The sequence below is a fragment of the Celeribacter sp. HF31 genome (genome assembly GCF_011806455.1).
Lineage (GTDB): Bacteria > Pseudomonadota > Alphaproteobacteria > Rhodobacterales > Rhodobacteraceae > Celeribacter.
In genome coordinates this window covers 1-227041 of record NZ_JAATOT010000008.1, presented here as the reverse complement: position 1 = coordinate 227041, position 227041 = coordinate 1, and the positions used below count along the sequence as shown (strand labels likewise).

Sequence of the window (227041 nt, the reverse complement as noted above, 5' to 3'; positions counted from 1 at the left end):
GGCGGCGCAGGCGATCCGGGGTTGGTGCTCTGCGACGAGATCGTCTGGGACACCTGGGGGCTTGGCATCACCATGGCGGGCTGGAATGCCATTTTTTCGCTGATTTTTGCGGCACTTTGGGTCATTGCCTGGAGAAAAGCGGCGAAAACGGCTTGAGATCGGGAAAAATCCACCCCATCTTTGCCTTATGAAACACCGCAAGAGCTCCTCCGTCATCCCCTTTCCCACCGCGCGTCGCGCGCGCAAGCGGGTTGGCGGCACCTTGGCAGACGCCCGCGCCGAAGCACTCCGCCAGAGGTTCAGCAAAGTGTCGAAGGACAGCCAGACCGGCGATGCGACCACGCCTCTCAAAAAGCTGTTGAAGCGGTTTTGAAGCTCCCATTTGGCCATGACCGCCGGAGCACCTGACTGGGTTGAAACCGCCACGGCGTTTCTAACCGAAACTCTGCCCAGAGACCCGGACAGACCGGGCTGGAGTGACAAGGCGATGAGCAGCTATGAGGCTGGCTGCGAGACTTTGGTCGCGCTTGGTGTGGCGGAGAAAACCCCTTGGGGCGCCGCTCCCCAAGCGCAGATCACCCCTGAAAACTTGCCGCGATGGGACGATCTCTGTGCCGTTGTTTTGGGGCTGGCAGTGCAGAACGATCTCCTGTCCTTTCAGACGGCGCCATCTCCTCATCAAGGTTCGGGGAGGACCATGTTCAACGTGACACGTCTCGACGCCCCACCAGTGCCGCCTCCGAACCTTGTCGATGCGCATGGCGACTTCCGGGCCTTCGCAACACCGCATCTGCTCGATCTTTTGGAGCGGCTCGGACTTGTGTCCGGTGGCACATGGAATGCCGCGGCAGAAGATGTGCTTTGGCGGCTGACGGTGGCAAGAAAGCTGGTCGATTTCTCGTCAAACGCGCGATTTCTCGAAGCGGCCCGGCTCTGTGCGGAGACCCTGCCGATTGAGACGCGTCAGGAGATCGAGGGGCTGATGGCGGTCTCTGACACAGATCTTGCCGATCACATCGCGCGGGCCAAAGCAGCCCAAGAAAAGACAGCACGCGAGTTTGGGCCATATGCCCGTCTCGGTCCGATCCTTTCAGAAGATCAGGCCAAACGCGCCGTTGAATGGCTTCGCAAAGAAGAGATCAACAGGCTGTTTTGCCAGAAATGGCGGATCAATGACGGCTGGCTGACGGGTACAGATGCCAAAGCCGCTTTGGGCCTCTTCGATGACCCGCTGGCTCAAGCCATACGCCAATCGGTCCTGAAAACCCTCTGGCCGGACCGAAAGGCGTTTCACAACTGACCCTCAATGCACCGTGAACTCCCCCACGCAATTGCGCCATTCGCCCGGCGCGATCAGTTTGCGATGGGTAAAGCGGACGTGGTGCAAGGGACCTTCGATATTCTCCTGCCAGAATTCGATGAATTTAAAGAGTTTCGGGTAATCCGGTGCCAGATCGAAGAGCTGCCATGAAAACGTGTTCAGCACGCTTTGGTGATCCGGCATCCGATAGGTGAATTCCGCAAGCGTGAGCCCGTAGCCCGAGAGCATCATCTCCATTTCGCTCATGTCTTGCGACGTAGTTTGTGTCATGTGCGTGTCTCCTGTTGGTGGGGCCGTTTTTCGGCCTTTTTTGAGCCTCCCATAAAAATCCTGCCACAGATTGGTTAACTGTCAATGAAAACAATATGTTGTCAGTCTTGTCCGCTGGCTGCCACCGCATGAGAGCATCCGCCATTGCACCCCATATCCGGTATGGGGTAGAGTGTGACACAACGAGATACGGGGGGCTTCCCCGTCACACAAAAGACAACAGGCGGACAACGTGAGCGATACACCCGAAACCCCTGAAAACGAACAAGAAAACCCGCGCCCAGTGATGGCCTGGGATGGTCCCAAAATCTCCATCACGCAGGAGATGAAAACCTCCTACCTCGATTACGCCATGTCCGTGATCGTGTCCCGCGCGATCCCCGATCTGCGCGACGGGCTCAAGCCGGTGCACCGCCGCATTCTCTTTGCGATGCAAGAAGGCGGCTACACCCACGACAAGGCCTACCGCAAATCCGCGAAATCCGTGGGCGATGTGATGGGCAGCTATCACCCGCATGGCGATAGCGCGATCTATGACGCCCTCGTGCGGATGGCACAGCCGTTTTCCATGTCCTTGATGCTGATCGACGGTCAGGGCAACTTTGGCTCGATGGATGGCGATCCGCCCGCGGCCATGCGCTATACGGAATCGCGTCTGGCCAAGGCGGCGCGCGCGCTTCTGGACGATCTCGACAAAGACACCGTCGATTTTCAGGACAACTACGACGGCAAGGAACGCGAACCCACTGTTCTGCCTGCGAAATTCCCGAACATGCTGGTCAACGGCGCGGGCGGGATCGCGGTCGGCATGGCGACGAACATTCCGCCGCACAACCTTGGCGAAGTCGTGGACGCGACTCTGGCGCTCATCGAGAACCCGGACGTGTCGACCGAACGGTTGATGGAGATCATCCCGGGGCCGGACTTCCCGACGGGGGCGACCATCCTCGGGCGCTCTGGCATTCGCAAAGCCTATCTAGAAAGCCGCGGCTCCGTTGTGATGCGCGCCAAGACCAAGATCGAGGAAATCCGCAAAGACCGCTACGCCATCATCGTCGAGGAAATCCCCTATCAGGTGAACAAATCCACGATGATCGAGAAGATCGCGGAGCTGGTGCGCGAGAAACGCGTCGAGGGCATCGCGCATATCCAAGACGAATCCGACCGCAATGGGGTGCGTGTCGTGGTCGAGTTGAAACGCGATGCGACCGCCGAGGTGGTGTTGAACCAGTTGTTCCGCTTCACGCCGCTTCAGACCTCTTTCGGTTGCAACATGCTGGCTCTGAATGGTGGTCGTCCGGAACAACTGACGCTGCGCGATTTCCTTGAGCATTTCATCACCTTCCGCGAAGAAGTGGTGGCACGGCGCACGGCGTTTGAACTGCGCAAAGCGCGCGACCGGGCGCATATCCTCTGTGGTCTGGCCGTGGCTGTGTCGAACGTGGATGAAGTGGTCGCGACCATTCGGTCTTCGGCCGATGCCTCCGAGGCGCGGATCAAATTGATGGAGCGGCGCTGGCCGGCGCAGGAAATCCTGCCTTACATCTTGCTCATCGACGATCCGAACCACAAAGCGAATGAGGACGGCACCTATAACCTGTCCGAGGTTCAGGCCCGCGCGATCCTCGATCTGCGCCTGCAACGCCTCACCCAAATCGGTGTCAAAGAAGTCACCGACGAGCTGCAAGAACTTGCCGCCAAGATCAAGGAATTCCTCGAAATTCTCGCCTCGCGCGAGCGGATCATGGAGATCATCTCGAACGAGCTGATCGACGTGAAAGCGCAATTCGCCGTGCCGCGTCGCACCGAGATTGTCGACTGGTCCGGCGATATGGACGACGAGGATCTGATTGAGAAAGAGGACATGGTGGTGACCGTGACTCAATCCGGTTGGGCCAAGCGCACGCCTCTGGCCGATTACCGCGCGCAAAAACGTGGTGGCAAGGGCCTGTCGGGGATGTCGACCAAGGATGAGGACGTGATCACGACCTTGTTTGTCGCGAACACCCACACCCAGCTTCTGGTCTTCACCGACGACGGCATGGCCTATAAAATGAAGACTTGGCGCCTGCCCCAGGGCGGTCGGACGTCCAAGGGCAAGCCTCTGCTGCAAATCCTGCCGATCCCGCAGGGCGTGTCCATCGCGGCGATCCTGCCGGTGGACCGCGACGAGAAGGATTGGGACGATCTCCAGATCGTGTTTGCCACCTCGAAAGGCTCGGTGCGCCGCAACCGCCTGTCGGATTTCACCAATGTGAAGTCGAACGGCAAGATCGCGATGAAATTCGAGGGCGAGGATGAAGGCACGCGCCTGATCAACGCCCGGATTTGCGATGAAAACGATGACGTGATGCTCGTCACGTCAAGCGGTCGCGCGATCCGTTTCCCCGTGCCTGATGTGCGTGTGTTCAACTCGCGCTCCTCCACCGGTGTGCGTGGCATCAAGTTGATCAAAGAAGGCGATGAAGTCGTCTCCATGTCCGTGATCCGTCACTTCGAGGCGGAAAGCTATGAGCGCCAAGCCTACCTCAAAATGCGTCGCCAACAGGTCGGCGCCGATGAGGCCGAGCTGACGGATGAGGACGAGGAGGTCGCGGAAGGCTCGATTTCGCATGAGCGGTTTGAAGAGATGAAAGCCGCCGAGGAGCTTTTGGTCACCATCACCAAAGGCGGCATCGGCAAGCTGTCGTCCTCGCATGATTACCCGGTCCGTGGCCGTGGCGGTCAGGGCGTGACCGCGATGGAGAAAACCATGCGCGGCGGTCCGATCGTGGCCTGTTTCCCGGTCGGCATGGAGGATCAAATCATGCTCGCCACCTCGAAAGGCCAGTCGATCCGTTGCCCCGTGGATGGCATCTCTTTCCGCTCCCGTGGCGCGGGTGGTGTGAAGGTTTTCAACACTGGCAAGGGCGAAGAGGTCGTTTCCGTCGCCTGGATCGCGGAAAGTGAAGATGTGGACACGGAAACCTCTGAAACCTGACCTCTGAAACTTGATTGAGAAAGGCCCGCATCACGCGGGCCTTTTTGTTTTGAGATGCCATGGTTTGACGTTGATTTTGTCGCTCTTCCGCGTTTGTTTGCCCCCTAAAGTATCTCGATTTTGCGGTTGAACGGTGCCATGGTGTCGCGTTCATACGGGCCGCCCTGTCTTGTTGGCCTCACTGCGGCCGATGCCACAAATGACGAAAAAGAACACAAAATAATCCGAATTTGTCACAATTTCGTGCGTATTACCAATATGTCACAGGGGGAAAATCTTTGATGCATCCCCCTCCCGGTCCGCCAGGGGTGGGCGTATATTTCCGCTCGACGAATTTACGACAGACAAGGGAAATCGTTATGATCAAAACTTCTTTTATCGTGATCGCTGGCGCCACCGTTGCGCTCACCGGCGCGGCCCAAGCCCAAGAAATCACCTACGGCTCTGCTGAGCTGAGCTACTACTCTGCCGACGATGTAGACGTGCTCCGCCTGCAAGGTGATGTTGACTATGCGATCAACCGTTTCACCTTCACCGGCACCGCGAAAGCCGTGGATTTCGATGGCGAAAACCTCTACACGCTGAACGGCACCGTGGGCTATGAAATCACCCCCGGCTTCACCGGCTATGTGAAACTCGGCGCATTCGACTTCGACTCCGATGACACCGAATATGGTTATGGTCTGGGTGTGGATTACATCGGCAACGCCTTCGGTGTGGCTCTCGAATACACCACCCTCGATGACGAAGATTTCGAAACCTACAACCTGAACGGTTACTACAGCTTCGGCGCTTCGACCGTGTTTGGCTCTTACACCTCCCTCGATGGTGATTTTGATCTTTACGCGCTCGGCTATGACTTTGACGCTGATGTGTTTGGCCTGTCCGCTTCCACGTTCTTCACCGAAGATGGCTTCGAAGATGGCTTCTCCAACTTCGCTGGCGTTTACAACTTTGGCCAGTTCGGTGTGAAAGCCAGCGTGCTGACCGTAAACGATGACATGTTCGAAGACGGCTACTATGGCATCTCCGGCACCTATGCCGTGAATGATGCGGTGATCATCGAAGCAGGTTACGACACCAACTTTGGCGATGCTGGCGATGTGGACCTTTTCTCCCTTTCCGTGACCTACGAAATGGGTGGCGAGCGCGCGCGCGTGACCGACCGCGTCAGCGATCTTTTCGACAAATCCCGCAACAATATGTTTGAGGCTCAACCTGTCGATATCTTTGATCCTCTCTACGGCCCGGGCATGGTCGGCCTGTTCTAAGCCGACCCTCGTTGAATATCAGGCATAAAAAGAAAAGGTCCCGCAATCGCGGGGCCTTTTTGCATTTGAGGGCAATCACTCAAAGGACATGCCGGGCGTATAGAGGTCAATGCCCGAGGCCTTGTTTGCGTAGCTCGTCGTGTCACGCACGAAATCGGTGTAGCGATCCACCACGCGGGCGCGATGCGGGCCGGTCTTAAAGGTCAGCGCCAGAGTCAAAAGGTCCATATCCGGGCTATCCTCGCCAAATGTCGTCGTGTAGGCGGCCTCCAACGTCAGAGCCTCGGTGAGCGCATAGCCAAAACCGAGGTCGAGATAGCCTTCTTCCAGCAGCACATCGTTGTCCGAGGTCAGCCCCGCCATGATCTCGTAGCGATCAAGAAAGCGGTAATGCCCCATGACGGAGGTGTTGCCCTCGTCCAGGCCCTCTTCCGACCATTCCGTGCCGATGGCGACATCAAGCGTGTCGACGGCATATTCGTAGCCTGCGAAAAAGAAATTCTCGTCACTGGCGCGCGAGATCGAGCCATAGGCGGTCGAGGGCCCGAATTCGACATAGCCCAAGAGGTGATAGATCTCGTTATCTGCCTCATCCTGTTGGCCGTAGTGCAGCGCGACCCCGAGGTTTTCACCAATGTAATCAACGCCCAACCCATAGATCGTCTCCTCGAACATTTCCGTGTCGAGGGTCGTGACGTGGACGTAACCGGTCAGCCCGGGCAGGATTTCATAGCCGACTGAGCCAGAGAAATTGCGCCCGTCGAAATCACCGTCATCGTAATAGGTCGTCGCCGCGCTCAGCATGAAACGGCCAAGCTGATAATCCATCGCGCCCTCGAACAGGAAAGCCTCGAGGTCGGCGCTATCTTCGGTGAAATAGATCAAACTTACGGAGCGGTAGGCAACCCCATCGGCGAAGGCTCCGCTGGCAGCCATGAGGGCGGTGACTGCCGTGGCAGTGGTGAAGATGCGGTTCATAAACTGTCTCCTTTGATATGGCGCGCAGGTGCGGTGCCCAGACATGGCGTTCAGGGCGGCCTCTATGAAAGGAATACGCAGGGCGGCGCTGGTTCCTACGCGGAGGTGGGATAAAATCTGCGCGCGAGTTTTCCCTTTCCTCCCTGACCCACAAAAGCTACATCCCGGCACATGACACAGAACACACTTCACATCGTCGGCGGCGGCATGGCGGGCTCCGAAGCCGCCTGGCAGGCCGCCAATCTGGGCCTCAACGTCGTGCTGCATGAGATGCGGCCCGAGGTCGAAACATTCGCGCATCAAAGCGGTAAATTCGGCGAGATGGTGTGCTCCAACTCTTTCCGCTCGGACGATGACGAACAGAATGCCGTGGGCTTGCTGCATTGGGAAATGCGGGCCGCCAACGGTTTGATCATGGCGACGGCGGACAAGCACAAACTGCCTGCGGGCGGCGCCTTGGCGGTGGATCGCGAGGCCTTCGCCGATCACGTCACGGCCACGCTTGAGGCCCATCCGAACATCTCCGTCGAGTTTGGCGAGATCACCGACCTGCCCTCAGACGGCATGTGGATTTTCGCAACCGGCCCCCTGACCTCACCCGCGCTTGGCGAAGCCATCGCGAAGGAAACCGGCGCCGACCGGCTGGCGTTTTTCGACGCCATTGCGCCGATTGTCTATGCCGAGAGCGTCAATATGGACGTCGCTTGGTTGCAAAGCCGCTATGACAAGGGCGAGACTGAGGAAGAGCAGAAAGCCTATCTCAACTGCCCGATGACCAAGGACCAATACGAGGCCTTCATCGACGCGCTTTTGGCCGCCGACAAGACAGAGTTCCACGAGGGCGAAACCGCGAAATATTTCGACGGCTGCCTGCCGATCGAGGTCATGGCCGAACGCGGGCGGGAAACTCTGCGCCACGGACCGATGAAACCCATCGGCCTGACCAACGCGCATAAGCCCGAGGAAAAGGCCTATGCCGTCGTGCAACTGCGTCGCGACAATGCGTTAGGAACGCTTTATAACATCGTCGGGTTTCAGACAAAAATGAAATACGGCGCGCAGACGGAGGTGTTCAAAATGATCCCCGGTCTGGAGAATGCCTCCTTCGCCCGTCTCGGCGGCATTCACCGCAACACCTTCCTCAATTCGCCGACGCTTCTCGACGATCAGATGCGGTTAAAATCGCGGCCTAGCATTCGCTTTGCCGGTCAGGTGACGGGGGTCGAGGGCTATGTGGAAAGCGCCGCGATGGGCTTGCTCGCCGGTCGCATGGCGGCTGCTGAGTTGTTGGGTCGCGACCTGCCGCCGCCGCCCTTTACCACCGCCATGGGCGCCTTGATCAATCACATCACTGGTGGCGCGGAGGCCAAGACCTTTCAGCCGATGAATGTGAACTTCGGTCTCTTCCCGCCGCTGGACGGTCTGCGTGGCGGTCGCAAAGGCCGAAAAGAGCGTTACAAAGGCTATACGGATCGCGCCAAAGAAGATTTCAATCAATGGCTTGAGGGGCAATCCTGATGCCCTACGTGACCCGGTTTGCGCCCAGCCCCACAGGGCCTCTGCATCTGGGTCACGCCTTTTCCGCGCTCACGGCTTACGCCCGCGCGCAAGACCAGAGTGGCAGGTTCCTCCTGCGCATCGAAGACGGTGACATCAGCCGCTGCCGCCCGGAATGGGAGGCGCTGATCTATGCCGATCTCAGGTGGCTCGGGATCACCTGGCCCGACCCGGTTTTGCATGTCACGGTGCGTGAAGATATTTACGCAAGTGCATTGGAATTGCTTGAGGAACTGGGTCTCATCTACCCCTGTTCCTGCACCCGTCGCGACGTGATGAATGCGCTCTCCGCGCCACAGGAAGGCGCCCCGATGGGCCCCGATGGTGTGATCTACCCCGGCACCTGTCGTCACCGCCAGATGAAGAGCTTTCAACCCGGCGAGGCCATCCGTCTCAATATGGCAAATGCCGTTGAGTTCCTGGGCGATGTCAGCCGTTTCTCATGGCAGGAAACCGGCCCCTATGAGACCGGAACACACCGCCTCGACGCCGATCAGCTGATCCATGGCGTCGGCGACATCGTGCTCGCGCGCAAAGACATCGGCACCGCCGCCTATCACCTCTCCGTCGTGATCGACGACGCGGCCCAAGGCGTCACCGAAGCCGTGCGCGGCGCGGATCTCATGGAAGCCACGCAAATCCACCGGCTGTTGCAGGCGCTTCTCGACCTGCCGGAGATCGCCTATCACCACCACCGGCTGATCCGCGACGAGGACGGCAGGCGTCTTGCCAAGCGCTCGGACGCAAAGGCGATTTCGAAATTTCGCGAAGAAGGCCTGAGTCCCGAAGAGGTCAAAGCCCTGATTGGCTTATGAGTATTTGAGGCAGCAAAGGACACGAAACACGTCTCCTTTGCTGGAAAAATACTCAATCCTGTCAGCCCATTGGCGTCATAAGCTCAACCGCCTCGCCATCCCGCACCGCACGGTAAAAGCACGACCGACGGTTGGTGTGACACGCGGGGCCGGTTTGATCGACCAGAACGAGAATGCAATCGCTGTCGCAATCATAGCGGAAATCGACCAGTTTTTGCAGATGGCCGGAGGTCTCTCCCTTGACCCAGAACGCCTGACGCGAGCGAGACCAATAGGTCACCTTGCCGCTCTCCAACGTCTTTTTCACCGCCTCTTCGTTCATCCAGGCCATCATGAGCACCTCATGGGTGTCATGATCCTGCGCGATCACCGGGATCAGCCCCTTGTCATCGTATTTCAAACGGGCGGCATCGAAGGTGCCAAAACTCTCCTCGGAACACATGGTCCGTCCTTTCCAAGTGCGGGTGTTTGCCCTATCTATGGGCTCCGATCCTGAAAGGCAAACCATGTCCACACAATCCCCCACGGAGCTCGCGCAGCTCTATTCCGGCACGCTTCTGGCGCTGGCCGCGGACATTCCGCTGACCGGGCGGTTGGAGGCGCCGATGGTGTCGATCAAGGAACGTGCGCCGCTCTGTGGTTCCACCGTCACCATCGACATGGATGTCGAGGACGGGCGCATCACGCGGTTCGCGCAGGACGTGAAAGCCTGTGCCTTGGGTCAGGCGTCTGCCTCCGTGCTCGGGCGTCATGTCCTTGGCCGCACAGAGTCGGAGATCCTCCGCGCGCGCGATGAAATGACCGCCTTTCTCAAGGACAACGGCCCCGTGCCGTCCGAGCCCTTTGAGGGGTTCGAAGCCCTCCTACCCGCCCGCGATTTCAAGAATCGGCACGATTCCATTCTCCTGGCGCTGCGCGCCACGTGTCGCGGGTTTGAAGAGCTGAAGAGCCAGCGAACATAAGGCTTTCAAGCGCTCCTTAACTCTCCTGTAAGACATGATGCGTAAAGATTCCGATCAAATCGGAGGAGCGCATGATTCCAAATCCTGAATTTACAGACGCGCAGTCGACAGATCCGCGTATGACAAAGCTGGCTGAATATGCCGGCCGTCTTGGGTTCGAAGTGGTCGATATCGCGGGCTTTCTCGACAGTGTCGATCAACAATCCCAGAGACAGCTTTCCGTCCTTGGGCGCGTGCAAACCTCTGCCTCCGAGGTGATGACTGCCAATGGCGCCGTGCGAGATGCCTTGGGCCGGGTCACGGATATCACGAGCCGGACCCTTGAGCGGGTCGAGGGATCGGTGGCTTTCGTGCGTGAAACCGGACAAAAATCGCAAACCGTCGCCTCCTGGGTCAAAGAACTTGCGGCGCGGATGGAGCGTGTCGCGACCTCTCTTGAAGCGGTTGAGGACAACAATGCCAATATCGCTGACATTGCCCGTCAAGTGAATATCCTCGCCATCAATGCCAAGATCGAGGCCGCGCGCGCGGGCGACAGTGGCCGCGGCTTTGGTGTGGTGGCCGAGGCCATCAATGAGCTGTCGCAAAAAACAGCCCGTGCCGCCGAGGGCATCGAGGAAAATATCGAAACCCTGTCGTCTTGGGTCGGGCGCCTGCGAGAGGAGGCCTCTGGTGTCTCCAATGACGCAAGCCATGTGATCGAATCCTCCGTTGAGGCCGACCGGGCGCTGACGGAAATCGCGCAGGGCGTTCAGGAAACCCATGGCGCAACCCGTGTGATGGAGGCGGAGGCCGACAAGGTGCAACAGGCTGTCGAGGCCTTTCAACCGGCATTCGACGAGATCGGCAAATCCGCGCGCGGCACGGCGGACGGCATCCATGTCGCCAATACGCGCGTGGAGAAACTTATCGACACTTCGGAGACGATTTTTCAGACCACCGTGGCTTTGGGCGGGGCCAGTGAAGATCAGGGGTTTATTTCACGTGTCCAGGAGGCCGCGGCTCAGGTTTCCGATCTCTTCACGACAGGTATCAAAAACGGGCGGATCAGCCGCGCCGATCTGTTTGACCGCACCTATACACCACTGGCGGGCACCGATCCGGCGCAGCATATGGCGCGGTTCACAGGCTTTACGGATGAGGTCCTGCCCGCTGTGCAGGAGGCGATGCTGGCCTTCGATCCGAAAGTCGTGTTCTGTGTCGCGATTGACCCGAATGGCTATCTGCCGACCCACAACAAGAAATTCTCGCAGCCCCAGGGCAAAGATCCGGCCTGGAACGCCGCCAATTCCCGCAACCGGCGCATGTTCAATGACCGTGTGGGGCTGAAGGCCGGGCGCAACACAGAGCCTTTCCTGTTGCAGGTCTATCGCCGCGACATGGGCGCCGGAAAATTCGTGATGATGAAAGACCTTTCGGCGCCGATCTTTGTCGATGGCCAACATTGGGGCGGCTTGCGCCTCGGCTATACCTTTTGAAAAAAACCGCCGCACTTCGAAAGAAGGCGGCGGCAGGCATGATCTGATATCACACGAGGGGATGAGGGCGTGATGGCGGTTGAGGGCGCCACATCTGACAGGAACAGGTAAAGCGTCAGACAATGCTCTTAGAAAACCAAGTGTGTCGGGGTCAGATCGCAGGCAGAAACAGAAAAAACGGAGACCAGGGAGGCCTTATACCAGAGCGGGAAGCGTCAGCCCGCCGACAAGGATCACCAGGAGAGCAACGGCACCCAACATATCTTCGAACAGCGTCGCTTGGGAGCGGGCAACAACAGATTTCAGGTCTTTGATCATAGCATCCTCACCAGTATGGTTAATGACTTGTTGCTAATTTGTTCTCATATCTTGCGCCACCTGTAAAGAACTTTTTAAGAACATTTGCGAACGAAAGTGAGAACGTCACACGAGGACGTATCTTAACCCACTGAAATCAAACGGATTGCTTCGTCTTTGCCCATCAGCCAAAGAAGAACACGCACGTGCTCCCCCCGATCCGTTTTCAACGTCGGATCGTCATGCAGCAGTTTCCGCGCATCCGATTGCGCCAGCGCCATCAACGCCGATTGACGCTCCAGATCGGCGACCCGAAACCGCGGTAGTCCCGATTGCGCCGTGCCCAAGACATCGCCCGCCCCGCGCATCGCCAGATCTTCCTCGGCAATGCGAAACCCGTCTTCGGTCTCACGCAAAATCTCCAACCGCCGCCGGCCGGTCTCCGTCAAAGGCGGTTTGTACAACAACAAACAGGTCGAGGCGACATCCCCGCGCCCCACCCGTCCGCGAAGCTGGTGCAGCTGAGCCAGGCCGAAATGTTCCGCCCGCTCGATCACCATGATCGATGCATTGGGAACATTGACCCCCACCTCGATCACCGTTGTGGCGACCAGAACCGACAGCCGCCCGGCGGCGAAATCCGCCATGGTCCGGTCCTTGTCTTCGGCCGCCATCTGACCATGCACCAAGCCGACATGACCCTCGCCAAAAGCGGCGCGCAGCGTTTTGAACCGCTCTTCTGCGGCCATCATGTCCACGACTTCGCTCTCTTCGACCAGCGGACAGACCCAATAGGCCTGCCGCCCCTGCGCAATCGCGCCTTTCAGATGCCCCACGACTTCGTCGATCCGTTCAATGGAACTCAGCGCCGTCTTGACCGGCGTACGCCCGGGCGGTTTTTCGTCCAGAACGGAGACATCCATATCCCCGTAATGCGCCAACGACAGCGAGCGCGGGATCGGCGTTGCCGTCATCACCAGCACGTCCACCGCCTCGCCCTTTCGCGCCAAGGCCAGACGCTGCGTGACTCCGAAGCGGTGTTGTTCGTCAATGATCGACAGGCGCAGATCGTGAAATTCCACATCGTCCTGAAACACCGCATGGGTACCGACAAGGATGTGGATGTCCCCACGTTTCAACGCCGCCAGCTTCTCCGCCCGCGAACGACCTTTGTCACGCCCGGTCAACAATTCCAACACCACACCCGCAGCCTCGGCCAGAGGCTTGAGCCCCTCAAGATGTTGACGCGCGAGGATTTCCGTCGGCGCCATCATGACACCCTGCCCGCCCGTTTCAACCGCGACCAAAAGCGCAAACAAAGCGACCAAGGTCTTGCCGGACCCGACATCGCCCATCAACAGCCGGTTCATCCGCTGTGGGGCGGCCATATCCGTTGCGATTTCATCCATCGCGCGGACCTGCGCGCCGGTCGGGCGATATGGCAGGCTTTTCAAGACCTTGCTTCGCAACGCACCGTCGCCTTCATTCACCCGCCCCTTGCCCCGCCGGACACGGGCGCGGGCCAAAGCCAGCGTCACCTGATGCGCGAACAGCTCGTCATAGGCCAACCTTTGCCGCGCGGCACTTGTGGGGGTGATCTCGTTTTGCGACAGCGGGCGATGCGCCTGCGCCAAAGCTGCGTTGAAGTCGGGCCAAGTTTCGCGGGCCTTCAACGCCGGATCGATCCATTCCTGCAAATCGGGCACCAATTCCAGCGCCGCGGAACTCGCCTTGGCCATGGTTTTCTGGGTCACCCCCGCCGTCAGCGGATAGACCGGCTCAAAACCGGGGAGATCATCGGCCTCCTCCGACGGCAGGATATAATCCGGGTGCGGCATCTGATATTGGCCGTCATACATCTCGACCTTGCCCGACAGCAAACGCCGCTCGCCCACGGGCAATTGCGCTTCGATCCATTTCGGGGCGCCGCGGAAAAAAACGACCTGAAAAGCGATCTCGCGATCTTCAACGATCACGCGATACGGCAGACCTTTGCGCGCGGGCGGTTGGTGACGCAGCACGGTGACTTCGACCGTGGCGATCATCCCGGGTGAGACCTCGCGAAGGCTGTCGCGCCTCCGACGATCCACAACCGCATTGGGCAGGGTGAACAAAAGATCGCGCGGACGTTCGACCGCCAGCGCCGGCAGGAGTTTGGCCGTTTTCGGACCAATCCCAGCCAGGGTTTCAAGCCCGGCAAAGAGCGGAAAGAGGATATCCGGACGCCCCGAGCTCATCGGATCAGGCGTCCCCGATCAGGGCAAGCCAGCCGTCTTCGTCCAAGAGATCGATGCCCAACTCGCGGGCTTTCTTCTCTTTCGAGCCCGCGCCGGGACCCGCCACGACAAGATCGGTTTTGGTCGACACCGAGCCCGAGACTTTGGCGCCAAGCGCCTCGGCGCGGGCTTTGGCCTCGGATCGCGTCATTTTTTCGAGCGTGCCAGTGAAGACCACGGTTTTGCCGCTCACCGGACTGTCGTTTTTGGGCTTTTCGGCCTCGACCGGGCGCAGTCTCTCGACGAGTTCCGCGATGCTTTTCCGTTCGGCCTCTTGATGAAAGGCGGTGACCAAAGAGGTCGCCATGACCTCGCCCACGCCGTCGATGGACAAAAGATCGTCCCAGGCCTCGCCCGCGCCGATGGTCATCGAGGACATGGCGGTCTCGAAAGCCTCCCACGTGCCGTAATGCGTCGCCAGAAGGTTGGCGGAGCTGTCGCCGACGTGGCGGATTCCGAGGCCAAAGATCAATTTGGCCAGCGGAATCTCGCGCCGGGCATCGATGGCGTCGAAAAGATTGAGCGCGGATTTTTCACCCCAGCCTTCGCGGTTTTTGAGTTGTTGAAGTTTTCCGGGGCCGAAGTTTTCTTTGAGATCAAAGATGTCAGCGGGTTCTTTAATCCATCCGTCTTTGTAGAATTGCTCCACCTGTTTGGCGCCAAGGCCTTCGATGTCGAAGGCGCCGCGTGAGACGAGGTGTTTGAGTTTTTCCACCGCCTGCGCCGGGCAAATCAGGCCGCCGGAACAGCGACGCACGGCATCGCCCTCTTCGCGGATCGCCTCGGAGCCGCATTCGGGACAGGTCGTTGGAAAGACAAAGGGAGTGCTGTCGGCCGCGCGTTTGCTGAGATCGACATCGGCGACTTTCGGGATCACATCGCCCGCGCGGTAGACCTGCACCCAATCGCCGACCCGGATGTCTTTGCCGCCGCGGATCTCTTCGCCTTTGCTATCGAGACCCTTGATGTAGTCTTCGTTGTGCAGCGTGGCGTTGGAGACGACGACGCCGCCAACGGTTACGGGGGTCAGTCGTGCGACCGGCGACAAGGCCCCGGTGCGTCCGACCTGAATGTCGATGGATTCGAGACGGGTCCAGGCCAGTTCAGCGGGGAATTTATGGGCGATGGCCCAACGCGGCGTGGTCGAGCGAAAGCCCAGACGGCGTTGCAACTCAAGATTATCGACCTTGTAAACTACGCCGTCGATGTCATAGCCAAGCGTGGCGCGTTGGGCCTCGACCTTGCGGTAATGCGCGATGAGTTCGTCGATGTCGGTGAAGCGCGCGGTCAGCGGATTGGTTTGGAAACCGAGCGCCGCGAGACGTTGGATCGCGCCCATTTGTGTGTCCGACAGTGGTTCGGAAATCTCACCCCAGGCATAGGCAAAGAATTTAAGCGGGCGCGCACGGGTGATCTCTGCATCGAGTTGGCGCAGAGACCCGGCGGCGGCGTTGCGTGGGTTGGCAAAGGTTTTGCCACCACGCTCGGCATGGCGGGCATTCAAAGCCTCGAAATCGGCGTGGGACATATAGACCTCGCCGCGCACTTCGAGCACATCCGGGGCGCCAGTGAGGTCATGTGGAATATCGTCGATGGTGCGGGCATTGGCGGTGACGTTTTCGCCGACCTGGCCATCGCCGCGCGTGGCGGCGGAGACCAGTTTGCCCTGCTCATAGCGCAAAGACAGGGACAAACCGTCGATTTTCGGCTCGGCCGTATAGGCAATCTCCCCCGGTGCGCCCAGATATTTGCGCACGGATCGGTCGAATTCGCGGACATCTTCGTCATCGAAGGCGTTCGCAAGTGACATCATCCGCACGGCATGGGTGATTTTGCCAAAGCCTTCGGCGGGCGTCGCGCCGACCTGATCCGTCGGGCTGTCGCTACGTTTCAGCTCGGGAAACCGCGCCTCGATGGCCATATTGCGGCGTTTCAAGCCGTCATAGTCCGCATCAGACATCACCGGGGCGTCTTCGGTGTGATAGGCGGTGTTGGCCCCGTCCAAAAGCTCCGCCAGACGGGCAAGCTCCGCACGCGCCTGCATCTCTGTCAGCGCGTCGACGTCAATTGTGGCGTGGTTTGCGTTGCCCAGAGTGTCAGCCATAAAAATACCTCCCCGCGGATGCCTCTCCTTGGTTTAGGAGAGGCGTACGGGGAGGTCCAGTCAGATATCCACGGGTTGGAAAAGTGAGAGGAAAAAACACCTCGACGCGTACAGACCGGCGGCGTAGAGGTCGCCGGCTACAAAAATTTTAGGCCAGTGTCAGGCCAGTGTCAGGCACCAATCGCGATCTGTTCATCACCATGGCCGCTGCCCGGTTCCGGATCGCGCAGCACATAGCCACGGCCCCAGACGGTTTCGATGTAGTTCTCACCGTCGGTCGCATTGGCGAGTTTCTTGCGAAGCTTGCAGATGAAGACGTCGATGATCTTGAGTTCCGGCTCGTCCATGCCGCCATAGAGGTGGTTGAGGAACATTTCTTTGGTGAGCGTCGTGCCCTTGCGCAGGGAGAGAAGCTCCAGCATCTGGTATTCCTTGCCGGTCAGATGCACAGGCTTGCCGCCAACGGAGACAGTTTTGGCATCGAGATTGACCTCGATCTTGCCGGTGCGGATGATGGATTGGGAATGCCCTTTGGAGCGGCGAATGATGGCGTGAATACGTGCCACAAGCTCTTCGCGATGGAAGGGTTTCGTCAGATAGTCATCGGCGCCGAAGCCGAATCCCTTGATCTTGTTCTCGGTGTCATCGGCGCCCGAGAGGATCAGGATCGGGGTGTCGACACGGGCCAGCCGCAACTGGCGCAGCACATCGTGACCGTTCATATCCGGCAGGCCGAGGTCCAAAAGGATCAAATCGTAATCATAAAGTTTCGCGAGATCGATCCCCTCTTCGCCAAGGTCCGTCGTATAGACGTTCAGGTTGGCGTGAGACAGCATCAGCTCGATGCTTTTCGAGGTGGTGGGATCGTCTTCGACCAGCAAAATTCGCATAACCGTGGGTCTCCGTTGCTATCTTCCAAATGTGTTCTTGTTGCGTTCGCTCATTAGGAAGATGGTCAAAAATGGTTAACTACACGTTACCAGTTTTAACCTTATCGCATTTTCAACTCAAGGTTGTCTATATTTTTGCACCGCAGTGGCCTTTAAAGCCGCTTCACCATGCTCGGAAATCGCATTTTTCCACGAATTGAACTCTTCTTCGGACAATCCGTACATTTTCAGAGCTTCCGTCAGGGGAATCAGTCCAAAGACCACGCCTTTGACCACAAGCGCTTTGCGAGAGGCCACCCAGCGGCGGGTTTCCTTCGGCGGAAGGTCGGCACGGGTCATGATAGATCCATCCGGAAGCGTAACGGCACGCGGGCCATCGACTTTTTTGAGATACATGGGGCTCACCCTCGTCTTGAATTGCACAGCCTTTGTGACTCAATCCTCTTAATGGGGGGTGAAGCCGGGCCTTGAGAATAGGTCGAATTTTCTTATATAGCGGGTCTGTTCCCGAAAGGATTTGTTCATGTTTGACGACGGCGCACACCCGCTGAACTCCCTGGGCTTTGCAAAAGCCCCGAAAGACACCCGCGTGGTCGTGGCCATGTCGGGGGGCGTCGACTCGTCTGTCGTCGCAGCCATGCTGGCCGAAGAGGGCTATGACGTGGTCGGCGTGACGCTTCAGCTTTACGACCACGGCGCAGCTCTGGCCAAGAAAGGCGCCTGTTGCGCAGGGCGTGACATTCACGATGCGCGGCGTGTGGCCGAGGAAATGGGATTTCCGCATTATGTGCTCGACTATGAGAACATCTTTCAGGACGCCGTGATCGATGAATTCGCCGACAGCTATCTCGCGGGTGCGACGCCCGTGCCCTGCATCCGCTGCAACGAGCGGGTGAAGTTCAAGGATTTGCTCAACACTGCGAAAGACCTCGACGCCGACTGCATGGCGACCGGGCATTATATTCAGCGCGTGATGGGCGACACTGGTCCGGAGCTCCACTCTGCAGCGGATGCGAACCGCGACCAGAGCTATTTCCTGTTCTCCACCACGCCCGAACAATTGTCCTACCTGCGTTTCCCACTCGGGCACCTGCCGTCGAAAGACGCCACCCGCGCGCTCGCTGCGAAATACGGGCTTTCCGTGGCGGACAAACCCGACAGCCAGGACATCTGTTTCGTGCCCAATGGCAATTACGCGCAGGTGATCGAGAAACTGCGCCCGGGTGCTGCCGAACCCGGCGAGATCGTTGATCACAACGGCAATGTTCTGGGCACCCACAAAGGTGTCATCCATTACACCATCGGTCAGCGCCGCGGACTTGGCATCGGTGGGCTGGCCGATCCGCTCTATGTGGTGAAACTCGATGTCGACAACCGCCAGGTCGTCGTCGGCCCGAAAGACATGCTCGCCACCCGCAAAATCCCGGTGCGTGAGATCAACTGGCTGGGGGACGAACCGTTCACCTCCCGCGATGAATGGGTGCTGGACGTCAAAGTCCGCTCCACCCGCCCGCCGCGCGAAGCCATCGTGCGCCCGATCTCGGACACCGAAGCCGAGGTCGAATTGGTCGTCGCCGAAGAAGGGGTCTCGCCAGGGCAGGCCTGTGTGTTCTACGATCCGGAGAGCCCGCGCATCTATGGCGGCGGGTGGATCTGGAAAGGCAACTGAGATGAACCGCCTCGCCCTCGTCGCGCTTTTGACGCTGTCTCCGCTGTCGGCTCTCGCCGATGCCTCCTCGGAATGCGCGTTGGATCTCGGCTCTCAGGTCGAGATCGCCGATTGCGTGGCCGCCACCGAAATCAAAGCCACCCGCGCGATGGAGATGATGCTCGAGTTCGCCAAAAGCTCGGCGCAGGAGCTTGATGAAATGACCGGGCGCGTCGTCGCCCTGCCCGCCTTGGAGGCCTCGCAAACCGCTTGGGAAGCCTACCGCGATGCGCAATGCGATTATGTCGGCGCGGGCTTTGGCGGTGGCTCGGGCACAGGGATCGCGATCCGGTCGTGCAGGGTCGAATTGACCCGCGCCCGCACGAAAGAGCTGCGCGCAGAGCTGCGTTAGCGTAACTGCAGGCTCACCAAATAGGCCGCAAGATCGGCGTTGTCCTGATCACTGCGGCTTGGATCAAACCGAATTTTGTGACTGGCCAGAAACGTGGCCAAACGCGGCGCGTCCTCCGGCGACACCACCATGTCGATCGACACCCCATGACAGCGTGCGCAGCCTTCCGCATAGAGCACGGCCCCGTGTTCGGCGTCTCCTGTTATATCCTCTGCAAAAAGCGGCGTTCCCACCACGGCACAGAGCGCGGCCGTCTTCATTGCAGCGAAAATACTCATTTCTCCGCCATCCCATCCAACATCGCCCGCGCCGCTCGCAGACCCGGCGCTTCTGCGCCCCGGCCCAGACGCTCCATGGTCAAAGCGAGGGCTGCATGTTGATCCGCGCCCGCGTTCAACACATGCGACAGGCTTGCCGCGATCTTTTGTGGGATGCAGTCGGCGCCCAGAAATTCCGGCACCACACGGGTCTCAGAAACCAAGTTCACCAAGGTCACCGTGTCGATCAACAGTTTACGTTTGACGATCTGTTCGGTGAGCCAGGCCATGCGATAGGCCACAACCATCGGTGTGTCATTGGCCGCGAGCTCAAGGGACACCGTACCAGAGGCCGCAAGCGCCACATCGGCGGCGCGAAAGGCGGCGGCTTTGCCCGCTTTGTCTGTGGCCTCGATCAGAATCGGCGTGACTTTCCAGCCCTGCGTCACCTCGCGCACCAGCGGTTCGACATTTTGCGCCATGGGCAAGACGTAACGGGCCTCCGGGTGATGCTCTGCGAAATGCGCGAGCGTCTCGCCAAAGATCGGCGCAAGACGCGTGACCTCGCCCCGACGCGAGCCGGGCAAAACGAGCATCAAAGGCGCATCGCCGATGTCATGCGCGGCACGGAATGCCGCGACCTCTGTGTCCGTCGCGACATCTTCGGTCACCACCGGATGACCAACGAAATCGCATCTGAGCCCCTCTTTTTCAAAGTAAGGCGGCTCGAAAGGAAACAGCGCCAGAACCTGATCCACGCGTTTCGCGAGCTTGGCCGCACGTTCGGGGCGCCAGGCCCAAACCGTCGGCGCGACGTAGTGGCAAATGCGAATGTCAGATTTCGATTTCACAATATCCGCAACGCGCAGACAGAAATCGGGGCTGTCGATGGTCAAAACCACGTCCGGGTTCCAGTCGAGAATGGCCTCAGCCACTTCGCGAATCCGGCGTTTGAGGTGGAAATATTTCGGCAGAATCTCCGCGATCCCCATGAGCGACAGTTCGGACATCGGGAATTGCGAGCTGAGCCCCTGCTCCGCCATCGCCGCGCCACCGACGCCGCGAAACTCGACATCCGTCAGGGCTTTGAGACCCGCCATCGCCGCGCCGCCCAAACGGTCGCCGGAGGGTTCGCCCGCGATGACAAAAAACTTGAGGCTCATTGCGCTTTCAGGAAGAGACCTGCCTCCTTGATGCGCGCTTCCACGGCGGCACGATCCAGCACGATCACCTCGCCCGCCGGGATCACCAGCCCGCCAAGACCCGCGGTGATCACCGCCTCGATTGTGGCCATACCGATGGTCGGCACGTCGATGCGCATGTCTTGTCCGGGCTTGGGCGCTTTGACAAAGACGCCCTTGGCGCGGCGCAGACGCTCGGGCGTGGCTTTGACAAAACCCAGCATGGCATCCGTGCCCTGAAGCGTCTCGATGCCCAACACCTGCCCGCCCGCACAGACCGCGCCTTGGCCCACGTCCAGCGGTCCCAAAGCGTCCAGCACGGCTTGCGCGCGCGCCGCATCGTCCAGGTCTTCACGCGTCGGTTTGCGGCCCCAAAGCGTGCCGGGCTCAAGCACCAGATCGGGGCGAATTTCGGTGGCACCGCGAATGAGAAAACTCTGATCCTCGAAGAGCGCCAAAACCTCACGCAGCAACCCATCATCGCCTTTCTTGAGCGCCATCGCGAGGCGCAGGGCGTGGCGGTCCATCAAAACGGGGTTCACTTTCGGGCGGCTCATCGCGCCCGCAAAACTGACCGCACCGACGTCGTGGGATTTCAACTCCTTGAACAGCCGCCCAAGTTTCTCGATCCGCGCAGGAACATGCGTCAGCCCGCCCGGCACCGGCGTGTCGTCAAAGGTGACATAGACTGGATCGTTGAGCGCCTCCGCCAAAAGCCGGGGCAGCGCGCCCGATCCGGCGATGATCGCGGTCCGGGTCATGGCGCTATTTCGGGGTCAGAAAGCCGCGGTCGCTGTCGCCCATGACGAATTCGACCATGCGGGCGACGTAATCGCTGTTGAAATCGTCCTTGAGGCGCTCGGCACGATCCTTGAAGGCGCCCTCGCCCTGTTTGAGCATCTGGAACGCAGCGCGGAGCTGGTTGATGTCGTCGCGGGCGACGCCTTTGCGTTTGAGGCCCACGAGGTTGAGACCGTCCAATTCCGCGCGCGGCCCCTGCACCAAAGCATGCGGCAAGACATCTGCGGTGACCATGGACAAAGCGCCCACGATGGCGCCCTGCCCGATCCGCACCCATTGGTGAATGCCCGAAAGCCCGCCGATGATCACGTCGTCCTCGATGTGGCAATGGCCGGCGACAGCCACCGAATTGACCAAAATCACCCGATCCCCAATCTGCGCGTCATGCGCCACGTGACAAGACGACATGAACAGCCCGTCATCGCCCACGCGCGTCACCCCGCCGCCCCCTTCGGTGCCGGTGTTCATCGTAACGTACTCGCGGATGCGGTTGCGCTTGCCGATGATCAGCTTGGTCTCTTCGCCCTTGAACTTGAGATCCTGCGGAATCTCCCCGATGGAAGCGAATTGGAACACAACCGTGTCTTCGCCGATCTCGGTCACGCCGGTGACAACAACATGGGATTTGAGCGTCACACGATCCGCAAGACGCACCTTCGGGCCGACAAGGCAGAACGGGCCAATCTCACAACCCGCGCCAATGACGGCACCCTCTTCTATCACTGCGGAGGGATGAATTTTGGCGCTCGAGTCAATCGTGCTCATGTCTTTTCCCTCAGGAGTTCGGTGTTAGGACCGGGGTGTCAGGTCCATCATCGCGGTGAATTCGGCCTGACAGGCCAATTCGCCATCGACCTCAGCACGACCGTCGAATTTCCAGACCTTGCCACCGCCACGCTTCACCGTGACATGCATTTTCAATTGATCGCCGGGCACCACTTTGCGGCGGAATTTCACGCCGTCGATGTTCATGAAATAGACGTTGAATTCCTTATCCGCCAGGTCCATGTGGACGCCGACCATGACCGCCGCCGTCTGCGCCATGGCTTCGACGATGGTCACGCCGGGCATCACCGGCTCACCCGGGAAATGGCCCTGAAAATGCGGCTCGTTATAGGTCACATTCTTGATCCCGGTGCAGCTTTCGGGGCAGACGATGTCCACCACGCGGTCCACCAAGAGGAACGGATAACGATGCGGCAGGATGCGCTGGATCAGGTCGATGTCGGCGACAGTCGGTTTGGTGGTCTCGGTCATATCTTGTCCCTGGGCCTTTTGGTCTTCTTTATATTGTGGTCGATGGGGCCCTTCGGCGCCCATACGATCCAATGCCCCACATGAGGCGCAAAATCTCTGGCCACCTTCCTATCAATCACCGCTCGAGGTGACAAGGCAATGGCGCATCACCTTAGTCTTGCGCTGGCGGTGTCTCTTGTTGTTCTGCGTCCGTTGGCGAGGCTGTCTCGCTGCCTTGTTCGCGCGCCTGCGCCCCCTCTCGGTCATCGAGTTTCTCGATGGCGATCCGCGAAATATCGATCGCGCCATTCATCAGATAGACCTGATTGCGTTCGAACACCACGACGGCGCCGAGATCGCGGGCGATCTGGGTCAAAACGGTATTCATCTGCTGATCAATCTCAGCCAACCCCTCGTCATAAAGCGTCTGAATGTCGCGCGCTTTCTCGTCCTGACGCTGGCGGACCTGGGTCACTTTTTCATCAAAGGCCTGGGCGCGGGCGCGAAACTCAGCCTCGGCCATGGTCGATTTCGCGTCGGAGATTTCTTGCTCCTCGGCTTCGAGATCAGCGTAGATCTGGTCGTTTTCAGCCAGAAGTGCCTCGCGGGCCTCCGCCATCCGGGCCTCAAGGGCTGCGCCGGCCTGGCTTTGCTTCACCACACGGGCGCGGTCGAACACCAGCACCGGAAACACCAGCTTGGCCTCGGAAGGACGTTGCCCCATCTGCGCGGCGGACCCCGTGTCTTGCGGCGCCGTCTGGGCCATAGGCGCCTCTTGCGCCAACAGGCCTGTCGCAGAAAGGCTGAACAGGCCTGCCAGCCAAAGGGGACGCAAAAGCAACATCTTAGAAGCTCGACGAAATGGTCAGATCGAAGGTCTGTTCCTTGTCGTAGTCTTCTTTGTCGAGCGCTTTGGTGAAGTTGAAGCGCAGCGGCCCCAGGGGCGTGGTCCAGAACACCGAGGCCCCGATCACGGAGCGCCAATTCGGATCGTCCGAGCCCGCGATGATATCCGTCGTGTCATCGAGCCCCCAGACCGAGCCATAGTCAAAGAACAGACCGCCGGAGAGACCGTATTCTTCGGGCAGGCCCAGCGGGAAATTCGCCTCAAGACGGGCCACGGCATACATATTGCCGCCAAGCGCGAGATCGTTGGTCTCGGACCGCGGCCCGATGCCGCCGGGTTCAAAGCCGCGCATGATCGAGGTGCTGTTGAAATAGCGCTCGGACACGCGGCTGTCGCCATCGGCGTCGATCACACCGCCTTCGACGGTGGCGCGCAAGGTCACCTCTTCGTTCCAAACCTTCATCTCGCCGGTCAGCTCGGCAGAGGTCTTGATGTAATCGGAATCGCCGCCGATGAGACCCGCGAAATCCTGCCCGAAGCGGAACAGCATGCCCGCGTTCGGGTTCAAACCGCTGCGTCGGGTGTCATAGCTGTAGGAATAGCCAAGGCTCTGGGTGTTGAGACGGCCTGCATCAATGTCATCCTGAATTTGTTGCGGATAACTGTTTCCAGCATCGGTATAATCGCTGTCCTCGACCACTTCCGCCAGATCGGCACGATAGTTGACGGTCAGAGAGCCGTTTTCCGACACCGGGAAGGTCAGGCGTGGCGAAATAAAGGCGCGGCGCAACTGGTGTTCGGCATAAGACGGCTGCGACGTCCCGATCCCGGCCCCAAGCCCGAAGGCGACATCACGCCCCAGGAAAGCCGGTTCGACGAAGTTGAAGGACAGGCTGCCCTCTTCGACATCCGTCGTCAGGCTGAAGGACAGTTTCTGGCCACGGCCGAGGAAGTTCGACTCGCTGAAGGAGGCGATCAGGTTGATGCCTTCGGACACGGAATAGTTGCCGCCAAAGGTGAAAGAGCCGGTCGGCTTTTCGGTGACATTCACATCGACGATCATCTGATCGGCGGCAGAGCCCTGACGCGTGTTCACATCGGCGTTCGAGAAGAACCCGAGCGCCCGGATGCGGTCGGCGGCGGCGCGAATCTCGCGCGGGTTGAACGGGTCGCCTTCGACGGTTTTGAATTTCTGACGCACCACGCGGTCAAGCGTCGTGGCGTTGCCTTCAATGTCGATGCGTTCGACAAAGATGCGCGGCCCGCGGACCAGTACGAAATCGACATCGAGTGTCTGCGTGCGGGGGTCACGTGTCACGCGGGGTTCCGCGCGCAGGAAATCAATGCCCTTTTTCAGCGCCAGCGTCTCGATCCGGTCGATCATATTGTCCACCGCCAGCGGCGAATAGGTCTGGCCAGCGCGGATATTTGTGACTTTGGTGAACTCGGCGGCATCAACGCCCGCCATCTCGGAGGAGATGGAGATCTTGCCGAAATCGTATTTCTGGCCTTCACGCACGTTGAAGGTCAGGAAGTAGGCGTTGCGCTCACGCGAAAACTCGGCGGCGACGTTGAGCACCTGAAAATCGATATAGCCGCGCGAGGTGTAGAAATCCGTCAACACGCGTTTGTCGAACTGGAGGCGATCCTCGGTGTAGGTGTCGCGCCCGATGATAAAGCGCAACGCGCCCGCCTGTTTGGTCTCAAGCACCCGGCGCAGGCGCGAATCCGAGAACTCGCGGTTGCCGACAAAGCTGAGACGCTCGATCTCGACGCCTTTGCCCTCGGTCACCTCGAACACCACATCGACGCGGTTGTCGGAGCGGCGGATGATCTTCGGCGTCACAGTGGCGACCAACTGCCCCTTGCTCTCGTAAATCTGCGTGAGCGTGGCGGCGTCGGCCTCGGCGTCAGAGGGGGAATAGACCTGGCGCACCTTGGTGGTGAGCGCCGGCATCAGGGCGTCGTCACTGACCTTGCGGTTGCCTTCGATGGCGATGCGCGACACGACCGGGAATTCGGCGACTTTGATCACAAGCGTGTTGCCGCGCGGGATGAATTCGACGGTTTCGAACAGGCCGGAGCCCAGAACCTTTTGATAGGCGTCGTTCAACTCGCCGCCAGACACCGTCTGGCCGCGCGTGATTCCCGCGTAAGACAGGATCGTGCCTGCGGACACCCGCTGCGCGCCTTCGACCACCACATTGGTGAAATTGAAGGACTGTGCCTCAGCCGGCGCCGGAAACGCGGTATAAGAGACGGATGTGACTGCGAAAGCCGCAAAAGACAGCGCAAAGGCACGTGCTACGAAACGTGGTTTCACGCGGATCGAACGGTGATTCAATGGCAACATGGCAGCTTTCTCGAAATTCCCCACAACTTTCTAGCTGAGTAACGGCAATACCGCCCCTTGTCAAAAGCGATCCACCATAAAACGGCTTTGAGACACAGCATAAGGGCCTTCGCCGAAAGCGAAAGCCCTACTTGTAGCGTTTCGATTCTGTTTAGCGGATTTCCGCCCTCACCTTTTTTGCGCCTTTTTTCCTCGCCTTCTTTCGGCGTTCACGCCGTGATGCGAGAGGGGTCAGGCGCATGTGCCCTTAGAGGATCAGGTGCCCGAAAAACGACCCGGCGACCAGCGCGACCACGATGGTTGCGGCATAGAGCAGACGATCCCAGTTGAGATCGGCCAATTGCGACAGGCTTTGGTATCCAGCACGGATTGCGGTCATCTCGAGGCCCTCCTCAGTCATCGGCAGGTTTGCCCTGCCACACATACCCTCTGCGGTCCGCAAAAGCCGACCGCTCTGGGGTCAGGAGATACGCTCTGATTGTGGCGAGATTTGGACGACAGCGGCGCATTTCCGGAAAAATACGCAGCCGTTTGGGCAACAGTCCCGAAGATCCTGTGACGATTATTTACAGAACAGATCCGAGCCCAGTCCCAGCACCATAAAGCCCAGGATCACGGCCAAACCGACGGTCATCATCACATTCACCGCACGATCCGGCAGAGGTTTGCCGCGCACCGCCTCATAGGCGTAGAACACCAGATGCCCACCATCCAGCACCGGGATCGGGAAGAGGTTCATAAGGCCAATCGCGGTGGAGAGAAGCGCCACGGTAGACAGGAAACTCGCCACCCCGTCCGAGGCCGAGGTCGACACCACCTCGGCTATGCCCACGGGGCCAGAGAGATTACAGGCGGAAATGGCGCCGGTGATCATATGCGCCATGCCCGAGAGCGACATGGTGATGATCTGCCACACGCCTTGGATGCCCGCCAAAAGCGCAGCGCCGATGCCAACCGGTTCGGTGCCGACAGAGAACAACAGCCCGCCAGTGATGCCGATCAGCCAACGGGTCTCAAACCCGCCGTCATCCGCCGGTAGATCGCGGCGACGCGGCTCCAAGGTGGTCTCAAAGGTCTCGCCCCCTTCCGCAGAGGTCTCGCCATTGGGCCGCCAGACGGTCAGCGTCATCGGCGCGCCGTCGTGGCTGGTGACATAGTCCTGAAGGTCCCAGAACGTATTGATCGGCGCGCCGTCGATCTGGGTGATCACGTCGCCGGTTTTGATGCCCGCGTCGCGCGCGGCGGATTTCGGCGACACGCCCGCGACGATCACCGGATAGGGATAGGGGCCCGTCACGGTCAGCTCCTGACCATCGCGGTTGACGGTGTAGGGCACGGCACCTTCACGCGGCAGCTCTTGCAAAAAGCCCAAAAGCGCGCCCGGTTCCGGCACCTCCTGCCCCGCGATGGCGGTGATTTCGTCGCCCGGCATCAGACCGATTTCATAGGGCACGGGCGCGACCTCATCGACCACCAGGGTCTCCGCGGCCTTGCCCGCGATCAGCACAAAGATCGTGAAGACGATGAACGAAAAGATGAAATTGAAGATCGGACCGGCGGCCACCGTCGCGGTCCGCGCCCACAAGGGCGCGCCCGGCATGGTGTGGCGGGCCTCCTCAGGGCTCATGCCCTCGACGGCGTGCGCATCTGGCGCGGACGCCGCGTTCGCATCGCCTGCGAATTTCACGTAGCCGCCGAAAGGCAGCGCCGCAATCTGCCAGACCGTGCCGCGTTTGTCGGTGCGCTGCCAGAGCGGTTTGCCGAAACCCAGAGAAAAGACATCCGCCCGGATACCCGACCAGCGCCCGACGATGTAATGACCATATTCATGCACCGTGACGATGATCGACAGGGCGACAATGAAAAACACCAGCGTAAAGGCCGTACCGCCAAGGCTGCTGAGAAGGCTGGTTACATCCATTCGAGATCGTCCTTATTGGGTTGCAGCGCCATCACACGCGCCCGCGCTTCTTTATCGGCTGCGAGCACCGTGTCAAAGCTCATGTTGGTCTTGGGCTGGCTCACATCCGTTGACATCTGATTGAGCACCTCTTCGGTGAGGCGCGCCATGTCGAGAAACCCGATCTTTTGGGCGATGAAAAGGTCCAAAGCGGCCTCTTTCGCGGCATTGAACACGCTACCTGCCAGTCCGCCCATCTCCATCACCTCACGCGCGAGGCGCAGCGGCGGGAAACGGACCTCATCGGGCGCCTCGAACCGAAGCTGGCCGACTTTTGCGAGGTCCAACCTTTCGACCGGCAAATCGCGCCGCTCGGGCCAGTGCAGCGCATAGCCGATGGCGTGACGCATATCCGGCGCGCCGAGATGGGCCATGAGCGCCCCGTCGCGAAAGCCCACAAGCGCGTGGACGTAGGAACCGGGGTGGACCAGAACTTCGATCTGATGGGGAGAAAATCCGAAATATTCTTTGGTCTCAATGATTTCGAGCGCCTTGTTGAACATCGAGGCGGAATCAATCGTGATCCGCTGACCCATGTCCCAAGACGGATGCTTACAGGCCTGCGCCAATGTCGCGCCTTCCAACTGGTCCAGTGACCAGTCGCGGAACGGCCCGCCGGAGGCGGTGATGATGACGCGTTCGACCTCCGTTTGATCCTCGCCCACGAGGCCTTGGAAAACGGCGGAATGTTCGCTGTCGACGGGCAGAACCCGCGCGCCATGGCTTTGGGCGGATTGCATCAAAAGCGGCCCGGCGGTGACGAGGCTCTCCTTATTCGCGAGCGCCAGCGTGGTGCCGTGACGCAACGCATGAAGCCCCGGCGCAAGACCTGCCGAGCCGACGATGGCCGACATGATCCAATCCGCCTCGCGATCCGCCGCCTCAATGAGAGCGTGTTCGCCTGCGGCGGCCTGAATGCCGGTGCCGGACAGCGCGGATTTGAGATCCGCGAGGCGATCCTCATAGGCGGTGACGGCCACTTTTGCGCCGAGGTCGATGGCATCTTTCGCCAGCAAATCGATATTGCCGCCGCCTGTAAGGGCGATCACGTCGTAAGCGTCGCGATCCCGGCGAATGAGGTCGATGGTCGATTGCCCGATAGAGCCCGTCGCGCCGAAAATGGAAATGCGTCGCATATCTGCCTCAGCCGAAAATCACATTGAGCACATAGGCCAGCGCGCCCAAGGCCAAGAGCGCGTCAAACCGGTCAAGCACACCGCCGTGGCCGGGGATGATGTTGGAGCTGTCCTTGACCCCCATCCGGCGCTTGAGGCCGCTTTCCGCCATATCGCCCAGTTGCGAGGCGAAAGACAGCACCATCGAGGAGGTCACAAAGAACCACAGGCGCACGAAGCCCTCGGGCATGAAGGGGTGGCAGAAATAGGCCAAGACCCCTGCCCCGATCCAGCCGCCCAAGACGCCGGACCATGTCTTGTTCGGGCTGATCCGCGCCCAGAATTTCGGTCCGCCCAAGGTTTTGCCGACCAGATAGCCCATACTGTCGGTGACCACCACAAGGCCGATGACGTAAAGCAAAAGCGCGCGGCCGCCTTCGGCCGAGAGCGTGATGAGGCCGAGACAGCCCAGCACCAGAACAGCGAGATAGGCAGCGAGGTTGAGGCTGTCTGCGGTGTTCAGGCCCGAAGCGGCCAGTTTCACCTGACGCATGCGCCACAGCTCCCAAAGCCCGACACAGCCGACCACGACGACCAAAGCCGTGAACGCAAGATGCGAGGACAGCACGGCGCCAAGCCCCACCGCCACCATGACGACAGCCGACAGAAGTCGCGGCATCAGATCGCGCCATTTGCCGTTTCTAGACGTCTTGGAAGTCACTTTTTCACCCCGCCAAACCGACGGTCGCGCCCGGCGTAGCGGGACACGCATTGGGCAAAGACCTCTGCGGTGAAATCCGGCCAGAGCGTGTCGATGAATTCATATTCGGCATAGGCGGATTGCCACAAAAGAAAGTTCGAAATCCGCGCCTCGCCCGAGGTGCGGATCACCAGATCGGGGTCCGGCAACACTTTGGTGTCGAGGTAGCGCGTGAGCGTGGTCTCATCGACCGTCTCCGGGTCCAATTCACCGCGCGCCACGTCACAGGCCAGATCTTTCACAGCCCGCGACACCTCATCGCGCCCACCATAGTTGATCGCGATGGTCAGATGCACCTTGGTGTTCTCTTGCGTGACCTCTTCGAGATCGTCCATCAAAGCGATCAGTTTCTTGTCGAGCCGCACCCGGTCGCCGATGAAGCGCACACGGACGCCCTCGGCCACGAGGCCCTTCATCTCGTTCTGGATGTAGCGGCGAAACAGGCTCATGAGGCCGGAGACCTCGGTCTGGGTGCGTTTCCAGTTCTCGGTCGAAAAGGCAAAGATCGTCAGGTATTTGACGCCCAGATCGGGACAGGCCCGGACGATCTCCTTGACCCTCTTGGCGCCTGCGTGATGGCCGAACAGCCGCGGTTTGCCCCGCGACTGCGCCCAGCGACCGTTGCCATCCATGATCATCGCGACATGGGTTGGTCCGCCGGAAATGACCTCATCGGGTGTGGCTGGACTCATGTCGCTCATTTGGCCTCTCGTAACGGGTTGCTTCATGAAACACGCTCTTGTTTCGGTCTGCAACCCTTTCAAAATCACTCACACAGGGTCGGTTCAAGAGCCGCAAAAGGCTCCGGCCTCCGCTCAGACCTGCATGATCTCTTCTTGCTTATGAGCCAGAAGGTCGTCGATCAGCTTGATATGTTTGTCGGTCAGATCCTGAACCTCGGATTCCCAGAATTTCTGATCGTCGTCGGACATGCCGTCCTTGTTCTTCTTGATCTGCTGCATGCCGTCCTGACGCACGTTGCGCACGGCGACGCGGGCGTGTTCGGCATATTGGCCGGCCACTTTGGTCAATTCGCGGCGACGCTCTTCGTTCAGCTCCGGGATCGGCAACATAATAATAGTCCCGTTCAGCTGCGGGTTGATGCCCAGACCGGATTCGCGGATCGCTTTTTCGACCTTGTTCACCAGACCCTTGTCCCAGACGTTGATCGTCACCATGCGCGGCTCCGGCACGTTGACGGTGCCAACCTGGTTGATCGGAGTCATCGAGCCGTAGGCGTCCACCATGATCGGTTCCAGCATCGAGCCCGAGGCCCGGCCCGTGCGCAGCGAGGCAAATTCCGTGCGCAGATTGCTCAGCGACCCGTCCATGCGTTTGGACAGATCGGCGGTGTCGAGTTCGAAATCTTCGGACATGGGTCTTCCCCTTTGTATCGTCTTTGCCCCCGCTATAACGGGTTTGGTTTCGGGCTGCCAGTGTTTAGGCACGTGTTGAGGCGCGTGTTGAGGCGGCGTTCAGGGCGCCATGTGACAGAGCGGCGGGCGGGGCATGCCCTTGTCCTGCGCCGTCATGCCCTCGTGCCATCCGGCAGCCATGGTGAGGATCTTCGCGTCGAGAAACAGCCAGGCATTGTCGGTCCTGTCTTTCACCGTCTCGGCAAAAGCCATATCGCCACTTCGGTCCTCGTCACAGGTGTTTGCCGCATAGGACATGCGGACATAGGTGTCGAACAGCTGGGCCAGATCGCCGGACGACGCCTTGATGGCCTCGGCCCGCGCACCTTGGTCACATGCTTCCGGCACAATGGTCTGGAACCCGAAGGGCGTTCTGAGCGGGTCATCGCTATAAAACGACATCCGGCCAGCGGTGATCTCGGCGGCGAGAAATCCAATCCCTTCGGCAAAGGCCGCATCCGCGTCGAGGCCGGTCGCCTCGAAGGCCTGCTGCCAATCCGTCAGATAACACCCCGCCTCATAGGCAGGATCGCTCACCCTTTTGATGTAAGGCGAAAGGACATCGTCGGTGATCTCATAGGGGCTGATGATCTCCGGCAGTTTGATCGTGCAAACAGAGGCGTCGAACACCACCCAATCGCCATTCAGCTCCGCCGTGCCCACCTGCACCGCCGTTCGGGCATGGCTGGCCAAGCCTTCGGGCGTCAACCCGGCGGCACGGACTTTCGCGTCAAGCTTCGGCCCGTAGGTGCAGCCATGGGTCTCAAGAAACCCGGTATAGACGGAGGTATCGGACAGCGCGGGTGACGCCGCCCCGATCAGGACCGCGCCGAAGCACACCGACACCCCCATCGACACCCGCGTCGCAAAGCGCATCATTTCACCAATGTATAGGTGCCTTCGCCCGCGAGGATCGACTGGAACCCGCCCGGTGCGTCGAGCGGGAAGACGATCAACGGCAAGGAATTGTCGCGCGCCAGAGCAATGGCGGAGGCATCCATGACTTTGAGGTTCTTGCGCAGCACCTCGTCATAGCTGACCTCATCGTAGCGTTTCGCATCCGGGTTGGTTTTCGGGTCTTTGTCATAGACCCCGTCCACACCGTTCTTGCCCATGAAAATCGCCTCACAGGCCATCTCATTGGCGCGCAGCGTGGCCGCCGTGTCGGTGGTGAAATAGGGGTTGCCCGTGCCCGCCGCAAAGATGCAAATCCGGCCTTTTTCAAGGTGACGCACGGCGCGGCGGCGGATGTAGGGCTCGGCCACCTCGTTCATGGTGATCGCCGAAATGACCCGGGTGTGGATGCCAAGCGCCTCCAAAGCGGCCTGCATGCCGAGCGCGTTCATCACGGTGGCGAGCATACCCATGTAGTCGGCGGTGGTGCGCTCCATGCCTTGCGCCGAGCCCTGAAGCCCGCGAAAGATGTTGCCGCCGCCGATCACCATGCAAATCTCGACGCCCAGGTCATGCACGGATTTCACCTCTTTGGCGATCCGTTCCACCGTCGGCGGATGCAACCCAAAGCCCTGGTCGCCCATCAGCGCCTCGCCCGAGATTTTCAACAGCACACGTTTATATTTCGTGGCAGGATGCGCCCCATGCTGCACCTGCCCCGTCTCACGCTCTGCGTCGCTCATCACATGTCCCCGAAATGAAATTTGATTGTCGGCAAAATGGGCCAAAACCGGGCTGGGATCAATGGACGCAGAAAGATATTTTTCCCCTTTGCCCTCTGGACAAATGCCCCAGTCTTTGCCACCGCAAGATTATGGCTCTGCCCTTTGACATATGCCCCCAGGCGCCCGTCTTGATCGCGGGTCCCACGGCCTCTGGAAAATCCGCTCTCGCGCTTGAGATTGCGGAGCTTCAGGGCGGTGTGATCATCAATGCGGATGCCTTGCAAGTCTTTGACAATTGGAGGATTTTGACCGCACGCCCCTCCTGCGGCGATGAATCCCGCGCGCCGCATGCGCTTTACGGTCATGTGCCGGGAACCGAGGCCTATTCCGTCGGCCATTGGTTGCGCGATGTGACGCCCTACCTCACCGGCCCGGATCGGCCGATTATTGTCGGCGGCACGGGGCTTTATTTTGCGGCACTGACCGAAGGATTGGTCGAGATTCCCGAAACACCGGCGGAGCTTCGCGCAGAGGCGGATCAAAGGCGTTCCGATGAGGGCGGGCACGCCGGGTTGTTGGCCGATCTCGATGCCGAGGACCCCGAGACCGCGCAAAAGATCGACCGGCTGAACACGATGCGGGTGCAACGTGCCTGGGAGGTGCTGCGCGCCACGGGTCGGGGTCTGGCCGCCTGGCAGGCCGACACGCCGCCGCCGCTTTTGCCGCTGGCGAAGACGTTTCCCGTGGTGTTCGATGCGCATAAGGACTGGCTCAACGACCGGATCGCACGGCGATTCGAGATCATGGTGGCGAAAGGCGCTTTGGAGGAGGCTGAGGCCAATCTGGCCACCTGGGACCCCGCGGCGCCCTCGTCCAAGGCCATCGGCGCGCCGGAATTGATTGCTCATCTGCAAGGCAAATTGTCGCTTGAAGAGGCAAAAGAGGCCGCCACCATCGCCACACGGCAATATGCCAAGCGGCAACGCACTTGGTTTAGAGCGCGCATGAAAGCCTACCACAAGATATCGCTGCCCTGAGCATGGATTGCGGAACCCTTACGTTCTCGGCATATCATATTGAAAACAAAATGTTTTCTTTGACTCACCCCAATCCATGGCTAGTCTCGTTTGAAATTGTACAAACCGAACAGAATGTGCCGCCATGCCCGACTCCAAACCCATTAGAATTTTTCAAACCCTACCGCTGGGGGAAATGGGACAGCCCGCGCACGGTCTCTCAAAGCCTGCAAATGGCCCTGTCAAAACCGCGAAAGTCAAAACCGCTAAACCCGCCAAGCCGCGCAAGCGCCGCGAGGCCATCATATCGGACATCCCGGCGCAAAGCGCGTATCGCGTGACCACGCTGGGCCGGGGCACGGGGACATTGTCCTCTGAGAACAAATGGCGCACCGAAGCGATGCGCAGCCACCGCACGCCGACGCTTTTGTGGTTCACCCGCGGGCAAGGTCGGATCACGGTGGCGGGCGTCACGCGGGGCTTTGGGCCGCACAATCTGGTCTACCTTCCGACCCGCACCATGTACGGTTTTGAACCCGTCGGTCAGGTCATGGGCTTTGCCGTCCACCTGCCCGACGATCCGACGCTTGCCCTGCCCGAGGAGCCGCTGCACATGCGGTTTCGCGAGGTGATCCAACAAAACGAGATCACCGGCCTGATCGAAGGGTTGCAACGCGAGATCGAGGGAGATCGCCCGGGCCGTGACCGCGCCATGGCATTTCAGGCCGGGATGATCGCGGTGTGGCTGGAGCGGCAAATGTCGGTCATGCCGGACTATGACCTGACGCCGGACGCCTCGCGCCGGCTTGCCGCCGCCTATACGGCACTGGTGGAAAACGAATTGCGTGACGGGCGCACGGTGGCGCATTTCGCCGCCGAGCTGGGCGTCAGCCCGACCCATCTGACACGCGCTTGCAATGTGGCCTGCGGGCGCTCGGCCTCGGCCATTTTAAGCGACCGGGTGCATTACGAGGCACGGCGGATGTTGCGGGAGACCGATCTGCCGATCAATCAGATCGCCGAAAAACTCGGCTTTCACTCGGCGGCCTATTTCAGCCGGGCGTTTCACAGACACACCGGCGTCTCGCCGCGCGACTTCCGGCGTTCGGTGTAAGGCATAGAAAAGGTGTATAGAAAAAGGCGGGGAATGTCCCCGCCTTCTTTGTCTTACGAATGATCCTCGGCACTGTCCGGTTCAAGCCATTGTGTCTCAAGCTCGGACACATCACTCACGACCTTATGGGCAAAGCCCATCACCAGCGCGTCATAAAAGGCGGCGCGGTCCGGCGGCACCATGGTGGCGTTGATCGGCGTCACACCGTCAAGCTCTTCGGCACTCAGGGCGATTTCGAATTTCTTCAACGGAAAGTCGCTGTCCGGCCCGTCGATGTAAACCCAGCCTTCGAGCGTGTTGAACTCGCCTTCGTCGCTGAGATAGGTCGTGCCCATGTTGGAAATTTCGGTCACATCGACACGGACATCATAATCGCCATCGGCCTCCAACTGGTCGTCGAGACCTGCGGAAATCATCAGCGTCAGATCTTCTGCAATGTCGGGCCAGCGGTCGAGCGCATTGGAATCGACGGCTTCGAGATTGGCTTCGACCTCGACGGAGGAAATGTCGAGCGGTTCGGCCATCAGAGGTGTCGCGGCCAGAGATGCGGAGGCCAGCAGAGACAACAGAGCGGTACGTTTCGCAGTCAGGTTCATGATCGTATCCTTTCCAATCAGCGACGCAGGCGTCGCGATGCATTGAAAAGATAACCCGGCACCGGGCGAAAAGTTCCGAATAGGCCCTAATGAGCTTACGACCCGTAGATGATCCGCACGTAATTCATCGTCTCTTTGTAGGGCGGAATGCCGTCGTATTTCTCCACCGCCAAAGGTCCGGCGTTATAGGCCGCAAGCGCCAGACGCCAATTGCCGAAACGGTTGTACATCATGCGCAGATAGCGCGCGCCGCCTTCGAGGTTCTGGTGCGGATCGTTGATGTTCACGCCCAGTTGCCGCGCCGTCTCCGGCATGAGTTGCGCCAGGCCTGTGGCGCCTTTCGGGCTGCGAATGGTCGGGTTCCAGCCGCTCTCCTGCTGCACGAGGCGCAGGAAAAGATCGGACGGAATACCGTGTTTGTTGGCCATCTTTTCTGCCACGGGCAGCCATTGGCCTTTGTAGGCGCCAGAGTAGCGCGCGGTGCCGGTGTCGCCACCGAAACGTTCCGGCTGATAGGTCACGGAGTTGGAATATTGCTCGGCGGCACGGCCATCGAGGACGGAGAGCTGCGAGTCAAAGATTGCCATGCGGTTGCGGGTGGAGAAAATATCCTCGGCTACGGCGCCTGTCGGCGCGAGGACCACAGTACTCAAAAGCCCCGCGACCATCCCCGATGTCATAAATCCGAAACGAACACCGCTTTCCCGGCGTTTGACCGCCGAAATCCCAAGCCCTGCACGCATATGCACATCCAATCTATTACCTCACGCGCGCAATATAGGGGCAAAAGCCGAAGTTTCAAAGCCCATGCGTGTCGCAGGCGGTTTTTGGCCTTTCCTCTGGCACGATGGTTTGGTGTAAGGTGCGCTCAAGTTTAAGAATCTCAGGGAGTAGATCGCATGGCCGGGTCCGTGAACAAAGTCATCCTCGTGGGCAATCTGGGCGCTGACCCGGAAGTGCGCACCTTCCAGAACGGCGGCAAAGTCTGTAACCTGCGCGTGGCCACCTCGGAGAGCTGGAAAGACCGCAACACCGGCGAGCGCCGCGACCGCACGCAATGGCACACGGTGGCGATTTTCTCCGAACCTTTGGCACGCACCGCGGAGCAGTACCTGCGCAAAGGCTCAAAGGTCTACCTCGAAGGCCAGTTGGAGACCCGCAAATGGCAGGATCAGCAGGGCAATGACCGCTATTCGACCGAGGTCGTGCTGCGTCCCTACACCTCGACCATGGTGATGCTCGACGGACGTTCGGGCGGCGGTGACGGCGGTGGCTATGGCGGCGGCCAAGGTGGCGGTGGCGGCTACGGCGGCGGCTATGATCAGGGTCCGTCGGGTGGCTACGATGATGGCGGTTTTGGTGGTGGTTCGCAGGGCGGCTCCGGCGGCGGCTCGCGTCCTTCTCTGGACGACGACGAAATCCCGTTCTGATATCTTCTGAAACTCACGATCTTTGAAAAGCCCCCCACGCGGGGGTTTTTCTATGCCCTCGCCCTGACCGCCCTCAAAAAGCGCCGTCGCCGCCCTATATATTAAGGGAGGAGGAGGAGATCATGATCAAACATATTCTTGTCGCCAGCGACCTGTCGTCTCGGTCCGATCGCGCGGTGGAGCGCGCCGTGCAAGTGGCGCGACAGCATGAGAGCCAAGGCGGTGTGAAGATCACCGTGATGCATGTGATCGACGACGACCTGCCCCAGAAGCTCGTCACACAGATGCGACAGGCGGCGCAGGACAGTTTGCGCGCCGTCCTAACTTCCGAAAACGCGCCCGAGGGAGCAGAGATCAAAGTGGAAAGCGGCGATCCCGTCAGCACTTTGGCCGCAAGGGTCGAGGCGCTCGACGCCGATCTGGTGATCCTGGGCGTGCATCGCGCGCGGCCGTTCTGGGACATGTTTGCGGGCACCACGATGGAACGTCTGGTGCGGGCGGTGAAACGTCCTGTGCTTTTGGTGCGCGACCCGGTGGCCGGGCCGTATCGGTCCATTCTTTGCGGGATTGACCTGTCGCCGGCCTGTTTGGCGGCGGGGGGCGCTGCGATGGCGCTGGCGCCCGAGGCCAAAATCAGCACCTTTCACGCGGTGCACATCCCCTACCGTGGCATGATCGCCCGCGATGCCAGTGAAAAACAATTCGCCCCTTTCGTCCGGGATGCCCGTGCCCAGCTCGACCAGTGGTGGGACCGTGCCGAAGTGCCTGAGGGCTTGCCGAAACCCGAGATCCGCACGGCCAGTGTGCAGGAGGCCTTCACGGCAGAGCTGCAATCCACCGAGGCTGATCTGTTCGCGCTCGGCGCGCATGGGCGGATGCTGTTGTCACCCAGCCTGCTCGGTGGCTTCACCGAAGCACAGATCCGCGATCCGCGCTGCGATCTTCTGATCGTTCGCGGCTGAACCGCGACGTGTCCAGACGATGCGGGCTGTCATGGAGCGGCGACATCGAGGATATCACCCGGTCGCGCCCGGCCTGTTTCGCCCGGTAGAGATGATTGTCCGCTCGCAACAGGGCGGCTTCGATATCCTCGCCAGAGCTGAATTTTTCCACCCCGATCGAGACGGTGACCTTGGCCTGCGCTATCTCTCGCCCACTATCTTGACCAGTATCTTGACCATCGACATCCGTCTCGACCTCCATCGCCTGCCGGCTGACATGGCGCCGCATCCGTTCCGCGATCATGGCGGCCAGTTCGATGGGCGTATTTGGCATCAAAAGCGCGAATTCCTCGCCGCCGATGCGGAAAATCTGGCCCTGCCCTTTCAAGACCTCACGCATCGCCTCGACCACGGAGACAAGCACCTTATCCCCGTTGATGTGGCCATGGAGGTCGTTGATCTTTTTGAAATGATCGATGTCGACGAAGAGCAAGGCGCCGCTGCTCACAGGCACGTCACCACGGATCAGCCGCATGAAGGCGCGGCGATTGTGACATCCCGTCAAGGCGTCCCGTTCGAGCGCGTGTTCCAGATTGGCCTGCATCGCCCACATCGTGGTCAGCATGAAATGCACGAAAAGCACCACCGTGCCGAGCGCGACGAAGAGGCGAAAGGCGAACCATGGGTCTTGCGTCGCAACATAGCTGAGCATCGGTCCCAGCACCATGGCGACCATGCCGATACCTGTTGCAACCCAGAGCGAACAGTAAAAGAACCCGGCCACCGTGATCGGAAACAGCCAGAAGGCGGCAGAGGCCCCATGATGTCGGATCAGGATCAGATCGCCGATCTGGACAGCGATCAAAAGAATGGCGGAATTGATCGGCAAACGTCGCTCGCTCAGATGCGCGCGCAAATCGATAAGGATCAATGCGCAAAGAAACAGGTAGTAGCTGGCGAGCCAATAGTTGCCACTCATCGAATATTTGACGATGGCGACCGGCAGGATCAGGAGGCTGACTGTCGCCATGAACTTGGCGATCCTCGGCGCACCCAAATCTGTCGGGACGGAGAATCCCGTTTTGATATGACTTTGCCTGCGCATAGAATCGCCTAAACCCTTAAATACCCGGCCACTATGGGACATGGTGCGGCTCAGCCAAAGTCGATAGCGCTAACTTAAAAGCTTTTCTTCGCCGCGACCTCACATTGCGCAACAAAATGTCCTGACTGCAGTTTAAAGCGCATCTTTCAGCAATTGGACCACCGCATCGCGCGGTACATCGGCGGTCACGAAAGCCGACCCGATGCCGCGTGCGAGGATAAACCGCAACTGCCCGTCGATGACCTTCTTGTCCTGCGCCATGAGATCGACCAACGCCTCGGCAGAGGGCAAAACGCCCTCGATATCAGAGAGATCGCATTTCATCCCCATCGCCTTGAGATGTGCGCGCACACGCGAAGGCGCCTCCTGCGAACAGAGCCCCAGACGCGAAGACAATTCAAACGCCAGAGCGCAGCCGATGGCCACGCCTTCGCCATGCAGCAACCGGTCGGAATAGCCGGTCGCGGATTCCAGCACATGGCAGAACGTATGCCCGAGGTTCAAAAGCGCGCGGTCGCCCTGTTCGGTCTCGTCGCGTTCGACGATGTCGGCCTTCATCTGCACCGAGCGGCGCACAGCCTCGGCCCGCAGCTCCAGATCACCGGCGGCCAGCGCGGGGCCATTGGCTTCGAGCCATTCAAAGAACGCCTCGTCGCCCAAAAGCCCGTATTTCTGCACCTCGCCGTAACCCGCAAGGAAGTCCCGCGCGGTCAGCGTGCCGAGGATGGAAATATCGGCGAGCACCAGGGAGGGCTGGTGAAAGGCGCCGATCAGGTTCTTGCCCTGCGGTGCATTGATGCCGGTTTTACCGCCGACAGAACTGTCGACCTGGGCCAAAAGCGTCGTCGGGATTTGCACAAACCGCACCCCCCGGCGCAGCACGGAGGCGGCAAACCCCGCCAGATCGCCGATCACACCGCCACCAAAGGCCACAACGATGTCGCGCCGCTCGCATTTCTCTTCCAAAAGCCATTCCACCGCGCGGGTGAATTGCGGCCAGGCCTTGGTGCTTTCGCCTGCTGGAAGCGCCAGCGCCACCATGTCGATGCCAGACGCCGAGAGCCCCGCGCGCAGGGCGTCGAGATGCAGCCCGGCGACGGTTTCATCGGTCAGCACAAAGACTTTTTTCTTCTTGCCCAAAAGCGGCGCGATATGGGCGCCGGCCTCACCCACAAGCCCCTCGCCGATCCGAACATCATAGGCGCGATCCCCCAGAGGCACGTGGACAGTTTGATAGGTCATTGATCTTCCTCCAGAATGCCGCCGTGCGCCCTGAGCGCCTCGACGACCTTATCCGCCATGCCCTCGATCGAGAGTTTCGGCTCGGCCTCCACCACGACGCCCGCCTGCGCGTAAAACGGCTCGCGCGCCGCGACGAGATTTTTCAACGTCTCATAGGGGTTTTCGGTGCGCAAAAGCGGCCGGGTGCTTTTGTGTTTCACGCGGTTCCACAGCAAATCGAGATCGGCCTTAAGCCAAACCGCCACGCCTTTTTCGGCGATCATCTCGCGGTTCACCTCCGACAGAAACGCGCCCCCGCCGGTCGAGAGGATCGCCCGGTGGTTTTCCAGCAAACGTCCGATCACCTCGCTCTCGCGGCTGCGGAAAAACGCCTCGCCATGATCTGTGAAAATCTCCGCGATGGTGCGGTCGGCGGCTTTTTCGATCTCCGCGTCCGAATCCAGAAAGGGCACGTCCAAACGCGCGGCCAAAGCCTTGCCCACGGCGGTTTTCCCGGCGCCCATCATGCCGACCAGTGCAACGGTTTTCTTCAATGCCCCGGCCCCTCCAGCCACCTGTGCCATCCCTCTTGTATCACCGACTTCGCCTACCCTGACACGGCCTTGCGCGCAACCGCCTTTGCCGCAGGTTTCGCACAGTCTCCAGACCAAGAGCACGGCAAAATCCCGCTGATCAAATTTTCGTTCTCTCAATGGCGTGATCTCACGAAAAATGCCATATATAAAGCCAAAGAAACCCGGTTCGGAGGCAAACTCCGGCTAAGATCGGGAATAAAACCGCCCTTAAGGGGCGCGATTGGAGGCAGTCGACCTTGCGTAAATTTCTCTTTCGCCTTTTGGCCATCCTTATTTTGTTGGGCCTCATCGGCTTCATCGGCTTTGCCTATGTCGGCGATTTGTCGCCCGAACGCTCCGAGCAGGTGGTGCCCACGGAGATCGAGCTGAAGTGAGCATGCGCTTAGGTCTCTCTCGGTTTCTCACCTGTTGTGCGCCGATGGCCGTGATTGCACTGCTGAGCAGCGCACCGGTTGTCGCGCAGACCAGCGGTGTGGACAGACCGCTCTCCGCCATCGATTGGCTCTCCGACACTTTGGACGCGCCCCGTGCCGCAACCCCGCCTGCCGCCAGCGACATCGCCGAGAGTGCCCTGCCCGAAGACGTCAGCGTCCTGCCGCTCGACGCCCCCGATCCGGATCAGGCCGGGCTCTTGCCCAGTTCGGTCACCGGATTGCCGCGCGGGCTTTGGGGGGCCTCGACCGCCAGCGACATCGCGCGGCGGATCAGGACAATCTCGACGCGGCCCGATCTTTTGCCGGCCTCAAGGCGGCTCTTGAACACGCTGGTGCTGGCCGAATTGGACCCGCCGGTTCTGTCGGATCGCGACGGACGGCTGTTCCTCGCCCGGATCGATGCGCTCTTGTCGCAAGGCCTGTTGGACGAAGCGGATTCGCTGATGTCTCTCGCGGGCCTCAGCACGCCAGAGATCTTCCGCCGCTCTTTTGACACCAAACTCCTGCTCGGCACCGAAGATGAGGCCTGCGTCCGCTTGACCCACACGCCAGGGCTGTCGCCCACCTTGCAGGCGCGGATCTTTTGCCTTGCACGCAGTGGCGATTGGGACGCGGCGGCGCTCACCTTGGAGACCGGCGAGGCGCTGGGGCTTATTCGCGAAAATCAAGGCGAGCTTTTGGCGCGGTTTCTCGATCCCGAGCTGTTCGAAGGCGAGCCGCCCCTGCCCGCGCCGGAGCATCCGACGCCGCTGACTTTTCGCCTGATGGAGGCCATCGGCGAGCCGCTGCCGACGACTTCTTTGCCGCTGGCCTTTGCCCAAAGCGATCTGCGCGCCAGCTCCGGCTGGAAAGCGCGCGCCACCGCCGCCGAACGTTTGGCCCGCGTGGGGGCCCTGTCTCCGAACCGCTGGCTTGGTATCTGGTCGGAGCATCTTCCGGCGGCCTCGGGCGGCATCTGGGACCGGATCGACGCGTTGCAGGACTTTGAGAAAAGCCTTGTGGCAAGGGATGTTGACGGCCTTGCGCGCAGTTTGCCGCCGGTCTGGGATGCGATGCGGGCGGCGGGTCTTCAGAGCGTCTTTGCCGAACTTTACGCCACACCGCTTTCGACCCTGCCCCTGACCGGCGAGGCCTCGGAGATTGCCTTTGAAGTGGCGCTTTTGTCGCCGGACTATGAGCGGATTGCGCTGAAATGGAGTCCTGAACTCACGAAAGAGCAACGCTTCCTGCACGGCATTGCCGTGGGCGATCTGCCGACGCAGCGGCAAAGCGAGGCTCAGGCCCGCGCGATTGCGCAGGGGTTCCGAGGCACCGGCATACCGGTGCGTCTGTCGTCTCTGGTGAGTGAAAAACGACTGGGCGAGGCCATCCTGCGCGCGATTGAGTTGCTCGAAGGCGGGGCTGCTGGCGATCTCGATGAGTTGTCGGATGCGATCCAGTTCTTCCGGGCCATCGGGCTTGAGGCCACGGCACGACGCGCAGCGCTGGAACTCCTGCTTTTGGAGCGGCGCGGATGAGCGATCACGGCTGGATTTCGCGCTTTGCCGAGGCGCAGTTGGCCGAATTGGGTGCCGCCGAGAACACGCGCGAATCTTACGGGCGGGATTTACTGGGATTTTCCGAATGGCTCGCCCGGCGCGGCAAGGGTTTCGCCTCCGCCGAGCGTGCCGAGATCGAGGCCTATCTGGTGGCCTGCGAGGCCGAAGGGCTGGCGCAATCCACCCGCGCGCGGCGGCTGTCATCCATCAAACAGCTCTACCGTTTTGCTTTTGAAGAAGGCTGGCGCGACGACAATCCGGCGATCCAGATCAAGGGACCGGGACGTGCGAAACGCCTGCCGAAAACCCTCTCAGAGGAAGAAGTTTCCCGGCTTTTGGAAGCCGTGCAAGAGGTGGGCCGCACCGAGGCCGACCGCCAGCGCAACATTTGCCTGATGGAACTTTTATATGCCACCGGCATGCGGGTTTCCGAGCTTGTGTCCCTGCCCGTTTCGGCCACGCGGGGCGACCCGCGGATGCTGTTGATCCTCGGCAAAGGCGGCAAGGAGCGCATGGTGCCGCTGTCCGATCCGGCACGCGCCGCGCTCAAAATTTGGCTCGAAACCCGTGACGCGGGCGAAGAGCTGGCCAAGCGCGAAAAGGGTGAGAAACCCTCGGCGTTTCTCTTTCCCTCGCGCGGCAAGACCGGGCATTTCACCCGCATTCGGTTCTACCAACTGATCAAGGACATCGCCGTGCGCGCCGGCGTCAGCCCCGCCAAGGTGACGCCCCACACGCTGCGTCACGCCTTCGCGACGCATCTTTTGGCGCATGGTGCCGATTTGCGGGCGATCCAGACGCTTTTGGGCCATGCCGATCTGTCGACGACCGAGATTTACACCCATGTTCTGGACGAGCGGCTGAAAGAATTGGTGCTGACGCATCACCCGCTGGCGGGGAATTAACGCCTCCACCTCTTCGATTTACGGCACTTGTTCGGCGGTCCCTCTTGCGCAGCCCCCTGCGCGTGCCCATAACCACGGGTATGACAGAGACCATGACCGATCCCACCCTCCTTGATGCCGCCTTTTGGATCACCGCATTTGCGATTATCGCGCTGTTGGTGATGTCCGGCTTTTTCTCCGGCTCCGAGACCGCTTTGACCGCCGCCTCGCGGGGCAAGTTGCGCTCTCAGGCCGATAAGGGCGACAAAGGCGCCGAGCGCGCCTTGAATGTGACCGAAGACAGCGAGCGGCTGATCGGGTCGGTGCTTTTGGGCAACAACCTTGTGAACATTCTGGCGACCTCTTTGGCGACTGCGATGTTCACCAAGCTTTTCGGCCAGAACGGCGTGGCTTTGGCGACGCTGATCATGACCGTGCTGGTGCTGATCTTCGCCGAAGTGTTGCCGAAGACCTACGCGATCACCAACCCGGAATCGGCCGCCTCGCGTGTCGCCGGGCCGATTTCCATTGTCGTGACGGTGTTTGCCCCAGTCGTGGGATTTGTGCGCCTGCTTGTGCGCGGCATTTTGCGGCTTTTTGGTGTGCAGACCGACCCCGAAGCCGATGTTTTGGCGGTGCGCGACGAGATCGCAGGCGCGATTGCTCTGGGCCATGTCGAGGGCGTGGTCGAAAAAGAGGACCGCGACCGTTTGCTGGGCGCGCTCGATCTGGGCGATCGCACGGTCGAGGAGATCATGCTGCACCGCTCGCAGATCGAGATGGTGGATGTCGATCTTCCGGCTTCTGAAATTCTCGAACGCTCGCTCAAAAGCCCCTACACCCGCCTGCCGCTCTACCGTGGCGATCAGGAGAATATCGTGGGTGTGTTGCACTCGAAAGACCTGTTGCGCGGGATGCATGCCGAACGTGTGGCGCTGGAACATGAGACGCCGCATATGATGGTGGACTTCCACGATTTCGACGTGATGGCGGTGGCGATGAAGCCCTATTTCGTGCCGGAAACCACCACGCTCGACGACCAGATGCGGCAGTTTTTGAAACGCCACACCCATTTCGCGTTGGTGGTGGATGAATATGGCTCGCTACAGGGTTTGATCACGCTCGAAGACATTCTCGAAGAGATCGTGGGCGAGATCACCGACGAATTCGACCGCTCCGAAGACGCGCCGAAACAATCCGGTGAGACCGGTGAATGGGAGGTTGACGGCGGCATGACAATCCGCGATTTCAACCGCTGGACGGACTGCAACCTGTCGGATGAAGAAGCCAATACCATGGCCGGGCTGGTGATCCACGAGGCCCAGACCATCCCCAATCCGGGTCAGGTGTTTTCCTTTCATGGCTATCGCTTCGAAGTGGTGGAACGGCGGGACAACCGCATCACGAAACTCAAAATTCGTCCTCTGGGAGACCTCTGATGCTGTCCTACCAACACGGCTTTCACGCCGGAAACCTCGCCGATGTGCAAAAACACGCGCTTTTGGCGGTGATGCTCGATTACATGACCCGCAAGGACAAGCCGATCTCCTATATCGAGACCCATGCGGGGCGTGCGCTTTACGATTTGGAGGGCTCACAGGCGCAAAAGACCGGTGAGGCCGCGAAGGGGATCAAGGCGGTCGATGGCTGGTTCAAGCCGACGCACCCTTACGCGCGGGCGCGCAAGGCGATTGCCGAGGCGCATGGCAAAAACATCTACCCCGGCTCTCCGGCGATTGCGCAGGCTTTGTTGCGCGACACAGATCAGCTGCATCTGGCCGAACTGCACCCGACCGAATTCGAGGAGCTGACGGCCAACACCAAGGCCTCCACGAGCTTTGCGGGGCTGCATCTCAAACAACAGGACGGCATCCAATTCGCCCAGTCGATCTGTCCGCCCGAGCCGAAACGCGGCCTGATGCTGATCGATCCGTCCTATGAAATCAAATCGGATTTCGAGAGCCTGCCGAGCCAGATTTACAAGCTGCACCGCAAATGGAACGTCGGCGTCATCGCGCTTTGGTATCCGATCCTGAAAAACGGCACGCATCTGCCGTTGGTCGAGGGCATGCTTTATGCGAATTTCCCCGGGTGTTTGCACCACGAGGTGCGGTTCAAACCGGCACAAAAGGGGCACGGCATGTTCGGCTCCGGCATGTTCGTGATCAACGCTCCTTTTGGACTGTCTGACGAGGCAAATCGGCTGAGCGGATTGTACGCGAAACTCTGAGTTTCCCGTCAAGCGCGACAGAGAATAAACACGATCAACCCTACGTTGTGTAAGGTTTTATCTCTGCACATCCGGCTTGTCAGAGACAGGCACCTTCTTGCGTTGACGCCCCCGCAAACGCGCATATGTTAACAAAAGGTTAACCGCTATTTCGCGGTGAACGTGTTGTGTTGGGGTCATATAATGCTGTCACTTTTCGCACTGCTGGCCGGATCGGCCATGGTTTACGCTGTCACGGATATCTTCGACTCGGATGAGACTGACGACGATCAGCCGTCCTCTGACATTGGCACAGAGCCCCCCTCCCCGGAAGAGACCGACACAAACATGCTTTTTGTCGGCGACGATACGAACGATCACACCCATGGCGGTGCTTTGGCGGATCGCATCTGGGGCAATGGCGGCGACGATACGCTGTCCGGGTGGGGCGACAACGATGTGATCGGCGGTGGCGACGGCAATGACCTGATCTATGGCAATGCAGGCGACGATACGCTCTACGGCAATACCGGCGACGACCACATCTATGGCGGTGCCGGGGACGACACCGTGATCGGTGGCGCTGGCAGTGACCTGATCAGTGGCCAGGCCGGTGACGACACCCTCTCCGGGTGGGGCGGCTCTGACGTGATTGAAGGCAATGAGGGCAATGATCTGCTTTATGGCAATGCCGGTGACGATCGCCTCTTCGGTGGTGCAGACAGCGATCTGCTGTCCGGCGGCAGCGGCAATGACACGCTGAACGGCGGCTCCGGGAACGACAGCCTGTCCGGCGGTGAGGGGGAAGACGTCTTGCAAGGCGGATATGGCGCTGATGTCATCGACGGCGGTGACGGCAATGACCGCATCTGGGACACCGGCGGCGATGACGTGATTTATGGTGGCGCGGGCGATGACACGGTCTTCGATCACGGCGGCGACAATGTGATCTCGGGCGGCAACGGAAATGACAGAATCTGGGACAGTGATGGCGACAGCCAGCTGTCCGGGGATGCCGGGGACGACATGATCAGCGGCGGGGGTGGCGATGACAGTCTCGACGGGGGGGACGGTGACGACTACCTCGCCGGGGGCATCGGCACAGATACGCTCGAGGGCGGTGATGGCAACGACACGCTGGTCGGCGGCTTTGGAGAGGACACGCTCGAAGGCGGCGCAGGCGACGATCTGTTGCAGGGCGGTGCCGACAACGATCTTTTGATCGTGACGGAAGGCCATGACACGCTCGAAGGCGGTGATGGCGCGGACACCTTCGTCACCGACCTGTCAGAGGCCGATGAGAGCGAAGAGATTTTGGCCACGGTCACGGATTTCACGCCGGGCGAAGATATGTTGCAGATCAACGTGTCGCAAAACGCCATGGTCAGTGACATCGATATCGTGTTCGACAGTGAGACAGAGACCTATTCCGTGCAGGTCATCTACGCGGATGACAGCGTCGATGCTCCGTTTGTCGTGCATCTGGCCGAGGGCATCCCGGCCACCGAGGGGGCGATCTCGACGGGCGATATCCACCTGGAATTTATCAGCTGACACCACGCTGAGACGAAACGGGGGCCTCAGGGCCCCCTTCTCTTTCAGCGCGCCTTGAACAGACCGCCCAGGATACCGCGCACAATGCGTTTGCCGGTGGTGCCGGTCAGTTCCTTCATCACCATTTTGCCAAGCTGCTCAGTGATGGTTTTCTCCGAGCTTTTGCGGGCGCGTGGTGTCGTTTTCGGCGCGCTGGTGCGGCTGTAATTCGTACCGTCATAACGCCGCGCTTTGGAAAACTCGCGCTCCAGCGCCTCGCGTCCCGCGACCTCCTGCGCTTCCTCTTTCGCCTCAAGCTCTTCGGCCGCCCTGGCCGCGGCTTCGGCACGCGCTTTCAGCATCTCAAAGGCGCTTTCGCGGTCCAGAACCGTCTCGTATTTCCCGGCAATCGGCGAGGCGGCGATGACCCCTGCCCGCTCCTCCGCCGTGATCGGGCCAAGCTGCGACGACGGCGGGCGGATCAGCGTGCGCTCTGAGATGCCCGGCACGCCTTTGGCCTCGAGAAACGAGGTCACCGCCTCGCCGGTGCCGACCTCTTTGATCGCGGTTTCCACCTCGAAGGTCGGGTTCGGGCGATAGGTCTCGGCGGCGCGCGACAGCGCCTTTTGATCGCGCGCGGTAAAGGCCCGAAGCGCGTGCTGCACCCGGTTACCAAGCTGGCCCAAGATGTCCTCGGGGATGTCGTCCGGGTTTTGCGTCACGAAATAGACGCCCACGCCTTTCGACCGGATCAGACGCGCCACCTGTTCGACCTTGTCGACCAGCGCTTTCGGCGCGTCGTCGAACAAAAGGTGGGCTTCATCGAAGAAGAACACCAGTTTCGGTTTGTCCGGGTTGCCGATCTCCGGCAGCTCTTCGAACAGCTCGGACAAAAGCCACAGAAGGAATGTCGCATAGAGCCCCGGCGAGGACATCAGAGTGTCGGCGGCGAGGATGTTGACGCGCCCGCGACCGTCAACGTCCGTGCGAATAATATCCGACAGCTCCAGCGCCGGTTCGCCGAACAGCTTATCCCCGCCCTGGTTTTCCAGCACCAGAAGATCGCGCTGGATCGCCCCGATGGAGGATTTCGAGATATTGCCGTAGCGCAGCGTCAGATCGTCGGCATTCTCGCCGCACCAGACCAGAAGCGCCTGGAGGTCCTTGAGATCCAGAAGCGGCAGCCCCTGTTCGTCCGCCACACGAAATGCGACATTGATCACGCCCTCCTGGGCCTCTGTCAGCCCCAGAAGCCGCGAGATCAGCAAAGGCCCCATTTCCGCCACCGTGGTGCGGATCGGGTGACCCTGTTCGCCAAACAAATCCCAGAATGTGACCGGAAAGGCCTCATAAGCATAGCGATCCGCCAGCCCGATGGTCTCGGCCCGCGAGGTGAAGGCCTCGTGCAGTTTGAACGTCGCACTGCCGGATTTCGCCAGCCCCGACAGGTCGCCTTTGACGTCCGACAGAAACACCGGCACACCCGCCGCTGAGAAGCCTTCGGCGAGGATTTGCAACGTCACGGTCTTGCCCGTCCCCGTGGCACCCGCGATCAGCCCGTGGCGGTTGCCGTATTTGAGCAAAAGCTCCTGTGCCTCGCCATAGGCCTCTCCGCCGCCGCCTACGAAAATCCGGTCCATCTCAGCCATCCCTGTCGTCTCTCTTCAGATTCTGCGGCATTGATTCCCGGTCAAAATCATGAAAATTCAATCCCGTATGCTGCTACAATACTTAATTAACCACTTCGTGCCAGTCTATTGCTATCCGAACCACCTCTTCGGTTCGGATTGACTTCCTCCCTGTCAGACTGGCCGCCCGGGGCATCCCCGGCGCGGTCATTTTTTTGACCCGATATTCAAAGATCGACCCACCTGTGCAAGACTGTCGCCACCGAACGCCCATCCTGTTTCTTTCTGCCGCAGAACACGGATTTTCGGCGCAAAATTCCCGTTGACGGTCGAAATGACCTGTCATACCGTCGTCACAATAAGTCGGCCAAGTCCGGCAGGGAGACAATCAGAGAAATCACAAGATTTCGAGAGATCCATGAGATCCACGAAAGCCTCGGTTCAGCCGGGGCTTTCGTCATGTCGGACCACACGAGTTCGGGTTTTGGTCCGGCGAGACGCCTCTCGGCCATCCTTTGCCACCACCATGTTGATCTCACGAAAATATTCTCTCATTCCCCCTGACAGCGCTGAGCGCCCATGATAGATCGTTGGGGGAATTGAGCACAAACACCAACAATATATGGACAGATGATGTTTCCCATCTCTCACAAGATCACGACCCTCGCCTCCGCAACCGTTCTGACTCTGGCGGCTGCCCTGCCGCTTGCCGCACAGGACACCGGCCTCTCTGCTGGCACCCCGATCACGCCGGAAAGCAATGTCGGCCGCGCTTACACGCTTGAGACCCACGGCGATTGGGAGGTGCGTTGCATCAATGCGCCCGAGGGTCAGGTCGATCCCTGCAGCATGTACCAGCTTCTGAAAGACCAGGACGGCACCGAGGTCGCCGAAGTGGCGCTGTTCCATGTCGGCAGCGAAGAGGTCGAGGCCGCCGCGACCTTTACCACGCCGCTTGAGACGCTTTTGACCGCGCAGCTCGCGCTGTTCGTCGATGGCGAAAACGGCCGTCGCTATCCGTTCCAGTTCTGCAACCGTGTGGGCTGTTTCGTGCGCGCCGGTCTCACCACCGCCGATGTCGATCTGTTGAAAAAAGGCGCCGAAGGCATGGTTGGCATCGTGCCGCTGGGCCGCACCGATGAGCCGGTGCGTCTGAAGCTGTCGCTCACGGGCTTTACCGCCGCCTACACCAAGGTGACCGAGCTGAACGAAGCCGCCAAGAATGGCGAAGCCCCGTCCGCCCCCGATGAAGCCACAGAAGAGGCGCCTGCTGAGGCACCTGCGGAATAATCCGCAGAAACGTCGAAACAAAAAACGCCGCATCAGATCGATGCGGCGTTTTTATTTTGAGATGTGAAAGGCTTACGGCGCCTTTCTGAGCGCCAGAACCGCGTTCAACCCACCAAAGGCAAAGGCGTTCGACAGCACCACATCGACCTTCGCGTCGCGGGCCTCATTGGGCACGACATCGAGGGCACATTCCGGGTCCGGCTCTTCGTAATTGATGGTCGGCGCGATGATGCCGTCCTTCAGGGCCATGAGACAGGCCAGCAATTCCACCGCGCCGGTGCCGCCGATCAGGTGGCCGTGCATGGATTTTGTCGACGAGATCATGATGTTGTCGGCATGTGCCCCCAAAGCGTCGGCGACAGCCGCGCATTCGGTCTTGTCATTCGCCGCCGTGCCGGTGCCATGGGCGTTGATATAGCCGATCTCGGAGGCGTTGATTTTCGCATCTTGCAAAGCGCCGGAAATGGCCCGCGCCGCGCCCTGTTTCGAGGGCATGACAATGTCGGAGGCGTCGGAGGTCATGGCAAAGCCGATGACTTCGGCAAGGATGTCCGCGCCGCGCGCCTTGGCGTGATCATAGTCTTCGAACACGAAGACAGCCGCGCCCTCGCCCTGCACCATGCCATTGCGGTTCATCGAGAACGGGCGGCAGGCGTCTTTCGACATGACGCGCAGCCCTTCCCAGGCTTTCACGCCGCCAAAACACAGCATCGATTCAGAGCCGCCGGTGACCATGGCCGTCGCCATGCCTGAACGGATCATGTTGAACGCCTGTCCCATCGCGTGGTTCGAGGACGCACAGGCGGTCGCCACGGTGAAACACGGGCCTTTGAGGTTGTATTCCATCGAGACGTGGCTGGTCGCCGCGTTGTTCATCAGTTTTGGCACGACAAAGGGGTGAACGCGGTTCTTCCCCTCCTCATAGACCATGCGGTAATTGTCGTCCTGCGTCGTCAAACCGCCGCCGGAGGTGCCCAAGACCACACCCGAACGCAGCGCCAGATCGCCGACGAATTCGAGACCGGATTGTCCGATGGCCTGTTGCGCCGCGGCCAATGTGAATTGGGTGAAGCGGTCGTAGAGCGCCATTTGCTGACGGTTGAACCGGCCTTCGGCGTTCCAGTCGTGGATCTGGCCACCGATCTTGATCGCCAGACGGTCGACGTCGCGAAACTCCAAATCGGAGATGCCATTCTTGCCCTCGGCCATGGCCGCAAGCGTCGCAGGCACATCGAGGCCAAGCGCGTTGACCGTGCCCGCGCCAGTGATGACGACGCGCTTCATGATTTCTGGTCTGCGATCAGCGCTTCGACCGCTTTGACGATGGCGGACACGGAAGAGATGTCGAAATCCGACTGGTCCGGCTCATTGGCGTTGAACGGCACGGAAATGTCGAAAGTTTCCTCGATGGCGAAAATGCTTTCGACAAGGCCAAGGCTGTCGATGCCCAGCTCTTCGAGAGATTGATCCATCGCCACATCGCTTGGGTCCAGAACGGCCTGTTCCGCGATGATCTCGATGATTTTCTCTTTCACATCCGACATGTGATCCCTCCGATCGAAACGTGTGGACTGCTTTAGTCCGAATTTCCCGCCTAGGAAACAGGTTTTTGTGACAGTTTGGTATGAGATGACGCTGCGAATTGTGCCACTCAGCCCTTGGATTTCAGCTTGGACAACATCCGCGGCAGGCGTCTGAGCGCCTTGTACATCTCGACATGGGTCTGCATCGCGACCGCCGGATAGCCCATCATCGCCTTGCCTTTCGGCACATTGGACAAGACGCCCGTGCCCGCGCCGATGATCGCGCCCGCGCCGATGGTCAGGTTGTCGGCGGCCCCCGCCTGCCCGCCCATGACGCAATAATCACCGATCACGGTCGAACCCGCGATGCCGACCTGACCGCACAACAGGCAGTGATTTCCGACCACGACGTTGTGGCCGATGTGGACCTGATTGTCGAGTTTGGTGCCGTGGCCGATGCGCGTCGCGCGGATCGTGCCTTGGTCGATGGTGACATTGGCGCCCAGTTCGACATCGTCGCCGATCACCACAGAGCCGATGGAAGCGATGCGCAGCCACTCTTGCCCCGCCGCCTCGACGGTTTCGCCGAGGCTTTCGCGGGCTTCCTCGACGGCAGACTTTTGCTGGGTCACGAAAGAGAACCCGTCGGCCCCGACCACACCGCCGGGCTGGGCGATCAGCCGGTCGCCAATGGTCGCACGCGCGCCGATTTTCACGCCGGGATGAATGAGGGCGTCGTCGCCGAGGGTGACGCCTGCGCCGATTGAGACATGCTGGGCGATTTTGGCGTTCTTGCCAATTTTGGCCCCTTTGCCGATCACGACGAGCGGCCCGATGGCCGTCCCCTCGCCGATCTGAGCGCTCTCATGGATCACGGCCGTCGGATGAATGCCCGGTTCAAGTCCCAGCCCCGCATCGAAACTTGCGGTGATGCCCGCCATGGCCAGACGTGCGCGTTTGACGAGAATGGCGGCTTTCAGACCCAACGCCTGCCAATCGGCGCCCTCCCAGAGGACAGCGGCCTGCGCCGCGCCCTTGGCAATATTCTCCGCAAAGCGCGGGTCCATCGCCAGCGCCAGATCGCCTTCGCCCGCGTCCTGCGGTTCACGCGCGGCCGTGACGACAAGCCCCCCGTCGCCCTCGAAAGGTGCATTCAAGGAGGCGGCAAGCTCGGCTATGGTGATGGGCATTTGAAATCTCCGTCAGTCTTGCAGGTGACATAGGCGTTTTGCGCGCCTTTGCAAAGCAAAGGCGTCCGAAGATGCCCCCGAACGCCTCAATGTTTCAGCTCTGTTTCAAACTCTTGATCAGGCTTTGCAATTACCCGCCAACAGTATGCAGTTGCACGCCCTTGCTCTGCAACGCGGCCCAGATTTTCGCGTCCCGACCATAGACGTCACGGCGATATTCCATGCCACCTTTCGGCAGGGTCACGGCGGTGCGGTAGATCAGGTGCACCGGGACATGTTTTTCAAGTTCGACATGCGACTCGACGCCGGTGCGCAGCTTCGCCTGAAAGAAACCCTCCGGATCTGAGGTTTGTTTTGCGAGCAAAGCATATGCAAAATCAAAGGGTTGCTGCAGGCGGATACAGCCATGCGAGAAGGCGCGGACCTCGCGACCAAAAAGGCTCTTCGAGGGCGTGTCATGCAGGTAGATGTTGTATTTGTTCGGGAACATGAACTTCACCAGACCCAAGGCGTTGCGGCTCGACGGCGGTTGCTTGAGGTTGAACGGGAAGCTGCGGGTCGTGTATTGCGAGAAGTCCACATTGGCGCGGTTGACCGTGCGGCCGCGGCTGTCCACCAGACGCAGATGACCGGCGGCGTTCGGGTTTTTCTGCATCATCGGCAGATATTCCTTCACGGCGATCGAGCGCGGCACGTTCCAAGTCGGGTTGATGACCAGATGCTCCATCTCGTCGGAAAACTCCGGGCTGCGACGGTCGCCGGTGTTTTGACCGATCACCGAGCGGGTCTGGAAGGTCACGCGGCCATGATCGACGATCTTGGCGGTGAAATCCGTCAGGTTGACCCAGATGTGACGCTCGCCCAAGGGCATGTTGATCCAGCGCTCGCGCTCCAGCGCGACCAGGATGGAGGCCATGCGTTTTTCCGGGCTGACGTTGATCTCATCAATCGTCGCCTGCCCCGCCACACCGTCCGGGGTCAAACCGTGGTCCATCTGGAACTGCTGCACGGCCTTTTGCATTTTGGCGTCATAGCCGGTGGCCGCCGAGCGCGGCAGGTAGCCCATGGCCATCAGGCGGTTGCGCAGGATGATCACACCATTGCCGGTCGATCCGGGTTCGTATTTGCCGCCCGGCACCGTCTGGCCCCAGCCGCCTTGGGCGATCCGGTCATCGAGCTTGGCTTTTTCTTTCAACAGGCGGGCATACTCCGGCGAGCTGGGTTCGAGCTTGCGCAGATAGGCCTGCGGGTTGGATTTGGTAAAATTGGTCAGAACATCGAGACCGTCACGATAGGGTACCTGACGCACGAGGCCTGCGTCGATGCGCGACGGGATCAGCTGGCCGGTCTGGACGTCACGAGCGTAATCGAGAAAGAGCTGCGCCAGGGCGACTTCGGCGCGGCCCAGATCGCGGTCGGATTTGATCGCCCGCAGGTTGGCCTCGAGGAGCGTGGTGTCATAAGGCGCGAGGCCTTTGTCAGGCGCGGCCTCGACGGCGCGCAGCAAAGCCTGACGCCGGGCTTTGGCGCGCGCACTTTGATCGGCGAAGACCGGTTTGTAGCCGTTGGCACGATAGAATTCCGACAGAACTTTGGACGAGGACGCGGCCTCTGCCACGGATTGCATGAAGGCGCTGACCTGCTGGGCCTGAGCGGTCACGGGCATGAGCGCAAGAGGCGCGCTTGTGAGAGCGAGACTCAGGGCCACGAGACCGGCTTTCAACAGGGGCGCTTTGCGGCGCGTTTGGGCGGGTGTCAGGGCCTCTGTGCGATGTGCATCGGGCGAAACCGGTGGAAAAAACATGTCGGTCCTCGGGAAACTTGGGATGGATTGGCTCAGCAGTCGTTCGAGCAAGGGTACAGGAGTTCCCATGCTTTCGTCAGGGGGGAAGAATGCAGCGAGACGCCCCTGTGCCAAATGCACAACAGTTGGCGCAAAAGGGAAGAAAATCTGATTTTTCCCCTTAAAACCCGCAGCTTCCACAGGGCGGGCCGCCAGGGGTTCGCCGGGGTCAACCGAGCGCCACGGGCGATTTTCAGGTCAGGTTCGGGAATGGAGCGCGCAACTCGAAGCGCCGGAAATTGTTCCCGTTGGTAAGGTCTTACATACCATTTTGCGCAAAAACCCGCCGATTTTACCCGCTGTTAAGCTCTGCGACAAAACCGGTGCTTGGCCGAAGAATCACAATATGCCATAACCCCATCAGAGCGACAGAGATGTGGCTCGCCCAAGAGGTTTTAACGGGTTTCGACGTCATCTTGCGTCCAGAAACAGCAAAAACTGCCGGAACACATGTTTGTGACGGTCCAAGTGTTTGTCGCGTGTCTGGATGACAATGCTGAAAAAGAAAGCAAAAGACCGCGAAAAGGCAGGATTGTCTGATCTAAGTCATTGTTCTGTTGAGAATCTTGGTTAAGAATGTCGGAACAAGCAGCATCAAGCTGCGGAGAACGACATATAAGCCGCATCTAGCGGCGTATCTAAAGTCAAACCGCTTGAGGCGGGAACAGGTAAGCGACGGGACGCTTTGAGAGAATGACATTGAAATCAACGGGCGTGCTCACACGCCGTGGGCTTCTTCGCGGTTTTGCAGCAACCGCAATCAGCGCAGCTCCAGTATATGCCAATGCAGCAGGCTTCCTGCGCGGCTCCGGCGACATTCGTCGGATCAACATGTATTCGGGCCGCACGGGTGAGAGCATCGACACCATTTATTGGGTCGAAGGCGAATACATCCCCGAGGCTCTGAAAGAGATCACCTATTTCTTCCGCGACTGGCGCAATTCGAAAATCAAGGCCGTGGATGCACGCACCGTCGACATCATGACCGCGGCGCACCGCCTGATGGAAACGGACGAGCCCTATATGCTTTTGTCCGGTTACCGCTCGCCCGAGACCAACGCCATGCTGCGTTCGCGCTCGCGCGGTGTCGCCAAGAACTCGCTTCACATGAAAGCTCAGGCGGCCGATCTGCGTCTCAAGTCCCGCTCGGTGACGCAAATGGCCTCTGCCGCGAAAGCCTGTTCCGCCGGTGGCGTGGGCACCTACCGTGGCTCCAACTTCGTTCACATGGATTGCGGCGTGGTTCGCTCCTGGAACGGTTAAGACAAAAAGCGGATCCCGTACAGCGTGAAGGCCGCCCCAGTCCGGGCGGCTTTTTTGTTTTTGGCTGATGTACTGGTCGCACAGGTTTTTTCTTGCTATGCCCGTTTCGCAATCAGACTTGATGTCCCCTTTCAAAAAGAGCCTTTGAGATGAAAAAGATTTTCCTGCCCCTCCCCCTGCTGCTGTTGACCGCCTGTGTTGAACCCATGGCCTACCCGGCTCAGCTCGACAAACAGGCCGCCGCAGCCGCGCAAAATTCCGCAACGCCAATCGATCAGATTACATTGTCCGAAGCCGCGACGATCAACGGCGGCCGCTACACGGAACTCGGGCAGATTGTGGCCAGTGTTGGCAAACCAACGGTCTTTCATCCGACGCCAACGGTTGCCGATGCAGAGCAGAAATTGCGGATCGAGGCCGCCGAGCTTGGCGCCGACGCTGTGATCAATACAAAGATCAGCGCGCCTCACGTCTGCCCTCTCAGCTGGTCTTGCCGCGATGTTTCTGGAACGGCAGTCTCTCTTCCGAACTGAATGCCAGACGAACGGAATATCATACAAAAAACGGCGCCCGATTGCGGCGCCGTTTCGTATTTCTGAGTGACTGCGCTTACTCGGCAGGTTCCAGAGGTTTCAACCGATCCGGCGTGTTGGCCTCGAAATAGGCCTCCTGTTCCGGGGTCAGGTCGATCTCTTCATAGCCGGTCACCATCGGACGGACATGGTCGCGGAAACCGTGGCCCGTGGTCAAAAGGTAAATATGCGCGATGACGAAGGCGAAGATCACATAGGCCGCCAAGAGGTGAATGTTGCGCACCACTGCGAGCACAAAGGTGCTGTCCGCGCCGCTGTCCCAGAAATTATAGGTCAGGTACATGATCCCCGAGATCCAGATCACCGGGAAGACAAACCACTTCAACCCGAAATAGGTCGCGGCCTGAAGCGGATTGTGTTTGCGCCAATATTGCTTTTGATAGGGCGGCTCCTCGCCTTTGAAAATGCCGTAAGCATAGTAGCGCGCGGTGGCGAGCATGCCCTCGACTTTGGGTAGAAATTGCCGCCATGTGCCGGTGGTGAAAAGCCAGAAGGTGGCGAAAATCCACACGACCAGGAGCGTGAGCGCGGCCAATGTGTGCAGCATCACGGCGGGTCCGAAGGGAATGAGCGCATGCACCCCGCTCACCCGAAGTCCCGTGAACATCAGCACCGCAATCAATAGCGCCTGCGTCCAGTGCCAGAGCCGCTCAAACCGGGGGTAAACCTTGACGATCCGCTTGGTCATGGGTGGGTCCCTCCTTTACCGCGTGTGATCAGGCGCAAAATGCCGTGGCCGATGACGCCCAGTGCGGTCAAGAGGACCAGAATCTGCCCCAGTCGACCGAACAGAGAATTCGGATCGGTGCCCGGCATCACCACGCCCGCAAGGCCCACGAGCCGCCCGTCCTCCGAATGGCATTCGACACAATCCATCGCCTCGTCAGCCGGCGCGACCATATGGGTGATCGGCCAATACATATAAGTGTCGATAAAGCCGTATTCGCCGGAGTACGGCGATCCCGCCGCTTTCATCCCCGCCTCGATGGCTTTCGACCAATCGTAATTGGTCCAAAACGCCGTGTCCGTGGTCGGTCCCCAGACGTGAGAATAGGCCAGCTTGTTATAGCCCGCGTCATAGGATTGCCGCCCGACCATGCGTTTGAACGGCCAGATGCGGCTGTCTTCGCCGTCGGGCGTGCCCAGCACCTTGTTGATCTCGACGACCTCTGTCGGGTCGATCTCTTCTTCGGGAAGGGTATATTCCACCGCACCGTTGAACCAGGCATAGTAGGGTTCGACATTCTCGCCCCAGTCGAAATCGCCTTTGATGGTCAGGTAGGTGTGCAACTCCTGCCCGTCGCTTTGGGTGAAATTATGTTCGGCAATCGGTTGACCTTCGGCGTTCAGCCGGCCCGCCGTGGACCAATCCCAATAGGTCTTGGTCGCGACGCCACCGCGGGCGAATTCCGGGATGTGACAGGTCTGACAAGCGACTTTGTCGACGTGATCATTGAGCTTGATCGCCATGAGATCGCCCTCATGCGGGCTGTCGCTGTGGCAGCTTTCGCAAGAGGCCGAAAACCGTTCCTCGCCCGGATGACCAAGCCCCACCGTGTCTTTCGCGTCCATCAGATAACGCGATCCGGCCCACGTGTGGCTCTCTTCCGTGTGGCAATCGGAGCAAACCATATTGGCGCCGTCTTTTGACATATGCACGTCGGTGTGAATGTCCGGGTCATAGAGCGCAGAACTGAGATCGCCGTGTTTCACATTGTCGCCGCCGCCGCCGTAGAAATGGCACTGGCCGCAATTCTCGCGCGTCGGCATGCCCACCGACTGCGCCGATTTCATCAGATCGACCGCCCAGGCGTCGGCGCCTGTGATCGTTTTGCCGCTGACCGGCTGGCCCGGGATGTCGCCCAAAGGCGGGTGCCCTGCCCCGGTCGAGAGTTTGGCATATTGCCCGGACTGGTCGTGACAGACGAGACAGTCCACTGCATTCGATTGCTGCGGCGGCACTTCGTGCATGTCGTCCCAGCCATAGCCCGCGTGGCACGAGGTGCAGCGCGGCTCATTGCCGACGACGTTGCCGCAAAAAGCATTGATCACCTTGGATTTGCCAAGCGTCTGGCCGGTCGCCGGATTGTCGAATTCCCACTGGAAGTGGATCGAATGCATGACCTGATCGTCGGCCTCGGTGTGGCACGACAGGCAGGCCGCCGTGACCTCGGGACCGGATTTGAACTCCTGTTGCAGGATCTCGAATTTCGAGTGATCCGCCGTCGAGCCGTCCCCCGGCATCTGCGGCATCGCATCCTGTGCGAAGGCGACGCTGGCGCTCAGGCCGAAAGCTAAGCTGGCGAGTAGGTGTCTATGACCAGTGGCGTGCATGGGCTCCTCCCTTCACACGAGTCACCTCGCGCTTGGTATAAATTCACCCCATTGAATACATTCACGCCAACCCGGCATTGATTTATCGCAAATGCATCTTTGAAATCGACTTGATGGGCCCCTTTGGTCCCGTTCCATTCGAAAAAACATCCCGTTCAAAATTTTTTTGAAACTTTCCGAAAATCCAAACGTGACTCCGTGCAAGAGCCGCTCGACAGCTGGCTCGAAACACAAAGTAAAACGCACTTATACGGAGACGACCCATGAAACTTCTGATGACCGCCGCAGCTCTGAGCCTGTCCGCCACCGCCGCTTTCGCCGACGATCACATGATGCAAAAGGTCGAGGCCGCCGATCAGTCCGTCGCCAACGGCATTGTCAGCGCCGAGAGCATCACCGCCGCGCAAAACGGATGGCTCGTGGTGCACCGCACCGACGAAACCATGAAACCCGGCCCCGTTGTTGCCCATGCGCCGCTGCGTGCGGGCGAGACGAAAGACGTTGCCGCGATCCTGACCGAAGAGGTCATGCCGGGCGAGATGCTCATGCTGATGATCCACTCTGAGGACGGCGGCATGGAGACCGGCGTGTTCGAATACACCCTGGGTGCCAAGGAAGACGGCCCGATCAAAATCGACGGCAAGCTGGTGATGACAACAATCACCGCGATGTAATCCGCGCCAAACGGTGACGACACCCGGCGCGTGTTTCGTGCCGGGTGTTTTTATGTCTCCGGACGCTATATGCTCTTTGCAACAGGTGTTTGGTACAGGGTTCAAAGATGCGCACACGGGCAGAGATCGAACAGATGATCGCACGGATCGCGCTCAAGGATCGTCACGCCTTTTCAGAGCTTTATGATGCCACGAATGGCAAACTTTTCGGCGTTGTGCTGCGCGTCTTGAACAACCGTGCCGAGGCCGAGGATGTGTTGCAGGAGGTCTATCTGCGCATTTGGCACAAGGCGGACCGCTATGTCGTGACGGGTCACAGTCCGATCACTTGGCTTGTCACCGTGGCGCGCAATCTGGCGATCGACCGGCTGCGTGCGAAACAGCGCCAGGGCAGCCCGCGCGATGTGACTGACATGCCCGATCTCGCCGATCCCGGCCCATGCCCTGAAGCACAAAGCATCGCGGCCTCGGAGACGGCCCGGCTGAACGACTGTCTCGACGCACTGGAGCCCGACCGCAAAAACGCGGTGCGCGGCGCCTATCTCGAAGGCGACAGCTACGCCGATCTGGCCGAAAAATTTCGCGTGCCGTTGAACACCATGCGCACCTGGCTGCGCCGCAGCCTGATCTCCTTGCGCGACTGCCTGAGCGCTTAACCTGAGCACCTGATGGGATGTTGAACCAATGACCGATGAGAGCGATCACACGGAAGACAACGACCCCGCCCTTGCCGGGGAATATGTGCTGCGCCTGCTCGACGCCGTCGAGGAGGCCCGTTTCGAAGCGCGTCTGAAAGACGACCCGGAGCTTCAGCGCATGGTGCATGAATGGGAGCGCGAGCTGGCGGTTTTCGCGGGCGATCTGGCCGAAGTGCGCCCTTCCAAGGCGCTCAAATCGCGGATCATGGCCCAGATCGCCCCCGCGCCCTCTGGCCCGAAACGCTCGATCTTCGGGCTTTGGGCCTCGGGGGCGGCCGCCGTCGCGATGGTCGGGTTTCTTGCCTTCGCTCCGCTGCTCAATGCCCCCGGTCCGAAATTCCACGTCGATCTGGTGAGCGGCGATCTGGTCGTGGCCGCAGGGTTTATCCCCGAGACCGATGTGATGATCGTGCAATTGAACCAAGGCGCGCCGCGCCCCGGTCGGGCGCTGGAGCTTTGGCTTATCGCAGATGGCTCTGAGACGCCCGTCTCCTTGGGCCTCGTGCCCTCCGAGATCGGCGAAATTCGCGTGACCATCCCGGCCGCGCTTTTGGCGCAGGTTGAAGGCGCCACCATGGCTGTCTCCGATGAGCCGCCGGGTGGCTCGCCCACAGGCCAACCGACCGGCGACATTTTGGCCTCTGCGGCGGTGTTTGAACTCTGAGAGGCTGGAAATCTGAGGCAAGGCTCGCTACCAAGGCTTTGAAACCGCGACAGAAAGAGCCTCACATGCCCTCCCCCGTGATCGTCAATCAAATCGACGAAGGCTTTGGCCGCAGTCTGGCCGCACACCCAAGCGCGCCGCGGGTGATCGACCATTTTGACCGAGAACGCCCATGGGATTTGCCTCAGGAGACAGAGATCTTGGTGACGCGGGCGTTTCGGTCCTGGGCTGAGGCGCCGCAGATGGTTTATCCACGGCTCAAATGGGTGCAGACCTTTTCTGCCGGGATCGAGATCTATCCCGATTGGCTGATGCGGGACCGGGTCGTCACCAACGGTCGTGGACTGACCGCACCGCAGATTGCTGAATATGTCATGGCGGCGATGCTCTTGGTGGAAAAGGATATTTTCGCGGCGCGCACCACGTCACTCGCGGATTGGGGCACGCGGGTTTTTGGCACGTTGGAGGACAAGACTCTGGGCCTCATCGGCTTTGGCGCCATCGGCGAGGCGGTGGCGAAACGCGCGCGGGCCTTTGACATGCGGGTGCTGGCGACACGGCGTGGGGTTTGGGAGAAGGTGCCTGAGGGGATCACCCCCTGCGCCTCTGCCGAGGAGGTCATGGCAGGCTCCGACCATGTGGTGCTGGCGATGCCCCACACGCCGGAGACCGAGGCGATGGTGAATGACACTCTGTTGTCCCACGCCAAGCCGGGGCTGCATCTGATCAACGTGGCGCGCGGGGCGCTGGTGGATCAAGCCGCACTCTTGCGGGCGTTGGATGCGGGGCGGCTGGGCAAGGCGACGCTCGACGTCACCCATCCCGAACCGCCCCGGGCCGATGATCCGATCTGGACCCATCCGAAGGTGCTTTTGACCCCGCATGAATCCTACAAAGGCGGCACGGCGGAACGCGCACGCTTCGAGCAAAAAACGCTCAACAATCTGAGCGCCCTGATCGCCAGCGCGCCGCTGTCCGATGTGGTCAATCTGGCGCGCGGCTACTGAGGCTTAAGCGCCGGTAAAGGCCGGAACTTCGACCGGTTCGAGATCGGCCGGGCTTTGGCCCTCTTCGATGTTTTGGCAGGCCACCGGATAGTGGTCGGCGGTGGTGCATTGCGACACCGGGTATTTGCCGTCTGCGCAGCCCGAAAGCGTGAGCAGGACCACCATAGGAAGGAGGGCGGGAAGGATCAGCTTTTTCATGAATCTCTCCTTTCGAAAACGTCTGTCTTGCTCTCAATTTGGTCATTTTGACGATTTCGTCAATATGGATATTGCATAAAAGTAAACTAATTAGTTCACTTATTGTGACACTCATTATGACATGGAAAAACCCGCCCTCTTGGCAAAGGGCGGGCTGTTTTTCAGGCGCTAAACAGTGTCAGGCGATGATCTCGAACCTCGTCACATCGACCATGCCCCGGTCGGTGATTTTGAGCGCCGGAATAACCGGCAGCGCCAGAAAGGCCAGCTGCAAGAACGGCTCTTCCAACGTGACCCCCAAGGAGGCCGCCGCCGCACGCAGATCGACCAGATCATCACGCACCACCTCGAAGGGCTCAAGGCTCATCAGCCCCGCCACAGGCAGCGCCAGCTCGGCCAGGACTTTGCCGTCTTTCACCACGACAAAGCCGCCTTCGACCTCCGACAGGCGGTTCGCGGCCAGCGCCATATCGGCGTAATCGACCCCAACGCAGGCGATATTGTGGTGATCGTGACAGACGGTGGAGGCAATCGCGCCCGCTTTGAGGCCGAAGCCTTTGACAAACCCAGAGGCAATATTGCCGTTCTTGCCGTGGCGTTCGATCACGGTGATCCGGGACAGATCACGCGCGGGGTCCGGGGCCTTGTCGCCATCGACGATGGGCACGGTTTCGCGCAGATGTTCGGTGATGATCTTGCCCTCGATGATGCCGATCACATCGACCTCTTCGCGGTTGCCGGTGGTGCGGAACTGCTCCGGCGTGACCTTGGGCGCTTTGACCGAGCCACGGCCCACAGGTGCCACATGACCGCGCGCGGCAAAGGCGGCGTCATTTACTTCAATTCCGCCCGCGAAAACCATGGAAGCATTGCAGTTTTCCAGACTGTCCAGCACCACAATGTCGGCGCGTTTGCCCGGCGCGATCATGCCACGATCTTTCAACCCAAAGGCCTCCGCCGCCGACAAAGTCGCCGCGCGGTAGACGGCCAGAGCCGGGCTTCCAAGCGCAATCAATGTGCGGATCACGTAATCCAGATGGCCATGCTCGCCGATGTCCAGCGGGTTGCGGTCGTCGGTGCAGAGGCACATGTAGGGCGCGGTCAGATGGGTCAAAAGCGGTTGCAGCGCATGCATGTCCTTGGACACGGAGCCTTCGCGAATGAGCACCCGCATCCCTTTGCGCAGCTTCTCGCGGGCCTCCTCGACGGTGGTCGCCTCGTGTTCGGTGCGGATACCGGCGGCGATATAGGCGTTGAGATCAGTGCCGGAGAGTTGCGGACAATGGCCGTCGATATGGGCGTCCTCAAAGAGGCGAAGTTTCTTCATCGCCTCCGGGTCGCGGTAAATCACGCCGGGGTAATTCATGAATTCCGCCAGACCGATGCCGGATTTATGCCCCATGACCTCTTTCAAATCCTCGGCCAAAAGCTCGGCCCCTGCCGTCTCCATATGGGTCGAGGGCACGCAGGAGCTGAGTTGCACCCGGATCGACATCAACGTGTGCTCGGAGGCCTCCTGGAAATAGCGGATGCCCGGCAGGCCGATGACATTGGCGATCTCATGCGGATCGCAGATCGCCGTCGTCACGCCGCGCGGCAGGACGCAGCGGTCGAACTCAAACGGCGTCACCAGAGAGCTTTCGATGTGCAAATGCGTGTCGATGAAACCGGGCACGATCACCTGCCCCGTGACGTCGATCTCGCGCTTGCCTTCGTAGCGCTCATAAACGCCCGCGATCCGGTCGCCCACGATGGCCACATCGCCGACGATCAATTCGCCGGTCATGAGATCAAAGATCGAACCGTTCTTGAGCACAATATCCGCGGGCGCCTCGCCGCGCGCCACGGCAATCCGATGTTCCAAATCGCTCATGATCTTCTCCTTAAACTCACGCCTTAAACCCGAACTGCGGGAACGCGTTCGATGTCTTCCGGCAGGCCCAAAGCCGCGCGTTCGGCGTCCCGGCGACTGACCAGCCAGACCACGCGCGCGCCCGCCTCGCATTTCGCCATGATCACCTTGCGCTGATCCGACAAAAGCCACTCTTCTGTGCCATAGCTCTGGCCCACGATGACCCGCTCCGCATCGCGGCGCGCGAGTTCCAGTATGGGCGCAAACTCGGCCTCGGCACAGATCACCAGATCGGCCTCTTGCAACCGCTGCACCGCGCGCAGCGTCATCAGGTCGGGGTCCAGACTTCCGACCGGCAAAAGCGCGATGGCGCCCTGCCCGCCCTTTGTGCCACTCTCCGGCGCACCGCCCTCGGCAATCGCCGCCTTGATCACTTTGGCGGCCTCGCGCTCGGCGCCTTTGGCAAAGAGCCGTCGCGGTGTTTCCGCATAGACCCAGCGCCAGAACGCCCGTCGTTTGGCGCGCGGCACCTCTTCGGCCACATGGTCCCGGAGCCGCCCGCCAAGGGCGACGAGATCGCCCAGACGCGGCTCGAGCATCTCCTCCAAACGGGTCTTAATCTGACGGGCCAAAACCGGCGCTGCGCCTTCGGTGCCGATCGCCACCACCAAAGGATCGCGGTCCACCAGAGAGGGGGTGTTCGCCTCGCAGAGATCCGGCCGATCGACGACATTGACCAAGGCGCCCGCCGCGCGCACCACATGATAGAGCTCGGAATCGCGCGCCTCATCTTCGGTGCAAACAAACACCAGCGCGGCGTTGGCAAAGAGGTCGTCGGTGATCTCGCCCGCGTGCTGCACCGCGCGCCCTTCGGCCACCAAAGCGGCCAGTTCCGGCTCCAGTTCCGGCGCCGCCAAGACGATCCTTGCCTCGGTCTTGAGCATCAGGCGGGCCTTTTGCGCCGCCGTTTCGCCGCCCCCTATGATGACGACATCGCGCTCGATCATGCGCAGGAACATGGGGAAGAATTTCATCGGCACCGCCTCTTTATGGACTTTCCTGCAGGGTCTCCGATCAGCCCGGGAATGACAACCTGAAATGACAAGACCATCTCGGCGATCCGCGAGGTTTAACCTTGCTTTTACGCAGTCTTTTCCCCGACCTTTTCCCCGACGCGCGCCTAAATCTCTGGTCAAAAAACCTTTTCTTGACAATTTTTCGCACAGGGTCACCGTTAACAACAGACAGTTTCATTTTGCAAAGCATGACATGACCTCCCCAGACATGACCAAAGCATCCGAAAAAGACGACCTCCTCGACCTCTTCATCATCGGCGGCGGGGTCAATGGCTGTGGCATCGCCCGCGATGCGGCGGGGCGTGGGCTTAAGGTCGCGCTGGCCGAGATGGGCGATCTGGCGCAGGCGACCTCTTCGGCCTCCTCGAAGCTCTTTCACGGTGGATTGCGCTATCTCGAATACGGCGAAATCCGTCTGGTGCGCGAGGCTTTGGAAGAGCGCGAGGTGCTATTGCAAGCCATGCCGCATATCGCCTTCCCGATGCGCTTTGTCCTGCCGCTCTCGAAAGAGATGCGGTTCGACGCAGACACGCCGATCTCGAAGCTGTTGAAATACACCATGCCCTGGCTCAAGGGCCAGCGCCCCGGCTGGATCATCCGCATCGGGCTTTGGATGTATGACCATCTGGGCAAGCGCAAAATCCTACCCGGCACCACCGGTTATGATCTCAAGGGCCGACCCGAGGGCGCGCCCTTGAAGGAGATGTTCAAACACGCGTTCGAATATTCCGATGTCTGGGTGAATGACGCGCGGCTTGTGGTGTTGAACGCCATGGACGCACGGGATTTGGGCGCCAAGATCATGACGCAGGCCAAGGTCACCTCCGCGCGGCGTGAGGTGGATCATTGGGTGATCGAGGTCGAAGGACAAGGCACATTCAAAGCCAAGGCTTTGGTCAACGCGGGCGGGCCTTGGGTCGCCGACATCGTCACGGGCGTGATCGGGGTCAATTCTTCTGAGCGCGTCCGCCTCGTGCGCGGCTCGCATATCGTCGTCAACCGGCTCTATGAGCACGACAAGGCCTATTTCCTCCAGGGCTCCGACGGGCGCATCATCTTTTTCCTGCCCTACCAGCGCGATTTCACCATGATCGGCACCACCGAAGCCCCGCATGAGGCCGATCCTCTGGTGGCCGAAGCAACCTTTGAAGAAAAACGCTACCTCCTTGATTTCGCGAACCAGTACCTCAAGACGCCGCTGACCCAGGCCGATGTGGTGCATTCCTTCGCCGGCGTCCGCCCGCTCTATGAGGACGGCGCCTCAAGTGCCACCGCCGCGACCCGCGAATATGTGCTCTCGCTCGATGAAAACGGCCCGCCCTTGCTCAATGTTTTCGGCGGCAAGATCACCACCTACCGCAAACTCGCCGAGGCCGCTTTGGACAAGCTCAGCGGGCATGTCACGATGAAACAGCCCTGGACCAAAGGCGCCGCTCTGCCCGGCGGCTTCACCTATGGCCGCGACAAGGAACAGGCCACCTCGCTCATCCTCCAATTCCCGTTTCTGAGCCCCGAGTCCGCCGAACGCCTCGTCCATCTCTACGGGCGCAACGCGGCGGGAATTTTCGAGGATGTGGTTGGCGCCTCCGACATGGGTCGCGATTTCGGCCATGGGCTGACGGAGGCAGAGCTGCGCTATCTGATCCGCGAGGAATTCGCCCGCGAGGTCGAAGATGTGATCTGGCGGCGCACCAAGCTTGGCCTGCGTCTCACCGCCGCCGAGATCGCCGCCATCGACGACTGGATGCGCCAACACGTGCCGCTGCTTGTCGAGGGATGAAAGCCGCCCTATCCTCTTGAGAAAGGGAGACCTCATGACCGACAGCATTCTGGCCCTCGACCAAGGCACCACCTCGACGCGCGCGATCCTCTATGACGCCGGGCTCCGCCCCATCACCAGCGCGCAGGAAGAATTCGACCAGCATTTTCCACATTCCGGCTGGGTGGAACATGAGGCGATGGATCTGTGGCACAGCTCGAAACATTGCGTGACGCAGGTACTGGCGGAAACCGGTGCCACGCCGACCGCACTGGGGCTGACCAATCAACGCGAAACCACCGTGGTCTGGGACGCCGAGACCGGGAAACCCCTGCATCGCGCCATCGTCTGGCAGGACCGTCGCACCGCCGATCTCTGTGCCCGGCTGCGCGAAGAGGGATTTGAGGACGAGGTGACCGCCCGCACCGGGTTGTTGCTCGATCCCTATTTCTCCGCGACGAAACTGGCGTGGATTTTGGACCAACATGACGGGGCGCGCGAAAAGGCCAAGGCCGGGACACTCAAATTCGGCACGGTCGACACATGGCTGATCTGGCAGCTCACCGAAGGCCGGGTGCATGCAACGGACGCCACCAACGCCTGCCGCACGATGCTCTACAACATCCACGAAGGCACGTGGGACACGGAGATATGTGACCGTCTCGGCATTCCTATGGAGATGCTACCAGAGGTGCGCGACAGCTCCGGCGATTTTGGCGAAACCACGCTCTTTGGCGATGCAATCCCGATCCGAGGCGTCGCGGGCGATCAACAGGCGGCCACCGTCGGTCAGGCCTGTTTCGCCCCCGGCATGATGAAATCCACCTATGGCACCGGCTGTTTCGCGCTGTTGAACACCGGCGAGACCCCGGTACGGTCCGACCACCGCATGCTGACCACCATCGCCTATCAATTGGATGGCAAGGTGACCTACGCGCTCGAAGGCTCGATCTTTATCGCAGGTGCCGTGGTGCAATGGCTGCGCGACGGTTTGGGCGTCATTGAACAGGCCTCCGACACCTTGGAGATGGCCGAAAAGGCCGACCCGGAACAAAGCCTCTACCTCGTCCCCGCCTTCACCGGCCTCGGTGCGCCCTGGTGGGATTCGGAGGCGCGCGGGGCGATCTTTGGCCTCACTCGCAACACCGGCCCGAATGACTTTGCCCGCGCCGCACTCGAAAGCGTCGGCTACCAGACGCGGGATCTCGTTGAGGCCATGCACGCCGATTGGACCGCGCCGCAAGAGACCACCCTGCGCGTCGATGGCGGCTTGTCGGCCAATCCTTTCGCGATGCAATTCCTTGCCGACATTCTTGGCGCGCCGGTGGATCGGCCGAAGAACCTGGAGACCACCGCCTTGGGCGCCGCTTATCTCGCGGGTCTGGCCGTGGGCCTTTGCCCGCCGCCAGACGAGTTTGCCAAAGAGTGGCAAGCGGAGGCGACATTCTCCCCCGAGATGGACGACACCACGCGCGAAGACAAATACAGCGGCTGGACCGACGCCATCCACCGCACGCTGAGCCGCTGATCTTTTTCTTGGCGTAAATACTCAAAAAGGCGGGGAAATTCCCCGCCTTCTTATGTCAGACGAAGGAACTCACAAGGTTCTCCAACCGCTCCTGCCGGCCAGAGCGCGGCTCCGGGTTGATGTCTTCGGCCAGCACCCGCGCCTGAATGCTGTCCAGATCGCCGTGTTTCAGCATCTTTGCATTCACTGGGCTGTCCCAATCGGCATAACGCGCCGTTCGCGCGTCTTCCAGACGCCCGTCTTCCAACATCGCGGCGGCCGCCTTCAGCCCCCGCGCGCACATATCCATGCCGCCGACGTGCGCCAGGATCAGGTCCTCCGCATCCAGAGATTGCCGCCGGATACGCGCGTCGAAATTGGTGCCGCCGGTGGTGAAGCCGCCCGCTTTGAGCACCTCGTAATAGGCCAGCGCCACCTCATGCGGGGCGTTGGGGAATTGGTCGGTGTCCCAACCGGATTGGTAATCGTTGCGGTTCATGTCGATGGAGCCGAGGATGCCCAGAGAAGCAGCCAGCGCCAGCTCATGCTCAAACGAATGCCCGGCCAGAATGGCGTGACCCTGTTCGATGTTCATCTTCACTTCACCTTCAAGCCCGTAGCGCTTGAGAAATCCATAAACCGTCGCCACGTCGAAATCATATTGGTGCTTCGAGGGCTCCTGCGGCTTGGGCTCGACCAGAATGGCCCCATCCCAGCCCATCTTGTGTTTGTAGTCGACCACCATTTCAAGCATCTTCGCCGCCTGATCCGCCTCTTTGTCGAGATCGGTGTTGAGCAGCGTCTCATAGCCCTCGCGCCCGCCCCAAAGGACATAGTTCTGACCGCCCAGTTTGATCGTCGCATCCATGCAGGATTTGATCGTCGCGGCGGAATAGGCAAACACATCCGGGTCCGGGTTGGTGGCAGAACCCGCCATGAAACGGCGGTTTGTAAAGAGGTTCGCGGTGCCCCACAGAAGTTTCGTTTTCGAACCTTCCATCTTCTCGGCGAAATAATCGACAATCTCTTCGAGGTTGCGTTTGCTCTCGGCAAATGTCGCGCCCTCGGGCCGCACATCGAGGTCGTGGAAACAGAAGAACGGCGCTTGCAGGATGTCGAACATCTCGAAGGCCACATCGGCCTTCATTTTCGCCTTTGCCATGCCCTCGCCGAACCACGGACGATCAAAGGTTCGCCCGCCGAACGGGTCGCCGCCCTCATAGGCAAAGCTGTGCCAATAGGCGACGGCAAAGCGCAGATGGTCCTCCATCCGTTTGCCCATCACCACCTCATCGGGGTTGTAATGTTTGAACGCGAACTCGTTTGTGCTTGTCGGGCCTTCATATGCGATCTGCGGGATGTTTTGGAAAAACTCTGTCATGTCAGCCTCTTGAGTGCGTGTTGTGCGGTTTTGAAGCGGGCGAACCCGTCGTCATAAGCCGCCGTCAAATCGGAAATCGGGTCGATGGTGGCCTGGATACGTGGTGCGGTGGCGATCTCCGCCCCGCCCCCTGTTGCGGCCATCATACCCAGACGCGCGGCACCGAATGCGCCGCCGAAATCGCCCGCCACCGGAAGATCCACCGGCACGCCCAAGGCGGTGGCGATGGCCTCCAGCCAATAGTGCGATTTCGAACCACCACCGACGGCCAAAAGCCGGTCGATCTTTGTGCCGGTCGCGGCCAGCGCCTCGGCGCAATCCTTGATGGCGAAAGTGACCCCTTCGAGCACCGCGCGGGTGCCCGCCGCCGTGTCGGTCGCGTGTTCGAGACCCGTGAAGGCGCCCCGGATCGCGGCATCGTTCAAAGGCGTGCGTTCGCCGCCCAAGTAAGGCAGGAATTGCGTCTTACCCGGCGCTTTAAGCGCGCCCAGATTGGCGGTCAGCTCCGCCGCGCCTTTGCCCACAAAACGCCCGTACCAATTGAGCGCATCGGTCGCCGCCAGGATCACCCCCATTTGATGCCAGGTCTCCGGCAGAGCGTGGCAAAAGGTGTGAACGGCCGTTTCCGCATCCGGTTGATAGCCGTCATTGGCCGCAAACAGCACGCCGGAGGTGCCGAGCGACACGAAAGCCTGTCCCGCTTTTACGACACCCACCCCGATGGCCGAGGCGGCATTGTCACCTCCCCCGCCCGCGATCACGCAAGACGGGGACACACCCCATTTGGCCGACAGCTCCGGGCGCAATTGGCCGGAGACTTCGGAGCCTTCGACAAGGCGTGGCATGTAGCTACGATCCATCTCGGTGGCCGCCAAAAGCGCATCCGACCAGTCGCGCGCGGAGGTGTCGAACCAGGCGGTGCCCGCGCTGTCGGACATCTCACCGACGAATTCTCCGGTCAGGTAGAGACGCAGATAATCCTTCGGAAGCAAAACCTTGGTGGTCGATTTGAAAGTGTCCGGCTCATTGTTTTTGACCCAAGCGAGTTTTGGCGCGGTGAAGCCCGGAAAGACGATGTTGCCCGTAATCGCCCGAAACTGCGGATCGGCATCGAGTGCGGCTGCCTCGCGATAAGACCGCGTGTCGTTCCACAGGATGCAGGGGCGCAACACCTGATCGGACGCATCCAAAAGCGTCGCGCCGTGCATCTGGCCCGACAGGCCGATGCCTTTCACGCCCGACAGATCCGCCTGCGCTTTCAACGCCGCCATGACCGTGTCGCAGGCCGCCAACCAACTGGCCGGGTCCTGTTCCGACCAACCGTCATGGGGGCGCTCGTTGGTGAGCGCCGCATTGGCCTCCGCCACGACGCTTTGATCCGCGTCCATCAGCAGGGCTTTGAGACCGGAGGTCCCGAGATCAAGTCCGATATACATGTGAGATCCGTTTCAATAGGCTTGGGGCGGCTTTTTCCCCATGATGATCATGCCGAGGATGTCTTCGTCCGTGACCTCATTCACATTCACCGTGCCGACCTTTTGGCCGTTCTTCATCACCATCGCCCGGTCGCACAGACGCATGACGTTGTGGATGTCATGTTCGATCAGGAAGATACCGAGGCCCTGGGCTTTCAGCTCCTCGATCAGCTCCGCGACCATCTGGGTCTCATGCGGCCCGAGGGCTGCGGTGGGTTCGTCCATGATCAGGATTTTGGCGTTGAAATAGACCGCGCGGGCAATCGCAACAGACTGACGCTGACCGCCCGAAAGCGCGGAAACCGGCACTTTGAACTTTTTGAAGTTCGGATTGAGCCGGCCCATGATCTTGCGCGTCTCGGCCTCCATCGCCGGTTCATCGACAAAGCCCAAAGGCGTCACCAATTCGCGGCCCAGAAAGAGGTTCGAAGCCGCATCGAGATTGTCCGCCAGCGCCAGCGTCTGGTAGATCGTCTCGACATTATAGCGCCGCGCATCGCGGGTGTTGCGGATCTCGGCATGTTCGCCGTTGATCACCACCTCACCCGCGTCCTTTTGATAGGCCCCCGAGAGGCATTTGATCAGCGTCGATTTGCCCGCGCCGTTGTGGCCCAACAGCCCCACCACTTCGCCGGGGTAGAGATCAATGGAGACATGATCCACCGCCTTGACGCCGCCGAAGGCGATGGAAATGTCCTTGAGTTCGACCAAAGGCGTGCCGGTGTTCGGATTTTTTCCCATGTTTTCAGCCATGTGCTTATCTCCTTACGCCTTGATGCCGAGGCGTTTGCGATATTGGATGTCGATCCAGACCGCAAAGACCAGAACCGAGCCGACGACGATGTTCTGAAGCGGCGCATCGACGCCCACCATGGCCATACCGGATTGCAGCGATTGCATGATCAGCGCGCCCAGAATGGCGCCGTGAATGGTGCCGATGCCACCCGAGAGTGCCGTCCCCCCGATCACCGCCGCCGCGATCACGCGCAGCTCGTCCAGAGTGCCGATGTCATTGGAGTGCACCGACAGACGCGCCGAGGCGATCACCGCAGAAAGACCGCAAAGAAAGCCCATCAGCGCGAAAATCTTGACGGTCAGAAGTTTCGTATTGATACCGGACAGCTCAGCGGCATCCGGGTTGCCGCCGGTGGCGAAGATGTATTTGCCGAGCCGCGTCTTCTTGGCGACCATGGTCATGGCAATCGCCACCACGATCAGCACGAGAACCGAAATCGGCAGGCCGTAGGCCTCGGTATAACCGTCGGGCAGAACTTCGCCGCGGGCTTCGAACAGACGGCGCAGCTTGCCGGTCGGGATGTCATAGGCGTTGAGCGTCCCGACATAGCCGATGATGACGGCGACGATCAGCCCGCCGACAGCGAATTCAGCCCAGAGCGGCTTGGTCGGAAATCCGTGGTTTTTCTTAGCCTTGCGCGCATTGTAGAGGGCAAAGACCGCACCTGCGACGGCCAGAGCACAGATGATCCAGGACAGCGTGGCGCCAATGGTGCCCTCCGCCCCGCCCAAGACGAGGAAATTCTGATCGAGCGGCGCAATCGTCTGGCCGTCGGTCACATACCAGCCGACAAAGCGCCAGATCAGCAGACCGCCAAGGGTCACGATGAAGGCCGGGATGCCCTGATAGCCGATAAGCCAGCCATTGAAGGCCCCAATGAGGGTGCCTACGGCCAGACAGGTCAGGATCGCCAAAGGCGCAATCATCGGATTGCCGTACTCAAGACCGATGGCTTGTGGCAGCCAACGCGCCTGCATCATCGCGCCCATGGCGGAGGCGATGGCCAGCACGGCGCCAACGGAAAGGTCGATGTGACGCGTGACGATGACGAAGACCATGCCGGTCGCCATGATCGCCACAGAGACGGTCTGAACCGTCAAGTTGAAGGTGTTGCGCGGCGTGATGAACCGCCCGTCGGTGAAGAAATTGAACGTGAGCGCAATGGCGATGAAGGCGCCCACCATGCCCATGAGCCGCATGTCAAGTTCGAGCTGGGCAAACAGACTCTTGCCGCTCTGGTCCATTTTTGGGCCGCTTTCGATTTGAGTGCTATCTGCCTGATCTGACATGAGATTTGCCCTTTATTCTATGGGCACGACCCGGCATGTTCTGCGGGTCGTGCGAAAAATCCGATGACGGATCAGATCAATTACAAGGCGACGGACCGTCGGTGACGCCCTGGCAGAGCGCGTCTTTGGTGATCCAGCCCGCGTCCACAACCACGTCGAGATTGTCGGCGGTGATCGGAATGGGCCCGAGGAATTTCGCATCCATCTCTTTGCCGCCCGGCGTGGTGAATTTCACCGTGCCATCGACGTCGGAAGCCATATCGCCACCGGCAAGTTGCACCGCGATCTCAGCGGCGTTTTTCCCGAGCTCGCGGGAGTCTTTCCACACCGATACGGTTTGCGTGCCAAGCGCGATGCGGTTCAAAGCGGCGTGGTCGCCGTCCTGACCGGAGACCGGAATCCCCGCCATGCCCTGCGCCGCGAGTGCCGCCACAGCACCGCCGGCGGTGCCATCGTTGGAGGCCACAACCGCGTCCACATCGTTGTCATTGGCGGTCAGGATCGATTCCATGTTGCGCTGCGCATTGGCCGGAAGCCAGCCGTCGGTATAAGCCTCGCCCACGATGGTGATGTCGCCCGCGTCAATCGCGGCTTGCAGCACCTCTTGCTGACCCCCGCGCAGGAAGTCTGCGTTCGGGTCGGTCGGCGAGCCTTTGATCATGACGTAATTGCCGGTCGGCTGAGCGTCGAACACGGCCTGCGCCTGAAGACGACCCACCTCGACGTTGTCGAAAGTCAGGTAAAAAGCGCGCGGGTCTTCGATCAGGCGGTCATAGGCGATCACCGGAATGTCTTCGTCGGCGGCCATTTGCACCGCCGGGATCACCGCCTGGGTGTCCTGGGCCAGAACGATGAGGGCATCGACGCCCTGCGCGATCAGGCTTTCGATGTCTGAGAGCTGCTTCGCCGAGGACGATTGCGCGTCCGCAGACACGTAAGTGGCGCCCGCCGCATCGAGGGCCGCCTTGATGGCGCCTTCGTCGGTTTTCCAGCGTTCTTCTTGGAAATTGGACCAGCTGACGCCGACCGTGAGACCCTCTGCCATCGCAGATGTCGTGAAACCGGCCGCCACGATCGTGGCCGCCATCAACATGGATTTACGCATGAATATCCTCCCAAATCTCCACGCCGATGCCGCCTCTCCTCCTCAAGAGCTGCGCACGGCGGGTCCGACTCATCGTCGGCTGTCCAAATCATGCCATATTTATTTCGGCTGTCAAAAAAATAATCTCGCTTTTGCACAAAAAATGGGTGAAAATGAATCGCAATACGGCGTTCAACCCGATCAATTTCCTAATATTTTATGCTGCACGGCGGCATTTAATTAGGAAGGCGAACTATACAAAAAGGCAGGTGCCATGCCCGACACGGACCTCAGAACAGAAGATCTGGACGGCTGCGGCCCGCTGCTGCCTGAGAAGGACAGTTTTGCGAAATCCAACCGGCGGCAGGTGTTTGAGGCGGTGCGCGCCAGTGGCATCATCCCGCGTGTCGAACTGGCCCGACAGCTGGCACTCTCGCCCGCGACAGTGACCCAGATCACCACGGAGCTGATCGAAGCGGGCCTCATTGAGGAAGGCGAATTGCCGCGCGAGGGCGACAGTCAACGGGGGCGTCCGCCCGTCGGCCTTCGGGTGCGGGCCACGGCGGCCACCGTCGTAGGGATCAAGATTTCGGATCGTTCGAACTCCGCTGTCGTGCTTGATATGGCTGGCAATCTCTTGGGCTCGGCCACCCTGCCCGCGCCGCCCACCGCGCGCAGCACCGAAGAGGTTTTGCGAGAGGCCGAAACCATCATTCAGGCCGCTTTGGACGACGCGGGGCCCGGCATCGAACCGCTCACCATCGCTTTGGGCCTGCCCGGCATGGTCGATTTCATCACCGGGCGCGTGCTCTGGTGCCCCTTCATGGAAGAGACCGATGTGCCGCTGCGCGATCTGTTGCAGAACCGGCTGCACCGGCCCGTGCGGATCGACAATGACGCCAACCTTCTGGCGCTGGCGGAACTTTGGTTCGGTGAAGGACGCGCGCTTGATAACTTTGCCGTGGTCTCGATTGAGCACGGGTTGGGCATGGGTCTCGTGATCCGCAATCAGCTCCACCGCGGCGGCATGGGCCACGGGATGGAATTGGGTCACACCAAGGTGCAACTGGACGGCGCGCTGTGTCGCTGTGGTCAGCGCGGCTGTCTCGAGGCCTATGTGGCCGACTATGCTTTGGTCCGCGAAGCCCACACCGCGCTCAATCTCGGACATCAAAGCACCTGTGCCGATGTGATGTTGGAAACGCTCTACGCGCAGGCCAAGGAAGGCAATGCGCTCGCGCGCACGATCTTTGCCCGCGCCGGGCGCTATCTGGCGGCGGGGCTCGCCAATGTGGTGACGCTCTATGACCCCGCATTGATCCTTCTCTCCGGCGACCGCTTGCGCTACGACTATCTCTATGCCGAGGATGTGCTCCATGAGACCCATGCCTTGACCCATCGCCCCGGACGCCCGCCGACGCCGGTGGAAATCCATGCCTGGGGCGATCTGGTCTGGGCACGCGGTGCGGGGGCCCTGGCGCTTGATTTTGCGACGGAAATGCGAGTGGAATGACCGATAGACGACTGGTTTTGGCCCTTGGCCTGATGATCCCCCTGCCGCTCCATGCGCAGTCGATCCCACAGTTTCAGAACCGCTCCGATGCCCTGCCCGCGCATGTCTATGGCGGCGGCTGGGAACATTTCGTCGGTGGTGGTTTGGCGGTGTTCGACTGTAACGGCGATGGTATGCCGGAGATTTTCGCGGCCGGTGGCGAGACCCCGGCGAGCCTGATGCTGAACCGGTCTTTGCAAGGCGACGCGCTGTCTTTTGAGCCGGGCGAGATCATGGAGATGACCGGTGTGACCGGTGCCTATCCTTTGGACATTGACAGCAATGGCGTGACCGATCTTGCCGTGCTGCGCGTGGGTGAAAACCTGTTGCTGCGCGGCTTGGGCGACTGTGCCTTTGAGCGCGCCAATGAAGATTGGGGCTTTGACGGGGGCGACCGTTGGACCACGGCGTTTACTGCGGGGTGGGAAGACGGCGCCGCGCGTCCATCTCTGTTTTTCGGCAATTATGTCGACCGCGACAACCCGGACGGACCCTTTGAGGCCTGTGATGTCAATGAGTTGCATCGCCCTGTGGTGGGTGGCTATGAGAAGAGCGTGCTGGAGCCGGGATTTTGCACCCTCTCCGCACTGATCTCGAAAGGCGCGCGCGGAGTTCAGAGCCTCAGGCTGTCGAACGACCGGCATTACTACGTCAAAGGCGGCTACGAGCAGTTGTACGATCTGCAAGAGAACCGGTTTCTGGACGATCAGGACGGTTGGGAAAAGGTCTCGCTCTGGGGGATGGGCATCGCCGAGCGTGACATCGACGGAGACACCATCCCGGATGTGATGCTGACCTCGATGGGCGATCAGCTTTTGCAATTCGGCCAAGAGGACGGTCACTACAAAGCGGCACCCTATGAGATCGGCACCTATGCGCATCGACCGCACCTGGGCGATGACGGGCGGCCCTCGACCGGCTGGTCGGCGGATTGGGGCGATGTCGATAATGACGCCCGCGCCGATTTGTTCATTGCCAAAGGCAATGTCGAACAGATGCCCTCGAATGCCGCACATGATCCCAATAATCTGTTGCAACAAAAGTCCGACGGCACCTTTCGCGAGGTCTCGATTGCGGCAGGTGTCGCCTCGATGGAGAAATCGCGCGGAGGCCATCTGGTCGATCTGAACGGCGACGGTTTGCTCGATCTTGTGGTGGTGAACCGGCAAAGCGCGATGGAGTTGTATCAGAACGTGACGCCCAATGCCGGGCACTATCTGGCCGTCAGCTTGCGCCAGCCGGGGCTGAACCCGGAGGCCGTGGGCGCAACGATTGAAATCCTGACCAATCGCGGGCTGCAGCGTCAGGATGTCACTGTGGGCGGCGGGCATGCTTCGGGCAAGGCGGTGCCTTTGCATTTCGGTCTGGCGGATGCCGAGGTGGCGCAGGTCAAGGTGACCTGGCCCGATGGCGAGGAAACCGGCTGGGTCGAGATCACGCAGTTTGATCGCTGGGTCGAGCTGACGCGTTGACGTTATTTCTCAAACGAAAGCCCTGAGGGAACGGTGTCGGGAATACCCAACCGGCGCGGATCGTCTTCGAGCGCCGCCAAAAACGCCATGAGCGCGTCGATGTCCTCGCTGGGCAGAATGCGGTCTTCGACCTCGATGGCGGCCAAGATCGCCGCGCGGTCTTCGGCGCTGTTCATCACGTTCCAATCGTATTCCAAACCCGGCACCTCTGGCAGCGTGGCGTGGAAGCTTTCGTAATGCGCGAGGCTGTCGGCAGGGGCGAGATGGGCCACCACAAAAGACCGCAGATCGCTATAGGCGCCGGCGTGGCCATAGGGTGCGCTCAGGGTGATATTGCGCAGCGCGGGCGTGCGGAACGCGTAGAGATCTTCGGCCTTTCCGGTCACCCGATAGCGGCCTTCGTCGCGGTTGCCGCGCTCGAAATCCAGCGTCTTGCCGGGGCCAAGCTGTGGCTGCCCCATGGCGTGAAAATCGTGATCTGTCTGGAACTTACCACTATGGCACGTGGCACATCCGGCCTCACCGTAAAACAGCGTCATGCCCTTTTGCGCGGCCTCGGACAAAGCCGCATCATCGCCCCGCAGATAGCGGTCGAAGGCACTGTCGTCAGAGCGGTATTCAAAGGCCATGAAGGCGGCGATGGTGTTGGAAATATCGGCGAAATGGATCGGGCGACCAAAGGCAATCTCGGGATAGACCTGCTCGAACCGGGACTGATACTCGGGGATGGCGGCGACCTTTTCCGCGATCATATCCCACGCACCACCGTCGCCCGAAAATCGGCCCTGGCGGATGGCTTTAGACAGCGTATTCTCACTCACCTGCCCGCCCATTTCATCGGGCGAGAGCACCGGAAAAGCGGCCTGCGTCGCCAAGACGCCGGAAACGCGGGCAAAGAAATCGTCCTCGATCGGCACACGTAAATGACCCCCGGTCATTTCAACGCGACCGTCATGAAACATCACGGTATATTCATGTGCGCCCAGATTGTAGAGCACCGGCGCGTTTCGCGGGATGCGATCTTCGGGCAGGTTATCTGGGTTGGCGACCCGGGTCGGGGCAAGACCAACACCGCCCTCGCCCATGCCCAAAGACAGCCCATCGGACGTGCCAAGACGCGGGTGGTGGCAGGTCGAACAGGAGATATTGTCATTGCCCGAAAGGATCGGATCGAAAAACAACAATTGGCCCAGTTCGGCCTCCGCCGGGGTCACCGCCATGTAATCGGCGTCCGTGATCGGATCGGGGAGAAGCGCGCGATCAAACTCCGCCGCCATCGCGGGGGGGACCAAACAGAGGGTGAAAAAGATCAGATCAAGACGCATATTCGACATAGGCAAAGGCCTGTCCATCGGGTGACCATGATGGCGAGTTGATCGTCCCCTGACCGCCGGTCAGTTGCACCAGAGTTTCCGTCGGACGATCCCCCCCGGACCAGAGCCGCAGCTCCACATGCATCCCCGGAGGATGGCCCACCGTACCCTCCGGATAGGCAAGATAGACAACCCTATCGCCATCAGGTGACGGGTGCGGGAACCAGTTGACCATGGCGTCCTCGGTCATGCGCTCCAAACCCGACCCATCCGGGCGCACGCGCCACAGCTCAGAGGCGCCGGTGCGGTCGGAATTGAACCAGATCCATTTGCCATCGGCGGAGAAATCCGGCCCGTCGTAATGATGCGCGCCTTCGATGACACAGGTCTCATGCCCGCCGTCCGCATGCGCCGTGTAGATGCCGAACAGCCCCTCACGCACGCCCGTGTAACAGATGGTGCCGCCATCGGGTGAGATGCCGTGAAACCACGAGGGCTTTTTGCGGCTGACCTCGATGGGATCGTCATCCGCGCCAAGGTCCTGCCGCCAGATCCGCGCCGCGCCGCCATAGGAATGGTCAGTAAAATAGAGCGTCTCGCCGTCGGGCGACAGACCGTGATCGTTGTTCAGATTGATGCAAAGCCCGGTGTCGATTTCGAGCAATTCCGGCTGGTCGAGATCGACCCAGAACAGGCTGCCGTCACCATTCACCATGAGCGCCGAGCCGTCCGGCACCCAATTGGGCGCGGCAATTTCCATGTCGGTTTCAAGGACCGGAAAAGCCGCCTGCTCCTCAAAATCGTAAATCATCACCCGAGAAACCCAGCCCGACATATCACCCCTCCCGGCACGTCTATCAGAGCCACGCTACACCTTGGTGTGGGCGCATACAATCACCTCGGGCAATCACCTCGGGCAATCATCTTAGAGCCAACGCCCGTAATCGCTGACCAAGAGATGCAGCGGCGCCTCGTCTTCTTCGATGTCAGAGAACCGCCCGATGGGATCGCGAAAGATATTGTCGGTGCGGTCGTCATTCACATTCGACACTTCGCCGATCAAAACCTTGCCGCCCTCGCCCCAAAAGGCATGCCAATGCCAGGGCTCCAAAGTGACGCTTTCCCCGGGCGCCAGCGCCAAACGTTCGCCCGGTTTCAGCACTCTTAACTGACCGTCGGTCACAACCTCGACCGGCGCTGTTTCGTCGATCTCGTCACCTGTGCGTGTCCAAAGCTCAAGCACCAATGTGCCGCCGCCCCGATTGATGATGTCCTCGGTCTTCTTGAGGTGGTGATGCATCGGGCTGATCTGATTTTCCCCTGAAATCAAAAGCTTTTCGGCGTAAAGCGGCCCCATGCCGCGGGCGACATTGGCGGCATTTCCGTTGCGCAGGGTAAAGAGAAACAGCCCAAGGCCCTCGAAATCCCCCTGCCCGTAATCGGTGATGTCCCAGCCCATCATGTGGTCCCGGATCATCGCACCGCCCTCCTCGACGTGCTCTTGCAGCGCCTCGGGCGCGAGATAGGCAAAGGGCGGCATGACAAAGCCGAAAGACCGCATGAAGGCATCGGACTCGCGGATGATGTCATTGACGGTGGAGCGTTTCATTGGGGCTCTCCAGTGCGGCACAGAGGTCTGTGAGACCTGTTAAATCCCCCCAAGACAAGCAAATTTTGACCTCACAGTCAAACATCTTTCAAAGCGATTTGAGGGGCATGAGACCCACGTTTTGCGGTTGACCGGCAAGGTGCAGCCGCTAAACCCGAGGCAGGGTTTTGAGGGCAGGACATATGTATGACACAGTGTCGAAGCGGATCGGCCAGTTGGCGCAGATCACGGCGCTTCTGGGCGGGCTCGGGTTGTTCGCGGTGATCGGGGTCACTTGCGTCTCCGTCGCGGGCCGCGCACTGGACGGTTTGGGGCTGGGCCCCGTGCCGGGTGACATCGAACTCGTGGAGCTGGGTATCGGCTTCGCGGTCTTCTCCACGCTGCCCTACGCACAGTTTTTCCGCACCCACGCCCGCGTCGATCTGTTCAAACCGGCTTTCGGCGCGCGGCCCAACCGGGTGCTCGATCTGATCGGCGAGCTGTTGATGTGCGCGCTCACGCTGGTGTTGAGTTGGCGGCTTTGGCTCGGCATGCTCGACAAGGCGGCCTATCACGAGACCACCTTTATCCTGCAAATCCCGCTGGTCTGGGGCTATCGCGCTGCCATGGCGGTGATGGTCGTCGCCTGTCTCGTCGCCCTGTTTTCTGTGCTGCGCGCGATCCGTGCTTTGATCCTACCGGAAACGCACACGGAGGTGCAATCATGAGCCGCATCGAGATCGGTCTCTGGTCCTTCCCCGTCCTTCTGCTGCTTCTGTTTCTGCGCATCCCGATCGGGGTCTCCATGGCGGTTGTCGGTTTTGGTGGCGCCTATTTGCTCAACGGCAACTCGATCATGATGCTGAGCCAGCTCAAACATCTGACCTATGGCGAGTTCTCTTCCTATTCCTTTTCGATCATCCCGCTGTTTCTCCTGATGGGCCATTTCGCCACGCTGGGCGGCATGTCCACGGGGTTGTTCAAGGCCGCCGAGACCTGGCTTGGCCATCGCAAAGGCGGCGTGGCCATGGCCGCCGTGGGGGCCTGCGCGGGGTTTGGTGCGATTTGCGGATCGTCACTGGCGACGGCTGCAACCATGGGCAAAACCGCGCTCCCCGAGTTGAAACGCTACGGCTACTCGGGCCGCCTCGCCACAGCCTCCCTCGCGGCGGGTGGCACGTTGGGCATCCTCATCCCGCCCTCGCTGATCCTCGTGGTCTACGCCATGTTGGCCGAGGAAAACATCGCCAAGCTCTTCCTCGCCGCCTTCGTTCCCGGCCTGCTCGCCGCCCTCGGCTACATGATCTGCATCTCGATCTATGTCCGCCTGCGCCCCGATTGTTGCAGTTCCCGCGCGCCTGCCAGCTGGGCTGAGCGCTTCACCGCACTGTTCAACGTCTGGCCGGTGATCGCGATTTTCGGCGCCGTTGTCGGCGGCATCTATCTGGGCATTTTCACGCCCACCGAAGGCGCCGCCGTGGGCGCGGCGGGCACCGGCCTCGTGGCACTTTTGTCCGGCAGCCTCACATGGCGCGGCGTCGCAGAGGCGATTTTCGAGACCGCCGCCTCCACCGGCATGATCTACCTGATCCTCCTGGGCGCCAAGATGTTCAACAATTTCCTGGCGCTCTCCGGCCTGCCCATGGCCGCCGCAGGTTGGGCCGAGGGGTTGACACTCTCGCCCTGGCTGATCCTGATCGCGGTCCTGTTGATGTACCTCGCCTTCGGCTGTGTCATGGACAGCCTGTCGATGATTTTCCTCACCATCCCGATCCTCTATCCGATCATGGCGGGGCTGGATTTCGGCCTCACACCCGGCGAGTTCGGCCTTTGGTTCGGGGTCATCGTCTTGATCGTCGTCGAGGTCGGGTTGATCACGCCGCCCGTGGGCATGAATCTTTTCATCATCAATGCCTTGGACCCCGATGTTCCGATCTCGGAAACCTTCAAAGGCACGCTGCCCTTCGTCCTCACCGACCTGATCCGTGTGGCAATCCTTGTGGCCTTTCCGGTGCTCACCCTCGGCCTCGTGCGGCTGGTCTACTGATGCTGCCGCCCATTCATCTTTGGGGCCTTTCCGCCCCTCTCGAACCGCTTGGCGGTGGCCATCGCAATGCCGTGTTTCGCACCTCTGAGCTGGCGCAGGATCTGGTGTTCAAATCCACCCGTCGCACGGAAGCGCAATTGCGCTGGCTCACCCCCGTTCATGACGCTGCTGAAGCCGTAGGCTTTACTGTGCCTCGGCTGATCCATACGCAGGACGGACGGTTGGGGGCGGAAGGATGGACCTGCGAGCCGCTGATCGACGGCCGCCCGTTTCAGCCTGAAGACCTGCCGCAGATCGCCGAACGGATGGATGCCTTTCATCGCAATGCCAGTGAGTTACCGCAAAGACCCGACTTCCGGTCGTCCCGCGATCTTCTTGCGGAAACTTCCGGCGGAGACGTAGATCTCTGCGCCCTGCCCGCCGATCTGCTCGCGCTGTGCCGCAAGGCATGGGGCGCCCTCGATGGCGAGATCGGCGTCATTCACGGCGATCTCACCGCAGGCAACCTGATCCAGACGGAGGCAGGCCCGGCCCTGATCGACTGGGATGAGGCGCGCAGGGATGATCTTGCGTTTGATGCGCTGCGCACCCGGCCTGAGACAGCGACAGCCCCTGAGAAAACCGCAGCACTGGCGTGGGAAGTGGCCTGTAGCTGGCAAATCGAACCGGACCACGCGGCCCTCGTCGCCCGCGTGTTGAAAACCCGAGTTTAAAGCCCCTAAAGTCGCTCCAGCCAGTTGGCGAGCAAGCCGTCGATCTGCGCAAATTCCTCGGCGCTCAACATCTCCGTCAGGCGTTTCTGCGTCGCGACGTGATCCTCGACCGCCCGTTCGATCACCTCGAACCCGGCCTCGGTCAGCGCCACAATCGCCCGGCGTGCGTCATCTTTATCGCTGCGCCGCACCACCAGCCCCTGCGCCTCTAACCGGTTGATCCGGTTGGTCACGGTCCCGGAGGTGATCATCATCTGCGCCATCAATTCGCCCGCGGTGAGCGCATAGGGGTCGCCCGAGCGCCGCAACGTCGCCAAGAGATCGAAGCTCGCGCCATTGAGGCCGTGGCGGGCAAAAGTGGCCTCCATCTCTGCCGTCAGCGCCCGCACGAGCCGCCCCATGCGCCCGATCAGCGCCATGGGTTCCGTGTCGAGGTTCGGGCGTTCTCGACCCCATTGTGCGCGAATATCGTCGGGTGTGAGTGTCTGTTCATCCATAGCAGAAGATGTCTCAAAATTTTATCTTGACGTCAAGATGTATCGACATATCTTGACATCAAGATAAATGGAGAAATGCAATGTCCCAAACGACATCCCGCACAACGGACCTCATCATGACGGGCCTCGCCCCCGCGATCTGGGGATCGAGTTACCTCGTCACCACGCGTTTTTTACCCGAAGGCATCCCCGTCACCATCGCGCTGTTGCGCGCCCTGCCCGCAGGGATTTTGCTTTTGCTGATCCTGCGGCAACTGCCGCCCGTCACTTGGGTGCCGAAACTTCTGCTGCTCGGCGCGCTGAATTTTACCCTGTTCTGGATTTGTCTCTTCGTCGCCGCATATCGCCTGCCCGGTGGGGTCGCCGCGACCCTCGGCGCGACGCAGATGCTGATCATTCTGGCGCTTTCAAGGATGTTGCTTGGCACGCCAATGCGGCCCTTAGCGGTGCTCGCCGGGCTGATCGGCGTCGTTGGCGTCGGCGCGCTGGTGCTTACCCCCACGGCGCAGCTCGATGGCCTTGGCCTTTTGTCCGCCTTTGGTGGTGCCGTGTCCATGGCGCTTGGCACCGTCTTGAGCCGCAAATGGACCCCGCCCGTGCCGCCCCTGACTTTCACCGCATGGCAGTTGGTGGCGGGCGGGCTTTTGCTTGTGCCGCTGGCGATCTGGATTGATCCGCCGACGCCTACCTTTACCGCGACGAACATGGCGGGCATTGCCTATCTCGGGCTGATCGGCGGCGCTTTGACCTACTACTTTTTCTTCAGGGGCATTGCCCGCCTCGGCCCGGCAACGGTTGCGCCTTTGGGCTTTCTCAGCCCGGTGACGGCGGTGGCCTTGGGGCTGATCTTTGCCGGCGAAAGCCTGTCGCTGCTGCAAAGCCTTGGCATGGCGCTGGTGTTCTTCGCGGTCTGGCTTGGGCAATATGCGCAATCGCGCCCTGTCATCTCGGCCAAGCTCCAGCCCGCCGAATGAAAAACGCCCTCCCGATTTGGGAGGACGTTCTCTTTTAAGCCGCGTCGCTGGCGGGTGTGGGTGATGTCACATCGCCCGTCACATCCCCCAAAGCCTTCATCGCCGCGAATTGGCTGAGGAAGACCTGCCCCGTCAGATCGTGCAGGAAATGCGATTTCTGCAAGCGATCCATCACCGGGCCTTTGACCTCAGAAAGATGCAGTTGAATGCCGCCATCGGCCAGACGCCGGTTGATCTCCTCAAGCGCTTCCAAGGCCGAAGTGTCGATCTCATTGACCGCCGGGCACATCAGCACGATGTGTTTGAGCGCCTCATCGCCCGCCACCCGGTCGAGGATGTAATCCTCAAGGAAGCGCGCATTGGCAAAATACAGGCTCTCATCGACCCGGATCGTCACCACCGCGGGCGTCGTGAGCACCTCGTGGCGGTTGATGTTGCGGAAATGCTCGGTGCCCGGCACCAGACCCACCTCCGCAATGTGAGGTTTCGAGGTCTTATAGAGATGCAGCGCGATGGACAGGATCACCCCCGCAGACACGCCCACCTCGACACCGGAGACCAGCGTCAAGACGATGGTCGCGAGAACGGCGGTGAAATCGGCGCGCGAATAGGCCCAGGTGGTTTTGAGGATCTTGAAATCCACCAGAGAGAGCACGGCGACGATGATGGTCGCGGCCAAGGTCGCCTGCGGCAGGAAGTAAATGAGCGGCGTCAGAAAGAGCGCGGCGATGGCGAGGCCGACGGCGGTAAAGGCGCCGGCCGCAGGCGTCTCGGCGCCCGCGTCAAAGTTCACGACAGAGCGCGAGAACCCGCCCGTGACCGGAAAACCGCCGGTGAAGGCCGCACCGAGGTTAGCCGCGCCCAGACCGATCAACTCCTGATCGGGATCGACGCGCTGGCGTTTCTTGGCGGCCAGGGTTTGCGCGACCGAGATGGATTCCACGAAGCCGATGATCGAGATCAGAAGCGCCGGGATGAAGAGTTGCTTCAACAACGCCAGCGAGCTGATCGGCCAGGTAAACGGCGGCAGGCTCTGCGGCACCTCGCCGACAATACGCACGCCATGTTCATCGAGACGGAAGACGCCGACCACCAGCGTGGTGACGAAAACCGCCGCGACTGGGCCCGCTTTGGTGATGACATCGGCGAGACGTGGGCCGAGGCCGAGTTTTTTCAACAGAGGTTTCAAGCCTTTACGGACCCAGAACAGGAAAGCGGTGGCCAGAACCCCGATCACCAAGGTGATGAAATTCATCTCGGACAGATGCGTCCAGAGGCTCTCCAACAGGTGCAAAAGCGTGTGTCCGCCCGCGCTGACGCCAAAGATATGCTTGAGCTGAGAGGCGGCAATCAGGATGCCCGAGGCGGTGATGAAGCCTGCGATGACCGGATGCGACAGGAAATTCGCCAGAAATCCGAGACGGAAGACGCCCAAGGTGACCAACATGGCGCCTGACAGGAAGGCCAGTGTGATGGCGGCGGTGGCATAGCCCGCCGTGCCCTGTTCGGCCACCTGCCCGACGGCGGCGGCGGTCATCAGCGAGACGACGGCGACCGGACCGACGGCCAAGGCACGCGAGGTGCCGAACACCGTATAGAGCATGATCGGCACGATGGAGGCGTAAAGCCCCGCCTCGGGCGGCAGTCCCGCCAAGAGCGCATAGGCCAGGGATTGCGGGATCAGCATGATGGTCACGATGATCGCGGCCACCCCGTCATTGGCAAAGGCGGCGCTGTTGTATTTCGAACCCCAGTCGAGAATGGGGAGGTAGCGTTTCAAAAGACGCGGGTCGAACGACAGTTTAGATGACACGGGCGGTGTCCTTTCAGATTGGTCATAAAGGGCGGACCACGGCCCGCCCTTCGCATTTATTTCGCCGAAACTTTCTCAGGCTTGATCATCCACTCCTTGCCGCGCAGCATGGCCTTCCAATAGACGGGCGGCAGGATCTGTTCCTTGAGCCACCAGGCCTTGCGCGTCGGTTTCGTGCCGTCGAGCACCCATTTCGGGAAAGACGGCAACAGCACCCCGCCATAGCCAAATTCCGCGAGAACGATCTTGCCCTTCTCCACCGTCAGGGGACAGGAGCCATAGCCGTTATACCCCGCCTGCGGGCCTTTGCCGTCGATGTCGGCGGCGACGTTTTCGGCCACGATCGGCGCCTGCATCCGGGCGGCAGCCGCGGTTTTGGCGTTGGGCGCGTTCATCACGTCGCCCAGAGACCAGATGTTGTCGAATTCCTTGTGGCGCAGCGTCACCTGATCCACATCGACCCAACCGCTCGCGTCGGACAAGGGCGAGACCTTGATGAAATCCGGCGCGCTTTGCGGCGGCACCACGTGGATCATGTCGAAATCGACGGTCACCTCGGTGGGCTCGCTGTCGGGTTTCGCCACCGTGAAAGTGGCTGTCTTGGCCGGCCCGTCGATGGATTTCAGATTGTGGAAGAAATTCAGGTTCGCGCCATAGCGTTCAACATAGCTTTCCAGCGCAGGCACGTAATCTTTCACCCCGAACAACACCCCGCCCGCATTCATGAACTGGATGTCGATATTGCCGAGAACACCGGCCTCTTCCCAAGTGTTCGCGGACAGATACATCGCCTTTTGCGGCGCGCCCGCACATTTGATCGGCATCGGCGGCTGGGTGAAGACGGCCTTGCCGCCTTTCAGCCCCTTGACCAACTCCCAAGTGTAAGGGGCCAGATCATAACGATAATTCGACGTCACGCCGTTCTTGCCCAGTGTTTCCACGAGGCCTTCGATCTTGTCCCAATCGAGTTTGAGCCCCGGACAGACGATCAGCCGGTCGTATTTCACCACCCGGCAGCCGTCGAGAATGACCGCGTTGTTTTTCGGCTCGAAAGCCGCGACGGCGGACTTGAGCCAATGCACCCCGCGCGGGATCAGGGACCCCATGGTTTTCGCCGTGGTGGAGGGTTCGAACACGCCTGCGCCGACCATGGTCCAGCCGGGTTGGTAATAGTGGATGTCCGCCGGGTCGATGAGCGCGATGTCGAGGTCCGGTTTGCGGGCTTTGAGAGAGGCCGCGACGGCCACACCGGCCGCGCCCCCGCCGACGATCACCACCTCATGTTTGGCATCTTCGACGGAATCCGTCGGCGTCACGCCACCATTGGCGATGCGGCGCGCCACGCCGGTCATGTCGTAGCCTGCGGCCTTGGTCGCGGCCAAAATGTCGACCACGGATTTCTCCTTGGCCATCGCCAAAGACCAAAGCGTCGTGGTGCGCGTGCCTGTGCGGCAATAGCCAAAGACCGGCCCCGGCAGTTCGGTCAGCGCGTGGCGAAAGGCGGTGGCGGTCTCTTCGGTCACCATGCCGGGCGTCACCGGCAGGTAGAGAAACTCAAGCCCCTCGGCCTCGGCGGCACGGGCCATTTCCTCGTGGCTGGGCTGGTCGCCTGCCTCGCCGTCGGGGCGGTTGCACACCACCGCACGAAAGCCGCGGCGTTTGAGTTTGGCCATATCCTCGGGCTGCACCTGCCCCGAGACGGACAGGCCGTCCGTGATCCGTTTAATTTCCATTCGTGCGTCTCCTCGCTATATTGGGGACCTGTCCGCCCCCTCAGGCGAGATGTCCCGAAAACCGTTGTGGTTGACGGGACAGGCACGAATTGGCTTGTTATCCCGCCAGATAGGGGCGCAAACCCCGCATGTCATAGCCCGCGTCCGCGGCCTGGCTGATGATCGTCTCCGCCTCCATCTGACCGGATTGCGCCAGGGCCCAAGCGGTGGTCGAACGGGTGCCGGAGCGGCAATAGGCGTAAACCGGAGCGGGCAGCTCAGACAGCGCCCGCGCGGTTTCCTCGATCAGCTCTTCGGTGAACTGGCCGGGAAAGATCGGCAGATAGGCAAAGCTCAGCCCCGCCTCTTTCGCCGCCTGTTCCAGAACCTCCGACGAGAGACCCGGCTCCACCTCCATGTCCGGGCGATTGCAAATCAGCGTCTTGAATCCCTTTTCCTTAAGGATCGTCACCTCCTCGGGGGTGATCTGGCCGCTGACCGTGATCTGATCGTTGATCTTGTTGAAGTCCATGTTCGCGTCTCCTGTGCGTGGAACCGGTCCGGCCCCACGCATCAAAAGACGTCGTCAGAGACCGTTCACCGGAACTTTCAGGAAGGTCTTACCGTCCTGATCCGCTGGCGGCAATTCACCAGCACGCATATTCACCTGCAAAGAGGGAATAATCAGACGCGGCATGGCCAGTTGAGCGTCGCGCTCCTCGCGGAATTTGACGAATTCCTCTTTGGATTTGCCGCCGCCGACGTGGATGTTGTGGTCCTTCTCGGCGCCCACGGTGGTTTCCCAGGCGATGTCACGCCCGTTCGGACCGTAGTCGTGGCACATGAAGAGACGCATGTCGTCCGGCAGGGCCAGCACTTTCTGGATCGAGTCGTAGAGCACGGCGGCGTCGCCCCCCGGGAAATCCGCCCGCGCCGAGCCACCGTCAGGCATGAACAGAGTGTCGCCGGTAAAGGTCGCGTCCCCCATCACATGCACCATGCAAGCGGGCGTGTGGCCCGGCGTGTGCATGGCAAAACAGTGCATGGAGCCAACGGAATAGGTGTCGCCATCCTTGAAAAGGCGGTCGAATTGCGAGCCGTCGCGCTGGAATTCGGTGCCTTCGTTGAAGACTTTTCCGAAGGTTTCCTGCACCGTGACGATATGCTCGCCGATGCCGATCTTGCCACCGAGCGCATCCTGAATATAGGGCGCGGCGGAGAGGTGGTCGGCGTGGACATGGGTCTCGATCAGCCATTCGAGTTTGAGCCCCTGCTCTTTCACATAGGCGATGATCTCATCGGCGGACTCGTAGGTGATGCGACCGGCGGCGTAGTCGATGTCCATGACGCTGTCCACAATGGCGCAGGCGTCCGAGGCCGGGTCTTTCACCACATAGGAAATCGTCCATGTGGCCGGATCGAAAAAGGCTTTGACCTCGGGTTTGACCGACAGATCGACGGGGTAGTTGGATGCCATGTTAGTTTCTCCTCTCATCTCTTGCGCGGCCCTGTCAGGCGGCGCACAGTATCGTTCATGTTGCGGCACGGGCCGCGGTTTGTTTCATCAGGGTTTTGGCCACGAAAATGCCCGCCACGAGCGCGACAAAGAACAGCCAGACCGACGGATCGAAGGTCCCCAAAGCCGGCAAAGCGCCGCCCGGGCAAAAGCCCGCGATGCCCCAGCCGACACCGAAGACCAAGGAGCCGCCCACCAGCTTGGCGTCGATGACGCGCGAGGTGGGTACGGTGAATTTAGGCTCGAAGGCGGGCGTCTCGTAGCGCTTGAACAACCAGCGGTAGCCAAAGAAGCTCACGGTCACGGCGCCCCCCATCACGAAGATCAAGGACGGGTCCCAAACCCCGAAAAAGTCGAAGAAATTCAGAACTTTTTCCGGGTTGGCCATGCCGGACATGGAGATGCCGAGGCCAAAGATCAGCCCGATCACATAGGTCAGGATCAGTTTCATCTCATGCGCCTCCGAAGATGTGGCGAATGACGAAAACGGTCACCGCGGTCGAGGCCATGAACGAAAGCGTCGCAACGATCGAGCGCGGCGAAAGACGCGCCATGCCGCAGACACCGTGGCCGGAGGTGCAGCCGGAGCCATAGCTCACGCCGATGCCCACGATGAAACCGCCGATCAAAAGCGCGCCTTTGGTGACGGGCACATCCACTTCGGGGAAATGGCCGGTGAACAGCGCGTAGACCAGCGGACCGGTGACCATGCCCGCCAAAAGCACGGCACGCCAGGCCCAATCCGAGGAGTTCGCAGGCGTCAGAAAGCCCGCGAGGATGCCGGTGGCGCCAAAGATGCGCCCTTGAAAAGCCATCAACAGCACGGCGGCGGTGCCGATCAATATGCCTCCAAAGAGCGAGGCAAAGGGGGTGAATTCCGTGGGCGTGATTTCTGTAATCATCTCCAAAGCCCTCCGTAAAAGGGCCCGGTTTGGGCTGGGTTGATCATGTGCGCTTCCTTTTATGTGCAGGTTTTCCCGCTTGGCAGCCACAATAGGCGCAGGTGTGCAGCGGTGTCGGTGAGTTTGTCACATTGGGGCAAAGCGACCTTGCGGCAAGCGTTGCACGAAGGCGTGATCACTTCATGAAAAAGGCCCCGCTCAGGGGGCCTTTGATGTCATTTTTGATCCAGGCGGGCGTCGTCCGGGTTCGTCTCCAGGATTACTCACCCTGAGCATCGGCCCGCGATTTGCCCGCCACATTCATCGCCAACGTCTCGGCCATGAATTTGTCGAGATCGCCATCGAGCACGCCCTGGGTGTCCGAGGTCTCGTAATTGGTGCGCAGGTCTTTGACCATCTGATAGGGCTGCATCACATAAGACCGGATCTGGTTGCCCCAACCCGCCGAGCCTTTGCTTTCATGCGCCTCGTTGATCGCCGCGTTGCGCCGGTCCAGCTCCAATTGATAGAGCCGCGATTTCAGCGCTTTCATGGCGATGTCGCGGTTCTGGTGCTGCGACTTTTCCGACGAGGTCACCACGATGCCGGTCGGCGCGTGGGTGATCCGCACGGCGGAGTCGGTGGTGTTCACGTGCTGACCGCCCGCACCAGACGAGCGATAAGTATCGATGCGGATGTCGGCGGGGTTCACCTCGATCTCGATATTGTCATCGACCACCGGATAGACCCAGACGGAGGCAAAGGACGTCTCGCGCGTGCCCTTGCCGAAGGGCGAGATGCGCACCAGACGGTGCACGCCCGACTCAGACTTCAGCCAGCCGTAGGCATTGTGGCCGGAGATTTTATAGGCCACGGATTTGATCCCGGCCTCGGAGCCCGCTTCTTCGGACTGAAGCTCGACGGTGTAGCCTTTCTTCTCCGCCCAACGCACATACATGCGCTGCAACATCGACGCCCAGTCACAGGCCTCCGTGCCGCCCGCGCCCGCGTTGATCTCGAGGAAGGTGTCGTTGGAGTCCGCTTCGCCGTCCAAAAGCGCTTCAAGTTCTTTCGCGGCGGCGGTTTCCGCCAGCGCCTTGAGCGTATCTTCGGCCTCGGTGACGACCTCTTGGTCCTCTTCCATCTCGCCCAATTCGATCAGCTCGATGTTGTCCTTCATGTCCTGCTCGATGGAGGTCGCGGTTTTCAGCGCGTCCATCAACATCTGGCGATCGCGCATGAGTTTTTGCGCCCGCTCCGGGTCGTCCCACAGCGTCGGGTCCTCGATCATCGCGTTGAACTCTTCGAGGCGATGCGGCGCGGTGTCCCAATCCATGCGCTGTTTGAGCAAGGCCACGGATTTTTCGATCTTCGCAACGGTATTCTGGATTTCAGCGCGCACGGCAGGTCACCTTATCGGTCTCTTGGGGTCGGTCTTTTGAACGTTTGCCGAGAGATACGCGTTGCAGCGCCCGGAGGCAAGGGGCGTCACTCTTCCGTGTTCGGCCTCCTGTCGTCTTGACCGTGGCACGGCTTTCAGGCCCTTTTCGCGGCATGACAGCACATGACATCCAATTTGCCCGCCTGAGCGACAGTCCCACGGAGCGCCTTGCGGCCCATATGTCCGACCCTTTCGTGGCTGCGCATATGCCGCTTTTGACCGGCGCCTGGACGGATGCGATGACACAGGACCGGGTGGCCGCAAAAGACGCGCATTGGGCGACGCATGGCCTCGGGCATTGGGCGTTTCTCGACCACGGCGCTTATGTGGGCTGGGGCGGGTTCGAGCGTGAAGGCGAAGACTGGGATTTCGGTCTGGTCCTCACGCGCGATGCGATCGGCCTCGGTCGCAACATCACAAAGCGGGCTCTGGACGCCGCGCGACAAGACCCGCGCATCGACAGCGTGACCTTTCTCTTGCCGCCCACCCGGCGTCACACGGGAGCTTTGACCCGTCTGGGGGCCACGCAAGAGGCTGATGTGACACTTCACGAAGAGCGGTTTCTCAAATTTCGGCGCCGACTGTCCTCACATATCTACAGATAAAAAGAGGCCCATCTCTGGACTTCTTTTTTTGCAGTCTGGTCTGAGGCTTAGTACAACCCGCCCGACGACAGAGAGTTGATCGGTGCCTTCTCTGGCACCGTGATCGTCCGACCTGTCGAGGTTTGCACCTCGCGCTCGCCCGACGAGCTGGTCTGGCCTTCAAACAGCGGCAAATCCGCGCCCATGGCAAAGCCCCCGTCATACATCAGGCCAAAGATCGGCTCTTCGCCATCGCGGAAATATTCCGCCACAACGTTCGGGCCAGAGGCACTGTCGTTGAGACGCGCGCCGGTGTAGCGGTCGATCTTGATGAAATGGCCGCCCGGAGGCACTTTGAATTTGCCGCCGCCGTATTTTTTCACCGCGTCCTGCATGAAATCGTTGAACACCGGGCCACAGAAGCCACCGCCCGAGGCGCCCCGCATCGCGCGCGGCGTGTCGTAGCCGATGTAACAGCCCGCCACGATGTTCGAGGTAAAGCCCATGAACCAAGCGTCCTTGCCGTCATTCGTGGTCCCCGTCTTGCCCGCAACCGGCACCGGCAGGTTGACGCGCCCGGCGGCCGTGCCGCGCTGGACCACGCCCTGCATCATGGAGGTCAGCTGATAGGCGGTGATCGCGTTGATCATACGCTCGCGGTTCGACACGATCTTGGGCGCCACGCCGGGGGCCAGAGAGGCCACGTCGCATTCTTCGCAGACCCGCTGGTCGTGGCGATAAATCGTGCGCCCGTAGCGGTCCTGCACCCGGTCAACGAGTGTCGGTTCGACGCGCTCGCCACCGTTGGCGAACATGGCGTAGGCAGAGACCATCTTGAACACGGTGGTTTCCTCGGCGCCGAGAGACGAGGCGAGATATTGCCCCATGTGATCATAAACACCGAAGCGTTCCGCGTAGCGCGCGACCGTGTCCATACCGACCTCTTGGGCGAGGCGGATGGTCATCAGGTTCCGCGACTGTTCGATCCCGGTCCGCAAGGGCGTCGGGCCGTAGAATTGGCGCGAGGCGTTTTTCGGCCGCCAGACACCCTGCGGCGTGTTGATCTCGATCGGCGCGTCGACGACGATGGTCGCAGGCGTAAAGCCACTATCGAGCGCGGCTGCATAGACGAAGGGTTTGAACGAAGACCCCGGCTGGCGCGTCGCCTGGGTGGCGCGGTTGAAGACCGAGTTCTGATAAGAGAACCCGCCCTGCATCGCGATCACCCGGCCCGTGTTGACGTCCATCGCCATGAAGGCGCCCTGCACTTCCGGCACCTGACGCAGCGACCAGCGGATCAGATCGCCCTCGCCGTTGTCGCCGGTGGTCATGCGGCGGATGTGGACCACGTCGCCGCGGGTGAAATTGTCCCGGAACGATCCGCGCACCCATTTGATGTCCTCGCGCGGCACAGAAACTTCGCCGACGCCGTCCTCGACCATGACTGTCAGGGCGCTGTCGCCCACTTCGTTCACTGCGCCGACATACCATTTGCCATCCAGCGTCACATCGCGTGCCACCCGGATCTCGGAGAGCGCCGCCTCCCATGTGCCATCGTCCAGCGCTGCGGCGTCGATCGTCTTGCCGGTGCCGCGCCACTGGCCCATGCCACGATCCAGCTCTTCGAGCCGTTTCTGAAGCGCATGCGCCGCGTTGGTCTGCATTTCCGGATCAATCGTGGCGCGGATCGACAAGCCACCTTCGAAGAACTCCTCTTCGCCGAAGTTCTTCGACAGCTGGCGGCGGATTTCGTCGGTAAAGTAATCGCGCGTCGGCAGGCTCTCGCGGTAGCTCGGATAATCGCCGGTCTGCACCGATTTGATCGGTTTTTCGCGCGCCGTTTCATAGACCTCCTGCGTCAGGTAGCCGTTCTCATACATCTCGCGCAGCACGTAGTTGCGCCGCGTCAGCGCGGCGTCGTAATTCTTCGCCGGGTTGTAGGAATAAGGCGCCTTCGGATGGATCGCGAGAAAGGCCGCCTCTTCGGGCGCCAGCTCCGACAGGCTTTTGTTGAAATAGCTCTGCGCCGCCGCCGTCACACCGAAGGACCGCACGCCCAAATCGATCTCGTTGAGATAAAGCCCGAGGATTTCGTCTTTGGTGAGCGTCTGCTCCAGACGCGTCGCCAAGATCAATTCCTTGATCTTGCGCTCGGCAGACCGCGAGCCGTCGAGCAGGAAGTTTTTCATCACCTGCTGGGTGATCGTCGAGGCGCCGCGCAGGGGCCCGCCCTGCGCCGCCGTCAACGCGGCCGAGGCCATACCACGCAGGTCATAGCCATGGTGTTTGTAAAAATTCTTATCCTCGGCGGAGATGAAAGCGTATTTCACCAGATCGGGGATTTCCTCCGGCGGCGTATAGAGGCGACGTTCCTTGGCAAATTCGTCGATGATCCGGCCTTCGCCCGAGTAAATCCGCGAAATCGTCGGCGGCTGGTATTGCGCCAGGGCTTCGTGGTTCGGCAAATCGCGACCGTACATCCAAAAGATGCCGCCGACGACCAGCGCCAGCAAGAACAGCCCCGTGGTGATCCACGAGAAGATTGTGCCAAAAAACGAAAAGATAAATCTGAGCACTGAAGAGCCTTTCCCACACCACAACACCCGCGCTGACTCGCATCGGAACCGCCCGGGTTTGCCTCTCCTTATACAGCGCGGGCGCCGTGGTCAAAACATCCCCGGCCCCTTCGCGCGCAAATGTGAGCAGAAAGGCGCCGCTCGTGAGGTGGATGTGAACAGAGCCGCTTGCCCTGCGCCCGCGTCGCGCCTATCTGCGAGGCATGAGACCCGAAGATATCCTTCCGACCTATGAACGCCAGGCCCGCGCCTTCGACATCGCGCGGTCCAAAACCCTGTTCGAGCGCCCCTGGCTTGACCGGATGCTGGGCTATACGCCGCAGACCGAGGGCAAGCGCCATGTGCTTGATCTGGGGTGTGGGTCGGGTCGACCGATTGCGCAGTATCTTTATGACCGGCGCTGCGAAGTGACGGGAGTCGATGGCGCGGCGGCCATGGTCGCGCTGTTTCAACAGAACCTGCCCCGCGCGCGGGCCATCCGCGCCGACATGCGCGGTCTCGATCTGGGCGAGACCTTCGATGCGGTCGTGGCCTGGGACAGCTTTTTCCATCTCACCGCCGAGGATCAGCGGGCGATGTTTGCGACATTCGCCAAACACCTCGCGCCGCGTGGCGTTTTGCTCTTCACCTCCGGCCCTGACGCCGGTGAAGCCATTGGCAATGTCGAGCATGAGACGGTCTATCACGCCTCGCTTTCGCCCGAAGAATATCGTCAGTTGATGGCAAATGAGGGCATGGAGGTGATCGCTTTCACGCCTGAGGACCCCGGCTGCACCGGGCATTCCGTGTGGTTGGCGCGCAAGAGCGGGTGAATCGGCCTCCCCTGAGGCGATGTGTTTCCAAAATTTTTGACGCTTGCCAATCCGGCGTCATTTTCCTAAGTCCGTGTTGTTATGTTATTTCATAACGTCGCCACGTGAGATCACAGATCCACAGGACGGAACAACAAGGAAAGACCCGGATGCAGAAAACATCTCTCGCCCTCGCGACCGCACTCGCCGCCACGCTGAGCTTTACGGCTCAGACGCAAGCCGAGTCTCATGATCACGATCATGCCGAAGAGCACGCACACGACCATGCCCAAGACGACAAAATCTACGACGGCTATTTCGAAGACAGCCAAATCGCCCCGCGCCCGCTTTCCGACTGGGCCGGCGACTGGCAATCCGTCTACCCGCTTTTGACCGAAGGCAAACTGGACGCGGTGATGGAGCACAAGGCCGAACATGGCGACAAATCCGTCGAAGACTACACCGCCTATTACACCACTGGCTATGCCACCGACGTGGACCGGATCGAGATCGAGGGCAGCACCGTCACCTTCCATCAAGCCGGCGGCGCAATCTCTGGCGAATATGAAGACGATGGCTATGAGGTTCTGACCTATTCACGCGGCAACCGTGGCGTGCGCTTTATCTTCGAAAAAGTCTCCGGCGATGACGCGGCCCCGCAGTTCATCCAGTTCAGCGATCACCGCATCTTCCCGTCGAAAGCCGATCACTACCACCTCTATTGGGGCAATGACCGCGCCGCCGTGCTCGAAGAGCTGAGCAATTGGCCGACCTATTTCCCGGTCGATCTGACGGCAGATCAGATCGCTGCGGATATGATGGCGCATTAAGCGCTTTTGGAGGGTGGCCAGCGAACATGGCCGCCCTCACTTCCTGAGCTTGTCCTGAAGCGCAATTTCCTGGTCTTCCCAGGCCGACAAAGCATCGCGGATCGCCCAGGCGGCTTTGGTCCGCCAGGCCGGATCGGCAAGCTTCGCACGGTCCTTGGCCGAGGACAGGAAGCCCAATTCGATCAGGACAGAGGGCATATCGGGCGCTTTGAGGACCGAAAACCCGGCCTCCAGACGCGGACGTTTGTGCATGCCGACGCTTTCGTCGAGCTGTGCCACCAAAGCATCCGCCAGACGATCCGTGCGCGGCGTGGTTTCCGTGCGGGCCATGTCCATGAGCACGGTCGCGATCACATCATCCTGCCCCGTGAGATCGACCCCAGACAGCAAATCCGACCGATCATGGCGCTCCGCGAGCTTTTGCGACGCCGCATCCGAGGCGCGTGCCGCCAAAGTGTAGATCGTCGCCCCTTCGGCCCGGCCCTCGGCAATCGCATCGGCGTGGATCGAGAGGAACACATCGGCACCGGCCGCGCGCGCCAGCGTCAGACGGGTTTCCAACGGCACGAAAAGGTCTTCGGCGCGGGTCAGAGTGACCTCGAACCCGCCCGCACGATTGAGCACATCCTGCAATTCGCGGGCGAATGTCAGGGTCAGGGCCTTTTCCTGTATCCCGTCCCGTTCCGCGCCGGGATCGATGCCGCCATGACCGGGATCGAGCACCACGCGCAGTGGACCGTCGCCCAATTTGCGCGCGGGCGCGGCTTTGGGCGCGTCGTCCGTGGAGGGGCGCACAAGCTGCGCATCGGGTGGCGTTCCGGCCCCCAAGGCAAATTCGTCCGAAGCCGTGGGATCGAGCGTCAAAGTCAGGACCGCCCCCTTGTCGTCGCGCGACATCTGGGCATGGACCAGCCGGAAAGGTTCGGCCAAATCCAACACCATCCGCGACCAGCCGGGAACGAACCCGCCCACCCGCAGGCCGGTGATGCCCTCGGCGGTGTCGAAGTCCTCCGTGTCAAATCCGGTCCAATCGACCTCGGCGAAATCGATGACCATGCGGCGCGGGTCATCGAGGGTGAAAATACGAAATGGCACCGGCTGGCTCAGCCGTAGCATCATTTCGACACGCTCGCCCTGATCCACGAGCGCCGACGCGCTGCTGTCGGCGCGGGCGAGCGCCGTCAGACCGCTCTGGGCAAAAGCGGATCCACCGACAGACAGGCCCGAAGAGAGCCCGAGAAGAGCGGCGAAAACCAGCGGTTTGAAAAGCTTGACCATGACATCCTCAAAAACATTTCGCCGAAACCTACCCTGCCCGACGCGCTTTGCCTATGGGAGAACGCCGCCCTGACCAAAGCGTGACACAGGTGTGTGCCCTGACACGTTACCGATTGGCCATAAAGGATTTGAGCCGGGTCAGGCCTTCGCAGATGTCCTCGGTCGAGCGCGCGTAGGAAAACCGCAGGGTCTGCGCGCCGCGCACAGGATCGAAATCCAGTCCCGGCGTCACGGCGACACCCGCTTCGGCGAGGATTTCGTCGCAAAACGCCTTGCTGTCGTCGGTGTGCTCGGAAACATCGGCGTAGATGTAAAACGCCCCGTCCGGCGGCGCGATCTTGTCAAAGCCGATCTTCGGCAGCTCTTCGAGCATGAGACGACGGTTCTCGGCATAGACATCGACCATTTCCTGACACTCCTGCCGGGCCTCCAATGCGCCCAAAGCCGCGACCTGCGAGGCATGCGGCGGGCAGAGGAAAAAGTTCTGCGCGATGCGTTCGATCACCCGGACATGATCTTCGGGCACCACCATCCAGCCGATGCGCCAGCCGGTCATGGAGAAGAATTTCGAAAACGAATTGATGACATAGACATCATCCGACAGCTCCAGCGCGGTCACTGCCCGGCCCTCATATTGAATGCCGTGGTAAATCTCGTCGGAGATAAAGGCGATGCCCTTGTCCTGACAGGTTTTGATCAGTGCACCCATGGCCTCATGATCCAGCATGGTGCCGGAGGGATTTCCGGGGGAGGCCACGATCAAGCCATCCAGACCGTCAGGAATATCGGAGGGCACGGGTTGCAAGCGGTTCTCCAACTTGGTCGGCAAGCCCACGGGGGTGATGTCCAAGCCGCTCAGGATTTGGCGATAGGACGGGTAGCCCGGCTCGCCCATGCCCACTTTGGCGCCCGCATCGAAGAGCGCGGTAAAAGCGAGAATGAAGGCGCCCGAAGAGCCAGGCGTGATCACCACGCGCTGCCAATCGAGATCGACGCCGTACCAATCCTTATACAGCGCCGCGATGCCTTTGCGCAGCTCCGGCAGGCCGAGCGCGACCGTATAGCCCAAAGGATCGGCCTCCATCGCCTGTTCCACCCGCGCGCGGGCCTTCTCAGGCGCCCCCGTCGAGGGCTGACCGACCTCCATATGGATGATGTGCCGCCCCGCCTCCTCCGCCGCCCGGGCCGCCTCCATGACATCCATCACGATGAAGGGATCGACCACGGATCGTTTCGAGGTTTTCATGGGGAGGCTCCTATTCTTTAAGTCTGCCCTCCCATGCCAGCGAGACGCAGAAAATGCAATGTGGCGCAGGGGGTGCATAATGTGCCAAGGCGCAATATTCGGGGCAGCATTTTGGGCACTGCGGCTTTGGGTCACGCAACTGTTGGGTGGCTCTGGCACAAAGATGTGATACACGCGGTGGACCAGATTTGAGACGGAGAGAGACCCGATGAATTTTGCCAAAGCCTTCGCGTGCCCTGTTACGCGTTTTGGGGCCGCCGCCCTTTTGACCGCGACCACCTCGCTGGCCGCGCAGGCCTTTGACATCACCGACATGTCGGACGCCGAACGCGAGGCGTTTCGCGCCGAGGTCCGGGCGTTCATCATGGAAAACCCCGAGGTGATCATGGAAGAGGCCTATGAGGTCTATCAACAGCGCCAGGCCGAGGCCCAGGTCGCCAATGACGCCGATCTGATCGCCGCCTATTCCGAAGTGATCTACAACGATGAAAACGACGCGGTTTACGGCAATCCGGATGGCGATATCGTTCTGGTGGAATTCTCCGATTACCGCTGTGGCTATTGCAAGAAAGCCTACCCGGACGTGCAGGCTTTGTTGGAAAAAGACGGCAATATCAAACTGATCGTCAAGGAATTCCCGATTCTGGGCGAGGCTTCCGTTCTGGCGTCTCGTTTTGCCGTGGCGACGAAACTTGTGGCGGGAAATGAGGCCTATCTCAAGCTGCACGATGAGTTGATGCAGGCCCGTGGCGATGTGTCCGAAGGCATGCTGCGCCGTCTGGCCAACGGGCTTGAGATCGACGCCGATGCGGTGGTGGCGGAGATGGAGAGCGATGAGGTCACCGCGATCCTGGCGCTGAACCATCAGCTGGCGCAGGAATTGCAGATCACCGGCACGCCGGGGTTCATCTTGGGCGACCAGATGCTGCGCGGTTATGTGCCCTATGACGGCATGGTCGAGATCGTCGCCGAAGTACGCGCGAACCGCTGAGCAGAGATTTCATATCCTGACATGACAAACCCCGCCTTTTGGGCGGGGTTTTCTATTGAGTATTTAAAGCGTTTCTCAAAAACTTGAGGCACTCAATTTTGAGAAGCGTCGCAGCACCGAATAGATGTAGTAACGTTTTTCACTCAATCTGTGGCAGATTCAGTGAAAAACGTTGAGGCAACAAAGGAAACGCATATCGCGGAAGCGTTATTCCGCGGCATCCTGAGCGGCGGCGGCCTCGATCTCGGCGGCTTTCTTTTCGACCTGTTCGACGATGTGCTCGACCATGTGGTCATTTGACATTTTATGGTCCTGTTTGCCACCCAGATAGACCATGCCGTGACCTGCCCCGCCCCCGGTCCAGCCGACATCGGTCATAAGCGCCTCGCCCGGTCCATTCACCACGCATCCAATGATTGAGAGGCTCATCGGCGTCTTGATATGCTCAAGGCGTTTCTCCAATTCCTCCACGGTTTTGATCACATCAAAGCCCTGACGCGCGCAGGACGGACAGGAAATGATATTCACACCACGGTGGCGCAGGCCGAGGGATTTCAGGATTTCATAGCCGACCTTGACCTCTTCGACCGGATCGGCGGAGAGAGACACACGCAGCGTGTCGCCAATGCCCATCCACAAAAGCTGGCCCAGACCGATGGAGGATTTGATCGTCCCGGACATCAGCCCGCCCGCCTCGGTGATGCCGAGGTGAATAGGCGCGTCGGTGGCCTCCGCCAGTTGCTGATACGCGGCGGAGGCCATGAAGACGTCGGAGGCTTTCACCGAGATTTTGAAATTGTGGAAGTCGTTATCTTCGAGGATTTTGATGTGATCCATGCCGCTCTCGACCATCGCGTCGGGGCATGGTTCGCCATATTTTTCAAGGAGATGCTTTTCCAAAGAGCCTGCGTTCACGCCGATGCGGATCGAGCAATTGTGGTCGCGCGCGGCTTTCAGCACCTCTTTGACCCGCGCCTCATCGCCGATGTTGCCGGGGTTGATACGAAGACACGCCGCACCGGCCTCTGCAGCCTCGATGCCACGCATGTAGTGGAAATGGATGTCAGCGACGATCGGCACCGGGCTTTCGCGGCAGATTTCTTTCAGGGCCGCAGAGCTTTCCTTGTCCGGCACGGAAACCCGCACGATGTCAGCTCCGGCCTCGGCAGCGCGGATGATCTGATCCAGCGTGGCTTTGACGTCATGGGTCAGTGTGTTGGTCATCGTCTGCACGGAAATCGGCGCATCGCCGCCCACGGGCACATTCCCGACCCAAATCTTGCGGCTCACACGACGGTCGATGTTGCGCCAGGGACGGATGGGATTGTGGGACATGAGAGCCTCTTTGGTGCGAAACACGGGGTCCTGCCCTAGATAGGCCTAAGGGGCGCGAGGGGCAAGCGGTCTGACCCGATTGCCGACCTGCGACCTCTTGGCTTTGGATTATACAGCGTGGCTTATTCGGCGTTTTCCGCGACGCGGAACATTTCCGCGACCGAAGTGTTCGCCGCCAGATCGACCGGGGTGAACACGTCAGAGACGTCAGCGACAGAGAGCGCGACGTTTTTGACGACAGAGCCGGAGGACCCGACCGGGCCGTAAGCCTGACCGTTCACCGCGAAATAGACGCCGCCACCATTGCCAGTGCGCAACAGGGGCGCCTTGTCCATGGCGGGCACGACGTAGCGTTCGCCCGCGTCGAGAATCTTCTCGAACAAGACAGAACCATCGGCGGCCTGAACCCGGACCCAGGACGGCAGCACGGCGACGATGGCCAGTTCCGGCGCACCCTCTGCGGTGACCTGAATCGGCGAGTCGCCATCTTCCGAGAGCGCCGCTTGGGCAATCAGATTGGACATGTCGTTCAGAATATCTTCGCGCTCTTCGGCCTGGCTTTCCGCCGTCAAGGCGCCGACGGTGCGCGGATCGAGCGTGGCAATCGGACCATCGCGCGGCACCAAAACCGGCACGTCCAAAGCCTGCGGACGATAGAGGCGATCCAGCGCTTCGGCGGAGGGCGTGGCGAGGCCGACGCTCTCGTCCAAAGACGCCATCGTGGTGGTCTCGGCATCGAGCGGCGCAACTTCGGAGATCATGCCGGGGGTCTGATCGACCGGCGCCAGCTTGACCTTTTGCACCTCTTGCAACACCGACCAGCCGCCATATCCGATCACGCCCAAAAGCGCGAGAAGCACCGCGGTGGACCCGAGCGCGCCAGGTTCGATACGGGCCATAAACCCTTGGCCGCGCGGCACGAAAGTGGCGTTCGGATCGGCAAAGGGATCTTTGACAGGGGATTGTTTTTGCGCGGTCGCGGGGCTGCGTTTGGTCGAGGCCTGTGGCGACATGCCGTGCGCGACGGCAAATCCGCTTTCCTGACAAAAACGCGCGAAGGCCCAATCGGGATCGAGATCGAGATAGCGCGCATAGGAGCGCACGTAACCGGCGATAAAGCCCTGGGTCTCGAACACGGAGGGGTCGGCATTCTCAATGGCGGCAATGTAAGTCGCCTTGATCTTCAGCTCGCGCTGGACGTCCAAAAGCGATTTTCCGATGGTCGCACGTTCACCACGCATGACATCTCCGAGCCGCAACTCGAAGTCATCAAACCCGCGAGGCTGTTCCTGTTCCTCGACGGGTGGTTTGCTCCACCGCCTGATCATGCCTGTGTGCCGCCCTAAGTTGGTCCTGTCCCCATGAGCCTATAGACGATTCGTCTTAAGCTCTTGGAAACAGTGTTACCACATGCTCAAACCGGGCGCACAGGGGTTATGCGCGTCATCCGGCCATTTCGGCACGATTCAGCGCACAATGGCTCCAGAGGGCGTCCAGCGCCTTGATCAGGTGATCCATTTCATTGGGCCCGTGCACTGGCGACGGTGTAAACCGCAGGCGCTCGGTGCCGCGTGGCACGGTCGGGAAATTGACCGGCTGCACGTAGATTCCGTAGTGCTCCAGCATCATGTCCGACATCAATTTCGTGTGTTTCGGATCGCCGACGATCAGCGGGACGATGTGCGAGCCATTGTCGGTGATCGGCAGGCCGAGGCCCTTAAGCCGGGTTTTCAGGATTTTGGCCTGGGTCTGATGCGCCTCGCGCAGTTTCACGCCGCCCTCGCCTTTCAGGAAAGCGATGGAGGCCGCAGCGCCCGCCGCGACCGCCGGCGGAATCGAAGTCGTGAAGATGAAGCCCGGCGCGTAAGAGCGCACGGCGTCACACATTTTCGCACTCGCCGCGATATAGCCGCCGAACACGCCGAAGGCTTTGCCCAGCGTGCCGTTGATGATGTCGACACGGCCCATCAGACCGTCACGCTCGGCCACACCGCCGCCGCGCGGGCCGTACATGCCGACCGCGTGCACCTCGTCGAGATAGGTCAATGCGTTGAATTCCTCGGCGATGTCGCAAAGCTCTTTGATCGGGCCGAAATCGCCGTCCATGGAATAGACGGACTCAAAAGCGATCAGCTTTGGCGCCTCAGGATCGTCGGCGGCCAGCAACTCGCGCAAATGATCGAGATCATTATGGCGGAAGATGCGCTTGGCGCCGCCGTTGCGACGAATGCCCTCAATCATGGAGGCGTGGTTCAGCTCGTCGGAATAGATGATCAGCCCCGGAAACAGCGTCGGCAGCGTCGAAAGCGTGGCGTCATTGGCGATGTAGGCCGAGGAGAACACGAGCGCGCCCTCTTTGCCATGCAGATCGGCAAGTTCGGCTTCGAGACGTTTGTGGTAGACCGTCGTGCCCGAGATATTGCGCGTTCCGCCCGAGCCGGCGCCCGTGGCATCGACCGCCTCTTTCATGGCGTCGAGCACGGCGGGGTGTTGGCCCATGCCGAGATAATCGTTGCCGCACCAGACCGTTACGGGCTGCTCTGTGCCGTCGGGGCGCGTCCATGTGGCGTGGGGAAATTGCCCGCGCTTACGCTCGATGTCGATGAAGGTGCGATAACGCCCTTCGTCGTGCAAACGTTGAATCGCCTCGTCCAGCTTCGCCGTATAGTCCACTTTTTGTCCTTTCGCGCGTCTCAAGTCTGCCTGTTTTAGCGGCATCAAACGAAAATTGCGACTCATATTCACATTTCGCAAGATAATACCTTTTGGCTAGACCACCTTTCGCATGGGCGGGTCTCAGGTTCGGTCTGTGATCGCAACCCACATGCCCTGCCCTTTTAGGATGACTAAAAACCCTTTCAGAATGATCTATGTCAACCCGGCAACAGGCTCTGGACACCAGATGTGATCGGCGTAAGCTGCGACAAAACATCCAAAGATGATCAAAGGTTTCCTATAATGAACACCCGTCTCGACCCGGTGCTGTCCCGCATCGATTCCGACCTCGACGCCACACTCGACCGTTTGATGGACCTGCTGCGCATTCCGTCGATCTCCACCGACCCGGCGCATAAGGCCGATTGTCTCAAGGCCGCAGAGTGGCTTGTGGAGGATTTGAAATCTCTGGGCGCTGAAGCCGAATTGTGCGAGACACCCGGTCACCCGATGGTCTATGGCAAGATCGGTTCCGGCGGTCCGCATCTGTTGTTCTACGGGCATTACGATGTGCAGCCTGTCGATCCGCTTGATCTGTGGGATCACGATCCCTTTGCGCCCTTCATTGAAGAGCGCGAGACCGGCAAGGTGATCCGTGGCCGCGGCGCCTCCGACGACAAGGGCCAGCTCATGACCTTCGTCGAGGCCTGCCGCGCCTGGATTGCGGAACACGGCACCCTGCCCTGCACCATCACGTTTTTCTTTGAAGGCGAAGAGGAAAGCGGCTCGCCCTCGCTCATCCCCTTCATGGAGGCCAATAAGGACAGGCTTTCCGCCGATCTGGCGCTGATTTGCGACACTTCCATGGTGGCGCCCGGCGTGCCGTCGATCTGTTCGCAACTGCGCGGCATGTTGAAGGATGAGTTCACCCTCACCGGCCCGGTGATGGACCTGCACTCCGGGCATTACGGTGGCCCGGCCCTCAATCCTCTGCGCGAAATCTCTAAAATTGTCGCGAGTTTTCACGACGATCAGGGCCGCGTCACGGTCAAGGATTTCTACGAGGGCGTCCAGGAGGTGCCTGCCGACATCCTCGAACAATGGAAGGGCTGCGGCTTTGACGAGGAGGAGTATCTCTCCGGCGTCGGCATGACCGAGTCGCATGGCGAAGCGGGCTATTCCACCCTGGAACAGCAATGGTCCCGCCCGACTTTAGAGATCAACGGCATGTGGGGCGGCTATCAGGGTCCGGGCACGAAAACCGTGATCCCGTCGGAGGCGCATTGCAAAATCACCTGTCGTCTGGTCGGCACGCAAGACCCGGATGCGATCCGCGAGAACCTGCGCGCCCATGTCGAAAGCCGTCTGCCGGTGGATGCGAAAGTCACCTGGAATCAGGACTTGGACGGCTCCCCCGCCGCCGTGATGAACACCGCGCGCCCGGAATTCGAAGCCGCGCGTCAAGCGCTCTCTGCCGAATGGGACCGCGAGGCAGTGTTTGCGGGCATGGGCGGGTCGATCCCGATTGCCGGGTTCTTCACCACCATCTTGGGACTGGATTCCATGCTGGTCGGCTATGCCGATGACGATGACCGCATCCACTCGCCCAATGAGAAATACGGGCTCAAAAACTTCCACAAGGGAATCCGCTCCTGGGCGCGTATTCTCGACGCCGTCTCTAAGGCCTGACGTTCAAAGTCTCAGGTGTCTGACGCCCCGCGCGGCCATGCCGCGTGGGGCTTTTCGATCCGATTGGATTCAGCAGTCGATCATGCAAAGGGCAGTCCTGGTTCCAGCCTGCCGAAATCGCGAGTTCAATCCTCGGACGCGCCTTTAACGGAGCGATACTCCCGCCACAGTTTGAGGATCAAAAGCAACCAGGGCAATCCATGAAGCAGCAAGTCGAAGATATCTATGGGAGAGACGAGCGTGCCCGAGAAAAGCATCTTGAGCTTCTCCCAGACATGCGGTTCTGGAACGAAAGGCGCCAGACCTAAGGTCAAAGACGCAAAGATTAATGTCGAAAGCGGCAGGGAATCGATAAATTTCATATCCCAGTCCTGCCTTTTTCGTGGCCTCTCGCCAAGAGGCCACACGCCCTCAGTCCTACATCCCGGTCTCTTCTAGAACCATCAGGCCATCACAGATCAGGCTATCACATGGTCTGAAACTGCTCCTGCCGTACATATGATCCCTCGACAAGAGCAGCAAACCACTGCAAAGACTAGAATAGCTCGAGATCGTTTGCTGTTTTGGCAACGGGCCGTTTTTCAACGATATGCGGATCTTCCACGAGTTTTTGTCGTGCTTTTCCCTGTGCCGGGAAAAATTCAACCCGCCGCGCCTGACCACCACCTAGGCTTTGACCATCGCAAGGAATATTCTCGCGCTCGAGATAAGACAGGACGAACAACCCGTTTTGATTGCCGGCATTGGTCAGCCCTTTGTACATTTCCGCACCGCCGAACACTTTGGCGCGCAATCTCTCCCGAACCGCTCCGGCTCGAATGAGCGCATTGATCAAAAGCTCCATGGCATTGGCCCCGAAAGAACTCACATCGCTTCTGGAGGGTGGACCTTCCGGTAACAGAAAATGGTTCATGCCGCCGATCTTGGCCACTGGGTCCCATAGACAGGTCGCCACGCATGATCCCAAAATGGTTGAGATCACAGCCTCTTCCACATCAGCAATCGCATATTCTCCCTGGGCGATATAGGTGCGGAGACCACCACTGCGTTTTTGAAGGATTGCTGTCATGTGACCCTCATCTGTACCGGAGTTTCACACAAGCGCAGCAGTTCATCGCCAACCTTGTCCAAATCGGCCCATTCCTCGACGCCGCCCATTTCCGCCGCAACACGCGGCATTCCGAACACAACGCAGGTTTGCTGACTCTGACCCAGTGTTTTCGCACCGGCATCCCGGAGAGCCTTCATGCCCGCCGCACCATCGCCCCCCATCCCGGTCAAAATACCGGCTACGATTTTGGGGGCGTGGGCGACCGCAGAAAGAAACATCGAATCCACCGAAGGACGATGGCCGGACACAAGAGGGCCTTTGTGTAACTTGACCCTGAGCTCGGTTTTGCCGGTGACATTTAGATGATACTCTCCCCCGGGGGCGATCATCACCAGGCCCGGGCGTAAAACCGCACCGTCCTGCGCCAGGCAGACTTTGGGCTGCACCAAGGGATCCAGACGTGCCGCGAAACTGACCAAGAAAGGTTCCGGCATGTGCTGTGTGATCAAGGTCGGTGGGCAATCCGCAGGGAAACTCTGCAAAATTCGTTCGATCGCATCGACAGCCCCTGTCGATCCCCCGATCAAGCAAACACGGCGAAACCGTCTGTTTTTCTGAGGCGCAATGGCACTTCGGACCGGACGGGACACACTCACGCGCGCGCGCGCTGCCAGTGCGACCGTATCAGCCAATTTGGCGAAATTGTCGGTGCCCCCGCCCAATTTGGGCTTCTCGACACAATCCACTGCGCCAAGCGCCATGGCCTCGACAGCCACATCGCTCCCTCTGCGCGTCAATGTGGACACCATGACCACAGGCATCGGGCGATGCTTCATGAGCCGCTGGAGGAATTCCAGGCCACTCATATTGGGCATCTCCACATCAAGCGTCATCACGTCTGGACGATGAGCATTTACTGCATCGCGCGCCTCTCGTGCAGTGCCGGCTTCGGCGACAACCTCTAGTCGGTGATCTGCTTCGAGAATGGACCGAATAAGACGTCGCATTGTGGCAGAGTCATCAACAATCAAAACACGTAACGGGTTCACACCGAACTCCCTTTCCTAAACATCCGCTTCAACCGTCTTAGCTCTCTCGTCATTCCCACTTCAGAAATCTTCCCAATCGTCTTCTGCTGCACTCGGGACAGGCATCGGCGCATTCACGACTTTTTTGACAGGCGCTTGGGTTTCGGGCTTGATGGAATCGGCCTTCATCGGCTCCTTGGCCGGGGCCACAGGCGCTTTACGTGCTTCTTTGAAATCTATCGGAGCCGCGGCTACGGTTTCTTTTGCATTCTGAACCGCACCGATGGAGAATCTCGAGGTCGTAACATTCAAGTTTTCCGCTTCGCGCGTCAGGGCATGGCTGGCTGCCGTGGTCTGTTCGAACATGGCGGCATTTTGTTGCGTGACCTGATCCAACTGGTTGACGGCGGCGTTGATCTCGGCAAGACCCGACGATTGCTCACGTGCCGAAACAGCAATTTCGGAAACATTGTGAGAAATCTCGGACACCGAGCCGACGATACCGCGCAGGGCTTCACCTGTTTCCCCGACAAGACTGACGCCGCGTTTCACCAGCGTGCCCGATTTCGAAATCAGATCGTTGATTTCACGGGCCGCTTCAGAGGAGCGCTGAGCCAGGGCACGCACTTCAGAGGCCACGACAGCAAAGCCACGCCCAGCCTCGCCCGCACGCGCAGCTTCCACACCGGCGTTCAAAGCCAGCAAATTGGTCTGGAAGGCGATATCGTCGATCACAGAAGTGATTTTGGAAATCTGGTTCGACGAGGTTTCGATCTGACTCATCGCTTCCACGGCTTCTTGTACAACTTTACCGGAAGCCTCCGCGTTTGCCTTCGCGGATTCCACCATATCGGAGGCCTGATTGGCCCCATCTGCCGCGGAGCGAACCGAGGAGGTCAGTTGATCCAAGGCTGTTGCCGTCTCTTCCAGTGTTGCGGCTTGTTTTTCCGTGCGGCGGGACAAATCGTCCGCTGCATTGGAAATTTCCGAGGCTTCGCCGCGGATCATATCCGCATTTTCGACCACGTTGCGCATCGCAGACAGCAGGTTCTCGATGGCTTGGTTGAAATCACCGCGCAGGGTTTCGTATTCATCCGAGAAAGCGTCCTCAAGGCGCGAGGTGAGATCGCCGGAAGCCAGCTTTTTCAGTCCCACACGAAGCCCTTCGACCACGCGGTCTTGTTCCTCTTTCATCCGTTCCCGCTCGGCCTCAGCAGCCACAAGAGCAGCCTCGTTTTCGGTGATGTCCGTGCCGAGCAAAATAATACGGAACGGGCGGCCCGATGCATCTTTGACAGGACTGAAGGTCCCTTCCAGCAAAGAGGTGTTGCCCTCTTTGTCCAAAAGCTTGAAGCGACCAAGAATGCTATCCCCGCGTCCAAGACGATCCCAAATCGCGCCGCGTTCCTGAGCGAGTTTCGGATCAAAGACAAAGAGTTCATCGTATCGCTTCCCGACAAGTTCTGCTTTGTCCACGCCCAGCATATGGGAGAAGTTATCGTTTGCTTTCAGCAAATGACCGTCAACGCCGAATTCGACTTTTGCCTGATGGCTGTCCAATGCTTTGATGACGGCTTCGTTGGTGCGGATATCCGTTACGTCCTTCCATTCCATGACGCAGCCGATTTGGACTCCCTCAAGATCGACGACCGCATTGACGTCCAGAGCAAAATGGACGCTGCCCACTTTCATATCGGTCGAAAACGGCATGTTTCCGGTATCGGACAGGATCGCCCGGATACGTTCCGGCTCACGGTGGAAGATGTCGATATTCTTGCCGACGATTTCGTCCGCACTGAAGCTTCCGAACATTTCACGGAAGTCTTTTTCATGATCTTTCAGAAGATGATAGACGGCAGAGTTCATGTAGGTGATGGTGAAATCCTGGTCGATCATCATCAAGGCCGCAGAAGAGCCTTCGAAGGCAGATCCCTTGAACAAGCCATCACGTGTTGCCTGTTCTGCGCGTCCCAGCGCATGGCGGAAATCATCCAAAGCCTGCGCAATCTGACCGATTTCGTCACCGCGCTCAGTGCCCGGAACATCCGCGGAATAATTTCCTTCCGAGACCGTCCGCATCGCCCCTTCAACCCGCGTCAGAGGGCGAGAGATCGCACGTGAAATCAGGAAGGCGATAAGGGCAACAATGGCCGTCATAACCGCACCTTGCCACATCATCGTATTGGCAAGCTCGGTCGCAGGTTCGAGAATTTCTTCGATGCTCTGCTCCGCAATGAGGCCCCAATGCGCTCCGTGATAATGGATCGGGAAGAACGCCGCGAGGTGTTCGTGCATGTGACCAGTGCCTTCATCGGCCTCGGTTTCGCGCAGAAAGCCGCTTTCACCTGCGATGGCTTTTTTTGCAGAATCTGTCGTGATCTCGACGTTCAGCACCTCCTCATCGGCGCCGTGAATGCGGTCGGACCGAAGCTTCAAATCCTGGCCAACAAGATATGAATCGCCGGTGCGTCCGAGCCCTGTGCCACGCGTCGTGATCGCGTCGATCTTGTCTATGGGCATCTGGAAAGCGATCACGCCACGCAGGATGCCGCTGCGATCAAAAACCGGGGCACCGATAAAGGCGGCGGGCGCTCCGTGAGACGGCGCGTAGCTTTCGAAGTCGGCGAAATATACCTCACCATCTTGCGTCGCCGCAAGAGATTGGCGCAACACCTGCCCGAGACCGCTTTGAGCATAGTCGCCTTCAAGGAAATTCGTGGCGTAATCCTCTTCCTTGAACACGGAATAGATCAGATCGCCTTCGACGGAGAACACAAATACGTCGTAATAGCCCTTTTCATCCACAAGCTTGCGGAAATAGCTATGGTAAAGTTTGTGAACCTGACTGTAGGCGGAGCCGTCGAGGGCGTAATCGAGGTTGTGCTTGCTGCCCAACTCATTGGGATTGTCTTCGATATACCATTTCTTCAAATAGCGGGTCTTATCGGTGTCGATCATCTCCCAGGCTTCACCAAAGCCACGCAGAGCAGAAAGAACTGTGGGATTTTCCGCCTGGCTGCGCAGGTCGATGTCCACCCCCTCGAGCCACCCTTCAAGTTCGAGAGAGCGCGCCTCGGCGACGGTCATCAAGGCCTCTTCCGCTTCGACCAACAAAGAGCGCGAAGCATTCCGGTAGGAAACGAGGTTTGCAACCGCGATCGTGACGATCGTCAATCCGATCATGATCGCGGGCAGTTTCTGTGCCAGCTTAATCCTGCTAAAAAAGTTCATTTTTCTCTCCTGGCCTCTCGGTCAAGTCGCAGCCCGGATAGCGATCCAGGCGATGATCCGCATTCGGGTAAAACCCAGTACGCTTTGATCCATGCCGCCAAGGAATGAAGATTCGTTTAAGTCGGTCCGAATTGATTTCCGGTTCTGGCTGCGGATATTTAAAATTTGAGAAGACTGCTGAGCAAACTGCACATGAGATCAGCCATTCGGTGCCGTGTTTTCGGTAAGCTTTTTTGTCTCAATGCATTTTTGTCGGCCAAAATCCCGAAAAATCCGCATTTTCCCCAAGGAGTTTCCGGCCTTTTGATGTGGCGTTAACCATTCATAAAGACATTAACCATTTTTATGAAAATACCTCCCAACGCTTATGGACCGCACGCAAACGACCGGTCTGAACAAAGATTTGGCACGCAAAACAGGCAGACATTCCAATTGAAACGGTCAGAAAACGGCGCACCGGGCCTGAACTTACATAGCAGAGCTGGGCAGGCTCTTTGGAGTTGCATCGCCTGGATGAGCGCCCTCCTGCTGGTGCAAACCCTGTCATTTTTTCCCCAACTTCCCGCCCCGCCACAGCTGCTTGGACGGGTGCATCCGATTGTGCTGATCGTCACGACCATGATCATGCTCGACTTGCTTCAACAGTTGCTCATCGTGAAAAAAGGTCGCCCCCGCAAAGCCCGTTATTTTGCCTATGCCGCGCCTCTGGTCCTTGTTTTTATCATTTTGCGTTTGGCGGAAGCGCATGAAACCCCGATTGGCCGAGGGCTTACTCTGGTGGATGCCAGAGGGGTGACGCTTACACTCAATCTCGTGTCGTTGGGCGGATTTCTTCTTTTGTCCTTCCTGCCCCTGCTTGGGCGACTGCACCGTACGGGGCCATGGATCAGCCTCGCGATTTTCACCACGATCATCGCCTTTTCCCTGTCGAAAATCAGCCATGACATTTTAGGCAATTCGCCAGATTTTTTATTATTATCAAAGAGCTCCACGACGGAGGCTCTTTTATTCATTGGACTTGCCAGCCTCTCTATCCCGCTCACGAAAGCAAGAAACCTATTGATCGATCCGGCGACGCCGAAGATCAACCTTGTCCTTTTCCTCAGCCTTTTCGTTCTGAGCTTGCATCTTTTGACCAATGTCTACCGGCGCGTCTGGACACCCTACGATATTACGATTTTTGTGGCCATCAGCGGTCTGATCGTCTTTGTTGCAGAACGGTATTTACGCCCTCTGGAAAAGCTGAACCAAAGCCCCCACTCGCCTCTCGAAATCACGCCTTCGCCGTCTCGGCCGATGGGTCATTTGAAACATTCAATCGATGGGTTCTGGGGGCCAACCACGCAATTCGATGCATCGGACAGAGGACGCGCTCCGCGAGGTCTTCGACTGCATCATTGGGCCACTTTCCATGCCAGCCTGAAACAGCGCAGCCTCATGGCCGGGCTGTTTCTCTTCGCGGTCACTCTCCTCTTCCAAACCCTTTTTTCACAGATTGCCCCTGGGCTCCCCGTGATTTGGACCGGTACGGCGATTTGGGCCTATCTGTTAATTTTACACAATGATCACGGCAAGAAAACCATGCTGGTGACTGGCGGGCTGGCGTTGATCCTGTCCAGTTTGGTCTTGGGCACCGCCTGGTCTTCTGCGCTTTTGTCGACATTAGGAATGGGTTTAAGCGCGTTTTTCATTTCAGAGCTCGCGGTAAAATTGCTGACGCTCACCCTGCGTGGCCGTCAGGTTCGACATATGCGTACAACGCCACAAGCGGTCATCGGATTCTTGCTGTCCAGCCTCTTCGTCAATGCCTTCTTTGCCCTTATCACGCAAAACCTGATCGCTGCGGTCACAGACGGCCCTTCTGCCTTTGATTTTCAACATCTTTGGCTCTCGAATGTCGCGGGCCTGAGCCTGTTGACCCCCTTGCTCTTCGGCCTGATCTGGAAACTGCACTTTGGTCTGTCTCGGTCGGACGAGCCGGTGATCCCGGCCTTGCCGCTGATCTTGATGCTCTGTGGCTTGGCTTTCATTGTCGGACGGTTGCCGTTCGAAGACTACGGGTTTTCCGCAACCTTTCCGATCATCATGGGCATGATGCTGCTGTTGGTAACCCTCATCCTGCCCTCCATGTTGGCGATCAGCCTGGCCAATATTATCACCTCCGTGACCCTTCTGACCGGGGCCGCGCTAAATTCGTCGCAGACCTATAGCGAAGCCCTCGTCCTCGTGCTTTTGGCCTCCAATCTGATCACCGTGGCCGGCATCTATAAACATCAGCACAGCCGCGACCGGCTCCTGCGCAACGAAGTTTTGGAAAACAGCCCGGCGATGCTGGTCACGATGGATGCGCAATTCCGCATCACGACGGCCTCAGAGCGGTTTTGCGCGTATATCGGAGCACCCCGCGAAGAGATCATCGGCAACACCCCTTCGACTGCGGGTTTCCTGCGCCTGCCGGAGAGCACGCTGCAAAATATGCGGCAGTTCATTCGCGAGACCCCTGCCGTGGATTTTACCCTCGAAATCGACATCCGCCTGCGCGATGGCACCCTGGGCAAAGCCTTGGCAGCCATCCATAAATCCATCGCGCCAAATGTGCCCTATCACTATCTGATCCAGATCACCGACACGACGGAGCTGAACCGTAACAGCCGTCTTTACAAACTCACTCTCGAGGAAGGTCCCGCGCTTTTGATGGTGCAGGATGCCAACCGTAAAACGCTCGATATCGCGCCGGCCCTGTGCAACCTTCTGGGCTACACTCGCGCAGAACTCATTGGACAGGACCTTGCGCAGCTTACCTCCTGTCGGACACGCAAATTCATCGATGAGACGCGCGTTTTGGGCGACAGTGTGAACCCTTTTCCGAACAAGGTGCTCGAGTTCACCACGAAATCCGGAAAGCTGCGCAAAATGACGGCGGAGCGTCAAATCATCGATCCGATCGCTCATGGCGAACAGCCGAAATACATCACGCTTTTCACCGATGTCACCGAGCTCGAAGCCCAACGCAGCCTGACCGAAACGCTGCTCAACCGAAATGCGGCCATTGTCCTGTCCCAGGACCGCAACTGGCGCATTCAATCCGCCTCTGACGCCTGGAGCTCGCATTTCGGCTATAGCCGCGAAGAGACACTGGGACGCGACCTGCTCGACTTCCTGCCGGAACTCGACCGGGCCAAATCCAAAAGCTTCCGTCGCCATGTCCTATCGCAGGTCAAAGACAAGGAAACGATCTCCAACACACTGACATTGCTCACGAAATCCGGAGAACGTCGGATCGTCGAGCTGCGCAGTGTGATTGAACACACAGAAGAGCAATGGCTCAATATCATCATGGTCGTCGATATCACTGAGGTCTCACTGGCGCGCCAGAAACTCGAACATCTTGTTGCCCATGATGAGCTGACCGGGCTGCTGTCACGGCGCGGCTTCAACACCCAGCATGCGGATGGCAAACGGCTGCGCGATTACGATCTGTTCCTGATCGACGTCGACCATTTCAAAAGCGTCAACGACGCCTATGGCCATGAGGTCGGTGACGAATTGCTGCGTAAAATCTCCAAGGTTTTGAAAGACATGGCCAAACCTTTGGGCAGCGCCAGCCGGATCGGCGGCGAAGAATTCGCCCTGTTGCGACCCGCCACCCGCCATGAAGCCAATCAGCAGTTTGCAGAGGAGCTGATCCGCGAAATTGCCGCGACGGTGCTGCATACACCCTCGGGGCCTGTCTCGCGCACGATCTCGGTCGGCCTGACGCGGCTGAACCGCACGGACCGGCTTGAAACGGCGGTCAAATGGGCCGACTGGGCGTTGCGCGATGCCAAGGAAAACGGGCGCAACACGGTGGTCGTGGCCGATGAGAGATTTTCCGAAAAGCTGCGACGTCAGGGCAAGCTCACGAGCCATCAGGACATCGTGCAGGCCTTGGAGAAAAACGAGATAAAGAAATACGTCCAGCCCATTTTCGATGCCGCGCAGCGACGCGTGGTCGGGTTCGAGGCGCTAATGCGCTGGGAACGGAAGGACGGGCAGGTGGTGTCACCGCGCCAGTTCCTGCCACAGCTTCAAAATGTTCTTTTGAGCGCTGATTATGCCGACGTTCCCCAGCAAATGCGCGCGACACTGCTGTCCAACCTGACAGCCTGCCCCGGCGCGTTCGTGAGTTTCAACACACGTTTGGAAGCCTTGGCGTTTCCCGGTGCCGCGTTGAAATTGCTGCGCAGTTTCGGCGCGCTGAAGCTGCATCGACACGACATCGTCATCGAAATTTGCGAGGATGCGATCACCGACCGGATCGACATGGATCAGGCGATGATGGAGATTGCGATCCTGCGCGGTCATGGCATTCGGATTGCTTTGGATGATTTCGGCAAGGAAGCCTCGAACCTCAATCGCCTGACCAACCTGCCGATCGACATCGTCAAGATCGACAAATCGCTGATCGACCGGATCGTGACGGATCGGAGATCGCGCGAAGCGCTGCGCTCGATCATCCATCTGGCCGAGGCGCTGGAGTTCGAAATCATCGCCGAAGGGGTCGAGATGCCCGCACAACGCGACATGCTCCTGAGCCTTGGGCTCACCCTGCATCAGGGCTTTCTACACGCCCGCCCCATGCCGGTGTCCGAGGCCAATAGGTTGTATGCGCAGCGCATTTCGGATGTCATGCTGGTCGACACCTGAGACCAGTCGCCCGATCACCATCGAAAAAGGGCGCCTCCAAAGAGACGCCCTGAAATCTGGATGGTGGGTGATAAGAGATTTGAACTCCTGACATCTTCGATGTGAACGAAGCGCTCTACCACTGAGCTAATCACCCGCCGTGGCGCGGTGTTTAGCCGTTGCCCCAAACCGATGCAAGAGGTTTTTCCGAGAAAATTCCGCTTTCCTCGAAACCTGTTCAGGCGGCGTCGTTGTCGCCCTCTTCAGAAGACACATCATCCTTGACGCTGCTCTCCAACATCGCCTTGGGACGACGCAATTTGGCAATAACGATATGTGCGCCCGTGGCCTCACGCACGCGATTGACGCTCATTTTGCCCAGAGGCGGCAGGTTCAGCTCCTCTTCACGCTGAAGCGCATCGCCCAGCTCTTTCAATGTCGCCTCGATCACCTTTTTCGCCTCAGATCGCTTGACGCCGGAGGCTTCGGTCACCTTGGCGATCAGGTCTTTTTTCTTCATTTCGGTCACGAGGGTCGTTTCGGGCGCGGCAACCGGCGCGGGCTCTGTCGTCGCGGGCACGGTTTTCTTCGGTGTTGCAGTCTTTTTGGGGGTCGATGTCACAGGAGTTGTCCTTTTGGTCTTGTCCGTCCGTTGCGCGGCGCGGCTTTTTGCCTTGCGCGCGGTCGTGGTCTTTTTGGGAGATGTCGTCTTTTTCGGAGTGGCGGATGTCCGCGCTGCCATGGAACCCTCACTGGACAATGTTGCATTTGCGGAAACCTTAGCGCTCGCCGCCCCTCAAGTGCAACGGCCAAATGCGCCTTTGGTCAGCGCAAGATGCGCCTTGTGAAGGCATGCCTGAGCCAAAGCGTTTCTCAAAAAACTTGAGGCTCTCAAGTTCTGATAAACGCAGAAATATCAATTCAGTGTGGCAATGTTTTTCGCTCGATCCGATTCAGATGAAACGAAAAACACCTTAAGCCACCAAAAGAAAATCCCAGCGCCTCGATTGACCGCGCAGAACGAAGAAAGCCGACCCGAAGGCCGGCTTTCGCAGTGTTATTGTTTCCAGATCGGGATCAGTGCGCGACTGCGCCCTGCCCTTCACCCGTCGAGGAAATCTTGGCCAGACGCGCGGCTTCTTCTGCGGCATCGTCCCATTCGATCGGCTCAGGCTGTCGCACCAGCGCGTGTTTGAGCACCTCGGACACATGGGTCACGGGGATGATGTCCAGCCCCTCTTTGACGTTGTCCGGGATGTCCGCCAGATCCTTGACGTTCTCCTCCGGGATGAGCACGGTTTTGATCCCGCCCCGCAGCGCGGCAAGGAGTTTCTCCTTGAGCCCGCCGATGGCCGTTGCATTGCCGCGCAAGCTCACCTCGCCGGTCATGGCGATGTCTTTGCGCACCGGGATTTGCGTCAGGACGGAGACAATGGTGGTGACCATCGCCAGACCCGCGGAGGGTCCGTCCTTCGGCGTCGCACCATCCGGGACGTGGACGTGGATGTCCATCGTGTCAAAGAGCGGCGGTTTCACCCCGATCGAAGGCGCAATCGAGCGCACATAGGAACTGGCCGCGTCGATGGATTCCTTCATCACATCGCCCAGTTTCCCGGTGGTCTTCATCCGCCCTTTGCCGGGCAGTTTCAGCGCCTCGATCTGCAACAGATCGCCACCCACTGAGGTGTAGGCCAAGCCGGTCACAACACCGATCTGATCCTCTTTCTCGGCCAGACCATAGCGGAACTTTCTCACACCAAGGTAATCTTCGAGGTTTTCCGGCGTGACCTGCACGCTTTCGACCTCTTTCTTGATGATCTTCGTCACCGCCTTGCGGGCGATCTTGGCGAATTCCCGCTCCAGATTCCGCACGCCAGCCTCACGGGTGTAGTAGCGGATCACATCCATGATCGCCTCATCCGTGACAGAGAATTCCTTGGCTTTGAGGCCATGGTTTTTCACCTGTTTCGGCAGCAAATGCTGTTTCGCGATCTCGGCCTTTTCCTCTTCGGTGTAGCCCGAAAGCGGAATGATCTCCATCCGGTCGAGAAGCGGCCCCGGCATGTTGTAGCTGTTGGACGTGGTCAGGAACATCACGTTGGAGAGATCGTATTCGACCTCCATATAGTGATCCACGAAGGTGGAATTCTGTTCCGGATCAAGCACTTCGAGCATCGCCGAGGCAGGGTCGCCCCGGAAGTCCTGCCCCATCTTGTCGATCTCGTCCAAGAGGATCAGCGGGTTCGTCGTCTTCGCCTTTTTCAAGGCCTGGATGATCTTGCCCGGCATGGAGCCAATATAAGTCCGGCGGTGACCGCGGATCTCGGACTCGTCACGCACGCCGCCCAAAGAGATGCGGATGAACTCGCGCCCCGTGGCTTTGGCGACCGATTTGCCCAAGGAGGTTTTGCCCACGCCCGGGGGGCCGACGAGGCACATGATCGGGCCTTTCAGCTTTTTCGAACGCTGCTGGACCGCGAGATATTCGACAATGCGTTCCTTGACCTTCTCAAGCCCGTAGTGATCGGTGTCGAGGATTTCTTCGGCCCGGCCAAGATCCTTTTTCACACGCGATTTCGTGCCCCACGGGATCGACAGCATCCAGTCGAGATAGTTGCGCACCACCGTGGCCTCCGCCGACATCGGCGACATGTTCTTGAGCTTTTTGAGCTCGGCCTCGGCCTTCTCTGCGGCCTCTTTCGACAGTTTGGTCGCTTTGATCTTCTCTTCGAGCTCGGCAATTTCGCCGGCCCCATCGTCGCCATCGCCCAGCTCCTTCTGAATGGCCTTCATCTGCTCATTCAGATAGTATTCGCGCTGGGTGCGCTCCATCTGGGATTTGACGCGGGTCTTGATCTTTTTCTCGACCTGCAAGACGGACATTTCGCCCTGCATCAGGCCATAGACCGCCTCGAGGCGCTCATCGACCGCCAGCGTTTCCAGAAGTTTCTGTTTCTGTTCGACTTCGACACCCAGATGACCGGCCACGAGATCGGCCAGCTTCGCCGGTTCGCGCGTCTCGGAGACGGCGACCAGAGCTTCTTCGGGCACGTTCTTTTTCACCTTGGCATAATGTTCGAACTCTTCGCGCACGGAGCGCAAGAGTGCGGCCACGGCTTCCGCATCGCCTTCGCTCTCGTCGAGCGGCGAAATCTCGGCCTCGAAATGGCTGTCATTATCGAGAAAGCGCGTCAGTTTCACCCTGCGCTCGCCCTCGACCAGCACTTTGACGGTGCCATCCGGCAGTTTCAGAAGTTGCAGCACATTGGCCAGCACGCCGACGCGGTAGATGCCATCGGTGTCCGGGTCGTCCACGGCCGGATCGATCTGGGCGGACAAGAGAATTTGCTTGTCCTGCGCCATGACCTCTTCGAGCGCTTTCACGGATTTTTCGCGTCCCACGAACAGCGGCACGACCATATGCGGAAACACCACAATGTCGCGCAGCGGCAGGACGGGATAGGATTGGAGTTGCTCGTGCATTGTCATTCCTTATCTTGGCAAAAGAGCCGGGCCCCAAAGCGGCAGCCATTGGCTCTTTCCTGTCTTGGTAACAATATCTGGGGGCCTGTCCCCGGGATTTCAACCAAGTCAAGTTGCGGCTGATAATGAGTGTGCCCCTCATCTGCGCCTCTCGCAAGGGCAGAATTGCCCCCAAAGCGCGGGTTTTTCTCGCCAAAATACGCAAAAATGGCTTTAAAAGCGGTTGTTTTACAGAAAACGCAAGAAAATGGAGGGGTTATCCCCGCCCTATTTCCTGCCTGTTTTTCCCGCAAGACAGATCACAGGAAAGATCACGGGCAATCAAGATGCTGTGGACAACCACGCAGAGGCCCAAAAACAACCCAAGGTTGATTCTCTCAAAGCGGCTCTATATCGCCCTCGGCACGCTTGGCGTGGAAGTCAGCTTCCCAGGCCTCAAATGTGCCCCCCGCAATCGCGTCGCGCATGCCCTGCATGATTTCCTGGAAATAATGCAGGTTGTGCCAGGTCAAAAGCATGCCGGAGATCATCTCGTGGCTGCGGAAGACATGGTGCAGATAGGCGCGCGAATAATTCGAACACGCCGGGCATGTGCACTGTTCATCCAGCGGACGCGGGTCATCGGCGTGGCGCGCGTTCTTGATGTTGACCTGACCGCGACGGGTCCAGGCCTGGCCCGTGCGGCCAGAGCGCGAGGGCAACACGCAATCCATCATGTCGATGCCGCGTTTCACGGCGCCGACGATGTCATCGGGTTTGCCCACGCCCATCAGATACCGCGGCTTGTCCGTCGGCAACATATCGGGCGCGAAATCCAGCGTCTGGAACATCGCCTCCTGCCCCTCGCCGACCGCAAGACCGCCCAATGCATAGCCATCGAACCCGATCTCTTTGAGAGCCTCGGCGCTCTCTTCGCGGAAATCCCGCTCCAAACCGCCCTGCTGAATGCCGAACAGCGCATGCCCCGGACGGTCGCCAAAGGCATCCTTGGACCGGGCCGCCCACCGCATCGACAGTCGCATCGACTCCGCGATCCGGTCGCGATCCGCGGGCAGTGCGGGGCATTCGTCGAAACACATCACGATGTCGGAACCCAGAAGCTTTTGAATCTCCATCGACCGCTCCGGCGTCAGCTCGTGTTTGGAGCCATCGACATGCGAGCGAAACGTCACGCCCTTTTCGGTCAGCTTACGCAGGTCGGCGAGGCTCATGACCTGAAATCCGCCGCTGTCCGTCAGAATGGGCCGCTCCCAATTCATGAACTTGTGCAGCCCGCCCAGTCGCGCAATCCGTTCCGCCGTGGGCCGCAGCATCAGGTGGTAAGTGTTGCCCAAGAGAATGTCGGCGCCCGTCGCGCGCACGCTTTCGGGCAACATCGCCTTGACGGTCGCGGCCGTCCCCACCGGCATGAAGGCCGGCGTGCGGATCTCGCCCCGCGGCGTCGAGATCACGCCGGTGCGCGCCTTGCCGTCGGTCGCGTTGAGGGAGAATGAGAATCGTTCGGGTGTGGTGTTCTGGGTCATGGCGGAGGCTTTAGCGCCAAACGCGCTTTCAGGCCAGATGCAACCATTCCAGCACTGGCGCGTTGAAAAATGCATCCCTTGCTTTGGAGACCCCATGCGCGCCGTCATCCTTGCCAATCGCCAGTCCGGCACCAACCGCCAAGATGCGGAGGCGCTTGAGCGGGCTTGTGCCGCCTTCGGCGAGGGTTGTGAGCTCATCACGCTCGACCCGGACACCGATCTGAGCGATCTGATCGACCATAAAATCAGCGAGGGCGCCGAGGCGGTGATCTCTGCGGGCGGCGACGGCACGGCCATGGCGATCGCCAATGCCATGCTGGGCCGCGACGTACCGATGGGCGTTCTGCCGATGGGCACCTTCAACTATTTCACCCGCGGGCTGGGCCTCTCCGAGGTGCCCGAAGAGGCCGCCGCCCAGCTTCGCGACGGCGAGACCCACGACATTCGCATCGGACAGGTCAATGGCCGCGCCTTTCTCAACAATGCCTCTCTGGGCGTCTACCCCGCGATCCTCAAGAAACGCGAGGCAATCTATGATCGCTGGGGGCGGCACCGCGTGGTGGCTTATTGGTCGGTGATCAAGACGATCCTTCAGACCCAGCACCGCATGAAATTGTCGATCACGGCGGATGGCACGACGCATGAGGTCAAAACGCCTTTGGTCTTCATCGCGCGCTCTGCCTATCAGCTCGATGTCTTCGGCCTCGATGGCGCCGAGACCATCTCGGAGGACGGGTTTGCGACCTTTGTCATTCACGCGCGGTCTCGCATGGACCTCATGCGCCTCGCCATAACACTCGCCGCACGTAAAATGCCGCCGCGACAGGATTTCACCCTCATTCGCGCGCATGAAGTGGTGATCGAACATCAGGGCAAGGCGCAGCCTCCCTTTCTCACCGCCTTTGACGGCGAAAAGGCACGGCTTTCGGCGCCCCTGACCCTGTCGATGAGCGAGGCGCCTTTGCGCATTCTGACCCCCAAGAGTACGCCCCAAAAAACGGAGGACCAAATCGCCGCATGACCCGACTGATCCATCTCTCCGATCTGCATTTCGGCCGCACCGACCCGGCGCTGGCCGGACCTCTCTTGCGCACCATTGCCCGGCAAGAGCCCACCTTGGTGGTGATTTCCGGCGATTTCACCCAGCGCGCGCGCCCCGGCCAGTTCGAGAAAGCCAAGGCCTTTGTCGCGGCCATCGAGGCGACTGAGACCCCTGTGCTGTCAGTCCCCGGCAATCACGACACGCCGCTCTATAACCTCTTCATGCGCTGGCTCATGCCCTATGCGCGCTACAAACGGGCAATTTCGCGCGATCTGGAACCGACGTTCGAGACCCCGGAGATGCGTGTCGTGGGCATCAACACGGTCAATCCCTTTGCCTGGCAAAGCGGCAAGCTCTCCGCCCGCCACATCACCCGCGCGATGGAGCATTTCGGCGAAGATGACGGGCGCCTGCGCGTCGCTGTGTTGCACCACCCGTTGCAACAACCGCCCACCTTGGACAAGCCGAAAACCCGTGGCGCCAAGGCGGCCCTTGCCGCGCTCTCGGCGGCGGGCGCCGATCTGGTGCTTTCGGGACATTTGCATAATGCCCAGGCCGTCCCCTTTACGCAGGTCCCCGGCGTCTTGTTCGTGCAGGCCGGCACGGCGCTGTCGACCCGCACGCGGGGCACACCCAACACGTTTAATCAGATCGACCTGAAACCCGACGGTACGCTGTCCGTGACGGTGTGGAGCGCGACCGAAGGGGATGGGTTTCTGCCCGGCCCGCCCCACAGTTATATGCAGGGCGGAACGGGATGGACGATGAGACAGGGGCAAGAGTTTGCCTCTGCCCCTCTTCGCGCACCGCGTTGAGATTACTCCGCCGCCTCGATGGTCGCCTTGGCGTCTTCGGGGATCGCCAGTGACAGGATGATCGCCGAGAGCCCCGCAAGGGTGATCGGCGCGGCAAAGACCTGTTTCAGGAAGGTCGGCAGGTTTTGCGTCGCGTCGGGCACCAGCGTGACCCCAAGCGCGAGGCCAAAGGACACCGCCATGATGTAAACCCGGCGCAGGGTCATCTCCTCTGACGACAGGATGCGAATGCCCGCCACCGCGATGGTCGAGAACAACACCAGGGTCGCTCCGCCCAGAACCGGCTTTGGGATGATCAGAAAGAAGGTGCCAAGCACGGGAAACAGGCCCAAAAGCACCAGAAACCCGCCCATATACATCCCGACATGGCGCGAGGCGACGCCGGTCATCTGGATCACGCCGTTGTTTTGCGAGAACGTGGTGTTGGGGAAGGTGTTGAACACGGCGGCGATGGCGGAGTTGACCCCATCGCCCAGAACCCCGCCCTTGATGCGTTTCATATAGACCGGACCCTCGACCGGCTCACCGGAGATCACCGAGTTGGCGGTCAGATCGCCTGAGGTCTCGATGGCGGTCACCAGATAGAGAAAGGCCAGCGGGATGAAGAGCCCGAAGTCGAAATCAAAGCCATATTTGAACGGCACCGGCAGGGCAAAGAGCTGCGCTGAGCTGAGCATGCCGAAATTCACCAGACCAAAGAAGCTCGCAACGATGGTGCCGACAATGAGGCCAATCATGATCGCAGAGATGCGCAGCATCGGTTTGCCGATGAAGGTCATCACCAAAATGATCGCCACCACCAGAGTGCCCAGCAAAAGATAAAGCGGCTTGCCGAGGTCTTCACCGGCCCGCGCGCCACCGGCGAAATCGGTGAACCCCGCCTTGATCAGCGACAGGCCGATGACGGTGATCACGATGCCGGTCACCGTGGGCGTGATGATGCGTTTCAGCTTGTCGAGGAATTGCGACAGGATGATTTCCACCATCGAACCGACGAGGCAGAGCCCGAAGATCATCGCCAGAATGTCTTCCTCGCTGCCGCCCCGGCCTTTGACCGCGAACCCTGCGGCCAGAATAGCGCCGAGGAAAGCAAAAGACGTGCCTTGCAACGACAAAAGCCCCGAGCCGACGGGGCCAATGGTTTTACACTGGATAAAGGTCGCCACACCCGAGACGAAAAACGCCATGGCGATGAGGTAGGGGATATAGGCGCCCAACCCCAAAGCGCCGCCGATGATCAGTGAGGGCGTGGCGATGCCGACGATGGAGGCCAAAACGTGCTGGATCGCGGCCAGCGCGGCCTTGGGTGGCGGCGGCACATCGTCCAGTTTGTAGACCAGTGGCATAAACTCTTCTTGGCTCATTCTATCTTCCCCTGAATTGATCGCCCGGATGCACGCCAGATTGGCCTGTCCGGGTCTTGTGTCCCTGCCCCAAGCCTGCGGCGACGGAGGCATTAACAAAAGCTTTACCTGCGTGCCCTGTGGCGCCCGACTGGCGCGGAGGGCGCAAAACGCCCAAGAAACATGCAGTTTTCCCGGCTTCGCCCCGGCTCAGGACAGGAAATAACCGAGTGAGCGGCATAGAGAGGCCAGATGTGGGTCGAAACCGGGAGTCATCCTGTCGCCTGTCACAAAACCCACAAATCCCCTTGCGAGACTCACGCAACAATGACATTGGGCGCGCAAGAGGACGCTTTGGATGTTTCCGGTTGGAGCCCCGCGCGCACCCTCTCTTCCAAACGAGAGATAAAAGAGGACGGGCACGGATATGACGGGCACGAACACGGGTACGACGTCTGGCCAGAGTTTTGGCTTTGCCCTCGGCTGGGAAGAATGGGCGGCGCTGCCGGCGCTGGGCCTGCCTGCGCTCAAAATCAAGGTGGACACCGGCGCCAAGACCTCGGCGCTGCATGCTTTTGACATCGAACCTTTCGGCAAGGCGGATGCGCCCAAAGTACGGTTCAACATCAATCCTGTGCCGGGGCGCGAGGACATCACGATTTCCTGCTCCGCCGATGTGGTAGACCGGCGCGAAGTGACCTCGTCGAATGGCGAAACCGAGCTGCGCTATGTGATCGCGACGGAGATCGAGATGGGCGATCGGTGCTGGCCCATCGAGATCACGCTCACCAACCGCACCAATATGACCTACCGGATGCTTTTGGGGCGTCAGGCCATTCAGGACGACATGATCGTGCAGCCGACCGAGAGCTTCTGCCAGCCGGAGCGCGATGACACGGTCTATTTCACCACCGCCATCCGCACGGCCACACCCGCGCGGCCCCTGCGCATCGCGGTTCTGTCACGCGAGCCCGACAATTATTCCACCCGCCGGTTGATCGACGAGGGCGAAGCGCGTGGCCATGTGGTCGAGGTGATCGACACCACACGCTGCTACATGGCGATCAACGCCATGGCGCCGGAAATCTACTACGACGGCAAGCGCCTGCCCCGCTACGACGCGGTGATCCCGCGCATCGGCGCCTCCGTGACCTCCTATGGCACCGCCGTGATCCGCCAGTTCGAGACCATCGGCACGTTCTGCGTCAACGGCTCCGAGGGCATCACCAAATCGCGCGATAAATTGCAGGCGCATCAGGTGCTGGCCCGTCATCGCATCGGCATGCCGACGACCGCCTTTGCCGCCTCTCCGAAAGACACGGACAACCTGATCGCTTTGGCGGGTCAGGCGCCTTTGATCGTCAAGCTTTTGGAGTCGACCCAAGGCCGTGGTGTCGTTTTGGCCGAGACCAAGAAAGCCGCGCAATCGGTGATTTCCGCCTTTCGCGGTCTCAAGGCCAATTTCCTCGTCCAGCATTTCGTCAAAGAAGCCGCCGGTGTCGACATCCGCTGTGTGGTGATCGATGGCAAGGTGGTGGCGGCGATCAAACGCACCTCCTCTGGCGGCGATTTTCGGTCGAACCTCCATCTGGGTGGCACCGCCAGCCCGGTGCGGATCACCAAGGCGGAACGCGAAACCGCGCTGCGCTCGGCCAAGGCCTTTGGGCTTCGGATGGCGGGGGTGGACCTGTTGCGCGCCGAGGACGGGCCGAAGGTCTTGGAGGTGAACTCCTCGCCGGGGTTTGAAGGCGCGGAAAATGCGACCGGCAAAGACCTCGCAGGCGCTCTGTTCGACACAATCGAAAAACGCGTCCGCCCGACACCCGCGCGCAAAGCGCGCGCCAAAGCGTGATTCATGGGGCTGGCTTTAGGCCTGCCCGCGCATCCGGTTCCAGTTTTCCATTACGGCGGGCAGGAAAAACAGCACAAAGATATACATGTGCAGGCCAAACACGAGGTATGGGATCAAAAGCGCCAACAGCGCGAGACCGATATAGCCCGTCACGATCGACGCACTGGTGCCCCGCATAAAGCGCAACAGGATCAGTTCGAACAGCTTGCCCCCATCGAGCGGCGCGATGGGCAAAAGGTTGAAAATCGCCAGATAGCCGTTGAGCCAGGCCATGGTCTCGAAGAACCACAGCACCGTGTCATACTCATGCCCCGCCGCCCACATCGCATTGGCGACAAGGCGGCTGACCGCCCAAAGCGTGAGCGTCACAATCGGCCCCATGGCGACGATCAACTCGCTCTCGCGCGGCGTCGAGGTGCGCGCCTGTTCGCAATAGCCGCCAAAGCCGTAGATCGTCACGCCGCGCACCGGAATTCTCTGGATCAAAGCACCCCAGGCGTGGCCCATTTCATGCAAAAACACCGAGACGATCAGCATCGCCACAAAGCCCAGATCATAAAGAATGTCCGTCCCCGAGCCAGAGGTCGACACGAACAGGAGAAACATCAAAAGAATGCTGGCCCCGATGCGGACGGGCACGCCCCAGGGACCGCGAAATTCGAAAATGGCTTGGCTGTCGCGAAACATCTCACTCCCCACAGGCTCAAAATCACGGATCGACCCTGTAGGGTCTTGTTTTTGCAAAGCAACCTTTAACCGCTCTTATCGACCATTCTCCGCCGAAACTGTGGCATTTTGAGCCAGATTTGAACTCTGCCATAGCGCTGTTACAAAGCCCGTGGAAAGACAAGGGGACACAAGTTTTTCAGGTGCGCCCATGTCCTTCTGCCCATTGCCCCCCGATCCGACCCGCCTGTCGATTGAACTCAACCTCCTGCGCGAGAAGATCACGCAAGAGGCAGAGGCGATCACCGCCGCCTGGACGGAAACCGCCGAAATTCGCCCGGCGTTTCGTCCTTCGGCCGAAAATCTGGCCAATTATCTGGCCCTGCGCCACGCCGATCTGAGCGCCATTCAGCCCGACCTCGCCGCGCTGGGCCTCTCGACCCTGGGCCGTGCCGAGCCGCATGCCCGTGCCTCTCTCGATGCCGTGGTGGCAACGCTGTCCCGGCTCTCCGGCAAGATCTCTGATGAGTATCCAGACCCCAAGGCATTCACCGAAGGCCCCGCCCGCCTCGCCGCCCGGCGTGACACGCTCTTTGGCACCGGCGCCTCCGGCGCGCCGCGCTCGCGCATTCTCCTGACCCTGCCGACCGAGGCCGCCACAGACTCCGATCTCATCCCCGGCATGATCCGTGCGGGCGCCGACGCCATGCGCATCAACTGTGCCCATGACGGGCCGGAGGTCTGGCAGGCGATGATCGACCGTATTCGCGCGGCGGGCGAGGAGATCGGGCGCTATGTGCCGGTGCTGATGGATCTCGCCGGGCCGAAACTGCGCACGGGGCCTGTTGCGGGCCCGAACAAGCAGCGCGTTTTCGTCGGCGATCGTCTCGACATTCGCCGCGACGCTCCGGGGCCTAAGGTCAAACATGTGACCACCACGCTCAGCCATCCCGATCTGATCGACCGGCTGATCCCCGGCATGCAGGTTTTTATTGATGATGGGAAGATCGGCGCAGAGGTGATTGAAATCACACAGAAAGGCGCAAAACTGCGCGTCATTCGCGCAGGGCCGGACGGGGTGAAGGTCAAGCCCGAGAAAGGCTTTAACCTGCCCGCCGTCGAGATCGACATTCCGGCCCTGACCGAAGAGGATCGCGTGGCGCTCGATTTCGTGGTCGGGCGCGCCGATATGATCGGCTATTCCTTTGTCCAGACGCCCGAAGACATCCGGCTTTTGGCCGAAGAAGTGGACAAACGTCTCGCGCCTGACGGTGCGCGCCCGGCTCTCGTGCTCAAGATCGAAACCGGCCTCGCCGTGCGCAACCTGCCGCGTTTGATCGTGCAGGCGGGTGCTCTGACCGAGACCGCCGTGATGATCGCGCGGGGCGATCTGGCGGTGGAGATCGGGTTGGAACGGATGAGCGAGATTCAGGAAGAGGTGCTTTGGCTCTGCGAAGCGGCGCATACGCCGGTGGTTTGGGCGACGCAGGTGCTCGAAGGCCTGATGAAACAAGGTCTTGCCACCCGCGCCGAAACCACCGACGCCGCCATGGCGCAGCGTGCCGATTGCGTGATGCTCAACAAAGGGCCTTATGTTTTGGAGACCATTCATTTCCTGTCACGCATCCTCGGGCGGATGGATCGCCATATGTCAAAGAAATCCGCACGCCTTGCACCGCTGCGGTCCTGGCGCGGATCTCTGAGTTTATAAGTCAGGCACTGGACGTTTTGCGCCACATTCCTTATATGTTCCCTCAGAAATAGAGGAAGCGCGCATGAGCGAAGAAGCACACTCCCAGGACGGCCCTGTCGAAGGGGCGCCTCTGATCAAACCGTCGAGCACCGATCACCCGCTGCACGAAGCGGTCGTCGAGGCCTGTCGCACCGTCTATGACCCGGAAATTCCGGTCAACATCTATGATCTTGGCCTCGTCTATACGATTGAGATCAATGACGAAAACGAGGTTCTGGTGCTTTTGACCCTGACCGCACCCGGCTGTCCTGTGGCGGGCGAAATGCCCGGTTGGCTGGCCGATGCGATCGAGCCCCTGCCCGGTGTCAAACAGGTCGATGTCGAACTGACATGGAACCCGCCCTGGGGCATGGAGATGATGTCGGACGAAGCCCGGCTTGAGCTTGGCTTTATGTGATAAAGCCTCGAAAACGATGTTGAAAGCGGCTCACTCGGGCCGCTTTTTTTTATGGCGCGTCCTCTGGTCTCAGCCATAGCCCCAACCGCCGCCACCATGGTGGACGCGCGGCGCAGAGGCGTTGCAACGCCGCCTGATAGTGGTCGCACTCGTCTCGATAGAGGCTTTTGGTCTGCGGATCGATCCTTGGCAGGTTGATCGGAAAGAACGGCACCACGGCGCCCCCTCTTGCAATATTGAAAAACAAGAGCAGAATACCCCTGAAAAAGGGTCAAAATACTGACTGATCGCGCAAGGGTATTTTCAAAAATGAAAGATGCACCCAAACTTGACGACTATGCGCTGTTTCTGGCCGTGGCCGATGCGGGTGGATTGTCGGGCGCGGAACAGGTGACTGGCGTGTCGCTTCCGACCCTGTCGCGGCGCATGGCGGAGCTGGAGCGCGCCCTCAATAAACGCCTGTTCGAGCGCGGCAACCGGGGCTACACCCTGACCGCAGAAGGCCGCGCGCTTTTGCAAGAAGCCGAACCGCTGCGCGAGGCCGCCACACGGTTGTCCCGCTTTCAGCACCGCGACCACGCCCCCAAAGTGCGCATCACCGCCGGGCGCTGGACCACGCGCTATGTGGCGCGACACCTGTCGGAGATTTGGACGCCCGCCAGCCCTTGGCGCCCCGCGCTTTTGGCCTCGAATTCCAACGTCGACATCGCGCGGCGTGAGGCCGACATCGGTATCCGCAACCGTCGCCCGGAGCAAAGCTGGCTCGCCGGGCGCAAACTGTCGCAGATCACCTACGCCGAATACGCCGCCCATCCGCGCATCTCGGGCTATGTCACGCTGCACGCGGGGCAAGCGACCACGCCCTCGGAACGCTGGCTGCGCGCCAATCACCCCGACGCGATCATCGCCACCGCGTCTGATGCCCGCTCCGTCGCAGACATGGCCGTGTCGGGCGTGGGACGCGCGATCCTGCCGTGTTTTGCCGGGCGCGAGATCATGGGGCTGATGCAGGTCTCCCCCGTGATCGAGGCGCTCACCCATGACGAATGGCTGGTGAGCCACCACGACGCCCGCCACGACCCGCCGGTGCGCGCAGCACTTGAGGTCTTGGCGGAGTTGCTGACGACAGAGGCACGGTTCGGATGAGCGCAGCCTTTTTTGGGTGCGAAATGAATAATGCATCCTAAAATGGTTGCGAAATACGCTTCGCACCCTATATTGGTTGCATCATGAGCGATAAAACCCGCAAAATAGCCGTCCTCACCGGCGATCTGGTCAATTCCACCGGGCTTGGGCCCGAAAAAGTGGAGCGCGCCTTTATGGCGCTGGAAGACTGCGCCGAGATGCAGGCGGAGTGGATGGGCGGTCAGAGCCTCCACTTCACACGGCACCGTGGCGATGGCTGGCAGGTGGCCTTGGCCGAGCCGAAATATGCGCTCAGGTCGGCGCTGTGTTTTCGGGCGGCCTTGCGGGCGCTGGGGGAAGAGTTTGACAGCTATATTGGGATCGCCGAGGGGGATGTTGAGGGCGAGATTGGGCCGGATTTGAATGAGGAGACAGCTACGGTCTTTGCGCAATCCGGCGAAGAACTCGAAGATTTGAAAACGAGCAGACACTTCAGGATGGCTCATCACAGCTTGCAAGCCATTGATGCCGCCATAATTCTAGCTGACTCAATATTTCAAAATTGGACTCCGACACAAGCAGAGACAATGAAACTGGCAATGTCTCCAGAGGCCATGAGCTTTTCACAAATATCAGAAATCCTAAAAAAATCCCGTCAAACAGTTACAAAAACCCTTAAAGCAGCAAGCTACGAGCATGTTATCTTAGCGCTTGAGACACTGGATGGAGCGCAATCAAATGCCTGAAACCCTCGCCGCCCTCTTCCTCGCCCATGTCCTCGCCGATTACGTCTTCCAACCCGGCTGGATGGTCGAAGAAAAATCCCGGCCCGAGACCCTGTTTCTGCATTTCCTCGCGGTCGCCCTCACCGCCATGGCGACCACCGGCCAAGTCGCCTCCCCCGCGATCTATGCGCTCGCGCTCTCCCATATCGCCATCGACACGATCAAGGTCCGGTTCTTCTCCGATACGATCCTGCCGCACCTTACCGATCAGGCGCTGCATCTGGCGACCCTCGTGGTCACGGCCCTTCTGGTCCCCGACCTGTTCCAAACCGGCGCCTATGCCAGCCTGACGTGGCTGCCGAAAGCCATGCTTTTCACCGCAGGCGCGATCTACGCCACCCGCGCGGGCGGCTTTGCGGTGGGCAAGCTCATGGCGCAGTTCGGGCCCAACCCCATCGGCGAGAGCCTCGACAAGGGCGGCTATTGGATCGGACTTCTGGAACGTGGGTTGATTTTTCTGTTGCTCATTGGCCAGATGCCCGGCGGCATCGGCTTTCTGGTCGCCGCGAAATCCGTGTTGCGGTTCGAGGCCGCGCAGGAGGGCAAAAAGGCCGAATGGGTGATCATCGGCACGCTGGCGTCCTTCGGCTGGGCCATCGCGGTGACGCTGGCGGTGCTGTTCATCGCCGCACAGCTTCCCCTGCTTGGAATTTCGGCCCTGAACGACTAGGTTACAGGTAAGACAGCGAAAGGAAGCGCGCATATGTTCGGCATCCCCGGAAAACAAGCGGTGACCATCACCCCCGCCGCGGCCACGCAAATCGCGAAACTGATGGAGAAGGACGGCTCCATGGGCCTGCGCATCGGCGTCAAAAAAGGCGGCTGCGCGGGCATGGAATACACCATGGACTACGTCTCCGAGATCGACCCTCTGGACGAGCTGGTCGAACAGGACGGCGCGCGGGTGATGATCGCGCCCATGGCCCAGATGTTCCTGTTTGGCACCGAAATCGACTATCAGGTGTCACTTTTGGAATCCGGGTTCAAGTTCAAGAACCCGAATGTGGTCGATGAATGCGGCTGTGGCGAGTCGATCAAATTCGACGAAAGCCTCGCCAGTAAATAATGGCCGTCACAGACGAAGACATCGCCTTTATCTATGATCTCTTCGGACCCTTGGGCGGGCTCAGCCATCGCAAGATGATGGGCGGGCTGTCGATCTATTCGGACGGGCAGATTTTCGCGATCCTGTCATCCGAAGGGCGGGTTTACCTCAAGGCTTCAGGCGATTTCGCCCAAGCGCTGGCCGCAGAGGGCAGCGTGAAGTTCGAGATGGAGAACGGGCGCGGCATGAACTACTGGACCCTGCCCGATGCCGCTTTGGATGATCCGCAAGAGGCTGGCGCCTGGGCCCGCCGCGCCATCGACGCCCTATAAAGACCCCAAAGATGATCACAGGACGATGCGAGTGCGGCAAGGTGACGTTTGAACTGCCGGAGGTGCGCGACAGCGTGACCGTCTATGTAGCCAATGCCGCCGCATCAGCGGGCATTTTGGGGCCGCAACGCGCGCGGGTTTTGCAGGTTTTGCGGATCGAGCCTGTTCTACCGGAGGAACGACGAGGACGGCCTCGGCATCGCGGCGGGCTGTCTGGACATACCCACGGGCCTGCACATCGGCCAACATATCTTCCTCAAGGACAAGGGCGATTAGTACGACCGCCCCACAGACGCGCCCCTGATCGAACGTTATGACCCGTTTTGCAGATGCACATAGGTCTCGGCGAAACGTTTCGTCAGGTGATCGCCTGCGCGGATCACCTCGCAAGACTTCAGGCCCGCCCCGATCGGCGCCACATTGGTCTCATAATTCGGGTTGAAGAACAGCGGCACGGAGAGGCGTTCCTCGGCGGAACCTTTCACGCGGTGCAGCGTCGCCCTCACCCGCCCGCCGGTCCACATCTCGAGCATTTCGCCGAAATTCACCACGAACACGCCCGGCTCCACCGTCACCGGCACCCATGTGCCGTCAAGCCCCAGAACCTCAAGCCCCGGCACGCCATCGGTGGCCAAAAGCGTGACACAGCCATAATCGGTATGGGCCGCAATGCCGAAATCCTTGTCCCCGGCCCAACTCGGGCGCTGCGGGTAAAAGTTCCCGCGCAGCAAGGCCATGGGCCGGTCGAATTTATCCGCGAAATAGCTGTCATCTTCACCGATCACCCGCGCAATGGCGCGCAAAATCTCCATCGCCACCCCCATCGCCTTGTCGCGGTACGCGGTTACGGCGGCCTCGAAGCCCTCGGGCGCGGCGGGCCAGAGATTGGGCGCATAGACCGAAAGCTCCGAGCCCGTCACCTCATAGCCGCAATCGAAGACCTCCTTGTAATCGGGGTTGGCCTTGGGGTCGACTTGTTCGCTTTTCGGCCCGCCCCAGCCGCGATTGGCACCGGTGCGCGCCATATCGACCTGAGCTTTCACCGGCTCAGGCTGTTTGAAAAACCCGCGATAGGCGGACAGCACATGGTCGATCTCCGCCTGCGACAGGCCTGTCCCGCTCACGGTCAAAAAGCCGACCTCCAAAACCCCCGCGCGCAGGGCAGAGAGAGCCTCCTCCTCGCCGCGCATCACGGCAGACAGATCAATATGCGGGATCTTCATAAGCTCTCCTTTGGGAACTTTGTCAGCGCTTCCCCCTTTTCTGCGACCTCTGGCCCCGATGCGCAACCCCGCGCTTGACTGCACCCGCAAGGCTGCAATGATGCAGGGGAATTTGCATAAGGAGGATTCCGCATGAGCGCCCAAAAGGCCCGCAAACTGGCGGCAGGAAATTGGAAAATGAACGGCGTCAAGGCCAGCCTCGCGGAGGCCACCGCGCTGGCCGAGATGTTCCCCGAACCGAAGGTCGACATCCTCCTCTGCCCGCCCGCCACGCTCGTGGCGCCGATGGCCGCGGCGCTCTTTGGCGCGAAAGTCGATGTGGGTGGCCAGGATTGCCATATGAAGTCCTCGGGCGCACACACCGGCGACATTTCCGCCGAGATGCTGGTCGACGCGGGCGCAGATTACGTCATCCTCGGCCATTCCGAACGCCGCGCCGATCACGGCGAGACGGATCACATGGTGGCCGAGAAAACCCTCGCCGCCACCATGGCCGGGCTTGCGCCTGTGGTCTGTGTCGGCGAAACGCTGGATCAGCGCGAAGCGGGCGAGACCCTCGCCGTGATCCGTAAACAACTGTCCGGCTCCCTGCCCGACGCCGTGGATCTGGCCAAACTGGTGATCGCCTATGAGCCGGTCTGGGCCATCGGCACCGGCAAGATCCCCACCCTTGACCAGATCGCCGAGGTGCATGACGACATGCGCGCCACTTTGATTGCCCGCTACGGCGATGGCGCCAACGGCATTCCGCTCCTCTACGGCGGTTCCGTGAAACCCGGCAATGCAGCTGAAATTTTCGCCACATCCAACGTCGATGGTGCGCTCGTGGGCGGCGCCTCTCTCAAGGCCGCGGATTTCTCCGGCATCGTGAAAGCGCTGGAAGAAGCGTGATCCGCATCCTCTGCGAATGGGGCCTTTCGGGCGCGCACAGACTCGTGCCCGAGGCCAACGTTCTTGTGGTCATCGACGTGCTGTCCTTCTCGACCTGCGTCGATGTCGCCACCTCCCGCGACGCGCGGGTTTACCCTTACCCGAGCCGCGACCGCAGTGCCGCCGCAACCGAAGCCCGCCGCCTCAGCGCGGAGCTCGCCGGAAAACGCAGCGACTCCGGCTATTCCCTCTCTCCCGACACGCTCACATCCCTGCCTTCGGGTGCGGCCCTCGTCCTCCCCTCGCCCAACGGTGCGCGGATCTCCTTTGCCGCCCGCGATCTGGGGCGCCCCGTGCTGGCCGGATGCCTGCGCAACGCCGCCGCCGTGGCAGATCTCGCGGCCAAACTCACAGGCCTTGATGGCAACATCGCCCTGGTCCCCGCCGGTGAAACATGGCCCGACGGCAGCCTGCGCCCCGCCATCGAAGACCAGATCGGCGCAGGGGCCATCGCTGACCGTCTGGCCTGCGCACATGGTGCAATTCTCTCCGCGGAATCCCAGATCGCCCGTGCAGCCTTCCTTGCGGCCACACTTCCGGACACGCTCAGCACCTCCGTCTCTGGCCGCGAATTAACCGACTACGGCTTTCCACAAGACGTCGACATGGCCTCTGCCCTCAACGTCTCGACTACCGCCCCGCAGCTGCAAGACGGCGCCTTCATCGCCTGATCGCGCCTACAGTTGCTTTGATATATTTCCTTTGCTGCGGAAAATACTCCCGCCGGAGGCGCTCATACGCCCTTGGTCACATCGAAATCATAAAGCCAGGCAAACCGCTCCACCGCCTGTTTCGGCGCCAGATGTCCGGCCACCCGCAGCGCGGCATGGCCCAGAAACCGTTTCGGGCCTTTCATGTGGTAGTTCTTCGCATTGGCATTCGCGGCATCGATCACGCGGGTGACGCGCGGGCGGCGGAGCGCCTGATAGGCCGGCAAAGCCTCCTCCAGCGGAAGCGTCGCGAGGCAATCGGCCAGGACCCAGGCATCCTCAAGCGCCATATTCGCGCCCTGCGCCAGAAATGGCAGGGTCGGATGGGCCGCATCGCCCAGCAAGGCCGTGCGGTCCGAATGCCAGCGCAGCGCCACCGGGTGCCGGAACAGGCCCCAACGCGAGACCTCTTCGACCCGGCTCAAAAGACCTTTCACACCGGGGCCGAAGTTGGCGAAATTGCGCATCAACTCCGCCGGATCGCCCGCATGATGCCAGCCCTCGTCCACCCAATCGGACCGCTCCTCGACGGCAACGATGTTGATCAGACTGCCGCCGCGCAACGGATAGCTCACCACATGCCGCCCCGCCGCCATATGGACCATCGCGATGGGCTCTTCATTCCCAATGGCCGGAACGGTGGCGCGCCAGGCGGTCTGTCCGGTGAAGAACGGCTTTGCAGGACCGTTGAGCATCGGGCGGAGTTTCGAATGAAGCCCGTCGGCGCCCAGCACAATCGCATGCCGCACCTCGGAACCATCGGCAAACTGCAAGGTCACGCCATCGGCATCGCCATGGATGCTGTCGATGGTATGAGACAGGCGGATGTCGATGTCGAGCGCGCGGACGCCCTCTTCCAACAGTCCGATCAGATCGGCGCGGTGCATCAGGAGAAAATCGGCATCGGGACGTGTGGCGGTGAAATCGAGGTGCAGCACCTCGCGCCCCGAATAGCCGTCCATCAGCTTGACGCCTTTTGCCCGCATCGCGCGCGACGGCGCGTCTAAGCCCAGAGCGGTCAAGACCCGCGCACCATTGGGGCTGATCTGGAGCCCCGCGCCCACTTCGGTGATCTCATCCGCCTGCTCATAGAGCGTGACAGAGGCGCCGCGCAGCGCTAGGGCCTGCGCCACCGAAAGACCGGCCACACCGGCGCCCAAAACCGCAATGTCCTGACCGATCAGCATGATGTGTTCCCCTTCATCCGCATGTCGCAACACGCAAAAACCTGTAAACAAAAAACACCAGAGTTGCCCCCGGTGTTTCTCACATTTCTGCCCTCAGATCACCGGAGCATTTTGCCGCGAGGCGAACCAGCCTCAATCGTCACAGGATCCCGGAGGGATCAATCATCCCCCCCGAGCGCAAGAGCGCTCAATCGTCCCGATGAACTTTCTCACGACGCTCGTGACGCTCCTGCGCCTCCAGGGTCATCGTGGCGATCGGGCGGGCGTCGAGGCGTTTGAGAGAGATCGGCTCGCCGGTCACTTCGCAATAGCCATATTCGCCCTCGTCGATCCGGCGCAGTGCGGCATCGATTTTCGTCACCAGTTTGCGTTGACGGTCGCGGGTGCGCAGCTCCAGCGCCCGGTCGGTTTCCTCCGACGCACGGTCGGTGATGTCCGGGATGTTGCGGGTGCTGTCTTGCAGGCCTTCGATGGTATGGCGGCTTTCGTCCAAAAGCTCTGCTTTCCAGGCCAAAAGTTTGCGACGGAAATATTCGAGCTGACGCTCGTTCATAAACGGTTCGCCCTCTGCGGGACGGTAATCATCAGCCAAAAAAACCTCAGCCTTCATCGTGCTCACCTCTGTCGTGCCCTCGGCCGCAGTCTCAGTATTGTCAGCCATCAGGCGCCCTCCAATTCGGGGTTCGTTTACCCCTTTTGATCGGGGATGTCACGTCACAATCTCTGTCGTATTGCACCTTTCCCCCCTCACGTTATGATCTCGCTCAATCTCAGAACAACAGGGGTTATTTCCCGATGAAATTCGCATCCACCGAAAGCTATGTCGCCCCGAATGACCTGACCGTCGCGGTCAATGCCGCCATCGCGCTTGAGCGGCCTTTGCTTGTGAAAGGCGAGCCGGGGACCGGCAAGACCGAGTTGGCGCGTCAGGTCGCGGCCTCTTTGGGGCTCGAGATGATCGAGTGGAACATCAAATCCACCACCCGCGCGCAGCAAGGTCTTTACGAATATGACGCTGTGTCACGCCTGCGCGATAGCCAATTGGGCGACCCGCGCGTCGAGGACGTGCGCCATTACATCAAGAAGGGCAAGCTTTGGCAGGCCTTCGAGGCGGATCGGAAAGTGGTGCTGTTGATCGACGAGATCGACAAGGCGGACATCGAGTTTCCGAACGACCTGTTGCAGGAACTCGACAAGATGGCGTTTCATGTCTACGAGACCAATGAGACGGTCTCCGCCCGCCAGCGCCCCGTGGTGATCATCACTTCGAACAATGAAAAGGAGCTGCCGGACGCCTTCCTGCGCCGCTGTTTCTTTCACTACATCCGCTTCCCCGATCAAGAGACGATGAAACAGATCGTCGAGGTGCATTTTCCGGGGTTGAAATCAGAGCTTTTGACGGCCGCTTTGACGCAATTCTACGACATCCGCGACACGCAGGGGCTGAAAAAGAAGCCCTCGACCTCCGAGGTGTTGGACTGGCTCAAACTTTTGCTGGCCGAAGACCTGTCGCCCGAGGATTTGAAACGCGATGGGGTGAATGCCCTGCCGAAACTCCATGGCGCGCTGTTGAAGAACGAACAGGACGTCGCCCTGTTCGAACGTCTGGCGTTTCTGGCGCGCGGGCAGCGGCGCTAGTCTTACTCCGCTTTCGGAGCCGCCTTCGTGGCGCGCGGTTTCTTCGCGGCCGTGGTGGTCTTGGCTGCGGGCTTTTTCGCGGCCGGTTTCTTGGCGGCGGCGGTTTTGCTCGCCGGTTTCGCCGCTGTTTTGGTTGCGGTTTTGGTTGCGGTTTTGGGGGCAGCACGTTTGCGCGGCGCCTTCGCGGGAGCCGTCTCTGGCACGCTCAGCGCCTCAACGGCCATCAACCAATGGGCTTCATCGCGCCCCTCGGGCATACCCTCTTCGAGCCACATGAAATAGGCCGCTTCGCTGATCTGGGCGTCACTGGGGGTGGTTTGGGTCATCTTAAACTCCGTTGCAGTCGTCTGCGTATCTTCCAGTTTGATTTTAACAGTTTGATGAAATGCCGCGTCTGCCAAAAACGCATCGAGAGGGTCAAAGCGTCACAGCCCTGCCCGCCACGCGCCCGAAATTTAAGCGTGCCGACCTGGAAACGGACAGGAAATCGGCACAATCGTTTTTTTCATCCTAGACCCTGGCACCTTGCACAAAGGCGCGCTTCGCCGTAGCTCAGGGTCAACGTCAAGGAGACCGCTCATGCTGACCATCCGCCCCCTCGCCCCCGAAGACCGCGCGCAATGGGACGTGCTTTGGCGCGCCTATCTGACGTTTTACGAAAGCGAGCTGAGCCCGGAGATTTATGACACCACCTTCGCGCGCCTCACCGACCCGGCGGCCAAGGAACGCGGCGCTTTGGTGGCGGAGAAAGACGGGGAATTGATCGGTCTTGTGCATTACATTTTCCACGCCCACAACTGGCGCATCGAAGACGTCTGTTATTTGCAGGACCTCTATGTCAGCGAGGCCGCCCGCGGCACCGGTGCGGGACGTGCGCTGATCGAGGGAGTCTATAAAGTTGCCGACGAAAACGGCACGCCGAATGTCTATTGGACGACCCAGCATTTCAACGAGACCGCACGCAAACTCTACGACCGGATCGGCGACTTGACGCCCTTCATCAAATATCAACGCGGCTGATTTACCCCTGAAAACCTGCGCTTACCTTCGAAACCGCTTGGCGGCCTCCGGGGAGCTGCCTTAGAATTGCCACAGTTCAAAGCTTAATGGTTTAGGGTTAATCAGGTCAGATTGAGACAGATGAAAAGGGTCAGGATATTGACGCGTCACGCGACTGTTTCGCACAGCAAGAAAACCAAAGGCCGTCTTCGTCCGCTGGCCGCCCTGATGTGCAGCCTGACCGTGTTGAGCGCCTGCATGAGCGCGCCGCAAAGCACTGTGCCCCCGTCGGCGCGCGCGTCTTCCGACATGCTCGACCTGCCGCCGATGAAGGTCTTCTCTGACGGCCAAGCCGCACCAACCTCGCGCTCCAACACCTCGATTACACGTGACTTTCTAGATTTGAGCTTCGCGCTTGAAACCGGCGCTACACTCGACCGGTTCACCCGGTTCGAAGGCCCGATCACGCTGCGTGTCACCGGCGATACGGTACCCGTGTCTTTGACCCACGATCTGTCGCGGCTGCTGACCCGGCTCGACCGCGAGGCCGGAATATCGATCACCCGCGTGCCCGCCAATCAGCCGGCCGCGATCACCATCGAAACGCTGACACAGGCCGAGCTGTCCCGCCGCGCGCCCAACACCGCCTGTATCGTGGTGCCCAACGTTTCCGGCTGGGATGAGTTCAAACATGCCCGCCGCGCCGCCCTCAGTTGGACTCAGGTGACGACCCGCGAACGCCTGTCGATTTTCATCCCGACCAATGTCCCGCCGCAGGAAATCCGCGATTGCCTGCACGAAGAACTGGCGCAGGCTTTGGGGCCGCTGAACGATCTCTATCGCCTGCCGGATTCCGTTTACAATGACGACAACATCCATTCGGTGCTGACGCCGTTCGACATGCTCATCCTGCGTGCCACCTATGCGCCCGAGCTGCGCTCCGGCATGAGCCGCGCGGAGGTGGCCCGCGCCCTGCCCGGCATTCTCGCCCGGATCAATCCGGCTGGCGCCACCGGCTACACAACTCCCGTTCAGCCAACCCCGCGCGCCTGGACCGAGGCCGCCATGGGAGCCATGGGCGACGGGTCTTTGACGTCTCGCCTGCAAGACGCCAAAACCGCTGTCGCCATTGCGCGCGCTGAGGGCTGGAGCGACACGCGCGCCGGGTTTTCCTGGTTCCTATTGGGGCGGCTTTCGATTGCCACAGATCGCGCGAGCGCCCAGCTGGCCCTGACTGAGGCCAAACGCATTTACGATGCCCGTCCGGAAACCCGCTTTCATTCCGCCCATGTGGCAATGCAGCTCTCCGCGTTGGCCCTCTCAGAAGGCCGCTATGAGGCCGCCTATGACATCTCCGCCAGCGCCATCTCTGCCGCCCGCGATGCCGAGAACGCAGCCCTGCTTGCCTCCCTCATGCTGACCGAGGCCGAAGCCCTCGACAAATTGGGTCGCGTTAGCGAGGCCCGCAGCGTCCGGCTCGACAGTTTGGGCTGGGCACGCTATGGCTTTGGCTCTGATGACGTGGTCCGGACCCGCGCCGCCGAAATCGCCTCTCTGGCGCAATAACGGCGCACCGGACCCCGAATGCGAGGGAGCGAGACATGATCGGGTTGGTATTGACCCTCCTTGGGGGGATTTGGGGCTGGCGGCTGGCCACCAAGCGCGGTGGCGACCGGGCCGACAAGCTGCAATATATGGTGGTTTACGCGCTGATCTTCGGCATCCTCGGCCTGTTCTTCGGCGTCCTTTTCGACCGTATGGTGTAACCATGTTCCTGCCCTTCTTCGAGACATTGCGCCACGAAGGCGTGCCGGTCTCCTTGAGGGAGTTCCTGTCGTTTCTGGAGGCGATGCAGGCCGGTCTTGCGACCTATGACATCGAAGAGTTCTACCTGCTCGCGCGGGTCACCATGGTCAAGGATGAGCGGCATCTCGACCGCTTTGATCGTGCTTTCTCCAAGTCTTTCCAAGGTCTTGATAATATTTCTTCAGATGAAGTGTTAGATGCACTCGATCTGCCAGAGGACTGGCTCCGCAAAGAAATGGAGAAACATCTCTCCCCCGAGGAAATGGCCGAGATCGAGGCCCTGGACGGCTTCGACAAGCTGATGGAGACGCTCAAACAGCGTCTCGAAGAGCAGAAAGGCCGACATCAGGGCGGCAACAAATGGATCGGAACGGGGGGCACCTCGCCCTTCGGAGCCTATGGCTACAACCCCGAGGGTGTGCGGATCGGGCAAAAAGAGTCACGTCATCGTCGCGCCGTAAAAGTCTGGGACAAAAGGGAATTTCGAAATCTCGACGACACGGTGGAGATCGGCACCCGCAACATCAAACTGGCGATGAAACGCCTGCGCAAATGGGCGCGCTCTGGCGCGCATGAAGAGCTCGATCTCGACGGCACCATCCGCTCCACCGCCGAACACGGCTATCTCGACGTCAAAACCCGGCCCGAGCGGCACAATGCGGTGAAAGTCCTGATGTTTTTCGACGTCGGCGGTTCGATGGACGATCATATCAAGGTGGTCGAAGAGCTGTTTTCCGCCGCGCGCAGCGAATTCAAGCATCTCGAATATTACTATTTCCACAATTGCCTCTATGAGGGTGTGTGGCGCGACAATGTCCGGCGCTGGGGCGAGAAAATCCCGACCCGCGAGGTGATGAACACCTATGGCAAGGATTACAAAGTGATTTTCGTGGGCGATGCTTCGATGTCGCCCTATGAAATCGCCATTCCCGGCGGTGCCAATGAGCATTGGAACGAGGAAGCGGGTGCCACATGGCTGGCGCGTGCGCGGGAGACTTGGCCCGATCATCTTTGGCTCAATCCGGTGCCGGAGACCCATTGGTCCTACACGCAATCCATCGCCATGATCCGCGAGATTTTCGACGACCGCATGGTGCCGATGACGCTCGAAGGCCTCGATCGCGGCATGAAACTCCTTGGTCGTTAAACCTTGGCGCAGCACACACCAGCCCCCATATTCAGAACATGCTGAGATTCACCCCCATCCTCCTCGCCCTGCTGCTGGGCTTCGCGATGTACCATTTTTCCGCCCGTCGCACCGTGCGGGAGCTGGAAGCGAAGTCCTCGGAGCTGGCCGACCCAAAGCTGACCCGCGTGTTTGCCCAATTGGCCGACGCGCTCGATCTGCCGCGTGTGCGGGTGTTTCTCTACGAGATCGACCCTGTGAACGGCCTCGCCGCGCCCGATGGCAAGGTCTACATCACCCGCGGGTTTTACGAGAAATTTCGCAGTGGACAGATCACGGATGCGGAAATGGCCTCCGTCGTGGCGCATGAGCTGGGCCATGTCGCCCTGGGTCACTCCAAACGCCGGATGATCGACTTTTCCGGCCAGAATGCGCTGCGCACTGCACTGGCCATGATCCTGTCGCGCTTCATCCCGGTCATCGGCGGCTATATCGCCGCCTGGCTCACACAAATGCTCGCAGCCAAACTGTCGCGCTCCGACGAATATGAGGCCGACGCCTATGCCACCGCGCTTTTGATCAAGGCCGGGATCGGCACCGGGCCGCAGAAATCTTTGTTTGAAAAACTGCCTAAGCTGACCGGCGCGCATGGCGCCTCGACGCCCGCGTGGTTGATGAGCCACCCGAAGACCCACGAGCGGATCAAAGCCATCGAGGCCAATGAGGCGAAATGGTCGTAAGACCACGCGTCTTTTTCTTGGCAAAAATACTCAAGAAAGCCCTCAGCTGAGCGCCTTGCCCAGCCTCGGAAGCCGCGCCTTTTTCATCAGACGCCGCACATCCCAGGCCTCGCCCGACAACCGCTCCGCCTCTTGGCGCACCTCCTCGACCACCGCCGAGACAGCCTCGGGATGATCCGACCAAAGCAGCCAGAGGAACCCATCCGGGTCCCAGCGTTCAAGCCCTTCCTCGGCCAGAACATGACGCGGAAAATCCTGCGCATTCATCGTGACAATCGCCTCGGCGCCGCCCGCGATTGCGGCGGAGAGCACATGGATGTCATTCTCGTCTTTTAGGTAAAGACGCGCCTCCAAGCCTTTGTGTTCTTTGACTTCTGCCTTTGGAAAGGCCGCGCGCGTGAGGGCCACTTCGCCCCGCGCCTGGGCTTCGCCCCCTGGGCCAAGTTTGCGGGCCGCGCGGGCCCATTCTTCCAGAATGCGCGCCGACCACAAGGGCGTGTAAAGCCCGCGTTTCGCGACGCCCAAAAGCACCTCGCGCATCACCGTCGGGTAAAGCACGCAGGCATCTAACAGAACTTTCACGGCAGGATCCGGTAGAACAGCGCCTTGAGGTAACCGCTTTCCGCGAGCTGCGGCATGAGCGGATGATCGGCGCTGGCAAAGCCCGTGTGGATGAGCTGCGCAGACCGGCCCAGATGACCGACGCCGCGCCCGATCCCGCGATTGCTGGCGGTGCGGAAGCTGTCGAGATCGGCGGCGTGCGAACAGGAGCAAAGGCCGAGGTAACCGCCTTCGCGCACCAGAGGCGCGGCCATCCGCGCGACCCGCTCATAGGCGCGAAGGCCTTTTTCCAAGGCCGGTTTCGAGGGCGCAAAAGCGGGCGGATCGCAGATCACCACATCGAAACTTTCGCCCTCCTCCGCCAAAGCGGCCAGCACATCGAAGGCATCGCCTTTGCGGGTCGCGAAGACGTCGGATTTATTCATGGCCGCAGCGCCTTTTTCGGCCAACTCCAAAGCGGCGGCGGAGCTGTCGACCGACAGGGCCGAGGCCGCACCGCCCGCAAGTGACGCCAAAGCGAAACCCCCGACGTGGGAGAAGACATCGAGCACCTTTTTGCCCGCGACAAGACGCTGAGCGAAGGCATGGTTCGGACGCTGATCGTAGAACAGCCCGGTTTTCTGGCCGCCCAGCAGGTCCGCCATATAGGTCGCGCCATTCATCGGCACGGGGATCAGGCCCTCGACCGCACCGCAAAGAATTTCTGTTTTTTCTTCAAGCCCTTCAAGGCCACGCGCCCGGCCTGTGCCATTCATCACAACGGTGTTGACGCCGGTCACCTGACGCAGCGCTTCAGAGAGCGGTTCGATCAGAACATCGGCCCAGGCGGCATTGGGTTGCACCACACAGGTGTCGCCGAAACGGTCGATCACCACGCCCGGCAAGCCATCGGCCTCGGCATGGATCAGACGGTAGAACGGCTGATCGAAGAGCGTTTCGCGATGCGCCAAGGCGGTGGCGATCCGGGTCGCGAACCACTCCGTGTCGATTTCGGCCTCCTCGGCGCGCTCCAACACGCGGCCAAAGATGCGCGAGTTCGGGTTCACGGCCACAAGGGCGAGGAAATTTCGGTCATTGTCTTCGAGCCGGGCGATGGTGCCCGGCGCGATGGATTTTGTGCGGCGGTCGGTGACCAGCTCGTTGTCATAAACCCAAGGGGCGCCGTGGCGAATGGCCCGGGCGTTGGCTTTGGGTTTGAGGCGGATGGTCGGAAAAGAAAAAGTGGGCTCTGTCATGAGAGCCCTCTTAGCGCTGTTCTGGCCTCTTAGAAAGAGGGATCGCGATGCGGATCACAAAGCCATCGGTTTCGAGAGTTCGGAAACGATCACAGTAGAAAGATGCTCACCGATCCGCTGTTTCTGGGTGAGGCCCGCGCGATCCGCCGCGACGGCCGCATTGCCGCCGAGCGCATCGAAAGTGGCGTTGACCATATGGGACGGCACGAGGACGGCGCCGGTGTTGGCGTCCCGCACGGTCAGCAGGAATTCAATCTCATGTTTCGACGGCAGGTTGGAATAGCGCACGCGCTCGGTCTGCGCATGGAAACGCACCATTTGCACGTCGAGCACGACCGGCGTGTGACCTTTGAGCGCGCGGGTGCCCGAGGTCAGACCGGCCTCCATCACCGCTTTGACCTGCTCGTAACGGTTGCCAAAAGGATCTTCGCGCCAGACGATATCTGCGCGCGGTTTGATGCCGTTGTCTTCCGAGACGGAGAGCGAACCGGGGACCACGACGTTCACCTTGGTGACCCGGAAATCCGGCGCGATCCTCACCGCATCCGAAGGAGCGGCTGCGCCGAAGGTGGCCCCAAGAGGCGTGGCGCGGGAAATGGACTCTGTCGTGCACGCACTGGTGGCGGCTGCGATCAGAAGAGCTGCTGCGATTTTAAGTGTCTTTTTTGTAGCGATGTTTTTCATGACGGCCTCCGGGGATTTTCCCCTCAATTCATGGTTAATATCCCATCCAAATGAGGCCAAAATGCGAAAATCCCGGAACATTTCCGGGATTTCACATGCATTCACAATGTTTTACCGTGGCGTCAAATCACACCACGAGCGGCGTCCGAACCTTGATCAGGCCAGTTCGCCGGCACGGTGGCCGTGAAAGCGCGCGCGCAGCCATTGACCAGCCCCGCGAAACGCGGAGCGCATGACTTCAGCGCGCATTTGGCGGGCTTCTTTTTCGATGGCGGTCATGTCGATAAAGCCTTCGGTCGTGTAAATCGTCGTGTTGGTCATAGGATCACCTTTGCGTTGTCTTCAGCCTCTCGGCTGAGTGCCTGTCATCTTGGCTCTGTGAGCGGCCTTGTGTGCCGCGTTCTGTTTTGGCCTGTCGTGACAAAGCCGGTTTGCGTTGATCCTCCCGATGACTTGATTATAGGTCAAAACACCTGACGCAGACGAGTGCCAAAGCGGAAGACCCGTTATGCACTTGCAGCAACCCCATGCCTGTGCAGCATAACGCAAGACGCGGTGGATGATCTTTCCATGACATCCGCGCGTCACAGGTGGACATTCTAGGGGAGACCGGATAGGTTAGCGCTAACCCCCGCAGATGCGCTTAAGCGCACCGCAAAACCTGCGGAGATCATGCCCGACAGAGGCTTTCTTTTAGACCCAAACGATTTTCACACAGCAGACCGCCACACCAGAAAAAGGCCAGACCCGTGAACAGCCAGATCGCCCCCCGGATCGCACAAGTCACTCAACGCATCATCGAACGGTCGAAACCCACCCGCGAGGCCTATCTCGCCCGCATCACTGAGGCCGCCGATCAGGGCCCGGTGCGCGCGCATCTGTCCTGCGGCAATCAGGCCCACGCCTATGCCGCCATGGGCGATGACAAAGAGGTGCTGGCCGACGGGCGCGCGCCCAATATCGGCATCATCACCGCCTATAACGACATGCTCTCGGCGCATAAGCCCTATGAGCACTACCCCGACATCATCCGCGAGGTCGCCCGCGCGTCCGGCGCCACAGCGCAGGTCGCAGGCGGGGTTCCGGCGATGTGTGACGGCGTCACCCAGGGTCAGACCGGCATGGAATTGTCGCTGTTTTCGCGCGACACCATCGCGCTCTCGGCCTCCATCGGCATGTCGCACAACTGTTTCGACGCCGCTCTCTATATGGGCGTCTGCGACAAGATCGTGCCGGGGCTGATCATGGCCGCCGCCGCCTATGGCCATGTGCCGACGGTGTTCATTCCGGCGGGTCCGATGACCTCGGGCATCACCAATGACGAGAAAGCCAAGGTGCGCCAGAAATTTGCCACCGGAGAGATCACCCGGCGCGAGTTGATGGACAGCGAGATGAAGGCCTATCACGGCCAGGGCACTTGCACCTTCTATGGGACGGCGAATTCGAACCAGATGCTGATGGAGATCATGGGGCTGCACCTGCCCGGTGCGTCTTTCGTCAATCCGGGCACGGAACTGCGCGATGCGCTGACTCGTGAAGCCACCAAACGGGCGTTGCAGATCACCGCTTTTGGCAATGAATACACGCCTGTGGGCGCCATTTTGGACGAGAAGGCCTTTGTGAATGGCATCGTCGGATTGATGGCGACGGGCGGCTCGACCAATCTCGTGCTGCACCTGCCCGCCATGGCCCGCGCCGCCGGGATCATTCTCGACCTTGAGGATTTCTCCGAGATTTCCGATGCGGTGCCTTTGCTGGCGAAGGTCTACCCGAACGGTCTCGCCGATGTGAACCATTTCCACGCCGCGGGCGGGCTTGGCTATCTTGTGGGGGAATTGCTCTCCGCGGGCCTCTTGCACGAGGACGTCAAAACCGTCGCAGGCACCGGCCTGTCGCTTTACACCAAAGAGCCGAAACTGCGCGAGGGTGTGCTCACATTCGAACAGCCCGAACATGAGACGGTGAACGATAAAATCGTCCGCCCTGCGTCTGACCCGTTCCAGAAGTCAGGCGGTCTCAAAGAGCTGAAAGGCAATCTGGGCCGTGGCGTGATGAAGGTCTCCGCCGTGAAATCCGAACACCATGTGGTCGAGGCGAAAGCGCGGATTTTCCACGATCAACACGACGTCAAAACCGCCTTTCAAAAGGGCGAGTTTACCGAGGACACCGTGGTCGTCGTCCGCTTCCAAGGCCCGCGCGCCAATGGCATGCCGGAGCTGCATTCGCTGACACCCACGCTTGCGGTGTTGCAGGATCGCGGATTGAAAGTGGCGCTGGTGACCGACGGGCGCATGTCCGGCGCGTCCGGCAAAGTGCCCGCCTGTATCCACGTCTCGCCGGAGGCCGTCACCGGCGGTCCGATTGCGAAACTCAAAGACGGCGATCTGGTCCGCGTCGATGCCACCTCCGGCACGCTCGAAGTGCTCGAAGACGGCTTTGACGCCCGCGAGGCGGTCACCGTCGATTTGACGGCCAACACCGTCGGCATGGGCCGCGAGCTGTTCGAGACCTTCCGCCGCAACGCCGGTCCCGCGACCGAAGGGGCGTGCTCCCTGTTCTGAGCGCACGCCCGGCCCCGCGTTACAGCACGAGTTTCAAAAGCGGGAAAGGCAAACCATTGTCATCGCTCTCCCGACGCCCGACTTGGTGAAAACCGAGCCGGGCATAGAATCCACACGCCGCCAGATTGGTCTCGTAGACCTCAAGGCTCAGGTGATGTTTCAGCCCGCGCGCATGGTCGACAAGCAACCGCCCGACGCCCTGCCCCTGCGCCTCTGGAGCGACGAACAGCCCGCCGATGATCGCGCCCTTCGCTGTACTTTCCGGGTCTGGCAACAGACCAATAAAGCCAAGCGGCGACGCCCCACGCAGCGCAACCCAGGTTTCGGCCTTGGGCAGGTAGGTTCGCTCCACCTGAACCTGTTGCTCATCGAGCTGGGCGGAGGTGAAAAACGGATGTGCGCGTTCAGACGCTCTGCGCCAGATGTCGGACAAAGCCATGGTGTCTCCGGCCTCAAATGGGCGGAGGGTGATGTCGGTCTGTGTGATAAACTGTGTCATGAGAAACTCTCAGAAAAAGCGCATATGCGCATAGAAAATCATGCGACCCACTGTGTTTCGTGAAGTGGGTCACGCGTCATGCCCTAAAAGGCGTTGCTGATTTTCTGCGCATAAATCTCCTTATCCCGAGAGGCTGAGTGTCGCAGGAAATTGCGGCAAAGAAAAGCCTCCCCGATAACATCAGAACCGGGGAGGCTTAGGACAACGTGGGATTAGAGCAACTGCCCCAGAGCCGCCGGATCAAACCCGCTCAGCTCATCCATCGCGCCGCGTTTGACTTTTTCGGCCCAGGCGTAATCCGATAAAAGCGCGCGGCCCACGGCGATCAGATCGAACTCCTCCGCCTCCATCCGTTTCACCAGATTGTCGAGCGGCGTCACCTTTGAGCTTTCGCCACCGAAAGCCGCGAGGAACTCGCCCGACAGCCCGACGGAGCCCACGGAAATCGTCGGCACACCGGTGATTTTCTTGGCCCAACCGGCAAAGTTCAGCCCCTCTTCGCCGTCGATCTCCGGGAATTCCGGCTCCCAGAACCGACGCTGCGAACAGTGCAGAATGTCGACGCCGGCTTCGACCAGAGGCACAAGCCAGCGCTCCATCTCCGCCGGATCGGCGGCCAGTTTCACACCATAGTCCTGTTGTTTCCACTGGCTCAGACGCAAAATGATCGGAAAATCGGGACCGACGGCGGCGCGCACGGCCTTAACCACGGCGACGGCAAAGCGCGACCGCTCTTCGATGGTGGCCCCTCCCCAATGATCGTCGCGCAGGTTGGTGCCCGCCCAGAAGAACTGGTCAATCAGATAGCCATGCGCGCCGTGCAGCTCGGCCACATCAAAGCCCAACTCTTTGGCAGCCTTCGCGGCCTCTGCATAGGCGGCGATCGCGGCCTCGATGTCGGCCTCCGTCATCGCAACACCGCGCGGATCGTCGGGACCGACAAGGGCGGAGGGGCTTTCCACCGGTGCCTCCGGTTCCCATTTGCCTGCGCGGGTCGACCCGGTGTGCCAGATCTGCGGCCCCATCTTGCCGCCCTCGGCATGGACCGCCTCGATCACCCGGTTCCAGCCCGACAGCGCCTCAGGGCCGTGAAAGAACGGAATACCCGGATCGTTGCGCGACGCCGGGCGGTTGATCACCGTGCCCTCAGAGAGGATCAGCCCGACCTCATGAGATGCGCGGCGGGCGTAATAAGCGGCATTTTCAGGCCCCGGAATGCCGCCGTCGGTCATGCTTCGGGTCATCGGCGCCATGACGATGCGGTTTTTGAGGCTGAGGCCTTTGTGGGTGAAGGGCCGAAAGAGCGTTTCGGTCGCTGATGTTTTTGGTGCAGTCATATCTGCGCTCCTAAGCGTTGTGGAGGGTGCGTTTGGTCTGTGCGTGATGGCGAATAGAGTGTCGCGCTGATGTAAGCGGGGGAAAACATGTGACAAGCCCCGCGGGGGTGGCTTGACAAAATCGCTCAGGCTGAGAGGCTTTGAGAGAATGCGGCCCGTGTTAGGCCTTTCACCGCAACGCTTTTAGCGCTAACAAATATTGAGATACTGCAAACAGCCGACAGGAGCCCCCATGACCCCGCAGGACGCCAGCCTGAAATCCGCAGAGGTCTGTGGCCTCGCCCCCGTCATCCCCGTGCTCGTCGTCAAAGACGTGGCTCATGCCCGACCCTTGGCCGAGGCTTTGGTCGCGGGCGGTCTGCCGGCGCTGGAGGTCACTCTGCGCACGCCGGTCGCCTTGGACGTGATCCGTGAGATGGCCAAGGTCGAGGGGGGCGTGGTCGGCGCGGGCACGCTTTTGACACCCAAAGATGTGAGTGATGCCATCGCGGCGGGCGCGACCTTCGGTGTCTCCCCCGGTGCGACCGACACGCTTTTGGACGCCTGCGAGGCCGCTGATCTGCCGCTTTTGGCCGGGACTTCGACCGCCTCCGACGTCATGCGCCTATTGGAGCGCGGCTACACGGTCGCGAAATTCTTTCCGGCGGAGGCCAACGGCGGCGCCCCCGCGCTCAAGGCCATCGGCGCACCTTTGCCGCAGATGAAATTCTGCCCGACGGGGGGGGTCTCGCTCAAAAATGCCAATGACTACCTGTCGCTGTCCAACACGCTCTGCGTCGGCGGAAGCTGGGTTGCGCCCGCCGATCTGGTGGAGAAAGGCGATTGGAAAGCCATCGAGGAGCTGGCCCGCGAGGCGGCTGCCCTGCCCCGCTAAGGCTCACGACCTCATCACGCCCGGCGGCGCATCTCGGTGACGTCGCCCTCACGCGGCCTCTGCGGCGCACCGCCGCGCGTCGGTGTCAGGGCGCGCCTGCCGTCGATGGAGGTGTTGCCGGGGGCCAACCCTCCGGCCTGCATGGCGTCGACACGCTGTTCCCGACCTTGATGCTCTGACATCTCCTGCTCCCAATGCGACCAGAGCGTCGCGGAGCGGGTGCCCGACCGGCAATAAGCCAGGATCGGTTTCGGCATCTCTTCGATGGCGCGGGCAAAGGCGGCATGATCCGCCGCACTGGCGCCGCCCAGTTGGATCGGAATGTAAACGGTTTTCAGCCCGAATTTCGACGCGATGCGGGTGATCTCGTCAAAGCCCGGCTGGTCGGCGCCCTCGCCGTTGGGACGATTGCAGATGATTGTCTTATAGCCTTTTTCGGCGACTTTTTGAATTTTGGATGGCTCAAGCTGCGTGGCCACCGTGAACATGCCGTTCAGACGTTTGATCCTCATGCGAATATCCTTTGTCCCCGAAATTTCAGGCTGTGCGTTCATTGGGCGTTGAATGGTTTTTAACGCAGATGATCCGCCGCAAAGGTGAACAGGGTCTGAACGAAACCGGCAGCGCATGTGACAATTTCTGTGACAAATCGAGACAAATCGAAGGATTATTCTTGAAAATTCATCCTTCCCAGGCGCGCGGCACCGCCTGCTGCGTGCGTTTTAGCCCCTCGCGCAGCACATGGGTCATCGGATGCCCTGGCCCGACCTGCGGCGCATAAAGCGCCAAGAGCCGCCGGATCGCCGTGCTCGTCGAGACGCGTGGGCCAAGTCGGAACGCCCAGTCGAGATAGATCGTCCGCGCCTCATCGATCCCCATCGCCTCATTGCGATAGGCGGCAAGGATCATGCCCTCCGGGTCAATGGCCAGGTCCACGGCGGGGAAATCCAGAGGAAAGGGATTTGTCTCTGTCATCTCGCTCACCCCCCCGACACCGGGCGCGCCAAAATCTCCGCAATCGCGCGGGCGGCAGCTTCGGACCGGCTGCGCAGTTCTTCTGACAGCGCCTCCATCGACACCGCCCCGTTCGAGCGGCGCAGGAACTCACGCCCGCCCGCACCGATCGCTTCAGGATCGAGCTTTTCGCCGGTCAACAGCCGCGCCGCCGATTGCAGCCGCCACATCAGCCGATAGGTCTCGACCAGCAACGCATAGTCATCGCCCGACAGCCACTCCGTCGCCCGCCCGGCGCCCAGTTGGGCATAAATGTCCTGCTCTGCACTGCCCGCCAAAAGCGCGGCGGATTCGGCCAGAAGCTCGATGTCCATCATCCGACCGGGGCCGTTTTTCGGATCCCAATCGCTGCCCGGTTTAGCCTCCGCCAGACGCGCGCGCATCTCGCGGGTTTCCTGACGGATGCGGGATTCGTCTTTGGGCCCCGCAATGAGATCGCTGCGGAAATCATCCACCGCACGGCAAAGATCCGGATCGCCCGCAATCGGATGTCCGCGCGTGAGCGCCAGATGTTCCCAGACCCAGGCCTCCTTCATCTGATAGCTCATGAAGCTTTCGAATGAGGTCGCCACAGGCCCCTGTTTGCCGGACGGGCGGAGCCGCATATCGACCTCATAGAGCCGCCCTTCGGCGGTCTGGGCGGTGATCGCGGTGATCAGCGCTTGCGTCAGACGCGCGTAATAAGTCCGCGACGGCAGGGGTTTACGCCCCTCAGAAGCCTCCACGCCGCCCGCGTCATAGATCACGATCATGTCGAGATCGGAGGCCGCGGTCAGCCGCCCTGCGCCCAGAGAGCCCATGCCCAGAACCATCGCGCCGCGCCCCGGCGGTGTGCCATGTTTGCGGGAAAATTCCGCCACGACCGGCGGGTAAAGCGCCGCCACACAGGCCGCCGCAACATCGCAATATTGCGCGCCCGCCTGATCGGCGGTGATCAGATCGCGCAGCTGATGGACACCGACGCGGAAGTGCCATTCCTTGGCCCAGCGGCGACAGGCATCGAGTTGGCGCTCATAATCGCCCGAAGCTTCCAGATGCGCGGCCAACTCCTCCGCCAGGGTCTCGCGTCCCGGCCAAGGCGCAAAGAACCCGCCGCCGATCACCGCATCCAGCACACTCGCGTTGCGCGACAGGTAGCGCGCCAGATGGGGGGCTGTGGAGACGATGTCGAGAATCAGGTCAATGAGCTGCGGATTGGCTTCGAAGAGCGCGAAAAGCTGCACGCCGGAGGGCAGTCCTTTGAGAAACCCGTCGAGATGGGTGAGCGCCTCCGAGGGTTTGTCGAGGTTTTGGATGCGGTGCAAAAGCTCGGGTTTGAGCCGGGTGAAAATCTCCTGCGCGCGCGGGGTGCGCAGACAGGGATAGGTCGACCAGCGCGCGGCGATTTCGGCCTCTTCTGACGTGAGCTCCGGCGCGGGTGCGGCCTCCCCGGGCGCAAAAAAATCCTCGGTCAACGCGTTGACCCGTTCGCAGCGCTCGGCGATCTCGGCGCGCATCTCGGGCACTGTGGTGCCCATGAGCGCGGCCAGGCGGTCGAATTCTTCAGGCGCCGTCGGCAAACTATGGGTCTGTTGATCGCGCAGCATCTGAAGCCGGTGTTCGACCTCGCGATGCGCCATGTAATCGGTGCCCAAAGTCGCGGCGACCTCGGCCTCCACCCAGCCCTTTTCCGCGAGCACCTTGAGCGCGGGCACGGTTTCGCGCAGCCGCAGATCGGGGTCGCGCCCGCCCGCGATCAACTGCCGGGTCTGGGCGAAAAACTCGATCTCGCGAATGCCGCCATAGCCCAGTTTCATATTGTGACCTTCGAGGCAAAGCGCGCCGCCAAGTCCTTTATGCGCGCGGATTTTCAACCGCATGTCGTGGGTCTCACGAATGGCGTTGAAATCGAGGTGTTTGCGCCAAACGAAGGGTGTCAGATCCTTGAGAAACCGCGCGCCCGCCGCCATGTCGCCGGCGCAGGTGCGGGCCTTGATATAGGCCGCGCGCTCCCAGGTGCGCCCGACGCTTTCATAATAGCGCTCCGCGGCCTCCATGGCGAAACAGACGGGCGTCACCGACGGGTCGGGCCGCAGGCGCAGGTCGGTGCGGAACACGTACCCTTCGCCGGTCAGATCGGACAAAGAGGCCATCGCCTTGCGCGTGGCACGGATGAATCCGGCGCGCGCCTCCATCTGGTCGACACCGTCGAAACGGCTTTCGTCAAACAGGCAGATGAGGTCGATGTCAGAGGAATAGTTCAGCTCCCCTGCCCCATGTTTGCCCATGGCGAGCGCGAACATGCCGCCACAGCTCTCGATGTCGTCTTCGGTCTGGCCGGGGATTTTGCCACGGGTGATCTCGCGCGCCACATGCGCCCGGATCGCCACATGGGTGGCGCGGTCCGCCAAGAGTGACAGCGCGCCGGTGACCTCGAAGAGGCCCCAGACGCCCCCCAGATCGCAAAGCGCGGACAAGAGCGCCACGCGGCGTTTGGCTTGTCGCAGCCCGCCGTTAATTTGGTCGAAGGGCAGCGCTTCGATCCTGGTGATTTCCGCCGTGAGCGCCGCCTCAGGATCGTCCAGCGCGCCGGCCAGCCAGTCCGCCTCTTTCAGGATCAAGCCATGCAGATAGGGCGCCGATCCGGCCGCGCCTTCGATCACCTCCGCCACGGCGCCCGAGAGCTCCGGCAGGGCCATGCGGGCTTCGGCGCCGCGCTCCGGGTCATAGGCGCGCGGGCTTCGGGTGATCCGGGATTCAAACGTCATGGCTGCTCCTCCAACTGTCTTAAAAGAGCGGATTTTTCACCCGAAGTGCAAGTGCATTCGACGTGTGTTCACGACGGCAAAGGGGCTGCGCGGGGGTGTGTCTTGACTCTCGGGCCCGAGACGCGCCCTCTGGTCGCAAAGACAAAGGACAGCCGATGCCACAGGACAGCAAAACCCGCTTTGATGACGAACTTGAAACCCGTCTGATGCGCTATGCCGCGATCGACAGCCAGAGCGATGCGAATTCCCCCACGTCTCCCAGCACAGAGCGGCAATATGACATGCTGCGGCTGTTGGAGGCAGAATTGAAAGACATCGGCGCCGAGGATGTGGAAATCACCGACTACGGCACGGTTTTGGCGACCCTTCCCGGCACAGCCCCCGGACCGACCGTCGGGCTTCTGGCCCATGTCGACACCGCGCCGCAGTTCAACGCCACAGGCGTCAAACCCCGCGTGATCAAGGGCTATAACGGCGGCGACATCACCTATCCCGACAATGCGGAGCTGATCCTTTCACCTGACGAATTTCCCTATTTGGCGGAAAAACAGGGCCACGACATCATCACCGCCTCCGGCACCACGCTTTTGGGTGGCGATGACAAGGCGGGCGTGGCGATCATCATGACGGCGGCGAAGCATTTGTTGGCCAACCCTGAAATCCAACACCCACCGCTGCGCATCGCCTTTACGCCCGACGAAGAGATCGGGCGCGGGGTGGACGCGGCGCTGCCGAAAGATCTGGCCGCCGATTTCGCCTATACGTTCGACGGTGGTGAGGTGGGCGAGATTGTCTATGAGACCTTCTCCGCCGATGGCGCCGAGATTATCGTCAAAGGTGTCTCAATCCACCCCGGTCAGGCCAAGGACAAGTTGGTGAATGCCATTCATCTGGCCTCGAAAATCATTCAGACCCTGCCGCAATCGGTCATGGTGCCGGAGACCACCGACGGAACCGAAGGCTTTATCCATGCCACCGATATGGTGGGCGGCTCGTCCGAGATGAAAATCACCCTGATCCTACGCGATTTCGAACGCGAGGGATTGGCGGAGAAAGGTGAGATCGTCCGCAAGGTCTGCGAGGCCGTCGCCGCCACCGAGCCGCGGGCCGAGATCACCTGTAAAATCACGCCGCAATATCGCAACATGCGCTATTGGCTGGAGGAGGATATGACGCCCGTCGATCTGGCGCGCGACGCCTGTCGCAAACTTGGGATCGCGCCCTTGTCGGTGCCGATCCGGGGCGGGACGGATGGTTCGCGGCTCACCGAAATGGGGGTGCCGACGCCGAATATCTTTACCGGCATGCAGAACATCCACGGGCCGTTGGAGTGGATTTCGGTGCAGGATATGGCGCTGGCGACGGAACTGTGCCTTGAGCTGGTGGGATTGGCAGCCGAGGGCTGATCCCCTCCCTCGTCGCCGTCAGAGGGCCCGCTGAGCGAAGGCGGCGAGCAACTGGGGAAAGCTGTCCATATCCGGCATAGCGTCGAATTTATGCGGCGCGGGCGTGTCGGCCCAGGGCAGCTTGTTCTCCACCATGGTTTCGATAAAGGGCGTGGCCCAGCCCGCCACCTCCGCGTCCGTCAGATCGAACATCGTCGGGCGAATGTTCACCAGCGCCTCGAACCCTGTGATGCGGGTGAACATCCATGTCATGCACTTCGGACAGAAGTAATGGTCGAGATCGGGCCCTTTGGCCCCGCCCTTGACCACTTCGCCCTTTGCAACGCGCACCCCCTCGGCAGGCACCATGGCCGTGAGGGAAAAGGCGCTGGCGCTCATTTTCTGACAGCCCGAGCAATGGCAGGCGGCGGTCATCACGGGGGCTTTTGACACCTCAATCTCGACAGCACCGCAGCGGCAGGTGCCGGTCTGGGGAGAAGTTATGAGGGTCATTGGTGCCATCCTTTGCATTTGTCCGGGCCTTTCTGGCACATACCAGGAGGCAAATCCAGCCTCACGGCTCCGGTGAAACGTCGGAATTCACCGCAATAAAAACCAGCAACATACTGTTTTAAAATACATTATCAAAATAATGTAAAAAACATTCACATCACCCCTTGCGCGGCACGGCCCATCGCCCCATCTTTGTAATGTGAAAAGCATTCACATCAACCGAAACACGAGAGTTATCAGTTCGAAAGGGAACCCCAAATGACCCAAGTCGCCTCTACTTACGCCCCCGCCGGGACCGGCCAAAGCTGGTTTCGCCGCGCTGAGGCCTGGCTCGACGACAAGGGCAAAGGCGCCTGGATCGCGGCTATGGTCCTTGGCTTTATCTTTGTCTGGCCCGTCGGCCTCGCCCTTCTCGCTTATATGATCTGGAGCAAAAGAATGTTCGCTTGCAAACACCGTTCTGAATTCGGCCCGCGTGGTCGCCACATGTCCCGCAACCGCTTCCGCGCGGCGCATGCTGCGACGCGGTCCTCCGGCAACACGGCGTTCGACGCCTACAAAGAAGAAACCCTGCGCCGCCTCGAAGAGGAACAGGATCAATTCGAAACCTTCCTCGAGCGCCTGCGCGCCGCGAAGGACAAGGCCGAGTTCGACCAGTTCATGGACGACCGCACCAAACGCGCCGCAGAGGTGCAGCCCGACGACGACAGCTCGGACAAAAAAGAGGACGCGTAATCCTCAGACAATCCTCCGGCCAGTCCCCTTGCAACGCAGGCGGGGCTGGCCCACATAGGAGACAGGACAATGAGTATGATGATGCCAGAAGACAGATATACCGACAGCCACGACGATGGCTACTGGGGCCTTCCCGATCCCGACCGCCAGCCCGCCTTTTACGATATGGTGGCGACCAAACGCGCCTTGGCCTTTGTGGTCGATTTCATCCTGATCGTGATCATCGCCGCGCTGATCGTTCCGTTCACCGCCTTCACCGGCATCTTCTTTTTCCCCTTCCTCGTCGCCGTGGTGAGTTTCGCGTATCGCGTGATCACTATCGCCAACGGATCGGCGACCTGGGGCATGCGGCTCATGGGGATCGAGTTCCGCGACCGCAATGGCGCGCGCTTCGATCTCGGCATGGCGGTTTTGCACACCCTGCTCTTCACCGTCTGGTGTTCGACCGGCATTTTGCAAGTCGTCTCCGTCGTCCTGATGGCCACCACGGCGCGCGGCCAAGGCCTGTCGGATCTGGTGCTTGGCTCTGCGGCGATCAACCGCCCGTCGAGCTACTAAAGCGCGTCTGATAGCGCCCAAAGAGTTTCAAAATTGAGGCAAATGGGGGCCGTTCGGTCCCCTTTGTCGCATCCATGTGGCTTTTCCACATGTCCCCCTTGGCGAATGGCGGTTGAGTTGCTACCTTTTTGATCAAGCTGTTAACCCGTCCTTTGTGAATTCATCGTAAGTCCACCCCATGCGTCACTCCCTCCCCCTAGCGCCGCAGTTTTACGTGACGGCTCCGCAACCCTGCCCCTATCTCGAGGGGCGGATGGAGCGAAAGCTGTTCACCTCCTTACAGGGCGAGAATGCCAACCAACTCAATGACAGCCTGTCGAAACAGGGGTTTCGCCGGTCGCAAAACGTACTCTACCGCCCGACCTGCGCCGATTGCAGTGCCTGCCTCTCGGCGCGCATCCGAGTCGCCGATTTCAAACCCTCGAAATCGCAGCGTCGGGCGATCAACAAGAACAAATACCTGAAACGCGGTGCCACCTCGCCTTGGGCCACCGAGGCGCAATATGAGCTGTTTCGGGAGTATCTCGAGACGCGCCACGCCGATGGCGGCATGGCCGATATGGATGTGTTCGAATTCGCCGCGATGATCGAGGAAACCCCGATCCGCACCCGCGTCATCGAATATTACATCCCAGGCGAGTCTGGCCGTCCGCGCGAGCTGGCCGCAACCTGTCTAACGGACCTCTTGGATGACGGCTTGTCGATGGTCTATTCGTTTTACAAACCCGATCTGATCAAGGACAGCCTTGGCACCTATGTGATCCTCGACCATATCGAGATCGCGCGCGAGGCGGGTCTGCCCTATGTCTACCTCGGCTATTGGGTGCCGGGGTCGCCGAAAATGGGCTACAAGGCGCGGTTCTCGGCGCTTGAAGTCTACCAAGGCGGGCAATGGATCGACCTGAAAGACCCCGAAGAATTTGCCCAAGACACCCATCCTCTGGAAAGCGAGCCAATCGCGCAGCAGGTGGCGAAGATCGATCTGCCGGATATGCAGGGGCCCAATATGCCGGGCTCGGGACGTACAACGACAGAGTTTTAAAACAAAAACGCGGCCCAAATAGCCGCGTTTGTTTTTGAGATCACCGGATCGGCTCAATGCACCTTCACCGTCCCCATCATGGCACGCGGGTCGGTCCTCAGCGTGGCGTCGATCAGAAGGCCCAATTGTTCGGCCATGGAGACAGCCAGCGGCGCAATATCGGCGCGCAGCATCAGCATGGCCATGAGCGTCGCGTCCTCACGTTTGCCGCGTGCGGCAAGGCGGACGAATTGCGCCAGCACCGCCTCGTCGGCGCCAAGGCAATCACAGCGCATGCCATGGCTCACCAGAGGACGGCGGGCGTGGCGTTCGAACACCAGCATCATCTGCGAAAAGATCTTGCCCAGATCGCCGTTGCCTCGCATCGCCTCAGAACCGCGAAACAGGGTGACGACCACCCGGCCCTGTTCATTCAGTTGCGACAGCTTCCCCACCGGCTGCGCGCCCTCAAGGGTGTCTTCAGTGATCTGGTCGATGGCGCGGGCGGATTGGAAAGACATGGGGGCTCCTTTGCGGGGCGAGGGATAAATACCTTAGTCTTTTTATAAGACATTTCATCTGACGCAAGGGATTCTTTTCACACAAAGAAAAACCCCGCCGATGGGGCGGGGTTTTGAGAGGCGTTATTTCGCCAGAAGGTTCGGCACGATGGTGACGATATCCGGGAAGGTCCAGAGGATGCCTAGCCCGATCACCTGAATGAGCACGAAGGGAATGATGCCCTTGTAGATGTGCCCGGTGGTGACCGACGGCGGCGCGACACCGCGCAGGTAGAAGAGCGCAAAGCCGAAGGGCGGTGTCAGGAAGGAGGTCTGGAGGTTCACGGCGATCATGATCGTCACCCATTTCGGGTCCATCGTGCCGCCGTAGATCACCGGGCCGACGATGGGCACGACGATGTAGATGATCTCCAGGAAGTCGAGCACAAAGCCCAGAATGAACAGCACCAGCATCACCAGCAAGAAGACGGTGAACTCATTGTCGAAGCTGCGCAGGAAGCTCTGGATGTAATGCTCGCCGCCGAAGGAAATCACCACGAGGTTCAAAAGCTGCGAGCCGATGAGGATGGTGAAGACCATGGAGGTGACCTTGGCCGTTTCGCGCACCACGATGCCCAGAGTGCCATCGGAGAACAGCACCCAGCAGGCATAGAGAATGCCGAACATGGCAAAGTAATAGGCGCCGAGGGCCACGATATAGGCGACCCAATCCTCAAACGGCACATCGCCACGCCCCAGACGCAGGTCGAAATTCGACCCGATCAGGATCATCACGATGACGGCGAAAGCGGCACCGAGGATGATCTTGCTGGTCTTGTGATGATCCGCGAGCTTGCGGTAGGCCGCCAAGAGCAGCGCACCGCCCGCACCGAGACCGGCGGCCGGAGTCGGGTTGGTCACACCGCCCAAGATGGATCCGAGCACAGCCACGATCAGCACCAGCGGCGGGAAGACGACGCGGAACAGCTCGTTCTTGGCGAGATGAAGAGCCGCATATTTCAACCCGTAGGCCAGCGCCAGGAAGGGGATCAGATAGATCACGAAGGCGGTGCCGGAGCTGGTCAACGGCCCGACCAGAAGCGCATCGAGCAGCAGCACAGCGGCAATGCCCCCCGCCCCGATCAAAAGCGGCGCCGGGTTGGCCAGCGGTGCGACGCCACGGCCAAAGGCCAGGGTGATCGCCAAAAGCACCATGACGGTCAAAAGGCCGGAGCCCAAGAGCGGCGCATTGGCGATGGCGTCCAGTGTCAGGGCCTCGATCTGTTCCGGCGTGCGCTGGACAGAGCCTTGCGCGCCGCCAGAGGCTTCGATCGCGGCCTGTTCAGCGACGGCGGTGTCCCAGGCGGGCTGACCATGCAGCTCAATCATCGCGGCCTGACATTGGTCCGAGACATTGGTGCGCAGGCTGGCGGTCGCGCCCGCTTCGGTGAACTCGGACACCTGAATCTGTTGAGACCCGGCAAGACCGAACTGGCCGGAGAAGACAGCCGCGCCGATCAGAAGCACCGGCACGGCCAGCATCCACAACAGACCGTCACGACGGGTCATGGTCTCGTGGCTCGTGTGCTCAAGATGCACAGGCGGGGCCTTGGACGGGTTGAACATCGCGTAGCCGAAGGCATAGAGCGCGTAGAGACCGGCAAGGAACACGCCCGGCAGCATCGCCGCCTGGAACAGCGTGCCGACCGAGACCACGGCGGGCTCACCCAGATAGGTCAGCGCATCGGTACAACCGGCGGCCTGCGCGCGGGCTTCTTGGGCGGCGGAATAGATGTCGCCCGCGAGAGTGCCCAAAAGCACGATGACGATGGAGGGCGGAATGATCTGACCCAATGTGCCCGAGGCGGCGATCACACCGGTGGCGAGCTGCGGCGAATAGCCGTGACGCAGCATGGTCGGCAGGGACAAAAGACCCATGGTCACCACGGTGGCGCCCACGATGCCGGTGGAGGCCGCGAGGAAGGCGCCGACGATAACCACGGAGACCGCAAGACCACCCGGAAGCGGACCGAAGACGCGCGCCATGGTGGTCAGAAGGTCGTTGGCAATCTTGGAGCGTTCCAACACGATGCCCATCATCACGAACATCAGAACCGCGAGAAGCGTCTCGATGGAGGCACCCGCGAAGACGCGTTCGTTCATCCGGTTGACGATGAAGGACAGGTTGCGATCCACCGCCTGCTCCCAACCGCCGGGGAAGAGCGCCTCAGGGTAGACCGGCAAGTCGGGATACCTGAAATGCGATATGTTCGCGGGGTTGACGCCGGAATTCACAAGATCGCGGTAGGCCTGCGAGCCGGTGTCGATGGCCTCATGCACGAGGATGCCCGCGCTGTCCAAAGCGGCGATGATGCCGAAAGCCATGAGCCCCGCGCCGCCGATGGCGAAGGCCACCGGAAAGCCGGTGAGAATGCCGCCGAAGAGGCAAAGGAATACGATGATGAGGCCGATTTCTACGCCATCAAGTCCGAAAAGCATGTGTCTGGTCCTTCGCCCGAATTAATGCGTGCCTTCAAAGGCTTCTTCGCCTTCGCCGAGCGTGTCTTTGTCGAGATATTTGCCCGCGCTGTCTTCGCCTTCGACGAATTCCAGGAAAGAGCGGTAGAAGAAGGCCAGCGCCTGAAGGATCACCAGCACGAGAAAGCACAGGAGCAGGATTTTGAAGAGGAAATACCCGTTGAACCCGTTGGCCGAGAAGGACACGGTTTCGACATTCCACTTCACGATCCGGGCCTTCATCAGCATACGGTCGAGCGCGTCGGAGGCCGAGACCTTCGGCGTGATCAGGTGCCGCCAGAGGAAGAACCAGGCGTACATCCAGGTCAGCAAAGCCACCGGCAGCATGAAAAATAGCGCCCCGAACATGTCGATCACACGTTTGGTGCGGTGTTTGACGCCCGCGTAGACGAGGTCCACGCGCACGTGGCTGCCTTGTACGAACGCGTAGGAGACGCAGAGCGCGACGACGAGGGCGTTCTCGAATTTGAGGCTCTCGGAGAACCAGCCGACAGATTGGGTAAAACCGCCACCGAAGGGCGAAAGGGTGATCTCGCCCTGACGGAAGATCGACTGAAGGAACACCACCATGATCTGTTGCAGCACCATCAAGAGACCGGCCCAGGCGGCGACACGGCCCGCCGTGTTGGCGATTTTCTCAAGCCCGCGCACCAGCGCCCAGAGCAAAGGCCGATAGAGAAAGCCGATCACCGTGACCACGATCACCACATCGAAGAACACGAACAAAAGCTCCTTCGAGCCGCCATAATAAACAAAGCGCAACAGGCTTTCCTTATTCGACCAATCGAGCCAAAGCCCCGGATGCGTGAGCGCATAGATGATATGCCAGAACCCGAGCCCGAGGTTCACGACGAGGCTCACCACCGCGTCCACCATGAGCCCGAAGAAAGACGTGCCGGTCTGTTCTTCCATCTCGTCTGTCCCCTTCCCGGCCCGCGAGGTCTGCGGCCCGTTCCCAGAATGTATTGTTTTCGTGTATTTTGTTGTGGCGCTGCTTTACGCCCCTGCGCCCCGGACGACAACCCCGGACACCCCTGTGATAAGGCCGAAAATGCGCGCGAAACCCGCGCGCATTTCGTGTTTTTAGCGATCTTGCGAAAAAATCATTCGGCCTGAGCCGCCATGACGCGGTCACGCTGCGGCGTGTAGTTACCGTCGGAGCGACCGATCCAAGCGGAGGTCTGCGCCATTGCGCTCTCATAAGAGGTCCGGATTTCCGCGAAAATCTCGTCCCCCATATAGCCGTCGAGCACCTCTTTGGCGGCATTGCCGAAGGCGGACCAGATATCGTCGGAGAATTCCTTGAGCTGGGTGCCGCCCTGAATGAGTCGCTGCAAAGCGGGGCCGTTGTTCGACACAAAGAGTGCATAGTTGTGCTGGTGGCACTCGCCTGCAGCAATCTCGATGGCCTTTTGCTGCATCGGGCTCAGGCTTTCGAACACTTCGAGGTTCGAGGTCACGCAAAGCGCCGCGCCGGGTTCGTGGAAGCCCGCCGGATAGTAGAAGTCACAGACCTCTTGCAGGCCGAGTTTCTCGTCCGACCACGGGCCGATCCACTCGGTGCCGTCGAGCGCGCCGGAAGACAGCGCTTGGTAAATCTCGCCACCCGGAAGCACCTGCACGGAGGCGCCGAGTTTCGACACGGTTTCGCCGCCGAGACCCGGCATGCGGAACTTCAGACCCTGGAAGTCGGAGGGAGAGGTGATCTCCTTGCGGAACCAACCGCCGCCCTGACCGCCGGTCTGACCGGCAATAAAGCCTTTGAGACCAAAGATTTCGCCCAGTTTGTGATGAAGCTCCATACCGCCCATGGAATAGTACCACACCATCATCTCGGGCGCGGTCATGCCGAAGGGCACGGTGGTGAAATAGGCCAGCGCCGGGTGTTGGCCGGTGAAGTAATATTCGCAACCATGATAGAGATCGGCCTGACCGGCGGTCACGGCATCAAACACCTCAAGCCCGCCGACGAGCTCGCCCGCAGCTTTCGCGTCGATGGTCAGCTGGCCATCGGTCAGCGCATCGACATTGGCGGCAAAACGCTCAACGGAATCCCAAACGCCCGCCAGACCGCGCGGCCAGGTGGTGACCATGGTCAGGGTCCGCTTGCCCTGTGCATACATCGGCGCCGCCAAAGTGGACGCAGCAGCGGCAGAGGCCCCGCCCAGAGCGGACGTTTTCAGAAAAGAACGACGATCCATAGATAATTTCCTCCCAAGATGGTCTATGGTTTTCTTATACCGATCCCGCAGCCCCTTCCCCCCTCACCCGGTCCAAAAGGCGCAAGACGCCTCCTGCATCTTTCGCCTCTCGACACGAATACGACGTCGGCAGAGACAAAACCCTTGGAAATATTTGGGCAAATCAGCATGCACACGTCAAAGGACAGGCCAAAACCGGACCAGATCGTGGGTTAACGTTACCGCTCACGATGCCGCGAGGAAATACCCAACTTTACGCAGTTCCGCATTTTTTATGTTCCGTTAGCGGTCAATATTGTAACTTTACTACGGAACGACTGTGCAGCCATCCCATATCCTATGCCTATATCCTATGATTGACGCGCCCCCAGTCGCCGCTATCCTCCGCAGGTGCAAAAGCCTTCACGCTCCTCTGCTATCAACCCCCGAAAGCCCGACACCGACCCGATGATGCGACTGCGACCCGAGTTGACCTACGCGCACAAATTGTTCCTGCTCGCCACGCTGCCGCTGATCCTCTCGGTGGCCGCGATCGCGCTTGTGGTGGCGCATCAGTCCAAAACCATGGCCGAACGCGAAATCGCGGAACTGGAGGATCAAATCCTCAAAGCCAAGCGTCAAGAGCTTCAGAATTACCTGCAACTGGCACGCAACTCGATCACGGCGGACTATAGCCCCGCCCCTCCCGATGACGAAGCGGCCAAGCTCAAGGTCACGCAGACGCTCGCCGCGATGACCTATGGCACGGAGGGGTATTTTTTCGTCTATGACTATGACGGCACCAATCTCGTCGCCCCCCGCCAGACCGATCTGATCACCCGCAACTGGGCCGGTCTCACCGACAGCGCAGGCACGCCCATCGTCGATGAGTTGATCCGCCTGGCGCGCCAAGGCGGCGGCTACCACGAGTTTCTCTGGCCGAAACCCTCGACCAATGAGGAGGCACAGATGATCAGCTATGTGATCGGCTTGCAGGACTGGCAATGGGCGATCGGCACGGGCGTGTTCATCGACGATGTGCTGAGATCCGTCGCCGCCGCCCGCGCCGAAGTCCAGACCCGCGTGCGCCGGACCTTTGCCTATATCGGTGCGATCACCATGGCGGCGGTCCTGTTGGTTTTCATGTCCGGTGTGACGATCACGATCCGCGAACGACGGTTGGCCGACGCGAAACTCAAGGAACTGACCCAGAGGATTTTCGACACGCAAGAAGAAGAGCGCGGCCGCGTCGCGCGCGAATTGCATGACGGGATCAGCCAGATTCTGGTCGGTGTGCGTTACGCGATGGAGCTGGCGCGGCGGCAGTTGAAAGCCGGCGACCCGAAGGCGCCCGCCAGTCTGGATCGCAGTTTCGACATGCTGGGCGGCGCCTTGACCGAAGTGCGCCGCATCTCGCGCGATCTGCGGCCGGGGGTGTTGGACGATCTGGGCCTTGGGCCCGCGCTTCAGGCGCTGGCGGAAGAGTTCGAGAAACGCACCGGGATCAGGACGGAGTTGGAAACCGTGGTGTTCCGTAACCGGCTTGATGAGGAGGCCCGGATCGCATTGTTCCGGATCGCGCAGGAGGCGCTGACCAACATCGAACGCCACGCGGGCGCCACCGAAGTGTCGATCAAACTCGCCGGTCACCGCACCGGAGCGACGCTTTTGATTTGCGACAACGGGCGCGGCTTTGACGTCTCCGCACGCGGCATGGCGGGGCATGGCATCGGGCTTCGCAACATGGCGGAGCGGATGGAGCAATTGGACGGCACGCTGACGATCACGCCACGGTCTCCCGGCACTTCCATTGACGCCACCGTGCCGTTGAAGCATATCCTACCCCCCGCAGGCTCCAACCGCCCCCGTTCCGAGATAGGAAATGCCCGATGACACAGAAACCGACGCGTGTCCTGATCGTGGACGATCACCCGATGGTGGCCGAGGGTATTCGCGCGCTATTGGAAAGCTTTGACGACATCGAGGTCGTGGGCACATTGTGTAACGGGCGCGAGGCGGTGGATCAGATCGAAGAGCTGGCGCCCGATGTGGTTTTGTTGGATTTGAACATGCCGCAGATGGGCGGGCTGACCGCCACCGAATTGCTTTTGGAGCGTCGCCCGGAGACTCGCATTCTGATCCTCTCGATGCATGACAGCCCAGAATATATCGGCGCGGCTTTGTCGCATGGCGCCATGGGCTATGTCTTGAAAGACGTGCCGACGGAGGATGTGAAAGAGGCGATTGACGCGGTGATGCGCGGCGAGCAGTTCCTCTGCAACGGGGCGCAGGCGGCGATGGGTCCGAAAATCCGCGACGGGCGCGAGCCATTGACCGAGCGCGAACAGACGATCCTGTTGGAACTGGCACAGGGCAAATCGAATAAGGAAGTTGCCGCAGCACTCGATATTTCCGTGCGCACGGTCGAGACCCATCGCAAGAACATCAAGCGCAAGCTGGGAATTTCCTCGACCGCAGGTCTCACGCGCTACGCGATGGAACATGGTGTGTTGCAGGGCACGGGTCGGTTTTAAACGGGGCGGTTTTAAGAAGCTCGGTTTTGAGAGGCTTTCAGGCAGAGAGCCAGGTTTCGAGCTTCGCCTTATCCGGCAGACCACCCGCATGGACGAGTTTGCCATCGATAGAAATTCCCGGCGTCGACATCACGCCCGCCATGGCGATGGATTTCGGATCGGTGACTTTTTCCACCTCAACCTCGAGGCCGAGTTTGCCCGCCGCCTCCCGCACCATCTCAGCGGTGGTTTCACAGCGTTTGCAGCCGGGGCCATAGACTTTGACAGTTGTCATGACGGTCTCCTTTCAGAAGATCAGGTTGAACAGGATGCCGACAGCCAGAATGCCGCTGCCGACGACGCCGATGAAGACGGCGATCAGGCGGTAGGTCAGCACCTGTTTGAGGATGATCATTTCGGGCAGGCTCAGAGCGATGACGCTCATCATGAAGGCCAGCACCGTACCGAGCGCGGCCCCCTTGCCCAGAAGCGCCTCGACGATGGGGATCACACCGGCGGCATTGGTGTACATCGGAATGCCCAGCACCACGGCGGCGGGCACCGACCACCAGGCGTCCGCGCCCATGATCGTGACCATCAGATCTTCGGGCACATAGCCGTGGATCAGCGCGCCCATGGCGATGCCCAGGAGAATCCAGACCCAAACCTTGGCGAAAATCTCTTTGACGGCAGCGATGCCGAGGCGATAGCGGTCGACCATCGTCAGGCCTTCGCCTTCGGGCATTTCGGCGGTCCCTGCCCCGGAATGGATCTCGCGCACCCAGTCCTGCAACCAGCCTTCGAGTTTGAGCTTTCCGATGACAAAACCGGCGACCACGGCGAGGCCGAGACCAAAGGCGAGATAGGTCGCCGCAACCTGCCAGCCGACCAAGCCGAAAAGCAGCACAAGCGCCACTTCGTTGACCATCGGGGCCGCGATCAGGAAGGAGAATGTGACGCCCAAAGGCACGCCTGCAGAGACGAAACCAATGAAGAGCGGCACAGCGGAACAGGAGCAGAACGGCGTCAACACGCCGAGCCCCGCGGAAAGCACATTGCCGACGCCCTCGCGTTTGCCGGACAGGAGCGCACGGGTTTTCTCCGGCGAGAAAAAACTGCGCACCACACCCATGGCAAAGACGATGAGCGTCAAAAGCATCATCACCTTCGGCACGTCATAAAGAAAGAACGCGATGGCCTCGCCGGTATGGCTGTGGCGTTCGACCGGAAGCTGTGCGGTGAGCCATTCCGCCAGCGGTTGCAGTTGATGATAGAGGCCCCACCAGAGCGCGACAAAGGCCACAACGCCGAAGTGCCAAAGCCAGTCAGGGCGTGTCGGATGGGTCGGGTGTGTCTGGATCGTGCTCATGCGGCGTTCCTTTCCCTGTTCAGCTGCGTCTCGGCCCGGAACACGGCGTCGAGCAGGGCTTTGAGGTCTGGCGACAGATCGGGGTTCATGCGGTAGCGCACCCATTGCGCATCGCGCCGATCCACCACCAAGCCTGCCTGTTTCAGCACCTGCATATGCCGCGACATCCGGCTTTGCGTGGCACCGATGACGCGCATCAGCTCGCAAACGCAATGCTCATCGCCGTCATACAACAGGCGCATGGCGGCAAAGCGGGTTTGGTCGGACAGGGCGGAGAGGATGGGCAACATGGCTGGGCCTCCTTATGCGCCTAAACGCATATACCTTTTGAGGCGGCCACACCATGTGACAGGATGTCCCCTGCCGCGCAGGCTGCAAAAGACATATCTAAAAGATGTATCTATGAGGCATCTTTATGCAAAACCCGCAAGCTACCCCGGACAGCTTCTCTCTCCTGCAACGCCTGTTGCATTGGAGCATGGTGGCGCTTTTGGCGCTGAACCTGATCGTGCCGCAACGCATGTGGGCAATGGAAATGACGCTCTGGGGGCGGTCCATGTCGGGCCATATGGCGATCGGCACCGTGATATTCCTCCTCGCCGTGTTGCGGTTCTTCATCCGGCTGGGCTTTGGCGTGCCGAACGAACCCTTGGGCGCGCCACGGTTCTTTCGCGGGCTCGCGCGTCTCGGCCAATGGATGTTCTACGCGCTGTTCTTTGCCACGCCGATCCTCGGGATCTGGGCCTATCAGACCGGCGATGCGCAGGTGCTTAGGCTCCATCGCACCCTCCTGCCCGCGCTGTTCTGGATGTTGATCCCGGTGCACGTCGGCCTGGCGCTGGCGCATCAGTTTCTTTGGCGCACCGATATGTTGGGCAAGATCATCCGCGGGTGACCGCATAGAAAAACGCGCGAAAGATGCCTCCCGCGCGTTTCAAATTGTCTTTCAGGACAGTGGCTTATTCGCCGATCATCGCCAGAACGCGGTTGCGCTGTTCGGTGTAGAAGCTGTCGGATTGCCCCATCCAGGCGGAGGTGGCTTTCATCGACTCTTCGACCGAGGTCCGGATTTCGACGAAAAGATCGTCGTCCATATATTGGTCCAGAACCTCTTTCGAGGCGCGTCCGAAGGCCTCCCAAACGTCGTCCGGGAATTGCTTGATCTGCGTGCCACCCGCGATCAGGCGCTGAAGCGCCGGGCCGTTGTTGGCGAGGAAGAGGGCATAGTCGAACTGGTTGCTCTCGGCGGCGGCGTTGTCGATGATCCGCTGTTGCGCGGGTGTCAGCGACTGGAACACCTCGAGGTTGGTGTTGACAGACAGCGCCGAGCCCGGTTCGTGGAAGCCCGCCGGGTAGAAATAATCACAGACCTCTTGCAGGCCGAGACGCTCATCCGACCAGGGACCGACCCACTCGGTGCCATCCAAAGCGCCGGAGGAGAGCGCCTGATAGATGTCGCCCGCGGGCATGACCTGAACGGAGGCGCCCAGCTTGCCGACCACTTCGCCACCGAGACCCGGCATGCGCAGTTTCAGGCCCTGGAAGTCGGCGACAGAGGTGATTTCCTTGCGATACCAACCGCCACCTTGCGCGCCGGTCTGGCCGCCGATGTTGGTGTGCAGGCCAAAGATTTCGCCGAGATTGCGGTGCAGTTGCTGCCCGCCCATGCCGTAATACCAGACCATCATTTCAGGCGCCGTCATGCCGAAGGGCGAGGTGGTGAAGAACGCCATCGCCGGGTGCTGGCCAGTGAAATAATACTCGGCGGAGTGGTAGATGTCGGCCTGACCGGAGGTCACGGCGTCGAACACCTCAAGACCGCCAACGAGCTCGCCAGCCGCGCGGGCCTCGACGGTGATCTGACCGTCAGACATGGTGTTGACGCTCTCGACGAACCGCTCAACCGCGTCCCAGACGCCCGCCAGACCACGCGGCCAAGAGCAGACCATGGTCAGCGTGCGCTTGCCCTGCGCATACATCGGCGCAGCGAGCGTCGAGGCGGCGGCGGCAGAGCCACCCAGGGCGGAAGTTTTCAGAAAAGAGCGGCGATCCATTGTGTAGTCTCCATCAGGCGCGCGAGGGGGAGCCCCGCGCCAAATCGCGCGCACCATAGAGAGCGGCTGCGGAAGATTGAAGGGGATGAGACGCGACATATCGGCCTGAAATTGCGCAGGGATGCGCAAGGGGGGATGCATTGTTGCTCAGAGCGCCATCTATCTGACGTTTTATGCCAAAGACATTTCACCCCAATCGTCGCGGCGGGTCGCATCAGACGTCTTGCCTCAGCACAAAAAGAGTGCTCAGCTCATCGTCACACATCCATCGCGGCACATTCGGTGCAGAGTCGAAAGCCCAACAGGACATCCCAACGACGCCAAACATCTGGCCAGACGATTTGGTCCGGGACAGCCGAAAACAGGGTTTCGCGACCGCGCCTGCCACCTCACAACGAAAGCACCTCTCATGATTTCTGTCCTGTCTGGCATCTGGGCCCTGCTCCTCGGCATCGTGTTGGTCATGCTCGGCAACGGGATGCAGTTCACCCTGATCGGCCTGCGCGGCGCGATCGAGGGGTTTTCGGCGACCGAATTGGCCGTGGTCACCTCCGGCTATTTCGTTGGCTTCCTGTCAGGCGCGCGCCTCACGCCGAAGATGATCCGGCGCGTGGGGCATGTTCGGGTCTTCGCGGCGCTTGGCAGTTTCATGTCGGCCGGGTTGATCGCCCTGCCCCTGTTGGCGGAGCCCTGGGCCTGGACGCTGTTGCGCATCCTGATCGGGTTCTGCATGTCCGGCATCTATGTGACGGCGGAAAGCTGGCTCAATGACGCCGCGACGAATGAAACGCGGGGCAAGGTGTTGTCCGCCTATATGCTGGCGCAGACCATCGGCATCATCGGCGCACAGGCGCTTTTGACGCTGGGAGACGCGGCCACTTCGGCGCTGTTCATCGGGGCGTCGATCCTTGTGTCGATCTCTTTCGCGCCCATTCTGTTGTCCGTCACCCCCGTGCCCGCCGTCGAGGTCGCGCCGCCGATGCCGCTCAGAACCCTTTTCAAGCGCTCGCCTCTGGGCACGGTCGGGATTTTCCTTTTGGGCAGCATTTACGCCACCCAGTCCGGCATGGGCGCTGTGTTTGGCACCCAGATCGGCCTCGGCGCGTCGCAAATCGCGCTGTTCGTCGCCATGCTCTTTGCCGGGGTGTTGGCGTTTCAATATCCGATCGGCTGGCTCTCGGACAAGATCGACCGGCGCAAGGTCATCTTTGGCGCGGCCGTGATCGGCACCGCAGCAAGCGGCTTTGGCTGGGTCATGGCGGACAACCTCTGGCTGTTGATGGCGACGGCCTTTGTCGCGGGCGGGGTCACGACGCCGCTCTACGCGCTCTTCCTCGCCTATGCCAATGACACGCTCACCCCCGAAGACATGCCCGCCGCCTCCGGGGGCTTGGTCTTTACCTTTGGCGTCGGTGCGATTGCCGGACCGCTGGTGACGGGTGCTGTAATGGAAGCGCTCGGCCCCTACGGGTTCTGGCTTGTGACCGGGGTGACGTTCGTGGTGATCGCGCTCTATGCGGCCTACCGGATCATGCAACGCGCGCCACTGCCGCAGGAGGAAACAGAGAGCTACCTCAACGTGCTTCCGTCCAGCTCCACCGTCGCCGTCGAAGCCGCCGGGGTGTGGTCGGCGGAACATGGGGGGATGGAGGAGGATGAGGACTTAGGCCCCGCAACATAGCGGCGAAAGGCTGCTTTGAGCCCAGAGAGGACTCGGCCAAAAGGGGGGCGCCGGGCCGTGGACAGGCGCTGAAACAGCTGAACGATGTGCTTTATGATGGTAAAATCCGAGAAAGATCAGATCGTTGCGCGAGGATTGCAATGCGCCTGACCGCCGGGACGGTCCGGCGCACGCCCGGCGCCTTCGGCTTCATTCCGGGCGGTTGCGCTTCGTCCGAACGGCAGCTCCGTCGCGCTGGAATTGGGTGTTTCAAAACTGAACACTCCCTGCTCAAACAAAATAAGGGGCGCGGCTTTCACCGCACCCCCATTCTCTTTTCGTACCTGATAAAATCCTAAGACAGGATCGGCTTACCCGATCAGAGCGCCATCTTCACGCCACACGGCGATCACGGACGAACGCGGTTTGCCCGCACCATCGGGCCAGGAGCCGCCCGGGTGCTGGATGCCGACGAAAGCGACTTTCTTGTCCGGGGACCAGGTAAGGCCCGTGACCTCAGCGCCGTTCGGCGCGGTCAGGAAGCGGGCAATCTCGCCGGTGTCCGTGTTGCCGATTAGCATCTGGTTGTTGCCCTGGCCTTCGAACTCGCCTTCGTTGCTGTCGTCGCCGTCGGTCTGGATCCAGAGGTAGCCATCGGACGAGAACGCCATGCCGTCGGGCGAGTTGAACATGTTGCCTTCGTTGACGTTCTCGGAGCCGCCGTAGGCATTGTCGTAGACCGTCGGGTTGCCGGCCATGACGTAGAGATCCCAGGCGAAGCTGTCCGCACCGTGATCTTCGCCTTCCGGGCGCCAGCGCACGATTTGACCGAAGTTGTTGGTCTCACGCGGGTTCGGGCCGGAAGCCGGGGTCGCATCGCCACCGGCGTTCGGTTTCACGCCGCGGTTCTTGTTGTTGGTCAGCGCGCAATAGGCCTCGGCTTTGAGCGGGTTGGCGGCGATCCATTCCGGACGGTCCATGGTGGTCGCGCCGACTTTGGAACCAGCCATACGGGAGAACACGAGGATCTCGTCCATCGACATGCCGGTGGTCTCGGGCGTGAGCGGCAGCCATTCGCCGGTCATGTCGTCGTTGAACTTGGCCACGTAAAGCGTACCGTCGGACAAGAGACCCTCGGTCGAGCCGCCTTCGGTGTACACACCGTTGGAGACGAATTTATACATGAATTCGCCGCGCTCGTCGTCGCCCATGTAGACAACCACACGACCGTCAGCGGCCTGCACCATCTCGGCATTCTCGTGCTTGAAACGGCCCAGAGCGGTGTGTTTCACCGGGGTCGAGGTCGGGTCGAGCGGGTTGATCTCGGTGACCCAGCCGTGACGATGGGGCTCGTTCGGCTCTTTCGACAGATCGTAGCGCTCATCGAATTTCTCATAGGCATAGCGGCCTTCGCCACCGATGCCGTAGCGCTTGAACTCGTCGGTCTCGGCGTAGTCGCCGGTCGCACCGAAGTAGCCGTTGAAGTTCTCTTCGCAGGTCAGATAAGTGCCCCAAAGCGTTTTGCCGGAGCCACAGTTGTTCATCGTGCCTTTGGGCGACATGCCTTCCGGGTCGGCATTGGTTTTCACCAGATCGGAGCCAGCCGCCGGGCCGTCCATGGTCATCTGAGTTTCATGGGTGATGCGGCGGTTGTAGGGGCTGTCGACGACAACCTCGAAGCCGTTGCCATTGTCCGCGACTTCCATCACGGTCACGCCCTGCATGTTCTTCAGAAGCATGACTTCGTCGGCGGTCTGCGGCGTGCCTTCGGAAGCGGCAGGCAGGTTGATTTTCGGGTTCACGTATTCGGAGTTGATCGTCAGGATGGTTTTGTCGCCATCGACAAAGGTCTCCATGCCGTCGGTGTTCTCGCCGAAGACCTTGTCGGACATCGCGACCGGCACGCCGGTCTCGGCGGAATAGGTGCCTTCGGCTTCGGAGAACAGAGCGTCACCCCAACGGACGAGGACTTTCCACTGGTAGCCTTCCGGCACATGGATCTCGTGGTCGGTGGAAATGCCGATCGGCTTGAAGTTGAAGCCCATTCCTTCGGCGCGAGCCGCCGTGGTGGAGGACATCAGGCCCGCGGTCCCCATGGCCAGAGCGCCAGAGCCAAAGGCCAAAGCGCCGCCCAGGAAACCGCGGCGCGAGATCGCACGTTCGACGACCGCGTCGAACTCATTGGTGTTCGGACGCGGGTCGCGCATCTCGTCGAAATCGTCCCAAGACAGGTCGGTGATATCCTGATCTTTCATGTTTAGCTCCATCGCTTTTGTGCGTTGCTGAAAAGAACAAGGTGCGGCCCCGTGCGGAGGCCCGTCCCTTTGCCGCGACAAGTGCCAAGTCTTCGCAACAGTTCTGTGACCGCTCTATGACAGCTCTGTGAAGCCGCCCCATTTGGGCCGATCTTCGCCGATGAAAACCTTTTAATATCAGCCATCTGTGCGCAAAACCCATAGGGCTTTCGCATCTCTGCATGAGACCGTGCATTTCCCCACAGCATGCCCACCCCCTTGCCGTAACGGCAGGAGTTGGGCACAGTCGAAACGTCATATACGGCGACGCAGGACTGGGAGGATCCGCGATGTTGGAAACGGCGCTTTTGCAGGACGGGCAAGGCACGCCTTTATTGCAGGACAAATTGAACAGCACGCGCGAATGGTCCGTGGTGAACGACTTCTGTCACCGGGCCTATATGCCGCTCTCGACCCGGCCGCTGGTTGCCGGCACCGATCCGAATGCCACGATCCGCATGCTGGGCATCGGGCGGATCACCTTTAGCCGCTTTTGTTTCGGCACGCCGACCCGCGCCGATGAGTTCGACCCGGACAGCGGCAATATCATCGTGGTCAACACCCTGCGCGGCTCCGTGCGGCACCCTTTGGGCGGCAATGACGCCATCGACACCCGCCCCGGCGACAGCTACGTCGTCGATTGCAGCCGCACCGACTATTGGAACCTCGCCGACGGGCACGACCTGCAACTCAACCTCACCATTCCGCATAAGCTGATGGAGGAGACCGCCGCACGGTGGTACGGCTTTGTGCCGGAGGACGATCTTTGGAAAAAGCGCCTGATCTTTGGCGCGGGTCAGTCGGCCTGGCTGTCGCTTCTGGACTATGCCACCCGCTCGATTGACGCGCGGCATGACCGAGTGAGCGATGCTTTGACGGAAAAGCGGATCGAAGAGATGATCTGCCTCGATCTCCTGCGCAACTGGGCGGACAGCGCGGGGCTGAACCTCGAAACAGGGGCCCGCGCCGCAGCGCCCCATTATGTGCGCGAGGCCGAACGGCTGATGCGCCGCACCGCCGAAGACGCGCCGACGATTGCCGAGATCGCCACGCAACTTGGCATCACCGCGCGCAGCCTTTCCGAAGGGTTTCGGCGGTTTCGCGGCCTCACCCCACATGAATTCCTGACCCAGGAACGGCTTGACGGCCTGCACCGCGCTTTGAAACAGGCGCGCCCGGGAGACACCGTCGCCGCCATCGCGCGGGCACGCGGCTATGTGAACATGGGCGCGATGACGGCGCGCTATCGGGAGAGGTTCGGTGAAAGCCCTGCGCAGACTTTGCGGCGCGGGCGGCATTGAGGGTGAGGGCGTTCTGAGGTTCGACGCTCGGAGATTTGCGATACCCGAGCGAAAGTCCGGTTTGAGCCCATTTTGTAGATTGCTGCGCATCCCAAAATGGCTCTAACGCGCTTTACGAGGACGTAAGAACTTCCTGAGGCTAGTGCGGCAATGTTTTGGATGCACGGTTCGAAAGTACAGCAGTGACTTGACTACTGGCCTGCTAGCACATCACTAGTAGACGCTTAGCCACAAATAATTCGCAAAGGTAGCTTATGTCAGAAATTTTCATCAGTCACGCGGTAGCCGACAAAATACTTGCAAAAGCCCTTGTGTCATTTCTGAAAGAAGCGATTGGGGTGCCTGAAAAGAGTATCTTCTGCTCAAGCGTTGAAGGGCATGGCATTCCACTCGGTGCTGATTTCAATGATTACATGAAAGGTAAAATTCAAAAACCAAAACTTGTTATTCTACTCATCACCGAAACATATCTGGAACGTCATTTTTGCTTGATGGAACTGGGCGCTGCTTGGGCGAGGTCATTGAACGCTTGCCCTATTGTTGTAGGTGATGTCCCTTTTGAGACGGTTACGAATACCATCGGATTAAAACAGGCGTGGAAAATTTCAAACCATTCAGGTCTAAACGATTTCAAAAAATTGATTGTAGACACAGGAATTGAGCTCGAACAACGCGGACCGCATGTATGGGACGACAAGCGTACCGAATGGCGGGCTAAGCTCTCGAAAACCTTGCCGAAACTGCCCAAGGGGACGATGGCAACTAGGCAAGAGCTAGACAAAGCCAACGATGTCGCTTCAAGCCTAAGAGAGATAATCTCGGACTTGGAAGGGCAACTTGATCGAGCGAGTTCTCAAATCGACGCTTTGAAAGCCTGTAAGGACGCAGAGCAGGTCAAGGATATCCTGAAAGAATTTTCAGACCACTCGAAGAACGAAGAATTTGAACAACTTCTTGAAAATCTCTCGGACGCTAGACCTTCAGGAGTTTGGTCAGGCGTCTATCTGCACATACTGTTGGATTACTTCGATTTATCCGGTCAGATTGATTGGTTTAATGACAAAAATGAATTCACAACTGCTATACAATACAAGCTAATATCTGAAGATGCTGGACACCCGGTTTTGTGGGGCACCAAAAAGCTGAAGAAGGTCGAAACCGCGTTAAAGGCATTGTCGGCTTTCTTGGAAGATCCTGAAAATGAAAAATTCATTTCAGCAAGGGAGGATCAAGATGTGCCAATGGAAATCGCGGACCGCGAGTTTTTCGAATTCCATCTCAAACTATGACAGGCGCCGCCAACGCCGCACCAAAGTTGGTACTGGAAGAAGCACAGTGAATATCTCTTCGCCTTCTCGAAGGCTGCCATAGGAAAAGGTGCGGCAAACGCCCGCTTTGTCCGCATAGCAGATGTGACCGCCCCAAACCCGAGTTGGACCAAAGGCGCGAAAGTTTTCGCTTACCTGTCGCACATCATCTCGACGAATATAAAATATGATATAACATCACATATCTTTGCAACCCCATTCCCGCATCGCAGCACGCTTTCCTTCCGCAATCGAGCGCGAATTTCCGATTTGGATCGGGCAACGGTATGCCGCGGTCTACCCTCTATCGTTGAGAAGATTAGGCTCTCCTCTGACGCGAGGCCCTGCCCTCGCCTCACGCAACCCCATGAGGAGGAGACCCGCAATGAAAGCGCTCGTATACCAAGGCCCCGGTCAAAAGGACTGGATCGAAAAAGACAAACCCGGCATCGAGAAACCCACCGACGTGATCGTCAAAGTCACAAAGACGACGATCTGCGGCACGGATTTGCACATCCTCAAGGGCGATGTGCCCGCTGTCACACCGGGCCGGACGCTGGGCCATGAAGGTGTCGGTGTGGTCGAGGCCGTGGGCGATGCGGTCGCCAATTTCAAACCGGGCGATCCGGTGTTGATTTCCTGTGTGACGTCCTGTGGCAAATGTCCGAATTGCAAACGTCAGCTCTACGCCCATTGCGATGACGGTGGCTGGATTTTGGGCCATCTGATCGACGGCACACAGGCCGAATACGTCCGCATCCCGCATGGCGACAATTCGCTCTATCCGATCCCCGAAGGCGCCGACGAGGAAGCATTGGTGATGCTCTCCGACATCATGCCGACGGGGCTTGAGATCGGCGTGCAATACGGGCGCGTGAAACCCGGCGACACGGTGGCCATCGTTGGCGCGGGGCCTGTGGGCATGTCGGTGCTTTTGACCGCGCAATTCTATTCGCCGGGGCGGATCGTGATGATCGACATGGACCCGGCGCGGTTGGAGCTTGCGAAACAATTCGGCGCGACCGATACGCTTCAGGTCGGTTCGGTCGATGTGGTCGAGGAGATCATGAAGATGACCGGCGGGCTTGGTGTCGATGTCGCGATCGAGGCGGTCGGCGTGCCCGCGACCTTTGACACCTGTCAAAAGATCGTCTCCGCCGGTGGTTCCATCGCCAACGTCGGCGTACACGGCAAATCCGTGGAGCTGCATATCGAAGAGCTCTGGATCAAGAACATCAATATTTCCATGGGCTTGGTCAGCACCAACACCACGCCGATGCTGTTGAAAACCCTGAACTCGGGCAAGGTCGATCCGGCGCGGCTTGTGACCCATCGGCTCAAGTTGGATGAGATCATGGAGGCCTATGAGATCTTCGGCAATGCGGCGCGCGAGAAGGCGATGAAGATCATTCTGACCGCCTGAGCAACCTCCGAGACCACGACCGCCGGGGGACAAAGCTCCGGCGGTCTTACCCATACGAAAAAATGACAACAGGGAAGATTTGTCTTTCTTTACCCCTTTCCGTCACGCGCCTCTCAGGTCACAGTCCTCGCGATTGTGACTACCGGGGTTTTGTCGCTCCGAAACGAAAAGGATGTTCCGATGTTGTCGCTGAAAAATGCTCTGACACATTCCCTGCGCCCTCTGGCCACCGCCGCCGTTCTGGGCCTCACCGCCCTGCCCGCCGCCGCCGAGCCGGAGATTTTGACCTTTGACGATCTCGATGTCTTCGAAGAGCTTCTGAGCGGTTTTGGCTCGGTCGAGGCCGACACCGATGGCGAAGACGACCCGATGTTCCGCGGCCGGATCAGCGGCACGCGCTACGCGCTCTATTTCTACGGCTGCGACAACCACACCGACTGCAACAACGGCACCTTCGTGGCCTATTTCGACGGTGACGACTATTCCACCGATGCGGCTGTGATCAACGACTACAACAACAGCTACCGCTTCGGCAAAGCCTCTGTCGACAGCGACGGCGATCTGGAGATCAACTACTCCTTCGCCTTCAAAGGTGGCATCACGCGGGTCGCTTTGGACGACACCTTCGATTGGTGGCGGGTGATTTTGGAAGAGGCAGAAGAGCATTTCGAATAAGCGAAACGCGTCTTTGAATGTCACAAAAGGGCGTCCTCAGCGGGGCGCCCTTTCTTAATTCCGAAATTAAATCAATATTTTGCGCTCAGTTACTCGCAGACACCCCAAACCCCTGACCCGCAAAAGCCTCTCGCGCGGTCTCGCCGTCCAGATAGCGCATAAACTCTGCTGCCGTCTCTCCATTGTGGCCTGCGATCATGGCCATCGGGTAGACGATGGGCGGGTGGCTGTCGGCCGGAAAGGTGGCGACGACGCTGACACGCTCTTCGGCAACGGCATCCGTGGCATAGACGATCCCGTAGGGCGCCTCGCCCAGGGCGACGAGCGCCAGTGCGGCGCGGACGTTGTCGGCCTGGGCGACCTGCGGCGCGACAGTGTCCCAAAGACCGAGATGCGTCAGCGCAGCTTTGCCATAGAGGCCCGCAGGCACCGCATCGACCAGTGCCATGGCAAGGCGGTCATCGCCCAAAGCCTCGGGCAAGGTGTCGATCTCCATCGCGTCGGCGTCGCCTGTTGCGATGAGCACGAGGTCATTGGTCACCAAATCGCGCCGCGTGCCTTCGGCCAAGAGACCGTCTTCTTCGAGCACATCCATCCATCCGGGATTGGCGGAGATGAAGATGTCGGCGGGGGCCCCCTGTTGAATTTGCCGCGCAAGCGCCGAGGAGCCCGCGTAGGAGATTGCCAAATCATGGCCAGTTTCTGCCTCGAAAGCGGTTTCGATCTCGCCCAAGGCGTTGGTCATGCTGGCGGCGGCGAAGACCGTGATCGGATCGGCGTAAAGCGTGGCGGGCGCGACGAAGAGCGCGGCGGCCAGGGTACGAGCAAGCATGAAGGTTTCCAATTTTCGTTCGATATGTTTCACAAAACATATTGCAAGGCAGCGGGTCAAAGGCAAGCGTTATTTCCCGGCCGACACATCGAGGAATTACGGCGCCAAAAGCGCCTCAATCGCGGCGATGTCGTCTTGTCCGGCCTGCAAGGTGATCTCTTCAAGGCGACGATAATGCGCCAACACCACCTCCCCCATCTCCGTCAAAGATGCCCCGCCGCCATGGGCACCGCCACGGCTGGAATGCACCAAAGGCGCGCGAAAGGCCGTGTTCATGTCCTCGACCAGAGACCAGGCACGTTTGTAGCTCATCGACATGCCGCGCCCTGCGGCGGCGATGGAGCCGGTGTCGCGAATGCCCTCCAACAGATCGGCCTTGCCCGGCCCCAGCATCAAGAGATCGCCGAAATGCAGCCTGAGCCGAAGGCGGATCGGGGCGGCGGATCGGGGCGACTCTTCGGGTATGTCCGGGGACATGTCCGGGGACATTTCTGGGGCGGGCGGTGTTTGACTATCCTGCATAAAGGGACTGTGCCGCGCCGCGTCGTTTTGCACAAGCGCGATGATCCCGCTCTCTCCCCCACTGCCACCCTCTGTCTCAGCCTCGCGCAGCCTCTTCTGGCGCAAAATGACGTCAAAGGCGCTCATGACCACCCGCTGATTTCGCGCATGCCCGGCACCGATATTGTAGGCGACCACACCTCGGATTGTCAGGAATTCATGATCGCCACCGGGCGGATCACACCGGGGGAAGAGCTTCCGCCGGTGGAGCGGTTCGAGGGCACATCGACCACCCTGACCTACCGGGCTGAGAAAAGGTCCCTCTCGGCTCTGGCGATCTTTCGCAATTTCAAGAAGGCTTTTGAGCAGGCCGGATTCGAGCCGGTGTTCACCTGCAAATCCGACGCCGAATGTGGCGATCGCTTCGTGCGGCAACTCTATTGGTATGGCGACCCTCAACGTCGGGGGCACCCCCCCTATCTGGACGCGTCGAACCGGCTTGGCGACGACGAAACCTATTTCTACTGGTCCGGCACCGGCGAGGCCGAGGGTGGCACCTATATCATCTCGCTTCTGGTGGCCCAGCAAACGGCGATGACGTTCCCGGCCAGCATCGTGCTCGACATCAGCCAGACCGACGACTTGGAGAAAGACGGGCCTGTGGCGCCGGTCACGAGCAATGCCACGGACGCCGGACGCGCCAAGAACCGCCGGGTGGAGCTTGTGCTTCAGGAGTGAGGGCTGCGCCGCTTGAAGGATTTGGGGGCTGGCCTGAAAATAGGTCAGCACTTTTAACATTATTTCGCGCACACCCCGCCCCACGACATTTTATTCACGAAACAGCGGTTTTGCAGTTGACGCCTGCTGCGGGTGCACATAATGTCCCGGCACGCAATGAAGGACCCCAAGCCATGTCAGGCATTATTCTTGTAGTCGTAGGGAAAACGCGCATGGGCCGGTGACGGTTAACCAGAATGGAACCCATGCGCCCCCGATTGAAACCGGGGGCTTTTTTATTGCCAAAAACGTAAGTGACGCGTGAGACGGAGAGAAACATGACACGTCAGATGACCGGAGCAAAAATGGTGGTTCAGGCCCTGAAGGATCAGGGTGTGGACACGGTATTTGGCTACCCGGGGGGCGCTGTCCTTCCGGTCTACGACGAAATTTTCCAGCAGAACGACATCAAACACGTGTTGGTGCGCCATGAGCAGGCCGCGATCCACGCCGCCGAAGGCTATGCGCGCTCGACCGGCAAGCCCGGTGTGGCGCTGGTGACCTCGGGTCCTGGTGCGACCAATGCGGTGACGGGTCTGACGGACGCGCTCTTGGACTCGATCCCGCTGGTGGTGTTCTCCGGTCAGGTGCCGACCTTCATGATTGGCACAGACGGGTTTCAGGAGGCCGACACCATCGGCATCACCCGGCCCTGCACGAAACACAACTGGCTGGTGAAAGACACCGACAAGCTGTCGGAGACGATCCATCAGGCGTTCCACGTCGCCACCTCCGGCCGCCCCGGTCCGGTTCTGATCGACCTGCCGAAAGATGTGCAGTTCGCCGATGGCGAATATACGCCCCCCGCGAAAGCCAAGGTGAGCCATTATCAACCGCGCGTGAAAGCCTCCATAGAGGAGATCACCGATCTGGTCGCGCTCATCGAGAAGGCCGAGCGTCCCGTGTTCTACACCGGCGGTGGCGTGATCAACTCCGGTCCCGGCGCGTCGCAGTTGCTGCGCGAGCTGGTCGATGCCACGGGCTTCCCGATCACCTCGACCCTGATGGGTCTGGGCGCCTACCCGGCGTCGGGCAAAGGCTGGCTGGGCATGCTCGGCATGCATGGTCTCTATGAGGCCAATATGGCGATGCATGGGTGCGATCTGATGATCAACATCGGCGCGCGGTTCGACGACCGGATCACCGGCCGGATTCAGGATTTCTCACCGAACTCCACCAAGGTGCATGTCGACATCGACCCCTCCTCGATCAACAAGATCATTCGCGTTGACCTGCCGGTGATCGGCGATGTGGGCCATGTCTTGGAAGACGTGCTCAAGGTCTGGAAATCGCGTGGCCGCAAGGTGGCCGACACCTCCGCGTGGTGGGAACAGATCGAGGAATGGCGCAAAGTTCGCTGCCTGACCTACAAGCCGTCCGAAACGGTGATCAAACCGCAATATGCGCTGGAGCGTCTCGAAGCGCTGACCAAGGGCATGGACCGCTACGTCACCACCGAAGTCGGCCAGCACCAGATGTGGGCCGCGCAGTTTTTGAACTTCGAGGATCCGAACCGCTGGATGACCTCTGGTGGTCTGGGCACCATGGGCTACGGTTTCCCGGCCTCCATCGGTGTGCAACTGGCGCATCCTGAGAGCCTCGTGATCAACGTCGCGGGTGAGGCCTCCTGGCTGATGAACATGCAGGAAATGGGCACGGCAATGCAGTATCGCGCGCCGGTGAAACAGTTCATCCTGAACAACGAACGCCTCGGCATGGTGCGTCAGTGGCAGCAACTCCTGCACGGCGAGCGCTATTCCTCGTCCTGGTCCGAGAGCCTGCCCGATTTCGTGAAATTGGCCGAAGCCTTTGGCGCCAAGGGCATCCAATGTTCCGATCCGAAAGATCTGGACGATGCGATCATGGAGATGATCAACTACGACGGTCCGGTGATCTTTGACTGCCTCGTCGAGAAGCACGAAAACTGTTTCCCGATGATCCCCTCGGGCAAGGCGCACAATGAGATGCTGTTGGGCGATGCTTCCGTCGAAGGCGCGATCAAATCCGACGGCGCGGTGCTGGTCTGATGAAACGGGTCGGGAAAGCACTCCGCAACATCCTGGCCGCGTTGATCGCGACCTGGGGCCTTGCGGGCTGTATGTCCCCGGATGCCGTTGAGGTGTCCTCCGGTGGCTTCGACTTTGCGGTCGAGGTCGCGGGCGACACCGCCGTCGCGCGCAATTATCACACGGGTCGCCTCAATTTCGCCGCGCTCGAAGAGGCCGCCCGCTCCGCCATTGAAACCGCGTCGGGCTGTGCTGTGCGCACGCTTGCGAAACGCAGTGAGATCAACACATTCGACGCCACGCTTGACTGTGCGTCATAAGGGAGAAAGCCATGTCCGCCCTACGTATCCAACAAGGCTCCACGAGCCATTCCGCCTATGACCTTCGCGACTACCACGCCGAAGTGATCGAGAAACACACGCTGGCCGTTCTGGTCGACAACGAGGCGGGGGTTCTGGCCCGTGTCATCGGGTTGTTTTCGGGCCGCGGCTATAACATCGAAAGCCTGACGGTGGCCGAAGTGAACCACCAAAGCCACCTGTCGCGCATCACCGTGGTGACCACCGGCACCCGCGATGTGATCGAACAGATCAAGGCGCAGGTGGGCCGCATCGTGCCCGTCCACGAGGTTCACGACCTGACCGTCGAAGGCCCCTCGATCGAGCGCGAATTGGCGCTGTTCAAGGTCGAAGGCACCGGCAACAACCGCATCGAGGCGCTGCGCCTCGCGGAGATTTTCCGGGCCAATGTGGTGGACAGCACGCTGGAAAGCTTTGTTTTCGAGATGACCGGCACGTCGGAGAAAATCGATGCCTTTGCCGAGCTGATGCGGCCTTTAGGTCTGGTGGAAACCGCCCGCACGGGTGTTGCCGCCCTGGCGCGCGGCAGCCACATCTGACCCCGGACCAAAAGAAACAAAGGGCCCCGCGCGGGCCCTTTTGCCTCTCTTCGTGATTTATCTGAGGGGCGCGAATTTGTCGAAGAAACCGCGCACCAGTGGCGAATAGATTTTGCGCTCGCGAATACCGAGCTTGTGCCTCGAAGCGAGGAGCACGGAGAGCTTTGGCTCCAAGCGCTCCAATAGGATCGGCGACGGTGCGATGACGTCTTGGGTCGAGACCGAACTGCCGAAATAGAAGTTCGGATTGCCAAGGTAATTCGGCTCAAAGCCGCCCAGCACCATCAAAGGCACCTGATCCATCGTCACCATGAAGGCAAATCCCACCAATTGACGAAACACCAACCCGTGAAACAGCCGGGCCTGCGCGGCCCGTGGCAGGCCGATCCGCGCGCTGGAGGCATAGGGCATATAGCCCCGAATGCGCAGGTTGCCATTGCCGTCGTAATAGAATTTCAAAAGCGTCGTGCTGATGTGATCGGGCACGAAATAGGAGACGCGGTGGTGCAGGTAACACCCCGCGGGAAAGGCCTCGGGCGCGATTTTGAGCGCATCGATGTCGAAGAGAAAGGAGGACAGAACGCGCGAGATGCGTTCCTTGTTGGCCCGGTCCCGCAAACAGTCCAGAGGCTCCAGCAAAATCCGTGCATCGACGTCGAAATACTGGCAGATCTTATGAAGCACGTCAGGCCGCGGAAAAGCCTCGCCTTTGAGGTAACGGTTGAACTGGGTCCGATTGATGCCGAGATCGCGACAAAGCTGCGAAATCGAGGACGCTCGCCGCGAGAGCTGTCTCAAATTGGTTCCAAAAATATGGCGCAACTGCGCGGGAGATAATTCCCCTTGCTGCACGGGTCCCCCCTTCCGAAATTCCTCAAAACCGCCCCAGGTCTTTCCAGATATCCCGGGATATTTCGAGATGGACAACGGACCACCAAGGACAGAGAGCATCCCCTACATCCGCGCCAGGCAAATGTCGTATCCGGGATTATGCAAACGTTGTCCTTCAATGGAATAGGATGATTATGCGCCTTTGGCGCCCGTTTTGATACGGTTTTGTTTCAACATTCAGAATTTCTCGAAAAATGACGCGCTTTAGCGTCACGTCGCGTTCGGTTGTGACACATAAATCGGAATATTTCGCAATATCTGCTCGTGCTATAAATGAATGCTCGCAAAATGTTACGAGATATCGAGTGTTGAGAGTATTCAGAAGAGTATTCAAATGGATGGAATTGTTATTTGGTCCGACCCTGACACGCATAAGGCCGTGATCTGGTGCAGTGACCATGCCGATTTGGTCTACGCCTCCGGCGCGGAGGCCATGCTTGGGTCCTTTGCCATGCCGGCCTCCGGGACCATGGTTTCTTTCAAGACGCGGATGGAAAACGGTGTGCGCATTTGCTCCCATCTGACCCCTCTACAGCGCGATGTGGCCCCTGAACTGGCCCAGGCTTTGCGCGACTTCGCAGCGAGCCTGATTGCGGCCTAGCCCCAGTTTGACAGGTTGGGAAACGCGGCGTTTTCGCGCGGCGGATCGCCATAAATCCGATAAAAGACAAGAAAAAAGGGGGACCATAATGGCCCCCCTGAGGTTCGCTGATCAGGCTCATCATTGATACCGCCCGGTAAGTTTTTTTGCCTGCGGCCTGATCCGCGTCAGGGGCGAACGCATCCGCCCCGGAAAAGGAATTCTAAAAGAACCCCTCACTCTGGATGCTTCATTGCGACACATAGCATCGCGCAAAGCATCCCCACCCCGGATCACCCATATGAGGCGGGTGATCCGTATTCTATTTAGTGCAGCATCTGCCCCGCAGAGCTGTTGACCGAAAACGTCGCGCGGCATCCGCGCTCGCCCTCTGTGCGGTAGGTCTGCACCGAATAGGTCACCGACAGCGACGGAACGCCCAAGACAGAGACCGCATGACTGCCGTCATAGGCATCGGCCAGCGCGCCCACGACGTTGCGGTCGAACTCCGCCTCCAAAGTGTTGCCGCGCATCGTCACGCGATCTGCCGCGCAAAGCTGTCCGGCGATGTCGAAAACCAATTCCATTCTCATGCTCCTCAGCTACAGCCGGACGTGCCGCCGCAGGTGTTGCATTTCATGCAGGTGCCGTTGCGCACCAGCGTGTAGTTGCCGCATTCGCCACAAGGATCGCCCTCGTAGCCCTGCATCTTTGCCTTGTCGCGTGCGGTCATCGACACGGTGCCGGTGGAGAGCGCCGTTTCCGAGGTTGCCTTGGTCTCAGGCACCAGCGTCTGAAGCGCGACTTGCGGGTCGATGGAGCCATCCAGCGCCACGGCGCCCGACTGCATTCCGCCTTGCAAAACAACGAGTTCCTGCGGCAGGCGCTTGCGCAGATAGCCGGTCGAGGAAATCTGTTTCAGCACCTCGATGGATTTCGCAGAGGCACTTTCTGACGGAGTCTTGATGTTGGACACGCCTTCGGCGGCATCCTTGTCGAGATCGTCAAAGGCCGCGCCCTGCGGTTTGACATGCGCCAGATCGGTGCGGTCGAGGTACGACACGGCCAACTCGCGGAAGATATAGTCGAGGATCGAGGTGGCGTTTTTGATCGAGTCATTGCCCTGCACCATGCCCGCCGGTTCAAATTTGGTGAAGGTGAAGGCATCGACGAATTCTTCGAGCGGCACGCCGTACTGCAGACCGACAGAGACCGCGATGGCGAAGTTGTTCATCATCGCCCGGAAACCGGCGCCCTCTTTGTGCATGTCGATAAAGATTTCGCCCAGAGAACCGTCTTCGTACTCGCCGGTGCGCAGGTAGACCTTATGCCCGCCGACGATGGATTTCTGGGTGTAGCCCTTGCGACGATCGGGCATCTTTTCGCGGCCGCGGGCGACCTCTTTAATGATGACCTTCTCGACGATCTTCTCGGCCAGCACGGCGGCTTTTTCCTGCGCGGTGCCGGTTGCGAGAATTTCCTCGGCCTCTTCGTCATCCTCGATCAAAGCGGTCGCCAGCGGCTGCGACAGTTTCGAGCCGTCACGGTAGAGCGCATTGGCTTTCGTGCCCAAGGACCAGGACAGCTCATAGGCGGCCTGACAATCCTCGATGGTGGCGTCATTCGGCATGTTGATCGTCTTGGAGATCGCGCCGGAGATAAAGGACTGCGCCGCGGCCATCATGGTGATGTGGCTCTCAACCGACAGATACCGCTTGCCTTTTTTGCCGCAGGCATTGGCGCAATCAAAGACGTTGTAATGCTCTTCCTTGAGGAAAGGCGCACCTTCGAGGGTCATCGTGCCGCACACATGGTCATTGGCCGCCGCGATGTCTTTGGCGGTAAAGCCGAGGCTGCGCAGCAGGTCGAAAGACGGATCATTGAGTTTCGCCGCCGGAATGCCGAGCGTGCCGGTGCAGAACTCTTCGCCCAGTGTCCATTGGTTGAACACAAAGCGGATGTCGAAGGCGGACGGCAGCGCGGCCTCGATCTTGTCGATCTGCGCCTGACCGAAGCCGTGGCCAATGAGAGCCGTGTGGTTGATCCCCGGTGCATTGCCGATGGTGCCATGACCCACAGCGTAGGACACGATCTCTTCGATCTCCGACGAAGAATAGCCGAGTTTCTCAAGCGCGGCCGGCACGGAGCGGTTGATGATTTTGAAATAGCCACCGCCTGCGAGTTTCTTGAATTTCACCAGCGCAAAGTCCGGCTCGATCCCCGTGGTGTCGCAATCCATCACCAGACCGATGGTGCCGGTGGGCGCAATCACAGAGACCTGCGCGTTGCGGTAGCCGTTTTTCTCGCCAAGGCTCAGCGCCTCGTCCCAAGCGGATTTCGCCAGCTCGACGAGATGGGCGTCGGGGCAGTTGGCGTGATCCAAAGCGACCGGCTTGACCTCAAGGCCTTCGTAGCCCGTGGTCTTGCCATAGGCGGCGGTGCGGTGGTTGCGGATGACGCGGAGCATATGCTCGCGGTTCTTCTCGAACTTGTCGAAGGCCCCCAGCTCGCCTGCGATCTCGGCGGAGGTCGTATAGGACACACCGGTCATGATCGCGGTCAGAGCACCGGCCAGCGCGCGCCCCTCATCGCTGTCATAGCCAAAGCCCATGTTCATCAGCAAGCCACCGATGTTGGCGTAACCCAGGCCCAGCGTGCGGAAATCATAGGAGCGCTGCGCGATCTCTTGCGACGGGAATTGCGCCATCATCACGGAAATTTCAAGCGTCAGCGTCCAGAGGCGGGTCGCGTGCATGTAGCTTTCCGCATCGAACACGCCATCGTGCAAGAAGGTCAGAAGGTTCATCGAAGCGAGGTTACAAGCCGTGTCATCGAGGAACATATATTCCGAACAGGGGTTGGAACCGCGAATTTCGCCGTCTTCCGGGCAGGTGTGCCAGGCATTGATCGTGTCGTGGAACTGGATGCCCGGATCGGCACAGGCCCAGGCGGCATGGCCGACCTGTTCCCAAAGATCGCGCGCCTTGACGGTCTTCGCGACCTTCCCGTCGGTGCGGCGCAAAAGCTCCCATTCGGCATCGTCTTTCACGGCCTTGAGGAAAGCATCGGTGACGCGCACGGAGTTGTTGGAGTTCTGACCGGAGACGGAGGCATAGGCCTCGCTGTCCCAATCCGTGTCATAGGTCGGGAATTCGATCGAGGAATAGCCCTGTTTCGCGTAATCCAGCACGCGTTTGACGTAGGTTTCCGGAATGGCGACCTGTTTCGCGGATTTGACCGCGGCCTTCAGCGCCGGGTTCTTGCTTGGGTCGAAAGCATCGGCTTCCGCGCCGTCCCAAGTGCCAATCGCATCGAAAATCGCATTGAGCTGGCGTTCGTGCATCTTAGAGCCCGCGACGATGGACGCCACTTTCTGCTCTTCGATCACTTTCCAGTTGATGAAATCCTCGATGTCCGGGTGATCCATGTCGCAGATCACCATCTTCGCCGCGCGGCGCGTGGTGCCGCCGGATTTGATCGCGCCCGCTGCCCGGTCGCCGATTTTCAGAAAGCCCATGAGGCCGGAGGATTTGCCCCCACCCGAGAGGCTCTCATTGGCGGCGCGCAGCGAGGAAAAGTTGGTGCCGGTGCCGGAACCGTATTTGAACAGGCGCGCCTCGCGCACCCAGAGATCCATGATGCCACCGTCAGACACCAGATCGTCGGCGACGGATTGGATGAAACAGGCATGCGGCTGCGGATGCTCATAGGCGGAGGACGAGCGCGTCAGCTCACCGGATTGATAATCCACATAATAATGCCCCTGCCCCGGACCGTCGATGCCGTAGGCCCAGTGCAGGCCGGTGTTGAACCACTGCGGGCTGTTCGGCGCGCCCATCTGGGCCGCCAGCGTGAACCGCATCTCGTCGTAATAGGCTTTGGCGTCATCTTCAGACGTGAAATAGCCGCCCTTCCAGCCCCAATAGGCCCAGGCGCCTGCGAGACGGTCGAACACCTGTTTCGCAGAGGTCTCGCCACCAAACCGCGCCTCCTCGGGCAGTTTTACAAGCTTGTCTTCGTCGGGAATAGACCGCCAAAGGAAAGACGGAACGCCTTTTTCACGGACTTTTTTCAGTGCCGCCGGCACGCCAGCCTTGCGGAAATATTTCTGCGCGATGACGTCGGAGGCGACCTGCGACCACTTCGAGGGCACTTCGCAATCGTCGAGATGAAACACCACCGTGCCGTCCGGGTTGCGGATTTCCGAGGAGGTCTTGGTGAACTCCAGTTCCGCATATGCGTCTTTGCCTGCCGTCGTGAATTTGCGTTCGATTTTCATCTGCCTCAACTCTCGCGTTGTTTTGCTTTACCGCCAAATTTCCGTCACCGGCGACCCGTCGACCTCCTCCACATCTTGTGTTGTCGTTACGGCAAGAAACGCGCCCGGCTCACAGACAAATCTCGACCAGACCGGTGCGGCCTTGGCCCCCGGATGCGTCACAGATTCGTCTTTGGTCCTCAAGCTGATCCTCGGTGGCAAATCCGTTCTCACCCCGGTCGCATCCCTTGTTTTCAAGCCTTTCGACCTGAAAACCGGTGCGATCCCAACGCGGATATGTCCCCCGAGACCCTTGTCCCTCGCCGTCCAAGAACAACTAAATGTAGTGTGTCTCTCATCCGGCCTCCACAATGTGCAGCGGCTGAGCCCTCGTGGTCAACGCAAAATTTACTCTTTTGAGACGCAAAAATCGTTTGACGAAAATTGCCCACAGGCCCCCACGATTCGAAGTCCCCCGCGTTAATACTTTTTTCTTTGTTTCCTATGGGTTTCGTGAAATTCGTTAAGATTTTGCACAAGCCGGTGTGGATAAGTGGCCGCACCGAAAAATCAGCAGGTGCAGCCCATGTGTGGCAGGTTTGCACATTTCCTCAGCATACTACATCTAGTGGACAAGGCTTTGGCAAAACCGGAGGGAAAACACCGGCTTTCTCAGGAAAACCCCTGAAAACCGGCAGAGTTAGCGCCTCAAGCTCCCCTGATTTACGCACATACACCACATATGTGACAGTGATCTGAGCGCTCGAATCAATTTTGTGACGCAACCTCAAGTTGCCGCGCGCGGCACCGGTTTCAGATCGACCAGAAGCGTGCCATCAAGGCAATCCATCCCCGAGACGGTCAGACCCGTTTCATCGACCGACAAGACCCTGACCCGCGACAGGGCAATCGGGTTCGGGCGATGTGGCGAGCGCATGGCAAAGACACCGCAATGCACCCCATCATGGGGCCGCACCGAGTGCAGGACATCGCGCGCCGCCCGATCAAACCAATAGAGCACATCGACCTCCACGGCGCTCAGCCCCTTGAGCCCCGGCGCAAACGCCGGGTCGATCTCGATCCGCGCCTCTTGTTCAGGCGACGGCGCACTCGGGCAGTCGGCTAAGGTTTTGTAAGGCGTGTGAATCCGTCCGATGGGGGTGAGGGTCATCTCTGTCATGGCGATCTCCTTTCCGGTCGAGATAGGAGAAAGTGGCCCGAGATCAGCCGGACAAAAGGACGCGGGGCGCGAACGGTCTCGACCGTCACAGCCGAAAGCGACAGAAAGCTTAAAATATCTCAGGGGGAGAAAGTGGTCGGGGCGGCGAGATTCGAACTCACGACCCCCTGTACCCAAAACAGGTGCGCTACCAGACTGCGCCACGCCCCGACCGTGCGCCTCTCCTACCGTGCAAACGCGCGGTTGAAAAGCACTTATTTATGCGCTCACTCCGTGAGACAAGGATCAGCCGCCTCGGGCCCAAAGGCCGGATGGCGCAGGTGATCGCCGGGACGAATGCCCAAGGCGCGGGCCAGACCGCCATTGATTTCAAGCACCGCATAGACCGCATCGCCGCCCGCAATCGGGGTCCGGTCCAGAGGCACGGCCTCGTCATGAACCCGGGTCACGACGCCCTGCCGGTCGACAAAGATCATATCCAGCGGGATCAAGGTGTTGGCCATCCAAAACGACACCGGCTGCGGTTTTTCATAGACGAACAACATGCCATGCGAGCGCGGCATCTCGGCGCGGTTCATCAAACCGAGGGCGCGTTCACCCGCGTCATCTGCAATCTCGACGGAAAAACGCGCCTGCGTCTCTGGCCCCGAGATCAGAACCTCATCCCTGCGGCAGGCCTCTTGCGCCAGCGCAGGCAAAGCTGCGACACAGAGGATCGCGCTCAACAGCCTCGCGGAGAAACGCGAGCGGCGGCGCATCTCAGGCCTCCGCCTCTTGCGCCTCACGCAGCGCGATGTCCCAAGCGGTGACATGCGCGGCCATCCGGCCCCGACGCCCGTCGATGACACGAAGCCCGACGGCCTCTCCCGGCATCAAATCGGCCAAACCCGATCGGCGCAGCACTTCAATATGGATGAACACATCCTCTGGGCGCCCGAAAACATTGGCAAACCCAAAGCCCTTGCCCTTGTCGAACCACTTCACACGCGCGGGCTCGAGCGGCAAAGACAGGCTTTCCTCATCGACCTCCTCGAGGTCTTCCAGCATCGTCCCCGTGCCCGGCGCCGGAGGTGCAATTTCGAGCACCTCGACCGCCTGCACACCGCGATCCGTGCTTTGCACCACGAGACGCACCATAGCGGCATCCGCTACGGAGCTTTGCCCGAAGTTGCGCAAAACATTCGCATGCAACAAAATATCCGGACCGCCGTCATCGGCGATCACAAAGCCAAAGCCGCGAGTCGGATCGAACCATTTTACATGGCCCGAAACGACCTTCCCCAAGTCTGTGTCGTTCATTCTCTCATTTACTCATAAGGGCCAATGCGCATTTCGACTGGCCCATAACAGGGGGTACGCACCCCTCATCCCGCTCTGAACCTGAGACAAACGAGCCAAAGGTGCAAGCCCCCTTCCCCCTGTCTTTTTGACCAGTTGTTCGAATGACCCGGCGTCAACCTTTTTTTCAGGCCATATGTCAGGGATTAAGTCGCAAAATTTCCCAAGCGGCCTCCGGGCTGGCACGGCGCCAGCGGAACCGGTCGTGCAGACGGAACTCGCCATCGGCCCAAAATTCGATCTCCAAGGGCGTGATCCGATAGCCGCCCCAGAACGGCGGGCGTTTCGGATTGGGGCCGTGTTTGAGGCCCTCTTTGGCCACGGCTTCCATCAGCGCAGTCTTTGACACAAGTGGCCGCGATTGCTGACTGGCCCAGGCGCCGATCCGCGATCCGAGCGCGCGGGATTTGTAATAGGCGTCGGAGGCTTCCGGCGTTTCGCGGGCGACCAGGCCGCGCACACGGACCTGACGGCGCAGGGATTTCCAATGCAGGACAAAAGCAGCTTTTCCAGCAGTTTCAATCTCTTGCCCCTTCGCGCTCTCATAATTGGTGAAAAACACAAAGGCGTCGTCGGCGATCTCTTTCAAGAGCACCATCCGCACATTCGGTAGGCCGTCCTCGTCCACCGTGGCGATGGCCATGGCGTTGGGATCGTTGATCTCCTTGGCCTCGGCCTCTTTCAACCAGCGTCGCGAAATCTCGAAGGGGTCGTCTCCGGCGAAAATGCCTTTGCGGGGGACATCTGCTGACACCATGGCGGCTCTCCTCTGGCGGCTTTCTTCATGGCATTCGGGATAGTCCTATTGCGACCGAGCGACAAGGAAAACCCCGCGCAAACCCCGCCTGCCCCCTGCTAAAACAGAGACGCACAAGCGGTTTGCAGCGGCCATATGACCCTACGTCGCGAATTTACCGGGGCCAGACTTGATCGCTTTGCGCAAAACCCCTAAAGCACGTTTCAACATCCAATAATAAGCGGACGAAGACACGCCATGACGAAACTGATGGACGGCAAACGCGGGCTGATCATGGGCCTTGCCAACGACAAATCAATCGCCTGGGGCATTGCCAAAGCACTCTCCGATCATGGCGCTGAGCTGTGTTTTTCCTATCAGGGTGAACAGCTTAAGAAACGGGTCGATCCGCTGGCGGAACGTCTTGGCTCCGATTTCGTCGTGGAATGCGACGTCTCCGACGAGGCCTCTATGGATGCTCTTTTCGAAGATATAGAGGAAAAATGGGGCAAGCTCGACTTCATCGTGCATGCCATCGGTTTCTCCGACAAAAACGAGCTGCGCGGCCGCTATGTCGACACCACCCGCGACAATTTCAACCTGACCATGGACATCTCCGTCTTCTCCTTCACCGCGGTCGCACAGCGTGCCGCGAAGCTGATGAAAGAGGGCGGCTCGATGCTGACCATGACCTATTACGGCGCCGAGCGCGTGATGCCGCATTACAATGTGATGGGTGTGGCCAAGGCCGCTTTGGAGGCCTCCGTGCGCTACCTCGCCGAAGATCTCGGCAAGGACGGCATCCGCGTCAACTCGATCTCCGCCGGTCCGATCAAGACGCTCGCCGCTTCCGGCATCGGCGACTTCCGCTACATCATGAAATGGAACGAATACAACTCGCCGCTGCGTCGCAATGTGACCATCGACGATGTGGGCGGCTCTGCGCTTTACCTGTTGTCCGATCTCTCGGCGGGCGTGTCGGGCGAAACCCACCACGTCGACGCGGGCTATCACGTCGTTGGCATGAAAGCGGTCGACGCCCCGGACATCACCAAGGGCTGATCCCTCCGGAAGAAACGCTTTGAAAACGGGGGCTTCGGCTCCCGTTTTGTGTTACAGATGTCTTTGGGAGGAGACATGACCCTCGCGATTTTTCTCTCTATTTTAAGCCTGCATTTCGTCGCCGCCATGTCGCCCGGCCCCTCTTTTGTGGTCTCCGTACGCACCGCCGCCTCCGAGGGGTTTCGCCCCGCTTTCGGCCTTGCTGTGGCCTTTGGATTGGGTGCGGTGATCTGGGCGCTGGCGGCTATGTCCGGCCTTTCGATCCTGTTCGAGCTTTTCCCCCGCGCCTATCTCGCCTTTAAAATCGCGGGCGGGCTGTTCCTGATCTGGATCGGATACAAAACCATCCGTCATGCCCGCGATCTGCTGCCCGAGGCCAGTACAATCGCAAGCCCGCGGTCGCTCGCCAATGCCTTTCGCCTCGGTCTCATGACGCAATTGTCGAACCCGAAACCTGCGGTGTTCTTCGGGGCGGTCTTTGCCGGGCTGATCCCGCCCGAGACCTCGGTCGTCATTAAGGCCATTTTATTGTTTTTCGTCTTTTTTGACGAAACACTGTGGTATGTGATTGTCGCGCGGCTTTTTTCGCGGCAAAAAGCACGACAAGCCTATGGCCGGGCCAAGCTTTGGACCGACCGCGCTCTGGGGGGCCTCATCGCCCTTTTCGGAGCCCGGATCGCGACCAGTTGACCGTCCTTCTTAACCGCCCTTCCGGCCCGCCACTTCGATGAAAGGATCAAAAGAGATGTCCGACCGCCTGCCCCATGAAAAAGGCTTTCACATCAGTTGGGATCAGATTCACCGCGACAGCCGGGCGCTGGCGTGGCGGCTTGACGGCAAGGGGCCGGATGACGGCGCGTGGCGTGCCATCGTGGCGATCACCCGTGGCGGCATGGCGCCTGCGATGATCATCGCGCGCGAGCTGGACATCCGCACGGTCGATACGATTTCGGTGAAATCCTACGACCACCAAAGCCAGAGCGACGCCGTGGTGCTCAACGCGCCCAACGAAGAGATGATGGGCGACGGCACCGGCATTCTGGTGATCGACGATCTGGTGGACAGCGGCAAAACACTTGAGTTGGTGCGTTCGATGTACCCCAAGGCCCATTTCGCCACGGTCTACGCCAAGCCGAAAGGCCGTCCGCAGGTCGACAGCTATATCACCGAAGTGTCGCAGGATACGTGGATCTTTTTCCCTTGGGATATGGCGATGCAATATGTGAAGCCGTATCGCGGGCGCGATTGATCGGCACCTGTCCGCAACGACATCCAAACACCTGTGTCCGCCTCGGCTTGCGCCGAGCTGTTCGGATCGGAAAACGCCGCCCCACGGCGTTTTCTGGGACCCTCATCCCTTGGGATATGGCGATGCAATACGTCAAACCCTATCGCGGGCGCGATTGATCGAGAGGTCAAAGAGGGGCCACGAGGCCCCTTTTTCATGCGCCCTTGTTCATGCGCCCTGGGCACCAAGAGCCTCAACTTTTTTGAGCCAGCGCGACACGGTTTTGGGCGTCGCATCGGTGGCGCCCGCGAATTGCGTCAGCCGCACCGGTTTGATGCCGACGAAGCCCAGAATATGGCCCTTAATCGTCGAAGCAATCGGGTTGCGGTAGGCCAGCCAGAGAAACCACGTTGGCGTATCTGACGTCAGCACCACCCGCGCGCTGCGCCCTGTCAGCATCGGCGCGGGCATGCCGAACCGGTTCGGGTTTCGGGTGTCAAACGTCCGCCCCGGCAAGAAGGCGCGATCAAAGAGCCCCTTGAGCTTGGCGGGCAACCCGCCCCACCACATCGGCGCGACGATCACCACATGCTCGGCCCATTCGATGTTGGCCATGACCACTTCGAGATCAGGTTCCAGCGGCTTGACGTCCTTATAGCCCGCGCGTTCGAAATCCACGTCGAAATTCAAGCCATGCAGGTGCTGCAACCGCGTCTCAAACCCTGCGGATTTGGCAGCCTTCGCGTAGGTTTCGGCGAGCGTTTTCGACAAAGACGTCTCGGCCGGATGACCGTTCAGGATGTAGATATGTTTCTTGGACATGGTGTCCCCCAGACAAAAGTGACCACGGTCAAATTTATAAAACTAAAAAATGACCACGGTCAACAATTAAATTTGACCAAAGTCAGAAAACATGCACACTCCCCACATGACCAAACCGATCCAGAAACGCGCGTTCGCGACCCGGGAAAAGCTGCTGACGGCAGCGAAAGATCTGATTGCAAAAGAAAGTTTCGAGGCCCTGCGCGTCGAGGATGTGGTGCGCGCGGCAGGGGTCGCCAAGGGCACGTTTTTTGCGCATTTCAAGGATAAAGACGCGCTGATGGAGCAGATCATCGGCGCACACATGGCCGATTTGATCGCGGAGACCGCAAAAGCGCCGACGCCGAAGGACATTCCGGCGATGGTCGAGCTGCTGTTACCGCTGATCCATTTCATGACGTCGGAGCGCTATGTCTTCGATGTGATCGTCCGGCACTCAGGCGCGGCGGCCATTTCCGACATTGGCCCCATCGCCGCACAATTCGACGTGCAGATCGCCCTCTTCGCGCGTTGGGCCCAAGAGGTTCCCTACCGCCCCGACATCGCGCCAGAGCTGGTTGGCGAAGGCATCAGCGCCTTTTTCATTCAGGCCATCGCACTAAACTTCTGCGCTCTGAACAGCCGTCAGGCGCTGGAGAGCCGGCTGTCCAGCTATCTCGACGCCTGGCTCTGTCCGGAATAAGGCGGTTCAGGCCGCAGACGCCGTACTTTGCGACCGCCAGAGCATATCCTGAACGTTTTGAATCGCATGTTCGGCAATCGCGAGGCTGTTTTCACGATCAAACCCACGCATTGCCGCATCGATCGCGCCGCAAGCCGAGCGCACCAGATAGCCCGCCTGTCGCGGCATCATCTCATAAGAGGCGTCGCGGATGTCCTCCGTCATCTCCTCTTCGCGGGCTTGATCGCCCTCACGCGCGGCTGTCAAAGCGGCCTGGAGCGCGTCAATCAATGTGTCATATCCGTTCGGCGCGGCGAAACCATATGCCATTTCTGGAACCTCATTCATCCTGTTGTGGCGCCGGGGTGTTCCCCGGAGCATGTCTGCTTTCGTCCCTCGTGCGCGCGCCCCGTTTCAAAATCGGATGCGCCTCTTATGAAAGGCTCCTCTATAAAAAGGCACATGGGGCCGTTTTTCTTCAAAGTCATCCAAGAGTGAGACAAAAGAGGTAAACAAAGCTTGAAGATGCCTGTTCGAAACTGCACAGCAAGCGTGAATGTCTTTTTTTTCAGCACCTTGCCTGCGTTTTGATCCGATTGCATCTAGCATACCCCCTGCGAGAGAGGCGATTGCATCCCCCGCAGCCGCCCCCTACTGTGACAACTTCAAGACCGAGGATCTCCGAATGCTGACGCCCCTTTCCGCTCCCATGGCCCGCACCTTTGCCTCCCCCATCGTGGCCTCTCGCAAATGGGCAGAAGGTGTCAGTTTCCCGCCCGAGCGCCCGTTGATCAACGTGAGCCAGGCCGCGCCGATGGAGGCGCCGCCTCTGCCGCTCCGCGAAGAGATTGCCCGCATGGCCGTGGAAGACACCAGCGCGCATCTTTACGGGCCGGTTCTGGGCCTGCCGGAGCTGCGCAGCCAGATCGCCAAGGATTGGTCATCCGCCTATCATGCCGAAATCACCGCCGATCAGGTCGCCATCACCGCCGGCTGCAATCAGGCGTTTACCTCTGTGATGAGCACGATAGCGGCGCCGGGAGACGAGGTCATTCTGGTCGCGCCGTGGTATTTCAACCATAAAATGTGGTGCGATATGTCGGGCGTCACCGCCGTGCCTTTGGTCGCGGGCGGTGATCTTTTGCCCGATCTCGAAGAGGCCGCGCGTCTGATCGGCCCGCGCACCCGCGCCATGGTCTTGATCACGCCGAACAACCCGGGCGGCGTGGAATATCCGCCGGAGCTTTTGACGAAATTCTACGCGCTGGCCCGTGATCGGGGCATCATGTTGATCTTGGATGAGACCTATCGCGATTTCGACAGCCGCGATGAGGTGCCGCATTACCTGTTCCGGCAAAAGGGCTGGCAAGACACGCTGGTGCATCTCTATTCCTTCTCGAAAGCCTTTCGCCTCACCGGCCATCGCGTCGGCGCCGTGATCGCCTCCGCGGAACGGCTCGAACAGGTGGAGAAATACCTCGACACCGTCTCGATCTGCCCCAATCAGATCGGCCAGAAGGCGGCGCTTTGGGGACTGCAAAACCTCAGCGACTGGGTCGCGGGGGAGCGGGCCGAAATTCTGTCGCGGCGCCAGGCCATTATAGATGGATTCCCGCGGCTGGAGGCCAAAGGCTGGCGTCTCTTGGGCTGTGGCGCGTTCTTTGCCTATGTCAGCCATCCGTTCGATATGCCGTCGTCAGAACTTGCTCCATGGCTGGTGCGCGAAGCTGGAGTGCTCTTGTTGCCGGGCACGACTTTCATGCCCGACGGCGACAAACGCGCCGAGCATCAGCTCCGCATCGCCTTTGCCAATATCGATCAAGCCGGGATCACGGAGCTTTTCACCAGATTGGCCCAAATCGCGCCCTGATCTGCCTTGCCCTCGGTTTCGCTTGCCCCTACACAGTTTCCCAACCTTGAAGGAGACTAAAAACATGGCGAGCGGCAAGGGTTCTGGCACGAAAATGGTGGTGTGGGGCCTGATGGGCCTCCTGATCGTCGGTTTGGGCGGTTTTGGCACGGCAAATTTCGGCGGTGGCGTGACGCGTGTCGCCTCTGTGGGCGATGAAGATGTCTCCACCAATGCCTATGCAACGGCGCTGCAAAACCAGATGCGTGCCATCGAAGCCCAGACCGGCCAACCGTTTTCCGTCGCCCAAGCGCAGGACTTCGGCCTGTCGCAACAGGTGCTCGACCAGCTTTTGTCGCAGGCCGCATTGGATGCGGAAACCGCGCGCGTCGGCCTCTCCGTGGGGGATGATGCCGTGCGCCGCGAGCTGCTCAACATCGACGCGTTCAAAGGTCTCGACGGCAAGTTCGACACCGCAGCCTACAAGCAGCTTCTGGCGCGCAACAACATGACCGACAAGACCTTCGAAGACGATCTGCGCAAAGAGGCGGCGCGGTCGCTTTTGACCGGCGCTTTGGCCACCGGCATCACCATGCCGCCGTCCTACGGTCAGGTCGTGGTGGATTGGTTGGGCGAACGCCGCACCGTCTCTGTCGCCACGCTCGAGGCCGATGCGCTTGAGACCGGCGCCCCGATTGCCTCCGACAGCGATATTCAGGCCTGGTACGACGCCCACCCCGACGCCTACACAGCGCCCGAGGCCCGTCGCATCACCTACGCCTGGCTCACGCCCGCGATGATCATGGATGAGGTCGATCTCGATGAGGACGCGCTGCGCAAACTCTATGACGAGAACATCGACAGCTACATCCAGCCGGAGCGCCGTCTGGTCGAACGTCTGGTCTATGGCACCGAAGAGGAGGCCCAAGCCGCTGCCGACCGCATCGCGGCGGGCGAGACGAGCTATGAGGATGAGGTCGCCGCGCGCGGACTTGAGCTTATCGATGTCGATATGGGCGATGTCTCCGAGGACGATCTGTCGTCCGAGGCCGGCCCTGCGGTCTTTGCGTTGGACGGCACCGGCGTCGTCGGCCCCGCGATGTCAGATCTGGGCCCGGCGCTTTACCGCGTCAACGGCACGCTGGCGGGCTCCGAAGTGTCCTTCGAAGAGGCGCGCGACGAATTGGCCGCCGTGATGGGGACTGACGCCGCCGCACGTCTGATCTCCGGTCTGCTGGAAGAGTTCGACAACGATCTGGCCGAAGGCTACACGCTCGAAGACCTCGCCAATGAGACCAAAATGGAGCTCGGCACGATGGACTGGACGCCATCGAGCGAGGGGGGCATCGCCGCCTACACCGCCTTCAAACAGGCCGCCTCTGAGGTGACTTTGGACGATTACCCGGAGATCATCGAATTGTCCGACGGTGGCATTTTCGCGCTGCGCCTCGATGAGATCGTGCCCGCGACACGGATGCCTTTGGACGAGGTGCGCGATCAGGTCGCCGCCGATTGGGAAGCCGATGCGTTGCAACAGCGCCTGACCGAGCGCGCCGAAGCGCTGGAGACCGAGGTTGCCACCGGCAAGCTGATCACCGATCTGGGCCTGCCGTCCGAGACCTTCTCCGCCATCACGCGTCAGGATTTTCTGTCGACCATGCCCGAGGGCTTCATGGATGCGGTCTTTGCGCCGGGTCTTCAAACCGGCGGCACCACGCTGATCCCGGGCGACAACCGCGTTGTCATCGCCAAGATCGACACGATCGAGCCGCCCGCCAGCACCGATGAGAACACCTCCATCGCCGAGAGCTATATCACCTCCGCAGCCCAGGGTGCGGCCACCGATGTGATCGACGCCTTCTCGGCGGCGCTTCGGGCCCGCGAGGGGGTGACGATCAACCAGACGGCGCTCTCCGCCGTTCACAGCCAGATGCAATAAGAGAAGATCATGGCCACGCTCATTCCGACCTATTCCGAGTTTGAAACAGGTTATGCCGAGGGCAAAAACCAATTGGTTTACGCCAAGGTGGCCGCCGATCTCGACACGCCGGTGTCGATCATGCTCAAACTCGCGGGCGCCCGCACCGACAGTTTCATCCTCGAATCCGTCACCGGCGGCGAGGTGCGCGGGCGCTATTCGATCATCGGCATGAAGCCTGACCTGATCTGGAAGTGCGAGGGCACCGGCGGTGAGGCGAAGGCCTCGATCAACCGCAACGCGCGCTTTGACGACGACAGCTATGTCGTGGACGACAAAGACCCTTTGTCCTCGATCCGCGCACTGATTGACGAGAGCCGCATCGACATCCCCGACGAATTGCCGGGGGCTGCCGCCGGTCTCTTTGGCTATCTGGGCTACGACATGATCCGTCTGGTGGAACATCTGCCCAATGTGAACCCCGATCCCATCGGCCTGCCCGATGCGGTGCTGATGCGCCCATCCTTGGTGGCGATCCTCGATGGGGTCAAAGGCGATGTGATCCTGGTGTCCCCCGCCTGGGCCTCCTCAGGGCTCTCCGCCAAAGCCGCCTATGCCCAGGCCGCCGAACGCGTGATGGACGCGCTGCGCGATCTCGAACGTGCGCCCTCCGAGGCCAGCCATGAGATGGGCGAGGCTTACGTGGCGCCGCCCGCCACCTCGAACTTCACGCACGACGGCTACAAAGCCGCCGTCGAGAAGGCCAAGGAATACATCACCGCAGGCGACATCTTCCAAGTCGTGCCCGCGCAGCGCTGGACGCAGGAGTTTCCTCTCCCGCCCTTCTCGCTCTACCGGAGCCTGCGCCGCACGAACCCGTCGCCCTTCATGTTCTTCTTTAACTTCGGCGGCTTCCAGATCATCGGGGCTTCGCCCGAGATTCTCGTGCGCGTTTTCGATGGCGAGGTCACCATCCGCCCCATCGCCGGCACCCGCAAACGTGGGCTCACACCCGCCGAGGACAAGGCCCTCGAAGAGGACCTGCTATCCGATGAAAAAGAACTGGCCGAACACCTGATGCTTCTGGATCTGGGCCGCAACGACACCGGCAAGGTCTCGAAAATCGGCACGGTGCATCCGACCGAAGAGTTCATCATCGAGCGCTATTCCCACGTCATGCACATTGTCTCCAACGTGGTGGGCGAGCTGCGCGACGACGAAGACGCGCTCTCCGCCCTGCTCGCAGGCCTGCCCGCAGGCACCGTCTCCGGCGCGCCGAAAGTCCGCGCGATGGAGATCATCGACGAGCTGGAACCGGAAAAACGCGGCGTCTATGGCGGCGGCGTGGGCTATTTTTCCGCGGGTGGCGACATGGACATGTGCATCGCGCTGCGCACCGCCGTCCTCAAAGACGAAAAGCTCTACATCCAGGCGGGCGGCGGCGTGGTCTACGACAGCTCGCCCGAGGGCGAATATCAGGAAACCGTCAACAAATCCAACGCGCTCAGGAAAGCCGCGGAGGATGCGGGCCTGTTCACGCGGTCCGGCAACCGCTGAGCCGAAATGCACTCACATCAAAGGCGCGCCCACGATCTGGCGCGCCTTTTCTTTTGCCAGATCTTCTTCTGTCTAGAAATATCCTGCGGGGGTCCGGGGGTTCAAAACCCCCGGCATCCTCTCAAAGCGGCAACATCGTCGTCGACTTGATCTCTTCCATCGACAAAAGCGCTGTCACATTATAGATCGACACCTCCCCGATCAGCGCCTGATAGAAGTCGTCATAGGCCTTGGCGTTTTTCACCCGGACCTTGAGGATATAGTCGATCTCGCCTGCCAGCCGGTGCGCCTCCAAAACTTCGGGGCGTTTTTGCAGCACCTTCAGGAACTTCTCCTGCCATCCCGCCTCATGCGCGCTGGTGCGGACCAGCACAAAGAAACAGGCCTCAAGGCCGAGGCTTTCCGGGTCCAAAATCACCGTCTGCTGACCGATGACGCCGGCGTCCTTCATTTTGCGGATGCGATTCCACACCGGCGTCTTTGAAGAGCCGACTTTTCGGGCAATTTCGTCCAGAGACTGGCTCGCATCGCGTTGCAGCTCGGCCAGAATTTTCCGGTCCATCGCGTCGATCTGGTCCACCATTTCGATTTTCCTTTGCATATCGGAATTCCGGCCTTCCTGCCGCTAGGGAAAGGAACAATCATCCTTATCTCTCCGCGCATATGGCCAGATATTGGGACAATGTTCTAAATTAACGGCAAGAAATCGCAAGTTGGAAAAGCCATGCCGCGCCCGTTTACGCCCAAAGCCATCACCGCCAACGCCCTTTTGGAGGGCGATGTGATCTATCTCGACCACAGTGGCCAGTGGGTCCGCGACCTGCGTCAGGCCCGCGCATTCACCGAGGCCGAGGTGGCCGAGGCCGCTCTGGCCGAGGCCGCGAAAGACGGCATGGTGGTCGGGGCCTATCTGACCGACGTCAAACTGGGCGAACACGGGCCGGAACCCACGCATTTCCGCGAGGAATTCCGCCGCACCGGACCGTCCAACTATTTCCACGGAAAACAGGAAAGCAAGGAGGCCGAAGCCCATGTATAAGTACAACGACTTCGACGAAGCCTTTGTCCGCGCCCGTGTCGCTCAGTTCTCCGCTCAGGTGGCCCGCCGCATCGACGGCAGCCTGACGGAGGAGGAATTCCGTCCCCTGCGCCTGATGAACGGCCTCTATCTGCAACTTCACGCCTATATGCTGCGGGTGGCGATCCCCTATGGCACGCTCAACAGTGGCCAAATGGATCAACTTGCCCATATCGCCGAGACCTATGATCGCGGCTACGGCCATTTCACCACGCGGCAGAATATTCAGTACAACTGGCCGAAACTGCCCGACGTGCCCGCGATCCTCTCGGATCTCGCGGATGTCGAAATGCATGCGATCCAGACCTCCGGCAACACGATCCGCAACGTGACCGCCGACCATTTCGCGGGTGCGAGCGCCGATGAGGTCGCCGATCCGCGCCCTGTGGCCGAGCTGGTGCGTCAGTGGTCCACCGATCACCCGGAATTCCAGTTCCTGCCGCGCAAATTCAAAATCGCCGTCTCCGGCGCCAAAGCCGACCGCGCCGTGATCAAGGCGCATGACATCGGGCTCTACCTGCGCGAGCAGGACGGCGAGATCGGCGCTCAGATCATCGTCGGTGGCGGCCTTGGCCGCACGCCGATGGTGGGTAAGGTGTTGAAAGACTTCGTCTCTCTCGCAGACCTTTTGCCCTATCTCGAGGCCACCGTGTCGGTGTGGAACCTCCTGGGCCGTCGCGACAACAAATACAAAGCCCGGATCAAGATCACCGTGCATGAGCATGGAATCGAGGACATCCGTGCCCGCGTCGAAGCGCGTTTTACCCAAGTCAAACCGCTTTTCGGCGGCATCGACATGGCGATGCTCGAAGAGATCAAAGCCGCCTTTGCACCCCCCGCCTTCCGCGAGGCTGCGACCGAGGCCTATGACCGCGCTTATGCGACCGACCCGGTGTTTCGTGCCTGGGCCGACACCAACCTGAGCGCACATAAGGCGCCGGGCTATGCCATCGCAACCGTGTCGATCAAGACGCCGGGCCAGACGCCGGGGGATGCTTCCGCCGATCAGATGCGAGTGCTGGCGCAGCTGGCGCGCGACTATGGCCATGACGAGTTGCGCATCTCGCACGAACAGAACGTCATCCTGCCGCACGTCCATAAATCCGACCTGCCGGCGATCCACGCAGCACTCAAAGAGGCCGGGCTTGCCGCGGCCAACATCGGTCTGGTGAGCGACATCATCGCCTGCCCCGGTATGGACTACTGCGCGCTGGCCACCGCCCGGTCGATCCCCGTGGCGCAGGGCATTGCGACGCGGTTCGATGAGCTGAAACTCGAACATGAGATCGGCCCGCTCAAGATCAAGATCTCCGGCTGCATCAACGCCTGCGGGCACCACCATGTCGGTCACATCGGCATTCTGGGCCTCGACCGCGCCGGTGTGGAGAACTACCAGATCACGCTCGGCGGCGATGGCACCGAGGATATGGTGATCGGTGAACGCACCGGACCGGGCTTTGCCTATGACGAAATCATTCCCGCAATCGAGCGCATCCTTGCGACCTATCTGGAGCTGCGCGAGGCCCCCGAGGAAACCTTCCTCATGGCCTATCGCCGCCTCGGCATGGCGCCGTTCAAGGACGCGCTCTATCCTCCGAAAGAGGAAAAAGCGAATGCCGCATAATCTGGCGGAAGCCCTCTCTTTGCGTGAGGAGTTCGGCTCGGTCGACGACCGTGTCGCCCGCCTCAACGCGCGCTACGCCAACCATTCCGCGACCTCGGTGCTGGAACTCGCACTGCGGGACCGGGAGTTGGGGCGGATCGCGCTTGTGTCGTCTTTTGGCGCCGAAAGCGTTGTGCTTTTGCACATGATTTCGGTGATGAAACCGGACACGCCGGTGATTTTCATCGACACGGAAATGTTGTTCGAAGAGACGATCCAGTATCAGCTCGACCTGATCGACAAGCTCGACCTGCGCGATGTGCGGCGGATTTCGCCGTCTCCGGCGCGTGTGGCGGCGCATGATCCCGACGGCTTGTTGCACCTGTCGAACAAAGACGCGTGCTGCGATCTGCGCAAGACTGTGCCGCTGCAAAACGCGCTTGGCAATTTCGACGCCTGGATCACCGGACGCAAACGCTTTCAGGGCGCGACCCGCGCCACGCTCGATTTCTTCGAGAACGAGGAGAACACGCGGATCAAGATCAACCCGCTGGCCTATTGGGCGCCCGAGGATCTGAAAGACTATATGATCAACAACCGCCTGCCGCGCCATCCTTTGGTCGCGAAGGGCTACCCCTCAATCGGCTGTGCGCCCTGCACCAGCCCGGTCAAAGACGGCGAAGACCCGCGCGCGGGCCGCTGGCGGGGCGAAGACAAAACGGAATGCGGGATTCACTTCGTCAACGGCAAGATCGTGCGCGGTCCCATCGGCGGCCCCATCACAGGAGATGCATCATGAGCGTGATTGTACGCGACACCGGATTTGTGACCGAGGATTACGCCGGAGAGTGGGTCGACCTGCCCTCCGACACCGATCCCGAAAGCCTTGCGCAGCACGGCAATGCGGCAGCGATCCGCATCGCGTTTCCGAGCCACACGGACGGGCGCGGCTTTACGCTCGCGCGTCTTCTGCGGCTTCAGGGCTTTCAAGGCCGTCTGCGCGCCGAGGGTCATGTGATCTGTGAGCAATACGCCATGGCGCGGCGCTCTGGCTTTGACGAGGTGGAGATCAGCGAGACCCTCGCCGCGCGTCAACCCGAAGAGCTTTGGCTGACGCGCGCCGATTGGCGGGCGCATGACTATCAGTCGCGGGTGCGTGGTAGCATCAGCAGCGGCTTGCATACCGAGGCCTAAGCGGTCACAAAGGGCGCACTCCAGCCTGCGCCAGACGTGATCTCACCTGATGTGGATCAAAGATGTATCCACGATACCCTATAAAAATGGCGCGAGACAGAACATGACCGAGTTGAGCCCTGTGACAGAAAATACCGTGAACGAAGTAAAGTCCAAACCCGTCCCCACCCTGCCCGATGCCGCCAAAGTTCTGGAGGTCAAGCACTGGAACGACCGGCTGTTTTCCTTCAAGGTCGAACGCCCGGCGAGCCTGCGGTTTCGCTCCGGCGAATTCGTCATGATCGGGCTGATGGGGGAACCGAACGCGGCGACGGGCAAGGCGAAACCTTTGCTGCGCGCCTATTCCATCGCGTCGCCGTCGTGGGAAGAGCATCTGGAATTCTATTCGATCAAGGTGCAGGACGGTCCGCTGACCTCGCGTTTGCAGCATATCGAAGCGGGGGATGAAATCATCCTGCGTCCGAAACCCGTCGGCACCCTGGTGGTCGATGCGCTTTTGCCGGGCAAGCGTCTTTGGTTCTTTGCCACCGGCACAGGGATCGCGCCTTTCGCCTCGCTGATGCGTGAGCCGGAGGTTTACGAGAAATTCGACGAGGTGATCCTGATGCACACCTGTCGTGAGGTCTCCGAGTTGGAATATGGGCGGCAACTGGTCGAGCACATCAAATCGGATGAGATTCTGTCGGAAATCGAACAGGGCAAGCTGCGCTATTACCCGACCACGACCCGCGAAGAGTTCCACCACATGGGCCGCGTGACCGACAACCTCAACTCCGGCAAGGTGTTCGAGGATCTGGGCATCGCGCCGATCAACCCGGAAACCGATCGCGGCATGGTCTGCGGCAACCTGGCGTTCAACAAGGACATCATGGCCATTCTCGACGGCTTCGGTCTGCGCGAGGGCGCCAATTCCGAGCCCAAGGAATATGTGGTCGAGAAGGCCTTCGTGGACTGATCAGCCTTACAGGCGAAACGAGACAAACCCCGCCTTGCGCGGGGTTTTCTTTTGAGTATTTGCCCCAAGAAAAAGACAAAAACCGCGCAAGATGATCTTGCGCGGCTTCCATTTTGTTCGGGATATCCTGAGGCTTACATGCCCAGAAGGGTGCGGGCCTTTTCCAAGATCGCGGTCAGGATTTCCGGGTTGTTCTGAGCCTGGGTCATGCCGGTGATGATGGTCGACTTCGCGGTCTCGGAGAGGCCGGAGGCGTTCACCACTTCGGTGGCTTTGTCGAGATCGAAACCATCCACGGTGAGCACTTCGGCAGCGGTCGCCATGTCGAAAGCGGGCGCGGTGCCTTCTTCGGCGGCGGGCTCGGTCACCATGTCGGTGGCGGTTTCCGTTGCAGCCTCTGCGGCATCGGCTGCGGATTCGACAGCATCGGCAGCGGCGTCGGTTGCGACATCGGCTGCGGCTTCGGCGGTGTCGGCGGCCTCTTCGGCCATGTCAGCCGCAGTGTCTGTCGCAGCGTCGACCGCGTCAGATGCGGTGTCGGCAGCGGTTTCGGCGGCATCCGTAGCGGCTTCGGTCGCGGCTTCGGTGGCCTCAGCGGCTGCGTCAGCGGCGTCGGTTGCGGCATCGACGGCAGCTTCGGCAGCGTCAGAGGCGGCTTCGACTGCGCCTTCGGCAGCAGATTCGACGGCATCGGTCGCGGCCTCAACAGCGTCGGAGGCGGCCTCGGCTGCGTCTTCGGCGGCTTCGGACGCGGTATCGGCGGCGTCGGTCACGGCATCAGCGGCCTGTTCCATCACGGTGCCGGTGGTGGTTTCCGTCTCAGCGGCTTTCTCTTCTTCTTTACAAGCTGCCAGGGAAAGCGCGAGGCTGGTCATCAGAGCGCCGGTCAAAAAACGTTTGGTCATTGTGTGTCTTCCTCACCAAATGCATGGGCCACGAAGGATGTGGCCGGACTGGGGCAGTCTAAGCTCCCCCTCCACTGCGGCATATGACATGCGTGTTACAGGAATGTAAGGGCCGCATCGCCGGTTTTTTCCCCGCAAGCGGAGATGTGCGAGAACTCGCCGAATGCGGGTTGAAAGCGGGCGCGTTTGGCCTTATTTTTCCGCAACACAAATGCAATGACAGACAGGAGCTTACCATAGCCCGTAGACCGCATAACGCCCCGCCGACCCGTGACACCGGACCGCGTATCAACGAACGCATCCGCGCACCGGAAATTCGCCTGATCGGCGCCGAGGGTGAAAACGTGGGGGTTGTTCACCCCGCGAAAGCCATGGATATGGCCGCAGAGGCCGGATTGGATCTCGTCGAGATTTCTCCGAATGCCACTCCGCCTGTGTGCAAGATCATGGATTACGGCAAGTTCAAATACGAACAGCAAAAGCGTGAATCCGAAGCCCGCAAGAAACAAAAGATCATCGAGATCAAGGAAGTCAAATTCCGTCCCGGCACCGATGTTCACGATTATGAAGTCAAGATGCGCAATGTGGTCAAGTTCCTTGAGAATGGCGACAAGGTGAAAGTTACCCTGCGGTTCCGCGGTCGTGAGATGGCGCACCAGGATCTGGGCCGTCAGCTTTTGGAACGCGTGGCCGAGGACACCAAGGAAATCGGCAAGATCGAGAACATGCCGAAGATGGAAGGCCGCCAGATGGTCATGATGATCGGGCCGCTGCCTGCCAAGGGCTAAGATTTCGAGTCTTTTGAAATGACAAACCCCGGGCCTTGTAGGCGCCGGGGTTTTTCTTTGGGCAGTTTAGAACGCCCCTGCCCCCATGCCTGCCAGCACGAGCACCAGCACCTGCGGCGCCAGAATGCGCAGGAACATCACCAGCGGGTAGACGGAGACATAGGCCACCGAGGCCGCGCCCGTTTTGCTCATCGAGACGGCAAAGGCCAGCGCGGGCGGATCGGTCATGGAGCCGGCCAGAACACCGCAGAGGCTCAGGTAATTGAACTTGCCAACCACCCGCGCGATCACGCCGACGACCAGCAGGGGCACCAGCGTGATCAGGATGCCATAGCCCATCCAACTGAGCCCGTCGCCGTGGAAAAGCGTGTCAAAGAACCGATCGCCTGCGACGATGCCGACGACGGCCAGAAACAACACGATGCCGAATTCGCGCAGCGCATGGTTGGCCGCGGGCGGCATGTACCAGGTGAACGGCCCCCAATGGCCCAGACGCCCCAAAAGGATCGCGGCCATCAACGGCCCGCCCGCAAGGCCCAGCTTCAACGGCGCTGGCAGGCCGGGGACAGCAAGAGGGATGGACCCCAAAAGCACCCCCAAGGCGATGCCGAAAAACAGCGCCGGGAAATGCACCTCTTGCAGCCGCGCGTTCTCATTGCCCAGTTGATGCGCCACCGCGTCGATGTCGGGTTGCGAGCCGACCACGGTCACGATGTCGCCAAAGGCCAAGGTCGAAGAGGCCTGCGCCGGAAGTTCGACGCCCGCGCGGTTGATCCGTGAGACGGTGACCCCGTTGCCTTCCAAAAACGCAAGCTGGCGCAAGGACTTGCCCAGGACCCGCTCTTTGGTCACCACGAGGCGGGACCAGGTGAGACGCGTGCCTTTCGTGGTCATCGCGGCGTCGATCTCGCGGCCCAGAATGAGCTTCATCGCCTGCAATTTCTCTTTCGGGCCGACGAGGTGCAGGCAATCGCCCAAATGCAGGATCACATCACGGGTCGGCACCACCAACTCGTCGCCCTGTTTCATCCGCGAGGCCACAACGCCATGATCGAAAAGGTCCGGCACATCGCCCAATTTGATACCATCGAGATTGGCATTGGTCACCGCGATGTTCATCGACGGAAGCGCCTCTTCACCGCTTTGATTTTCCGCCTTATAGGCGGCCTCTTCGCGCTCAAGGACGATTTTGAACACAGCCCGAATGACGAACATGGATGTCAAAATCCCTAGGATCCCAAAGGGATAGGCCATCGCGTAGCCCGTGCCGGAATTCGCCACCTCGGAAGCCGGAAAGCCCGCATCGCCCAGCACCTGTTGCGCCGCCCCCAGCCCCGGAGTGTTGGTCACGGCCCCAGACATGACGCCCACGAGCACCGGCAAGGGCAGATCGGCCAATGCATAGATCACCAAGGTCATCGCGACCCCGCCCAAGACGATGCCAATGGCCGCGAGGTTGAATTTGAGGCCGGATTTGGCGAAGGAGGAGAAAAAACTCGGGCCGACCTGAATGCCGATTGTGTAGACGAAAAGGATCAGGCCGAGCTCGCGGATGAAATGCATCACCTCGCCATCGAACTCTATCCCTGCACGCGAGGCGAGATGTCCGATGAGAATGCCGGAAAACAGCACGCCGCCGATGCCCAACCCCACCTTTCGGATTTGGATTTTACCCAGCAAAAGACCCAGAGCGCCCGCGAGGCAGAGCGCCATGGTGGTCAGGGCGATATCGGAGAGAGGCAAAGACATGAGACACGCTTTCTGGGGGAGGAGCCCCGGCTGTCGTAAAGTCGAATTTGGCGCGACTGTGCACGCCTCACGCACAGAAGTAAGTGATATGTGTCAATTTTCTGCAAATGCATAACGGTCATGCAAGGGGAAATCCCGACCCTTGCCGTAGAAAACGGATTTCGCCCATGAATTATCCGCCATTATCCGCGCGGCAAAAGCCCCCCGACGCCCAGGTCGGCCAAATCGTCATCCGAGATGCTGACCCCGCAGACCAGCCGTTCAAAGACCCAATCCGTCCCATTCAGAGCGCTCAGGCGGGCACAGCCCGGCAGGCCCAGAATGGGCACGGAGCCAAGCCCACCTGCGAACATCGAGGCACCGGGATCGACCGGAATGCCAAAGCGCGTGATCACGCCCCCGGCGCGGCGCACCGCCTCGGGGGCGACATCATGACGGTCCACCGTAGCCCGCGCAGGCAGGATCAAGACGACATCTCCGGTGACCGACAAAAGTGCCTCGGCGAGGGCCTCTTCGCGATGGGCAACCACGAGGCTCTCGGCCAATTTGAGCCCCAAAAGGGCCAGACGGGCGCGAATCGCCGCCTCGGCGCCCTGCCCCGCTTCGCCGCCCTCAATGGTCTGGATCAGCGTCACCGTCTCCGCCAGCACGGGCCGCAGGCGGATCATATCTTCGCCCTCGCTCACCACCCGCGACAGGGCAGAGCGTTTCACCGCCAGCGGCACGATCCGTAGCCGCGCGACGAGCTCGCCCGCACACACGCGTTGAAATTGCCCCCGTGTGATGACAGCGATGCCCTCATCGACCCGGTTCATCCGGGTGATGCCCTGTGTGTCGAGACCGACCACGCCGGGGGCCGTGGCGATCAGGTCGAGACAGCCGTATTGGCTCAGCTCGCGCCGCAAAAAGGCATCCCCCAGATGCGGCACAAGCGCCTTGGCCAGCCGCTCGACGGCCTCATCTGCGGGCACATCGTGTGTCTCCCCCTCCACCACCGGGATCTCTGCAATCCCGGCCATGGTCAAGGCCGCGATGTCTTCGGGGCCAATCCGACGCCCGCGCGCGATTTTCGCACCAGAGCTCAGTGTGATGTCCCGCGCGAGCCAAGCCCCTTTCGCCAGTCGCACCGGTCGGCTTTCAAAAATCATCCAAACCTGCCTTTCCCAGCCCCAGAGTGCACGCTCCATGAGGCATGACAAGGGTTACCACGAGCTGAACGAGAGCCGGACAGGACAGGAACAGGCAAAAAAAGAGGCGTCACAGGAGAAACGCAAACCCTGTGACGCCAGTATGGTATTCTGCCCACGCACAAAAGGCAGGATACGGCGCGGACGATCGGAAGGAGAGTCCGCGGGAGGAATGCAGGGCGCCTCGTCTGACTGCTGACACTGGAACCCTGCGCTCGGGATAAGGAATATGTCAGAGGATTCGTGAAAACATTGATCTCGATCAACCGCATCTTCGAAGGAGATATTGACCACGCTGCAGAGCGGCAAAAATCAGTGAAAACCAGCGTTTTTCGTCAAAAAAATCGCCCCGAAAAATCTTACAACCCTCAGAGAAGGTTCAAACTTTCGAAATTATCGCCATTTTTGATCAATTCGCGCCAGATTGTCGCAGGCTCCCAAATTTCCGGTGCCTGATCGGCAAAGCTGCGCAGCCGCATTTCGGCATGCAAGAGCCCCATGAGATCGACCGCCTTCATCGGACCGCCGCGATAGCGCGGATGCCCCTTGGCCAACATCATCACCACGTCGATGTCGACCGGATGCTCGGCACGGCCCGATTGTAACAGCCGCGCGCCCGCGTTGGCTTCGGCCAGAACGATGCGTTCGTAGATGTCCTGATCCGTCAGATGCAGGTCCGGCACACCGCCTTGTCGACGCAGATCGGCCAGAATGGCTTCGGCTTCCGTATCGTCGCGCGCACCGTCGTCGCGATAGTCGTAAAACCCTTGGCCCGCGGCTTTGCCCTTGCGGCCTTCGCTGACCAAAAACTGCGCCACGGCACCGGACATATGCGGGAGACCGATCGCATCCATGACTTCACAGGGTCCCGCCGCACAGCCATACGACCGCATCACCGCATCAATCCGCGCGGGCCGCGCGCCCATGAGCAAAAGCACGTCGACGGCGGACCAACCCGCCTCCTGCACGACATTGGCAATCAACCCATCGCGGGCGCGGACGGTCACCGGCACCTTGCCGATCCGCTGCAAGAAGTCGTGCGCGGTGGCCAGGGCCGTCAGATCGACGCCGTCGCAGCGCGCCAGTTCGACCACGCGGATCGCCTGTGAGGGAGCAAAGAAATGCAGCCCGACAAAGCGTTCCGGATGGGCCAGATCCTGCGCCATCCGCGCAAAGCCGCGCTCTGCGACGGTCGCCAGAACAGAGGTTTCGGGCAGGAATTCCTCGATCCGGGCCAAAAGCCGCGTGCGTGCGTCAATCGAACCGGCGGTGGCGTCGAGCACAAGATCGGTCTCGGCCAGCCTGTTGATTTGCGTGGTCGCGACCAGGGATTTGAGACGCGCATCGCGTTGCTCGGCCGTGAGTTGCCCCTGTTGCACCGCGCGGGTGTAGACCGAATTGATCCGCTGCTCATCGCGCACGAGCTGGTCGGCGGAGTTGCCCAGCAGTCGGACCTCGATCTCATGATCGAGGGCCGCCATCACGATGCCGAGCGCGAAATTCCCCGAGCCCACGAGGCCCAGCGTCTTGACCTCTCGCGGGACGGCGCCCTCTGCTCCGATCAACCGCGAAGCGCGGCGTTCGGAGAAAAACGCATGACGCAGGGCTTTCGCCTCTTCGGTGGCAAAACACTCTTCGCGGGCGACCATTTCACGACGCACCCCGGCCTCGTAGGGCAGCATGAGCGCCGCCTCGACACAGTCGATGATCCGCGCAGTCGCAATGATCCGCGCGCCGCGGATTTCTTCGCGCCGTGCTGTAATTTCCTTGAAATAACCGGCCCCATCGCGCAGGCCCTCGGTGCGATCCTGGCTGGGACGCGGGCCTTGTCCGGCGGCAACAAGGCGTTTCGCAAAGGCCATCGCCGCCTCGCCCACGCGTTTATGCGCCAAGTCGTCCACCAGGCCAAGCTTGGCCGCTTGCGGCCCTGAGACCGGGCGCCCGGAGAGCAGCACGTCCAACGCCGGTCCAGCCCCGATGAGGCGCGGCAGGAGTTGCGTCACGCCGCCTGTCGGCACAAGGCCAAAGGTGATCTCGGGCGCCCCCAGACGCGCGGCGCGGCCCATGACGCGGTAATGCGCCGCCAGCGCCAGCGCCAACCCGCCTTCAAGCGTGGAGCCGTGCAAAGAGGCGATGACAGGTTTGGGACAGGACGACATCCGCGCGCAAAGCGCGTTGAGGCTGGGCTCGGGCTCCTGTGCCTCGAGTGTGTCTGGCGCAAAACCGGTGCAAAAGGAGGCTCCGCTGCCCGACAGCACGATGGCTTTCACCTCCGGGTCCGCCTCCGCCTCGGCCAAGCTGTCCCAAAGCGCCTGGCGCAGCTCTTGGGTCAACAGATTGAGCGGTGGGCGCGACAGGCGCAAAAGCACGACCTCGCCCGCGCGCTCCAAGACCACGGCGGGTTCATGCGCCGCGCTCTGTCGTCCAATCTGACCCGGTTCCACCAGCTTGGTTTCACTCATACTCACCGCCCCCTGACGTGCTGCGGGGATGGCACCTGACGTCACACTCCGATCGCTGCGCCGGAGTTATCCACAGGTTCCCCACAGGTTTTTCCACATCATGGCGGAGGGCATGCCCTTAAGGCAAGATGATTTGAGAGAGCAACGCACGGTGTGAGATGTCTCCGGGGTGTTGCGACCTAAAGCGTTTCTGCTCCAACCCGGAGTCAGGTTTAAGCAGAAACGTCTTAGGCCGGTGGGTAGATCCTGTCGGCGGCGCTCTCTTCCAGCTCCGCCTCCAGACGCACGAGGTCATCGGGCAATGGCAGGCCCAAGGCGGAAAGCTCCGCCAGTTTTTCGCGCAGGCTCTCCTGCAAGATATGGCGATCCGCCGGGCGCGCCGCGATTTCGTCCAGAATCATATAGACCTGAGTTTTCAGGGCTTCGAACGCCATGGCGCGCTCCTTTCTTGAGACATTTGCAGGCCTTTGCGGCGCTCAGACCGGCATATTGTCCCACATGTCGTCATCGTCGTCCTTCGTGGCCTCCGGGTGGGCAAAATGTGCCTCCGGCTCCCCAAAGGACTGATGCAGCTTGCCTTTCAGGGCCTCTGCCGTCTTTTCGTCTTTCACCAGATCATCGACGATCTTGTCGATTTCCGCATCGGTTTTCGTCACTTTGGTCATGTCTTTCCTCCCTGAAGTCATGGTGTTTGGCAAGGTCACATCACGCTTCGCTGTATCCTCCTCACAGGACAGCGCGACCTCTCAATGACGCGCGGCGTTGCGGGCGGCGCAATCCCGGCACACTGGGGTATAGGGTAGCACATCGAGGCGCTCTGCGCTGATTTCTTCTCCGCAGACGGCGCAAAATCCGTATTCATCAGCATCCATCCGCTCAAGGGCTGCGTTGATCATCGCGATCTCGGCCTTGCCGGAGGCGCCCATGCTTTCGAGAACTTCATCGCTTTCGCGTTCGGTGGCCAGGTCTTCCCAGTCTTTGGATTGATGGGACTCCAGTTCGGCATCGATCTCTTCGAGACGCTCGGTCAGTTCGGCTTTGCGGTCCAACAATTGCGCGCGTCTTTTATCATATGTGCTCATGATGGCTCCTCCCTGATATTTAAGGATCAATCCAAATCCCGGGAAAAGCCTTGATTCACATCAACAGACGGTGCGAAATCCGGGGCAAAATCTGAGCGATTTACTCAAGTGGCGGAAGCTCGCCCATGGCCGGGAAGCCCTCGCCGTCATCCATGCCTCCGAGAGGCGGCAAGTCCCCCAGCGGAGGAAGGTCGCCCCCACCAAGCGGCGGCAGGTCTCCCATCGCGGGCAAGTCTCCCATGGCGGGCAGATCGCCGAGATCGGGCAGATCATCGCCCGCCATATCGCCCATCCCCGACAAGGCCGGGAAATCGGAGGGGCCGGAAAGCCCGCCCATATCGCCCGCGCCAAACATATCGCCGTTCAAATCCTCTTCGTCCTCGCCTTCGACGCAGAGAACGACCCGCAGGGCGCGTTTTCCATTGATCTGTCCCAGTCGCCCACGGCTGACCAGACGGTCATCGGCCCGCAACTCGACCCGCGACAGCGCCTCGCGCGGGATCGGGATCATCATGCCCTCGGTCAGCGAAGTGACATCGGCGAGCGTCAGGCGTACCCGGTGCAACACCGTGTCGAGACGCGCTTCGGATTTCATGACCACATTCTGGAACGTGCTGCTGAAATCCCCCGCGCCCTCGTCCAGGGTTTTCGGCTTCGGCGCCGCATAGGGGAAGACAAAGAACACCTCGCCCTCGCGCCCGCCGCGCCCGAGTTTCACAGACACGCGGTAAAGCCGGTACGGCACGTCGTCGAAGGCAATCGCGATGGAGCGCGCCTCGCGCAATTGCGCGGCAACGTGAAACCCCGCAACCTCCGGCGGATCGGCGACCTCGGCGACATGGGTTTCGAACTGACGCAGCACCCGATTGCAGAGTTCCGAACACATCACCGCGTCCGTGGACGTCGGAGGGCGGTCCTCGGGCGGCAGGGTCAAAACCTTGCCGGTGGTCTGTTGTTCGACAATGGCGGAGACGGCATTCTTGTCCCAGACGGCCAGCCCATAGGCGTTGTTCGGCCCCTCCAGAAGCGACAGAAGCGCATTGTCGGGCACTTGCCCGGGCAGGCGCGAAATCGCAGAGCGTTCTTCAACAACCTCCGTGACCTGAAGCACCAGACCGATCGTGTCCTCCGCCGCTTTCGCCATGGCGAGGCGCAGCGCCTTTGCCGGTGACATGGGCTGAACATCCGGGGGCGGACGGCCCACGCCCGCCTTGCGGCGCATCGCGGAAATGATGTCGGCGTCTGACATGGCGGCGGCAGGCTCTCAGGCAGGGGTTTCGCTCAAATGGACTCCCGATCCTTTTTCAACGCTTAAAGTAAACAAATCATTGAAGCAGGACAAAAATTCGCCTGATCGTCGGTTCTCAGTTGCGCCCCCGTACCCGAGGCAGCTCAAGCCGGAAGGCCGCGCCGCCCTGCCCCGGCAGATAGGCAATCGTGCCGCCCAGATTGGCCATGATCTCGCGACAGATCGCAAGACCAAGCCCCGCGCCGCCTGCTTTGGCCTGATCGGTCAGACGCGAGAATTTCTCGAAAATCACTGCCTGTTTGTCTTTCGGAATGCCGGATCCGTTGTCGATGAAATCGATCTGGAGGCGGTCGTCGCTTTTGCGGCGGACGTTTATCGTCAACTCAGGGCGGGGCGCATCGCAATATTTGCGCACATTGGCGATGAGGTTGATGAAGACCTGCGCCAGACGGTCCGGGTCGGTCTCAATCGCGATATGTTCAGACAATTCGTTGCGCCGGATCAGCAGCCGCACGCCGCCGCCCGCCTCGGAACTGGCATGCAGTGCCCGGTCGATCACGTCATGCAGGTTGGCACGCGCCCAGTTGAGGCTGACCTGACCGTTTTCCAACACGGAAAGATCGAGCAAATCGTCCAAAAGCCGCGTCAAACGCCGCGCCTCGTCATGAATGATCGTGGAGAACCGCTCAAGGCTTTCGGCGTCCATCTCGCCCGATTGCCCCGCCTCGCGCAGGATCTCGGAAAACGCCCGGATCGAGGTCATCGGCGTGCGCAATTCATGCGAAATTTGCGAGAGAAACGCGTCCTTTTGAATGGAGAGCGCGGTGAGTTTTTCATTGGCCTCACGCAATTGCCGTGCGGTGCGCGCGAGCTCTTCGGACTTCAGCTCAAGCTGGCTCGAATATTCCATCATCTGCGCGGTTTCATCGGCCACGGCCATCAGATCTTCGACCGAGACCAAGACACCGCCCGCGATCTGGCCCAGCATCGCATGCGCCGTGGCGGCGCCGACGGAGCCCGCCATTTCGCGCTCCAACCGCTCGATGAAAGCGGGCGTGGTGTCGGGAAGGTAGCCTTCCTTGCCCTGCGCCTCCGCCTCAGATTGGAACAGGCTCTGCGCCTCGGCGGGTCCTAAAATGCGCTGCGCCATGACCAAGAGGTCCTCAGCCTCGGCAAAACCATGCGACCAACCGCGCGTCGAGCCGGAATGCTCGAACACATTGACGAATTGCGCGCCCTGAAGCCGTTCGACCGGGCGCGGGAAGGACAGGAGCGAACCGAGGATGAAGATGGCGGTGTTGAGCGCCAGAGACCAGCAAATCGCATGCACCACCGGATCGACACCATCGACACCGAACAAGGCCTGCGGACGCAGAAGGGTGAGGCCGAAGGGGCCATGGGCCAAAAGCTCCGGCGTAAACCCGGAAGCTGCACCAAAGGAGGGCAGGAACATCGTGTAGGCCCAGACCACAAAACCCATGACCACCCCGCCGATGGCGCCGACCCGCGTGGCACCGCGCCAGAAAATGCCGCCCAACATGGCGGGCAGGACCTGCGCCACGCCGGTGAAGGAAATCATGCCGATGGAGGCCAGTGCTTCTGAGCCGCCGGAGAAATGGAAGTAGAGGTAGCCCAACGCCAGCACGCCAAAGATCGACAGGCGCCGCGCGTAGAGCACGACGCGGCGCACATCGCCCGAAACCATCGCACCGCCCGAACGCGACGACAGCCAGATCGGCATGACGATGTGGTTCGACACCATGGTCGACAGCGCAATGGCCGCGACGATGACCATGGAGGTGGCCGAAGAAAAGCCGCCGAGGAAAGACAGGGTCGCCAAGACGCGGTGATCATAGTGCAGCGGCAGGGTGAGGACGAACATGTCGGGATTGGAGCCTTCGGGCAGGACCTGAAGGCCCACGACCGCAATCGGAATTACGAAAAGCGACATGCCAAAGAGGTAGAGCGGAAAGGCCCAACCGGCTGTGAACACATGGTTTTCATCGGAGTTCTCGACGACCAGAACCTGAAACATCCGCGGAAGCGTGATGAGGGCAGCCGCCGACAACATGGTGAGCGCGATCCAGCGCGTGCCCACGATCGGATGCTGTGAGACGGGCGAAGCGTCGATGCGCGCCATCAGGTCCCCGACCCCGTCGGAGAGCCCCCAGACGACAAAGACCCCGACCGCCACCAGCGCCATGAATTTCACAATGGCTTCCAAGGCGATGGCGGTCACCACGCCATGGTGGCGCTCGTTGGCGTCCAGGTTACGCGTGCCAAAAAGCGTGGTGAACAACGCCAGCCCGGTAGCCACCCAAAGCGCGGTTTTGTCGAGATCGGGCAGCACCGCGCCTGTCGGATCATTGGCGCCGAAGACCGCAAAAGACAGCGCCACGGATTGCAATTGCAACGCGATATAGGGCGTCGTGCCGATCACCGCCAAAAGCGTTACCAAGACACCCAAAGTGGTCGATTTGCCGTAGCGAGACGAGATCAGATCAGCCACAGAGGTGATCCGCTGCACCCGCCCGATCCGCACGAGTTTGCGCAAAATCCACCACCAGCCGATCATCATCAACGAGGGTCCAAGGTAGATCGTCACGAACTCCAACCCCGAGCGCACCGCGTAGCCCACGGCCCCGTAAAAGGTCCAGGCGGTGCAATAGACCGACAGCGACAGCGTGTAGACCCAAGGAGAGCGCAGCCAGCCCAAACGCCCGGCTTCGGCGCGCTTTTCGGCCCAGAAGGCCACAACGAACAACAGGGTGGCATAGGTGAGGCAGGCGAGGACAAGAATGTTGAACCGCAGCATCAGCCTGCGTCCTCATTCGGCAGGTCGCCGGGGTTTTCCGGGGTCTTCAGCGCCTCGACCGGGCCTTCCGCCCGACGCAAGGCCCGCGACAGCCAGATCGTCGCCAAAAGGCCCAAAGCCCAGACCACGAAGACATGCAAAAACGCCCGTGATCCCGCGCCGACGGGGCGATCCGTGCCCTCACCGCCCCATAAAAGCGGCAAGAGCCAAAGGCCGAACATGAGAAAGGGCAAGAGCCTCAGCGCGTCGATCAGCCGCCTGCGCCGGTAAGACGCGCGGGCCAGATAGAGCGGCGCGCGGCCCTCAGCCATGGCTTGTATCCGGGGAATTGTCCGGGTGCAGATCGGGGGATTGCATCGCCAGACGCCGCACAACCTCAAGCATTTCGGTGTTGGAAAACGGCTTGGTCATGAAATGCGACACGCCGGCGGCCTCGGCCATCTCGCGGTCCTTTTTCTGGCCGCGCGCGGTGAGCATCAAGACAGGCCGCGTGGCGTGATCCGGCATCTCGCGCAGCTCACGCAGGATCTCGAAGCCGGATTTGTTCGGCAGCATCACGTCGAGAATGATCACATCCGGCCGTTTGCGGTCCACCGCAGCCACAGCCGTCGCCCCATCCGCATGGGTCTCCACCGTCCAACCATCGCGCGACAGGATGAACCGGATCGCCTCGATGATGTTCGGCTCGTCCTCGATCAGGAGCACGCGCTGTCCCATAATTGCCTCTCTCCCCCTGGTTGATGCAGTTTATGGCGCTTTGTCGGGGGTCTGTCAAAAAATTGATAAAATCTGCGTTATGTCTCTTGTCATAGCCTAGGGGCACCACAAAGATCTCACCCCTCCTCCGGCACCTCCAGCACCATCGAGGGTTCGCGCCGCGCCGGGCACTCGATGCGGGCGCAGACTCGGCAGGAGGTGCCGATGCCATGCACCTCGCCGTCGCGCACCTCCATGTCGAGCTGATCCAAAGGCATAAAGAGCATCGTCGCCTCGATCACCTCGGGCGCATCGAAGCTTTCCGGGCGTTGGGGTTGCGCAATGGCGTAGGCGAGGTAGCGGCGCGGTGGTTGGCTATGCTGTTCGACCACACGTCTGACCGGCACCATGGGGCGCAACAGCGCCTGATAGAGCGGCCAGAGCGGACAGGCGGCGCCAAAGCGTGGCGGCGCGAAGCCGTCCAGAGGTTTGCGGTGGGTCAGCGCGCCGGAGCCGTCGCAGATCGCCAAGCCCATCGGCGGGCGCGTCTCAGACGCCGGAAGGCTCGCAAGCCGCCGCATCGCCGCTGAGAGTTCCACCCCCATGGCCTGCGCCAGCGCTGAAGGGTCTGGGCCGTGGCGCGAAATGATCGCCTCCACCATGGCTTGCGGCATTTTCTCGGCCTCGGCGCGGGCGCGCAGCACCCATTTGCGGGCCAAACTGCGGGCGGCGGGCGTGCGCAGACCGCCCTCGCCCGACAGATCAGGCATCTTGCCCTGCTCCAACTCCGGCAAACTGAAATCCCGCGCCGCCAGCCAAGCCTCGACCTCTTCGAGCGGCGAAGCCAGCGTATCCTCGGATTTGCCCACCGTATCGAGATAGCTCACCAGCGCCTGCGAGCCGTCGGCCAGACGTTGGCTGTCCTCATAAAGGTTGCGGTGAAAGCGCGCCTGCCAGTCGCGGTCGATCTCGCCCGCGTTGTTGAGAATGCCCGCAGTGGAGCGGATCGCCGTCACGGTGGAGAGCACCTCGTGCAGACTGTCCGAGAGAAACGGGTCATGCGCCAGACGGTCGTTCAGCGCCTCGACCCGGCGTTCAAGCGCGGTGATCCGGTTGCGCTGCGCCACCACGAGCGCCGCCCAGCCGGGAAAGCGCCCGGCGAATTCCTCGGCGCGTTGGGTTTCCGGCAGGCTGACCGGCTTGCCGTCCTGTGGCCGCAGCCCGCTGGTGCTGGCCGCCTCTTGCAGCCCCTCCATCAGCGGCAGTTCGGCCCCTTCTGAGAGCGCGGCCGGTTCCACCCCCAACTCGCGCGCCAGATCAATCAAAAGCTTGCCGCCGATTCTACGCCGGTTGTGTTCGATGAGGTTGAGATAGGCCGGAGAGATGCCCACAGAGCGTGCCAGATCGGCCTGTTTCACGCCTTTGAGTGTGCGTCTTTCCCGAATGCGCGTGCCCGTTAACGCTGATCTCGGCATGGTTTGACCTCACTCCCCCTTACGTATTGCCTTGTACAGTCCCGAGCCGTGAAACTCGTTTTTCAAACGCAGCACAAAATTCCGATGTCTTCTCAAGGCTTTTCCGCGCAGGCAAAGCACTGTATTCTGCACCTGCGGGAAAACAGATTTACAATGCATACCATGGCATTGTTTAATCATTAACAAAAAAAGTGTTAAATTAAAAGCACTTGTTGATGGGTTTTCGATGAATGCCCGATACTCTCCCCATCTCGTTTACAGTCAATGAGTGCCTCACACCTTGGCACAGACGAGATCCGTGCATCGCCCGGGCTTCGGGGAGGAACTCCGGGCGATGCACCGAAAGACCGCAGGCGGCCTGCCCGGGACGCATGTCTGTGCCAAATCTGGGCCAAATCTGGGCCAAATCTGGGCCAAATGCCTGCGCCGAATTTATGGGCCGAATATCTGGGAGGAATATAGATGTCCAAAACCGATCTGACACGCCGCACAGTCCTGAGAACCGGAGCCGTTGCCGGCGCCGGTCTGGCGCTGCCGACGATTTTCACCTCTGGCGCCCGCGCCTTTACCAATGAACCGATGGGCGGCACCGTGACGCTCGGGTTCAACGTGCCGCAATCGGGCGCCTATGCCGATGAGGGCGCCGACGAGCTGCGCGCCTATCAACTGGCGGTCGAACACCTCAATGGCGAGGGCGACGGCGGCATGCTCAACACCTTCAGCTCGAAGGTTTTGGAAGGCAACGGCATCATGGGCCACAAGGTCGAATATGTGACCGGCGACACCCAGACAAAATCCGATGCCGCACGCGCCTCGGCGAAGTCGATGATCGAGAAAGACGGCGCGGTGATGATCACCGGCGGGTCGTCTTCGGGCGTGGCGATCGCGGTTCAGGGACTGTGTCAGGAGGCGGGCGTGATCTTCATGTCGGGGCTGACGCATTCCAACGACACGACCGGGAAAGACAAGAAAGCCAATGGCTTCCGTCATTTCTTTAACGCTTACATGTCGGGTGCGGCCCTGGCGCCGGTGTTGGCGGCGCGCTACGGTGCGGATCGCAAGGCCTATCACCTGACGGCGGATTACACATGGGGCTGGACCCAGGAAGAAAGCATCGCGGCGGCGACCGAAGCGCTCGGTTGGGAAACCGTGAACAAGGTCCGCACGCCCTTGGGCGCGGGCGATTTCTCGTCCTACATCACGCCGGTGTTGCAGACGGATGCGGATGTGCTGATCCTGAACCACTACGGCGGCGATATGGTCAATTCGCTGACCAACGCGGTGCAATTCGGGCTGCGTGAAAAGATGGTCAACGGCAAGAATTTCGAGATCGTCGTGCCGCTCTTCTCGCGTCTGATGGCGCGCGGTGCGGGTGAGAATATCAAGGGCATCCTTGGTTCCACCAACTGGCATTGGTCGCTCACGGATGAGGGGTCCCAGGCCTTTGTGAAGAGCTTTGGCACCAAATACGGCTTCCCGCCGTCGCAGGCCGCGCACACCTGTTATGTGCAGACCCTGCTCTATGCGGACGCCGTGGCGCGTGCCGGGTCGTTCAACCCCTGTGCCGTCGTCGAAGCCCTCGAAGGCTTTGAGTTCGACGGGCTGGGCAACGGGCCGACGCTCTACCGCGCCGAGGATCACCAGTGCTTCAAAGACGTACTCGTGGTGCGCGGCAAAGAGAACCCGACCTCCGAGTTCGACCTCTTGGAAGTGGTCGAGGTCACCCCGGCGTCTCAGGTCACCTACGCCCCGGATCACCCGATGTTCGCAGGCGGCGCACTGGGCGCCTGTAACGCGGGCTAAGCCGTTTCACGCGCGGGGATTTCTCTCGGGAAATTTCCCCTAAAGGCAAGAGGCGGCCCGAACCGTAAGAGCGGCGGGCCGCCCATATTCCACACTACAGTCAAACCAAAGGGCCCCTTGCGGATTTCTCCCGCGAGACCGGGTGAGGTTTGGCGCACTTCCCGGGGGGAACCATGGAAACCATCCTTCTGCAATTGCTCAACGGGCTGGACAAGGGCTCGGCCTATGCGCTCATTGCGCTGGGGCTGACCTTGATCTTCGGCACATTGGGCGTGGTCAATTTCGCCCATGGCGCGATCTTCATGATCGGCGCTTTTTGTGCCGTCACGCTGTCCAAGCTGTTGAACCTGTCGTTCGAGACGATTGACCCGGAGAAACTCGATTTCCTCGGCAATCCGGCCAAGGTCAAGACGCCCTATGTCGAGGCCTGGTTCGGCCCCGAGTTTGGCCATGCCTTGATTGACTGGTCGGTGCCTCTGGCGATCCTGTTTTCCATTCCGATCATGATCGCGGTGGGGTTTGCCATGGAACGCGGGCTGATCAAGCATTTCTACAAACGGCCGCATGCCGACCAGATCCTCGTGACCTTTGGTCTGGCGATCGTGTTGCAGGAGATCATCAAGTATTTCTACGGCGCCAACCCGATCTCGACCCCGGCGCCCGATGCGTTCAAGGGCTCCTTCGATTTCGGCGCGATGCTGGGGTTCGATCCGAATATGATCATCTATCCCTACTGGCGCCTGATCTATTTCGGCTTTGCCGCTGTCGTCATCGGCGCCGTGTTCTCATTCTTGCAATTCACCACCTTTGGCATGGTTGTGCGCGCCGGCATGGCAGATCGCGAGACCGTGGGGCTTTTGGGCATCAACATCGACCGGCGGTTCACCATCATGTTCGGGCTCGCCTCGGCGGTCGCAGGCGTGGCGGGGGTGATGTATGCGCCGATCCTCTCGCCAAACTATCACATGGGGATGGATTTTCTGGTGCTCTGCTTCGTCGTCGTGGTGGTCGGCGGCATGGGGAGCCTTCCCGGTGCGGTCGCGGCAGGCTTCCTCTTGGGCATTTTAGAGAGTTTCTCGTCGATGAATGCCGTCAAGTCGGTGCTTCCCGGCATCGACCAGATCATCATCTATGTCGTCGCCATCGTGATCCTTCTGACCCGTCCGCGCGGTCTGATGGGCAAAAAAGGCGTGATGGAGGACTAAAATATGTTCGGGCTTAACAAAAAAGACAGCTCTTTCCTGCTGATCGTGATCGCGCTCACCATCGCGACACCGATCCTGTTGCAACCCTTTGCCGAAGGCTCGGAGCTGGCGCAGTTCAACGGCGGCTATCCCGATCTGATGCAGAAGATCGCCATTTTCGGCATCTTCGCGGTCGGGTTCAACATCCTCTTCGGCCTCACCGGCTATCTCAGCTTTGGCCACGCGGCATTCTTAGGCATCGGCTCCTATGCCGCCGTCTGGATGATGAAACTTTTGACCATGAATGTGATCCCCGCGATCCTTTTGGCCATGCTCGTGTCCGGCCTCTTCGCCGCCGCCATTGGCTATGTCTCGCTGCGCCGGTCGGGCATTTATTTCTCCATCCTGACGCTGGCCTTCGCGCAGATGTCCTACAAGATGGCCTATTCGGTGCTGACCCCTCTGACCAATGGCGAGACCGGCTTGCAGCTTGCCCTCGATGATCCGCGCATCCTCGACGGGGCTGTCGAGGGTAGCTCGCTGCCTGTGACCAACATCTTCGGCCTCGCGATGAATTCCTCTTATAAACTGGAGGCTTTGGGCCGGGTGTTCACCTTTAATGTTGGCTATTACTTTTGCGCGTTCATCGCGATCCTGGCCTTTTACGTCGCAATCCGATTGTTCCGGTCTCCGTTCGGCATGATGCTGCGCGCGGTGAAATCGAACCAGCAGCGGATGACCTACACCGGCCTTGATCCCAAACCCTACACTTTGGCGGCCTTCGTGATTTCCGGCATGTATGCCGGGCTTGCGGGCGGGCTTTTGGCGGCGATGGACCCGCTGGCGGGCGCCGACCGGATGCTTTGGACGGCCAGCGGTGAAGTCGTGATCATGACCATCTTGGGCGGCGCAGGCACCCTGATGGGGCCGGTTCTGGGCGCAGGCGTGATCAAATATCTCGAGAACATCTTCTCGAAGATCAACGAGAGCGTGCTCCATGGCTGGTTTCACTGGCTGCCCGACGGCGTGGAAGATGTGGTGATCTGGATCTTCGCGCGGTTTACCGGCGAGGGCTGGCACCTGACCCTTGGCGTGACCTTCATGCTGGTCGTGACCTTCCTGCCGGGCGGTCTGATCGAAGGGCTGCGGCGGCTGTCGAAACGGATCAAACATGGCTCGCAAAAGCGCGACAAATACGATGACCCGGACCCGGAGCACCGCCCCGGCCCCGGCAAACGTGTGGCAGGAGAATGAAAATGACCTCACTCCCGACCCCGGCGCGAAACAAAGGCCGCAGGCCGCCGCGCCATCGGGCATGCGCCAATCGCATGCTTTCAGCATGGCCCGTCCCTCGGTCTGGCGATTTGCAAAGCACCACACCGATTCAGTGTTTTTCGGATTTTGCCAACATAAAGCACACCGCTGAAACCTCTTATCGCCAGCCCCCGGTCAGTCGACCGCACGGCTTGGACACCACAGTCAGGAGGACCACACATGGGAATTCTTGAAGTCAAAGGCGTCGGCAAACGCTTCGGCGGCCTTCAGGCCCTGGGCGACGTCAATCTCTCCATCGAGGAAAACACCGTCCACGCCATCATCGGCCCGAATGGCGCGGGGAAATCGACGCTCCTCAATTGTCTCGTCGGCAAACTCATCCCGGATGAGGGCTCCGTCACCTTCGCGGGCACCTCGGTTCTGGGCCGCAAACCGCATGAGATCAACCAGCTGGGCATTTCCCGCGTCTTCCAAACCCCTGAAATCTTTGGCGATCTCACGGTGATGGAAAACATGATGATCCCCTGTTTCGCCAAACGCGACGGCGCCTTTCGGATGCATGCCATCGAGAGCATCGAAGAAGAGGCCGAGCTGATCGCTAAGGCCGAAGCCATGCTCGCAGACGTCGGCATGTTGGAGAAACGCGAGATGATTGCGTCCTCCATGTCGCGCGGCGACAAGCGGCGGTTGGAGATCGCCATGTGTCTGGTGCAGGAACCGAAACTCCTGTTGCTGGACGAACCCACCGCGGGCATGGCGCGGGCCGACACCAATAACACCATCGCATTGCTCAAAGAGATCAAAGAGAAACGCGACATCACCATCGCGATCATCGAGCACGATATGCATGTGGTGTTTTCCCTGGCCGACCGGATCACCGTTCTGGCCCAAGGCACGCCGCTCGTGGAGGACACCCCCGACAATATCAAGGGCAACCCCAAAGTCAAAGAAGCCTATCTGGGCGAAACGCAGCAGGTGTAAAAGATGAGCGACAATTTTAACCCGAATGCCAACCACGCCAGCACTGCGCCCGCGTTTTTCTCTGCCTGGGATGTGCATGCGTACTATGGCGAAAGCTACATCGTGCAGGGCGTCACCTTTAACATCCACGAGGGCGAAATCCTTGCCCTTCTGGGCCGTAACGGCGCGGGCAAGACCTCTACTTTGCGCGCGCTGGCCCGGCTCGACAGCCCTGCGGTGACCCATGGCGAGATCTGGCTCGACCACAAACATCTGCACACGAAAACCTCCTATGAGGCCGCCGTCGAAGGCATCGCTCTGGTGCCGGAAGATCGCCGCATCATCCCCGGCCTGACGGTGGAGGAAAACCTGCAACTGGCGCAGATCGTCGAACCCGTCGGCTGGTCTCTGGATCGGCTGTACGATCTCTTCCCCCGCCTGCGCGAGCGGCGCAAGCAAGAGGGCATCACGCTCTCTGGTGGCGAACAACAGATGCTCGCCATCGCCCGGGCGCTCGCCCGTGACATCAAAGTGCTCTTGCTCGATGAGCCCTACGAAGGCCTCGCGCCGGTCATTGTCGACGAGATCGAAAAGACGCTGCGCATCATCAAGGAGCAAGGCATCACCACCGTTCTCGTCGAACAAAACGCCGTACGCGCCCTCAACCTCGCCGACCGCGCGGTGATTTTGGACACCGGGCGCGTGGTCTATGACGGTAGTGCTAAAGAAGTGCTTGAGAACGAAGCGCTTAGGGCCGAATATCTGGCCATCTAAGACATTGCCCCTCCCGAAGCGCCGGGTCGGGCCAGCTTTGGGAGGAGCCAGCATGACCGACACATCCTATCCGCCATCCGACGCGTTTGCGGAGAACGCCTTGATTTCCGAGGAGAAATACGAAGAGCTTTACAAACAATCCGTCGAAGACCCTGTGTCTTTCTGGGCGGAACAGGGCAAAGTGCTTGACTGGATGGAGCCCTACACGCAGGTCAAAAAGACCTGTTTCGATTTCGGCCGCGTCGATATCAAGTGGTATTCCGACGGCGTCTTGAACGTCTCCGCCAACTGCATCGACCGCCATCTCGCCAAAAAATCCCTGCAAACCGCGATCATTTTCGAGCCGGACGATCCCAACGAACCCGCCCAGCACATCACCTATAAGGAGCTCTCCGACAAGGTGAATCGCATGGCCAACGTGCTCCTGTCTCAGGGCGTCATGCGCGGCGACCGGGTTGTGATCTACCTGCCGATGATCCCCGAAGCCGCCTACGCCATGCTCGCCTGTGCCCGCATTGGTGCGATCCATTCCATTGTTTTCGCGGGCTTTTCCCCGGACGCGCTGGCGAACCGCATCAACGACTGTGGCGCCAAGCTCGTCATCACCTCGGACACCGCGCCGCGCGGCGGCCGTCGCACGCC

General features: G+C 60.3%; 217 protein-coding genes and 2 tRNA genes (1 of these 219 cut by a window edge). 100 read left to right on the top strand and 119 right to left on the bottom strand.

What is annotated here, in order from left to right; all coding sequences use genetic code 11:
* The 3 genes in view from HCZ23_RS17380 to HCZ23_RS17370 are tightly spaced (at most 31 nt apart) and all read left to right on the top strand, a layout consistent with a single transcriptional unit that may run on beyond the window.
* Positions 1-156 carry the 3' end of a disulfide bond formation protein B gene (locus HCZ23_RS17380; RefSeq protein WP_167603012.1) on the top strand. It extends 348 nt beyond the left edge of the window, so 156 of the gene's 504 nt are visible here — the last part of the coding sequence; its start codon lies off the left edge, out of view; the stop codon is at positions 154-156.
* A 31-nt stretch (positions 157-187) separates the two neighbouring features.
* Positions 188-373, top strand: coding sequence for a hypothetical protein (locus HCZ23_RS17375; protein WP_167603011.1), 186 nt, complete (start codon positions 188-190; stop codon positions 371-373).
* A gap of 15 nt (positions 374-388) precedes the next feature.
* Positions 389-1300, top strand: coding sequence for a hypothetical protein (locus tag HCZ23_RS17370; RefSeq protein WP_167603010.1), 912 nt, complete (start codon positions 389-391; stop codon positions 1298-1300).
* Between the two features lie 3 nt (positions 1301-1303).
* On the opposite strand, the gene HCZ23_RS17365 is transcribed toward HCZ23_RS17370, so the two are convergent.
* Positions 1304-1591: an usg protein gene (locus HCZ23_RS17365; protein ID WP_167603009.1), complete on the bottom strand. Its 288-nt coding sequence runs from the start codon at positions 1589-1591 to the stop codon at positions 1304-1306.
* A 232-nt stretch (positions 1592-1823) separates the two neighbouring features.
* On the opposite strand from HCZ23_RS17365, the gene gyrA reads away from it, so the two are divergent.
* Positions 1824-4571 carry a DNA gyrase subunit A gene (gyrA, locus tag HCZ23_RS17360; RefSeq protein ID WP_167603008.1) on the top strand — a complete coding sequence of 916 codons (2748 nt, stop codon included), beginning with the start codon at positions 1824-1826 and terminating at the stop codon, positions 4569-4571.
* Between the two features lie 359 nt (positions 4572-4930).
* Positions 4931-5842: a hypothetical protein gene (locus HCZ23_RS17355; protein WP_167603007.1), complete on the top strand. Its 912-nt coding sequence runs from the start codon at positions 4931-4933 to the stop codon at positions 5840-5842.
* 75 nt (positions 5843-5917) lie between these two features.
* Here HCZ23_RS17355 and HCZ23_RS17350 read toward each other — a convergent pair whose 3' ends face one another.
* Complete coding sequence (locus HCZ23_RS17350; protein ID WP_167603006.1) at positions 5918-6820, bottom strand: hypothetical protein; 903 nt, start codon at positions 6818-6820, stop codon at positions 5918-5920.
* Positions 6821-6991: 171 nt separating this feature from the next.
* Here HCZ23_RS17350 and trmFO point away from each other — a divergent pair, with 171 nt between their 5' ends.
* A complete protein-coding gene (gene trmFO / locus HCZ23_RS17345) occupies positions 6992-8338 on the top strand; it encodes a methylenetetrahydrofolate--tRNA-(uracil(54)-C(5))-methyltransferase (FADH(2)-oxidizing) TrmFO (RefSeq protein ID WP_167603005.1) in 1347 nt (448 codons plus the stop codon).
* Positions 8338-9192, top strand: a complete 855-nt coding sequence (gluQRS, locus tag HCZ23_RS17340; protein WP_167603004.1) for a tRNA glutamyl-Q(34) synthetase GluQRS — start codon at positions 8338-8340, stop codon at positions 9190-9192. Before trmFO ends, gluQRS begins: the two co-directional genes overlap by 1 nt.
* A 61-nt stretch (positions 9193-9253) precedes the next feature.
* Here the strand turns inward: gluQRS and hisI are convergent, their stop codons facing one another.
* Positions 9254-9634 carry a phosphoribosyl-AMP cyclohydrolase gene (hisI, locus tag HCZ23_RS17335; protein WP_167603003.1) on the bottom strand — a complete coding sequence of 127 codons (381 nt, stop codon included), beginning with the start codon at positions 9632-9634 and terminating at the stop codon, positions 9254-9256.
* A gap of 64 nt (positions 9635-9698) precedes the next feature.
* Here hisI and HCZ23_RS17330 point away from each other — a divergent pair, with 64 nt between their 5' ends.
* Entirely contained in the window at positions 9699-10154 is a 456-nt protein-coding gene (locus HCZ23_RS17330; protein ID WP_167603002.1) for an iron-sulfur cluster assembly scaffold protein, read from the top strand.
* A 119-nt stretch (positions 10155-10273) separates the two neighbouring features.
* A complete protein-coding gene (locus tag HCZ23_RS17325) occupies positions 10274-11632 on the top strand; it encodes a methyl-accepting chemotaxis protein (RefSeq protein ID WP_254870361.1) in 1359 nt (452 codons plus the stop codon).
* A 195-nt stretch (positions 11633-11827) separates the two neighbouring features.
* Here HCZ23_RS17325 and HCZ23_RS18260 read toward each other — a convergent pair whose 3' ends face one another.
* From HCZ23_RS18260 to HCZ23_RS17305, 5 genes are all read right to left on the bottom strand, one after another.
* On the bottom strand, positions 11828-11950 hold the full coding sequence (locus tag HCZ23_RS18260; protein ID WP_303048550.1) for a hypothetical protein: 123 nt from the start codon (positions 11948-11950) through the stop codon (positions 11828-11830).
* Positions 11951-12072: 122 nt separating this feature from the next.
* On the bottom strand, positions 12073-14166 hold the full coding sequence (gene recG, locus HCZ23_RS17320; protein ID WP_167603000.1) for an ATP-dependent DNA helicase RecG: 2094 nt from the start codon (positions 14164-14166) through the stop codon (positions 12073-12075).
* Between the two features lie 4 nt (positions 14167-14170).
* Positions 14171-16309 (bottom strand): NAD-dependent DNA ligase LigA, encoded by a 2139-nt coding sequence (gene ligA, locus HCZ23_RS17315; protein ID WP_167602999.1) that lies wholly within the window; start codon positions 16307-16309, stop codon positions 14171-14173.
* A gap of 170 nt (positions 16310-16479) precedes the next feature.
* Positions 16480-17199, bottom strand: a complete 720-nt coding sequence (gene ctrA, locus HCZ23_RS17310) for a response regulator transcription factor CtrA (RefSeq protein WP_167602998.1) — start codon at positions 17197-17199, stop codon at positions 16480-16482.
* Between the two features lie 117 nt (positions 17200-17316).
* Entirely contained in the window at positions 17317-17595 is a 279-nt protein-coding gene (locus HCZ23_RS17305) for a DUF1153 domain-containing protein (RefSeq protein ID WP_167602997.1), read from the bottom strand.
* A gap of 127 nt (positions 17596-17722) precedes the next feature.
* On the opposite strand from HCZ23_RS17305, the gene mnmA reads away from it, so the two are divergent.
* Both mnmA and HCZ23_RS17295 read left to right on the top strand, forming a co-directional pair.
* The gene (gene mnmA / locus HCZ23_RS17300; RefSeq protein WP_167602996.1) at positions 17723-18868 is read left to right on the top strand and encodes a tRNA 2-thiouridine(34) synthase MnmA; all 1146 of its coding nucleotides are present in this window, start codon (positions 17723-17725) and stop codon (positions 18866-18868) included.
* Position 18869: 1 nt separating this feature from the next.
* Positions 18870-19259 carry a lysozyme inhibitor LprI family protein gene (locus HCZ23_RS17295; RefSeq protein ID WP_167602995.1) on the top strand — a complete coding sequence of 130 codons (390 nt, stop codon included), beginning with the start codon at positions 18870-18872 and terminating at the stop codon, positions 19257-19259.
* Here the strand turns inward: HCZ23_RS17295 and HCZ23_RS17290 are convergent.
* The 15 genes from HCZ23_RS17290 to pyrH all read right to left on the bottom strand — a co-directional run bounded on the left by HCZ23_RS17290 (position 19256) and on the right by pyrH (position 32821).
* Entirely contained in the window at positions 19256-19537 is a 282-nt protein-coding gene (locus tag HCZ23_RS17290; protein WP_167602994.1) for a hypothetical protein, read from the bottom strand. The two genes, HCZ23_RS17295 and HCZ23_RS17290, sit on opposite strands and share 4 nt — an antisense overlap.
* Positions 19534-20679, bottom strand: coding sequence for a lipid-A-disaccharide synthase (gene lpxB / locus HCZ23_RS17285; protein WP_167602993.1), 1146 nt, complete (start codon positions 20677-20679; stop codon positions 19534-19536). The genes HCZ23_RS17290 and lpxB overlap by 4 nt, the downstream gene beginning before the upstream one ends.
* Complete coding sequence (locus HCZ23_RS17280; RefSeq protein ID WP_167602992.1) at positions 20676-21458, bottom strand: LpxI family protein; 783 nt, start codon at positions 21456-21458, stop codon at positions 20676-20678. The genes lpxB and HCZ23_RS17280 overlap by 4 nt, the downstream gene beginning before the upstream one ends.
* A gap of 4 nt (positions 21459-21462) precedes the next feature.
* Complete coding sequence (lpxA, locus tag HCZ23_RS17275; RefSeq protein ID WP_167602991.1) at positions 21463-22263, bottom strand: acyl-ACP--UDP-N-acetylglucosamine O-acyltransferase; 801 nt, start codon at positions 22261-22263, stop codon at positions 21463-21465.
* A gap of 24 nt (positions 22264-22287) precedes the next feature.
* Positions 22288-22755, bottom strand: coding sequence for a 3-hydroxyacyl-ACP dehydratase FabZ (gene fabZ / locus HCZ23_RS17270; protein WP_167602990.1), 468 nt, complete (start codon positions 22753-22755; stop codon positions 22288-22290).
* 151 nt (positions 22756-22906) lie between these two features.
* The gene (locus HCZ23_RS17265) at positions 22907-23500 is read right to left on the bottom strand and encodes an OmpH family outer membrane protein (protein ID WP_167602989.1); all 594 of its coding nucleotides are present in this window, start codon (positions 23498-23500) and stop codon (positions 22907-22909) included.
* A 79-nt stretch (positions 23501-23579) separates the two neighbouring features.
* Positions 23580-25934: an outer membrane protein assembly factor BamA gene (gene bamA, locus HCZ23_RS17260; protein ID WP_167602988.1), complete on the bottom strand. Its 2355-nt coding sequence runs from the start codon at positions 25932-25934 to the stop codon at positions 23580-23582.
* 247 nt (positions 25935-26181) lie between these two features.
* The gene (locus HCZ23_RS18255) at positions 26182-26313 is read right to left on the bottom strand and encodes a hypothetical protein (protein WP_303048549.1); all 132 of its coding nucleotides are present in this window, start codon (positions 26311-26313) and stop codon (positions 26182-26184) included.
* 183 nt (positions 26314-26496) lie between these two features.
* Positions 26497-27855, bottom strand: a complete 1359-nt coding sequence (gene rseP / locus HCZ23_RS17255) for an RIP metalloprotease RseP (RefSeq protein ID WP_167602987.1) — start codon at positions 27853-27855, stop codon at positions 26497-26499.
* A complete protein-coding gene (gene dxr / locus HCZ23_RS17250) occupies positions 27846-29030 on the bottom strand; it encodes a 1-deoxy-D-xylulose-5-phosphate reductoisomerase (protein WP_167602986.1) in 1185 nt (394 codons plus the stop codon). Before dxr ends, rseP begins: the two co-directional genes overlap by 10 nt.
* A gap of 7 nt (positions 29031-29037) precedes the next feature.
* Entirely contained in the window at positions 29038-29730 is a 693-nt protein-coding gene (locus HCZ23_RS17245; protein WP_368487365.1) for a phosphatidate cytidylyltransferase, read from the bottom strand.
* Positions 29727-30461, bottom strand: a complete 735-nt coding sequence (locus tag HCZ23_RS17240) for an isoprenyl transferase (protein WP_167603030.1) — start codon at positions 30459-30461, stop codon at positions 29727-29729. Before HCZ23_RS17240 ends, HCZ23_RS17245 begins: the two co-directional genes overlap by 4 nt.
* A 123-nt stretch (positions 30462-30584) precedes the next feature.
* Entirely contained in the window at positions 30585-31145 is a 561-nt protein-coding gene (frr, locus tag HCZ23_RS17235) for a ribosome recycling factor (RefSeq protein WP_167602984.1), read from the bottom strand.
* Between the two features lie 99 nt (positions 31146-31244).
* Complete coding sequence (locus tag HCZ23_RS17230) at positions 31245-32063, bottom strand: hypothetical protein (protein WP_217703244.1); 819 nt, start codon at positions 32061-32063, stop codon at positions 31245-31247.
* Entirely contained in the window at positions 32060-32821 is a 762-nt protein-coding gene (pyrH, locus tag HCZ23_RS17225; protein WP_254870360.1) for a UMP kinase, read from the bottom strand. Before pyrH ends, HCZ23_RS17230 begins: the two co-directional genes overlap by 4 nt.
* Positions 32822-32952: 131 nt before the next feature.
* Between pyrH and miaA the strand changes: the two genes are divergently transcribed.
* Positions 32953-33840 (top strand): tRNA (adenosine(37)-N6)-dimethylallyltransferase MiaA, encoded by an 888-nt coding sequence (gene miaA / locus HCZ23_RS17220; RefSeq protein WP_167602982.1) that lies wholly within the window; start codon positions 32953-32955, stop codon positions 33838-33840.
* A gap of 175 nt (positions 33841-34015) precedes the next feature.
* Entirely contained in the window at positions 34016-34933 is a 918-nt protein-coding gene (locus HCZ23_RS17215; RefSeq protein WP_254870359.1) for an AraC family transcriptional regulator, read from the top strand.
* 53 nt (positions 34934-34986) lie between these two features.
* On the opposite strand, the gene HCZ23_RS17210 is transcribed toward HCZ23_RS17215, so the two are convergent.
* Positions 34987-35529, bottom strand: a complete 543-nt coding sequence (locus tag HCZ23_RS17210; RefSeq protein ID WP_167602980.1) for a hypothetical protein — start codon at positions 35527-35529, stop codon at positions 34987-34989.
* Positions 35530-35624: 95 nt separating this feature from the next.
* Positions 35625-36197: a lytic transglycosylase domain-containing protein gene (locus tag HCZ23_RS17205; RefSeq protein WP_167603028.1), complete on the bottom strand. Its 573-nt coding sequence runs from the start codon at positions 36195-36197 to the stop codon at positions 35625-35627.
* A gap of 231 nt (positions 36198-36428) precedes the next feature.
* Here HCZ23_RS17205 and ssb point away from each other — a divergent pair, with 231 nt between their 5' ends.
* Both ssb and HCZ23_RS17195 read left to right on the top strand, forming a co-directional pair.
* Positions 36429-36959, top strand: a complete 531-nt coding sequence (gene ssb, locus HCZ23_RS17200) for a single-stranded DNA-binding protein (protein ID WP_167602979.1) — start codon at positions 36429-36431, stop codon at positions 36957-36959.
* Between the two features lie 122 nt (positions 36960-37081).
* Positions 37082-37921, top strand: coding sequence for a universal stress protein (locus tag HCZ23_RS17195; protein ID WP_167602978.1), 840 nt, complete (start codon positions 37082-37084; stop codon positions 37919-37921).
* Here HCZ23_RS17195 and HCZ23_RS17190 read toward each other — a convergent pair.
* The 3 genes from HCZ23_RS17190 to HCZ23_RS17180 form a co-directional block, all read right to left on the bottom strand.
* Complete coding sequence (locus HCZ23_RS17190; RefSeq protein ID WP_167602977.1) at positions 37866-38930, bottom strand: GGDEF domain-containing protein; 1065 nt, start codon at positions 38928-38930, stop codon at positions 37866-37868. The two genes, HCZ23_RS17195 and HCZ23_RS17190, sit on opposite strands and share 56 nt — an antisense overlap.
* Before the next feature lie 207 nt (positions 38931-39137).
* Positions 39138-40247, bottom strand: coding sequence for a 3-dehydroquinate synthase (aroB, locus tag HCZ23_RS17185; RefSeq protein WP_167602976.1), 1110 nt, complete (start codon positions 40245-40247; stop codon positions 39138-39140).
* The gene (locus HCZ23_RS17180; protein ID WP_167602975.1) at positions 40244-40810 is read right to left on the bottom strand and encodes a shikimate kinase; all 567 of its coding nucleotides are present in this window, start codon (positions 40808-40810) and stop codon (positions 40244-40246) included. The genes aroB and HCZ23_RS17180 overlap by 4 nt, the downstream gene beginning before the upstream one ends.
* A gap of 248 nt (positions 40811-41058) precedes the next feature.
* On the opposite strand from HCZ23_RS17180, the gene HCZ23_RS17175 reads away from it, so the two are divergent.
* The 6 genes from HCZ23_RS17175 to HCZ23_RS17150 all read left to right on the top strand — a co-directional run bounded on the left by HCZ23_RS17175 (position 41059) and on the right by HCZ23_RS17150 (position 47441).
* On the top strand, positions 41059-41196 hold the full coding sequence (locus HCZ23_RS17175; RefSeq protein ID WP_167602974.1) for a hypothetical protein: 138 nt from the start codon (positions 41059-41061) through the stop codon (positions 41194-41196).
* A 44-nt stretch (positions 41197-41240) separates the two neighbouring features.
* Complete coding sequence (locus HCZ23_RS17170; protein ID WP_167602973.1) at positions 41241-42773, top strand: hypothetical protein; 1533 nt, start codon at positions 41241-41243, stop codon at positions 42771-42773.
* Positions 42770-43699, top strand: a complete 930-nt coding sequence (locus tag HCZ23_RS17165) for a site-specific tyrosine recombinase XerD (RefSeq protein WP_167602972.1) — start codon at positions 42770-42772, stop codon at positions 43697-43699. Before HCZ23_RS17170 ends, HCZ23_RS17165 begins: the two co-directional genes overlap by 4 nt.
* Before the next feature lie 92 nt (positions 43700-43791).
* Entirely contained in the window at positions 43792-45117 is a 1326-nt protein-coding gene (locus tag HCZ23_RS17160; RefSeq protein WP_254870358.1) for an HlyC/CorC family transporter, read from the top strand.
* Positions 45117-45908, top strand: coding sequence for a 23S rRNA (adenine(2030)-N(6))-methyltransferase RlmJ (gene rlmJ, locus HCZ23_RS17155; RefSeq protein ID WP_167602970.1), 792 nt, complete (start codon positions 45117-45119; stop codon positions 45906-45908). The genes HCZ23_RS17160 and rlmJ overlap by 1 nt, the downstream gene beginning before the upstream one ends.
* 183 nt (positions 45909-46091) lie before the next feature.
* Entirely contained in the window at positions 46092-47441 is a 1350-nt protein-coding gene (locus HCZ23_RS17150; RefSeq protein ID WP_167602969.1) for a calcium-binding protein, read from the top strand.
* A 44-nt stretch (positions 47442-47485) separates the two neighbouring features.
* On the opposite strand, the gene HCZ23_RS17145 is transcribed toward HCZ23_RS17150, so the two are convergent.
* Positions 47486-49060, bottom strand: a complete 1575-nt coding sequence (locus tag HCZ23_RS17145) for a helicase HerA-like domain-containing protein (protein ID WP_167603027.1) — start codon at positions 49058-49060, stop codon at positions 47486-47488.
* Positions 49061-49678: 618 nt separating this feature from the next.
* Between HCZ23_RS17145 and HCZ23_RS17140 the strand changes: the two genes are divergently transcribed.
* Complete coding sequence (locus tag HCZ23_RS17140; protein WP_167602968.1) at positions 49679-50338, top strand: invasion associated locus B family protein; 660 nt, start codon at positions 49679-49681, stop codon at positions 50336-50338.
* A 72-nt stretch (positions 50339-50410) separates the two neighbouring features.
* Here the strand turns inward: HCZ23_RS17140 and HCZ23_RS17135 are convergent, their stop codons facing one another.
* From HCZ23_RS17135 to HCZ23_RS17120, 4 genes are all read right to left on the bottom strand, one after another.
* Entirely contained in the window at positions 50411-51622 is a 1212-nt protein-coding gene (locus HCZ23_RS17135) for a beta-ketoacyl synthase (protein ID WP_167602967.1), read from the bottom strand.
* Complete coding sequence (locus tag HCZ23_RS17130) at positions 51619-51882, bottom strand: acyl carrier protein (protein WP_167602966.1); 264 nt, start codon at positions 51880-51882, stop codon at positions 51619-51621. Before HCZ23_RS17130 ends, HCZ23_RS17135 begins: the two co-directional genes overlap by 4 nt.
* Positions 51883-51989: 107 nt before the next feature.
* Complete coding sequence (gene lpxD / locus HCZ23_RS17125; protein ID WP_167602965.1) at positions 51990-53051, bottom strand: UDP-3-O-(3-hydroxymyristoyl)glucosamine N-acyltransferase; 1062 nt, start codon at positions 53049-53051, stop codon at positions 51990-51992.
* 130 nt (positions 53052-53181) lie between these two features.
* Positions 53182-54717 (bottom strand): murein L,D-transpeptidase, encoded by a 1536-nt coding sequence (locus HCZ23_RS17120; RefSeq protein ID WP_254870369.1) that lies wholly within the window; start codon positions 54715-54717, stop codon positions 53182-53184.
* A gap of 870 nt (positions 54718-55587) precedes the next feature.
* On the opposite strand from HCZ23_RS17120, the gene HCZ23_RS17115 reads away from it, so the two are divergent.
* Together HCZ23_RS17115 and HCZ23_RS17110 are read left to right on the top strand one after the other, a co-directional pair.
* Positions 55588-56157, top strand: a complete 570-nt coding sequence (locus tag HCZ23_RS17115) for a DUF882 domain-containing protein (RefSeq protein ID WP_167602963.1) — start codon at positions 55588-55590, stop codon at positions 56155-56157.
* A 149-nt stretch (positions 56158-56306) separates the two neighbouring features.
* Complete coding sequence (locus HCZ23_RS17110) at positions 56307-56690, top strand: hypothetical protein (RefSeq protein WP_167602962.1); 384 nt, start codon at positions 56307-56309, stop codon at positions 56688-56690.
* Positions 56691-56766: 76 nt separating this feature from the next.
* Here HCZ23_RS17110 and HCZ23_RS17105 read toward each other — a convergent pair whose 3' ends face one another.
* On the bottom strand, positions 56767-57438 hold the full coding sequence (locus HCZ23_RS17105; protein ID WP_167602961.1) for a cytochrome b/b6 domain-containing protein: 672 nt from the start codon (positions 57436-57438) through the stop codon (positions 56767-56769).
* Positions 57435-59084, bottom strand: a complete 1650-nt coding sequence (locus HCZ23_RS17100; protein WP_167602960.1) for a tetrathionate reductase family octaheme c-type cytochrome — start codon at positions 59082-59084, stop codon at positions 57435-57437. The genes HCZ23_RS17105 and HCZ23_RS17100 overlap by 4 nt, the downstream gene beginning before the upstream one ends.
* A gap of 263 nt (positions 59085-59347) precedes the next feature.
* On the opposite strand from HCZ23_RS17100, the gene HCZ23_RS17095 reads away from it, so the two are divergent.
* The 4 genes from HCZ23_RS17095 (at position 59348) to HCZ23_RS17080 (ending at position 62127) form a co-directional block, all read left to right on the top strand.
* Complete coding sequence (locus tag HCZ23_RS17095) at positions 59348-59758, top strand: hypothetical protein (RefSeq protein WP_167602959.1); 411 nt, start codon at positions 59348-59350, stop codon at positions 59756-59758.
* A gap of 107 nt (positions 59759-59865) precedes the next feature.
* The gene (locus tag HCZ23_RS17090; RefSeq protein WP_167602958.1) at positions 59866-60414 is read left to right on the top strand and encodes a sigma-70 family RNA polymerase sigma factor; all 549 of its coding nucleotides are present in this window, start codon (positions 59866-59868) and stop codon (positions 60412-60414) included.
* 28 nt (positions 60415-60442) lie between these two features.
* Positions 60443-61120 (top strand): anti-sigma factor, encoded by a 678-nt coding sequence (locus tag HCZ23_RS17085; RefSeq protein WP_167602957.1) that lies wholly within the window; start codon positions 60443-60445, stop codon positions 61118-61120.
* Positions 61121-61185: 65 nt separating this feature from the next.
* The gene (locus HCZ23_RS17080; protein WP_167602956.1) at positions 61186-62127 is read left to right on the top strand and encodes an NAD(P)-dependent oxidoreductase; all 942 of its coding nucleotides are present in this window, start codon (positions 61186-61188) and stop codon (positions 62125-62127) included.
* Positions 62128-62130: 3 nt separating this feature from the next.
* On the opposite strand, the gene HCZ23_RS17075 is transcribed toward HCZ23_RS17080, so the two are convergent.
* The 3 genes from HCZ23_RS17075 to HCZ23_RS17065 all read right to left on the bottom strand — a co-directional run bounded on the left by HCZ23_RS17075 (position 62131) and on the right by HCZ23_RS17065 (position 65211).
* Positions 62131-62325, bottom strand: coding sequence for a hypothetical protein (locus tag HCZ23_RS17075; RefSeq protein WP_167602955.1), 195 nt, complete (start codon positions 62323-62325; stop codon positions 62131-62133).
* Between the two features lie 178 nt (positions 62326-62503).
* Positions 62504-64198: an adenine deaminase gene (gene ade / locus HCZ23_RS17070; protein ID WP_167602954.1), complete on the bottom strand. Its 1695-nt coding sequence runs from the start codon at positions 64196-64198 to the stop codon at positions 62504-62506.
* A 23-nt stretch (positions 64199-64221) separates the two neighbouring features.
* Entirely contained in the window at positions 64222-65211 is a 990-nt protein-coding gene (locus tag HCZ23_RS17065) for an NAD(P)-dependent oxidoreductase (RefSeq protein ID WP_167602953.1), read from the bottom strand.
* A 250-nt stretch (positions 65212-65461) separates the two neighbouring features.
* On the opposite strand from HCZ23_RS17065, the gene glpD reads away from it, so the two are divergent.
* Together glpD and glpK are read left to right on the top strand one after the other, a co-directional pair.
* Positions 65462-67033 carry a glycerol-3-phosphate dehydrogenase gene (glpD, locus tag HCZ23_RS17060; RefSeq protein ID WP_167602952.1) on the top strand — a complete coding sequence of 524 codons (1572 nt, stop codon included), beginning with the start codon at positions 65462-65464 and terminating at the stop codon, positions 67031-67033.
* 34 nt (positions 67034-67067) lie between these two features.
* Entirely contained in the window at positions 67068-68540 is a 1473-nt protein-coding gene (glpK, locus tag HCZ23_RS17055; RefSeq protein WP_167602951.1) for a glycerol kinase GlpK, read from the top strand.
* Positions 68541-68595: 55 nt separating this feature from the next.
* On the opposite strand, the gene xylA is transcribed toward glpK, so the two are convergent.
* From xylA to xylF, 5 genes are all read right to left on the bottom strand, one after another.
* Complete coding sequence (gene xylA, locus HCZ23_RS17050; RefSeq protein WP_167602950.1) at positions 68596-69900, bottom strand: xylose isomerase; 1305 nt, start codon at positions 69898-69900, stop codon at positions 68596-68598.
* Positions 69897-71336: a xylulokinase gene (xylB, locus tag HCZ23_RS17045; protein ID WP_167602949.1), complete on the bottom strand. Its 1440-nt coding sequence runs from the start codon at positions 71334-71336 to the stop codon at positions 69897-69899. The genes xylA and xylB overlap by 4 nt, the downstream gene beginning before the upstream one ends.
* 12 nt (positions 71337-71348) lie before the next feature.
* Complete coding sequence (locus tag HCZ23_RS17040) at positions 71349-72128, bottom strand: ATP-binding cassette domain-containing protein (RefSeq protein ID WP_254870357.1); 780 nt, start codon at positions 72126-72128, stop codon at positions 71349-71351.
* A gap of 12 nt (positions 72129-72140) precedes the next feature.
* Entirely contained in the window at positions 72141-73415 is a 1275-nt protein-coding gene (locus HCZ23_RS17035; protein ID WP_167602948.1) for a sugar ABC transporter permease, read from the bottom strand.
* Positions 73416-73536: 121 nt separating this feature from the next.
* Positions 73537-74565, bottom strand: coding sequence for a D-xylose ABC transporter substrate-binding protein (gene xylF / locus HCZ23_RS17030; RefSeq protein WP_175580919.1), 1029 nt, complete (start codon positions 74563-74565; stop codon positions 73537-73539).
* Between xylF and HCZ23_RS17025 the strand changes: the two genes are divergently transcribed.
* Genes HCZ23_RS17025 through HCZ23_RS17015 form a run of 3 tightly spaced genes read left to right on the top strand, consistent with a single transcriptional unit; the run spans position 74564 to position 77568 of the window.
* Positions 74564-74788, top strand: a complete 225-nt coding sequence (locus HCZ23_RS17025) for a hypothetical protein (RefSeq protein ID WP_167602947.1) — start codon at positions 74564-74566, stop codon at positions 74786-74788. The two genes, xylF and HCZ23_RS17025, sit on opposite strands and share 2 nt — an antisense overlap.
* A 30-nt stretch (positions 74789-74818) precedes the next feature.
* The gene (locus HCZ23_RS17020) at positions 74819-76057 is read left to right on the top strand and encodes an ROK family transcriptional regulator (protein WP_167602946.1); all 1239 of its coding nucleotides are present in this window, start codon (positions 74819-74821) and stop codon (positions 76055-76057) included.
* Positions 76054-77568, top strand: a complete 1515-nt coding sequence (locus HCZ23_RS17015; protein WP_167602945.1) for a CRTAC1 family protein — start codon at positions 76054-76056, stop codon at positions 77566-77568. Before HCZ23_RS17020 ends, HCZ23_RS17015 begins: the two co-directional genes overlap by 4 nt.
* Positions 77569-77570: 2 nt before the next feature.
* Here HCZ23_RS17015 and HCZ23_RS17010 read toward each other — a convergent pair whose 3' ends face one another.
* The 3 genes from HCZ23_RS17010 to HCZ23_RS17000 all read right to left on the bottom strand — a co-directional run bounded on the left by HCZ23_RS17010 (position 77571) and on the right by HCZ23_RS17000 (position 80490).
* Positions 77571-78902 (bottom strand): cytochrome-c peroxidase, encoded by a 1332-nt coding sequence (locus tag HCZ23_RS17010; RefSeq protein WP_167602944.1) that lies wholly within the window; start codon positions 78900-78902, stop codon positions 77571-77573.
* Entirely contained in the window at positions 78883-79716 is an 834-nt protein-coding gene (locus HCZ23_RS17005; RefSeq protein ID WP_217703243.1) for a hypothetical protein, read from the bottom strand. The genes HCZ23_RS17010 and HCZ23_RS17005 overlap by 20 nt, the downstream gene beginning before the upstream one ends.
* A gap of 90 nt (positions 79717-79806) precedes the next feature.
* Positions 79807-80490 carry a D-lyxose/D-mannose family sugar isomerase gene (locus HCZ23_RS17000; RefSeq protein WP_167602943.1) on the bottom strand — a complete coding sequence of 228 codons (684 nt, stop codon included), beginning with the start codon at positions 80488-80490 and terminating at the stop codon, positions 79807-79809.
* A gap of 182 nt (positions 80491-80672) precedes the next feature.
* Here HCZ23_RS17000 and HCZ23_RS16995 point away from each other — a divergent pair, with 182 nt between their 5' ends.
* The 3 genes from HCZ23_RS16995 to HCZ23_RS16985 are packed head-to-tail and all read left to right on the top strand — an operon-like array spanning position 80673 to position 83229.
* Positions 80673-81197 (top strand): TRAP transporter small permease, encoded by a 525-nt coding sequence (locus HCZ23_RS16995; protein ID WP_167602942.1) that lies wholly within the window; start codon positions 80673-80675, stop codon positions 81195-81197.
* Positions 81194-82516 (top strand): TRAP transporter large permease, encoded by a 1323-nt coding sequence (locus HCZ23_RS16990; protein ID WP_167602941.1) that lies wholly within the window; start codon positions 81194-81196, stop codon positions 82514-82516. Before HCZ23_RS16995 ends, HCZ23_RS16990 begins: the two co-directional genes overlap by 4 nt.
* Positions 82516-83229 (top strand): phosphotransferase enzyme family protein, encoded by a 714-nt coding sequence (locus tag HCZ23_RS16985; RefSeq protein ID WP_167602940.1) that lies wholly within the window; start codon positions 82516-82518, stop codon positions 83227-83229. Before HCZ23_RS16990 ends, HCZ23_RS16985 begins: the two co-directional genes overlap by 1 nt.
* A gap of 5 nt (positions 83230-83234) precedes the next feature.
* Here the strand turns inward: HCZ23_RS16985 and HCZ23_RS16980 are convergent, their stop codons facing one another.
* Complete coding sequence (locus HCZ23_RS16980; protein ID WP_167602939.1) at positions 83235-83726, bottom strand: MarR family winged helix-turn-helix transcriptional regulator; 492 nt, start codon at positions 83724-83726, stop codon at positions 83235-83237.
* Between the two features lie 80 nt (positions 83727-83806).
* Here HCZ23_RS16980 and HCZ23_RS16975 point away from each other — a divergent pair, with 80 nt between their 5' ends.
* Positions 83807-84700, top strand: coding sequence for a DMT family transporter (locus HCZ23_RS16975; RefSeq protein WP_167602938.1), 894 nt, complete (start codon positions 83807-83809; stop codon positions 84698-84700).
* 34 nt (positions 84701-84734) lie between these two features.
* Here HCZ23_RS16975 and HCZ23_RS16970 read toward each other — a convergent pair whose 3' ends face one another.
* From HCZ23_RS16970 to prfB, 7 genes are all read right to left on the bottom strand, one after another.
* Entirely contained in the window at positions 84735-86513 is a 1779-nt protein-coding gene (locus HCZ23_RS16970) for a sulfate permease (protein ID WP_167602937.1), read from the bottom strand.
* 56 nt (positions 86514-86569) lie between these two features.
* A complete protein-coding gene (locus HCZ23_RS16965) occupies positions 86570-88246 on the bottom strand; it encodes a bifunctional protein tyrosine phosphatase family protein/NAD(P)/FAD-dependent oxidoreductase (RefSeq protein ID WP_167602936.1) in 1677 nt (558 codons plus the stop codon).
* A 97-nt stretch (positions 88247-88343) separates the two neighbouring features.
* Positions 88344-88757 (bottom strand): TIGR01244 family sulfur transferase, encoded by a 414-nt coding sequence (locus HCZ23_RS16960; RefSeq protein WP_167602935.1) that lies wholly within the window; start codon positions 88755-88757, stop codon positions 88344-88346.
* Positions 88758-88811: 54 nt separating this feature from the next.
* Positions 88812-89702, bottom strand: a complete 891-nt coding sequence (locus HCZ23_RS16955) for an MBL fold metallo-hydrolase (protein WP_167602934.1) — start codon at positions 89700-89702, stop codon at positions 88812-88814.
* Positions 89703-89757: 55 nt separating this feature from the next.
* Positions 89758-90192 carry a DUF6691 family protein gene (locus HCZ23_RS16950; RefSeq protein WP_167602933.1) on the bottom strand — a complete coding sequence of 145 codons (435 nt, stop codon included), beginning with the start codon at positions 90190-90192 and terminating at the stop codon, positions 89758-89760.
* Position 90193: 1 nt separating this feature from the next.
* Complete coding sequence (locus HCZ23_RS16945; protein WP_167602932.1) at positions 90194-90643, bottom strand: YeeE/YedE family protein; 450 nt, start codon at positions 90641-90643, stop codon at positions 90194-90196.
* 259 nt (positions 90644-90902) lie between these two features.
* The gene (gene prfB / locus HCZ23_RS16940; RefSeq protein WP_167602931.1) at positions 90903-92024 is read right to left on the bottom strand and encodes a peptide chain release factor 2; all 1122 of its coding nucleotides are present in this window, start codon (positions 92022-92024) and stop codon (positions 90903-90905) included.
* A 152-nt stretch (positions 92025-92176) separates the two neighbouring features.
* Between prfB and HCZ23_RS16935 the strand changes: the two genes are divergently transcribed.
* Positions 92177-92668, top strand: a complete 492-nt coding sequence (locus HCZ23_RS16935; RefSeq protein WP_167602930.1) for a GNAT family N-acetyltransferase — start codon at positions 92177-92179, stop codon at positions 92666-92668.
* Between the two features lie 47 nt (positions 92669-92715).
* Here HCZ23_RS16935 and HCZ23_RS16930 read toward each other — a convergent pair whose 3' ends face one another.
* Positions 92716-95223 carry a PBP1A family penicillin-binding protein gene (locus HCZ23_RS16930; RefSeq protein WP_167602929.1) on the bottom strand — a complete coding sequence of 836 codons (2508 nt, stop codon included), beginning with the start codon at positions 95221-95223 and terminating at the stop codon, positions 92716-92718.
* Positions 95224-95426: 203 nt separating this feature from the next.
* Here HCZ23_RS16930 and HCZ23_RS16925 point away from each other — a divergent pair, with 203 nt between their 5' ends.
* Both HCZ23_RS16925 and HCZ23_RS16920 read left to right on the top strand, forming a co-directional pair.
* Entirely contained in the window at positions 95427-96035 is a 609-nt protein-coding gene (locus HCZ23_RS16925) for a class I SAM-dependent methyltransferase (RefSeq protein WP_167602928.1), read from the top strand.
* A 149-nt stretch (positions 96036-96184) separates the two neighbouring features.
* Positions 96185-96844, top strand: coding sequence for a metal-binding protein ZinT (locus HCZ23_RS16920; RefSeq protein WP_167602927.1), 660 nt, complete (start codon positions 96185-96187; stop codon positions 96842-96844).
* 36 nt (positions 96845-96880) lie between these two features.
* On the opposite strand, the gene HCZ23_RS16915 is transcribed toward HCZ23_RS16920, so the two are convergent.
* Together HCZ23_RS16915 and HCZ23_RS16910 are read right to left on the bottom strand one after the other, a co-directional pair.
* Positions 96881-98122, bottom strand: coding sequence for an N-acetylmuramoyl-L-alanine amidase (locus HCZ23_RS16915; RefSeq protein WP_167602926.1), 1242 nt, complete (start codon positions 98120-98122; stop codon positions 96881-96883).
* 106 nt (positions 98123-98228) lie between these two features.
* Positions 98229-99368 carry a pyridoxal phosphate-dependent aminotransferase gene (locus HCZ23_RS16910; RefSeq protein WP_167602925.1) on the bottom strand — a complete coding sequence of 380 codons (1140 nt, stop codon included), beginning with the start codon at positions 99366-99368 and terminating at the stop codon, positions 98229-98231.
* 208 nt (positions 99369-99576) lie between these two features.
* Between HCZ23_RS16910 and HCZ23_RS16905 the strand changes: the two genes are divergently transcribed.
* The gene (locus tag HCZ23_RS16905) at positions 99577-100359 is read left to right on the top strand and encodes a DsbA family protein (protein WP_167602924.1); all 783 of its coding nucleotides are present in this window, start codon (positions 99577-99579) and stop codon (positions 100357-100359) included.
* 207 nt (positions 100360-100566) lie between these two features.
* Here the strand turns inward: HCZ23_RS16905 and ispG are convergent, their stop codons facing one another.
* From ispG to hemA, 3 genes are all read right to left on the bottom strand, one after another.
* Positions 100567-101694: a flavodoxin-dependent (E)-4-hydroxy-3-methylbut-2-enyl-diphosphate synthase gene (gene ispG, locus HCZ23_RS16900; RefSeq protein ID WP_167602923.1), complete on the bottom strand. Its 1128-nt coding sequence runs from the start codon at positions 101692-101694 to the stop codon at positions 100567-100569.
* 122 nt (positions 101695-101816) lie between these two features.
* A complete protein-coding gene (locus tag HCZ23_RS16895) occupies positions 101817-103022 on the bottom strand; it encodes a helix-turn-helix domain-containing protein (protein ID WP_167602922.1) in 1206 nt (401 codons plus the stop codon).
* A gap of 115 nt (positions 103023-103137) precedes the next feature.
* Positions 103138-104367 carry a 5-aminolevulinate synthase gene (gene hemA, locus HCZ23_RS16890; RefSeq protein WP_167602921.1) on the bottom strand — a complete coding sequence of 410 codons (1230 nt, stop codon included), beginning with the start codon at positions 104365-104367 and terminating at the stop codon, positions 103138-103140.
* A gap of 285 nt (positions 104368-104652) precedes the next feature.
* On the opposite strand from hemA, the gene HCZ23_RS16885 reads away from it, so the two are divergent.
* Positions 104653-106038, top strand: a complete 1386-nt coding sequence (locus tag HCZ23_RS16885) for a dipeptidase (protein WP_167602920.1) — start codon at positions 104653-104655, stop codon at positions 106036-106038.
* Between the two features lie 125 nt (positions 106039-106163).
* On the opposite strand, the gene HCZ23_RS16880 is transcribed toward HCZ23_RS16885, so the two are convergent.
* From HCZ23_RS16880 to HCZ23_RS16860, 5 genes are all read right to left on the bottom strand, one after another.
* Positions 106164-106400, bottom strand: coding sequence for an RND transporter (locus tag HCZ23_RS16880; RefSeq protein WP_167602919.1), 237 nt, complete (start codon positions 106398-106400; stop codon positions 106164-106166).
* Between the two features lie 173 nt (positions 106401-106573).
* Entirely contained in the window at positions 106574-107107 is a 534-nt protein-coding gene (locus HCZ23_RS16875; protein ID WP_167602918.1) for a chemotaxis protein CheD, read from the bottom strand.
* Positions 107104-108138 (bottom strand): chemotaxis response regulator protein-glutamate methylesterase, encoded by a 1035-nt coding sequence (locus tag HCZ23_RS16870; RefSeq protein ID WP_167602917.1) that lies wholly within the window; start codon positions 108136-108138, stop codon positions 107104-107106. The genes HCZ23_RS16875 and HCZ23_RS16870 overlap by 4 nt, the downstream gene beginning before the upstream one ends.
* A 60-nt stretch (positions 108139-108198) precedes the next feature.
* A complete protein-coding gene (locus HCZ23_RS16865) occupies positions 108199-111153 on the bottom strand; it encodes a methyl-accepting chemotaxis protein (RefSeq protein ID WP_368487364.1) in 2955 nt (984 codons plus the stop codon).
* A 738-nt stretch (positions 111154-111891) separates the two neighbouring features.
* Positions 111892-112290, bottom strand: coding sequence for a hypothetical protein (locus tag HCZ23_RS16860; RefSeq protein ID WP_167602915.1), 399 nt, complete (start codon positions 112288-112290; stop codon positions 111892-111894).
* Positions 112291-112929: 639 nt separating this feature from the next.
* On the opposite strand from HCZ23_RS16860, the gene HCZ23_RS16855 reads away from it, so the two are divergent.
* The gene (locus HCZ23_RS16855) at positions 112930-116034 is read left to right on the top strand and encodes an EAL domain-containing protein (RefSeq protein WP_167602914.1); all 3105 of its coding nucleotides are present in this window, start codon (positions 112930-112932) and stop codon (positions 116032-116034) included.
* Between the two features lie 61 nt (positions 116035-116095).
* Here the strand turns inward: HCZ23_RS16855 and HCZ23_RS16850 are convergent.
* From HCZ23_RS16850 to tgt, 4 genes are all read right to left on the bottom strand, one after another.
* Positions 116096-116170, bottom strand: a tRNA-Val gene (locus tag HCZ23_RS16850).
* Positions 116171-116251: 81 nt separating this feature from the next.
* Positions 116252-116635 (bottom strand): HU family DNA-binding protein, encoded by a 384-nt coding sequence (locus HCZ23_RS16845; protein ID WP_167602913.1) that lies wholly within the window; start codon positions 116633-116635, stop codon positions 116252-116254.
* A gap of 455 nt (positions 116636-117090) precedes the next feature.
* Positions 117091-119496, bottom strand: coding sequence for an endopeptidase La (lon, locus tag HCZ23_RS16840; RefSeq protein WP_167602912.1), 2406 nt, complete (start codon positions 119494-119496; stop codon positions 117091-117093).
* A 377-nt stretch (positions 119497-119873) separates the two neighbouring features.
* On the bottom strand, positions 119874-121019 hold the full coding sequence (gene tgt, locus HCZ23_RS16835; RefSeq protein ID WP_167602911.1) for a tRNA guanosine(34) transglycosylase Tgt: 1146 nt from the start codon (positions 121017-121019) through the stop codon (positions 119874-119876).
* A 94-nt stretch (positions 121020-121113) separates the two neighbouring features.
* Here tgt and HCZ23_RS16830 point away from each other — a divergent pair, with 94 nt between their 5' ends.
* Complete coding sequence (locus HCZ23_RS16830; RefSeq protein WP_167602910.1) at positions 121114-122040, top strand: diacylglycerol kinase family protein; 927 nt, start codon at positions 121114-121116, stop codon at positions 122038-122040.
* Complete coding sequence (locus tag HCZ23_RS16825; RefSeq protein WP_167602909.1) at positions 122037-122876, top strand: metallophosphoesterase; 840 nt, start codon at positions 122037-122039, stop codon at positions 122874-122876. Before HCZ23_RS16830 ends, HCZ23_RS16825 begins: the two co-directional genes overlap by 4 nt.
* Before the next feature lie 2 nt (positions 122877-122878).
* On the opposite strand, the gene HCZ23_RS16820 is transcribed toward HCZ23_RS16825, so the two are convergent.
* The gene (locus tag HCZ23_RS16820; RefSeq protein ID WP_167602908.1) at positions 122879-124240 is read right to left on the bottom strand and encodes a nucleobase:cation symporter-2 family protein; all 1362 of its coding nucleotides are present in this window, start codon (positions 124238-124240) and stop codon (positions 122879-122881) included.
* A gap of 406 nt (positions 124241-124646) precedes the next feature.
* On the opposite strand from HCZ23_RS16820, the gene rimK reads away from it, so the two are divergent.
* The gene (rimK, locus tag HCZ23_RS16815; RefSeq protein ID WP_167602907.1) at positions 124647-126071 is read left to right on the top strand and encodes a 30S ribosomal protein S6--L-glutamate ligase; all 1425 of its coding nucleotides are present in this window, start codon (positions 124647-124649) and stop codon (positions 126069-126071) included.
* A 15-nt stretch (positions 126072-126086) separates the two neighbouring features.
* On the opposite strand, the gene HCZ23_RS16810 is transcribed toward rimK, so the two are convergent.
* The gene (locus HCZ23_RS16810; protein ID WP_167602906.1) at positions 126087-126758 is read right to left on the bottom strand and encodes a site-2 protease family protein; all 672 of its coding nucleotides are present in this window, start codon (positions 126756-126758) and stop codon (positions 126087-126089) included.
* Positions 126759-126948: 190 nt separating this feature from the next.
* Between HCZ23_RS16810 and HCZ23_RS16805 the strand changes: the two genes are divergently transcribed.
* From HCZ23_RS16805 to HCZ23_RS16770, 8 genes are all read left to right on the top strand, one after another.
* Positions 126949-128448: a pyruvate kinase gene (locus tag HCZ23_RS16805; RefSeq protein ID WP_167602905.1), complete on the top strand. Its 1500-nt coding sequence runs from the start codon at positions 126949-126951 to the stop codon at positions 128446-128448.
* 64 nt (positions 128449-128512) lie between these two features.
* Positions 128513-128887, top strand: a complete 375-nt coding sequence (locus HCZ23_RS16800) for an SUF system Fe-S cluster assembly protein (RefSeq protein WP_167602904.1) — start codon at positions 128513-128515, stop codon at positions 128885-128887.
* A 309-nt stretch (positions 128888-129196) separates the two neighbouring features.
* Positions 129197-130033 (top strand): LysR family transcriptional regulator, encoded by an 837-nt coding sequence (locus HCZ23_RS16795; protein WP_167602903.1) that lies wholly within the window; start codon positions 129197-129199, stop codon positions 130031-130033.
* Between the two features lie 83 nt (positions 130034-130116).
* On the top strand, positions 130117-130758 hold the full coding sequence (locus HCZ23_RS16790) for a hypothetical protein (RefSeq protein WP_167602902.1): 642 nt from the start codon (positions 130117-130119) through the stop codon (positions 130756-130758).
* Entirely contained in the window at positions 130751-131467 is a 717-nt protein-coding gene (locus tag HCZ23_RS16785) for a DUF3307 domain-containing protein (protein ID WP_167602901.1), read from the top strand. Before HCZ23_RS16790 ends, HCZ23_RS16785 begins: the two co-directional genes overlap by 8 nt.
* Positions 131468-131500: 33 nt before the next feature.
* A complete protein-coding gene (locus tag HCZ23_RS16780) occupies positions 131501-131863 on the top strand; it encodes an iron-sulfur cluster assembly accessory protein (RefSeq protein ID WP_167602900.1) in 363 nt (120 codons plus the stop codon).
* Positions 131863-132174, top strand: coding sequence for a TfoX/Sxy family protein (locus HCZ23_RS16775; RefSeq protein WP_167602899.1), 312 nt, complete (start codon positions 131863-131865; stop codon positions 132172-132174). Before HCZ23_RS16780 ends, HCZ23_RS16775 begins: the two co-directional genes overlap by 1 nt.
* A 93-nt stretch (positions 132175-132267) precedes the next feature.
* Entirely contained in the window at positions 132268-132450 is a 183-nt protein-coding gene (locus HCZ23_RS16770) for a GFA family protein (RefSeq protein ID WP_254870356.1), read from the top strand.
* 35 nt (positions 132451-132485) lie between these two features.
* Here the strand turns inward: HCZ23_RS16770 and HCZ23_RS16765 are convergent, their stop codons facing one another.
* Positions 132486-133397, bottom strand: coding sequence for an isopenicillin N synthase family oxygenase (locus HCZ23_RS16765; RefSeq protein WP_167602898.1), 912 nt, complete (start codon positions 133395-133397; stop codon positions 132486-132488).
* A 132-nt stretch (positions 133398-133529) separates the two neighbouring features.
* On the opposite strand from HCZ23_RS16765, the gene tpiA reads away from it, so the two are divergent.
* Entirely contained in the window at positions 133530-134288 is a 759-nt protein-coding gene (gene tpiA / locus HCZ23_RS16760) for a triose-phosphate isomerase (protein WP_167602897.1), read from the top strand.
* On the top strand, positions 134285-134998 hold the full coding sequence (locus HCZ23_RS16755) for a 2-phosphosulfolactate phosphatase (protein ID WP_167602896.1): 714 nt from the start codon (positions 134285-134287) through the stop codon (positions 134996-134998). The genes tpiA and HCZ23_RS16755 overlap by 4 nt, the downstream gene beginning before the upstream one ends.
* Before the next feature lie 62 nt (positions 134999-135060).
* Here HCZ23_RS16755 and HCZ23_RS16750 read toward each other — a convergent pair whose 3' ends face one another.
* Both HCZ23_RS16750 and dksA read right to left on the bottom strand, forming a co-directional pair.
* Complete coding sequence (locus tag HCZ23_RS16750) at positions 135061-136224, bottom strand: FAD-dependent oxidoreductase (RefSeq protein ID WP_167602895.1); 1164 nt, start codon at positions 136222-136224, stop codon at positions 135061-135063.
* A gap of 187 nt (positions 136225-136411) precedes the next feature.
* Positions 136412-136834, bottom strand: coding sequence for an RNA polymerase-binding protein DksA (dksA, locus tag HCZ23_RS16745; RefSeq protein WP_167603023.1), 423 nt, complete (start codon positions 136832-136834; stop codon positions 136412-136414).
* 185 nt (positions 136835-137019) lie between these two features.
* Between dksA and HCZ23_RS16740 the strand changes: the two genes are divergently transcribed.
* A complete protein-coding gene (locus HCZ23_RS16740) occupies positions 137020-137862 on the top strand; it encodes a MoxR family ATPase (protein WP_167602894.1) in 843 nt (280 codons plus the stop codon).
* Between the two features lie 2 nt (positions 137863-137864).
* Here HCZ23_RS16740 and HCZ23_RS16735 read toward each other — a convergent pair whose 3' ends face one another.
* Entirely contained in the window at positions 137865-138188 is a 324-nt protein-coding gene (locus HCZ23_RS16735) for a DUF2934 domain-containing protein (protein WP_167602893.1), read from the bottom strand.
* A 253-nt stretch (positions 138189-138441) separates the two neighbouring features.
* Between HCZ23_RS16735 and HCZ23_RS16730 the strand changes: the two genes are divergently transcribed.
* The 5 genes from HCZ23_RS16730 (at position 138442) to HCZ23_RS16710 (ending at position 142533) form a co-directional block, all read left to right on the top strand.
* A complete protein-coding gene (locus tag HCZ23_RS16730) occupies positions 138442-138882 on the top strand; it encodes a GNAT family N-acetyltransferase (RefSeq protein ID WP_167602892.1) in 441 nt (146 codons plus the stop codon).
* Between the two features lie 138 nt (positions 138883-139020).
* The gene (locus HCZ23_RS16725; protein ID WP_254870355.1) at positions 139021-140427 is read left to right on the top strand and encodes a DUF2927 domain-containing protein; all 1407 of its coding nucleotides are present in this window, start codon (positions 139021-139023) and stop codon (positions 140425-140427) included.
* 35 nt (positions 140428-140462) lie between these two features.
* Complete coding sequence (locus HCZ23_RS16720; RefSeq protein ID WP_167602890.1) at positions 140463-140627, top strand: apolipoprotein acyltransferase; 165 nt, start codon at positions 140463-140465, stop codon at positions 140625-140627.
* A 2-nt stretch (positions 140628-140629) separates the two neighbouring features.
* Complete coding sequence (locus HCZ23_RS16715) at positions 140630-141814, top strand: VWA domain-containing protein (protein WP_167602889.1); 1185 nt, start codon at positions 140630-140632, stop codon at positions 141812-141814.
* A gap of 38 nt (positions 141815-141852) precedes the next feature.
* Positions 141853-142533: a M48 family metallopeptidase gene (locus HCZ23_RS16710; RefSeq protein ID WP_167602888.1), complete on the top strand. Its 681-nt coding sequence runs from the start codon at positions 141853-141855 to the stop codon at positions 142531-142533.
* Positions 142534-142575: 42 nt separating this feature from the next.
* Here HCZ23_RS16710 and HCZ23_RS16705 read toward each other — a convergent pair whose 3' ends face one another.
* The 4 genes from HCZ23_RS16705 to HCZ23_RS16690 form a co-directional block, all read right to left on the bottom strand.
* Positions 142576-143115 (bottom strand): RSP_2648 family PIN domain-containing protein, encoded by a 540-nt coding sequence (locus HCZ23_RS16705; RefSeq protein ID WP_167602887.1) that lies wholly within the window; start codon positions 143113-143115, stop codon positions 142576-142578.
* A complete protein-coding gene (locus HCZ23_RS16700) occupies positions 143112-144329 on the bottom strand; it encodes an RSP_2647 family RNA methyltransferase (RefSeq protein ID WP_167602886.1) in 1218 nt (405 codons plus the stop codon). Before HCZ23_RS16700 ends, HCZ23_RS16705 begins: the two co-directional genes overlap by 4 nt.
* Before the next feature lie 54 nt (positions 144330-144383).
* Complete coding sequence (locus HCZ23_RS16695) at positions 144384-145013, bottom strand: DUF6778 family protein (RefSeq protein WP_167602885.1); 630 nt, start codon at positions 145011-145013, stop codon at positions 144384-144386.
* Between the two features lie 156 nt (positions 145014-145169).
* A complete protein-coding gene (locus HCZ23_RS16690) occupies positions 145170-145334 on the bottom strand; it encodes an RSP_7527 family protein (protein ID WP_167602884.1) in 165 nt (54 codons plus the stop codon).
* Positions 145335-145762: 428 nt separating this feature from the next.
* Here HCZ23_RS16690 and edd point away from each other — a divergent pair, with 428 nt between their 5' ends.
* A complete protein-coding gene (gene edd, locus HCZ23_RS16685; RefSeq protein WP_368487363.1) occupies positions 145763-147574 on the top strand; it encodes a phosphogluconate dehydratase in 1812 nt (603 codons plus the stop codon).
* Positions 147575-147593: 19 nt separating this feature from the next.
* Here the strand turns inward: edd and HCZ23_RS16680 are convergent, their stop codons facing one another.
* Both HCZ23_RS16680 and HCZ23_RS16675 read right to left on the bottom strand, forming a co-directional pair.
* Positions 147594-148073: a GNAT family N-acetyltransferase gene (locus HCZ23_RS16680; RefSeq protein ID WP_167602883.1), complete on the bottom strand. Its 480-nt coding sequence runs from the start codon at positions 148071-148073 to the stop codon at positions 147594-147596.
* Positions 148074-148285: 212 nt separating this feature from the next.
* Positions 148286-149410: a 12-oxophytodienoate reductase gene (locus HCZ23_RS16675; protein WP_167602882.1), complete on the bottom strand. Its 1125-nt coding sequence runs from the start codon at positions 149408-149410 to the stop codon at positions 148286-148288.
* A 232-nt stretch (positions 149411-149642) separates the two neighbouring features.
* Here HCZ23_RS16675 and eda point away from each other — a divergent pair, with 232 nt between their 5' ends.
* Positions 149643-150284: a bifunctional 4-hydroxy-2-oxoglutarate aldolase/2-dehydro-3-deoxy-phosphogluconate aldolase gene (gene eda / locus HCZ23_RS16670; protein WP_167602881.1), complete on the top strand. Its 642-nt coding sequence runs from the start codon at positions 149643-149645 to the stop codon at positions 150282-150284.
* Between the two features lie 14 nt (positions 150285-150298).
* On the opposite strand, the gene HCZ23_RS16665 is transcribed toward eda, so the two are convergent.
* The 3 genes from HCZ23_RS16665 to HCZ23_RS16655 all read right to left on the bottom strand — a co-directional run bounded on the left by HCZ23_RS16665 (position 150299) and on the right by HCZ23_RS16655 (position 154045).
* On the bottom strand, positions 150299-150796 hold the full coding sequence (locus HCZ23_RS16665; RefSeq protein WP_167602880.1) for a TIGR01244 family sulfur transferase: 498 nt from the start codon (positions 150794-150796) through the stop codon (positions 150299-150301).
* Positions 150797-150965: 169 nt separating this feature from the next.
* Positions 150966-151259 carry a hypothetical protein gene (locus HCZ23_RS16660; protein WP_167602879.1) on the bottom strand — a complete coding sequence of 98 codons (294 nt, stop codon included), beginning with the start codon at positions 151257-151259 and terminating at the stop codon, positions 150966-150968.
* Between the two features lie 5 nt (positions 151260-151264).
* Positions 151265-154045 carry a glutamine-synthetase adenylyltransferase gene (locus HCZ23_RS16655; RefSeq protein ID WP_167602878.1) on the bottom strand — a complete coding sequence of 927 codons (2781 nt, stop codon included), beginning with the start codon at positions 154043-154045 and terminating at the stop codon, positions 151265-151267.
* A gap of 155 nt (positions 154046-154200) precedes the next feature.
* On the opposite strand from HCZ23_RS16655, the gene pepT reads away from it, so the two are divergent.
* Entirely contained in the window at positions 154201-155451 is a 1251-nt protein-coding gene (gene pepT, locus HCZ23_RS16650; RefSeq protein ID WP_167602877.1) for a peptidase T, read from the top strand.
* An 18-nt stretch (positions 155452-155469) separates the two neighbouring features.
* Here pepT and HCZ23_RS16645 read toward each other — a convergent pair whose 3' ends face one another.
* Positions 155470-155943 (bottom strand): GFA family protein, encoded by a 474-nt coding sequence (locus tag HCZ23_RS16645; protein WP_167602876.1) that lies wholly within the window; start codon positions 155941-155943, stop codon positions 155470-155472.
* 258 nt (positions 155944-156201) lie between these two features.
* Between HCZ23_RS16645 and HCZ23_RS16640 the strand changes: the two genes are divergently transcribed.
* From HCZ23_RS16640 to HCZ23_RS16630, 3 genes are all read left to right on the top strand, one after another.
* Positions 156202-156678 (top strand): DUF2852 domain-containing protein, encoded by a 477-nt coding sequence (locus HCZ23_RS16640; RefSeq protein WP_167602875.1) that lies wholly within the window; start codon positions 156202-156204, stop codon positions 156676-156678.
* A gap of 75 nt (positions 156679-156753) precedes the next feature.
* A complete protein-coding gene (locus HCZ23_RS16635) occupies positions 156754-157236 on the top strand; it encodes an RDD family protein (protein ID WP_254870363.1) in 483 nt (160 codons plus the stop codon).
* Positions 157237-157414: 178 nt separating this feature from the next.
* Positions 157415-158278 (top strand): arginyltransferase, encoded by an 864-nt coding sequence (locus HCZ23_RS16630; RefSeq protein ID WP_167602874.1) that lies wholly within the window; start codon positions 157415-157417, stop codon positions 158276-158278.
* 53 nt (positions 158279-158331) lie between these two features.
* On the opposite strand, the gene HCZ23_RS16625 is transcribed toward HCZ23_RS16630, so the two are convergent.
* The 4 genes from HCZ23_RS16625 to HCZ23_RS16610 all read right to left on the bottom strand — a co-directional run bounded on the left by HCZ23_RS16625 (position 158332) and on the right by HCZ23_RS16610 (position 163496).
* Entirely contained in the window at positions 158332-158778 is a 447-nt protein-coding gene (locus HCZ23_RS16625; RefSeq protein WP_167602873.1) for a hypothetical protein, read from the bottom strand.
* Between the two features lie 123 nt (positions 158779-158901).
* Complete coding sequence (locus HCZ23_RS16620; RefSeq protein WP_167602872.1) at positions 158902-161256, bottom strand: TRAP transporter large permease subunit; 2355 nt, start codon at positions 161254-161256, stop codon at positions 158902-158904.
* Between the two features lie 21 nt (positions 161257-161277).
* Positions 161278-162207: a TRAP transporter small permease subunit gene (locus HCZ23_RS16615; protein WP_167602871.1), complete on the bottom strand. Its 930-nt coding sequence runs from the start codon at positions 162205-162207 to the stop codon at positions 161278-161280.
* 191 nt (positions 162208-162398) lie between these two features.
* Positions 162399-163496: a TRAP transporter substrate-binding protein gene (locus tag HCZ23_RS16610; protein WP_167602870.1), complete on the bottom strand. Its 1098-nt coding sequence runs from the start codon at positions 163494-163496 to the stop codon at positions 162399-162401.
* A gap of 447 nt (positions 163497-163943) precedes the next feature.
* Between HCZ23_RS16610 and HCZ23_RS16605 the strand changes: the two genes are divergently transcribed.
* Together HCZ23_RS16605 and HCZ23_RS16600 are read left to right on the top strand one after the other, a co-directional pair.
* Positions 163944-165368: a cache domain-containing protein gene (locus HCZ23_RS16605; protein ID WP_254870354.1), complete on the top strand. Its 1425-nt coding sequence runs from the start codon at positions 163944-163946 to the stop codon at positions 165366-165368.
* Positions 165365-166009 (top strand): response regulator transcription factor, encoded by a 645-nt coding sequence (locus HCZ23_RS16600; RefSeq protein ID WP_167602868.1) that lies wholly within the window; start codon positions 165365-165367, stop codon positions 166007-166009. Before HCZ23_RS16605 ends, HCZ23_RS16600 begins: the two co-directional genes overlap by 4 nt.
* A 37-nt stretch (positions 166010-166046) precedes the next feature.
* Here the strand turns inward: HCZ23_RS16600 and HCZ23_RS16595 are convergent, their stop codons facing one another.
* The 3 genes from HCZ23_RS16595 to HCZ23_RS16585 are packed head-to-tail and all read right to left on the bottom strand — an operon-like array spanning position 166047 to position 167647.
* A complete protein-coding gene (locus HCZ23_RS16595; RefSeq protein ID WP_167602867.1) occupies positions 166047-166283 on the bottom strand; it encodes a thioredoxin family protein in 237 nt (78 codons plus the stop codon).
* Between the two features lie 12 nt (positions 166284-166295).
* On the bottom strand, positions 166296-167357 hold the full coding sequence (locus HCZ23_RS16590; RefSeq protein WP_167602866.1) for a permease: 1062 nt from the start codon (positions 167355-167357) through the stop codon (positions 166296-166298).
* The gene (locus HCZ23_RS16585; RefSeq protein ID WP_167602865.1) at positions 167354-167647 is read right to left on the bottom strand and encodes a metalloregulator ArsR/SmtB family transcription factor; all 294 of its coding nucleotides are present in this window, start codon (positions 167645-167647) and stop codon (positions 167354-167356) included. Before HCZ23_RS16585 ends, HCZ23_RS16590 begins: the two co-directional genes overlap by 4 nt.
* Before the next feature lie 125 nt (positions 167648-167772).
* On the opposite strand from HCZ23_RS16585, the gene HCZ23_RS16580 reads away from it, so the two are divergent.
* Entirely contained in the window at positions 167773-168252 is a 480-nt protein-coding gene (locus tag HCZ23_RS16580; protein ID WP_167602864.1) for a cytochrome b, read from the top strand.
* A 64-nt stretch (positions 168253-168316) separates the two neighbouring features.
* On the opposite strand, the gene HCZ23_RS16575 is transcribed toward HCZ23_RS16580, so the two are convergent.
* Positions 168317-169411, bottom strand: a complete 1095-nt coding sequence (locus HCZ23_RS16575) for a TRAP transporter substrate-binding protein (RefSeq protein WP_167602863.1) — start codon at positions 169409-169411, stop codon at positions 168317-168319.
* 409 nt (positions 169412-169820) lie between these two features.
* Between HCZ23_RS16575 and HCZ23_RS16570 the strand changes: the two genes are divergently transcribed.
* The gene (locus tag HCZ23_RS16570; protein ID WP_167602862.1) at positions 169821-171092 is read left to right on the top strand and encodes an MFS transporter; all 1272 of its coding nucleotides are present in this window, start codon (positions 169821-169823) and stop codon (positions 171090-171092) included.
* Between the two features lie 350 nt (positions 171093-171442).
* Here HCZ23_RS16570 and HCZ23_RS16565 read toward each other — a convergent pair whose 3' ends face one another.
* The gene (locus HCZ23_RS16565; protein ID WP_167602861.1) at positions 171443-173326 is read right to left on the bottom strand and encodes a PhoX family phosphatase; all 1884 of its coding nucleotides are present in this window, start codon (positions 173324-173326) and stop codon (positions 171443-171445) included.
* A gap of 329 nt (positions 173327-173655) precedes the next feature.
* Here HCZ23_RS16565 and HCZ23_RS16560 point away from each other — a divergent pair, with 329 nt between their 5' ends.
* From HCZ23_RS16560 to HCZ23_RS16545, 4 genes are all read left to right on the top strand, one after another.
* On the top strand, positions 173656-174666 hold the full coding sequence (locus tag HCZ23_RS16560) for a helix-turn-helix domain-containing protein (protein ID WP_167602860.1): 1011 nt from the start codon (positions 173656-173658) through the stop codon (positions 174664-174666).
* Between the two features lie 254 nt (positions 174667-174920).
* A complete protein-coding gene (locus HCZ23_RS16555) occupies positions 174921-175955 on the top strand; it encodes a TIR domain-containing protein (RefSeq protein WP_167602859.1) in 1035 nt (344 codons plus the stop codon).
* Positions 175956-176358: 403 nt separating this feature from the next.
* Positions 176359-177396 carry a zinc-dependent alcohol dehydrogenase family protein gene (locus tag HCZ23_RS16550; RefSeq protein WP_167602858.1) on the top strand — a complete coding sequence of 346 codons (1038 nt, stop codon included), beginning with the start codon at positions 176359-176361 and terminating at the stop codon, positions 177394-177396.
* Positions 177397-177576: 180 nt separating this feature from the next.
* Positions 177577-178071, top strand: coding sequence for a YbjN domain-containing protein (locus HCZ23_RS16545; protein ID WP_167602857.1), 495 nt, complete (start codon positions 177577-177579; stop codon positions 178069-178071).
* A gap of 85 nt (positions 178072-178156) precedes the next feature.
* On the opposite strand, the gene modA is transcribed toward HCZ23_RS16545, so the two are convergent.
* Positions 178157-178903 (bottom strand): molybdate ABC transporter substrate-binding protein, encoded by a 747-nt coding sequence (modA, locus tag HCZ23_RS16540; protein ID WP_167602856.1) that lies wholly within the window; start codon positions 178901-178903, stop codon positions 178157-178159.
* 96 nt (positions 178904-178999) lie between these two features.
* Positions 179000-179380 carry a winged helix-turn-helix domain-containing protein gene (locus HCZ23_RS16535; RefSeq protein ID WP_368487362.1) on the bottom strand — a complete coding sequence of 127 codons (381 nt, stop codon included), beginning with the start codon at positions 179378-179380 and terminating at the stop codon, positions 179000-179002.
* Between the two features lie 30 nt (positions 179381-179410).
* On the opposite strand from HCZ23_RS16535, the gene HCZ23_RS16530 reads away from it, so the two are divergent.
* The 4 genes from HCZ23_RS16530 to ilvN all read left to right on the top strand — a co-directional run bounded on the left by HCZ23_RS16530 (position 179411) and on the right by ilvN (position 183085).
* On the top strand, positions 179411-180142 hold the full coding sequence (locus HCZ23_RS16530) for a hypothetical protein (protein ID WP_167602814.1): 732 nt from the start codon (positions 179411-179413) through the stop codon (positions 180140-180142).
* A 317-nt stretch (positions 180143-180459) separates the two neighbouring features.
* Positions 180460-182208 carry an acetolactate synthase 3 large subunit gene (locus HCZ23_RS16525; RefSeq protein ID WP_167602854.1) on the top strand — a complete coding sequence of 583 codons (1749 nt, stop codon included), beginning with the start codon at positions 180460-180462 and terminating at the stop codon, positions 182206-182208.
* Positions 182208-182507, top strand: coding sequence for a hypothetical protein (locus HCZ23_RS16520; RefSeq protein ID WP_167602853.1), 300 nt, complete (start codon positions 182208-182210; stop codon positions 182505-182507). The genes HCZ23_RS16525 and HCZ23_RS16520 overlap by 1 nt, the downstream gene beginning before the upstream one ends.
* Before the next feature lie 11 nt (positions 182508-182518).
* The gene (gene ilvN / locus HCZ23_RS16515; protein ID WP_167602852.1) at positions 182519-183085 is read left to right on the top strand and encodes an acetolactate synthase small subunit; all 567 of its coding nucleotides are present in this window, start codon (positions 182519-182521) and stop codon (positions 183083-183085) included.
* A 57-nt stretch (positions 183086-183142) separates the two neighbouring features.
* Here ilvN and HCZ23_RS16510 read toward each other — a convergent pair whose 3' ends face one another.
* On the bottom strand, positions 183143-183883 hold the full coding sequence (locus tag HCZ23_RS16510) for a helix-turn-helix transcriptional regulator (RefSeq protein WP_254870353.1): 741 nt from the start codon (positions 183881-183883) through the stop codon (positions 183143-183145).
* A gap of 427 nt (positions 183884-184310) precedes the next feature.
* On the opposite strand from HCZ23_RS16510, the gene HCZ23_RS16505 reads away from it, so the two are divergent.
* A complete protein-coding gene (locus HCZ23_RS16505; RefSeq protein ID WP_167602850.1) occupies positions 184311-184577 on the top strand; it encodes a hypothetical protein in 267 nt (88 codons plus the stop codon).
* Between the two features lie 305 nt (positions 184578-184882).
* Here the strand turns inward: HCZ23_RS16505 and HCZ23_RS16500 are convergent, their stop codons facing one another.
* The 7 genes from HCZ23_RS16500 to pdxH form a co-directional block, all read right to left on the bottom strand.
* The gene (locus tag HCZ23_RS16500; RefSeq protein ID WP_167602849.1) at positions 184883-185143 is read right to left on the bottom strand and encodes a hypothetical protein; all 261 of its coding nucleotides are present in this window, start codon (positions 185141-185143) and stop codon (positions 184883-184885) included.
* 11 nt (positions 185144-185154) lie between these two features.
* Positions 185155-188835 (bottom strand): vitamin B12-dependent ribonucleotide reductase, encoded by a 3681-nt coding sequence (locus tag HCZ23_RS16495; RefSeq protein ID WP_167602848.1) that lies wholly within the window; start codon positions 188833-188835, stop codon positions 185155-185157.
* A 766-nt stretch (positions 188836-189601) separates the two neighbouring features.
* On the bottom strand, positions 189602-189994 hold the full coding sequence (gene tsaA / locus HCZ23_RS16490) for a tRNA (N6-threonylcarbamoyladenosine(37)-N6)-methyltransferase TrmO (RefSeq protein WP_167602847.1): 393 nt from the start codon (positions 189992-189994) through the stop codon (positions 189602-189604).
* A gap of 133 nt (positions 189995-190127) precedes the next feature.
* Positions 190128-190204: transfer RNA gene (locus tag HCZ23_RS16485), tRNA-Pro, on the bottom strand.
* A 56-nt stretch (positions 190205-190260) separates the two neighbouring features.
* The gene (locus tag HCZ23_RS16480) at positions 190261-190752 is read right to left on the bottom strand and encodes a DUF192 domain-containing protein (RefSeq protein ID WP_167602846.1); all 492 of its coding nucleotides are present in this window, start codon (positions 190750-190752) and stop codon (positions 190261-190263) included.
* A 1-nt stretch (position 190753) separates the two neighbouring features.
* Complete coding sequence (locus HCZ23_RS16475) at positions 190754-191293, bottom strand: cold-shock protein (protein WP_167602845.1); 540 nt, start codon at positions 191291-191293, stop codon at positions 190754-190756.
* Positions 191294-191471: 178 nt separating this feature from the next.
* Positions 191472-192089 carry a pyridoxamine 5'-phosphate oxidase gene (gene pdxH / locus HCZ23_RS16470; protein WP_167602844.1) on the bottom strand — a complete coding sequence of 206 codons (618 nt, stop codon included), beginning with the start codon at positions 192087-192089 and terminating at the stop codon, positions 191472-191474.
* 237 nt (positions 192090-192326) lie between these two features.
* Between pdxH and fabI the strand changes: the two genes are divergently transcribed.
* The 3 genes from fabI to gpt all read left to right on the top strand — a co-directional run bounded on the left by fabI (position 192327) and on the right by gpt (position 194379).
* The gene (gene fabI / locus HCZ23_RS16465; protein WP_167602843.1) at positions 192327-193130 is read left to right on the top strand and encodes an enoyl-ACP reductase FabI; all 804 of its coding nucleotides are present in this window, start codon (positions 192327-192329) and stop codon (positions 193128-193130) included.
* Positions 193131-193205: 75 nt separating this feature from the next.
* A complete protein-coding gene (locus HCZ23_RS16460; RefSeq protein ID WP_167602842.1) occupies positions 193206-193820 on the top strand; it encodes a LysE family translocator in 615 nt (204 codons plus the stop codon).
* A 55-nt stretch (positions 193821-193875) separates the two neighbouring features.
* Positions 193876-194379, top strand: coding sequence for a xanthine phosphoribosyltransferase (gpt, locus tag HCZ23_RS16455; protein WP_167602841.1), 504 nt, complete (start codon positions 193876-193878; stop codon positions 194377-194379).
* A gap of 207 nt (positions 194380-194586) precedes the next feature.
* Here the strand turns inward: gpt and HCZ23_RS16450 are convergent, their stop codons facing one another.
* Entirely contained in the window at positions 194587-195180 is a 594-nt protein-coding gene (locus HCZ23_RS16450) for an NAD(P)H-dependent oxidoreductase (RefSeq protein ID WP_167602840.1), read from the bottom strand.
* 106 nt (positions 195181-195286) lie between these two features.
* Here HCZ23_RS16450 and HCZ23_RS16445 point away from each other — a divergent pair, with 106 nt between their 5' ends.
* A complete protein-coding gene (locus HCZ23_RS16445; protein ID WP_167603020.1) occupies positions 195287-195862 on the top strand; it encodes a TetR/AcrR family transcriptional regulator in 576 nt (191 codons plus the stop codon).
* Between the two features lie 6 nt (positions 195863-195868).
* On the opposite strand, the gene HCZ23_RS16440 is transcribed toward HCZ23_RS16445, so the two are convergent.
* Positions 195869-196171, bottom strand: coding sequence for a hypothetical protein (locus HCZ23_RS16440; RefSeq protein ID WP_167602839.1), 303 nt, complete (start codon positions 196169-196171; stop codon positions 195869-195871).
* A 355-nt stretch (positions 196172-196526) separates the two neighbouring features.
* On the opposite strand from HCZ23_RS16440, the gene HCZ23_RS16435 reads away from it, so the two are divergent.
* The 3 genes from HCZ23_RS16435 (at position 196527) to trpE (ending at position 201165) form a co-directional block, all read left to right on the top strand.
* Positions 196527-197711 (top strand): aminotransferase, encoded by a 1185-nt coding sequence (locus HCZ23_RS16435; RefSeq protein ID WP_167602838.1) that lies wholly within the window; start codon positions 196527-196529, stop codon positions 197709-197711.
* 64 nt (positions 197712-197775) lie between these two features.
* Positions 197776-199629 carry a SurA N-terminal domain-containing protein gene (locus HCZ23_RS16430; protein ID WP_167602837.1) on the top strand — a complete coding sequence of 618 codons (1854 nt, stop codon included), beginning with the start codon at positions 197776-197778 and terminating at the stop codon, positions 199627-199629.
* Between the two features lie 9 nt (positions 199630-199638).
* Entirely contained in the window at positions 199639-201165 is a 1527-nt protein-coding gene (gene trpE / locus HCZ23_RS16425; protein WP_167602836.1) for an anthranilate synthase component I, read from the top strand.
* Between the two features lie 121 nt (positions 201166-201286).
* On the opposite strand, the gene HCZ23_RS16420 is transcribed toward trpE, so the two are convergent.
* A complete protein-coding gene (locus tag HCZ23_RS16420) occupies positions 201287-201748 on the bottom strand; it encodes an Lrp/AsnC family transcriptional regulator (RefSeq protein WP_167602835.1) in 462 nt (153 codons plus the stop codon).
* A gap of 141 nt (positions 201749-201889) precedes the next feature.
* On the opposite strand from HCZ23_RS16420, the gene HCZ23_RS16415 reads away from it, so the two are divergent.
* From HCZ23_RS16415 to HCZ23_RS16395, 5 genes are all read left to right on the top strand, one after another.
* The gene (locus HCZ23_RS16415) at positions 201890-202204 is read left to right on the top strand and encodes a DUF2849 domain-containing protein (protein WP_167602834.1); all 315 of its coding nucleotides are present in this window, start codon (positions 201890-201892) and stop codon (positions 202202-202204) included.
* Positions 202197-203867 carry a nitrite/sulfite reductase gene (locus tag HCZ23_RS16410; protein ID WP_167602833.1) on the top strand — a complete coding sequence of 557 codons (1671 nt, stop codon included), beginning with the start codon at positions 202197-202199 and terminating at the stop codon, positions 203865-203867. Before HCZ23_RS16415 ends, HCZ23_RS16410 begins: the two co-directional genes overlap by 8 nt.
* Positions 203857-204645 carry a phosphoadenylyl-sulfate reductase gene (locus HCZ23_RS16405; protein WP_175580918.1) on the top strand — a complete coding sequence of 263 codons (789 nt, stop codon included), beginning with the start codon at positions 203857-203859 and terminating at the stop codon, positions 204643-204645. The genes HCZ23_RS16410 and HCZ23_RS16405 overlap by 11 nt, the downstream gene beginning before the upstream one ends.
* Positions 204642-205040, top strand: coding sequence for a DUF934 domain-containing protein (locus HCZ23_RS16400; RefSeq protein WP_167602832.1), 399 nt, complete (start codon positions 204642-204644; stop codon positions 205038-205040). Before HCZ23_RS16405 ends, HCZ23_RS16400 begins: the two co-directional genes overlap by 4 nt.
* Positions 205041-205143: 103 nt before the next feature.
* Entirely contained in the window at positions 205144-205995 is an 852-nt protein-coding gene (locus HCZ23_RS16395) for a ferredoxin--NADP reductase (RefSeq protein ID WP_167602831.1), read from the top strand.
* A 134-nt stretch (positions 205996-206129) separates the two neighbouring features.
* On the opposite strand, the gene HCZ23_RS18010 is transcribed toward HCZ23_RS16395, so the two are convergent.
* Positions 206130-206900 (bottom strand): translation initiation factor 3, encoded by a 771-nt coding sequence (locus HCZ23_RS18010; RefSeq protein ID WP_167602830.1) that lies wholly within the window; start codon positions 206898-206900, stop codon positions 206130-206132.
* A 236-nt stretch (positions 206901-207136) separates the two neighbouring features.
* On the opposite strand from HCZ23_RS18010, the gene infC reads away from it, so the two are divergent.
* Positions 207137-207688 (top strand): translation initiation factor IF-3, encoded by a 552-nt coding sequence (gene infC / locus HCZ23_RS16385; protein ID WP_167603018.1) that lies wholly within the window; start codon positions 207137-207139, stop codon positions 207686-207688.
* Between the two features lie 66 nt (positions 207689-207754).
* On the opposite strand, the gene HCZ23_RS16380 is transcribed toward infC, so the two are convergent.
* The 11 genes from HCZ23_RS16380 to HCZ23_RS16330 all read right to left on the bottom strand — a co-directional run bounded on the left by HCZ23_RS16380 (position 207755) and on the right by HCZ23_RS16330 (position 220403).
* A complete protein-coding gene (locus HCZ23_RS16380; protein ID WP_167602829.1) occupies positions 207755-209437 on the bottom strand; it encodes a putative transporter in 1683 nt (560 codons plus the stop codon).
* 182 nt (positions 209438-209619) lie between these two features.
* Positions 209620-210585: a molybdopterin biosynthesis protein gene (locus HCZ23_RS16375; protein WP_167602828.1), complete on the bottom strand. Its 966-nt coding sequence runs from the start codon at positions 210583-210585 to the stop codon at positions 209620-209622.
* 407 nt (positions 210586-210992) lie between these two features.
* Positions 210993-213086 (bottom strand): enoyl-CoA hydratase-related protein, encoded by a 2094-nt coding sequence (locus HCZ23_RS16370; protein ID WP_167602827.1) that lies wholly within the window; start codon positions 213084-213086, stop codon positions 210993-210995.
* 227 nt (positions 213087-213313) lie between these two features.
* Positions 213314-213520 carry a hypothetical protein gene (locus tag HCZ23_RS16365; protein WP_167602826.1) on the bottom strand — a complete coding sequence of 69 codons (207 nt, stop codon included), beginning with the start codon at positions 213518-213520 and terminating at the stop codon, positions 213314-213316.
* Positions 213521-213562: 42 nt separating this feature from the next.
* Positions 213563-213751: a hypothetical protein gene (locus HCZ23_RS16360; protein ID WP_167602825.1), complete on the bottom strand. Its 189-nt coding sequence runs from the start codon at positions 213749-213751 to the stop codon at positions 213563-213565.
* A gap of 81 nt (positions 213752-213832) precedes the next feature.
* Positions 213833-214168, bottom strand: a complete 336-nt coding sequence (locus tag HCZ23_RS16355) for a TraR/DksA C4-type zinc finger protein (protein WP_167602824.1) — start codon at positions 214166-214168, stop codon at positions 213833-213835.
* A gap of 100 nt (positions 214169-214268) precedes the next feature.
* Entirely contained in the window at positions 214269-215417 is a 1149-nt protein-coding gene (locus HCZ23_RS16350; RefSeq protein ID WP_167602823.1) for a flagellar motor switch protein FliM, read from the bottom strand.
* A gap of 115 nt (positions 215418-215532) precedes the next feature.
* Positions 215533-218232, bottom strand: a complete 2700-nt coding sequence (locus HCZ23_RS16345; RefSeq protein ID WP_175580917.1) for an ATP-binding protein — start codon at positions 218230-218232, stop codon at positions 215533-215535.
* Complete coding sequence (locus HCZ23_RS16340; protein ID WP_254870352.1) at positions 218232-218543, bottom strand: hypothetical protein; 312 nt, start codon at positions 218541-218543, stop codon at positions 218232-218234. Before HCZ23_RS16340 ends, HCZ23_RS16345 begins: the two co-directional genes overlap by 1 nt.
* Positions 218536-218949 (bottom strand): response regulator transcription factor, encoded by a 414-nt coding sequence (locus HCZ23_RS16335; RefSeq protein WP_167602822.1) that lies wholly within the window; start codon positions 218947-218949, stop codon positions 218536-218538. The genes HCZ23_RS16340 and HCZ23_RS16335 overlap by 8 nt, the downstream gene beginning before the upstream one ends.
* Positions 218950-219065: 116 nt before the next feature.
* Positions 219066-220403: a helix-turn-helix domain-containing protein gene (locus HCZ23_RS16330; protein WP_167602821.1), complete on the bottom strand. Its 1338-nt coding sequence runs from the start codon at positions 220401-220403 to the stop codon at positions 219066-219068.
* Positions 220404-220865: 462 nt separating this feature from the next.
* Here HCZ23_RS16330 and HCZ23_RS16325 point away from each other — a divergent pair, with 462 nt between their 5' ends.
* From HCZ23_RS16325 to HCZ23_RS16300, 6 genes are all read left to right on the top strand, one after another.
* Entirely contained in the window at positions 220866-222206 is a 1341-nt protein-coding gene (locus tag HCZ23_RS16325; protein ID WP_167602820.1) for a substrate-binding protein, read from the top strand.
* Between the two features lie 173 nt (positions 222207-222379).
* The gene (locus HCZ23_RS16320) at positions 222380-223411 is read left to right on the top strand and encodes a branched-chain amino acid ABC transporter permease (protein ID WP_167602819.1); all 1032 of its coding nucleotides are present in this window, start codon (positions 222380-222382) and stop codon (positions 223409-223411) included.
* Positions 223412-223414: 3 nt separating this feature from the next.
* Positions 223415-224644: a branched-chain amino acid ABC transporter permease gene (locus HCZ23_RS16315; protein ID WP_167602818.1), complete on the top strand. Its 1230-nt coding sequence runs from the start codon at positions 223415-223417 to the stop codon at positions 224642-224644.
* 240 nt (positions 224645-224884) lie between these two features.
* Complete coding sequence (locus HCZ23_RS16310; RefSeq protein ID WP_167602817.1) at positions 224885-225646, top strand: ABC transporter ATP-binding protein; 762 nt, start codon at positions 224885-224887, stop codon at positions 225644-225646.
* 3 nt (positions 225647-225649) lie between these two features.
* Positions 225650-226399 carry an ABC transporter ATP-binding protein gene (locus HCZ23_RS16305; protein ID WP_167602816.1) on the top strand — a complete coding sequence of 250 codons (750 nt, stop codon included), beginning with the start codon at positions 225650-225652 and terminating at the stop codon, positions 226397-226399.
* 52 nt (positions 226400-226451) lie between these two features.
* On the top strand, positions 226452-227041 hold a 590-nt coding region (locus HCZ23_RS16300), incomplete at its 3' end, for an AMP-binding protein (protein WP_167602815.1).

Coding starts and splice junctions, on each gene's coding strand:
- HCZ23_RS16450 (WP_167602840.1), bottom strand. CDS start 195,180: ATGTCCAAGAAACATATCTACATCCTGAACGGTCATCCGGCCGAGACG.
- ilvN (WP_167602852.1), top strand. CDS start 182,519: ATGTCCGCCCTACGTATCCAACAAGGCTCCACGAGCCATTCCGCCTAT.
- HCZ23_RS16360 (WP_167602825.1), bottom strand. CDS start 213,751: ATGACCAAAGTGACGAAAACCGATGCGGAAATCGACAAGATCGTCGAT.
- HCZ23_RS16800 (WP_167602904.1), top strand. CDS start 128,513: ATGAGCGAAGAAGCACACTCCCAGGACGGCCCTGTCGAAGGGGCGCCT.
- HCZ23_RS16505 (WP_167602850.1), top strand. CDS start 184,311: ATGGATGGAATTGTTATTTGGTCCGACCCTGACACGCATAAGGCCGTG.
- fabI (WP_167602843.1), top strand. CDS start 192,327: ATGACGAAACTGATGGACGGCAAACGCGGGCTGATCATGGGCCTTGCC.
- HCZ23_RS16570 (WP_167602862.1), top strand. CDS start 169,821: ATGATTTCTGTCCTGTCTGGCATCTGGGCCCTGCTCCTCGGCATCGTG.
- HCZ23_RS17140 (WP_167602968.1), top strand. CDS start 49,679: ATGATGTTTCCCATCTCTCACAAGATCACGACCCTCGCCTCCGCAACC.
- eda (WP_167602881.1), top strand. CDS start 149,643: ATGACCCCGCAGGACGCCAGCCTGAAATCCGCAGAGGTCTGTGGCCTC.
- HCZ23_RS16560 (WP_167602860.1), top strand. CDS start 173,656: ATGTTGGAAACGGCGCTTTTGCAGGACGGGCAAGGCACGCCTTTATTG.
- HCZ23_RS16420 (WP_167602835.1), bottom strand. CDS start 201,748: ATGGTGGACCAGATCGACGCGATGGACCGGAAAATTCTGGCCGAGCTG.
- HCZ23_RS16590 (WP_167602866.1), bottom strand. CDS start 167,357: ATGAGCACGATCCAGACACACCCGACCCATCCGACACGCCCTGACTGG.
- HCZ23_RS16520 (WP_167602853.1), top strand. CDS start 182,208: ATGAAACGGGTCGGGAAAGCACTCCGCAACATCCTGGCCGCGTTGATC.
- HCZ23_RS16690 (WP_167602884.1), bottom strand. CDS start 145,334: ATGACCAACACGACGATTTACACGACCGAAGGCTTTATCGACATGACC.
- HCZ23_RS16660 (WP_167602879.1), bottom strand. CDS start 151,259: ATGACAGAGACAAATCCCTTTCCTCTGGATTTCCCCGCCGTGGACCTG.
- HCZ23_RS16875 (WP_167602918.1), bottom strand. CDS start 107,107: ATGACAGCAATCCTTCAAAAACGCAGTGGTGGTCTCCGCACCTATATC.
- dxr (WP_167602986.1), bottom strand. CDS start 29,030: ATGCGACGCATTTCCATTTTCGGCGCGACGGGCTCTATCGGGCAATCG.
- HCZ23_RS16810 (WP_167602906.1), bottom strand. CDS start 126,758: ATGTTTCGCGACAGCCAAGCCATTTTCGAATTTCGCGGTCCCTGGGGC.
- ctrA (WP_167602998.1), bottom strand. CDS start 17,199: ATGCGAATTTTGCTGGTCGAAGACGATCCCACCACCTCGAAAAGCATC.
- HCZ23_RS17115 (WP_167602963.1), top strand. CDS start 55,588: ATGACATTGAAATCAACGGGCGTGCTCACACGCCGTGGGCTTCTTCGC.
- HCZ23_RS17040 (WP_254870357.1), bottom strand. CDS start 72,128: ATGGCTGAAAACATGGGAAAAAATCCGAACACCGGCACGCCTTTGGTC.
- HCZ23_RS16730 (WP_167602892.1), top strand. CDS start 138,442: ATGCTGACCATCCGCCCCCTCGCCCCCGAAGACCGCGCGCAATGGGAC.
- HCZ23_RS16740 (WP_167602894.1), top strand. CDS start 137,020: ATGAAATTCGCATCCACCGAAAGCTATGTCGCCCCGAATGACCTGACC.
- HCZ23_RS17095 (WP_167602959.1), top strand. CDS start 59,348: ATGAAACTTCTGATGACCGCCGCAGCTCTGAGCCTGTCCGCCACCGCC.
- HCZ23_RS16775 (WP_167602899.1), top strand. CDS start 131,863: ATGGCCGTCACAGACGAAGACATCGCCTTTATCTATGATCTCTTCGGA.
- pepT (WP_167602877.1), top strand. CDS start 154,201: ATGCCACAGGACAGCAAAACCCGCTTTGATGACGAACTTGAAACCCGT.
- HCZ23_RS16525 (WP_167602854.1), top strand. CDS start 180,460: ATGACACGTCAGATGACCGGAGCAAAAATGGTGGTTCAGGCCCTGAAG.
- HCZ23_RS17100 (WP_167602960.1), bottom strand. CDS start 59,084: ATGCACGCCACTGGTCATAGACACCTACTCGCCAGCTTAGCTTTCGGC.
- HCZ23_RS16400 (WP_167602832.1), top strand. CDS start 204,642: ATGAGCGTGATTGTACGCGACACCGGATTTGTGACCGAGGATTACGCC.
- HCZ23_RS17350 (WP_167603006.1), bottom strand. CDS start 6,820: ATGAACCGCATCTTCACCACTGCCACGGCAGTCACCGCCCTCATGGCT.
- HCZ23_RS17305 (WP_167602997.1), bottom strand. CDS start 17,595: ATGTATCTCAAAAAAGTCGATGGCCCGCGTGCCGTTACGCTTCCGGAT.
- HCZ23_RS17150 (WP_167602969.1), top strand. CDS start 46,092: ATGCTGTCACTTTTCGCACTGCTGGCCGGATCGGCCATGGTTTACGCT.
- HCZ23_RS16905 (WP_167602924.1), top strand. CDS start 99,577: ATGAATTTTGCCAAAGCCTTCGCGTGCCCTGTTACGCGTTTTGGGGCC.
- HCZ23_RS17165 (WP_167602972.1), top strand. CDS start 42,770: ATGAGCGATCACGGCTGGATTTCGCGCTTTGCCGAGGCGCAGTTGGCC.
- HCZ23_RS16990 (WP_167602941.1), top strand. CDS start 81,194: ATGAGCCGCATCGAGATCGGTCTCTGGTCCTTCCCCGTCCTTCTGCTG.
- gluQRS (WP_167603004.1), top strand. CDS start 8,338: ATGCCCTACGTGACCCGGTTTGCGCCCAGCCCCACAGGGCCTCTGCAT.
- HCZ23_RS16915 (WP_167602926.1), bottom strand. CDS start 98,122: ATGGTCAAGCTTTTCAAACCGCTGGTTTTCGCCGCTCTTCTCGGGCTC.
- HCZ23_RS16925 (WP_167602928.1), top strand. CDS start 95,427: ATGAGACCCGAAGATATCCTTCCGACCTATGAACGCCAGGCCCGCGCC.
- HCZ23_RS16440 (WP_167602839.1), bottom strand. CDS start 196,171: ATGGCATATGGTTTCGCCGCGCCGAACGGATATGACACATTGATTGAC.
- HCZ23_RS16965 (WP_167602936.1), bottom strand. CDS start 88,246: ATGGAAATTAAACGGATCACGGACGGCCTGTCCGTCTCGGGGCAGGTG.
- HCZ23_RS16500 (WP_167602849.1), bottom strand. CDS start 185,143: ATGGAATTGGTTTTCGACATCGCCGGACAGCTTTGCGCGGCAGATCGC.
- HCZ23_RS17370 (WP_167603010.1), top strand. CDS start 389: ATGACCGCCGGAGCACCTGACTGGGTTGAAACCGCCACGGCGTTTCTA.
- HCZ23_RS17365 (WP_167603009.1), bottom strand. CDS start 1,591: ATGACACAAACTACGTCGCAAGACATGAGCGAAATGGAGATGATGCTC.
- HCZ23_RS17215 (WP_254870359.1), top strand. CDS start 34,016: ATGGGACAGCCCGCGCACGGTCTCTCAAAGCCTGCAAATGGCCCTGTC.
- ssb (WP_167602979.1), top strand. CDS start 36,429: ATGGCCGGGTCCGTGAACAAAGTCATCCTCGTGGGCAATCTGGGCGCT.
- HCZ23_RS16615 (WP_167602871.1), bottom strand. CDS start 162,207: ATGGAAGAACAGACCGGCACGTCTTTCTTCGGGCTCATGGTGGACGCG.
- HCZ23_RS17195 (WP_167602978.1), top strand. CDS start 37,082: ATGATCAAACATATTCTTGTCGCCAGCGACCTGTCGTCTCGGTCCGAT.
- HCZ23_RS17085 (WP_167602957.1), top strand. CDS start 60,443: ATGACCGATGAGAGCGATCACACGGAAGACAACGACCCCGCCCTTGCC.
- mnmA (WP_167602996.1), top strand. CDS start 17,723: ATGTTTGACGACGGCGCACACCCGCTGAACTCCCTGGGCTTTGCAAAA.
- hisI (WP_167603003.1), bottom strand. CDS start 9,634: ATGTGTTCCGAGGAGAGTTTTGGCACCTTCGATGCCGCCCGTTTGAAA.
- HCZ23_RS16980 (WP_167602939.1), bottom strand. CDS start 83,726: ATGGATGAACAGACACTCACACCCGACGATATTCGCGCACAATGGGGT.
- HCZ23_RS16550 (WP_167602858.1), top strand. CDS start 176,359: ATGAAAGCGCTCGTATACCAAGGCCCCGGTCAAAAGGACTGGATCGAA.
- HCZ23_RS16325 (WP_167602820.1), top strand. CDS start 220,866: ATGTCCAAAACCGATCTGACACGCCGCACAGTCCTGAGAACCGGAGCC.
- HCZ23_RS16720 (WP_167602890.1), top strand. CDS start 140,463: ATGATCGGGTTGGTATTGACCCTCCTTGGGGGGATTTGGGGCTGGCGG.
- HCZ23_RS16610 (WP_167602870.1), bottom strand. CDS start 163,496: ATGGATCGTCGTTCTTTTCTGAAAACGTCCGCTCTGGGCGGGGCCTCT.
- xylA (WP_167602950.1), bottom strand. CDS start 69,900: ATGACAGAGTTTTTCCAAAACATCCCGCAGATCGCATATGAAGGCCCG.
- HCZ23_RS16735 (WP_167602893.1), bottom strand. CDS start 138,188: ATGACCCAAACCACCCCCAGTGACGCCCAGATCAGCGAAGCGGCCTAT.
- tgt (WP_167602911.1), bottom strand. CDS start 121,019: ATGACCCAGAACACCACACCCGAACGATTCTCATTCTCCCTCAACGCG.
- HCZ23_RS16795 (WP_167602903.1), top strand. CDS start 129,197: ATGAAAGATGCACCCAAACTTGACGACTATGCGCTGTTTCTGGCCGTG.
- HCZ23_RS17000 (WP_167602943.1), bottom strand. CDS start 80,490: ATGAAACGCTCCACCGTCAATGACATCATCCGCGAGTCCGATGCCTTC.
- HCZ23_RS16620 (WP_167602872.1), bottom strand. CDS start 161,256: ATGCTTTTCGGACTTGATGGCGTAGAAATCGGCCTCATCATCGTATTC.
- HCZ23_RS17355 (WP_167603007.1), top strand. CDS start 4,931: ATGATCAAAACTTCTTTTATCGTGATCGCTGGCGCCACCGTTGCGCTC.
- HCZ23_RS17290 (WP_167602994.1), bottom strand. CDS start 19,537: ATGAGTATTTTCGCTGCAATGAAGACGGCCGCGCTCTGTGCCGTGGTG.
- HCZ23_RS16820 (WP_167602908.1), bottom strand. CDS start 124,240: ATGAGCCAAGAAGAGTTTATGCCACTGGTCTACAAACTGGACGATGTG.
- HCZ23_RS16575 (WP_167602863.1), bottom strand. CDS start 169,411: ATGGATCGCCGCTCTTTTCTGAAAACTTCCGCCCTGGGTGGCTCTGCC.
- HCZ23_RS18260 (WP_303048550.1), bottom strand. CDS start 11,950: ATGATCAAAGACCTGAAATCTGTTGTTGCCCGCTCCCAAGCGACGCTG.
- HCZ23_RS16635 (WP_254870363.1), top strand. CDS start 156,754: ATGATGATGCCAGAAGACAGATATACCGACAGCCACGACGATGGCTAC.
- HCZ23_RS17120 (WP_254870369.1), bottom strand. CDS start 54,717: ATGCCCGTGACCGCTCAGGCCCAGCAGGTCAGCGCCTTCATGCAATCC.
- HCZ23_RS17065 (WP_167602953.1), bottom strand. CDS start 65,211: ATGAAATTCTTCCCCATGTTCCTGCGCATGATCGAGCGCGATGTCGTC.
- HCZ23_RS16710 (WP_167602888.1), top strand. CDS start 141,853: ATGCTGAGATTCACCCCCATCCTCCTCGCCCTGCTGCTGGGCTTCGCG.
- HCZ23_RS17210 (WP_167602980.1), bottom strand. CDS start 35,529: ATGAACCTGACTGCGAAACGTACCGCTCTGTTGTCTCTGCTGGCCTCC.
- HCZ23_RS16645 (WP_167602876.1), bottom strand. CDS start 155,943: ATGACCCTCATAACTTCTCCCCAGACCGGCACCTGCCGCTGCGGTGCT.
- HCZ23_RS16535 (WP_368487362.1), bottom strand. CDS start 179,380: ATGTCCCCGGACATACCCGAAGAGTCGCCCCGATCCGCCGCCCCGATC.
- HCZ23_RS16830 (WP_167602910.1), top strand. CDS start 121,114: ATGCGCGCCGTCATCCTTGCCAATCGCCAGTCCGGCACCAACCGCCAA.
- HCZ23_RS17005 (WP_217703243.1), bottom strand. CDS start 79,716: ATGTCGGGCTGGGTTTCTCGGGTGATGATTTACGATTTTGAGGAGCAG.
- HCZ23_RS16945 (WP_167602932.1), bottom strand. CDS start 90,643: ATGATTACAGAAATCACGCCCACGGAATTCACCCCCTTTGCCTCGCTC.
- rimK (WP_167602907.1), top strand. CDS start 124,647: ATGACGGGCACGAACACGGGTACGACGTCTGGCCAGAGTTTTGGCTTT.
- HCZ23_RS16910 (WP_167602925.1), bottom strand. CDS start 99,368: ATGAAAACCTCGAAACGATCCGTGGTCGATCCCTTCATCGTGATGGAT.
- HCZ23_RS16960 (WP_167602935.1), bottom strand. CDS start 88,757: ATGGACTTCAACAAGATCAACGATCAGATCACGGTCAGCGGCCAGATC.
- HCZ23_RS16770 (WP_254870356.1), top strand. CDS start 132,268: ATGCCGCCGCATCAGCGGGCATTTTGGGGCCGCAACGCGCGCGGGTTT.
- HCZ23_RS17330 (WP_167603002.1), top strand. CDS start 9,699: ATGTCCACACAATCCCCCACGGAGCTCGCGCAGCTCTATTCCGGCACG.
- HCZ23_RS16695 (WP_167602885.1), bottom strand. CDS start 145,013: ATGAAAAACATCGCTACAAAAAAGACACTTAAAATCGCAGCAGCTCTT.
- HCZ23_RS17180 (WP_167602975.1), bottom strand. CDS start 40,810: ATGGCACAGGTGGCTGGAGGGGCCGGGGCATTGAAGAAAACCGTTGCA.
- tpiA (WP_167602897.1), top strand. CDS start 133,530: ATGAGCGCCCAAAAGGCCCGCAAACTGGCGGCAGGAAATTGGAAAATG.
- HCZ23_RS16370 (WP_167602827.1), bottom strand. CDS start 213,086: ATGAGTGAAACCAAGCTGGTGGAACCGGGTCAGATTGGACGACAGAGC.
- HCZ23_RS17130 (WP_167602966.1), bottom strand. CDS start 51,882: ATGTCGGATGTGAAAGAGAAAATCATCGAGATCATCGCGGAACAGGCC.
- HCZ23_RS16555 (WP_167602859.1), top strand. CDS start 174,921: ATGTCAGAAATTTTCATCAGTCACGCGGTAGCCGACAAAATACTTGCA.
- HCZ23_RS16625 (WP_167602873.1), bottom strand. CDS start 158,778: ATGTCTTTCCAATCCGCCCGCGCCATCGACCAGATCACTGAAGACACC.
- HCZ23_RS16765 (WP_167602898.1), bottom strand. CDS start 133,397: ATGAAGATCCCGCATATTGATCTGTCTGCCGTGATGCGCGGCGAGGAG.
- HCZ23_RS16330 (WP_167602821.1), bottom strand. CDS start 220,403: ATGCCGAGATCAGCGTTAACGGGCACGCGCATTCGGGAAAGACGCACA.
- HCZ23_RS17265 (WP_167602989.1), bottom strand. CDS start 23,500: ATGGCCCAGACGGCGCCGCAAGACACGGGGTCCGCCGCGCAGATGGGG.
- rseP (WP_167602987.1), bottom strand. CDS start 27,855: ATGGATGTAACCAGCCTTCTCAGCAGCCTTGGCGGTACGGCCTTTACG.
- xylB (WP_167602949.1), bottom strand. CDS start 71,336: ATGTATATCGGACTTGATCTCGGGACCTCCGGTCTCAAAGCCCTGCTG.
- HCZ23_RS16320 (WP_167602819.1), top strand. CDS start 222,380: ATGGAAACCATCCTTCTGCAATTGCTCAACGGGCTGGACAAGGGCTCG.
- glpD (WP_167602952.1), top strand. CDS start 65,462: ATGACCAAAGCATCCGAAAAAGACGACCTCCTCGACCTCTTCATCATC.
- HCZ23_RS16345 (WP_175580917.1), bottom strand. CDS start 218,232: ATGCTGCGGTTCAACATTCTTGTCCTCGCCTGCCTCACCTATGCCACC.
- recG (WP_167603000.1), bottom strand. CDS start 14,166: ATGAGCTCGGGGCGTCCGGATATCCTCTTTCCGCTCTTTGCCGGGCTT.
- HCZ23_RS16495 (WP_167602848.1), bottom strand. CDS start 188,835: ATGAAAATCGAACGCAAATTCACGACGGCAGGCAAAGACGCATATGCG.
- frr (WP_167602984.1), bottom strand. CDS start 31,145: ATGTCCGAAGATTTCGAACTCGACACCGCCGATCTGTCCAAACGCATG.
- trmFO (WP_167603005.1), top strand. CDS start 6,992: ATGACACAGAACACACTTCACATCGTCGGCGGCGGCATGGCGGGCTCC.
- HCZ23_RS17020 (WP_167602946.1), top strand. CDS start 74,819: ATGCCCGACACGGACCTCAGAACAGAAGATCTGGACGGCTGCGGCCCG.
- HCZ23_RS16600 (WP_167602868.1), top strand. CDS start 165,365: ATGACACAGAAACCGACGCGTGTCCTGATCGTGGACGATCACCCGATG.
- HCZ23_RS16895 (WP_167602922.1), bottom strand. CDS start 103,022: ATGATCAGGCGGTGGAGCAAACCACCCGTCGAGGAACAGGAACAGCCT.
- HCZ23_RS16355 (WP_167602824.1), bottom strand. CDS start 214,168: ATGAGCACATATGATAAAAGACGCGCGCAATTGTTGGACCGCAAAGCC.
- trpE (WP_167602836.1), top strand. CDS start 199,639: ATGGCCACGCTCATTCCGACCTATTCCGAGTTTGAAACAGGTTATGCC.
- HCZ23_RS16885 (WP_167602920.1), top strand. CDS start 104,653: ATGAACACCCGTCTCGACCCGGTGCTGTCCCGCATCGATTCCGACCTC.
- dksA (WP_167603023.1), bottom strand. CDS start 136,834: ATGAAGGCTGAGGTTTTTTTGGCTGATGATTACCGTCCCGCAGAGGGC.
- HCZ23_RS17190 (WP_167602977.1), bottom strand. CDS start 38,930: ATGGCGACAGTCAGCCTCCTGATCCTGCCGGTCGCCATCGTCAAATAT.
- HCZ23_RS16480 (WP_167602846.1), bottom strand. CDS start 190,752: ATGCGCCGCCGCTCGCGTTTCTCCGCGAGGCTGTTGAGCGCGATCCTC.
- xylF (WP_175580919.1), bottom strand. CDS start 74,565: ATGCGTAAATCCATGTTGATGGCGGCCACGATCGTGGCGGCCGGTTTC.
- pyrH (WP_254870360.1), bottom strand. CDS start 32,821: ATGAGCGACGCAGAGCGTGAGACGGGGCAGGTGCAGCATGGGGCGCAT.
- glpK (WP_167602951.1), top strand. CDS start 67,068: ATGACCGACAGCATTCTGGCCCTCGACCAAGGCACCACCTCGACGCGC.
- HCZ23_RS16340 (WP_254870352.1), bottom strand. CDS start 218,543: ATGGCTGAGGGCCGCGCGCCGCTCTATCTGGCCCGCGCGTCTTACCGG.
- tsaA (WP_167602847.1), bottom strand. CDS start 189,994: ATGACAGAGATGACCCTCACCCCCATCGGACGGATTCACACGCCTTAC.
- HCZ23_RS16350 (WP_167602823.1), bottom strand. CDS start 215,417: ATGTCAGACGCCGACATCATTTCCGCGATGCGCCGCAAGGCGGGCGTG.
- HCZ23_RS16665 (WP_167602880.1), bottom strand. CDS start 150,796: ATGAGGATCAAACGTCTGAACGGCATGTTCACGGTGGCCACGCAGCTT.
- HCZ23_RS17280 (WP_167602992.1), bottom strand. CDS start 21,458: ATGACCCGGACCGCGATCATCGCCGGATCGGGCGCGCTGCCCCGGCTT.
- HCZ23_RS16315 (WP_167602818.1), top strand. CDS start 223,415: ATGTTCGGGCTTAACAAAAAAGACAGCTCTTTCCTGCTGATCGTGATC.
- HCZ23_RS17205 (WP_167603028.1), bottom strand. CDS start 36,197: ATGGTCGCGGGGCTTTTGAGTACTGTGGTCCTCGCGCCGACAGGCGCC.
- HCZ23_RS16435 (WP_167602838.1), top strand. CDS start 196,527: ATGCTGACGCCCCTTTCCGCTCCCATGGCCCGCACCTTTGCCTCCCCC.
- lpxD (WP_167602965.1), bottom strand. CDS start 53,051: ATGCCCATCACCATAGCCGAGCTTGCCGCCTCCTTGAATGCACCTTTC.
- HCZ23_RS16565 (WP_167602861.1), bottom strand. CDS start 173,326: ATGAAAGATCAGGATATCACCGACCTGTCTTGGGACGATTTCGACGAG.
- HCZ23_RS16655 (WP_167602878.1), bottom strand. CDS start 154,045: ATGACGTTTGAATCCCGGATCACCCGAAGCCCGCGCGCCTATGACCCG.
- ispG (WP_167602923.1), bottom strand. CDS start 101,694: ATGTCCCACAATCCCATCCGTCCCTGGCGCAACATCGACCGTCGTGTG.
- lon (WP_167602912.1), bottom strand. CDS start 119,496: ATGCACGAGCAACTCCAATCCTATCCCGTCCTGCCGCTGCGCGACATT.
- HCZ23_RS16860 (WP_167602915.1), bottom strand. CDS start 112,290: ATGGCTGATTTTCGACAGGGAAAAGGCGATGATCGTGGTGAAAATCGC.
- HCZ23_RS17080 (WP_167602956.1), top strand. CDS start 61,186: ATGCCCTCCCCCGTGATCGTCAATCAAATCGACGAAGGCTTTGGCCGC.
- HCZ23_RS16375 (WP_167602828.1), bottom strand. CDS start 210,585: ATGATTTTTGAAAGCCGACCGGTGCGACTGGCGAAAGGGGCTTGGCTC.
- HCZ23_RS17010 (WP_167602944.1), bottom strand. CDS start 78,902: ATGTCGAATATGCGTCTTGATCTGATCTTTTTCACCCTCTGTTTGGTC.
- HCZ23_RS17295 (WP_167602995.1), top strand. CDS start 18,870: ATGAACCGCCTCGCCCTCGTCGCGCTTTTGACGCTGTCTCCGCTGTCG.
- HCZ23_RS16475 (WP_167602845.1), bottom strand. CDS start 191,293: ATGAACGACACAGACTTGGGGAAGGTCGTTTCGGGCCATGTAAAATGG.
- HCZ23_RS16605 (WP_254870354.1), top strand. CDS start 163,944: ATGATGCGACTGCGACCCGAGTTGACCTACGCGCACAAATTGTTCCTG.
- HCZ23_RS16805 (WP_167602905.1), top strand. CDS start 126,949: ATGTCCTTCTGCCCATTGCCCCCCGATCCGACCCGCCTGTCGATTGAA.
- pdxH (WP_167602844.1), bottom strand. CDS start 192,089: ATGGTGTCAGCAGATGTCCCCCGCAAAGGCATTTTCGCCGGAGACGAC.
- lpxB (WP_167602993.1), bottom strand. CDS start 20,679: ATGAGCCTCAAGTTTTTTGTCATCGCGGGCGAACCCTCCGGCGACCGT.
- HCZ23_RS16460 (WP_167602842.1), top strand. CDS start 193,206: ATGACCCTCGCGATTTTTCTCTCTATTTTAAGCCTGCATTTCGTCGCC.
- bamA (WP_167602988.1), bottom strand. CDS start 25,934: ATGTTGCCATTGAATCACCGTTCGATCCGCGTGAAACCACGTTTCGTA.
- HCZ23_RS16855 (WP_167602914.1), top strand. CDS start 112,930: ATGCTGGTGACTGGCGGGCTGGCGTTGATCCTGTCCAGTTTGGTCTTG.
- aroB (WP_167602976.1), bottom strand. CDS start 40,247: ATGACCTATCAAACTGTCCACGTGCCTCTGGGGGATCGCGCCTATGAT.
- HCZ23_RS16935 (WP_167602930.1), top strand. CDS start 92,177: ATGACAGCACATGACATCCAATTTGCCCGCCTGAGCGACAGTCCCACG.
- fabZ (WP_167602990.1), bottom strand. CDS start 22,755: ATGACCGAGACCACCAAACCGACTGTCGCCGACATCGACCTGATCCAG.
- HCZ23_RS16700 (WP_167602886.1), bottom strand. CDS start 144,329: ATGACAGAGCCCACTTTTTCTTTTCCGACCATCCGCCTCAAACCCAAA.
- HCZ23_RS16675 (WP_167602882.1), bottom strand. CDS start 149,410: ATGACTGCACCAAAAACATCAGCGACCGAAACGCTCTTTCGGCCCTTC.
- HCZ23_RS16405 (WP_175580918.1), top strand. CDS start 203,857: ATGCCGCATAATCTGGCGGAAGCCCTCTCTTTGCGTGAGGAGTTCGGC.
- lpxA (WP_167602991.1), bottom strand. CDS start 22,263: ATGAGCACGATTGACTCGAGCGCCAAAATTCATCCCTCCGCAGTGATA.
- HCZ23_RS16750 (WP_167602895.1), bottom strand. CDS start 136,224: ATGCTGATCGGTCAGGACATTGCGGTTTTGGGCGCCGGTGTGGCCGGT.
- HCZ23_RS17090 (WP_167602958.1), top strand. CDS start 59,866: ATGCGCACACGGGCAGAGATCGAACAGATGATCGCACGGATCGCGCTC.
- HCZ23_RS16585 (WP_167602865.1), bottom strand. CDS start 167,647: ATGTTGCCCATCCTCTCCGCCCTGTCCGACCAAACCCGCTTTGCCGCC.
- HCZ23_RS17375 (WP_167603011.1), top strand. CDS start 188: ATGAAACACCGCAAGAGCTCCTCCGTCATCCCCTTTCCCACCGCGCGT.
- HCZ23_RS16630 (WP_167602874.1), top strand. CDS start 157,415: ATGCGTCACTCCCTCCCCCTAGCGCCGCAGTTTTACGTGACGGCTCCG.
- HCZ23_RS17110 (WP_167602962.1), top strand. CDS start 56,307: ATGAAAAAGATTTTCCTGCCCCTCCCCCTGCTGCTGTTGACCGCCTGT.
- HCZ23_RS16380 (WP_167602829.1), bottom strand. CDS start 209,437: ATGTCTTTGCCTCTCTCCGATATCGCCCTGACCACCATGGCGCTCTGC.
- HCZ23_RS16305 (WP_167602816.1), top strand. CDS start 225,650: ATGAGCGACAATTTTAACCCGAATGCCAACCACGCCAGCACTGCGCCC.
- HCZ23_RS16410 (WP_167602833.1), top strand. CDS start 202,197: ATGTATAAGTACAACGACTTCGACGAAGCCTTTGTCCGCGCCCGTGTC.
- HCZ23_RS16715 (WP_167602889.1), top strand. CDS start 140,630: ATGTTCCTGCCCTTCTTCGAGACATTGCGCCACGAAGGCGTGCCGGTC.
- HCZ23_RS16825 (WP_167602909.1), top strand. CDS start 122,037: ATGACCCGACTGATCCATCTCTCCGATCTGCATTTCGGCCGCACCGAC.
- HCZ23_RS17170 (WP_167602973.1), top strand. CDS start 41,241: ATGGCCGTGATTGCACTGCTGAGCAGCGCACCGGTTGTCGCGCAGACC.
- HCZ23_RS17230 (WP_217703244.1), bottom strand. CDS start 32,063: ATGATGCGCTTTGCGACGCGGGTGTCGATGGGGGTGTCGGTGTGCTTC.
- HCZ23_RS17075 (WP_167602955.1), bottom strand. CDS start 62,325: ATGAAAAAGCTGATCCTTCCCGCCCTCCTTCCTATGGTGGTCCTGCTC.
- HCZ23_RS16365 (WP_167602826.1), bottom strand. CDS start 213,520: ATGGCGTTCGAAGCCCTGAAAACTCAGGTCTATATGATTCTGGACGAA.
- HCZ23_RS16880 (WP_167602919.1), bottom strand. CDS start 106,400: ATGAAATTTATCGATTCCCTGCCGCTTTCGACATTAATCTTTGCGTCT.
- HCZ23_RS17135 (WP_167602967.1), bottom strand. CDS start 51,622: ATGAAGCGCGTCGTCATCACTGGCGCGGGCACGGTCAACGCGCTTGGC.
- HCZ23_RS17035 (WP_167602948.1), bottom strand. CDS start 73,415: ATGGACCAGAGCGGCAAGAGTCTGTTTGCCCAGCTCGAACTTGACATG.
- HCZ23_RS16430 (WP_167602837.1), top strand. CDS start 197,776: ATGGCGAGCGGCAAGGGTTCTGGCACGAAAATGGTGGTGTGGGGCCTG.
- HCZ23_RS16920 (WP_167602927.1), top strand. CDS start 96,185: ATGCAGAAAACATCTCTCGCCCTCGCGACCGCACTCGCCGCCACGCTG.
- HCZ23_RS16335 (WP_167602822.1), bottom strand. CDS start 218,949: ATGGGACAGCGCGTGCTCCTGATCGAGGACGAGCCGAACATCATCGAG.
- HCZ23_RS17160 (WP_254870358.1), top strand. CDS start 43,792: ATGACCGATCCCACCCTCCTTGATGCCGCCTTTTGGATCACCGCATTT.
- HCZ23_RS18010 (WP_167602830.1), bottom strand. CDS start 206,900: ATGACCAAACGTTTTTTGACCGGCGCTCTGATGACCAGCCTCGCGCTT.
- HCZ23_RS17015 (WP_167602945.1), top strand. CDS start 76,054: ATGACCGATAGACGACTGGTTTTGGCCCTTGGCCTGATGATCCCCCTG.
- HCZ23_RS16995 (WP_167602942.1), top strand. CDS start 80,673: ATGTATGACACAGTGTCGAAGCGGATCGGCCAGTTGGCGCAGATCACG.
- HCZ23_RS16985 (WP_167602940.1), top strand. CDS start 82,516: ATGCTGCCGCCCATTCATCTTTGGGGCCTTTCCGCCCCTCTCGAACCG.
- HCZ23_RS16680 (WP_167602883.1), bottom strand. CDS start 148,073: ATGACACAGTTTATCACACAGACCGACATCACCCTCCGCCCATTTGAG.
- HCZ23_RS16790 (WP_167602902.1), top strand. CDS start 130,117: ATGAGCGATAAAACCCGCAAAATAGCCGTCCTCACCGGCGATCTGGTC.
- HCZ23_RS16580 (WP_167602864.1), top strand. CDS start 167,773: ATGCAAAACCCGCAAGCTACCCCGGACAGCTTCTCTCTCCTGCAACGC.
- HCZ23_RS16780 (WP_167602900.1), top strand. CDS start 131,501: ATGTTCGGCATCCCCGGAAAACAAGCGGTGACCATCACCCCCGCCGCG.
- HCZ23_RS18255 (WP_303048549.1), bottom strand. CDS start 26,313: ATGACCGCAATCCGTGCTGGATACCAAAGCCTGTCGCAATTGGCCGAT.
- ligA (WP_167602999.1), bottom strand. CDS start 16,309: ATGGCTGACACTCTGGGCAACGCAAACCACGCCACAATTGACGTCGAC.
- HCZ23_RS17325 (WP_254870361.1), top strand. CDS start 10,274: ATGACAAAGCTGGCTGAATATGCCGGCCGTCTTGGGTTCGAAGTGGTC.
- HCZ23_RS16640 (WP_167602875.1), top strand. CDS start 156,202: ATGACCCAAGTCGCCTCTACTTACGCCCCCGCCGGGACCGGCCAAAGC.
- HCZ23_RS16415 (WP_167602834.1), top strand. CDS start 201,890: ATGCCGCGCCCGTTTACGCCCAAAGCCATCACCGCCAACGCCCTTTTG.
- HCZ23_RS17240 (WP_167603030.1), bottom strand. CDS start 30,461: ATGAGTCCAGCCACACCCGATGAGGTCATTTCCGGCGGACCAACCCAT.
- HCZ23_RS16785 (WP_167602901.1), top strand. CDS start 130,751: ATGCCTGAAACCCTCGCCGCCCTCTTCCTCGCCCATGTCCTCGCCGAT.
- gpt (WP_167602841.1), top strand. CDS start 193,876: ATGTCCGACCGCCTGCCCCATGAAAAAGGCTTTCACATCAGTTGGGAT.
- HCZ23_RS16975 (WP_167602938.1), top strand. CDS start 83,807: ATGTCCCAAACGACATCCCGCACAACGGACCTCATCATGACGGGCCTC.
- rlmJ (WP_167602970.1), top strand. CDS start 45,117: ATGCTGTCCTACCAACACGGCTTTCACGCCGGAAACCTCGCCGATGTG.
- ade (WP_167602954.1), bottom strand. CDS start 64,198: ATGAGCGATTTGGAACATCGGATTGCCGTGGCGCGCGGCGAGGCGCCC.
- miaA (WP_167602982.1), top strand. CDS start 32,953: ATGGCTCTGCCCTTTGACATATGCCCCCAGGCGCCCGTCTTGATCGCG.
- HCZ23_RS16445 (WP_167603020.1), top strand. CDS start 195,287: ATGACCAAACCGATCCAGAAACGCGCGTTCGCGACCCGGGAAAAGCTG.
- HCZ23_RS17105 (WP_167602961.1), bottom strand. CDS start 57,438: ATGACCAAGCGGATCGTCAAGGTTTACCCCCGGTTTGAGCGGCTCTGG.
- modA (WP_167602856.1), bottom strand. CDS start 178,903: ATGCTTGCTCGTACCCTGGCCGCCGCGCTCTTCGTCGCGCCCGCCACG.
- HCZ23_RS16595 (WP_167602867.1), bottom strand. CDS start 166,283: ATGACAACTGTCAAAGTCTATGGCCCCGGCTGCAAACGCTGTGAAACC.
- HCZ23_RS17025 (WP_167602947.1), top strand. CDS start 74,564: ATGAATATCCTCCCAAATCTCCACGCCGATGCCGCCTCTCCTCCTCAA.
- HCZ23_RS17145 (WP_167603027.1), bottom strand. CDS start 49,060: ATGGACCGGATTTTCGTAGGCGGCGGCGGAGAGGCCTATGGCGAGGCA.
- HCZ23_RS16310 (WP_167602817.1), top strand. CDS start 224,885: ATGGGAATTCTTGAAGTCAAAGGCGTCGGCAAACGCTTCGGCGGCCTT.
- HCZ23_RS16545 (WP_167602857.1), top strand. CDS start 177,577: ATGTTGTCGCTGAAAAATGCTCTGACACATTCCCTGCGCCCTCTGGCC.
- HCZ23_RS16395 (WP_167602831.1), top strand. CDS start 205,144: ATGACCGAGTTGAGCCCTGTGACAGAAAATACCGTGAACGAAGTAAAG.
- HCZ23_RS16950 (WP_167602933.1), bottom strand. CDS start 90,192: ATGAAACTGATCCTGACCTATGTGATCGGGCTGATCTTTGGCCTCGGC.
- HCZ23_RS16955 (WP_167602934.1), bottom strand. CDS start 89,702: ATGGCATCCAACTACCCCGTCGATCTGTCGGTCAAACCCGAGGTCAAA.